This window comes from Virgibacillus halotolerans (genome assembly GCF_016908515.1).
Classification (GTDB): Bacteria; Bacillota; Bacilli; order Bacillales; family Amphibacillaceae; genus Virgibacillus_M; species Virgibacillus_M halotolerans.
This window is the reverse complement of sequence record NZ_JAFBEA010000001.1, coordinates 683,073-913,758: the sequence shown is the minus strand read 5'-3', so window position 1 is coordinate 913,758 and position 230,686 is coordinate 683,073. Positions and strand designations below refer to the sequence as shown.

Annotated in this window: 239 protein-coding genes and 1 other annotated feature (2 of these 240 only partly in view); of the genes, 229 read left to right on the top strand and 10 right to left on the bottom strand. The window is 38.2% G+C overall.

All coding sequences use genetic code 11. The annotated features are described in order from the left end of the window. On the bottom strand, positions 1-310 hold the 5' portion of the coding sequence (locus JOC34_RS05150) for an N-acetyltransferase (RefSeq protein ID WP_205135632.1). The gene continues 167 nt to the left of window position 1, outside the view; only the first 310 of its 477 coding nucleotides appear in the window; its start codon is at positions 308-310; the stop codon falls past the left edge of the window. An 805-nt stretch (positions 311-1,115) separates the two neighbouring features. Here JOC34_RS05150 and JOC34_RS05145 point away from each other — a divergent pair. From JOC34_RS05145 to pyrE, 36 genes are all read left to right on the top strand, one after another. Next, positions 1,116-1,997, top strand: coding sequence for a 2-dehydropantoate 2-reductase (locus JOC34_RS05145; protein ID WP_205135631.1), 882 nt, complete (start codon positions 1,116-1,118; stop codon positions 1,995-1,997). Between the two features lie 3 nt (positions 1,998-2,000). Beyond that, complete coding sequence (locus JOC34_RS05140; RefSeq protein ID WP_205135630.1) at positions 2,001-2,381, top strand: DUF3397 family protein; 381 nt, start codon at positions 2,001-2,003, stop codon at positions 2,379-2,381. A gap of 90 nt (positions 2,382-2,471) precedes the next feature. After that, the gene (bshC, locus tag JOC34_RS05135) at positions 2,472-4,091 is read left to right on the top strand and encodes a bacillithiol biosynthesis cysteine-adding enzyme BshC (RefSeq protein WP_205135629.1); all 1,620 of its coding nucleotides are present in this window, start codon (positions 2,472-2,474) and stop codon (positions 4,089-4,091) included. 189 nt (positions 4,092-4,280) lie between these two features. Then, a complete protein-coding gene (gene mraZ / locus JOC34_RS05130; RefSeq protein ID WP_205135628.1) occupies positions 4,281-4,712 on the top strand; it encodes a division/cell wall cluster transcriptional repressor MraZ in 432 nt (143 codons plus the stop codon). Positions 4,713-4,744: 32 nt separating this feature from the next. Further along, a complete protein-coding gene (gene rsmH / locus JOC34_RS05125; RefSeq protein WP_205135627.1) occupies positions 4,745-5,722 on the top strand; it encodes a 16S rRNA (cytosine(1402)-N(4))-methyltransferase RsmH in 978 nt (325 codons plus the stop codon). Then, complete coding sequence (gene ftsL / locus JOC34_RS05120; RefSeq protein ID WP_205135626.1) at positions 5,722-6,096, top strand: cell division protein FtsL; 375 nt, start codon at positions 5,722-5,724, stop codon at positions 6,094-6,096. The genes rsmH and ftsL overlap by 1 nt, the downstream gene beginning before the upstream one ends. Before the next feature lie 15 nt (positions 6,097-6,111). Continuing rightward, positions 6,112-8,319 carry a penicillin-binding protein gene (locus JOC34_RS05115; protein WP_205135625.1) on the top strand — a complete coding sequence of 736 codons (2,208 nt, stop codon included), beginning with the start codon at positions 6,112-6,114 and terminating at the stop codon, positions 8,317-8,319. Positions 8,320-8,415: 96 nt separating this feature from the next. Beyond that, entirely contained in the window at positions 8,416-10,356 is a 1,941-nt protein-coding gene (locus tag JOC34_RS05110; RefSeq protein ID WP_205135624.1) for a stage V sporulation protein D, read from the top strand. Between the two features lie 84 nt (positions 10,357-10,440). Then, positions 10,441-11,916, top strand: coding sequence for a UDP-N-acetylmuramoyl-L-alanyl-D-glutamate--2,6-diaminopimelate ligase (locus JOC34_RS05105; RefSeq protein WP_205135623.1), 1,476 nt, complete (start codon positions 10,441-10,443; stop codon positions 11,914-11,916). A 1-nt stretch (position 11,917) separates the two neighbouring features. Next, positions 11,918-13,291 (top strand): UDP-N-acetylmuramoyl-tripeptide--D-alanyl-D-alanine ligase, encoded by a 1,374-nt coding sequence (locus JOC34_RS05100; RefSeq protein WP_205135622.1) that lies wholly within the window; start codon positions 11,918-11,920, stop codon positions 13,289-13,291. A gap of 32 nt (positions 13,292-13,323) precedes the next feature. After that, positions 13,324-14,310, top strand: coding sequence for a phospho-N-acetylmuramoyl-pentapeptide-transferase (gene mraY, locus JOC34_RS05095; RefSeq protein ID WP_205135621.1), 987 nt, complete (start codon positions 13,324-13,326; stop codon positions 14,308-14,310). Beyond that, entirely contained in the window at positions 14,307-15,650 is a 1,344-nt protein-coding gene (murD, locus tag JOC34_RS05090; RefSeq protein WP_205135620.1) for a UDP-N-acetylmuramoyl-L-alanine--D-glutamate ligase, read from the top strand. Before mraY ends, murD begins: the two co-directional genes overlap by 4 nt. A 95-nt stretch (positions 15,651-15,745) precedes the next feature. Next, positions 15,746-16,846 (top strand): stage V sporulation protein E, encoded by a 1,101-nt coding sequence (spoVE, locus tag JOC34_RS05085; protein ID WP_205135930.1) that lies wholly within the window; start codon positions 15,746-15,748, stop codon positions 16,844-16,846. 321 nt (positions 16,847-17,167) lie between these two features. Continuing rightward, positions 17,168-18,019, top strand: coding sequence for a cell division protein FtsQ/DivIB (locus JOC34_RS05080; protein WP_205135619.1), 852 nt, complete (start codon positions 17,168-17,170; stop codon positions 18,017-18,019). 276 nt (positions 18,020-18,295) lie between these two features. Next, entirely contained in the window at positions 18,296-19,576 is a 1,281-nt protein-coding gene (ftsA, locus tag JOC34_RS05075) for a cell division protein FtsA (RefSeq protein ID WP_205135618.1), read from the top strand. A gap of 63 nt (positions 19,577-19,639) precedes the next feature. After that, positions 19,640-20,791: a cell division protein FtsZ gene (gene ftsZ, locus JOC34_RS05070; RefSeq protein WP_205135617.1), complete on the top strand. Its 1,152-nt coding sequence runs from the start codon at positions 19,640-19,642 to the stop codon at positions 20,789-20,791. A 281-nt stretch (positions 20,792-21,072) separates the two neighbouring features. After that, positions 21,073-21,993 (top strand): sigma-E processing peptidase SpoIIGA, encoded by a 921-nt coding sequence (gene spoIIGA / locus JOC34_RS05065; RefSeq protein ID WP_205135616.1) that lies wholly within the window; start codon positions 21,073-21,075, stop codon positions 21,991-21,993. A 15-nt stretch (positions 21,994-22,008) separates the two neighbouring features. After that, on the top strand, positions 22,009-22,728 hold the full coding sequence (gene sigE / locus JOC34_RS05060) for an RNA polymerase sporulation sigma factor SigE (protein WP_205135615.1): 720 nt from the start codon (positions 22,009-22,011) through the stop codon (positions 22,726-22,728). A gap of 125 nt (positions 22,729-22,853) precedes the next feature. After that, positions 22,854-23,636, top strand: coding sequence for an RNA polymerase sporulation sigma factor SigG (sigG, locus tag JOC34_RS05055; protein WP_205135614.1), 783 nt, complete (start codon positions 22,854-22,856; stop codon positions 23,634-23,636). A gap of 279 nt (positions 23,637-23,915) precedes the next feature. After that, the gene (locus JOC34_RS05050) at positions 23,916-24,188 is read left to right on the top strand and encodes a YlmC/YmxH family sporulation protein (protein WP_205135613.1); all 273 of its coding nucleotides are present in this window, start codon (positions 23,916-23,918) and stop codon (positions 24,186-24,188) included. Between the two features lie 55 nt (positions 24,189-24,243). Continuing rightward, entirely contained in the window at positions 24,244-25,053 is an 810-nt protein-coding gene (gene pgeF / locus JOC34_RS05045) for a peptidoglycan editing factor PgeF (RefSeq protein WP_205135612.1), read from the top strand. Between the two features lie 27 nt (positions 25,054-25,080). Beyond that, complete coding sequence (locus JOC34_RS05040) at positions 25,081-25,749, top strand: YggS family pyridoxal phosphate-dependent enzyme (protein ID WP_205135611.1); 669 nt, start codon at positions 25,081-25,083, stop codon at positions 25,747-25,749. Between the two features lie 33 nt (positions 25,750-25,782). After that, positions 25,783-26,220, top strand: a complete 438-nt coding sequence (locus JOC34_RS05035) for a cell division protein SepF (protein WP_205135610.1) — start codon at positions 25,783-25,785, stop codon at positions 26,218-26,220. 8 nt (positions 26,221-26,228) lie between these two features. Beyond that, positions 26,229-26,495: a YggT family protein gene (locus JOC34_RS05030; RefSeq protein WP_205135609.1), complete on the top strand. Its 267-nt coding sequence runs from the start codon at positions 26,229-26,231 to the stop codon at positions 26,493-26,495. Between the two features lie 11 nt (positions 26,496-26,506). After that, on the top strand, positions 26,507-27,283 hold the full coding sequence (locus JOC34_RS05025; protein ID WP_205135608.1) for a YlmH family RNA-binding protein: 777 nt from the start codon (positions 26,507-26,509) through the stop codon (positions 27,281-27,283). Positions 27,284-27,362: 79 nt separating this feature from the next. After that, positions 27,363-27,866: a DivIVA domain-containing protein gene (locus tag JOC34_RS05020; protein ID WP_205135607.1), complete on the top strand. Its 504-nt coding sequence runs from the start codon at positions 27,363-27,365 to the stop codon at positions 27,864-27,866. Between the two features lie 60 nt (positions 27,867-27,926). Continuing rightward, positions 27,927-28,148: a binding site (T-box leader), on the top strand. A 366-nt stretch (positions 28,149-28,514) separates the two neighbouring features. Next, the gene (gene ileS, locus JOC34_RS05015; protein WP_205135606.1) at positions 28,515-31,271 is read left to right on the top strand and encodes an isoleucine--tRNA ligase; all 2,757 of its coding nucleotides are present in this window, start codon (positions 28,515-28,517) and stop codon (positions 31,269-31,271) included. A 130-nt stretch (positions 31,272-31,401) separates the two neighbouring features. Further along, positions 31,402-31,872 carry a signal peptidase II gene (gene lspA, locus JOC34_RS05010; RefSeq protein ID WP_205135605.1) on the top strand — a complete coding sequence of 157 codons (471 nt, stop codon included), beginning with the start codon at positions 31,402-31,404 and terminating at the stop codon, positions 31,870-31,872. Further along, positions 31,869-32,780: an RluA family pseudouridine synthase gene (locus JOC34_RS05005; RefSeq protein ID WP_205135604.1), complete on the top strand. Its 912-nt coding sequence runs from the start codon at positions 31,869-31,871 to the stop codon at positions 32,778-32,780. Before lspA ends, JOC34_RS05005 begins: the two co-directional genes overlap by 4 nt. A gap of 226 nt (positions 32,781-33,006) precedes the next feature. Beyond that, entirely contained in the window at positions 33,007-33,549 is a 543-nt protein-coding gene (pyrR, locus tag JOC34_RS05000; protein ID WP_205135603.1) for a bifunctional pyr operon transcriptional regulator/uracil phosphoribosyltransferase PyrR, read from the top strand. A 164-nt stretch (positions 33,550-33,713) separates the two neighbouring features. Beyond that, on the top strand, positions 33,714-34,658 hold the full coding sequence (locus tag JOC34_RS04995) for an aspartate carbamoyltransferase catalytic subunit (RefSeq protein WP_205135602.1): 945 nt from the start codon (positions 33,714-33,716) through the stop codon (positions 34,656-34,658). Continuing rightward, positions 34,597-35,880: a dihydroorotase gene (locus JOC34_RS04990; protein ID WP_205135601.1), complete on the top strand. Its 1,284-nt coding sequence runs from the start codon at positions 34,597-34,599 to the stop codon at positions 35,878-35,880. The genes JOC34_RS04995 and JOC34_RS04990 overlap by 62 nt, the downstream gene beginning before the upstream one ends. 29 nt (positions 35,881-35,909) lie before the next feature. Beyond that, the gene (locus JOC34_RS04985; RefSeq protein ID WP_338062643.1) at positions 35,910-36,665 is read left to right on the top strand and encodes a dihydroorotate dehydrogenase electron transfer subunit; all 756 of its coding nucleotides are present in this window, start codon (positions 35,910-35,912) and stop codon (positions 36,663-36,665) included. Continuing rightward, positions 36,662-37,576 (top strand): dihydroorotate dehydrogenase, encoded by a 915-nt coding sequence (locus JOC34_RS04980; RefSeq protein WP_205135599.1) that lies wholly within the window; start codon positions 36,662-36,664, stop codon positions 37,574-37,576. The genes JOC34_RS04985 and JOC34_RS04980 overlap by 4 nt, the downstream gene beginning before the upstream one ends. Further along, entirely contained in the window at positions 37,573-38,283 is a 711-nt protein-coding gene (pyrF, locus tag JOC34_RS04975; protein WP_205135598.1) for an orotidine-5'-phosphate decarboxylase, read from the top strand. The genes JOC34_RS04980 and pyrF overlap by 4 nt, the downstream gene beginning before the upstream one ends. Then, the gene (pyrE, locus tag JOC34_RS04970) at positions 38,274-38,888 is read left to right on the top strand and encodes an orotate phosphoribosyltransferase (RefSeq protein ID WP_205135597.1); all 615 of its coding nucleotides are present in this window, start codon (positions 38,274-38,276) and stop codon (positions 38,886-38,888) included. Before pyrF ends, pyrE begins: the two co-directional genes overlap by 10 nt. A gap of 236 nt (positions 38,889-39,124) precedes the next feature. Here pyrE and JOC34_RS04965 read toward each other — a convergent pair whose 3' ends face one another. Then, positions 39,125-39,898: a class I SAM-dependent methyltransferase gene (locus JOC34_RS04965; RefSeq protein WP_205135596.1), complete on the bottom strand. Its 774-nt coding sequence runs from the start codon at positions 39,896-39,898 to the stop codon at positions 39,125-39,127. Between the two features lie 329 nt (positions 39,899-40,227). Here JOC34_RS04965 and JOC34_RS04960 point away from each other — a divergent pair, with 329 nt between their 5' ends. Further along, on the top strand, positions 40,228-41,088 hold the full coding sequence (locus tag JOC34_RS04960; protein WP_205135595.1) for a LysR family transcriptional regulator: 861 nt from the start codon (positions 40,228-40,230) through the stop codon (positions 41,086-41,088). Positions 41,089-41,719: 631 nt separating this feature from the next. Here JOC34_RS04960 and yidC read toward each other — a convergent pair. Both yidC and JOC34_RS04950 read right to left on the bottom strand, forming a co-directional pair. After that, positions 41,720-42,499, bottom strand: coding sequence for a membrane protein insertase YidC (gene yidC, locus JOC34_RS04955; protein ID WP_205135594.1), 780 nt, complete (start codon positions 42,497-42,499; stop codon positions 41,720-41,722). Beyond that, positions 42,448-42,819 (bottom strand): hypothetical protein, encoded by a 372-nt coding sequence (locus JOC34_RS04950; protein WP_205135593.1) that lies wholly within the window; start codon positions 42,817-42,819, stop codon positions 42,448-42,450. Before JOC34_RS04950 ends, yidC begins: the two co-directional genes overlap by 52 nt. Before the next feature lie 138 nt (positions 42,820-42,957). Between JOC34_RS04950 and JOC34_RS04945 the strand changes: the two genes are divergently transcribed. Next, positions 42,958-43,377, top strand: a complete 420-nt coding sequence (locus JOC34_RS04945) for an organic hydroperoxide resistance protein (RefSeq protein WP_205135592.1) — start codon at positions 42,958-42,960, stop codon at positions 43,375-43,377. Between the two features lie 86 nt (positions 43,378-43,463). Here JOC34_RS04945 and JOC34_RS04940 read toward each other — a convergent pair whose 3' ends face one another. Next, a complete protein-coding gene (locus JOC34_RS04940; protein WP_205135591.1) occupies positions 43,464-45,170 on the bottom strand; it encodes an Rqc2 family fibronectin-binding protein in 1,707 nt (568 codons plus the stop codon). 112 nt (positions 45,171-45,282) lie between these two features. Between JOC34_RS04940 and JOC34_RS04935 the strand changes: the two genes are divergently transcribed. From JOC34_RS04935 to spoVM, 15 genes are all read left to right on the top strand, one after another. After that, on the top strand, positions 45,283-47,937 hold the full coding sequence (locus tag JOC34_RS04935; protein WP_205135590.1) for a cation-translocating P-type ATPase: 2,655 nt from the start codon (positions 45,283-45,285) through the stop codon (positions 47,935-47,937). Between the two features lie 84 nt (positions 47,938-48,021). Continuing rightward, a complete protein-coding gene (locus tag JOC34_RS04930; RefSeq protein WP_239544057.1) occupies positions 48,022-48,918 on the top strand; it encodes a YicC/YloC family endoribonuclease in 897 nt (298 codons plus the stop codon). Positions 48,919-49,013: 95 nt separating this feature from the next. Further along, on the top strand, positions 49,014-49,274 hold the full coding sequence (gene remA / locus JOC34_RS04925) for an extracellular matrix/biofilm regulator RemA (protein ID WP_205135589.1): 261 nt from the start codon (positions 49,014-49,016) through the stop codon (positions 49,272-49,274). Positions 49,275-49,305: 31 nt separating this feature from the next. Continuing rightward, entirely contained in the window at positions 49,306-49,926 is a 621-nt protein-coding gene (gene gmk / locus JOC34_RS04920; RefSeq protein ID WP_205135588.1) for a guanylate kinase, read from the top strand. Next, the gene (gene rpoZ, locus JOC34_RS04915) at positions 49,923-50,123 is read left to right on the top strand and encodes a DNA-directed RNA polymerase subunit omega (protein WP_205135587.1); all 201 of its coding nucleotides are present in this window, start codon (positions 49,923-49,925) and stop codon (positions 50,121-50,123) included. The genes gmk and rpoZ overlap by 4 nt, the downstream gene beginning before the upstream one ends. A gap of 793 nt (positions 50,124-50,916) precedes the next feature. Next, the gene (gene coaBC / locus JOC34_RS04910) at positions 50,917-52,119 is read left to right on the top strand and encodes a bifunctional phosphopantothenoylcysteine decarboxylase/phosphopantothenate--cysteine ligase CoaBC (RefSeq protein WP_205135586.1); all 1,203 of its coding nucleotides are present in this window, start codon (positions 50,917-50,919) and stop codon (positions 52,117-52,119) included. A 2-nt stretch (positions 52,120-52,121) separates the two neighbouring features. Then, positions 52,122-54,530 carry a primosomal protein N' gene (priA, locus tag JOC34_RS04905; RefSeq protein ID WP_205135585.1) on the top strand — a complete coding sequence of 803 codons (2,409 nt, stop codon included), beginning with the start codon at positions 52,122-52,124 and terminating at the stop codon, positions 54,528-54,530. An 84-nt stretch (positions 54,531-54,614) separates the two neighbouring features. Continuing rightward, complete coding sequence (gene fmt, locus JOC34_RS04900) at positions 54,615-55,553, top strand: methionyl-tRNA formyltransferase (protein ID WP_205135584.1); 939 nt, start codon at positions 54,615-54,617, stop codon at positions 55,551-55,553. A gap of 1 nt (position 55,554) precedes the next feature. Next, positions 55,555-56,907 (top strand): 16S rRNA (cytosine(967)-C(5))-methyltransferase RsmB, encoded by a 1,353-nt coding sequence (gene rsmB / locus JOC34_RS04895; protein WP_205135583.1) that lies wholly within the window; start codon positions 55,555-55,557, stop codon positions 56,905-56,907. Between the two features lie 78 nt (positions 56,908-56,985). Beyond that, complete coding sequence (locus tag JOC34_RS04890) at positions 56,986-57,753, top strand: Stp1/IreP family PP2C-type Ser/Thr phosphatase (protein ID WP_205135582.1); 768 nt, start codon at positions 56,986-56,988, stop codon at positions 57,751-57,753. Further along, entirely contained in the window at positions 57,750-59,864 is a 2,115-nt protein-coding gene (gene pknB, locus JOC34_RS04885; RefSeq protein WP_205135581.1) for a Stk1 family PASTA domain-containing Ser/Thr kinase, read from the top strand. The genes JOC34_RS04890 and pknB overlap by 4 nt, the downstream gene beginning before the upstream one ends. Beyond that, complete coding sequence (rsgA, locus tag JOC34_RS04880) at positions 59,865-60,746, top strand: ribosome small subunit-dependent GTPase A (protein WP_205135580.1); 882 nt, start codon at positions 59,865-59,867, stop codon at positions 60,744-60,746. Between the two features lie 2 nt (positions 60,747-60,748). After that, complete coding sequence (gene rpe / locus JOC34_RS04875; protein ID WP_205135579.1) at positions 60,749-61,405, top strand: ribulose-phosphate 3-epimerase; 657 nt, start codon at positions 60,749-60,751, stop codon at positions 61,403-61,405. A gap of 7 nt (positions 61,406-61,412) precedes the next feature. After that, complete coding sequence (locus JOC34_RS04870) at positions 61,413-62,069, top strand: thiamine diphosphokinase (protein ID WP_205135578.1); 657 nt, start codon at positions 61,413-61,415, stop codon at positions 62,067-62,069. 31 nt (positions 62,070-62,100) lie between these two features. Then, positions 62,101-62,184 (top strand): stage V sporulation protein SpoVM, encoded by an 84-nt coding sequence (gene spoVM / locus JOC34_RS04865; RefSeq protein ID WP_205135928.1) that lies wholly within the window; start codon positions 62,101-62,103, stop codon positions 62,182-62,184. Positions 62,185-62,559: 375 nt separating this feature from the next. Here the strand turns inward: spoVM and rpmB are convergent, their stop codons facing one another. Beyond that, positions 62,560-62,748 carry a 50S ribosomal protein L28 gene (gene rpmB, locus JOC34_RS04860; RefSeq protein ID WP_205135577.1) on the bottom strand — a complete coding sequence of 63 codons (189 nt, stop codon included), beginning with the start codon at positions 62,746-62,748 and terminating at the stop codon, positions 62,560-62,562. 237 nt (positions 62,749-62,985) lie between these two features. Between rpmB and JOC34_RS04855 the strand changes: the two genes are divergently transcribed. The 11 genes from JOC34_RS04855 to rnc all read left to right on the top strand — a co-directional run bounded on the left by JOC34_RS04855 (position 62,986) and on the right by rnc (position 73,247). Next, positions 62,986-63,348 (top strand): Asp23/Gls24 family envelope stress response protein, encoded by a 363-nt coding sequence (locus JOC34_RS04855; RefSeq protein WP_205135576.1) that lies wholly within the window; start codon positions 62,986-62,988, stop codon positions 63,346-63,348. Positions 63,349-63,385: 37 nt separating this feature from the next. Beyond that, a complete protein-coding gene (locus tag JOC34_RS04850; RefSeq protein ID WP_205135575.1) occupies positions 63,386-65,047 on the top strand; it encodes a DAK2 domain-containing protein in 1,662 nt (553 codons plus the stop codon). A gap of 175 nt (positions 65,048-65,222) precedes the next feature. Further along, the gene (gene sdaAB, locus JOC34_RS04845; RefSeq protein WP_205135574.1) at positions 65,223-65,885 is read left to right on the top strand and encodes an L-serine ammonia-lyase, iron-sulfur-dependent subunit beta; all 663 of its coding nucleotides are present in this window, start codon (positions 65,223-65,225) and stop codon (positions 65,883-65,885) included. 23 nt (positions 65,886-65,908) lie between these two features. Beyond that, positions 65,909-66,784, top strand: a complete 876-nt coding sequence (sdaAA, locus tag JOC34_RS04840; RefSeq protein WP_205135573.1) for an L-serine ammonia-lyase, iron-sulfur-dependent, subunit alpha — start codon at positions 65,909-65,911, stop codon at positions 66,782-66,784. A gap of 30 nt (positions 66,785-66,814) precedes the next feature. After that, positions 66,815-68,848 (top strand): ATP-dependent DNA helicase RecG, encoded by a 2,034-nt coding sequence (recG, locus tag JOC34_RS04835; protein ID WP_205135572.1) that lies wholly within the window; start codon positions 66,815-66,817, stop codon positions 68,846-68,848. Positions 68,849-68,948: 100 nt separating this feature from the next. Then, a complete protein-coding gene (gene fapR / locus JOC34_RS04830; protein ID WP_205135571.1) occupies positions 68,949-69,539 on the top strand; it encodes a transcription factor FapR in 591 nt (196 codons plus the stop codon). Continuing rightward, a complete protein-coding gene (plsX, locus tag JOC34_RS04825) occupies positions 69,523-70,530 on the top strand; it encodes a phosphate acyltransferase PlsX (protein WP_205135570.1) in 1,008 nt (335 codons plus the stop codon). The genes fapR and plsX overlap by 17 nt, the downstream gene beginning before the upstream one ends. Continuing rightward, positions 70,527-71,471 carry an ACP S-malonyltransferase gene (fabD, locus tag JOC34_RS04820; RefSeq protein ID WP_205135569.1) on the top strand — a complete coding sequence of 315 codons (945 nt, stop codon included), beginning with the start codon at positions 70,527-70,529 and terminating at the stop codon, positions 71,469-71,471. Before plsX ends, fabD begins: the two co-directional genes overlap by 4 nt. Next, on the top strand, positions 71,471-72,211 hold the full coding sequence (fabG, locus tag JOC34_RS04815) for a 3-oxoacyl-[acyl-carrier-protein] reductase (RefSeq protein ID WP_205135927.1): 741 nt from the start codon (positions 71,471-71,473) through the stop codon (positions 72,209-72,211). Before fabD ends, fabG begins: the two co-directional genes overlap by 1 nt. A 47-nt stretch (positions 72,212-72,258) precedes the next feature. Next, positions 72,259-72,492 carry an acyl carrier protein gene (gene acpP, locus JOC34_RS04810; RefSeq protein WP_205135568.1) on the top strand — a complete coding sequence of 78 codons (234 nt, stop codon included), beginning with the start codon at positions 72,259-72,261 and terminating at the stop codon, positions 72,490-72,492. A gap of 71 nt (positions 72,493-72,563) precedes the next feature. Continuing rightward, on the top strand, positions 72,564-73,247 hold the full coding sequence (gene rnc, locus JOC34_RS04805) for a ribonuclease III (RefSeq protein WP_205135567.1): 684 nt from the start codon (positions 72,564-72,566) through the stop codon (positions 73,245-73,247). Positions 73,248-73,290: 43 nt separating this feature from the next. On the opposite strand, the gene JOC34_RS04800 is transcribed toward rnc, so the two are convergent. Continuing rightward, entirely contained in the window at positions 73,291-73,515 is a 225-nt protein-coding gene (locus JOC34_RS04800; RefSeq protein ID WP_205135566.1) for a DUF1128 domain-containing protein, read from the bottom strand. Positions 73,516-73,697: 182 nt separating this feature from the next. Here JOC34_RS04800 and smc point away from each other — a divergent pair, with 182 nt between their 5' ends. From smc to glnA, 115 genes are all read left to right on the top strand, one after another. Beyond that, entirely contained in the window at positions 73,698-77,264 is a 3,567-nt protein-coding gene (gene smc, locus JOC34_RS04795; protein WP_205135565.1) for a chromosome segregation protein SMC, read from the top strand. 441 nt (positions 77,265-77,705) lie between these two features. Further along, complete coding sequence (gene ftsY / locus JOC34_RS04790) at positions 77,706-78,695, top strand: signal recognition particle-docking protein FtsY (protein ID WP_205135564.1); 990 nt, start codon at positions 77,706-77,708, stop codon at positions 78,693-78,695. Between the two features lie 83 nt (positions 78,696-78,778). After that, complete coding sequence (locus JOC34_RS04785; RefSeq protein ID WP_205135563.1) at positions 78,779-79,102, top strand: putative DNA-binding protein; 324 nt, start codon at positions 78,779-78,781, stop codon at positions 79,100-79,102. Positions 79,103-79,115: 13 nt separating this feature from the next. Further along, entirely contained in the window at positions 79,116-80,459 is a 1,344-nt protein-coding gene (gene ffh / locus JOC34_RS04780; protein WP_205135562.1) for a signal recognition particle protein, read from the top strand. Positions 80,460-80,584: 125 nt separating this feature from the next. Continuing rightward, entirely contained in the window at positions 80,585-80,854 is a 270-nt protein-coding gene (gene rpsP / locus JOC34_RS04775; protein WP_205135561.1) for a 30S ribosomal protein S16, read from the top strand. Positions 80,855-80,871: 17 nt separating this feature from the next. Continuing rightward, on the top strand, positions 80,872-81,099 hold the full coding sequence (locus JOC34_RS04770) for a KH domain-containing protein (protein WP_205135560.1): 228 nt from the start codon (positions 80,872-80,874) through the stop codon (positions 81,097-81,099). A gap of 111 nt (positions 81,100-81,210) precedes the next feature. Continuing rightward, on the top strand, positions 81,211-81,600 hold the full coding sequence (locus JOC34_RS04765) for a YlqD family protein (RefSeq protein ID WP_205135559.1): 390 nt from the start codon (positions 81,211-81,213) through the stop codon (positions 81,598-81,600). A gap of 11 nt (positions 81,601-81,611) precedes the next feature. After that, entirely contained in the window at positions 81,612-82,127 is a 516-nt protein-coding gene (rimM, locus tag JOC34_RS04760; RefSeq protein WP_205135558.1) for a ribosome maturation factor RimM, read from the top strand. After that, positions 82,127-82,861, top strand: coding sequence for a tRNA (guanosine(37)-N1)-methyltransferase TrmD (gene trmD / locus JOC34_RS04755; protein ID WP_205135557.1), 735 nt, complete (start codon positions 82,127-82,129; stop codon positions 82,859-82,861). The genes rimM and trmD overlap by 1 nt, the downstream gene beginning before the upstream one ends. Positions 82,862-83,005: 144 nt before the next feature. Then, entirely contained in the window at positions 83,006-83,350 is a 345-nt protein-coding gene (rplS, locus tag JOC34_RS04750; protein WP_205135556.1) for a 50S ribosomal protein L19, read from the top strand. Positions 83,351-83,486: 136 nt separating this feature from the next. Continuing rightward, positions 83,487-84,050 (top strand): signal peptidase I, encoded by a 564-nt coding sequence (gene lepB, locus JOC34_RS04745; protein WP_205135555.1) that lies wholly within the window; start codon positions 83,487-83,489, stop codon positions 84,048-84,050. Between the two features lie 8 nt (positions 84,051-84,058). Next, positions 84,059-84,907 (top strand): ribosome biogenesis GTPase YlqF, encoded by an 849-nt coding sequence (gene ylqF / locus JOC34_RS04740; protein WP_205135554.1) that lies wholly within the window; start codon positions 84,059-84,061, stop codon positions 84,905-84,907. Positions 84,908-85,051: 144 nt separating this feature from the next. Further along, positions 85,052-85,822 (top strand): ribonuclease HII, encoded by a 771-nt coding sequence (locus tag JOC34_RS04735; RefSeq protein ID WP_205135553.1) that lies wholly within the window; start codon positions 85,052-85,054, stop codon positions 85,820-85,822. 260 nt (positions 85,823-86,082) lie between these two features. Next, on the top strand, positions 86,083-87,870 hold the full coding sequence (locus JOC34_RS04730) for a hypothetical protein (protein ID WP_205135552.1): 1,788 nt from the start codon (positions 86,083-86,085) through the stop codon (positions 87,868-87,870). Then, positions 87,867-88,145 (top strand): EscU/YscU/HrcU family type III secretion system export apparatus switch protein, encoded by a 279-nt coding sequence (locus JOC34_RS04725; protein WP_205135551.1) that lies wholly within the window; start codon positions 87,867-87,869, stop codon positions 88,143-88,145. Before JOC34_RS04730 ends, JOC34_RS04725 begins: the two co-directional genes overlap by 4 nt. Before the next feature lie 83 nt (positions 88,146-88,228). Continuing rightward, entirely contained in the window at positions 88,229-89,389 is a 1,161-nt protein-coding gene (sucC, locus tag JOC34_RS04720) for an ADP-forming succinate--CoA ligase subunit beta (RefSeq protein WP_205135550.1), read from the top strand. Positions 89,390-89,484: 95 nt separating this feature from the next. Continuing rightward, positions 89,485-90,387 (top strand): succinate--CoA ligase subunit alpha, encoded by a 903-nt coding sequence (sucD, locus tag JOC34_RS04715; RefSeq protein ID WP_205135549.1) that lies wholly within the window; start codon positions 89,485-89,487, stop codon positions 90,385-90,387. A 61-nt stretch (positions 90,388-90,448) separates the two neighbouring features. Then, entirely contained in the window at positions 90,449-91,345 is an 897-nt protein-coding gene (gene dprA, locus JOC34_RS04710) for a DNA-processing protein DprA (RefSeq protein WP_205135548.1), read from the top strand. A gap of 124 nt (positions 91,346-91,469) precedes the next feature. Beyond that, the gene (gene topA, locus JOC34_RS04705; protein WP_205135547.1) at positions 91,470-93,548 is read left to right on the top strand and encodes a type I DNA topoisomerase; all 2,079 of its coding nucleotides are present in this window, start codon (positions 91,470-91,472) and stop codon (positions 93,546-93,548) included. Between the two features lie 102 nt (positions 93,549-93,650). Continuing rightward, positions 93,651-93,965 carry a hypothetical protein gene (locus tag JOC34_RS04700; RefSeq protein ID WP_205135546.1) on the top strand — a complete coding sequence of 105 codons (315 nt, stop codon included), beginning with the start codon at positions 93,651-93,653 and terminating at the stop codon, positions 93,963-93,965. 298 nt (positions 93,966-94,263) lie between these two features. Then, complete coding sequence (gene xerC, locus JOC34_RS04695; RefSeq protein WP_420856093.1) at positions 94,264-95,172, top strand: tyrosine recombinase XerC; 909 nt, start codon at positions 94,264-94,266, stop codon at positions 95,170-95,172. A 24-nt stretch (positions 95,173-95,196) separates the two neighbouring features. Next, on the top strand, positions 95,197-95,742 hold the full coding sequence (gene hslV, locus JOC34_RS04690) for an ATP-dependent protease subunit HslV (RefSeq protein ID WP_275577674.1): 546 nt from the start codon (positions 95,197-95,199) through the stop codon (positions 95,740-95,742). Positions 95,743-95,761: 19 nt separating this feature from the next. Beyond that, on the top strand, positions 95,762-97,159 hold the full coding sequence (hslU, locus tag JOC34_RS04685) for an HslU--HslV peptidase ATPase subunit (protein ID WP_205135545.1): 1,398 nt from the start codon (positions 95,762-95,764) through the stop codon (positions 97,157-97,159). A gap of 51 nt (positions 97,160-97,210) precedes the next feature. Then, a complete protein-coding gene (gene codY, locus JOC34_RS04680; protein ID WP_205135544.1) occupies positions 97,211-97,990 on the top strand; it encodes a GTP-sensing pleiotropic transcriptional regulator CodY in 780 nt (259 codons plus the stop codon). A 324-nt stretch (positions 97,991-98,314) separates the two neighbouring features. After that, complete coding sequence (gene flgB, locus JOC34_RS04675) at positions 98,315-98,710, top strand: flagellar basal body rod protein FlgB (RefSeq protein WP_205135543.1); 396 nt, start codon at positions 98,315-98,317, stop codon at positions 98,708-98,710. Positions 98,711-98,718: 8 nt separating this feature from the next. Then, a complete protein-coding gene (gene flgC / locus JOC34_RS04670; protein WP_205135542.1) occupies positions 98,719-99,171 on the top strand; it encodes a flagellar basal body rod protein FlgC in 453 nt (150 codons plus the stop codon). 71 nt (positions 99,172-99,242) lie between these two features. Then, positions 99,243-99,497, top strand: a complete 255-nt coding sequence (gene fliE / locus JOC34_RS04665; RefSeq protein ID WP_476756228.1) for a flagellar hook-basal body complex protein FliE — start codon at positions 99,243-99,245, stop codon at positions 99,495-99,497. Between the two features lie 20 nt (positions 99,498-99,517). Beyond that, on the top strand, positions 99,518-101,122 hold the full coding sequence (fliF, locus tag JOC34_RS04660; protein ID WP_205135540.1) for a flagellar basal-body MS-ring/collar protein FliF: 1,605 nt from the start codon (positions 99,518-99,520) through the stop codon (positions 101,120-101,122). A gap of 12 nt (positions 101,123-101,134) precedes the next feature. Next, positions 101,135-102,148: a flagellar motor switch protein FliG gene (gene fliG, locus JOC34_RS04655; protein WP_205135539.1), complete on the top strand. Its 1,014-nt coding sequence runs from the start codon at positions 101,135-101,137 to the stop codon at positions 102,146-102,148. Next, on the top strand, positions 102,141-102,890 hold the full coding sequence (gene fliH / locus JOC34_RS04650) for a flagellar assembly protein FliH (protein ID WP_205135538.1): 750 nt from the start codon (positions 102,141-102,143) through the stop codon (positions 102,888-102,890). The genes fliG and fliH overlap by 8 nt, the downstream gene beginning before the upstream one ends. After that, a complete protein-coding gene (gene fliI / locus JOC34_RS04645; protein ID WP_205135537.1) occupies positions 102,887-104,209 on the top strand; it encodes a flagellar protein export ATPase FliI in 1,323 nt (440 codons plus the stop codon). The genes fliH and fliI overlap by 4 nt, the downstream gene beginning before the upstream one ends. Further along, on the top strand, positions 104,209-104,655 hold the full coding sequence (fliJ, locus tag JOC34_RS04640) for a flagellar export protein FliJ (protein WP_205135536.1): 447 nt from the start codon (positions 104,209-104,211) through the stop codon (positions 104,653-104,655). The genes fliI and fliJ overlap by 1 nt, the downstream gene beginning before the upstream one ends. A 5-nt stretch (positions 104,656-104,660) precedes the next feature. Further along, positions 104,661-105,260 (top strand): MotE family protein, encoded by a 600-nt coding sequence (locus JOC34_RS04635; protein ID WP_205135535.1) that lies wholly within the window; start codon positions 104,661-104,663, stop codon positions 105,258-105,260. A 32-nt stretch (positions 105,261-105,292) separates the two neighbouring features. Then, positions 105,293-106,576 (top strand): flagellar hook-length control protein FliK, encoded by a 1,284-nt coding sequence (locus JOC34_RS04630; protein WP_205135534.1) that lies wholly within the window; start codon positions 105,293-105,295, stop codon positions 106,574-106,576. 9 nt (positions 106,577-106,585) lie between these two features. Continuing rightward, on the top strand, positions 106,586-107,038 hold the full coding sequence (gene flgD / locus JOC34_RS04625; RefSeq protein WP_205135924.1) for a flagellar hook assembly protein FlgD: 453 nt from the start codon (positions 106,586-106,588) through the stop codon (positions 107,036-107,038). A gap of 1 nt (position 107,039) precedes the next feature. Next, a complete protein-coding gene (locus JOC34_RS04620; protein WP_205135533.1) occupies positions 107,040-107,414 on the top strand; it encodes a TIGR02530 family flagellar biosynthesis protein in 375 nt (124 codons plus the stop codon). 83 nt (positions 107,415-107,497) lie between these two features. Next, the gene (gene flgG / locus JOC34_RS04615) at positions 107,498-108,286 is read left to right on the top strand and encodes a flagellar basal body rod protein FlgG (RefSeq protein ID WP_205135532.1); all 789 of its coding nucleotides are present in this window, start codon (positions 107,498-107,500) and stop codon (positions 108,284-108,286) included. 51 nt (positions 108,287-108,337) lie between these two features. Next, complete coding sequence (locus tag JOC34_RS04610) at positions 108,338-108,559, top strand: flagellar FlbD family protein (RefSeq protein ID WP_205135531.1); 222 nt, start codon at positions 108,338-108,340, stop codon at positions 108,557-108,559. Then, positions 108,552-108,968 carry a flagellar basal body-associated protein FliL gene (fliL, locus tag JOC34_RS04605; protein ID WP_205135530.1) on the top strand — a complete coding sequence of 139 codons (417 nt, stop codon included), beginning with the start codon at positions 108,552-108,554 and terminating at the stop codon, positions 108,966-108,968. Before JOC34_RS04610 ends, fliL begins: the two co-directional genes overlap by 8 nt. 32 nt (positions 108,969-109,000) lie before the next feature. Further along, positions 109,001-109,984 (top strand): flagellar motor switch protein FliM, encoded by a 984-nt coding sequence (gene fliM, locus JOC34_RS04600; protein WP_205135529.1) that lies wholly within the window; start codon positions 109,001-109,003, stop codon positions 109,982-109,984. Positions 109,985-109,986: 2 nt separating this feature from the next. Continuing rightward, positions 109,987-111,132, top strand: a complete 1,146-nt coding sequence (fliY, locus tag JOC34_RS04595; RefSeq protein WP_205135528.1) for a flagellar motor switch phosphatase FliY — start codon at positions 109,987-109,989, stop codon at positions 111,130-111,132. A gap of 23 nt (positions 111,133-111,155) precedes the next feature. Then, entirely contained in the window at positions 111,156-111,518 is a 363-nt protein-coding gene (locus JOC34_RS04590) for a response regulator (RefSeq protein ID WP_205135527.1), read from the top strand. Between the two features lie 16 nt (positions 111,519-111,534). Next, on the top strand, positions 111,535-112,197 hold the full coding sequence (locus JOC34_RS04585; RefSeq protein WP_239544054.1) for a flagellar biosynthetic protein FliO: 663 nt from the start codon (positions 111,535-111,537) through the stop codon (positions 112,195-112,197). After that, complete coding sequence (fliP, locus tag JOC34_RS04580; RefSeq protein WP_205135526.1) at positions 112,190-112,855, top strand: flagellar type III secretion system pore protein FliP; 666 nt, start codon at positions 112,190-112,192, stop codon at positions 112,853-112,855. Before JOC34_RS04585 ends, fliP begins: the two co-directional genes overlap by 8 nt. A 24-nt stretch (positions 112,856-112,879) precedes the next feature. Then, entirely contained in the window at positions 112,880-113,149 is a 270-nt protein-coding gene (fliQ, locus tag JOC34_RS04575; protein ID WP_205135525.1) for a flagellar biosynthesis protein FliQ, read from the top strand. A gap of 3 nt (positions 113,150-113,152) precedes the next feature. Further along, positions 113,153-113,932, top strand: coding sequence for a flagellar biosynthetic protein FliR (gene fliR / locus JOC34_RS04570; protein WP_205135524.1), 780 nt, complete (start codon positions 113,153-113,155; stop codon positions 113,930-113,932). A 1-nt stretch (position 113,933) separates the two neighbouring features. Next, a complete protein-coding gene (gene flhB / locus JOC34_RS04565) occupies positions 113,934-115,013 on the top strand; it encodes a flagellar biosynthesis protein FlhB (protein WP_205135523.1) in 1,080 nt (359 codons plus the stop codon). Between the two features lie 18 nt (positions 115,014-115,031). Then, a complete protein-coding gene (flhA, locus tag JOC34_RS04560) occupies positions 115,032-117,065 on the top strand; it encodes a flagellar biosynthesis protein FlhA (protein ID WP_205135522.1) in 2,034 nt (677 codons plus the stop codon). Beyond that, a complete protein-coding gene (gene flhF / locus JOC34_RS04555) occupies positions 117,062-118,177 on the top strand; it encodes a flagellar biosynthesis GTPase FlhF (RefSeq protein WP_205135521.1) in 1,116 nt (371 codons plus the stop codon). Before flhA ends, flhF begins: the two co-directional genes overlap by 4 nt. After that, the gene (locus JOC34_RS04550; RefSeq protein ID WP_205135520.1) at positions 118,170-119,042 is read left to right on the top strand and encodes a MinD/ParA family protein; all 873 of its coding nucleotides are present in this window, start codon (positions 118,170-118,172) and stop codon (positions 119,040-119,042) included. The genes flhF and JOC34_RS04550 overlap by 8 nt, the downstream gene beginning before the upstream one ends. Further along, positions 119,039-119,689, top strand: coding sequence for a CheB methylesterase domain-containing protein (locus JOC34_RS04545; protein ID WP_205135519.1), 651 nt, complete (start codon positions 119,039-119,041; stop codon positions 119,687-119,689). The genes JOC34_RS04550 and JOC34_RS04545 overlap by 4 nt, the downstream gene beginning before the upstream one ends. Positions 119,690-119,720: 31 nt before the next feature. After that, complete coding sequence (locus JOC34_RS04540) at positions 119,721-120,188, top strand: chemotaxis protein CheW (RefSeq protein ID WP_205135518.1); 468 nt, start codon at positions 119,721-119,723, stop codon at positions 120,186-120,188. A 5-nt stretch (positions 120,189-120,193) separates the two neighbouring features. Next, positions 120,194-120,829 (top strand): chemotaxis protein CheC, encoded by a 636-nt coding sequence (locus JOC34_RS04535; RefSeq protein ID WP_205135517.1) that lies wholly within the window; start codon positions 120,194-120,196, stop codon positions 120,827-120,829. Continuing rightward, on the top strand, positions 120,822-121,319 hold the full coding sequence (locus JOC34_RS04530) for a chemotaxis protein CheD (RefSeq protein WP_205135516.1): 498 nt from the start codon (positions 120,822-120,824) through the stop codon (positions 121,317-121,319). The genes JOC34_RS04535 and JOC34_RS04530 overlap by 8 nt, the downstream gene beginning before the upstream one ends. 286 nt (positions 121,320-121,605) lie before the next feature. Continuing rightward, on the top strand, positions 121,606-122,379 hold the full coding sequence (locus JOC34_RS04525) for a FliA/WhiG family RNA polymerase sigma factor (RefSeq protein WP_205135515.1): 774 nt from the start codon (positions 121,606-121,608) through the stop codon (positions 122,377-122,379). Positions 122,380-122,417: 38 nt separating this feature from the next. After that, positions 122,418-122,849, top strand: coding sequence for a DUF6115 domain-containing protein (locus JOC34_RS04520; protein WP_205135514.1), 432 nt, complete (start codon positions 122,418-122,420; stop codon positions 122,847-122,849). A 189-nt stretch (positions 122,850-123,038) separates the two neighbouring features. After that, positions 123,039-123,812, top strand: coding sequence for a 30S ribosomal protein S2 (rpsB, locus tag JOC34_RS04515; protein WP_205135513.1), 774 nt, complete (start codon positions 123,039-123,041; stop codon positions 123,810-123,812). Between the two features lie 105 nt (positions 123,813-123,917). Beyond that, complete coding sequence (gene tsf, locus JOC34_RS04510; RefSeq protein ID WP_205135512.1) at positions 123,918-124,802, top strand: translation elongation factor Ts; 885 nt, start codon at positions 123,918-123,920, stop codon at positions 124,800-124,802. Between the two features lie 157 nt (positions 124,803-124,959). Continuing rightward, complete coding sequence (gene pyrH / locus JOC34_RS04505; protein WP_205135511.1) at positions 124,960-125,682, top strand: UMP kinase; 723 nt, start codon at positions 124,960-124,962, stop codon at positions 125,680-125,682. Positions 125,683-125,684: 2 nt separating this feature from the next. Continuing rightward, positions 125,685-126,242, top strand: a complete 558-nt coding sequence (gene frr, locus JOC34_RS04500) for a ribosome recycling factor (protein ID WP_205135510.1) — start codon at positions 125,685-125,687, stop codon at positions 126,240-126,242. Between the two features lie 231 nt (positions 126,243-126,473). Further along, positions 126,474-127,235 (top strand): isoprenyl transferase, encoded by a 762-nt coding sequence (locus tag JOC34_RS04495; RefSeq protein ID WP_205135509.1) that lies wholly within the window; start codon positions 126,474-126,476, stop codon positions 127,233-127,235. Positions 127,236-127,250: 15 nt separating this feature from the next. Continuing rightward, a complete protein-coding gene (locus JOC34_RS04490) occupies positions 127,251-128,036 on the top strand; it encodes a phosphatidate cytidylyltransferase (RefSeq protein WP_205135508.1) in 786 nt (261 codons plus the stop codon). Between the two features lie 215 nt (positions 128,037-128,251). Continuing rightward, positions 128,252-129,514: an RIP metalloprotease RseP gene (rseP, locus tag JOC34_RS04485; protein ID WP_205135507.1), complete on the top strand. Its 1,263-nt coding sequence runs from the start codon at positions 128,252-128,254 to the stop codon at positions 129,512-129,514. 164 nt (positions 129,515-129,678) lie between these two features. Then, positions 129,679-133,968 carry a PolC-type DNA polymerase III gene (locus tag JOC34_RS04480; RefSeq protein WP_205135506.1) on the top strand — a complete coding sequence of 1,430 codons (4,290 nt, stop codon included), beginning with the start codon at positions 129,679-129,681 and terminating at the stop codon, positions 133,966-133,968. A gap of 437 nt (positions 133,969-134,405) precedes the next feature. Beyond that, a complete protein-coding gene (gene rimP / locus JOC34_RS04475) occupies positions 134,406-134,876 on the top strand; it encodes a ribosome maturation factor RimP (RefSeq protein WP_205135505.1) in 471 nt (156 codons plus the stop codon). 15 nt (positions 134,877-134,891) lie between these two features. Then, positions 134,892-135,995, top strand: coding sequence for a transcription termination factor NusA (gene nusA / locus JOC34_RS04470; RefSeq protein ID WP_205135504.1), 1,104 nt, complete (start codon positions 134,892-134,894; stop codon positions 135,993-135,995). Positions 135,996-136,007: 12 nt separating this feature from the next. Continuing rightward, positions 136,008-136,289, top strand: coding sequence for an RNase P modulator RnpM (gene rnpM, locus JOC34_RS04465; protein ID WP_205135503.1), 282 nt, complete (start codon positions 136,008-136,010; stop codon positions 136,287-136,289). Next, positions 136,279-136,578 (top strand): YlxQ family RNA-binding protein, encoded by a 300-nt coding sequence (locus JOC34_RS04460; RefSeq protein ID WP_205135502.1) that lies wholly within the window; start codon positions 136,279-136,281, stop codon positions 136,576-136,578. Before rnpM ends, JOC34_RS04460 begins: the two co-directional genes overlap by 11 nt. Positions 136,579-136,598: 20 nt before the next feature. After that, positions 136,599-138,740: a translation initiation factor IF-2 gene (gene infB / locus JOC34_RS04455; RefSeq protein ID WP_205135501.1), complete on the top strand. Its 2,142-nt coding sequence runs from the start codon at positions 136,599-136,601 to the stop codon at positions 138,738-138,740. Further along, entirely contained in the window at positions 138,737-139,015 is a 279-nt protein-coding gene (locus tag JOC34_RS04450; RefSeq protein WP_205135500.1) for a DUF503 domain-containing protein, read from the top strand. Before infB ends, JOC34_RS04450 begins: the two co-directional genes overlap by 4 nt. Positions 139,016-139,054: 39 nt before the next feature. Continuing rightward, a complete protein-coding gene (gene rbfA, locus JOC34_RS04445) occupies positions 139,055-139,399 on the top strand; it encodes a 30S ribosome-binding factor RbfA (protein WP_205135499.1) in 345 nt (114 codons plus the stop codon). Positions 139,400-139,482: 83 nt separating this feature from the next. Continuing rightward, on the top strand, positions 139,483-140,379 hold the full coding sequence (gene truB / locus JOC34_RS04440) for a tRNA pseudouridine(55) synthase TruB (RefSeq protein WP_205135498.1): 897 nt from the start codon (positions 139,483-139,485) through the stop codon (positions 140,377-140,379). Positions 140,380-140,397: 18 nt separating this feature from the next. Beyond that, complete coding sequence (gene ribF, locus JOC34_RS04435; protein WP_205135497.1) at positions 140,398-141,342, top strand: riboflavin biosynthesis protein RibF; 945 nt, start codon at positions 140,398-140,400, stop codon at positions 141,340-141,342. Between the two features lie 127 nt (positions 141,343-141,469). Beyond that, positions 141,470-141,739 (top strand): 30S ribosomal protein S15, encoded by a 270-nt coding sequence (gene rpsO / locus JOC34_RS04430; RefSeq protein ID WP_205135496.1) that lies wholly within the window; start codon positions 141,470-141,472, stop codon positions 141,737-141,739. Between the two features lie 131 nt (positions 141,740-141,870). Next, a complete protein-coding gene (gene pnp, locus JOC34_RS04425) occupies positions 141,871-143,985 on the top strand; it encodes a polyribonucleotide nucleotidyltransferase (protein ID WP_205135495.1) in 2,115 nt (704 codons plus the stop codon). A 106-nt stretch (positions 143,986-144,091) separates the two neighbouring features. Further along, positions 144,092-145,036 carry a polysaccharide deacetylase family protein gene (locus JOC34_RS04420; RefSeq protein ID WP_205135494.1) on the top strand — a complete coding sequence of 315 codons (945 nt, stop codon included), beginning with the start codon at positions 144,092-144,094 and terminating at the stop codon, positions 145,034-145,036. Between the two features lie 188 nt (positions 145,037-145,224). Then, complete coding sequence (locus tag JOC34_RS04415; RefSeq protein ID WP_205135493.1) at positions 145,225-146,448, top strand: M16 family metallopeptidase; 1,224 nt, start codon at positions 145,225-145,227, stop codon at positions 146,446-146,448. 71 nt (positions 146,449-146,519) lie between these two features. Continuing rightward, the gene (locus tag JOC34_RS04410) at positions 146,520-146,762 is read left to right on the top strand and encodes a YlmC/YmxH family sporulation protein (RefSeq protein ID WP_205135492.1); all 243 of its coding nucleotides are present in this window, start codon (positions 146,520-146,522) and stop codon (positions 146,760-146,762) included. Positions 146,763-146,899: 137 nt separating this feature from the next. After that, complete coding sequence (dpaA, locus tag JOC34_RS04405) at positions 146,900-147,781, top strand: dipicolinic acid synthetase subunit A (protein ID WP_205135491.1); 882 nt, start codon at positions 146,900-146,902, stop codon at positions 147,779-147,781. Position 147,782: 1 nt separating this feature from the next. Beyond that, positions 147,783-148,373, top strand: a complete 591-nt coding sequence (gene dpaB / locus JOC34_RS04400; RefSeq protein WP_205135490.1) for a dipicolinate synthase subunit B — start codon at positions 147,783-147,785, stop codon at positions 148,371-148,373. Positions 148,374-148,437: 64 nt separating this feature from the next. Next, positions 148,438-149,484: an aspartate-semialdehyde dehydrogenase gene (asd, locus tag JOC34_RS04395; RefSeq protein ID WP_205135489.1), complete on the top strand. Its 1,047-nt coding sequence runs from the start codon at positions 148,438-148,440 to the stop codon at positions 149,482-149,484. Positions 149,485-149,511: 27 nt separating this feature from the next. Next, a complete protein-coding gene (dapG, locus tag JOC34_RS04390) occupies positions 149,512-150,735 on the top strand; it encodes an aspartate kinase (protein WP_205135488.1) in 1,224 nt (407 codons plus the stop codon). 77 nt (positions 150,736-150,812) lie between these two features. Beyond that, positions 150,813-151,679: a 4-hydroxy-tetrahydrodipicolinate synthase gene (dapA, locus tag JOC34_RS04385; protein WP_205135487.1), complete on the top strand. Its 867-nt coding sequence runs from the start codon at positions 150,813-150,815 to the stop codon at positions 151,677-151,679. A gap of 155 nt (positions 151,680-151,834) precedes the next feature. After that, positions 151,835-152,566: a ClpP family protease gene (locus tag JOC34_RS04380; protein WP_205135486.1), complete on the top strand. Its 732-nt coding sequence runs from the start codon at positions 151,835-151,837 to the stop codon at positions 152,564-152,566. Further along, positions 152,563-152,772, top strand: a complete 210-nt coding sequence (locus JOC34_RS04375) for a YlzJ-like family protein (RefSeq protein WP_205135485.1) — start codon at positions 152,563-152,565, stop codon at positions 152,770-152,772. The genes JOC34_RS04380 and JOC34_RS04375 overlap by 4 nt, the downstream gene beginning before the upstream one ends. Positions 152,773-152,898: 126 nt before the next feature. Continuing rightward, the gene (locus JOC34_RS04370) at positions 152,899-155,181 is read left to right on the top strand and encodes an FtsK/SpoIIIE family DNA translocase (RefSeq protein WP_275577673.1); all 2,283 of its coding nucleotides are present in this window, start codon (positions 152,899-152,901) and stop codon (positions 155,179-155,181) included. Between the two features lie 259 nt (positions 155,182-155,440). After that, positions 155,441-156,166, top strand: coding sequence for a UTRA domain-containing protein (locus JOC34_RS04365; protein WP_205135483.1), 726 nt, complete (start codon positions 155,441-155,443; stop codon positions 156,164-156,166). Positions 156,167-156,270: 104 nt separating this feature from the next. Continuing rightward, entirely contained in the window at positions 156,271-157,359 is a 1,089-nt protein-coding gene (locus JOC34_RS04360; RefSeq protein WP_205135482.1) for a BMP family lipoprotein, read from the top strand. 133 nt (positions 157,360-157,492) lie between these two features. Then, the gene (locus tag JOC34_RS04355; protein WP_205135481.1) at positions 157,493-159,025 is read left to right on the top strand and encodes an ATP-binding cassette domain-containing protein; all 1,533 of its coding nucleotides are present in this window, start codon (positions 157,493-157,495) and stop codon (positions 159,023-159,025) included. Continuing rightward, positions 159,022-160,068, top strand: coding sequence for an ABC transporter permease (locus JOC34_RS04350; RefSeq protein WP_205135480.1), 1,047 nt, complete (start codon positions 159,022-159,024; stop codon positions 160,066-160,068). Before JOC34_RS04355 ends, JOC34_RS04350 begins: the two co-directional genes overlap by 4 nt. Next, a complete protein-coding gene (locus JOC34_RS04345) occupies positions 160,069-161,022 on the top strand; it encodes an ABC transporter permease (RefSeq protein ID WP_205135479.1) in 954 nt (317 codons plus the stop codon). It begins immediately after the preceding gene. A gap of 144 nt (positions 161,023-161,166) precedes the next feature. Then, entirely contained in the window at positions 161,167-162,456 is a 1,290-nt protein-coding gene (gene yfmF, locus JOC34_RS04340; RefSeq protein ID WP_205135478.1) for an EF-P 5-aminopentanol modification-associated protein YfmF, read from the top strand. After that, positions 162,449-163,732 (top strand): EF-P 5-aminopentanol modification-associated protein YfmH, encoded by a 1,284-nt coding sequence (gene yfmH, locus JOC34_RS04335; RefSeq protein ID WP_205135477.1) that lies wholly within the window; start codon positions 162,449-162,451, stop codon positions 163,730-163,732. The genes yfmF and yfmH overlap by 8 nt, the downstream gene beginning before the upstream one ends. Before the next feature lie 9 nt (positions 163,733-163,741). Next, positions 163,742-164,458 carry an elongation factor P 5-aminopentanone reductase gene (gene ymfI, locus JOC34_RS04330; protein ID WP_205135476.1) on the top strand — a complete coding sequence of 239 codons (717 nt, stop codon included), beginning with the start codon at positions 163,742-163,744 and terminating at the stop codon, positions 164,456-164,458. An 80-nt stretch (positions 164,459-164,538) separates the two neighbouring features. Continuing rightward, a complete protein-coding gene (locus JOC34_RS04325) occupies positions 164,539-164,802 on the top strand; it encodes a DUF3243 domain-containing protein (RefSeq protein ID WP_205135475.1) in 264 nt (87 codons plus the stop codon). A 158-nt stretch (positions 164,803-164,960) separates the two neighbouring features. Then, positions 164,961-165,752, top strand: a complete 792-nt coding sequence (locus tag JOC34_RS04320; RefSeq protein WP_205135474.1) for a DUF3388 domain-containing protein — start codon at positions 164,961-164,963, stop codon at positions 165,750-165,752. A 17-nt stretch (positions 165,753-165,769) separates the two neighbouring features. After that, on the top strand, positions 165,770-166,678 hold the full coding sequence (locus JOC34_RS04315; RefSeq protein ID WP_205135473.1) for a helix-turn-helix domain-containing protein: 909 nt from the start codon (positions 165,770-165,772) through the stop codon (positions 166,676-166,678). 134 nt (positions 166,679-166,812) lie between these two features. Continuing rightward, a complete protein-coding gene (gene pgsA / locus JOC34_RS04310; RefSeq protein ID WP_205135472.1) occupies positions 166,813-167,391 on the top strand; it encodes a CDP-diacylglycerol--glycerol-3-phosphate 3-phosphatidyltransferase in 579 nt (192 codons plus the stop codon). Then, positions 167,391-168,635, top strand: a complete 1,245-nt coding sequence (locus JOC34_RS04305) for a competence/damage-inducible protein A (RefSeq protein ID WP_205135471.1) — start codon at positions 167,391-167,393, stop codon at positions 168,633-168,635. Before pgsA ends, JOC34_RS04305 begins: the two co-directional genes overlap by 1 nt. A 173-nt stretch (positions 168,636-168,808) precedes the next feature. Further along, positions 168,809-169,852, top strand: a complete 1,044-nt coding sequence (gene recA, locus JOC34_RS04300; protein WP_205135470.1) for a recombinase RecA — start codon at positions 168,809-168,811, stop codon at positions 169,850-169,852. A gap of 425 nt (positions 169,853-170,277) precedes the next feature. Then, positions 170,278-171,843, top strand: a complete 1,566-nt coding sequence (gene rny / locus JOC34_RS04295; RefSeq protein WP_205135469.1) for a ribonuclease Y — start codon at positions 170,278-170,280, stop codon at positions 171,841-171,843. 101 nt (positions 171,844-171,944) lie between these two features. Beyond that, entirely contained in the window at positions 171,945-172,742 is a 798-nt protein-coding gene (locus JOC34_RS04290) for a TIGR00282 family metallophosphoesterase (RefSeq protein ID WP_205135468.1), read from the top strand. Between the two features lie 183 nt (positions 172,743-172,925). Beyond that, positions 172,926-173,186 carry a stage V sporulation protein S gene (locus tag JOC34_RS04285; RefSeq protein WP_205135467.1) on the top strand — a complete coding sequence of 87 codons (261 nt, stop codon included), beginning with the start codon at positions 172,926-172,928 and terminating at the stop codon, positions 173,184-173,186. A 136-nt stretch (positions 173,187-173,322) separates the two neighbouring features. After that, the gene (gene miaB / locus JOC34_RS04280) at positions 173,323-174,891 is read left to right on the top strand and encodes a tRNA (N6-isopentenyl adenosine(37)-C2)-methylthiotransferase MiaB (protein WP_205135466.1); all 1,569 of its coding nucleotides are present in this window, start codon (positions 173,323-173,325) and stop codon (positions 174,889-174,891) included. Position 174,892: 1 nt separating this feature from the next. After that, on the top strand, positions 174,893-175,318 hold the full coding sequence (locus JOC34_RS04275) for a YlbF/YmcA family competence regulator (RefSeq protein WP_205135465.1): 426 nt from the start codon (positions 174,893-174,895) through the stop codon (positions 175,316-175,318). A gap of 280 nt (positions 175,319-175,598) precedes the next feature. Continuing rightward, positions 175,599-176,168, top strand: a complete 570-nt coding sequence (locus tag JOC34_RS04270; RefSeq protein WP_205135464.1) for an outer spore coat protein CotE — start codon at positions 175,599-175,601, stop codon at positions 176,166-176,168. 307 nt (positions 176,169-176,475) lie between these two features. Continuing rightward, a complete protein-coding gene (gene mutS, locus JOC34_RS04265) occupies positions 176,476-179,052 on the top strand; it encodes a DNA mismatch repair protein MutS (protein WP_205135463.1) in 2,577 nt (858 codons plus the stop codon). Between the two features lie 28 nt (positions 179,053-179,080). Continuing rightward, the gene (gene mutL, locus JOC34_RS04260; protein ID WP_205135462.1) at positions 179,081-180,925 is read left to right on the top strand and encodes a DNA mismatch repair endonuclease MutL; all 1,845 of its coding nucleotides are present in this window, start codon (positions 179,081-179,083) and stop codon (positions 180,923-180,925) included. A 62-nt stretch (positions 180,926-180,987) separates the two neighbouring features. Further along, on the top strand, positions 180,988-181,437 hold the full coding sequence (locus JOC34_RS04255) for a Dps family protein (protein WP_205135461.1): 450 nt from the start codon (positions 180,988-180,990) through the stop codon (positions 181,435-181,437). Positions 181,438-181,462: 25 nt separating this feature from the next. Next, on the top strand, positions 181,463-182,398 hold the full coding sequence (gene miaA, locus JOC34_RS04250; RefSeq protein WP_205135460.1) for a tRNA (adenosine(37)-N6)-dimethylallyltransferase MiaA: 936 nt from the start codon (positions 181,463-181,465) through the stop codon (positions 182,396-182,398). Positions 182,399-182,435: 37 nt separating this feature from the next. Then, positions 182,436-182,660 (top strand): RNA chaperone Hfq, encoded by a 225-nt coding sequence (gene hfq, locus JOC34_RS04245; RefSeq protein ID WP_205135459.1) that lies wholly within the window; start codon positions 182,436-182,438, stop codon positions 182,658-182,660. Positions 182,661-182,771: 111 nt separating this feature from the next. Continuing rightward, on the top strand, positions 182,772-183,707 hold the full coding sequence (gene spoVK / locus JOC34_RS04240) for a stage V sporulation protein K (RefSeq protein WP_338062631.1): 936 nt from the start codon (positions 182,772-182,774) through the stop codon (positions 183,705-183,707). A gap of 77 nt (positions 183,708-183,784) precedes the next feature. Further along, positions 183,785-185,008 carry a GTPase HflX gene (hflX, locus tag JOC34_RS04235; protein WP_205135458.1) on the top strand — a complete coding sequence of 408 codons (1,224 nt, stop codon included), beginning with the start codon at positions 183,785-183,787 and terminating at the stop codon, positions 185,006-185,008. Positions 185,009-185,016: 8 nt separating this feature from the next. Further along, positions 185,017-186,261, top strand: coding sequence for a methionine gamma-lyase family protein (locus tag JOC34_RS04230; RefSeq protein WP_420856091.1), 1,245 nt, complete (start codon positions 185,017-185,019; stop codon positions 186,259-186,261). 98 nt (positions 186,262-186,359) lie between these two features. Next, positions 186,360-187,697, top strand: coding sequence for a type I glutamate--ammonia ligase (gene glnA, locus JOC34_RS04225; protein ID WP_205135456.1), 1,338 nt, complete (start codon positions 186,360-186,362; stop codon positions 187,695-187,697). Between the two features lie 124 nt (positions 187,698-187,821). Here glnA and JOC34_RS04220 read toward each other — a convergent pair whose 3' ends face one another. Both JOC34_RS04220 and lexA read right to left on the bottom strand, forming a co-directional pair. Next, on the bottom strand, positions 187,822-188,709 hold the full coding sequence (locus JOC34_RS04220; RefSeq protein ID WP_205135455.1) for a fructose bisphosphate aldolase: 888 nt from the start codon (positions 188,707-188,709) through the stop codon (positions 187,822-187,824). Positions 188,710-189,188: 479 nt separating this feature from the next. Next, positions 189,189-189,812 (bottom strand): transcriptional repressor LexA, encoded by a 624-nt coding sequence (gene lexA, locus JOC34_RS04215; RefSeq protein WP_205135454.1) that lies wholly within the window; start codon positions 189,810-189,812, stop codon positions 189,189-189,191. Positions 189,813-190,099: 287 nt separating this feature from the next. On the opposite strand from lexA, the gene JOC34_RS04210 reads away from it, so the two are divergent. The 6 genes from JOC34_RS04210 to JOC34_RS04185 all read left to right on the top strand — a co-directional run bounded on the left by JOC34_RS04210 (position 190,100) and on the right by JOC34_RS04185 (position 195,131). Beyond that, positions 190,100-190,738, top strand: a complete 639-nt coding sequence (locus JOC34_RS04210) for a YneB family resolvase-like protein (RefSeq protein WP_205135453.1) — start codon at positions 190,100-190,102, stop codon at positions 190,736-190,738. A gap of 100 nt (positions 190,739-190,838) precedes the next feature. Further along, positions 190,839-191,072 carry a DUF896 domain-containing protein gene (locus tag JOC34_RS04205; RefSeq protein WP_205135452.1) on the top strand — a complete coding sequence of 78 codons (234 nt, stop codon included), beginning with the start codon at positions 190,839-190,841 and terminating at the stop codon, positions 191,070-191,072. A 124-nt stretch (positions 191,073-191,196) separates the two neighbouring features. Further along, the gene (gene tkt, locus JOC34_RS04200; protein ID WP_205135451.1) at positions 191,197-193,200 is read left to right on the top strand and encodes a transketolase; all 2,004 of its coding nucleotides are present in this window, start codon (positions 191,197-191,199) and stop codon (positions 193,198-193,200) included. Between the two features lie 143 nt (positions 193,201-193,343). Beyond that, positions 193,344-193,805 (top strand): sporulation inhibitor of replication protein SirA, encoded by a 462-nt coding sequence (gene sirA, locus JOC34_RS04195; protein ID WP_205135450.1) that lies wholly within the window; start codon positions 193,344-193,346, stop codon positions 193,803-193,805. 44 nt (positions 193,806-193,849) lie between these two features. Continuing rightward, positions 193,850-194,074, top strand: coding sequence for a YneF family protein (locus JOC34_RS04190; protein ID WP_205135449.1), 225 nt, complete (start codon positions 193,850-193,852; stop codon positions 194,072-194,074). 130 nt (positions 194,075-194,204) lie between these two features. Continuing rightward, positions 194,205-195,131, top strand: coding sequence for a tyrosine-type recombinase/integrase (locus JOC34_RS04185; protein ID WP_205135448.1), 927 nt, complete (start codon positions 194,205-194,207; stop codon positions 195,129-195,131). 699 nt (positions 195,132-195,830) lie between these two features. Here the strand turns inward: JOC34_RS04185 and JOC34_RS04180 are convergent. Next, entirely contained in the window at positions 195,831-196,064 is a 234-nt protein-coding gene (locus JOC34_RS04180; RefSeq protein WP_205135447.1) for a helix-turn-helix domain-containing protein, read from the bottom strand. 139 nt (positions 196,065-196,203) lie between these two features. On the opposite strand from JOC34_RS04180, the gene JOC34_RS21965 reads away from it, so the two are divergent. The 44 genes from JOC34_RS21965 to JOC34_RS03965 form a co-directional block, all read left to right on the top strand. After that, positions 196,204-196,326: a hypothetical protein gene (locus tag JOC34_RS21965; protein ID WP_275577672.1), complete on the top strand. Its 123-nt coding sequence runs from the start codon at positions 196,204-196,206 to the stop codon at positions 196,324-196,326. After that, positions 196,323-196,676, top strand: coding sequence for an anti-repressor SinI family protein (locus JOC34_RS04175; protein ID WP_275577671.1), 354 nt, complete (start codon positions 196,323-196,325; stop codon positions 196,674-196,676). Before JOC34_RS21965 ends, JOC34_RS04175 begins: the two co-directional genes overlap by 4 nt. Next, the gene (locus JOC34_RS04170; RefSeq protein ID WP_205135445.1) at positions 196,677-197,288 is read left to right on the top strand and encodes a hypothetical protein; all 612 of its coding nucleotides are present in this window, start codon (positions 196,677-196,679) and stop codon (positions 197,286-197,288) included. It abuts the gene before it with no gap. Positions 197,289-197,413: 125 nt separating this feature from the next. Next, positions 197,414-197,608, top strand: coding sequence for a hypothetical protein (locus JOC34_RS04165; RefSeq protein ID WP_205135444.1), 195 nt, complete (start codon positions 197,414-197,416; stop codon positions 197,606-197,608). Positions 197,609-197,820: 212 nt separating this feature from the next. Next, entirely contained in the window at positions 197,821-198,078 is a 258-nt protein-coding gene (locus JOC34_RS04160; protein WP_205135443.1) for a hypothetical protein, read from the top strand. An 80-nt stretch (positions 198,079-198,158) separates the two neighbouring features. Beyond that, positions 198,159-198,995, top strand: coding sequence for a DUF6414 family protein (locus JOC34_RS04155; protein ID WP_205135442.1), 837 nt, complete (start codon positions 198,159-198,161; stop codon positions 198,993-198,995). 311 nt (positions 198,996-199,306) lie between these two features. Then, positions 199,307-200,383: a hypothetical protein gene (locus JOC34_RS04150; RefSeq protein ID WP_205135441.1), complete on the top strand. Its 1,077-nt coding sequence runs from the start codon at positions 199,307-199,309 to the stop codon at positions 200,381-200,383. A gap of 418 nt (positions 200,384-200,801) precedes the next feature. After that, positions 200,802-203,531, top strand: a complete 2,730-nt coding sequence (locus tag JOC34_RS04145; protein WP_205135440.1) for a hypothetical protein — start codon at positions 200,802-200,804, stop codon at positions 203,529-203,531. 479 nt (positions 203,532-204,010) lie between these two features. Further along, the gene (locus JOC34_RS04140) at positions 204,011-204,577 is read left to right on the top strand and encodes an HNH endonuclease (protein ID WP_205135439.1); all 567 of its coding nucleotides are present in this window, start codon (positions 204,011-204,013) and stop codon (positions 204,575-204,577) included. 156 nt (positions 204,578-204,733) lie between these two features. After that, positions 204,734-204,913 (top strand): hypothetical protein, encoded by a 180-nt coding sequence (locus JOC34_RS04135; RefSeq protein ID WP_205135438.1) that lies wholly within the window; start codon positions 204,734-204,736, stop codon positions 204,911-204,913. Continuing rightward, positions 204,910-205,059, top strand: a complete 150-nt coding sequence (locus JOC34_RS04130; RefSeq protein WP_205135437.1) for a hypothetical protein — start codon at positions 204,910-204,912, stop codon at positions 205,057-205,059. Before JOC34_RS04135 ends, JOC34_RS04130 begins: the two co-directional genes overlap by 4 nt. 299 nt (positions 205,060-205,358) lie before the next feature. Further along, positions 205,359-206,276, top strand: coding sequence for a toll/interleukin-1 receptor domain-containing protein (locus JOC34_RS04125; protein WP_205135436.1), 918 nt, complete (start codon positions 205,359-205,361; stop codon positions 206,274-206,276). Positions 206,277-206,413: 137 nt separating this feature from the next. Beyond that, complete coding sequence (locus tag JOC34_RS04120; protein WP_205135435.1) at positions 206,414-206,725, top strand: hypothetical protein; 312 nt, start codon at positions 206,414-206,416, stop codon at positions 206,723-206,725. A gap of 108 nt (positions 206,726-206,833) precedes the next feature. Next, positions 206,834-207,151 carry a hypothetical protein gene (locus tag JOC34_RS04115; protein ID WP_205135434.1) on the top strand — a complete coding sequence of 106 codons (318 nt, stop codon included), beginning with the start codon at positions 206,834-206,836 and terminating at the stop codon, positions 207,149-207,151. A gap of 118 nt (positions 207,152-207,269) precedes the next feature. Continuing rightward, complete coding sequence (locus tag JOC34_RS04110; RefSeq protein WP_205135433.1) at positions 207,270-207,827, top strand: hypothetical protein; 558 nt, start codon at positions 207,270-207,272, stop codon at positions 207,825-207,827. A 219-nt stretch (positions 207,828-208,046) separates the two neighbouring features. Continuing rightward, positions 208,047-208,355 carry a hypothetical protein gene (locus JOC34_RS04105; protein ID WP_205135432.1) on the top strand — a complete coding sequence of 103 codons (309 nt, stop codon included), beginning with the start codon at positions 208,047-208,049 and terminating at the stop codon, positions 208,353-208,355. Beyond that, entirely contained in the window at positions 208,345-208,725 is a 381-nt protein-coding gene (locus tag JOC34_RS04100) for an HNH endonuclease (protein ID WP_205135431.1), read from the top strand. The genes JOC34_RS04105 and JOC34_RS04100 overlap by 11 nt, the downstream gene beginning before the upstream one ends. A 14-nt stretch (positions 208,726-208,739) precedes the next feature. Continuing rightward, positions 208,740-209,135 (top strand): hypothetical protein, encoded by a 396-nt coding sequence (locus JOC34_RS04095; protein ID WP_205135430.1) that lies wholly within the window; start codon positions 208,740-208,742, stop codon positions 209,133-209,135. Next, positions 209,128-209,280, top strand: a complete 153-nt coding sequence (locus tag JOC34_RS04090; protein ID WP_205135429.1) for a hypothetical protein — start codon at positions 209,128-209,130, stop codon at positions 209,278-209,280. The genes JOC34_RS04095 and JOC34_RS04090 overlap by 8 nt, the downstream gene beginning before the upstream one ends. Positions 209,281-209,496: 216 nt before the next feature. Continuing rightward, the gene (locus tag JOC34_RS04085) at positions 209,497-210,015 is read left to right on the top strand and encodes a phage terminase small subunit P27 family (protein ID WP_205135428.1); all 519 of its coding nucleotides are present in this window, start codon (positions 209,497-209,499) and stop codon (positions 210,013-210,015) included. Then, positions 210,012-211,724 (top strand): terminase TerL endonuclease subunit, encoded by a 1,713-nt coding sequence (locus JOC34_RS04080; protein ID WP_205135427.1) that lies wholly within the window; start codon positions 210,012-210,014, stop codon positions 211,722-211,724. The genes JOC34_RS04085 and JOC34_RS04080 overlap by 4 nt, the downstream gene beginning before the upstream one ends. An 18-nt stretch (positions 211,725-211,742) precedes the next feature. After that, positions 211,743-211,913 carry a hypothetical protein gene (locus JOC34_RS04075; protein ID WP_205135426.1) on the top strand — a complete coding sequence of 57 codons (171 nt, stop codon included), beginning with the start codon at positions 211,743-211,745 and terminating at the stop codon, positions 211,911-211,913. Between the two features lie 7 nt (positions 211,914-211,920). Beyond that, the gene (locus tag JOC34_RS04070) at positions 211,921-213,195 is read left to right on the top strand and encodes a phage portal protein (protein ID WP_205135425.1); all 1,275 of its coding nucleotides are present in this window, start codon (positions 211,921-211,923) and stop codon (positions 213,193-213,195) included. Further along, positions 213,192-213,812 (top strand): HK97 family phage prohead protease, encoded by a 621-nt coding sequence (locus tag JOC34_RS04065; RefSeq protein WP_205135424.1) that lies wholly within the window; start codon positions 213,192-213,194, stop codon positions 213,810-213,812. The genes JOC34_RS04070 and JOC34_RS04065 overlap by 4 nt, the downstream gene beginning before the upstream one ends. Positions 213,813-213,866: 54 nt before the next feature. Continuing rightward, positions 213,867-215,000 (top strand): phage major capsid protein, encoded by a 1,134-nt coding sequence (locus JOC34_RS04060; RefSeq protein ID WP_205135423.1) that lies wholly within the window; start codon positions 213,867-213,869, stop codon positions 214,998-215,000. Positions 215,001-215,021: 21 nt separating this feature from the next. Continuing rightward, positions 215,022-215,297, top strand: coding sequence for a head-tail connector protein (locus tag JOC34_RS04055; protein WP_205135422.1), 276 nt, complete (start codon positions 215,022-215,024; stop codon positions 215,295-215,297). Beyond that, on the top strand, positions 215,284-215,628 hold the full coding sequence (locus JOC34_RS04050; RefSeq protein ID WP_205135421.1) for a phage head closure protein: 345 nt from the start codon (positions 215,284-215,286) through the stop codon (positions 215,626-215,628). The genes JOC34_RS04055 and JOC34_RS04050 overlap by 14 nt, the downstream gene beginning before the upstream one ends. Next, entirely contained in the window at positions 215,621-216,010 is a 390-nt protein-coding gene (locus JOC34_RS04045; RefSeq protein WP_205135420.1) for an HK97-gp10 family putative phage morphogenesis protein, read from the top strand. Before JOC34_RS04050 ends, JOC34_RS04045 begins: the two co-directional genes overlap by 8 nt. Continuing rightward, positions 216,003-216,386 carry a hypothetical protein gene (locus JOC34_RS04040; protein WP_205135419.1) on the top strand — a complete coding sequence of 128 codons (384 nt, stop codon included), beginning with the start codon at positions 216,003-216,005 and terminating at the stop codon, positions 216,384-216,386. The genes JOC34_RS04045 and JOC34_RS04040 overlap by 8 nt, the downstream gene beginning before the upstream one ends. Positions 216,387-216,413: 27 nt before the next feature. Next, on the top strand, positions 216,414-217,025 hold the full coding sequence (locus JOC34_RS04035) for a major tail protein (protein ID WP_205135418.1): 612 nt from the start codon (positions 216,414-216,416) through the stop codon (positions 217,023-217,025). Positions 217,026-217,104: 79 nt separating this feature from the next. Beyond that, complete coding sequence (gpG, locus tag JOC34_RS04030) at positions 217,105-217,449, top strand: phage tail assembly chaperone G (protein WP_205135417.1); 345 nt, start codon at positions 217,105-217,107, stop codon at positions 217,447-217,449. A gap of 17 nt (positions 217,450-217,466) precedes the next feature. Next, positions 217,467-217,631, top strand: coding sequence for a hypothetical protein (locus JOC34_RS04025; protein WP_239544049.1), 165 nt, complete (start codon positions 217,467-217,469; stop codon positions 217,629-217,631). A gap of 21 nt (positions 217,632-217,652) precedes the next feature. Further along, complete coding sequence (locus JOC34_RS04020; RefSeq protein WP_205135416.1) at positions 217,653-221,948, top strand: phage tail tape measure protein; 4,296 nt, start codon at positions 217,653-217,655, stop codon at positions 221,946-221,948. A gap of 4 nt (positions 221,949-221,952) precedes the next feature. Next, complete coding sequence (locus JOC34_RS04015; RefSeq protein ID WP_205135415.1) at positions 221,953-222,801, top strand: phage distal tail protein; 849 nt, start codon at positions 221,953-221,955, stop codon at positions 222,799-222,801. Positions 222,802-222,895: 94 nt separating this feature from the next. After that, entirely contained in the window at positions 222,896-223,321 is a 426-nt protein-coding gene (locus JOC34_RS04010; protein ID WP_205135414.1) for a MaoC family dehydratase, read from the top strand. 127 nt (positions 223,322-223,448) lie between these two features. Further along, complete coding sequence (locus tag JOC34_RS04005; protein ID WP_205135413.1) at positions 223,449-223,910, top strand: hypothetical protein; 462 nt, start codon at positions 223,449-223,451, stop codon at positions 223,908-223,910. 107 nt (positions 223,911-224,017) lie between these two features. Further along, entirely contained in the window at positions 224,018-224,986 is a 969-nt protein-coding gene (locus JOC34_RS04000; protein WP_205135412.1) for a hypothetical protein, read from the top strand. A gap of 21 nt (positions 224,987-225,007) precedes the next feature. Continuing rightward, positions 225,008-228,799, top strand: coding sequence for a siphovirus ReqiPepy6 Gp37-like family protein (locus tag JOC34_RS03995; protein WP_239544118.1), 3,792 nt, complete (start codon positions 225,008-225,010; stop codon positions 228,797-228,799). A gap of 15 nt (positions 228,800-228,814) precedes the next feature. After that, positions 228,815-229,105 carry a hypothetical protein gene (locus JOC34_RS03990; RefSeq protein ID WP_205135410.1) on the top strand — a complete coding sequence of 97 codons (291 nt, stop codon included), beginning with the start codon at positions 228,815-228,817 and terminating at the stop codon, positions 229,103-229,105. A gap of 4 nt (positions 229,106-229,109) precedes the next feature. Next, complete coding sequence (locus tag JOC34_RS03985; RefSeq protein WP_205135409.1) at positions 229,110-229,256, top strand: hypothetical protein; 147 nt, start codon at positions 229,110-229,112, stop codon at positions 229,254-229,256. Positions 229,257-229,321: 65 nt separating this feature from the next. Continuing rightward, positions 229,322-229,744, top strand: a complete 423-nt coding sequence (locus tag JOC34_RS03980) for a hypothetical protein (protein WP_205135408.1) — start codon at positions 229,322-229,324, stop codon at positions 229,742-229,744. An 80-nt stretch (positions 229,745-229,824) separates the two neighbouring features. Continuing rightward, the gene (locus tag JOC34_RS03975) at positions 229,825-230,115 is read left to right on the top strand and encodes a hypothetical protein (RefSeq protein ID WP_205135407.1); all 291 of its coding nucleotides are present in this window, start codon (positions 229,825-229,827) and stop codon (positions 230,113-230,115) included. Continuing rightward, a complete protein-coding gene (locus JOC34_RS03970) occupies positions 230,116-230,361 on the top strand; it encodes a phage holin (protein WP_205135406.1) in 246 nt (81 codons plus the stop codon). It abuts the gene before it with no gap. Between the two features lie 77 nt (positions 230,362-230,438). Further along, positions 230,439-230,686: the beginning of an N-acetylmuramoyl-L-alanine amidase gene (locus JOC34_RS03965; RefSeq protein WP_205135405.1), read on the top strand. 733 nt of this gene lie beyond the right edge of the window; the window shows 248 of its 981 coding nt (coding positions 1-248); the start codon lies at positions 230,439-230,441; its stop codon lies beyond the right edge, outside the window.

The following is a 230,686-nucleotide window of genomic DNA, read 5'->3' as shown; positions in this document are numbered from 1 at the left end:
CAACCAATGCTTTTCCATAGCCCTTTCCTCGATAATCCGGTAATACTTCCAATTTCCATAATGTTAAATAGTCCTGAGGTGGATCAAAGTATTGATCATATTTCGCTTTAATTTGATATAAACTCATTCTAGCTACCAGATTATCTCCGTAATAAATACCGAAAAAAGGTGATTCACTATCATTTTCGATCATATTACTTTGTAAATCTTCCATCATCGATAATTCCTGGTTACCATAAGCTTTGAAGAACTTGAATTTCTCCAATGTTTTATAATTGATTAAAAGTTTTTCCACTTTGATTTGATTCATAAAATATACCTCCTGTTTTTTGCACTTAAATTTTTAAATAATTTGGCTTTTTCTATACTTCTATTATAATATAAATAGACTTGGATTGAAACGAAAGAGATAAATTATTGTTATTCATTACATCCCTACATCGGGACTTTGGCTATTTGGGAGGCTGTTTTCGTAAGCTTTATTGCTTTTTAATTCTCTCGGTTGATAGAAACTGAGACGTAAGAGCATGTTGATTTCCGCTCCGGGCAGTCGCTTTCCGCGGGCAACGCTTCAACTTCCTCGGAAGCAAAAATCGCTTCCTGCGGGATTTTCAGCTGTTGCTTTTCCCGCTGGAGTCGACCGCTCTCCGCTCCAATCAACTATCACGGGGCCGGCTTGTTATCTTTGTGGCATTATTACTAACAGACAGGTGTATTAAACGTCCAGCTTCGAACGTGGCTAAAAGACTTCTTCTTTATAAAGCAATTGAAAAATGATATAACACCGCATACACTAGCGGAAGAAATACACGTAGACTCCTGCGGGAAAGCGAAGACGATGAGACCCCGCAGCGTTCTTTGCGAGGCAGACTAAATACGCCACGTCCTGTGGCAACGTCTGCACTAGCACATCCTGTGCGTCGAAGGCTCAGCGCGAGCCCGCGGAAAGCGTAGTGTATTTCCGAAGCGAAGCCAAGACGCCATTTATTACGTCGCAGTTTATAGATTTTGTGTCACAAACAACAAAAAGTTTCGGTGGGACGAACCCATGGTGCAGTCTCAATCTTTGGGATAGAGCCTTTATAAATAAAAGAAAGATATCGGAGTGGGTAATCATGCGTATTGGAATAATTGGCGGTGGATCGATCGGTTTATTAATAGGCAGCTATTTATCTTCCCGTCATCAGGTAACCATGTATGTTCGAAATGAACAGCAAAAAGAGTCATTAAATCATAAGGGAATACGACGCGCAGATGCTTCGGGAAAAGCTATGGTACAAGCATTGCTTAGTAATGAGCTTAGCAATGAAGATTGTTTCATTGTTTGTGTGAAGCAAGGGCATATAGCTGATATCGTGCCGCTGTTGGCCTTAGTAAATAAGGATACGCCCGTTGTTTTTCTACAAAATGGGATGGGTCATCTGCAGGCCATCAAATCGATTGAGCAGCCTATCCTATTAGGGGTAGTAGATCATGGAGCATTAAAATCAGGGCACCATACCATCACACAATTAGGAAAAGGATCGATTAGAGTAGCAGCCTTTTCTAATGCAGACGAACGAATAAAAGGGCTTGTGGACGCTTTTCATCAATTAGAATTCCCTGTATATATGGAAACGGACTGGTCCAAGTTGTTAACCGAAAAGTTAATTGTAAATGCGGTGATTAATCCGATCACAGCATTATTTGACACGAAAAACGGGGCAATTATCCATAATCGTTACCTGAATGCTTTAGCCAAGAGATTGTGTGAAGAAGCTGCGCTAATCTTACAGCTAGACCCGAGCAAGCAGTGGGAACGTATCAAGCAGGTGGCAAATAACACAACTGAGAATACATCATCGATGCTAAAGGATTTAAAAGAAAAAAGGGAAACAGAACTGGAAGCAATCACAGGTTACCTTATCCAAGTAAACAACGATCATTGGATTCCAAATACTCTATTTGTGTATCATAGTGTGAAAGCTTTGGAGGTTAAAAAGGGGATTATAGATTAAATTATGCTGGACTATCTCATTTATATCATCGCATTTTTCATTACATTGCCGATCATTGCTACGATTGTTGCTTATTTCCTGTTTGGAAAAATATATGCACATAAATGGCAAGTAATTCACAGTACAGTTCATTGGACGACAATATGGTACGTGGTTGCTGTTCCGATGCTATTGAAGCTCCTATTTGATCGGAGTTTTATTGGTATGATACTGTTATTACTATTAGTGATATTAACGATCATTATATATTATCAGTGGAAAGTGCGTACGGAAGTTGAAATGAAGCAGGCGATAAAAATACTTTGGCGAATTTGTTTTTTATTATTTCTGTTGATGTACCTTATACTCGTGTGCTTTGGTATTGTCAGGCGGATATTTTATTAAAGTTTCACTGTCAATCAAATTACATGAAATACAATGTGATTTTATGTACAATACGTAGTGGACATTATGAAATAAAGGAGCATTGGATCTATGCAGATCAAACCAGTACAATTACACAATCAAAGTCAATTTATTACGGACTATCGAAATCAACATGCGTCGGTGATGAAATACTTTGATTATAGCCCAAATGAAAATTTTACAACAAGAGTGAACGATTTAAAGGAGCGCAATTTCAACAGGGAGCAATTAACGAACGTACTACATACAGTTAACAGACAATGGGATGCTCCTGAATCAACGATGCGCAATATTGACCGGTTAAAGCAGGAAAAAAGTGTTGTTGTCATCGGTGGCCAACAAGCTGGCTTATTAACGGGTCCAATGTACACGATTAATAAAATCATTTCGATCATTCAACTAGCGAAACAACAGGAAGCGGCTTTACAAATACCTGTTATCCCCGTATTTTGGATTGCTGGGGAAGATCATGATTTTGCGGAAATGAATCATATCTTCTTGTCAGAGCCACCAAAGATACACAAATATAAACTACCGCAACAGGTACTGGATAAAAGCTCTGTTTCCCATATAGAAATTGATGAAACAGAAAGTAAGCGGTGGGTAGATCAATTATTTGAACAACTTAAAGAAACGCAGTATACAAAAGATTTATATCAGACAATACTCCGCTGTCTTGAGAAATCAACAACCTATACAGACTTCTTTGCTCGGGTTATTTTTCAACTTTATCAGGAGGAAGGACTGGTTTTAATTGATTCTGCTCATCCCGAGGTACGTCGAATGGAGAGTAGCCACTTTCTGCAAATGATAGAAAACCAGCCTGCGATCAGTGCAGGTGTTTATGATGCTTCTCTTCAAATAAAACAAGATGGTTATACGATCTCATTGGATGTAGAAGAACAGGATGCACACCTGTTTTATCATGTAAACAATGAACGGGTTTTGCTTACGAAAAATCAACAAGGAGATTGGGTTGGAAAGCAAAATCAGGTTAGATTAACAACAGGTGAATTAGTGGATATTGCGAGGAAAAATCCAGAATCCCTCAGTAATAATGTGGTAACACGTCCATTAATGCAGGAATTATTATTTCCGACGTTGGCATTTATTGGCGGACCGGGAGAAATAAGTTATTGGTCCGTGCTAAAGCCTGCATTCCATATCCTGAATATGAATATGCCACCGGTTGTGCCGAGGTTATCCTTTACTTATATTGAACGAAACATTGAAAAGGCGCTAGATCGTTATCAGATTAGTGTGGAACAGGCTATAAATGAAGGTGTAACGGAAAAAAAGACGGATTGGTTAACAGCTAAGAGCAACCCCTCCATTAAAAAAGTTGCTGAAGACGTGAAAAGCACGATAGAAGAGGCACATCAACCGTTAAGGGATATCGCGCGTAGCTTGGGAGCGGATCTCGGGGACTTAGCAGATAAAAATCTATTTTATTTAAACCGTGATGTTGACTATTTACAGGATAGATTAATCAAAGTACTTGAACAAAAATATGCAAAAGAACTATATGAATTTGACCTGATCAATAATACACTACATCCTGAAGGGGGATTACAGGAACGTATTTGGAATCCATTACCATGGATCAATGAATATGGGACGGATTTTATTAAATATATAACCAGTCAATCTTGTTCTTTTGATCGTAATCATTACTTGATATATATTTAATCACCACCTTCCCCCACTTTTTAATATCTTATAGAAAAAGCTGTCTTTTACGATGAAGACAGCTTTTTTGTGTTCCTTGAAGATAGGCATAAAGATTCAATTTATGATTTTAGACCATTTTTTTTGAATTCCGGTGGTGAATAGTGGGGGGATGTGGTAATATAAAAATATGAAAGTGGGGCGAACTATATGTTCATGGGCGAATTCCAACACAACATAGACACTAAAGGTCGTATTATTGTCCCATCCAAGTTTCGTGATGAACTTGGGGAGAACTTTGTTGTGACTCGTGGACTGGATAAATGTTTGTTCGCATATCCAATGGATGAATGGAGAAACTTGGAATTGAAGTTAAAAAAACTCCCACTCACTAAGAAAGATGCTAGAGCATTCACACGGTTTTTCTTTTCTGGAGCCGTTGAATGTGAAGTGGATAAACAGGGGAGAATAAACCTGCCACAACCGTTAAGAAATTATGCAGTACTCGAAAAAGAATGTGTTGTTATTGGTGTATCCGACCGTATTGAAATATGGGCAATTGACAAATGGGAAGACTATTTTAACGAATCAGAAGAATCATTTGCCGAGATTGCTGAAAATCTGATGGATTTTGATATTTAAAGTAATAGAAGAGCTTAGAAGTGGGTGTAAAAATGTTTGACCATTATAGTGTATTAAAAGAAGAAACGATCAATAGCCTGGCAATCAAACCAAATGGTACATATGTAGATTGCACATTAGGCGGTGGCGGTCACGCTGAACAAATCGTATCTAGATTAAATGACAGTGGATTACTGGTTGCTTTTGATCAGGATATTGATGCATTAGAGGCGGCAAAACAACGTTTAACAGACTATCAGGATCAAATGTTATTTATCAATAAAAACTTCAGACAGCTTGAAGAAGCTTTACGTCAGCATGGGATAACAAATGTAGATGGTATATTATTTGACCTCGGTGTATCCTCTCCACAATTAGATAGAGGTGAGCGAGGGTTTAGTTATCAGCATGATGCTGTGCTGGATATGAGAATGAATCAATCGCAGGAGTTAAGCGCATATGAAATCGTAAATGATTGGCCCTACAATGATTTGGTTGCTATTTTTTTCAAATATGGGGAAGAAAAGTTCTCTAAGCAAATCGCACGAAAAATAGAAGCACACCGAAAAAATGAAGCCATTAGAACAACACACCAACTGGTGGAAATTATTAAAGAAGGCATACCGGCGCCAGCCCGTAGAAAGGGCGGACATCCAGCAAAGCGTATTTTCCAAGCACTGCGCATAGCAGTGAACGATGAGTTAGGTGCTTTTAATGATGCACTTAACCAAGCGGCAAAAGTGACGGCGATCCATGGTCGTATTGCTGTTATTACTTTCCATTCGTTGGAAGACAGATTATGTAAGCAGGCATTTAAAAAATGGAGTACTGCCAAAGCAACACCAAGAAATTTACCAATCATTCCAGATGCGCATCAGGCTCCATTTGAATTAATAACAAGAAAGCCGCTGATAGCAAGTGGAAATGAATTAGAAGACAACCGAAGATCAAGATCAGCTAAGCTACGTATTATTGAAAAAGTGAACGAATGGAACGAAACATTTACTTATGGGGAAGGGTGGAAAAAATAATGAGTACAAGTCACGCCCGTAGTTGGCAGCAGGCAAGGCCAGATCAAACGGAAACACAAAGACAAAAGGCAGCAGTAAAAGTTCAAAAACAGGGATGGTTAACAAAAGGAGAGAAATTTCTATATTCCTTCATGGGCGTGGTTGTAATCCTTGCGGGGATTTTCATTGTTTCTTATTCTGCATCGACAGATACCTTGAACCGGGATTTGCAGGATTTGGAGAAGACCGTCCAATATCAGCAAGTGAAAAACGAAGGTCTATCCTATGAAATGAAATCATTAAGCAGACCTGAACGAATTACAAAAATTGCCAGGGAAAAAGGATTGAAAATCCAAAATGCTGAAGTGAAACAGGCAAACGCATTTAACAACTAACCAAGGGGCATGTTTATGAAGAAAAATAAGGCAACACACATCATGGCAGGTGTTTTGGTCATATTTTTCGCGGCGATTTTCTTGATTTTAACTGGCCGGTTTATCTATATACAGGTGACTGGTGAAGTAAATGATGTTTCGCTCAAAGAATTGGCAATAGAAAAACGGACATCATCACATGCACTGAGCGCTGAACGAGGCAAGATTTTTGATGGAAATGGAATGACATTAGCATATGACAGACCGACGTATCGATTGTTTGCCATTATAACAGGGGATGCGAACCAGCCAAATCACGTAAAAGATCCGGAAAAAACGGCCAAACAGCTTGCCCCTATACTGGATATAGAGGAAAGTGAAATTTTATCTGAATTAGAAAAAGGTATTGAGGGTAAAAAATACCAAGTAGAATTCGGTAAAAAAGGTAGAAACCTTTCCCAACAGCAAAAAGAAGAAATTGAAAAACTGAAGCTTCCAGGTATAAATTTTGATAAGGAATCAATGCGCTATTATCCAAACGGTACTTTTGCTTCCCATATTATTGGGTTCGCGAAAGAAGAAGAAGAGGAAATTGATGGCGTAACAAAAAGGGAAATTACTGGAATAACCGGTATGGAAGAAGAAATGAATGATCTGCTGAGCGGTGAAAATGGTCACATTTCCTATCAACGAGATAAATATAATAAGAAACTGTTAAATCCAAAGGAAATCGTCAAACAACCGAAAGATGGCGATGACGTTTATTTAACGATTGATCAGAAAATCCAAACTTTGCTTGAGGACACTTTATCCCAGGTAGAGGATGAATTTAATCCGGAACGTTTAACTGCTATTGTGATGAATCCCAAAACCGGTGAAATTATCGCAATGAGTAATCGACCAAGCTATAACCCAAATGATCCAACAGATGTAGAGAATTGGTATAATGACGCGATATCAACACCATTTGAACCAGGATCAACGGTCAAGATGTTTACCTGGGCTGCTGCGATCGAAGAAGGGGTATACAATGGGGATGATATCTATAAATCTGGTAAATTTAAAGCTAACGAAAAAATGAAACCAATTTTTGACCATAATGGTGGTAAAGGTTGGGGCGAAATTTCATATGATGAAGGGTTTAAACGATCATCCAATGTCGCTGCATCCAAGCTTGCCTGGGAAAAAATTGGCGCGGACAAGTTCCACACTTATTTAGAAGCGTTTGGTTTTGATAAGAAAACCGATATTGATTTACCTGGGGAAGTAGCCGGACATATTCTCTATAACTGGCCGGCTGAGAAGATAACGACAGCTTTTGGACAGGGGAGTACAGTGACACCTATTCAACAGATGAAAGCAGCAACCGCTATTGCAAATGATGGGAAGATGCTTCAGCCGTATGTTATTAAAAAGATCGTTGATGCCAACACCGATGAGGTTATTGAAGAAAAACACCCAAACGTTGTAGGCGAACCGATCTCGAAGGAAACTGCTGAGCAGGTGAAGGATTTACTTGAATCTGTTGTTAATGAAAAAAATGGAACAGGGCAAATGTATCATATGGATGATTACTCGGTTGGGGGAAAGACAGGTACAGCACAAATTCCCAATCCGGATGGTGCTGGTTATTTAACGGGCAAGGAAAATCATGTGTTTTCGTTTCTCGGCATGGCTCCCATGGAGGACCCAGAATTAATGATGTATGTATCTGTCAAACAGCCGGAACTGGAAGGTGACGAATTAGGTTCATTGCCGGTATCGTTTATATTTAATAATGTGATGGAAAATAGCCTTCACTATTTAAATATCGATCCAGATAAAGGCGAAAGTGCTTCTGTGGACCAAGTGAAAGTGCCATCTATTATAGGTGCAAATGCAGAGACAACAAAGAAATCACTAGAAGATAAAGGCTTAAAGGTGAGTGTGATAGGTAAAGGCAGGAAAATCGTAGACGCAAACGTAGCGGAAGGCGATACGTTAATGCCGAATACACACGTCCTTTTAGTAACGGATAAACCAACGATGCCAAATATTACCGATTGGTCACTCAGAGATGTATTGCAGTTAGCAGATTTAATGGAATTAAAAGTAGAGACCTTTGGAAATGGCTATGTTGTCACGCAAAACATTAAGAAAAACACAGTTCTTAAAAAAGGTGACTATTTAGGGGTGGAATTGGCAACACCTGACGAGAAAAAGAAAAAAGATAAGGAAAAGAAAAATGATGATGAAACAGAATGATGTAAGCAACCGCTAAAGCGAAGTTAAACAGTGTTCTATTCAGTTTTGCTAATTCATATAGTGAATACAAGCCTACCTATGAAAAGGGGATGGAGTATGAAACGTGTATCCACTGTTACAGTTAGAAAACGAATCGTTACTGTTTTTCTTTTTGGTCTCATCATTTTAGGAATTATCGATGTGCGCTTGGGTTATGTCCAATTTATACTAGGAGACAAGCTAATGGCTAAAGCAGATAATTTATGGACAAGGGATATTGTCTTCGAAGCGGAACGTGGCCATATACTTGATACAAATGATGAAATATTAGCCGAAAATGTCACTGCACCATCGGTTGTAGTTGTTCCAAGACAAATTAAAGATCCGGAGGACACAGCTCAAAAATTAGCTAACATTTTGGATATATCGGTTGATAAAGTATACGAAGATATTACCAAAAATGCTGCCAGTTCTAATATTCGTCCAGCTGGGATTAAAATTTCAGAGGAACAGGAGCTGGCGATTAGGACGCTTCACATGGATGGTGTCTATCTGGCAAAGGATTCCAAAAGGCATTATCCGTTAGGGGACGACCTTGCACATGTATTGGGATTTACTGGCATAGATAATCAAGGCTTAATGGGCTTAGAACTTTATCATGATAAGAAACTAAGCGGTAAAGCAGGCAGTCTTTCTTTTTATTCCGATGCGAAGGGAAAAAGACTGGATAATCTTGCTGATATATATAGTCCTCCTGCTGATGGACTGGATTTAAAGACGACGATAAATTCAAAGGTACAAACAATCATGGAACGCGAACTCGATCTTGCTGTATCTAAATATAATCCTGATGGTGCATTGGCAATTGCAGTCAACCCCAAAACCGGCGGCGTACTTGGTATGACATCCAGACCGAATTTCAGCCCGGAGAATTATCAAGAAGTGGACGCAGATATTTTTGATCGCAATTTACCAATATGGAGTACGTATGAACCTGGGTCAACATTTAAAATTATTACCCTTGCCGCGGCATTAGAAGAGAAAGCTGTCGATTTAGAGAAAGATCATTTTTTTGATGACGGTTCGATTTCAGTTGGCGGATCAGAACTGCATTGCTGGAAGCATGGCGGGCATGGGGAACAAACTTATCTTGAAGTAGTGCAAAACTCGTGTAACCCGGGCTTTGTCAGCTTGGGACAAAAACTAGGCAAAGAAAAGCTGTTTACCTATATTAATGATTTTGGCTTTGGTAAAAAAACTGGTATTGACCTACAGGGGGAAGGAAATGGTATCCTCTTTAAACCGGAAAATGTAGGTCCTGTAGAATTGGGGACAACTTCCTTTGGCCAAGGTGTTTCTGTGACGCCGATTCAACAAGTAATGGCAGTTGCTGCGGCAGTAAACGGCGGTTATTTATATGAGCCACACATTGCGAATGAATGGATAGACCCGCAAACGAATAAATCAGTTGAAACGATCAAACCAAAGATGAAGGAAAATGTTATTTCTGAATCTACTTCAAAGGAAATTCGTAATGCTTTAGAAAGTGTTGTGGCACAAGGGACAGGTAGACCTGCATATGTTGATGGGTACCGTGTCGGTGGAAAAACCGGAACCGCGCAAAAAGTTGGAAAAGATGGTAGATATATGCAAAATAACTACGTTGTTTCCTTTATTGGTTTTGCGCCTGCTGACGATCCGGAAATTGTTGTATATGTAGCGATTGACAATCCTAAAGATACTGTTCAATTCGGTGGTGTGGTAGCAGCGCCGATTGTAGGAACGATTATAGGCGATAGTTTAAGAGCTTTGAACGTTGAACCCCGAACAGATGGGCTGGATAAGGAATATCTGTATCCAGAACAACCGAAAATAGAAGTACCTGACTTAATTGGTATGACAAAGGAAGAGTTAGCCGAATATATGACAAATTTGTCCATTGAAACAAGCGGATCAGGTGACTACATTATCGACCAGGCACCAGCACCAGGTGAAAAAGTGGAACAAGGCTCAAAAATGAGAATTTATTTATCTGATAAAAAGAATCGAGAACCATGATAAAATTTGCTATAATAAAAGCAGCGTTAAAAAACAATGCAGTAGAAGCCTAAGTAGGATATTAATTGAAGAAGGATGTTAACGATGAAATTAACCGATATGCTCGCAAATTTACCATTCTATAAAACGAAGCTTTCGATCGAAGATGTGATTATTAACGATATAGAAATGGATTCACGAAAAGTGAAATCAGGCAATTTATTTGTCTGTATTTCTGGGTTTACTGTGGATGGACATGATTATACAGACCAAGCCATTGAAAATGGAGCGGTTGCTATCATCGCCGAAAAGGATATGGCGGCAAGCGTACCCGTCATTGTCGTCCCGGATACAACAAGGGCGATGGCAATGCTTGCTGTTACATTTTACGATGATCCAACAAGCAAGCTTCCACTTATTGGTGTAACAGGGACAAATGGGAAGACGACAATAACCTACTTGCTGGAAGCAATTTTTCGTCAAAACGGCCAGAAAACAGGTGTTATCGGATCCATTCAAATGAAAATAGGTGACACGGCGTATCCGATCGCTAACACAACACCAGATGCGCTGCATTTGCAGAAGACATTCCATCAAATGCTGGAAGAGGATGTGGATCAGGCTATTATGGAAGTTTCTTCCCACGCGTTAGATCTTGGTAGGGTGCATGGATGTGATTACGATATTGCGATATTTACGAATCTATCGCAGGATCATTTAGATTATCATAGAAATATGGATGATTATTTGCATGCGAAAAGTCTTTTGTTTGCACAATTAGGAAATAGTTATCGTACAACTCGATCAAAGTTTGCTGTAATTAATGAAGATGATGCTGCCAGTGATTTGTTAAAACGAAGTACTGCCCAGCCCGTCATCACTTATGGTTGCAAAAATACAGCCCAGGTCATGGCGAAAAACATCAAGCTTGATTCGAAAGGAACATTTTTTAGCCTAAATACACCGTTTGAAACCATTGATATTAATAGCAAGTTAATTGGTATGTTTAATATATACAATATGTTAGCCGCTGCCGCCGCTGCAATCGCCCAAGGTATTCCATTACCTGTTATTAAACAGGCACTGGAAAGTGTTGATGGAGTTAGCGGTAGATTTGAACCTGTTGAAGCGGATCAGGATTATTCTGTCATTGTAGATTTTGCACATACACCAGATTCTCTGGAAAATATTTTAAAAACGAGCAATGAATTTGCTACGAAAAAAGTATATGTTGTTGTTGGATGTGGTGGAGACAGGGACCGCGGTAAGCGACCTTTAATGGCCTCGATCGCGGCCAAATATGCTGATCAGGCTATCTTTACATCTGATAACCCAAGGACTGAGGATCCGAAACGCATTCTAGAGGATATGGTAAATGGACTGGATACAGCTACTGATAATTATGAAGTGATTGTTGATCGGAAGGCAGCTATCAAACGCGCAATCGATTATGCTGAAGCAGATGATATTATTTTAATCGCTGGTAAAGGGCATGAGACCTATCAAATCGTGGGACACGAGAAACATGATTTTGATGACCGCGAAATTGCCAGAGAAGCAATCTTAGCGAAGGAGAATTAATATGTTGTTTACAACTAAATGGTTGTCCAACCATTTCACCAATTTCTGTGGAGAAGCGGCAGATGCGATCACAATCAATACAGTTACAACAGATAGCCGGCAGAAGCTAAAGCAGTCACTGTTTATCCCGATTGTTGGTGAACGCTTTGACGGTCATGATTATATGAAGCAAGCCCTTGAAAATGGGGCGGTAGCTGCATTTTGGGATGAAAACAAACCATTACCGCAATTTCTGCCAACAGATTTCCCTGTGTTTTTAGTCGCTGATACATTAACAGCACTGCAAACATTGGCTACCCATTATAGAAATAATGTTAATCCGATTGTTATCGGAATCACTGGATCCAATGGGAAAACAACAACAAAAGATATTGTTACTGCAATCGCAAAGACAACGTATAGAACACACTATACGAATGGGAACTTTAATAATCATATCGGCTTACCGTTAACCGTCCTATCGATGCAGAAAGATACGGAAGTACTTGTATTGGAAATGGGGATGAGTGATTTTGGTGAGATTGAACGACTGTCCAATATCGCCAAACCTGACTATGCAATTATCACCAATATCGGGGAATCTCATATTGAGTTTCTGGGGTCCCGGCAGGGGATTGCTCAAGCAAAACTGGAAATAACCAAAGGATTAAAAGCAGATGGTATGGTGATTTTTGATGGAGATGAGCCACTACTAAATACTGCGCTACAACAAAATCATAACATTGCATGCGGATTTCACCAGAAAAATGATGTAATTGTTAGTGATGTAGATGTCCATACTAAAAAAACGACATTCCGTTTGTCAGGTACATCCTATACGATTCCATTATTAGGGAGGCATCATGCCTTAAATGCGGCATTTGCCATTGTGTTAGGGGAAGCATTAAGTATCACCAAAGAGAAAATGAAACAGGCTTTGACTACGCTAGAAGTAACAGCGATGCGTTTTGAACTGAAGCAGGGAGTACATGATGTTTCAATGATTAATGATGCTTATAATGCATCGCCAACCTCCATGAAAGCAGCGATTGAGGTTGTAAAACAAATGGATGGCTTTAAAGAGAAAGTGCTTGTGCTTGGTGATATACTCGAATTAGGAAACCATTCGGAAGCATTACATCGCTCTGTTTCAGAGGTGATCGACTCACCAATCACGGCAGTGTTTACATTTGGAAAAGATGCAGAAAAGATATCTACTGCTGTTACGAAGGAAAAGCCTTATATCAAAGGAAAACACTTTGCCGTAAAAGAAGAATTATTAGCAGCACTTCAGCCCTATTTGCATGATGAAGCATTACTATTGTTTAAAGCATCAAGAGGATTACAATTTGAATCATTAGTTGAAGCATTAATGATTCAATCTGAACATAAATAACATGGACGGTCACTGTACAAGGAGGAGAAGAAGTGAATATAACTGTATTACTAACGACATTAGCTATAGCCTTTCTTATCACCGTCCTTTTATCTCCGATATTTATCCCATTTTTAAGAAGATTAAAGTTTGGACAAAGCATTAGAGAAGAAGGACCCCAGTCACATCATAAGAAAACCGGCACACCGACAATGGGTGGTCTGATGATTATTTTCAGTATTGTTGTTACGTCAATCATCATGGTATACAAGGCAAGTTCAAATGGAATTGGCTATGAGCTATGGCTACTTATGTTTGTACTTGTCGGTTATGGATTATTAGGTTTTTTAGATGATTTTATTAAAGTAGCAATGAAAAGGAATCTAGGTTTAACATCAAAGCAAAAAATGCTTGGCCAGATTATTATTGCACTTGTATTTTATTTTATTTTACGTGCGCAGGACTTTCCAACAACGATTCAAATTCCCGGTACAAGTGTCGTATGGGATCTAGGTTGGGGCTATGCTATTTTAATTATTGTCATGCTCGTAGGTGCTTCTAATGCTGTAAACCTGACAGATGGTTTGGATGGACTGCTGGCTGGAACTGCCGCGATTGTATTCGGTGCATTCGGGATTTTGGCATGGTATGGTATTCCGCAAAATGAGGTTGCCATTTTCTCTTTAGCAGTAGTTGGCGCTTTATTAGGATTTCTAGTCTTTAATGCACATCCAGCCAAAGTATTTATGGGGGACACTGGTTCTCTAGCATTAGGTGCAGCATTGGCAGGAATAGCCATCTTAACAAAAATGGAAATTATTCTCGTTATTATCGGTGGCGTATTTGTGATTGAAACACTATCAGTGATCATTCAAGTGATTTCCTTCAAAACAACCGGTAAAAGAATATTTAAAATGAGTCCATTACATCATCATTATGAATTGTTAGGCTGGTCTGAATGGCGGGTCGTGACAACATTTTGGTTGATTGGACTAATCTTTGCCGGTATTGGTATATATATTGAGGTGTGGTTAAGTTGAATAAATTAGATTTACCCTACTCGCATGTACTTGTCCTGGGTTTAGCAAAAAGCGGAACAGCTGCAGCTAAAGCTTTGTTAGCTGATGGGAAAAAAGTACGTGTGAATGATAGGTCAGCAAAAGACAATGACGCGATTGTTAAGGAATTAAATGCACTCGGTGCAGAAGTAATTATTGGATCTCATCCAGTCGATATTCTGGACGGTGTGGAGTTAATTGTGAAAAATCCTGGTATACCATATGACAACCCAATTCTTGCTAAGGCCCAGGAGCAAGGTATTGCAATCATCACAGAGATTGAAATTGCAGGCATGCTTGCTGAAGGTGACATTGTAGGCATTACCGGTTCAAATGGTAAAACAACAACAACAACCCTCGTTAATGAGATGCTGATAAATAGCAAAGTACCTGTTCAAGTTGCCGGTAACATCGGCGTCGTGGCGACAGATGTTGCACGAGACTTAACTAAAGATGAAACCTTGGTGTTGGAATTATCATCGTTTCAGCTACTGGGTGTTAAATCCTTTAAACCAAAAATTGCTGTTTTGTTAAATATATTTGAAGCACACTTGGATTATCACAAAACGCTGGAAAATTATCGGCAAGCAAAATGTAATATCTTTAACAATCAAACAGAAGATGATTATCTGGTCTATAATGCGGATGATGTATTTATTACGCAAGCCGTACAAAAAGCAGTATCCATACATGTCCCGTTTTCCGTTAGTAAAAAGCTGGAAAATGGTGCGTGGGCTGATGAACAATATGTATATTTTAAAAATGAAAAAGTAATTGCACGTGCAGCGATCGTGTTAGTTGGTCAACATAACTTGGAGAATATTTTAGCCGCCATTGCAGCTGCTAAAATAAGTGGTGCTACAAATGAAGGCATTCAACAAGTATTAACCACTTTTACAGGTGTAAAGCATCGTCTGCAATTTATTGATAAAATTAATGATCGTGTCTTTTATAATGATTCAAAAGCTACGAATATTTTAGCCACACAAAAAGCACTCGCTTCTTTTCATCAGTCAACCATTCTTTTGGCTGGCGGACTTGACCGCGGAAATGAGTTTACAGATTTACTACCGTTTCTTTCCCAAGTGAAAGCAATGATTGTGTTTGGTCAAACAGCACAAAAGTTGGAGGAATTGGCGGGTACGGCAGGCATTGAAGTTGTAAAAGTTCAAGATGTAGATGCTGCAGTCGTGAAAGGATATGCGATGTCAGCAGCAAATGATGTTATTTTATTGTCTCCAGCTTGTGCGAGCTGGGATCAATACCGCACCTTCGAAGAAAGAGGTGACATGTTTATACAAGCCGTGCATAAACTGAAGTAGGGGCTTGTTTTAAACAACGAGAAACGAATCATATAACGCAATAAACTAGCCCCTTTCCAAAAAATGGACAAGGGGTGTTTTCTTTGTTTCAACAGATTAAAAAAAGCGAAAATAAACCGGATTATATATTATTGGTCACTGTTTTAGGGTTATTGCTTGTTGGTGTTATCATGGTATACAGTTCTTCTAGGGTATGGGCTGATTACAAATTTTCAGATGTATTTTATTATGTTAAAAGACAAGTTCTCTTTGCAGGGGTTGGGGTCATTGCGATGTTTTTTACGATGTATATCCCTTATGGTACATGGAAAAAATATGCGAAATTGATATTGTTTAGCTGTTTTGTGCTACTATTTCTCGTGTTGATACCTGGTATAGGGATGGTACGTGGAGGCGCACAAAGTTGGATTGGTGTTGGGGCATTTAGCATTCAGCCATCTGAATTTATGAAACTGGGTATCATTATTTTTTTAGCTGCTCACCTGGCGATGAATCAGAAATTTATTACGTCATTTAAAAAAGGATTCTTTCCATCGATCATTTTAATCTTTACAGTTTTTGGTTTAATTATGCTCCAACCGGATTTAGGTACTGGGGTGGTGCTTGTACTTACTTGTATGATTATGGTTTTTGCTGCTGGTGCCAGGCTGTTACACTTTTTTGGGCTAGCAGGAATAGGTGTGGCTGGTTTTGTTTTTCTTATCCTTTCCGCCCCCTATCGTATCAGCCGCATTACTGCCTTTTTAAACCCGTGGGAGGACCCATTAGGCGACGGATTTCAAATTATTCAATCTTTATATGCGATTGGACCCGGAGGATTAATGGGACTTGGATTAGGGAATAGCTTACAGAAGTATTTTTATTTGCCTGAACCGCAAACCGATTTTATATTTGCGATTTTAGGTGAGGAGCTTGGTTTTATTGGAGGCACAGTTGTCATTGGATTATTTTTTGTGTTATTGTGGCGGGGAATAAAGATTTCTTTAGAATCTCCTGATCCATTCGGACGATTTCTAGCACTTGGAATTGTCATGATGTTAACCATACAAGTCATGATAAATATCAGTGTTGTTATCGGATTAATTCCTGTTACAGGTATTACATTGCCGTTTTTAAGCTATGGCGGTTCTTCCTTGACATTAACCCTTTGCTCTGTTGGTATATTATTAAATATTAGTAAACACGGGAAAATTTAACGATTTACAGTTGAAATGAAAAGTTTAATCATTTTGGCCGAACTTTGGTATATATCAATAGCAACAAAGTATACGAAAACAGCGGTCATGCTTGCTTACGATGATAGGAAAACATACCATTTATGGGGAATCAATATAAGTGCAACCAAGGCTTTGGCTATGAGAGTCTGGCGATAAGCCAGGTTTTCTAAAAATACTTGATAAACAATGCACGGTATACTACATTTTTACATGCATTATGTGATATAATTCATGTAACATGAATAAAACGGATATTTTATCGTTTCATTATGTAATTTTTGTATAAAGGAAGAAACGGAGATGAGCAAAAAGAAAATTGTTTCCATTGAGGATCGTATTCCGAAATTGAAACAAGCCCGCAAAAAAAAGGCTAATCGACGCTTAGTATTTTATCTAACTATCTTTTTCTTCTTAATTTCTATCATCGTCTATCTTCAATCACCGTTAAGTCATATTAAAACAATTTCGGTCACTGGTAATTCTTATATTGCTGAGGAATCAATAATTAACGAAAGTGGTTTAACAACCGATATGAATATTTGGACGATTAATAAATCAGATATAAAAAAATCATTAAATGAGAACCCGGTTGTTGAATCGGTTGAGATTGGCAGGAAGTTACCATCGACTGTAGAAATCCAAATCAGCGAACACGAATTAGTGGGCTATGTTGAAAAGGATAATAATTATTATCCTATTCTTGGAAATGGAAAAACGCTGGAAGCATTTGGGAAAAGTTCCTTCAATGGTAATGCACCATTACTGCTCGATTTTAAAGACAAGGAATATCTACATAGTATGACAGGGGAGTTAAAGAAATTACCTGATAGTATTACAAATTTAATTTCTGAGATCCATTGGAAACCGACAGATGACAATAAACATAAAATATTACTGTATATGAATGATGGATTTGTTGTAAGTGGAACGATAAGAGATTTTGCAGAAAAAATGAAAGTATATCCTTCCATTGTGTCGCAGTTAGACACGGACAGTAAGGGGATCATTCATATCGGTGTAGGTGTTTATTTTGAATCATTCGATAAGGATTCAGAAGATAACAATGAAGATGAATCAATCGATGAATCTGTTGATCAATCATTTGAAGAAGCAGAGGAAGCTGAAATGGAATCGAATGATGGAACAGAATAGGATCATCAGCGAACATTTAATCATTGGACGAAAGCCATATAAGCTATATGTTCTACGAAATAGTATAATGCTGAATCAAAAGTAATCATATAGGAAGAAAATATTTATTTTTTCAAGGAAATAAAAGGGATCTGCGGTTTTTTGTGGAATTACCTATATATGTTTTCTTTTTTACATCAATTCCTATAAAATAGTATATACAAGTGTATGATAATGAAAATTGGATAGCTATCTGATCATGCATCCAGATAGTTTTGAATTGGGAGGTGCCTTTCTTTGAGTAACAGCGAAGTCTTAGTAAGTCTTGATATAGGTACAACAAAAATAAAAGTAATTATTGGTGAAGTTTTAAATGATTCACTAAACATTATTGGTGTGGGTACAGCAAACTCTAATGGAATGAAAAAAGGTGCGATCGTTGATATTGATCAAACCGTACAATCCATTAGAAATGCAGTTGAACAAGCAGAGCGAATGGTGGGTATGGAAATTGAAAGAGTGGTAGTAGGAATTAATGGTAATCATGTTCAATTGCAGCCTTGTCATGGCGTTGTTGCTGTGCAAAGCGAAGACAGGGAAATAGGCGATGAAGATATTACAAGGGTAATTGATGGTGCACAAGTTGTTTCTGTACCACCGGAACGGGAAATCATCGATGTTATACCGAGGCAATTTATTGTTGACGGGTTGGATGAAATAACTGACCCAAGGGGAATGATTGGTGTTCGTTTAGAAATGGAAGGGACCATTATTACCTGTTCAAAAACAGTTTTACATAACACACTGAAATGTGTGGAACGTGCTAATTTACAAGTATCAGATATTTGTCTGCAGCCACTAGCTGCTGGTACGATAGCATTATCCAAGGATGAAAAAAATATGGGAATAGCACTGATTGATGTTGGTGGTGGCTGTTCAACCGTATCTGTTTTTGAAAATGACCATCTTGCATCAACAAGTGTTGTTAGTTTAGGTGGAGATAATGTTACAAAGGATTTATCTATCGGACTGAGAACATCAACCGAAGAAGCAGAGGACATTAAATTGAATTATGGACATGCTTTCTATGATGATGCACGGGAAGACGAAACCTTTGATGTTTCAGTCATCGGCAGTAATACGAAAGAAAACTATAATCAATTGCAAATTTCTGATATGATTGAAGCTAGAATGGAAGAAATATTTGCTTTTGCTGAACGGGAAATCAGAAAGATGGGTTACCAGGATTTACCTGGCGGATATGTCTTAACAGGTGGTACAATGGCAATGCAGGGAGTGTCAGAGCTTGCGCAGGATTTATATCAGTCAAATGTCCGTATTGCAATACCGGATTATATAGGTGTTAGAGAACCGCAGTTTACAGCTGGAGTAGGAATATTGCAATTTGCCTATCATAATGCGAAAATACAAGGTAAAGAATTATTCCCTTCTGTGATTATGGGTACGCAAGAACAGAAACCCAAAAGAGTAAAAAAACAATCGAAATCAAGTGAACCGAAAGAAAATAAGAAAAAAGAATCTGGAATCGCTAATTTATTTAAGTATTTCTTTGATTAAAAGTATTTTTATAGGATTGGATTCTAGAACTCTTGTAATTTTGCATATTAGGAGGAACGAAATATGTTAGAGTTTGATACAAATATGGATGAGTTAGCGACAATAAAAGTGATTGGTGTTGGTGGTGGCGGAAATAACGCTGTTAACCGCATGATTGAGCATGGTGTAGAAGGTGTAGAATTTATTGCAGTGAACACCGATTCCCAAGCATTAAATCTATCTTTGGCAGAGGTGAAACTGCAAATTGGTGGTAAGCTCACACGTGGACTGGGTGCGGGTGCCAACCCTGAAGTAGGTAAAAAGGCAGCGGAAGAGAGTAAAGAACAGCTTGAGGACGCACTACAAGGTGCGGATATGATTTTTGTTACTGCTGGTATGGGTGGTGGCACGGGTACAGGTGCTGCACCGGTTATCGCTCAAGTTGCGAAGGACTTAGGTGCTTTAACTGTCGGTGTTGTAACACGTCCGTTTTCTTTTGAAGGGAAAAGACGATCTACCCAGGCGATTTCTGGAATTGATACATTAAAAAGCGCAGTAGACACATTAATTGTAATCCCGAATGATCGTCTACTGGAAATTGTAGATAAAAATACGCCTATGTTAGAAGCATTTCGTGAAGCTGACAATGTATTAAGACAAGGTGTACAAGGTATTTCTGATTTAATTGCTAAACCAGGTTTGATTAATGTTGACTTTGCAGATGTAAAAACAATTATGTTTGATAAAGGGTCTGCGTTAATGGGAATTGGTGTCGCAACTGGCGAAACAAGGGCAACAGAAGCTGCGAAAAAGGCAATTTCATCTCCATTATTGGAAACATCGGTTGATGGCGCACATGGTATATTAATGAATATAACCGGTGGATCATCGCTAAGCTTATATGAAGTTCAGGAAGCAGCTGACCTAGTAACTTCCGCAGCAGATAAAGAAGTGAATGTTATTTTTGGATCTGTTATCAATGAAAACTTGAAAGACGAGATCGTTGTAACTGTAATTGCAACTGGTTTTGATGAAGCACTGCAAAAGGAAAATGCACCAAAACAACGTCCGATAATCAATCATCAGCAACAGGCCGCTACAAGGGCGAATGATGAGGTGCAGCAGCCAAGGGAACCTAGGGAACCAATACAGCAGCAACAGCAACAACGTCCGAAACAGGAAGAGGATACATTAGACATCCCAACCTTCTTAAGAAATCGCAACCGTAGACGTTAAATGGAACAAATTAATAAATAAACAATATTATATAGCAAACGTGCAGTTAATAGACTGTGCGTTTGCTTTTTTATTTGTTTTCATGATTTGATTAACTCCTTATTCTCTGTTGTGCAGGCATGACAAACTTATTGGTAACTAGTTAAAAATAGTCTAAATATGCATACAAGAAGTGACAGACTTTGCCTATTGATTCGCGTATACTTTTCTTTAATCCTTAACAGCAATGAAAATAGGAATAGGGAATAAGGGGGTACTTTGTTAATGAAAGGAAGGGTATAGTGACTATTTATCTTGATGCTGTCTGGGCATTAAATCTTTTCCTTGATTTGATGCTTCTCCTGTTAACGAAGGGCTTAGCAAGAGAGGGTACCAGGAAGAGACGATTGTTATTCGGTGCGGTGGTTGCTTCCTTACTTGTACCAATTTCACTCTATTTTCCTGATAGCGCATTCACCAGTGTTCCAGGTAAATTACTATATTCCATTGTTATTATCTTCTGCGCCTTTGGGTTTGTATCGATTTATCGCATGATGAAACTACTTTCACTTTTTTATTTTACAACATTTGCAATCGGAGGTGGATTAATTGCGATTCATTTTTTATTTCAAAACCCATTTGGATTATCCATGAGTGGTGTACTTACTTTTAACAGTGGTTATGGCGATCCCGTTAGTTGGCTATTTGTATTCATTGGATTCCCTTGTGTTTGGCTGTTTACAAAATCGCGTATGGACAACCATGTTAAAGAGAAGATTCGTTATGACCAGCAGTGTCCTGTAACGATACAATTAAAGGATCAAAGCTATTCAACAACCGGATATATTGATAGCGGCAATCAACTGGTGGATCCACTAACTAAAAAACCTGTCATTATTTGTGATGAAATGTTTTTAAAACAATGGTTCTCAGACGGAGAATGGGAATCATTGCGTGCAGCACATGAAAATCTCCAGATGGAGGAAGTGCCGGATGAGTGGGGAAATTATATTCAACTTGTTCCTTATCAAGGGGTACAGGGGAAGAGTATGTTTCTATTTGCACTCAGACCGGAAAAGCTAACCATTTACTATGAAGGACAAATTATCAGTACAAGCAATGTATTAATCGGCATTCAATTTGCTGGACTGGTCAAGGACCAAAGCTATCATTGTTTGCTTCATCCACAAATTTTAAAATTAGCAGTTGTACATTCTGCGTAAAGGAGGACTCGTAAAATGAGCACATTGAAATTGCGTTTACAATTATGGTGGTACAAACTATTAATAAAATTAGGTATAAAATCAGATGAAATCTATTATATTGGTGGCAGTGAAGCACTTCCGCCACCACTTTCCAAAAAAGAAGAACAGGAATTATTACTGTTACTTCCAAAAGGGGACAAATCTGCTAGAGCGATGTTGATTGAACGTAATTTGCGTTTGGTTGTTTACATTGCCCGGAAATTTGAAAATACGGGGATTAATATTGAAGATTTAATTAGTATTGGTACGATTGGTCTGATTAAAGCTGTAAACACTTTTAATCCGGAAAAGAAAATAAAATTGGCTACATATGCATCAAGGTGCATTGAAAATGAAATACTCATGTATCTGCGAAGAAACAATAAGACGAAATCAGAGATCTCATTTGATGAGCCTTTAAATATTGATTGGGATGGAAATGAATTGCTTTTATCCGACGTGTTAGGCACGGACAACGATATTATCACCAAAAATTTGGAAGTCAAAGTGGATAAAAGTCTGCTTAAAAGCGCGCTATCACAGCTGAATGATCGCGAGAAACAAATCATGGAATTGCGTTTTGGTTTGATTGGAAAAGAAGAAAAAACGCAAAAGGATGTAGCGGATATGCTGGGCATTTCTCAATCCTATATTTCGCGTTTAGAAAAGAAAATAATCAGGCGTCTAAAAAAAGAATTTAATAAAATGGTTTAGCCTTGATCCATCTATAAATAAGCCATTATTTTCATGTTTTCTACGAAGATAACCCTGCATAAAAAATAACCCAGGCGGAGATACTGTCCATGAACAGCATCACCAACTGGGAGGGTTGAACAATAGTGGCTAAACATAAAGTAGAGATATGTGGTGTTGATACATCAAAATTACCCGTATTAAAAAATGAAGAAATGCGTAAGTTGTTTGTTAAGATGCAGCAGGACGGAGACCTATCCGCAAGAGAGGAACTTGTAAATGGGAATTTGCGTCTTGTACTAAGTGTCATACAGCGATTTAATAATCGTGGTGAATATGTAGATGATTTATTTCAAGTCGGCTGTATCGGCTTAATGAAATCAATAGACAATTTTGATTTAGGACATAATGTTAGATTTTCCACATATGCTGTTCCTATGATCATCGGTGAGATCAGAAGATACTTAAGGGACAATAACCCGATTAGAGTTTCCCGGTCCTTACGAGATATAGCTTATAAAGCACTACAGGTCAGGGAAAAATTGATTAGCAAAACATCGAAGGAACCAACACCAATGGAGATCGCAGAGGAAATGGGGATTCCCCATTCAGATATTGTGTTTGCGATGGATGCGATTCAAGATCCAGTATCCTTATTTGAACCAATTTATAACGATGGGGGCGACCCGATCTTTGTTATGGACCAAATTAGTGATGATAAAGAAGAGGACGCAAGCTGGGTCGATAAGCTTTCATTGAAGGAAGGTATGCACCAGTTGAACGGAAGAGAAAAAATGATTTTAAACAAGCGATTTTTCCAGGGCAAGACCCAAATGGAAGTAGCGGATGAAATAGGCATTTCTCAAGCGCAAGTATCCCGGCTTGAAAAAGCTGCCATCCATCAAATGAACAAACAAATGTTTGAGTAATAAAGAAAAGCTGAGCAGGTTTGTTCAGAGGCGAAAAGCATAAGCAAGAGACCGACAAGTACCGGTTTATGTACTTGAAGTGTCAATTGCTTATGTCTCGAGCCTCTAACCTGAGAAGCTAGACAAAAGAAAAGCTGAGCAGGTTTGTTCAGAGGCGAAAAGCATAAGCGAGAAGTATAGAGGCAAAAGGAACGGGTAATGAACCTGTTCCTTTTGCTTTTTTTGCATATAAATTAGCCTTCACTAGCATATATTTAAGCATAAGGTGGGGTGAATAGTATGATCATGTTATCAGAATTGCAATTAAAAGAAGTTATTATTATAGATGATGGTAGACGATTAGGACATATCTCAGATTTGGAAATCGATCCGAATACCGGTGAAATTTTGGCAATTATTATTCTTGCTAAGGAGAAGAAGGCAAATCTATTCGGAAAAATGGATGAATTAATTATTTATTGGAACCAAATCATGCGAATTGGCTCGGACGTCATACTTGTAAAAGATGTCGAGGGGCCACAATTGTATATCGAATCACAATACGGAAAGTAAAAAAATTGCTATAATATGTTAGAATGATACAAGTATACTTCTAGGAGGACTTCCAATGAGCGAACCTTTTTTACACAATCACTCATCCTATTTAAACATCGAAAAATGGCAGAAAATAAACCCTAATTTAAAAGCAGGTTTTACAACGAGAATAGGTGGAACGAGTGCGTTGCCCTTCCACTCATTAAACATGGGATTACACGTATCTGACAAAATAGAAGACGTCATCACCAACAGAAAAAGATTAGCAGAAGCACTAAATGTTTCAATGGACAATTGGGTATCCGGTGAACAGGTACATCAAACAAACATAAAAGTGGTGGGCGAAGAAGACAAAGGTAAAGGCGCCACTTCCTACCAAAGCTCAATAACCGGAACGGATGGATTGATTACCAATCAATCGGGCATACTATGCACCGCTTTTTTCGCGGATTGTGTTCCCTTGTTTTTTTTCGATCCTGTATCAGGATATATTGGGATAGCACATGCCGGGTGGAAAGGAACGGTTCAGCGAATGGCAGAAAAAATGGTCGCGCGATTTTCGCAAGTAGGTGTAAACAAGTCAGACCTGCTTGTTGTTGTTGGTCCTTGTATTTCTCAGCCTTTTTATGAAGTAAACCATGTGGTCATTGATTCTATGGATGAAAAATTTAGAGGAAAAACAGTTACCGATATGGGAAATGATCGGTATTTACTTGATTTAAAGCAACTAAATGTTGAAATCCTTTTACAATCTGGCATTTTACGTCATAATATAGATGTAACAAACTATTGCACGTTTGATCAGCAAAACTTATTTTTTTCACATCGGAGAGATAATGGTGAAACGGGTAGAATGCTAGGATTCCTAGGTTATACACCATAATTATATTGTGGAGGAGAATTGGTAATAATGAATGTATTAACAAATCTGGAACAAATTCAGTCAAATATTAGACAAGCTTGTGAAAATAGTAATCGGAATCCTGAAGAAATAACCATAATAGCAGTTACAAAATATGTTACAATAGAACGAACAGAAGAGACAATTGAGGCAGGTATTGAAAACCTTGGCGAAAATCGCCTTGAAGGCTTTGTAGAAAAGTACAATCAAATAGAAGATAAAGCGAAGTGGCATTTTATTGGAACCTTACAAACAAGAAAAGTGAAAGAAGTCATTAATAAAGTGACTGCAATTCATTCATTGGATCGTCTTTCACTTGCTAAAGAAATAAATAAGCGAGCAGAGAAAACGGTTGACTGTTTTGTACAAGTGAATGTTAGTGGAGAAGAGACGAAGCACGGACTTAACCCAGAAGCGGTCATGCCTTTTATAAAAGAGATTGCTGCCTATGAAAATGTCCGGGTGGTTGGACTAATGACTATGGCTCCGCATGTTGAAGATAAAACAGTATTAAAGGAAAACTTTAAAAAGTTAGCTCAACTGAGGGATACGATAAAACAAAAGCAATTTGAGCATGCACCATGTGAATATTTATCAATGGGAATGAGTAACGATTATGACATTGCGATTGAAGCAGGAGCGACACATATTCGAATCGGCACAAAATTAGTTGGATGATCCCAAAGTAAAAAATGAAGAGGTGAAGTAAAATTGAGTATTAAAAATAAGATTAAAAACTACTTTACGATGGATGACGAATATGAATATGAGTATGTCGATGAGGAACCTTTACCAGAACCAAAAGGAAAACAAACAGCGAAGCAAAAGAATCAAAATGTCGTTAATTTAACCAGTATGCAACAGGCAACCTCGAAAGTTGTCCTTTGTGAACCAAGAACGTATAATGAAGCACAGGAAATTGCCGATAATATTGTTAATAGACGCGCTGTTGTAATCAACCTGCAACGGGTTGAGAACAATCAAGCTAAAAGAATTGTTGATTTTCTAAGCGGTACCGTCTATGCGGTTGATGGTGATATTCAAAAACTTGGTGCGGAAACGTTTCTTTGTACACCGGATAATGTAGATGTCTCCGGAACTATATCAGAGACATTTGTAGAAGAAGAGGAATTTAATAAGGGATGGTAGGAGAATAGATGTTAGAACTTTATAGGATATTAGACATAGCTTTTCAAATATACAGTTGGGCTTTAATTGTATATATTTTCATGTCATGGTTCCCAGGAGCCCGTGAATCATCGATCGGCCTATTTTTAACAAAAATATGTGAACCATATTTAGAGCAATTCAGGAAAATTATTCCGCCACTAGGTATGATTGACTTATCTCCTATCGTAGGAATATTCGTCATTTATTTAGCTAGAACAGGATTATTAGAACTGTTTAAAATGCTATTGTTTTAAGGGAGATAAAAATGGATATTTATCAGCATTTTAGGGAAGATGAACAGCCATTTATTGATCAGGTATTATCTTGGAAAGAAATTGTGGAACAATCCTACCAGGCTAAATTAACTGACTTCCTTGATCCAAGAGAACAGCGTATTATCGACATGTTAATAGGGGAAAACAATCCGGATGTAAAGATGTATAAACATGGTGGAGGTTTGGATGCGGAAAGAGGTCGTGTCATCATCGCACCGTTTTATGAGGCAATAGAAACAAATGATTTCCAGCTAACATTACTTCAAGCTTCCTACCAGGACAAATTTATTTCCCTGGAACATCGGGATGTGATGGGTGCTTTTTTATCATTGGGCATTAAGCGGAAGAAACTTGGAGATATTTTTGTTGGGGATGGTACGATCCAAATTGTTTTGGCTGACGAAATAGCTGCTTATGTGATGGTCAATCTGACTTCCATCAAAAAGGCAACCGTTAGACTAGAAGAAGCACCTCTGTCTACGATGTTAGAAAATAAAACAAATTGGGTCGAGGCAGATAAAACGGTTTCTTCCTTACGATTGGATAACGTTTTAAAAGAAATATATCAAATGTCGAGAAAAGACGCTGGGGATCATATCAATAAAGGTCATGTAAAAGTTAACTTTAAAGTTGTTGAGGATGGAAAATTTACGGTTCAGCCTGGTGATCTACTATCTGTTCGTGGAAAAGGACGAAGCAAGCTAGTAGAAGTAAATGGGCAAACGAAAAAAGATAAATGGAGGATTACAACAGCTATATTAAAGTAATCTGCAGTTATTGCAGGACTCTGCAAAAAAATGTCGAATTGAAGAAATGAAGTATAATTTCCATGAGGAGGTGGCCGATGTGCCATTAACACCATTAGATATTCATAATAAAGAATTTACAAGAAGTCTTCGTGGCTATAACGAGGATGAAGTGAATGAGTTTTTGGATCAGATCATCAAAGATTATGAGGTTTCAATTAGAGAAAATAAAGATTTAAACGAAGAAGTGGATCAGCTAAAAGAACGACTAGGGCACTTTACAAATATTGAAGAAACATTAAATAAATCAATTCTGGTGGCCCAGGAAACGGCTGAAGAAGTAACAGGGAATGCATCGAAGGAATCAAAATTGATTATTAAAGAAGCAGAAAAGAATGCTGATCGTATTATCAATGAAGCATTAAGTAAATCACGTCGTATATCAATGGATGTAGAGGAATTGAAAAAACAAGCAAAGGTATTCCGAACTCGTCTGAAGATGCTTGTTGAAGCACAGTTGGATATGATTGGGACCGATGATTGGGAAAAATTATTTGATGAAGAAATAGGCGAAGATCTGGAGTTGCTGGAAAATAAGTCTTAGACCTTGACGTCTCCTGGAATTTTACATATAATTCATACAGATATAGTTATATTACAAATACTAAATACGTTGACAGAGACAGTATAAAGGTAGCGTGCTGCATAGTAGCGAGTCAGTGGGTGGTGAAAGCCTGACCAGCAGCACCTTTGGAAAATCACTCTGGAGTATCCATTATGAATAACAGTAATAGTGGACGGTTTATTCACGTTAAGAATATCGAGTGAATTTAAAGCATGTGTTTAAATTTATAAGGGTGGTACCGCGAGTCTTCTCGTCCCTTTTGGGATGTAGGGGGCTTTTTTGTTTATTTTTTCTTTTGTCAAAGATTGGGACTGCACCGTGGGTTCGTCCCACCGCCATACTGCTAAGGAAATACACTTCGCTAACATGGAGTTTGACAACAGTACAATATTTTTTTCACCTATTATGATGTTTGTTTGAAGCGAAGGAACGTTGACTCCTGCGGGAACAGCACGTGTCTGAAGCCCCCGCAGAGTGGTTTTCTCGAGGAGGCTGAAGCCGTGCCCGCGGAAAGCAACGGTCCGCAGCGGAAAACAACCAGTTCTTACTATTGCAGTTGTTATCAAAAACGAGAACTAAAAAGCAACAAAATTTTAAAAGCGTTTATTTTAAAGGAGGAAGTATTAAATGGATTATAAGGACACATTATTAATGCCCAAAACTGCATTTCCGATGCGCGGAAATTTACCGAATAAAGAACCAGTAAGACAGGCGCAGTGGGAAGAGATGAATATATACGAAAAGGTCCAAAAAAGGACAGAAGGAAGGCCATTATTTGTTTTACATGATGGGCCCCCATACGCAAATGGGGATTTACACATTGGCCATGCACTGAATCAAATCTTAAAGGATTTTATTACCCGCTATAAATCAATGTCTGGCTTTCATGCGCCGTATGTGCCTGGATGGGATACACATGGATTGCCAATTGAAACAGCACTCACAAAAAAGAAAAAAGTAGACCGTAAAAAAATGAGTATCGCTGAATTCAGACAAAAGTGTGCTGAATATGCAATGGGGCAAGTGAACAGTCAACGTACCCAATTTAAACAGCTGGGTGCCCGTGGGGAGTGGGATAACCCATATATCACATTAACAAAGGATTATGAAGCAGCTCAAATTAGAGTCTTTGGTGAAATGGCTAAAAAAGGCTATATTTATAAAGGTAAAAAACCTGTTTACTGGTCTCCATCCTCAGAATCAGCTTTAGCTGAAGCTGAAATTGAGTACCAGGACAAACGCTCTGCATCTATTTACGTTACATTTGAAGTCACAGACGGAAAAGATGTACTTGATGGTGGCGAAAAAATTATTATCTGGACAACAACACCTTGGACAATCCCTGCTAATTTAGGTATCACATTACATCCTGATTTAATTTATGCGGTAGTGGCAGTGAACGAGGAAAAATATGTTATTGCGAAAGATTTGCTGGAGGAAGTTTCCGAAGTGTTGGATTGGAAAGATCCACAAGTTGTAAAAACGTTTAAAGGGGAAGAAGCAGATAGAGTCATTGCTAGACATCCATTCTATGACCGTGATTCATTGATCATGCTTGGTGATCATGTAACAACAGATGCCGGGACAGGCTGTGTTCATACAGCGCCAGGACATGGTGAAGATGACTTCATTGTTGCTCGTTCTTACGGTATTGAAGCACTTTCACCTGTCGATGATAAAGGTGTCTTTACGGATGAAGCTCCTGGATTTGAGGGTATATTTTACGATAAAGCAAATCAGGCAATTACAGAGAAATTGGACGAAGTTGGTGCGTTATTGAAGCTTGGCTTTATTACGCATTCTTATCCACATGATTGGCGGACGAAGAAACCAACCATTTTCCGTGCGACTTCACAATGGTTTGCTTCGATCAAGGATTTTCGTCAAGATATTCTGGATGAAATTAAACGCGTTAATTGGTATCCGGCATGGGGGGAAACGCGTCTTTATAATATGGTTCGTGACCGTGAGGATTGGTGTATCTCACGCCAACGTTCATGGGGTGTTCCGATTCCCGTATTTTACGGGGAGGATAAAACACCGATCATTACTGATGTAACGATTGACCATGTATCCAAGCTGTTTGCAGAACACGGATCAAATATCTGGTTTGAATGGGATGCTAAAGATTTATTGCCAGAAGGATTTATATCGGAACATAGTCCAAACGGGACTTTTACAAAAGAAACGGACATTATGGATGTCTGGTTTGATTCCGGATCATCCCATCAAGCAGTACTTGCAGGGCGTCCTTACCTAAAACGTCCAGCAGATATTTATTTAGAAGGCAGTGATCAATACCGTGGATGGTTTAATTCATCACTATCTACTGCAGTTGCGGTAACTGGTGAATCACCATTTAAAACCATTATAAGTCATGGTTTTGTATTGGATGGTAATGGTAGAAAAATGAGTAAATCATTAGGAAATGTGATGGTTCCTTCTAAAGTGCAAAAGCAATGGGGGGTAGACATTTTACGCCTTTGGGTATCGTCTGTAGATTATCAAGCAGATGTACGTATTTCTCAAGAAATTTTAAAGCAAATATCGGAGGCTTACCGTAAAATCCGAAATACATTCCGGTTTATGCTTGCAAACTTAGCTGATTTTGACCCTGCAACGGATCGTGTTCCGGAAAGTGAATTAGAAGAAGTAGATCGCTATATGCTTCATCAATTAGGGGAATTGGTAGGCAATGTTCGAGAAAGCTATGATAAGTATGAGTTTTCACCAATCTTCCATGAAATTCATAATTTCTGTGCCGTTGATTTGAGTTCATTCTATTTAGATTTTGCTAAAGATGTACTTTATATCGAGGAAAAAGATAATAAACGCCGCCGTAGTATTCAAACTGGCTATTATGAAATTTTAACGACAATGGTTAAATTACTGACACCGATTATTCCACATACAACTGAAGAAATATGGGAATATATTCCAGGAGTTGAGGAAGAAAGTGTGCAATTAACGGATATTCCTGAACCGAATAAAATGGAAGACTTTACAGAGACTGTCGCAAAATGGGATCAGTTTATGAAAGTTCGTGACGATGTATTAAAAGCATTAGAAGAAGCAAGAAATGAAAAAATAATTGGGAAATCATTGGAAGCTAAAATCACCATTGTTCCCAAAGATGAAGAAACAAAAGCCGTATTAAAAAATATGGAACACTTACACCAGTATTTAATCGTTTCTGAAGCTGTTGTAACAGACAATAATGAAGAAGCCAAAGCATATAAATATGTTGATGTTGCTGTAGAAAAACATCCAGGCGAAAAATGTCAACGCTGCTGGATGGCTTCCGAAACAGTTGGAGAAGATAAAGACTATCCGGATTTATGTACACGGTGTGCCAGTGTTGTGAAAGAAAACTATACAGCATAGGCTCGTTGTACAAAAATACTCCTCTTTCATCAAAGGGGAGTATTTTTTCACTATTTTTGATATGTATTGAAAATATATGCGTTTAGGCTTAAAATTAGTAAGATGCAGAAATGGAATCGGGGGAAACGATATGTATTGGTACTATATTATCGCATTTATTGTCGTTGTTATCGATCAACTGTCCAAATGGGTCATTGTAAAAACGATGGCGTATGGAGATAGTATAACGGTGATTGAAGACTTCTTTTATATCACGTCACATCGGAACCAGGGTGCTGCCTGGGGGATTTTACAAGGGCAAATGGGATTCTTCTATATTATTACTGCTGTTGTCGTCGTAGGGATTATCTTTTACATGCAAAAGTATGCGAAGGAAAGTAAACTGCTGGCTGTATCCCTAAGTTTGATTCTTGGTGGAGCGTTGGGGAACTTTATGGACCGTTTATTCCGACAAGAAGTTGTCGACTTTTTTGACTTTATTATATTCAACTATAATTACCCGATTTTTAATGTAGCTGATTCTTCATTAGTGGTTGGTGTCATCCTCATTATTATTGCGACAATCATCGATGAAAAAAAGAAAGGAAAAGTTAAACAATGACAACATTTAATCACACAGTAACAGAAGAGCAGGAAAAAATAAGATTAGATAAATTATTAGCTGAATGCAATCCAGATCGTTCACGGTCGCAAGTTCAATTATGGATAACAAAAGGACATGTACTCGTTAACAATGAACCTGCAAAGGCAAATTACAAATGCCAGGCAGGTGACGAGGTTACATGGTCGATTCCAGCATTAGAGCCACTAAATATAGCAGCAGAAAACATTCCTTTATTGATTGTTTATGAGGACAGTGATTTACTGGTCGTTAATAAACCAAAAGGAATGGTTGTGCATCCTTCAGCAGGTCACCAGCATGGTACCCTTGTTCATGCGTTACTTTATCATTGCAATGATTTATCCGGAATTAATGGGGTAGAACGCCCCGGTATTGTTCACCGGATTGATAAGGATACAAGTGGTCTATTGGTTGTTGCGAAAAATGATTATGCACATGTTCAGTTGGCTGAACAACTGTCCATGAAAGAAGTAACACGCAAGTACGAAACGATCGTACATGGAGAGATTTCACATGAAGTAGGATTAATTGATGCGCCAATTGGCAGAGATCCAAAGGACCGACAAAAAATGGCGGTCGTTGATGGTGGCAAGTCTGCTGTTACCAATTTTAAAGTAATCAAACGATTTCCTGATTACACCCATGTGGAATGTCAATTGGAAACAGGCAGAACACACCAAATACGGGTGCATATGAGATATATTGATTTTCCAATTGTTGGGGATCTAAAGTATGGTCCGCGGAAAACGTTGGATACGGGTGGACAAGCGTTGCATGCGAAAACAATTGGATTCACACATCCAACTAAAAAAGAATGGATGGAATTCAACGCGGAAGCACCAGCATATTTCCATGAAACGTTAGCCTATATAGAAAAAATGTATTGACATTGTAGATGTAGTTTGTCATAATAAATGAAATGAATAAGACCCTTTAACATAGTCCAGAGAGGCTGAAAAGGACACGGATTAGTATACATGTAGCGATACATATACTATAGTCCCTTTTTCCTCCTGGAGAAAGGGACTTTTTTTATACCGATAGGAAAGCACAACCTTTAAAGATATCAGTATAAGTGCAATGAAGGCCTTTGAATGAGGAGTTGAATGTGAAATGAAGAAAAAAACAGTGTTGCTGGATGAAGCCGCAATTAACCGTGCGTTAACGAGAATTGCCCATGAAATCGTTGAGAAAAATAAAGGCGGAGAAAATCTGCTTTTAGTAGGTGTGAAAACCCGAGGCGTGCCACTTGCTGAGCGGTTACAGGAAAAGATTACACAAATTGAGGATATAAAGATTCCTATGGGGGAACTGGACATTACGTTATACCGTGATGATTTAGAGAAGGTGGATGATCGTGAAGAACCGCGCGTGAATGCAACAAACATTGAGGTTGACTTTACAGGTAAAAAGGTGATTCTAATCGATGATGTGCTGTATACAGGAAGAACAGTAAGGGCAGCAATGGATGCGGTGATGGATCTGGGCAGACCGTCACAAATTCAGCTTGCTGTGCTCGTAGACCGCGGACACCGGGAATTACCACTCAGAGCAGATTACGTTGGTAAAAACATACCTACATCTGAACAAGAGGTAATCGTTGTTCACTTAAATGAAATTGATAAAATTGATCAAGTATCTATCTATGAAAAGTAAATCGTGAACCTTTAAATAAATCCAGAGAGATTTACAAGGTTGCTAGGAAAAACGTGTATACAAAACTACACGTGTACCTCTTTGCAACCAATTGCAAAGAGGTTTTTTTAATACAGATGGAAAAAAAGCAAAAATAATCTATTTAAGGAAAGTAGGAGATTGTTATGCAACATTTTATTTCAGTAGATCAACTAAAACCGAAAGAGATATACGGGATTATCGAAACGGCTGAACAGTTCCGACATAAAAACCTTAAATTAAATGATCAATTATTTGCAGCGAATTTATTTTTTGAATCAAGTACAAGAACAAAAATGAGCTTCGTAGTGGCACAACGGAAATTAGGATTTGAGGTACTGGACTTCCATAAGGCATCCTCCAGTACGAATAAAGGTGAAACATTATATGATACAGCAAAAACGTTTGAAGCAATCGGCGCGAATTTATTAGTGGTTCGCCATCAAGATGACGACTGGTTCAAAGCGTTAATGGACCATATATCGATTCCAATGATTAATGGTGGAGCAGGAAAAGTAGAACACCCTACACAGTGTATGCTGGATATGCTAACAATCTATCAAGAATATGGCACTTTAAAAGATTTAAATATTGCCATCGTCGGTGATATCAAACATAGTCGTGTGGCACGTTCAAATGTGAATGCATTAAAGAAAATGGGAGCAAATGTATACCTTTGTGCCGCTCCGGGTTTTGAAGATATGACCATACAAGCACCGTATATTACGATAGATAAAGCGGTGAAAATATGTGATGTGATCATGCTGTTGCGTATTCAGCATGAAAGACATGAAGCGCAATTGGAAACAACGGAGAATTATCTTTACAATTATGGGTTAACAAAAGAACGGGAAAAACGAATGAAAAAAGATGCGATCATTTTACATCCTGCGCCAATCAATCGGGACGTTGAGATAGATACAGATTTAGTAGAATGTGAACGTTCGAGAATTTTTAAACAAATGAATAATGGGGTTTATGTAAGAATGGCAATTATGACGGAGCTACTACAAGAATGGGGGATTATCAATGAAAATTCTATTGAAAAACACAAAAATGTTATTACCTACCAACGAACCAAAAGCGTGTGAAGTATTGATTGAATCCGGGAAAATTAAACAAATAGCGACTGTGATTTCAGAAAGTGCGGATCAGGTGATTGACTGTAAAAACAATATGCTATTCCCTGGATTTATCGATGTGCATATTCATTTACGTGAACCAGGCGGAGAGCACAAAGAGACAATCAAGTCTGGAACGGAAGCAGCCGCAAGCGGTGGTTTTACAACTGTTTGTTCCATGCCGAATACTTCTCCTGTACCTGGTGATGTTGAAACCGTACAGGACCTTTTTTCGCGCATTGAAAAAGATGCAGTTGTCCGTGTGTTACCATATGCTTCCATTACAAAAGATTTAAAGGGAGAAGTATTAACGGACATCAAGGAAGTGGCCGAAACAGGTGTGTTTGCTTTTACGGATGATGGTGTTGGTATACAAACCGCTGATTATATGTTGCGGGCAATGAAAGAAGCTGCTGCGTGCGGCAAAGCGATTGTTGCCCATTGTGAAGATAATTCGATTGTTTATGGTGGTGTCGTTCACGATGGAGAGGTAAGTAAGCGCCTTGACATTCCTGGAATACCATCACTAAGTGAGTCTGTCCAAATTGCTCGCGATGTTTTACTAGCTGAAGCGGCAGGCTGTCATTATCATGTTTGTCATGTAAGCACTAAGGAATCAGTTCGTGTTATCCGCGATGCAAAAAGAGCTGGTATTCATGTGACTTCCGAAGTAACGCCTCACCATTTGTTATTAAATGAACACGATGTAAAAGCAGGTGATACGAACTTTAAGATGAATCCACCATTACGTGCGAAAGCGGATCAGCAAGCTTTGATGGATGGTCTACTTGATGGAACCATCGATTTTATCGCAACAGACCATGCCCCACACGCTGAAGATGAAAAAGCAAAAGGTTTTCTGGAATCACCATTTGGAATTGTCGGTCTGGAAACAGCTTTTCCTTTACTTTATACACATCTTGTACAAACAGGAAAAGTCACATTACAGCAATTGGTTGACTGGTTAACCATTAAGCCTGCAACGGTGTTTGGATTGCCTTACGGTGTACTGGAGGAAGGCAAGCCTGCTGACCTGACCCTTGTCAACTTAGACAAGCAATTAACAATAGATAAAAAATCCTTCTATTCAAAAGGGAAGAATATGCCTTTTCAGGACTGGGATGTGGCTGGAATACCTGTGTTAACAATTGTAGCGGGTAAGGTAGTTTATAAAGAAGGTTTGGATGGTTAAAAAAACTTTTTGGAAAAGGTAGTGCATATATAATGAAAAAAGAAACCATGCGCATTAAATCGACCAAACGAATTGCATTAGATACGGTTGAAATGGTTCTGGAAAATAACTACATGAGTCAAACAGCTGTACCCGGACAATTTTTACATTTACTTGTAAGCGGACATACGCTAAGAAGGCCGATTTCCATTGCAGATGTAAACAAGACTGAACATACGATTACAATTTTGTTTAAAATGCTTGGATCCGGAACGCATGACCTTGCATCTTATCAAGTTGGGATGACTATTGATGCTTTAGGCCCAAGCGGGAATGGCTTTCAGCTTCATAACGACAATCAGTCCACGATTCTTTTAATCGGCGGTGGGATTGGTGTTCCACCACTGTATTACCTTGGAAAAACATTAGCGCAGCTTGATATGCACATTATTTCTGTCCTTGGTTTTCAAACGAGTAAAAGTGTTTTTTATGAAGAAAAATTTCGTGCACTTGGCGAGACTTATATCGTTACGGATGATGGATCTTATGGGGATCAAGGATTTGTCACAGATGTTTTACACAGCGTAGAATCATTCGATCGTTATTACTCCTGTGGCCCTGTGCCGATGCTTCAGGCTGTTACAGCCAGTTTAAAAGATAAACCGGGCTACATTTCATTAGAGGAACGTATGGGGTGTGGGGTCGGTGCATGCTTTGCCTGTGTGATTCCTACGGATGATGCAGGTGGCTATAAAAAGATTTGTAAGGATGGTCCCGTATTTGATGCGCAGGAGGTAAGCTTATGAACAATTTAGCGGTTGATTTACCAGGATTACAGCTTAAAAACCCAATTATGCCAGCTTCCGGTTGTTTTGGGTTTGGACGTGAATATAGCGAGTTTTATGATTTAAGTAAATTAGGCGCGATCATGATGAAAGCAGCAACTGGCTCGGAGCGATTTGGAAATGCTACTCCCCGTGTAGCGGAAACGGCTTCCGGTATGTTAAATGCCATTGGTTTACAGAACCCGGGTGTTGAAAGCATCATTGAAACAGAGGTATCCTATTTAGCAAACTATGAACTGCCGATTATTGCAAATATAGCTGGAAGTTCAATAGAGGAATATGAAAAGGTTGCCGCTGCTTTTAACGAGACAGATCACGTTCACGCCTTAGAATTGAATATATCCTGTCCGAATGTAAAAGAGGGTGGCATTCAATTTGGAACAGATCCAAAAATGGCGGCGAATGTGACGGAAAGAGTGAAAAAGGCGAGCAATCTTCCTGTATATGTAAAGCTATCACCCAATGTTTCAGACATTGTAGCCATGGCTACAGCTGTAGAAGCTGCTGGAGCAGATGGACTGTCAATGATTAACACACTAACAGGCATGCAGATTCATCTACCAAGCAAACGTCCATTATTAGCCAATCAAACAGGAGGCTTATCAGGCGCTGCGATTAAGCCAGTTGCAATCAGAATGATTTATGAAGTGAAGCAACAAGTTTCAATTCCTATTATTGGTATGGGGGGCATTACTACTTCAGAAGACGTGCTGGAATTTCTGCTAGCTGGAGCAAGTGCTGTTGCTGTTGGCACGGCAAATTTTCAAAACCCATTTATTTGCCCTGAATTGATTGATGCATTACCCCATACATTAAAAAAATATGGTTTTAACACAGTGCAAGATGCTATCGGAAAGGGGATTACCGTATGAATCCATCTATCTATCTGGCTCTCGATTTTCCGGATTGGAAAGCATCAAAGGAATTTATTGCAGCAAATCAATTAATTGGTGTTCCAGTTAAAGTTGGAATGGAGCTTTTTTTCCGGGAAGGTCCACGAGTTATAGAAAAATTAAAGGAGAATAATCACCCCGTTTTTCTCGATTTAAAATTACACGATATTCCAACGACGGTAAGAAGGGCAATGAAAAATATTGCTGGACTTGGTGTGGATATTGTAAATGTCCACGCGCTTGGTGGAAGTGAAATGATCGAACAGGCAAAACTAGGACTGTTAAGTGGGTCGAAAAGTCATGAAACAAAACTGATTGCTGTCACCATTTTGACTTCCATGGGTCAAGAAACAATCAATGGTGAACTCCGTTTACCGGGAGAAGTAGAGGAAAACGCGGTCCACCTAGCAAAAGTTTCAAAGCAAAGTGGAGCGGACGGCGTTGTTTGCTCTGTTCATGAAGCAAATCAGATAAAAGCATCCTGTGGGACATCATTCCTCACTGTAACACCAGGTATTCGTTTAGCAAACTCTAATACAGATGATCAAAGACGCATTGCTACACCGTCATTTGCACGTGAAAACGGTGCTGATATACTGGTCATTGGCAGAAGTGTTACGACAGCTGCATATCCATATCAAGCATATGAACAAGCAATGAAGGAGTTGGGAACCGAATGGAATTAAGCCAAGTACTAGCAAGAGATTTATTATCCATACAAGCCGTACAAATTAATCCAAATGATTATTTCACATGGACTTCAGGCATAAAGTCCCCGATCTATTGTGATAATCGATTAACAATGTCATATCCTAAGATTCGAAATAAAATCAGTGAAGCATTTGTTCAGCTGATTGACCAAATGGAAGAAAAACCGGATGTAATCGCCGGCTGTGCAACCGCAGGGATTCCCCATGCAGCCTGGTTAGCGGAGATGTTAGATCTTCCGATGATTTATGTCCGTTCCAAACCAAAAGGGCATGGAAAAGGTAATCAGATCGAAGGAGCATTTAAAGCAGGTCAAAAAGTAGTGGTTATTGAAGATTTGATTTCGACTGGCGGCTCATCAATTGAATCTGCTCATGCATTGCAAGAGGAAGGCTTAGGTGTGCTAGGCGTGCTAGCGATCTTTACTTATGGTTTGCAAAAGTCTGAAAAAAATTTTGCAGATGCAGGAATACCTTACCAAACGATTACAGATTTTGATCTATTGGTTGATGCTTTAGTGGTGGATGGTGAAATTCAGGAAGCAGAAAAGCAACAATTAATTTCCTGGCGGGATACATTGTAATGGTACAACGAGATATGCAAAGAAACAGCTAGGATAATTGGTCTTAGCTGTTTCTTTATGTTCTTTTCGTATAGATTGTTTTTATTCAGACTTTGTCATGCGGCGGGGCGTGGTGTACTTAGTCTGCCTCAGCTCGTTCCTTGCCGGGATCTTGCCTAACTTGAGACTCGCATATTTCCTCTGCTGGTGAGTATTCATTTATAGACGCTCTGGGCGGTACGAATAACAACAATCTTTCATAAAACCTTTCCTTTATGACATAAAACCATCCACTCATCGATCGCAAAAGATTGGATCTGATCATCCTGTAATTTTACATCATAGTATTCCAGTATCTCTTTGCTCGCACGCAGTATAAAATCACTTACCTTATCATGTGCTGCTTTCGTGTCCAAGGTTCGTGTAACCCATGATTCAAAAGGTAATACCTTTTTCCTGGATTGTTGTTTTTCGATTGTTAAATGCTGTTTCTCAAGTAGCTGTTCCCACTCAGAAATTTTTAGGGAGCGGACGTGACTGTAATCACGCATCTTCTCTAAGGTGTTAATAAATTGATCTAAGGGTTTCTTGTCGGCTGCTACATTATCAATGAATAGAAATTGGCCATTAGGTTTTAAAACACGATATACTTCAGATAGAAATTGGTCCGGATGTGGGAAGTGGTGTGCTGCAATTCTGCATGTAACAATGTCAAATGTACGATCTTGAAAAGGCAATGCTTCTGCATCTGCAACTTCGAAACTGATATTCTTATATTGCTGTAAGTGTCTACTCGTATTAGTTAGCATGTCTTCTGTAATATCTGTTGCGGTTACCTCCTTGACATCATTGGCAAGTCTTTTTGCAACATGTCCCCCACCAGTCGCTATATCGAGTGCATTCATTGTAGTATCCGGTTGTAACCATTTGACCATTAAGGAAAGGTCATCCCCGTTCGCATGCGTGGTGCTCTGTACATATGCTTCTTTATTTTTTGAAAATACCTGTTTTACATATTCTTTTTCCTGCAAAGCGATTCCCTACTTTCTATTGAATTTAATGTATCGAAGTTTAGCAGACAATAAAACCCACACCTGAAAAGTTGGTAAACTGAAAATTTCATGTAGGGGATAACTGCGCGCACAAGCCCGATTGGTTTAACTAACATTCAGGGGAGAGGCAGACTAAATTTGCGACGTCACGCGTCAACGTTTGCGTTTGCATTAGCAAATCCTGTGCGTTGAAGTCCCCACTGAAATCTTTCTTTATATTATTAGCATATGCTTATTCATGCAATAAGTAAAATACTAGTATATAATCAAAGGTAATAACAATTAATTATCGATAGGGGAATGTAAATATGAAAATAGATGATTATGCATTATTGTTGAAGCTAAACGAGGTAGGGACAATTAGGGGAGCAGCCAAAGCTATTCTTATTTCCCAGCCTGCAGTAACACAGCGATTAAAATACATTGAGACCTATTTCGGGGAAAAGATCTTTATACGCACCTCTAAAAAGTTAATCGTAACCCCAAGTGGAGAGGTGATTCTAGAACACGCTAAAAAAATGCTGGAACAGGATCAGGCGATTAAAAATATGCTTGCAGAAACTAGTCAAGAGGTACAAGGTACATTGTCTATTGCTTGTTCATCAATTATCAGTCAACGGTTTCTACCATCTATTCTAGCTGAATTCACAAAGGCATATCCAAAAGTATCGATTGATCTAGTTACAGGAATAAGTGAAGATATAAAACGAAATCATAAAAATTATCATGTTTGTATTATTCGTGGAGAGAAGCTGAAAGAAAGTATTTCCGAGCGATTATTTGCTGATCCACTATACATATTTGATACGGAAGATTTTCCGAAAAATAAGCTAAAAGAACGTCCATTAATTTCCTTTAAAAGTGATGATAGTATGCATGAATTAGTAGATCATTGGCTTTATCATCATCAGGATGAAATTAAACCAGTGAAAGCGATTCGGGTAGACCAAATTGAAACATGTAGACAGTTTATGAAACAAGGCCTGGGAATGGCAGTTTTGCCTGAGAGTGTATCTGATTTCATGAAAGATGATTACCCAAATATCGCACTAAAATTGAATGGAAAAAGTGTTACAAGGGACACGTGGGTTTGTTATCAAGAGGGGATACGAAATTTACCACAGGTCGATCATTTTATTCAAGCACTAACAAATGAAACATTTATTTAATAGCTCTTTTCTCAAAAAAATGGGACTGTGCCATGGGATCGTCCCACGGAAAAACGTTGTTGTTTTTTTGGCAGATAAGAAAGTTTAAATCTTTCTTATCCAAATTTGGTTGCTTTTTAATTCTTACATTTGATAGAAACTGCTAATTAAAGGCATGTTGATTTCCGCTCCGGGCAGTCGCTTTCCGCGGGCAACGCTTCAACTTCCTCGAAAGCAAAAATCGCTTCCTGCGGGATTTTCAGCTGGGACTGCGCTAACTCGTCCCACCATAAAGACTTGTTGCTTTTCCCACTGGAGTCGACTTCCCTCCGCTCCAATCAACCATCATAAAAGTCGATAGCTAATGTTTTGATATACTTAAGTAATTAATGTGATGAAGTTACAAAACACAATATCAGCGAAGAAAATACACGTAGACTCCTGCGGGAAAGCGAAGACGCTGAGACCCCGCAGCGTTTTTTTGCGAGGAGGCTCAGCGCGAGCCCGCGGAAAGCGTGGTGTATTTCCGGAGCGGTACATTATGTTACAATTTATAGATTTTGTGTTTAGAAAACTTAGCTTTTACCATAGCAAAATTCTTAGTTGTACTTATGCAACGAAAACAGCACATCGCCATCGATGTGCTGTTTTCTTATTGTTTATTTGGTTGGTATAGTTTTTTAGATATTAATGTTTGGAAGACTAGAAATAGCCCACTCACTGTCCAGTATAAAGGCAATGCAGCTGGTGTTGTGAAGGAAATAAATCCAATCATTACTGGAGATATTAGCCCCATAATCGCCATCTGTTTTCGTTGCTTGGGTTCCATCCCAATAAGAGAGACTCTGGACTGCAGAAAGTAAATAGCAGCAGCCACAAATGGAATAATGAAATCGACTTGCCCTAAATTAAACCAAAGAAAAGAGTGTGCAGCGATTTCTGGCGTGCGTCTGATAGAGTAGTAGAAAGCAATAATAATTGGAAATTGAATAACCATTGGCAAACAACCAAAAGATGTTAATGGATTCATGTCATGCTTTTGATAAAGCTTGGTCATTTCCTGCTGTTTTTCCATTTGTGCATTCGCATCCCGCTTATCTTTATATTTCTCTGTAATGGCATCCATTTCAGGTTTCATTACATTCATTTTTTCCTTCATCTTCATACTGCTTTTCACCTGTTTTAATGAGAATGGCATAAGAATAAGGCGAATTAACAAGGTGATTAAAACAATCGACCAGCCATAATTCTCACCAAGCATGGAAGCAAAGAACTTGATAAGCAGTGAAAATGGGTAAATAAAATAATGATTAAAAAAACCGGTGGAATTCGCATCAATTGGGCTATTTAACTGACATCCGGTTAATAACAATAAAAGTATTAAACCAACGAACCTGTATTTTTTAAAGAAAGTGAATATATGATTGTACATGATTGTCCTCCTCGATTGTGTAAAAGTATACTTAAAAACGAGAAGGATGGGTGGTCAGTATCATCATCTGGTCCTGCTTTACGCTTTGTCTTTTTTGTGATCCAGTCATGAATTCCGATAATTTCGCCAAACAATTCCTGCATCGGGAGTAAACGCACTTTGATGGCATGATAATTTCTGATATAAACATTGTTATTACCAGCATTTCCCTTTAAACTAATCGACAATAATTGGTAGGAGCAGACAATTGTCAGTAAAATACTAACATATAAATAAATTGGGGATATATCGTTTGCCAGCCCATTTAAAAGTTCAACCATTCTATTCACCTCCCTTTCCTGTTTTCTATTTAACTATATAATTATATCATACGCTAGGATAATTATAAAATAGATGTTTAAATTTATTACAAGTAAGGAATAGTACTAGTATCATACATTAAAAGGAGTGTTTATCGTATGAGCGATGTAATATTTACGTCAAGTGCAACTGCAAAAAATGGTAGAGATGGTCATGTGAAATCGGATGATGGATTAATTGATTTGAATCTGGTTAATCCAGCCAATAATAAAACAGATAAAGGCTCAAATCCGGAGCAGCTCTTTGCTGCTGCTTATGCTGCATGTTATGATGGGGCATTAAATTTGGTAGCTTCCAAACAAAAGAAGAAAATTAGTTCAGAAACAACCGCAGATGTTAGTTTTCTTAAAGATCCGGCAGATGGTGGATTTAAGATAGCGGCAACATTAAATATTAAAATAGAAGGCGTAAGTCCTGAGGAAGCAGAGGAATTAGCGGAAGACGCTCATAAGGCGTGCCCTTATTCTAAAGCAACCAGAGGCAATATTGATGTAACGTTGAAACCACAAGTTGTATAAGAAAACGATTCTATCTTATCTGCACAACAGGCTAAGGCACTCGCCATTAATGGCGAGTGCCTTAGTGTTTTCAAGAATCATCCAATTTACTTGTTTCTTAATTTGTTTGTCATGTCATCTGTTGGTGTGACGAACAATGTTTTCTGGTTGTCGTAGGTTACATAGCCCGGTTTTGCACCGTTTGGCTTTTTAACGTGGCGTATTTTCGTATAGTCAACGGGCACAGAGGCAGAACCTTGAGATTTACTAAAATAAGCAGCTAAATGTGCGGCTTCTAGCAATGTTTCTTCGCCTGGTTCCTTTGAACGGATGACTACATGAGAGCCGGGAATATCCTTCGTGTGCAACCAGATGTCATCACGATGTGCAAGCTTGGTTGTGACATATTCATTTTGAATATTGTTTTTACCGACAAGTATTGGTGTGCCGTCTGTAGCTGTAAAGGCCTCTGGAACAGGTTTTTTCGGTTTGTTTTTCTGCTTCCCTTTTGCCTGTCTTTTTATATATCCTTCAGAACGGAGCTCATCACGAATTTCCTCAAGATCTGAAACACTTGCAACGTCGATTTGCTGCATTAATTGATCGAAATAGTTCATTTCCTGTTTGGTTTTTTGGATTTCTTTTTCGATAACTTGTTTTGATGTTTTTAATTTCTGGTACTTTTTATAGAGTCCTTGTGCATTTTCACTTGGTGTTTTGTTCGGATTTAGATCAATTGTTATCTCTTGTTGATTCGGATCATAGTAATCAACAACGGAGACTTGATGATCACCTTTGGCAACAAGATGCAGGTGAGCCGTCAATAACTCCCCAAGTTTTTGATAACGTTCTGCACCCTCCGCTTTCTTCATCGTTTGGAGGTGCTTTTTCATTTTTCGTTCGTTTTTATTTTTTTCGTTTTTGATAAATCGATATAAATCTTTTGCTTGCTGTTTTACACGGTCACGTTCTGCTTTACCGGAATAAAATTGATCAAGCATCTGATTTGTCGATGAGAACGTTTCTTGTTCACCCGAGAAGGCAGTAATCGGAAGCACATGAAAGTCTTCTTTATTCTCCCTATAGATGGTTGGTGTATATTGGTTGGTAATGATTTGTTGCTGAACCCGCATGAATTCTTCGATATAGCGTTCCATTGAACCCAGGTTTGCCAGATAGACAATTTCTTTTGCAATAAATGGTGAGAAACCAACGAGGTTATTAACCAATTGTGTTTCCAATTTACCTGCATTAAAGTCCAGTTTTTTAGCAAGTTTTTCCCCGTCAATGTCAAGTGGATTCAGCTTATCTTGCATTGGCGGCAATTTATAATCCTGTCCCGGCAGAATTGTTCGATGACGATTTTGAGCTATGGAAACGTGTTTCAGGCTATCAATAATATGACCTTTATCTTTATCGATTAGCATGACATTACTATGTTTACCCATTAATTCTACGATCAATGTTTTTTGTGTCATATCACCGATTTCGTTTCTTGATTGTATGGAAAAGGTGATGATGCGTTCCATGCCATACTGTTCAATAGATTCTATAATTGCCCCTGACAAATGTTTTCTTAAAACCATACAAAACATTGGTGGTTCGGGTGGATTTGTATATGTGTCCGCAGTTAATTGGACACGAGCATAAGTTGGATGAATGGATAATAATAATGTATGATTCTTTCTTTGACTACGAACGGTTATAACAAGCTCTGTCTTGGTTGGTTGATGAATCTTCGTAATTTTCCCCGGTAATAATTCCTGTTTTAATTCTTCTGTTACAGCACGTGTAACAATACCATCAAACGGCATATGATCACCTCTTGCGCAATTATAGCATTTTTTAGTACAAGTATGCATACATATCCTGTAAAGCGATATTAATTGTTTTCTAAAGTTTTGGGCTGATTGGGAGGGATGCGGAATGAAATGGTATCAATTAGATGTAGATCGTGTTGAGCAGAAGCTGCATGTCACGTCAAACAGAGGACTCACTTCTAAGCAGGTAGAACAGCGCCGTAAACAATATGGCTATAATGTGCTGGAGGAACAAAAAAGCATATCCAAATGGCTAATTTTCCTGAAGCAATTTCAGGATTTTATGGTAATTGTATTATTGGCTGCTACATTAATGGCTGGATTGTTAGGGGAATATATTGATGCAATTGCCATTATGATAATTGTGTTGATTAATGGTTTTATGGGATTCTTTCAAGAGCAAAAGGCAGAAAAATCGTTGGACAAGCTCAAGGAATTATCAGCCCCGGTAGTTCATGTTTTACGAGAGGGGAATTGGGAAACCATTCCCTCTAAAGATGTCGTTGTTGGTGATGTCGTAAAAATAACAAGTGGCGATCGGATTGTTGCAGATATCCGAATCGTAAAATCAAACAGTATTGAAACAGATGAAGCAGCACTTACAGGGGAATCATTGCCAGTTACCAAACACGCTACCTCCATTAAAGCCGATGATTTGGATGCGCAGGATCAGGTCAACATGGGATTTATGGGGACGTTAGTAACGAGAGGGTCCGGCATTGGTATTGTCGTTGGCACGGGAATGCATACAGTAATGGGACAAATTGCCTCCTTAATGGCAGGTACGAAAAAGTTGATGACGCCATTAGAGCGTAAACTGGCGGAATTAGGTAAAATTTTAATTGTTGTTGCATTACTTTTAACAGCTTTGGTTGTTGTCCTTGGGGTTTTCGAAGGGCACCCTGTTTACGAGATGTTTCTGGCTGGGGTGTCGTTAGCTGTTGCGGCGATTCCGGAGGGTTTACCGGCGATTGTTACTGTTGCACTGTCTTTAGGTGTCCAGCGGATGATCCGGAAAAAGGCAGTTGTTCGTCAGCTATCTGCAGTGGAAACACTTGGCTGTGCATCGGTTATATGTTCCGATAAAACGGGAACAATGACAGAAAATCAAATGACCGTAAAGGAAATTTATTTAAATGGTGAGCATATGTATGTGACGGGCGACGGGTATGATATACGTGGGGATTACTTTTTAAATAAACAAAAGCTGGATAAAACATACCCAAACCTGGAATCGATGCTTTTATATGGTCAGCTTTGTAATCATGCATCATTACAAGTGAAAAAAGGGAAACATTACATTGATGGAGACCCAACAGATGGTGCATTACTCGTTGCTGCAAGAAAGATTGGATTAACGCTGTTTGCGAATGATCAATACCGCATTATCAAGGAATTTCCTTTTGATTCTGAACGAAAACGAATGAGTGTGATTGTAGAAGATGAGCAGAAGATGCAGTTTCTAATTACGAAAGGAGCGCCAGATGTATTACTGCCCAGGTCCACGTTTTTATTAGATCAACAGGGGAGAAGAGTCCTAAAAGCGCAGGATAAAAGTAATTTTGAGCGTGCAATTGATAAAATGGCTGATCAAGCACTAAGAACGATTGCAATCGGGATTAAGCCACTACGTAAAGACGATAACCCGGAAATGACATTCCTTGAAAAAGATTTAACGTTAATCGGATTGTTTGGGATGATTGATCCGCCGAGAAAAGAAGTCAGAACAGCCATTGAAGAATGTAGAACGGCGGGGATAAAAACAGTCATGATAACAGGAGATCATGTTAGGACAGCCCATGCAATCGCCAAAGATATTAATCTAATCCCAGAAGATGGGAAGATTCTCGAAGGGTCTGCGTTAAATCAAATGTCTGTAACAGATTTAGAAAACGTGATTGACGATGCCTATGTATTCGCCCGTGTGACACCAGAACACAAATTAAAAATCGTCCAGGCATTCCAAAATAAAGGACATATCGTTGCCATGACAGGGGATGGAGTTAATGATGCTCCAGCAATTAAGGCCAGTGATATTGGAATCAGTATGGGGATCAGTGGTACAGATGTAACAAAGGAAGCTTCATCGCTTGTTTTACTGGATGATAACTTCGCTACAATCAGATCAGCTATTCATGAAGGACGAAATATTTATGAAAATATCCGTAAGTTTATCCGATACTTACTCGCGTCCAACGTAGGAGAAATATTGGTAATGTTATTCGCGATGCTACTTGCAATGCCATTACCACTCGTACCTGTTCAAATATTATGGGTGAACCTAGTAACAGATGGTCTGCCAGCAATGGCGTTGGGACTAGATAAGGCTGAAGAAGATGTGATGAAACATGGACCGCGAAATCCACGTGAAAGTATCTTTGCCAGGGGATTAGGTTATAAAATTATTTCGCGCGGTATTCTGATTGGGATTGTTACATTGATAGCCTTTATGATAACGTATCAAAACAATCCGGATCATCTGGTTTATGGTCAAACCGTAGCATTCACTACGTTAGTGATTGCTCAATTAATCCATGTGTTTGATTGTCGCAGTGAACATTCTATATTTGATCGAAATCCGTTTGGCAACATTTACTTGATATTTGCAGTGCTATCTTCCTTACTTTTGTTGCTCGTTGTTATTTACTGGCAACCCTTACAACCAATTTTTCATACGACCTTTTTAGGGTTAAGAGATTGGATGCTCATCATTGTATTAGGTTCATTGCCAACAGTTTTGTTTGGATTCACAAAAAAATAAATGAAAGAACCCGAATTGGAAGCTATTGATCACCGATTCGGGTTCTTTCGTTATAGTGTAATTAACGTTATAATGGATAGATGAATGGAAGTGATGAAGATGGCAATGAGTATGACAGGATATGGTACGCATACTTTACATATAGAAGATACAACGGTAACAGTAGAGATCCGGAGCGTTAACCACCGTTTTCTGGATGTGACCGCAAAAATACCTCGTACTTTTTTATTTTTAGAATCCAGTATTAAAAAAATAGTACAATCTTATTTCAAGCGAGGAAAAATCGAAGTTTATATTGGAGTGGAAGGAGATGGACTTGTCCGAAGAAGGCTAAGCACGGACTGGGATATGATGGATGATTATATGGAACAAATCAATATGGCAATGGATCGCTATCAATTAAAAGGTGAAATTCCGCCAACGATTATTACATCCATACCAGATATTATTTCTATTCAGGAGACGTCACATCAACCGGAAGGATTAAAAGAGTCTATAATAAAAACGACAGAAAATGCCTGTGAACAAGTAAACAAGATGCGTCAAGAAGAGGGATCTTTCTTAATTGAGGATTTAATAAAAAGAATCACTGTCATTTATGATATAGTAAAGGTATTAGAAAAACAGAGAGCTCAGGTTCAGGGGGAATATCGCGAACGATTACAAGCACGAATCAATGACATCGTTAGCGATAAGGAAATAATTGATCGTGCCCGTATACATCAGGAAATCGTACTGCTTGCGGAAAAAGGAGATATTACAGAAGAGATCACCCGTCTATTCAGTCATATGGAACAAATAAAGGAATTGACAAACCAATCAGGAACCATCGGCAGAAAGCTTGATTTTATTTCACAGGAGATGCACCGGGAGGCAAATACAATTGGATCTAAATCTACAGATGCAAAAATCAGTGAGCAGACGGTAGCATTAAAGAGTGAAATAGAGAAAATCAAAGAGCAAGTGCAAAATATCGAATAAATAGTTGAGTTTTTGCCGTCTTATTCGATATAATAGATATAAACGATCAAAAGTAGGCAAATACATATACAAAAGAATGCAAGGGGGAAGTAATATTGGGATTAAGTTTAATTAATATAGGATTTGGAAATGTTGTTTCTGCCAATCGAATCATTTCGATTGTTTCTCCGGAATCAGCACCAATAAAACGAATTATCACTGTTGCCCGTGATAACAATAAATTAGTCGATGCAACGTATGGAAGACGGACAAGGGCAGTTATTATTGCAGATAGTGACCATGTGGTATTATCGGCAGTACAGCCTGAAACAGTTGGACAACGTGTAGTAAATCATGATGAAGTAACAGATGAATGAAGGGCATTCCAGATAACTAGGAGGAACAATGTTGATTGAAGAGAAGGGAATTTTATTTATTCTTTCCGGACCATCCGGTGTAGGCAAGGGAACCGTCAGAAAACAACTTTTTAACAAAAAAACGGATTTGAAATATTCCATATCGATGACGACTAGAGGGAAACGACGAGGCGAAATTGATGGGGTAGATTATTTTTATAAAACGAAAAAGGAATTTGAACAACTGATTGAACAAAATCAGCTGTTAGAATACGCGCAATATGTTAATAATTATTACGGCACACCGCGGACCTATGTTGAGCAGATGCTTGCTAAAGGACATGATGTGTTTCTGGAAATTGAAGTGCAAGGCGCGCTTCAAGTAAAAGAAAATTTCCCGGAAGGTGTATTTATCTTTTTGTTCCCACCGAGTCTGGAAGAATTGAAAAATCGAATTGTTAGCCGTGGTACTGAATCGAATGATTTGGTGTTGAATCGGTTAAAAGAAGCGAGGAAGGAAATTGAAATGATGGACGCCTACGATTATGTTGTGGTGAACGACCAGGTTGATCATGCTGTAGCAAAGGTTGAGTCCATTATTCAAAGTGAACACTTGAAACGAGAACGAATCGCCAAGCAATATAAAAAAATTCTGGAGGATGAATTAAAATGATGTTAGACCCATCGATTGATGCACTACAGGAAAAAATAAGCTCGAAATATATATTGGTTACTTTGTCAGCGAGAAGAGCAAGACAAATGAGTGAAACAAACAGGACATTGATTGAAGATCCGAAATCGGAAAAATATGTTGGAATGGCGCTGGAAGAAATATTAGCCGGAAAGTTATACGTCAAAGAAGCAAAATAACATGGAAGTGCCCTCGCTGCATCATTATTCGCGGGGGCCTTTCTTTTAGTATTCGTCTCGGGACAAAGCTAATTTTAAAAGTAACTTGAGGCTCTTTTCGTAAGTTTTGTTGCTATTTAATTCATGCGTTTGATAGAAGCTGCGACGTAATGAATTAGGTTTCCTTATCTTAACGCTTCGGAAATACACTACGCTTTCCGCGGGCTCGTGCTGAGCCTCCTCGCAAAGAACGCTGCGGGGTCTCATCGTCTTCGCTGTTCCCGCAGGAGTCTTCGTGATTTCCTTCGCTCACATGGTGTTTGGCAACAGTAAAAGATTGGCTTGCTTTCAACTATTATGATGGTTGTTTGGAGCGTAGAGCCGTTGACTCTTGCGGGAACAATGGTCTTCGGTGGGACGGAGTAATCGCAGTCCCAGCACGAGTCTGAAGACCCCGCAGAGTGGGTTTCTCGAGGTAGGTTAAGTACGCGACGTCCTGTCGCAACACCTACACTAGCAAGTCCTGTGCGTCGAAGGCTGAAGCCGTGCCCGCGGAAAGCAACGGCCATAGCTAAATTCTTAGTTGCACTTATGCAGGATTAGATAGATTTAAACTTTCTTATCTGCAAAAACAACAACGTTTTTCGTTGGGACGAACCCATGGTGCAGTCCCAATCTTTGAGAAAAGAGCCTAATTTGAAAATGAAAAGTCAGATCAATCAAGAGAATGAGCTATTTGAAATGTCCCGAGTCCTGATAATAAACTATTTTAGAATAATTTATTGTAATGCCTAATAGGGGAGGAATCCATCTCATGTTGAACCAAAAAAATATTTTGTTGGGAGTTTCTGGTGGAATAGCAGCTTATAAAGCATGTGCATTAACAAGTAAACTGACACAAGCCGGTGCAAACGTCCGTATTATGATGACGGAAAATGCGACCGAATTTGTTGCACCACTAACTTTTCAGTCTTTATCCAGAAACCCTGTTTACATCGATACCTTTGATGAAAAGGATCCAAAGAAAATTGCGCATATTGATGTTGCAGATTGGGCGGACATTGTTATTATTGCACCAGCTACAGCGAATATGATCGGCAAACTGGCAAATGGAATTGCAGATGATATGCTTTCAACGACATTACTCGCTACCATGGCAACTGTCTATATTGCACCGGCAATGAATGTACACATGTACGCGCATCCAGCTGTCGTTCGTAATATGAAGCAACTGGATGCTTGGGGCTATCATTTTATTGAACCTGGTGCGGGTTATTTAGCGTGTGGATATGTAGGAAAAGGAAGACTAGAAGAGCCGGAAAGTATTATAAAAGTGATTGACAACCATCAATCAGAAGATAAACTGCTTAGCGGTAAAAAAGTACTTATATCAGCCGGTCCGACCCAAGAAAAAATCGATCCGATTCGTTACTTTACCAATCGCTCCTCCGGAAAAATGGGATTTGCCCTCGCAGAAGCAGCAGCACAATTTGGGGCAGACGTAACACTTGTTGCAGGTCCAACAGCAATTGAAACAACGAATCCGCTGATAGATCGGGTTGATGTTACAGCAGCTGAGGATATGTATGTGGCGATGCACGATCATTTTCAGGCAAACGACATTGTGATTAAAGCTGCTGCGGTTGCTGATTATCGGCCTAAGATTACCTATGATGAAAAAGTGAAAAAGCAAGCCGGTGAATTGCAAGTTGAAATGGAGCGAACGAAAGATATTTTACAATCACTTGGTGAAATAAAGAAAAACCAATTCCTTGTAGGTTTTGCGGCGGAAACATCAAACCCGCTTGATTATGGGTTAGCAAAATTGGAGAAGAAGCATTTAGACGCAATTATTATTAACAATGTATCTACAGAAGGCGCCGGTTTTGGCGAGGATACAAACATTGTTACCTATGTTAATCAAGCTCGCAAACAAAAGGAACTCCCCAAAGCAACAAAAAGGGAGATTGCGGAAAGTATTTTGAAATTGATCGATCGTGATATGAAGGATGATTAATAGTGAATATAGCAAAAGTCATTGTGGATGTACCAGCCAGTTCCATTAACCAAACATTTGATTACCTTATCCCTGATCGCTTTGCCGATATCCTTACGAACGGGATGCGTGTCATTGTACCATTCGGACCAAGGAAGATAATGGGGTTTGTCGTTGAAAGAACCGATAAATCATCTTTTGATAAGCTAAAGGAAATATCGGATGTTCTGGACTTGACACCCGCTTTAACACCAGAACTGTTAGAACTGGGGAAATGGATAGCCAACGAAACGTTAAGCTTTTATATAACCGCGTTACAGGCGATGCTGCCACAAGCATTAAAGTCAAAATATAAAAAGGAAATTGTCCGTGCAACCGGTGAAGAATTGCCAGAGAACCTTGAAAATATTTTTGCAGGAAGAGACTTTATTTCATATGAAGAATTTGAAGGGTCAACGATAAGTTACACTCAGCTGCAAAAAGCTGTACAGTCAGGCGACGTGTATATCGAATATCTGGTTAAATCTAAAATCACTAAGAAGTATGTGACAATGATCAGGCCAGCAAAAGAGTCGTATTTACTGGAGGAAGCGCTTCTCGAGCTATCCAATGGTGCAAAAAAACAAAAGCAGCTACTTCAATTTTTTATCGAACATCCGGAACCAATTGAGCAAAAACTGTTATTGAATAAAGTAGAGACCACGACAAGTACCGTTAAAGCATTAATCGATAAATCCTTGCTTGAATCCGATAAGCAAGAAGTTTTTCGTAATCCATACAATGACGAAGCATTCGCCAGAACTTTACCACTTGTATTAACAGAACAGCAAGAAACAGCCATTAGACCAATCAAGGAAAGGATCGCAAATGGTGTGCATGATGTTTTCTTGTTGCATGGTGTAACTGGAAGTGGAAAAACCGAGATTTATTTGCAGGCTATCCAGGATGTCATTGAAAAGGGAGAAGAAGCGATTGTTCTGGTGCCGGAAATCTCACTCACACCACAAATGGTGAATCGTTTTAAGGGGCGGTTTGGTTCGGAAGTTGCAGTCATGCACAGTGCACTTTCAGCTGGTGAAAAATATGATGAGTGGCGACGAATCCAGCGAAAAGAAGCAAAGGTTGTTGTTGGGGCCAGGTCTGCTATTTTTGCCCCATTTGAAAATATTGGCATTATTATTATCGATGAGGAGCATGAAACAACTTACAAGCAAGATGATCAACCTCGATACCATGCCAGAGATGTGGCGATTAAGCGCGCGAAAACCCATCACTGTCCCGTGGTTTTAGGCAGTGCAACACCAACATTGGAATCATTCGCCAGAGCTGAAAAGGGTGTCTATCAATTAGCCACATTAAGTAAACGTACGAATGATCAAGCGATGCCGGAAGTGGAAATTGTTGATATGCGGTCCGAGCTTCACGCTGGGAACCGAACTATGTTTTCGCGTAAATTGAAAGAGAAAATCGAACAGTGTCTGGAAAAAGGCGAGCAAATCGTCTTATTATTAAATAGAAGGGGTTATTCTACTTTTGTGATGTGTAGAGACTGCGGACATGTGAAAGAATGCCCACATTGTGATATTGCTTTAACCTATCATAAGAAATATAACCAATTAAAATGTCATTATTGTTCCTATGAAGAGCCAATGCCAACCGTTTGTCCGGAATGTAATAGTGATTTAATCCGCTATTTCGGTACTGGAACCCAACGTGTGGAAGAAGCTTTAACAGCGCTTATCCCTGAAGCAAGCGTCATCCGTATGGACGTCGATACGACACGGAGAAAAGGCTCCCATGAAAAGTTACTAAGTCAATTCGCTAATAAAGAGGCGGATATATTGCTAGGAACACAAATGATCGCCAAAGGATTAGATTTTGAAAACGTGACATTAGTGGGCGTTCTAACTGCTGATTCGATGCTACATTTACCTGATTTTCGCTCCTCCGAGAAAACGTTCCAGTTATTGACACAAGTGAGCGGGCGCGCTGGAAGGCATGAATTGACTGGGGAAGTTATTGTGCAAACATACACACCGGATCATTATAGTATTGAACTAGCCAGCAAATATAACTTTAAAGATTTTTATAAAAAAGAAATGCAGACAAGAAAAGCGTTTCAATATCCTCCGTATGTTTTTTTAGTTTTGTTAACCATTTCACATCCTAATCATGTGAAAGTAGCGCAAACATCGCAGCGAATTGTGCAGTTACTTGCAAAAAGCCTGCAAAATAATACAGTCATTCTAGGCCCAACGCCATCACCCATACCACGAATCAAAGATAGATATCGTTATCAATGCATGATAAAATACAAAGATGAACCACAATTACGATTTTATATTAATAAAGTACTCGATCAATTTGCGGATGAAATGCGCAAAGATGATTTACTCATAACAGTCGACATGCAACCCTATCATTTGATGTAAGGATGTTTTCTAAAAAACGAAGTATGAACAATCTATACGAAAAGCTCCCTAATGTAAAAGCAGAATAGAAAGTAGGTTTTATAGATGAAACGTATTGTATTTATGGGCACCCCAGATTTCTCCGTTCCAATCTTACGTTCTTTGGTATCGTCAGAATATGAAGTTGTTCTAGTTGTATCCCAGCCTGACAGACCAAAAGGAAGAAAACGTGTGATGACATCACCACCGGTAAAGGTAGAAGCGGAAAAACATAACATACCAGTATTTCAACCAGAAAAATTAACCACAGAATATGAAAAGATACTTGCGTATGGACCGGATTTAATCGTTACTGCTGCCTATGGTCAAATTTTGCCAAACGGACTACTTGAGGCTCCGGAATATGGCTGTATTAATGTGCACGCGTCCCTATTGCCTGAATTACGTGGCGGTGCGCCAATCCATTATGCAATTATCGAGGGTAAAACGGAAACGGGAATAACGATCATGTACATGGCGGAAAAACTGGATGCAGGTGATATTTTAACACAACGAAAAGTGACCATTGAACACGATGATCATGTTGGTTCGATGCATGATAAACTATCCCAGGCAGGATCAGCATTATTGCTAGAGACTTTACCGCAATTATTTGCTGGTGAAATAATGCCAAAACAACAAGAAGAATCGCAAGCAACCTTTGCAGCAAATATCAAAAGAGAACAGGAAAAAGTAGATTGGGAACGCAGCAACGAGGAAATCTACAATCATATTCGTGGTTTACACCCTTGGCCAGTAGCTTTTACAACGTATGAAGGGAAGACTTGGAAGCTTTGGTGGGGAGAAATAGATCATAACGAATATCAAGGTAAACCAGGTGAAATTGTCCAAAAAGATGAAGCGACATTTGTTGTTGTTTGCGGTAATCGAAAGGGAATCCGGATTACAGAAATACAACCGGCTGGTAAAAAGAGAATGTCTGTTAAAGAGTACTTGAGAGGCGCAGCCGACCGAATAAAGATCGGCGTGACACTAGGTGAATAATATGAATGATTTCAGTTTAAGAAATACCATTGTGGATTTATTAGTAAGGATTGAAAAAGATCATGGCTTTAGTCATTTATTAATTGATCACACATTAAGAACAAAACAAGTTGATCCAAGGGATGAAGGCCTCTTAACGGAAATTGTCTATGGTACAATCCAACGGCAGTTTACAATTGATTATTATTTAGCGGCTTTTGTGGATCCTAAGAAGAAACTTGATATCTGGGTGAAATCTTTGCTTCGAATGTCAGTTTATCAGATGGTATTTTTAGATAAAGTGCCTGATCACGCAATTATTCATGAAGCCGTCGAAATTGCAAAAAAACGTGGCCATAAAGGGATTGCTTCCTTTGTAAATGGTGTGCTTAGAACCATACAAAGAAAAGGAGTTCCAGATACTGCCTCGATCGAGGATCAATCTGAGCGACTTGCCGTCGAAACGAGCCATCCTCAATGGCTGGTCGATCGCTGGGTTACAAATTATGGTTACCCAATAGCAAAAGAAATGTGTGAAGCAAACCTGGCAAGAAAGACGATGTCTGTCCGTATCCAGCCACTGAGAATCACACGCGAGGAAGCAATGAAACGTTTAAATGAAGAAGGTCTGGAAACGAGACAATCCATATTCTCACCTCAAGGTATCATCATTGAGAAGGGAAATGTTTTAAAAACAGCATTATTTCAAGCGGGTTATATTACGATTCAAGATCAAAGCTCGATGCTCGTAGCAGAGATGCTTCATGCTGCTCCCGGGATGGATGTGCTGGATGCATGTAGTGCACCAGGTGGAAAGGTAACCCATATTGCAGAGAAAATGGAAGACAATGGCCATATTTATGCTTATGATTTGCATAAAAAGAAAATAAAAGAGGTCGATGAAAAGGCGTCCTTGCTACAATTGTCTATTATTGATGCACAGGCAGGAGATGCAAGAAAACTTCAAGCGTATCATGAAAATGAAAGTTTTGATCGTATTTTGGTTGATGCACCATGTTCTGGTCTAGGTGTAATCCGCGGAAAACCAGAAATTAAATATGATAAACAATTAGCCGATGTGGAACGCTTGTCAACCATTCAATCAGATATTCTGCAAGGTGTTGCCCCTTTATTGAAAAAAGGCGGATTACTTATTTATAGTACATGTACGGTTGATAAACAGGAAAATGAAGCAGTCGTGAAGCAATTTTTGGAGGACCATTTAAACTATAAAGTGGATGAGCAGTTTTTCAATGAACTGCCAAATGACTTAAAAACCTCACCAGGAATCAGTCAAGAAGGCTTGCAAATTTTTCCTCAAACCAATGACACAGATGGCTTTTTTCTTACGCGACTAGTAAAAAGTGAAAAATAATGTTCTTTTATTGACTGTTTTGTGTAATACTTTAATCTATAGTCAGTTATTATTGCTTTTTTCAAAGGGGTGTAAAGTATGGAAGGACTTTTCCTGACGGACCGGGGGCAAGTAAGAAGTCATAACGAGGATTCCGGCGGTATTTACTATAATGATTATGGTCAGTTTTTAGCTGTCATTGCTGACGGTATGGGTGGTCATAGAGCGGGAGACGTAGCAAGTCAAATGGCGACCAGCCAGCTACAGGAAAAATGGCAAAATAGTAATCAGCTTTTTTCACCGGAAGAAACAGAAGAATGGTTGCATCTAGTAATATCACAAATCAATACATCCATTTATGAACACGCACAGCTTCATGAAGAGTGTCGGGGAATGGGTACAACCATTGAAGTAGCTATTTGTATGCAGGATTTTGTAACGATAGGGCATATTGGTGATAGTCGAAGTTATTTGCTAAATGAAGAAGGATTTAAACAAATTGCTGAGGATCATTCCCTTGTCAATGCACTTGTCCAATCCGGTCAGATTTCTAAGGATGAGGCACATGACCACCCTAGAAGAAATGTTGTTTTAAAAGCGCTAGGTACAGAGGAGAGCGTTGTGCCAGATGTGAAAACAATTAGTGTTGAAAAAGGCAACGAACTATTAATATGTACCGATGGACTAACAGATAAAGTGACAGATGACGAATTGGTTGAAGTAATACAAACAAAGCCGGAAATGAACGAAAGCGGACAAGCGCTCATTGATTTAGCTAATGACCGGGGCGGGGAGGATAATATTTCCCTGATTATCATTCAATATGGTCAGCAAGCACCTTCACCGGAAGCAGGTGACATGTCATGATGAATGGTCGTGTGCTAAATGATCGCTACCGAATTATTAAAACTATTGGCGGCGGCGGGATGGCTAATGTGTTTTTAGCTAGGGATACCATATTGGAACGAGATGTCGCCATCAAGGTGTTGCGTCTGGAATATGCCAATGATGAAGAATTTATTGCCCGTTTTGACCGGGAGGCACAATCAGCTACAAGTCTGTCACACCCGAATGTCGTCAATATTTACGATGTTGGGGAAGAAGATCATATTTTATATATGGTGATGGAATATGTAGATGGTATGACTTTAAAGGAATATATACATCTTTATGGTCCAATAGCTGTACAGGAAGCATTGGATATCATGAAGCAGATCACGGCAGCCATTGCCCATGCTCATGCCAATGACATTGTACACCGGGATATAAAACCGCAAAATATATTGATTGATACATATGGGCAGGTAAAAGTAACGGATTTTGGAATAGCCATTGCATTAAGTGCTACTTCGCTAACACAAACCAATTCAATACTTGGCTCTGTTCATTATTTATCTCCAGAGCAAGCAAGGGGAGCAACAGCTACCAAAAAGTCTGATATTTATTCAATTGGGATTGTCCTGTTTGAATTATTAACCGGACGACTTCCTTTTTCCGGACAATCGCCTGTATCAATTGCTTTAAAGCATTTACAAAATGACACACCTTCGATTAAGCGGTTTAACCCGGATGTTCCGCAAAGTGTGGAGAATATCGTTTTAAAGGCAACTGCGAAAGACCCATTCAATCGTTATGAATCGGTTTATGAGATGGACGATGCGCTGGAAATGGCATTACATCCAGATAACTTAAATGTTGCACCATATTCCCCACCTATAGAAGCTGGAGATGCAACAAAGGCAATTCCGATCATCACTGATGATCAGTTTGGGCAGGATGAAAATCAGGATACATTGATTCATCAAACAAATGGAACTACAAAAGCATATCCGGAAGATAAAGAAACAAATGTGAAAGGGAAGAAAAAGGAATCTAAGAAAGACAAGAAGCCACCGAAAAAGAAGAAAAAGCGAAAGAAAAAGTGGCTGATTATTCTCATCGTTTTATTTATCTTACTTGCTTCTGGAATTGCTGCGCTGTTCCTCATACCGGGAATTATCAAACCGAAGGACGTAACCATTCCCGATGTATCAGGGATGGAACTGGATGAAGCAGAGGAAGAATTAGAAACACTTAAACTTGAAATCAGCAGGGAAACAATTTTTTCCGATGATGTCGATGAAGATTTAGTTGTTCGATCGGATCCGAAGGCGGGCAGAACAGTGAAAGAAAAATCGACAGTCACACTCTATATTAGTCAAGGAAAAGAAAAAGTGGCATTTGAAGATTATACAGGTAGGGATTACAACCAGGTAAAAGGATTGCTCGAAGATGCGGGTTATGATGATATTAATGCTTATGAGAAGTTCTCTGATAGTCCAGTTGGTGAGATTCTCTCGCAGATACAACCTGTAGCTGATAGTGAAGTCGTTCCAAGTGAAACGCGGGTATTATTTGAAGTGAGTAAAGGGCCTGAGCTAGTCAGTTTAAATAACCTGAAAGGAATGACAGAAAAAGAAGCAAAAGCGTATTTAGAGAGTCACCAACTAAAGATGAATACCAGCTATGACAATTCAGACAGTGTTCCTGAAGGAGAAGTAATTAAACAGGATCCGGAAGCAGAAACGGAACTGGAAGAAGGATCCACAGTCGATGTAACCATTTCTAGCGGACCTGAGAAAAAGCCGCCAGAATCTCATTCTGTGTCATATACTGTTCCATATAGTCCTGTGCCCGAGGAAGATGAAGAGGACGAGGGCGATACAGTAGATGAAGAAGATAAGAATGAGGAAGAGGATGACAATGACGATGATTCAGGTGACAAAAAAGAGAAAGAAAAAGAAGAACAGGTTGTAAAAATCTATATCGGGGATATGAATAATGATATTTCTGAAGTTTATAAGGAAGAAGCAATAACGGAGGATACCGAATTTACATTTACATTAACAATCGCTCCCGATGATAAAGCAGAATACATTATTACGCGTGATGATGATGAAATCACGAATAAAACAGTTTTATATGAAGAGGGTGAATAAATGCCGGATGGCAGAATTATCAAGGCTTTAAGTGGTTTTTATTATGTCCAGACAGCAACCAAGGTCTATCAATGTAGAGGGAGGGGTGTTTTTCGTAAAAAAAACATCACCCCGCTTGTTGGTGATCATGTGGCTTTTGATATCAGTAACCCTGATGAAGGATATATTATGGAAATTAAACAACGGGAAAATGAACTTGTCCGTCCGCCGGTCGCTAATATTAATCAAGCGATCATCGTTAGCTCAGCTGCTAACCCGCAATTCAGTACAACTTTATTGGATCGATTTCTTGTATTAATCGAATCCAAAGGGATCAAACCGGTTATTTTTATTACAAAAATAGACAAACTTTCTGATGAAGGGCAAGTTGAAATTGAACATTATCAGACTGCATATAAAGATATTGGATATGAAGTTGAATTAATTTCATCTAAAGCACCAGTAATTTTACCGAAATTAGATCATTATTTTAAAGATAAAGTTACTGTTATTGCTGGTCAATCAGGGGTAGGCAAGTCCTCCTTTTTAAATGCATTACAACCCTCGCTTTCGCTTAAGACCGCCGAGATATCCGAGCGTCTTGGCAGGGGGAAACATACGACAAGACACGTGGAATTAGTTCAGGTGATGGGTGGACTTGTAGCTGACACGCCAGGTTTTAGTGCACTAGATTTCAATGAGATTCAGACGGATGAATTATCAGATTGTTTTCCGGAAATGAGAGAAAGAAAGCATTACTGTAAATTCAGGGGATGTATGCATGATAAAGAGCCCAAATGTGCAGTGAAGAAAGCGGTAGAAGAAGGAGAAATTATGTCTTACAGATATGATCATTATTTAAGCTTTTTAAAAGAAATAGAAACAAGAAAGCCGAGGTATTAAATATGGTAAAAATAGCGCCATCTATATTATCAGCAGATTTTGCTAAGCTTGGGGAAGAAATTAAAAATGTGGAAGAGGGGGGAGCCGACTACATTCATGTGGATGTGATGGATGGCCATTTTGTGCCGAATATTACGATTGGTCCAATGATTGTTGAGGCAATCAAACCAATTACATCGCTGCCGCTGGATGTTCACCTCATGATTGAGAATCCGGATACATATATTCCGGAAGTTGCTAAGGCTGGTGCGTCCATTATTACGGTACACCAGGAAGCATGTGTCCATTTACATCGAACGATCCAGTTGATCAAAGATTGTGGCTCAAGAGCGGGTGTGGTGATTAATCCAGCAACCCCTACTGAAATGCTATTACCAATTTTAACAGATGTAGATCTTGTGTTAATTATGACTATAAATCCCGGATTTGGCGGGCAAACTCTTATTCCAAATACCATACAGAAAATAGAACAGCTCGCTGCCTGGCGTAAAGAAATGAACTTAACGTTTGAATTAGAGGTCGATGGCGGTGTGAATGTGCAAACTGCTAAGCAATGTACAGATGCAGGTGCAGATGTCCTTGTCGCAGGTAGTGCCGTATTCAATGCTGCTGACAGACACGAAGCGATCCAGGCGTTGCGAGATGCAGTCAAGGGGTAACAATGTCATGAAAACGATAGGAATTGTGGGCAACGGTCCTTTGGAGCTACACCCTGATTACCAGCTATTTATGGAAGAAATAGATATTTGGATTGGGGCTGACCGCGGCGCATTAACTTTAGCAGAAAATAACATACCTATTGAATATGCAGTAGGAGATTTTGATTCCATTAATGAACAAGAACAGTCATTTATACAACGTAAAGCAGTATACTTTAAGAAGTATCCAGTAGAAAAGAATGAAACCGATCTGGAAATAGCACTTTCCGTAGCATATATGCTGCAACCATCTACTATCTATTTATTTGGTGTAACTGGTGGCAGATTGGATCATGAACTTGTAAATATACAGCTGTTGTTTTCTATCATTAAAAAAGGGGGAAGAGGGATCGTGATTGATCAATCTAACCTGATTGAAATGACAATGCCTGGGGTCCATACGATTAACCATAATGAGGTGTATCCAAACATTTCATTTATTCCCTTTACACAACAAGTAAAAGCACTGACATTAAGTGGTTTTTATTACCCGTTGGAAAAAGAAAATATTTCCTGGGGCTCCACCCGCTGCATATCAAACAAGCTTCTTTTAAATAATGGTACTTTTTCGTATGAAGAAGGCATATTATTAGTATTAAAGAGTCGTGATGCGATTCCAAAGTAAGTCTTGTTTGTAAGTAGAGGAGGGTGCACTCATGAAGTTTTATACTATTAAACTCCCGAGATTTATCGGTGGATTTGTAAGGGTTGTAATTGGTGCATTTAAAAAGGAAAAATAATTCGTTTATTTTGGCAGAAAGAAAGTATATGCCTATTTCTTTCTGCATAAGCGCAGGCTAAGACTTTCGTCATAAAGGCTTGCTAAAACAAAACGAACCGTAGAAACGCACTTATTTACCGCTATATTCCCCGATCATAATGTAAAAAAGCACCCGATTTGGGTGCTTTTTGCTTACTATTACTAATGTTATGTGTACTACCCTGGTATATTATCTCCGCGGCGTTACTAAACACCCGCTTGTAGAAACGGGGGAATATGTGCCACCAAACTTCGAAATAAGTGTGACTAAGGTTCAGCGCTGCGTCCTGGGACTGCACCGTGGGTTCGTCCCACCAAAGACATTTGTCACAACGTCATCTGAACCAAGTCTTCTTTATACGCGTTGCACTTTACCTGATTTTAGGGCACGCGCAGAAACGTATACACGTTTAGGTTTGCCATCAACCATGATTCGTACTCTTTGTACATTAGCTTTCCAATTTCGCTTGTTGGAATTCATAGCGTGAGAACGTTGATTTCCCGTGCGGGTTTGACGTCCGGTAACAACACATTTTCTAGCCATGTTAATCCCTCCTACTCTAACATGTGTCATATTAATACTTCATTAATTTATCACATGTACAGCAAGAATGCAATAAATCTTTTCCATATCTGAAAGATAATAGCTTGACAGTCCGGGTGGAGTCGTTCAATGTAATAGGGGGAAAATTGCATGTAAGTGTGTACAGTACTTTTAAATTAAGTTAGTATGTAGTAGAATATGCATATATATTGAACAGGTATTTAAGGAGGATTATGAATGTCCATTGAACTTAATACAAATGATGGTCAAGTAACAATCACAAATGAAGTTATTTCAACAATTGCCGGTGGAGCAGCAATAGAATGTTATGGGATTGTTGGAATGGCGTCCAAAAGTCAAATAAAAGACGGGATTGCTGAAATTCTTAGAAAAGAAAATTTCTCCAGAGGTGTTATCGTTCGTCAGGAAGAGGAGCGTCTGCATATTGATATGTATATTATTGTAAGTTATGGTACGAAAATTTCTGAAGTAGCACATAATGTACAATCTCAAGTTAAATATACCTTAAATCAATCACTAGGGTTATCTATTGATTCAGTAAATATATACATTCAAGGAGTTCGTGTAGCAAAGGATTAGACGTTGCTCATTTGTTTTCTGTAGAGGAGGAAGTATTGTGACGATTCAAAAGTTAGATGGCGTTACTTTCGCACAAATGGTACGATTTGGCGCCCATCATTTATCAAACAACGCAAACAAAATAGATGCACTAAATGTTTTTCCGGTGCCTGATGGTGATACCGGAACAAATATGAATTTATCAATGACATCTGGTGCGAATGAAGTTAAAAAAAAGGATGTTAATCATGTATCTGAAATAGCAGAGGCTTTCGCAAAAGGATTGTTAATGGGAGCCAGAGGTAACTCTGGTGTTATTTTGTCGCAAATTTTCCGTGGATTTGCGAAAGGTATGGATAAAAAAGAATCACTTACCACAAATGATTTGGCAGACGCCTTTGAAAGTGGTGTGAAGATGGCGTATAAAGCTGTAATGAAACCTGTGGAAGGTACAATTTTAACAGTCGCTAAAGATGCAGCAAATCAAGCGGTAACAACCGCAAAAAAGGAAACGGATGTAATCGTTTTAATGGAAATGGTGTTGGAGGAAGCGAAGGCTTCTTTAAAACGTACACCTGATCTGTTACCTGTTTTGAAAGAAGTTGGTGTTGTTGACTCCGGCGGACAAGGTCTTGTTACAATTTATGAAGGATTTGTAGCTGCACTAAAAGGTGAAGATCTTCCGGTAGACGCGTCAGATATTGATATGGACGAAATGATCAATGCTGAGCATCATAAAGCAACGCAGGACTTTATGGATACGTCGGAAATTAAATATGGCTATTGCACAGAGTTCATGGTCAAATTTGAACCGGATAAAATTGCGGAGCACCCGTTTAATGAGGAAGATTTCCGAAATGAACTTAGTGAACATGGTGATTCGTTATTAGTTGTATCAGATGAAGATATTATTAAAGTACATATTCATGCGGAATACCCAGGGACATGTATGACACTGGGTCAGCGTTATGGCAGTCTCATCAATATGAAAATAGAAAACATGCGTGAGCAGCATCGGGCAATTGTTGGGGAAAAAGAAAATAAGCAAGCGCCTAAAGAAAAGTCTGCATATGCAATTGTCACAGTGGCAATGGGAAAAGGTTTAACAGCACTTCTGGAAAGCCTTGGTGCTACGGTCGTTATTGAAGGTGGACAGACAATGAATCCAAGTACGAAAGACATTACGGATGCGATTACAGAGGCACATGCCGAAAAAGTCTTGATTTTACCTAACAATAAAAACATTATTATGGCTGCGGAGCAGGCTGCCGATCTGGCAGAACAGGATGTAGAAGTTGTTCCCACACAAACGATTCCACAGGGGATCAGTGCATTGCTTGCATTTCACCCAGAGGCTGAAATACAAGCAAACAAGGAAATGATGGATGATGCCAGAAAACAAGTGAAGACTGGACAAGTTACCTATGCCGTCCGTAATACAAAAATTGATGGGATCACGATTGAAAATGGCCACTTTATGGGGATTGCAGATGGCGAAATTAAAGCGACTGATCAGGATAAAGCAGAAACAGTGAAATTATTGTTAAAAGAAATGATTACAGATGATGATGAGATCATAACCATTTTACAAGGGGAAGATGTTACAGACGAGGAAATGGATGCGCTAGTAAGCTATATTGAAGCAACGTATGAAGAAATGGAAGTAGAGGTTCATAATGGCAATCAGCCTGTCTATGCGTATATTTTATCTGTAGAATAAAGTAAAACAGTGCAAAAGCAGCATCCCTTTCTTAGGAAGGGATGCTGCTTTTCATTTCATCTCGAAGTTATTCAGAATGTGATGCGAAGCGGTATGATAAACTGACGAATGCGGACATCTTTGTTATAATTTACTATGGTATGTAAAATAGTGGGGAACGAAGAGGTGATCATAAATGAAATTTAATTCAGTTTTTGATATTATTGGTCCGGTGATGATAGGACCATCAAGTTCACATACAGCGGGTGCGGCAAGAATAGGTAAAGCGGCTCGTAATCTATTTGGAGAAGAACCAACATGGGCACGGATTTATTTATATGAATCCTTTGCCAAAACATATAAAGGTCATGGTACTGATTTTGCTCTGGTAGGCGGTTTACTAGGATTTGAGACAGACGATACAAGGATGAGTAAAGCACTGGAAATAGCAAAGGAAAAAAATATGAAAGTTGAATTTATTGAAGATAGTTCGGCCGTGGATCATCCGAATACAGCAAGGCTGGTAATTGGGAATGATCAGGATGAAATTGAACTCATTGGCATTTCAATTGGCGGAGGAAAAGTTGAAATCACGGAATTAAATGGGTTTGCTTTAAGATTGTCCGGCAATCATCCAGCGATTCTTATTATGCATAATGACCGGTTTGGTGCCATTGCCTCTGTAACGAAGATTCTTGCGAAGCACGAGGTTAATATTGGTCATATGGAAGTTAATCGAAAAGATGTTGGAAAAGAAGCATTGATGGTTATTGAAGTAGATCAGAATGTGGATGATCGTGTATTGCACGAATTAGACAATGCGGAGCATATCATTCAAATTTCAAAAATCGTAAGCTAGTCAAACGAAAAGGAGCATGTCCTATGTTTAGAAATGTAGCAGAACTGGTTGAACAAGCCGAGAAAGAAAATATATTAATTTCTGAAGTCATGATCCGTCAGGAAATGGATGTGACGGAAAAAACGCGTAAAGCAGTATATACGGAAATGGAAAAGAATCTGAACGTGATGGAACAAGCGATCGAAGATTCCTTAAAAGGTGTCGAATCTGTTACAGGATTAACAGGTGGGGATGCGGTTTTAATTCAGAAGTATATGAAAGAAAAGACACCGCTTTCAGGGAATTTAATGATGGATGCCGTGAGCAAAGCAATGGGAACAAATGAAGTAAATGCCGCAATGGGTACAATTTGCGCAACGCCGACAGCTGGAAGCGCAGGATGTGTCCCGGGAACACTATTCGCTGTTAAAAATCAATTGAATCCAACACGCGATCAAATGATTCGTTATTTGTTCACATCTGGTGCTTTTGGATTTGTTGTTGCGAATAATGCATTCATATCTGGTGCAGCAGGTGGTTGCCAGGCGGAAGTTGGTTCTGCGGGTGCAATGGCGTCAGCGGCTATCGTCGAGATGGCGGGAGGTACACCACAACAATCAGCGGAAGCCTTTGCCATGACATTAAAAAATATGCTAGGGTTGGTTTGTGACCCGGTAGCAGGTTTGGTCGAAGTACCTTGTGTGAAACGCAATGCAGGTGGTTCGTCGCTTGCGATCGTATCCGCAGATATGGCTTTAGCTGGGGTTACCAGTCGGATTCCGTGTGATGAAGTGATTGGAGCTATGTACCGAATCGGTAAAACAATGCCGTCCACATTACGGGAAACAGGAGAAGGCGGATTAGCAGACACGCCGACAGGGCGACTGCTTAAAGAAAAAATATTTGGTATGTCAGTATAAATATGACCTTTATAAGAAAGAGTGATAAACGTGCTAAGTGACCCGGTTGTAAAAGTAAAAGGTGTAGGAGAAAAATTTGCTGAGGATTTAGCAATCTTTCCTATTTTAACAGTGAATGATCTGTTAAATTATTTTCCCTACCGATATGATGTGATGGAAATTAAACCGCTTAGCGAATTAATTCATGAAGATAAAGTAACGATTGAGGGAAGGGTTGTACATGATCCCGCTCTCACTTTTTTTGGTAAGCGAAAATCGCGGCTGTCATTTACGATTGAAGTTGAAAATATCGCAGTTAAAGCGGTGATGTTTAATCGAGCCTTTGCCAAAAAGCAAATCCAAGCTGGTGACACGATAACGTTAACGGGTAAGTGGGATATGCATCGGCTCCAAATCACAGTGAGCAAATATAAACTGGGACCTGCTGATACACAATCAGAAATTCAGCCTATTTATTCAGTTAAAGGCGATGTTACCAATTACAAATTAAGGAAAATAATAAAGCATGCTGTTGAGGAATACGGTGATGAAATTGTTGAACTGCTTCCGCAGCGCTATCTAGAAGCATATAAACTGCCGAATCGAAAAGATGGCACACAAACAATGCACTTTCCCACGAATCGTATCGCATTAAAACATGCCAGGCGCAGGTTTACATATGAAGAATTTTTATTATTCCAGCTTAAAATGCAGTTGTTGCGCAAGATAAAACGAGAGGCTACAACGGGTAATGCACAGCACTATGATCCTGCAAAAGTACAGCATTTTATCGAGCTGTTTCCCTTTGCATTAACAGCTGCACAGCAAAAGTCATTAAATCAAATTTTATCCGACCTGAAATCACCGTATCGAATGAATCGATTACTACAAGGAGATGTCGGTTCAGGTAAAACGGCTGTCGCCGCAGTTGCCTTATATGCGGCAATTACTGCGGGTAAACAAGGGGCATTGATGGTGCCAACAGAAATATTGGCGGAGCAGCATTATCAATCGCTCACAGCATTATTCGGAGAACATGCTAATATTGCATTACTGACTGGATCGGTAAAGGGTAAAAAAAGAAAAATGCTCACAGCTGCAATTAAAAACCACGATATTCACATTGTTGTTGGTACACATGCACTAATACAGGATGATGTAACCTTTGATGATTTAGGTTTTGCGATTGTCGATGAGCAACATCGTTTTGGTGTGGAACAGCGGCGTTCTTTAAGAGACAAAGGGCTTCATCCGGATGTGTTGTTCATGACAGCAACTCCAATTCCCCGAACATTAGCAATCACCGCCTTTGGCGATATGGATGTATCCGTTATTGATGAAATGCCAATGGGAAGAAAGGAAATTGAAACCTTTTGGACGAGAGAGAATACATTTGAAAGGGTATTGCGCTTTATCGAAAAACAAATTTCACTTGGGGAGCAGGCTTATGTTATTTGTCCGTTAATCGAGGAATCGGATAAACTGGATATCCAAAATGCGGTTGATTTGCACCAACAACTACAGGAGTTTTATCCGCCGGGCACAAAGGTCGGGCTTATGCATGGCAGACTGCCTGCCAATGAAAAAGACGAGATCATGAAACAGTTTGCGGCAAATGAGATCCAAGTTCTTGTTTCTACAACGGTTGTAGAGGTCGGTGTAAACGTCCCGAATGCAACAATCATGGTCATTTATGATGCGGAACGGTTCGGTTTATCCCAACTACATCAATTAAGGGGACGAGTCGGGAGAGGCGAAAAACAGAGTTACTGCATTTTAATTGCCGATCCAAAGGGTGAAGTTGGTAAAGAACGCATGCGAATTATGACTGAAACAACAAATGGCTTTGAACTATCGGAACAAGATTTGAAATTAAGGGGACCGGGTGATTTTTTTGGTAAGAAACAAAGCGGCATCCCGGAATTTAAAGTTGCGGATATGATACATGATTACCGTGCATTGGAAACTGCCCGTAAAGATGCACAAGAGATTATTGAGACAAATAAACTGGAAAATGACGCCGCTTTTTATCCACTCAAACAGTATTTGGAAAACGATGCGTTTTTAAAAAGTAAATTGGATTGAAAACATCCCTTGCATAATTTTATTTGGTATTATATATTACCATTAGTACCAAGTCATAAAGATTGTATATATAATAGTGAATGATTGTGGATGGTGCCATATGAGAAAAACAAAAACAGAACGGCAGCAATTATTAAAGGACACAATTGAGAAGACACCTTTTATTACGGATGAAGCACTCGCGGATAAATTTATGGTTAGTATTCAAACGATTCGTCTGGATCGCTTGGAGCTTTCGATTCCAGAATTAAGGGAAAGAATTAAATCGGTTGCTACAAACCAGTGGAATGAAACCGTGAAAGCTTTACCATTAGAAGAAGTGTTTGGCGAAATTATTGATTTAGAGTTAGACAAGCGTGCAATTTCCATATTGGATATTGACGCTGATCTTGTGTTTTCCCGAAATAAAATAGCCCGTGGTCACCACCTGTTTGCCCAGGCAAATTCACTTGCGGTTGCTGTTATCAATGATGAACTGGCCCTTACTGCTAACACCGAACTTAAATTTACCCGTCAGGTAAAACAAGGTGAACGTGTGGTTGCCAAAGCAACGGTGGAGGGAAAAGATGAAAAAGGGTTAACCATTGTAAATGTGCAAAGTTTTGTAGATAATGAAAAAGTATTTGCAGGACATTTCCACATGTTCCAATCGAACGAAAAAGGGGAAAAAAACAATGAGAATAGCTATTGACGCTATGGGGGGTGACCATGCGCCTGACGAAATTGTTTTAGGTGTGATGGACGCTGTTTCCCAAATAGATGATTTACATATAACATTAATTGGTGATGAAAAGAAAATAAATCCGTTGTTAACAAATACGACAAACATTGATATCATTCATACAGAAGAAGTCATTACCAGTGAGGATGAGCCAGTACGAGCTGTACGCCGCAAAAAGAATGCTTCTCTTGTATTAATGGCGAAGGAAGTAAAAGTGGGTCGCGCTGACGCTTGTATTTCTGCAGGTAATACTGGTGCATTGATGAGTGCCGGATTGTTTGTTGTTGGACGGATTCCGGGCATTGATCGACCGGCCTTAAGCCCAACATTACCTACGATAGATGGGAATGGCTTTTTATTATTGGATGTTGGAGCAAACGTGGATGCAAAGCCACAGCATTTGCTGCAATATGCGATCATGGGATCCATCTATACAAATAAAGTAAGAGGTATTGAAAAGCCTACTATTGGTCTATTGAATGTAGGGACGGAAGATGGTAAAGGGAACGATCTGACAAAAAAAGCGTTTCAATTGATGAAAGATGCACCAATAAATTTTATCGGCAATGTTGAAGCACGTGAAATTTTAAATGGTGCTGCGGATGTGGTTGTTACCGATGGGTTTAGTGGAAACGTAGTATTAAAAACAATCGAAGGTACAGCGATGACGATGTTTTCCATGTTAAAGGAGACATTTATGTCGTCGATGAAAACGAAAATTGCAGCAGGCATGGTGAAAAATGATTTGAAAGGACTACAAAGTAAGCTGGATTATTCCGAGTATGGTGGAGCGGGATTGTTTGGTCTTGCAGCACCAGTGATTAAGGCGCATGGTTCGTCAAATGGAAGAGCCATTCTAAATGCAATCAAGCAAGCGGGTCATATGGTAGAATATCAGGTGACTGAAACAATTAAATCGACCATCGGATCTATGGAACAGGAGAAGGAGGAAAAGGAATGAAACGCGTAGCATTCATGTTTCCTGGCCAAGGCTCGCAAAAGGTCGGTATGGCCCAGGAATTTTACGAAAGTTTCCCAGCAGTTAAACAGCAGTTTGAAGAAGCGGACCGCTTATTAGGGAAAAACCTAACTGAAATTATGCTTGAAGGACCGAAAGAGCTGCTGACAGCTACTGAAAATGCACAGCCAGCTTTATTGCTTTCAAGTATCGTTATAAATCATTTACTTTCTGCAGAGCAAATCAAACCTGTGATGGCTATCGGACATAGTCTGGGTGAATACAGCGCCCTTGTTGCGGCTGGAGCGCTTTCCCTGGATCAGGCATTACCACTTGTTGCTACCCGTGGAAAATTAATGGAAGATGCTTTTCCTGAAGGACAAGGGACGATGGCGGCCGTACTAGGCATGTCTGAAGCAGATATCGACAAAGCGCTGGCAGAAGTTAAAGATGAGATAGTGGATAAGGCCAATATAAATTGTCCTGGACAAATTGTTATTTCCGGATCAAAAAAGGGAATGGAACAAGCATCTGCTATCTTAAAGGAACACGGAGCAAAGCGTGTGCTTCCTTTAAACGTAAGCGGACCATTTCATTCTAGATTAATGGAACCGGCAAATACAGCTTTTGCAGCGTATTTAAAAGAAGCAGGTATTCAGGATGCAACGATTCCTGTCTACGCAAACGTTTCAGCAAATCCAGTAACCAAACGGGAAGATATCGAGGAATTGTTAGTTAAACAACTTTACTCGCCGGTCCAGTTTGAAGCATCGATCCGCCATATGATGGATCAAGATGTTGATGCCTTCGTTGAAATAGGAAATGGTAAGGTGTTGAGCGGATTAGTGAAAAAGATTGATCGGAATGTTAAATCCTTCGCTGTACAGGATATAGCCTCCATGAATGAATTTATCTCATGGTACAAGGAGGGGGACGTGACATGATATTACAAGGTAAAAATGCATTAGTAACCGGAGCATCACGTGGAATCGGCCGGGCTATTGCAATTGAATTGGCAAGACAAGGAGCAAACGTTGCCGTTAATTATGCGGGTAGCGAAGCAAGGGCAGAAGCAGTTGTTCAGGAGATTGAGCAAATGGGCTTGAAATCCTTTAAAGTCCAGGCGGATGTAGCAAACGAATCCGATGTAAAAGAGATGGTTAAAGCAGTAACCAGCAAATTTGGTTCCTTGGATATATTAGTAAATAATGCCGGTGTAACGAAAGATAATTTATTGATGCGTATGAAAGAAGCAGAATTTGATCAAGTTATTAACACCAATCTGAAAGGTGTCTTTGTTTGTACAAAAGCAGTGACCAGACAAATGATGAAACAAAAATCCGGTAAAATTATCAATGTTGCCTCGGTTGTTGGCGTGACCGGTAATCCGGGTCAAGCCAATTATGCTGCGGCCAAAGCAGGTGTTATCGGATTAACGAAAACAACTGCAAAAGAGCTGGCATCGCGTAATATTTATGTGAATGCAGTGGCACCAGGTTTTATTTCAACAGATATGACAGATCAATTAACGGAAGAACAGCGGGCAGGTATGTTGGCAATGATTCCACTTGCTAAACTTGGGACACCTCAAGAAGTAGCAAATGTAGTCCGTTTTCTAGCCTCGGATGATGCAAGCTATATCACCGGTCAAACGATACATATTGACGGTGGTATGGTGATGTAATACCAAAAACTTAAGCGACCGGTTCTATTGAAGGGAGGTGAAATGTAGTGGATGAGATTTTTGATCGTGTAAAAGCACTTATTGTTGATCATCTTGACGTTGAGCAAGAAAAAGTAACAATGGAAGCATCTTTTAAAGACGACCTTGAAGCAGATTCGTTAGATGTGGTTGAGCTTATTATGGAACTTGAAGATGAATTTGACATGGAAATTGCTGATGAAGAAGCAGAAAAATTAAGTACTGTTGGTGATGCAGTTGATTACATTAACAGTGTACAATAGTTTGATGTAATAGGAAGTCTCGCAAATGATGCGGGACTTTCCGCATAATTATACTAGAGGTGGCATGTAGAATGAATATTGCACAGTTAGAAAAGCAGCTGTCTATTAGCTTTAAGGATCATGCCTTGTTGAAACAAGCTTTTACCCATTCATCCTATGTGAATGAGCATCGCAAAGACATATTTTTGGATAACGAGCGATTGGAATTCTTGGGAGATGCAGTCCTGGAATTGGGTGTCTCCCAATATTTATATCGTGAGAAAAAGTCAATGCCTGAAGGGGAGATGACTAAATTACGTGCATCGATCGTTTGTGAACCATCGCTGTTTCATTTTGCCCGTGAATTAAACTTCGGTAATTATATATTGCTGGGGAGAGGGGAAGAGCAAACCGGTGGACGGGATCGTTCTGCTTTACTGGCAGATGTATTTGAAGCGTTTCTGGGCGCACTATATTTAGATCAAGGCTTTGAAGTAGCATTAAAGTTTCTTGAAGATCATGTTTTTCCGAAAATAAATGCTGGTGCTTTTTCGCATGCGATGGATTATAAAAGCCAACTACAAGAGTTGGTCCAGAAGGAAAAGGGTCAAACAATTGATTATAATATTGTGGAAGAAAAGGGCCCATCCCATAACAAAGAATTTGTTGCACAGGTGCTGGTGAAAGATGAAGAACGTGGCATGGGGATTGGTCGGACAAAGAAAGAAGCGGAGCAACGTGCAGCTAAAGCAGCGTTGGATAATTATCTTTCTTAACACAGAAAAGGCTGTCAATAACAGCCTTTTCCACTTAAAGTACTTAATTTTTTCTAACTGCACGCAATTCATCAATAAAAGCTTGTGTTTCAGATGCACTAAGCTGCCCTCTTTGCACCACCATATCATACATAAACTTTAAATCCTCATACTTATCGAGATTATAATCTTCCGGATCAAGCAGACCGCGATTAGCAACTTTTAAACGTGTTGCTAGTTCATTCAATAGCACTTTCAGATTTTCATTGGACGGAACCTCTAAAGTCATGTTAACACCTCTTTCATTTTGATTTAACAGCAAAAGCAATATCTATGTATCAGTTTCATACTTCTTATGATACTATATTTATGATAAAATAGATGCGGTAAAAAGCCAAATAATTGAATGGTGAATTTTATGAAGAGAAAGATAGAATATGGAATAGTTCTTTTTCTGGTAGGAGAATGTATATGTATTTAAAACGGTTAGAAAGCGTGGGCTTTAAATCATTTGCTGAACGGATTAGTGTGGAGTTTGTACCAGGTGTAACAGCAGTGGTAGGTCCAAATGGTAGTGGGAAAAGTAATATAACCGATGCAATACGCTGGGTGCTTGGTGAGCAGTCAGCTAAATCATTACGTGGCTCCAAAATGGAAGACATTATATTCCAAGGCAGTGATACAAGAAAGGCGCTTAATGTGGCAGAAGTGACATTAGTGCTTGATAACCAGGATAAGCAACTGCCAATTGATTATGAAGAAGTCAGTGTAACCAGAAGGGTGTATCGTTCTGGTGACAGTGAATTTTATCTTAATAAACAATCCTGCCGCTTAAAGGATATCATTGATCTATTTATGGATTCAGGGCTTGGTCGGGAAGCATTTTCTATTATTAGCCAAGGGAAAGTGGAGGAAATCCTAAGCTCAAAAGCAGAAGAAAGACGGACGATTTTTGAAGAAGCTGCGGGTGTTTTGAAATATAAACAAAGAAAAAAGAAAGCAGAATATAAATTAGCGGAAACACAGGAGAATCTTAATCGTGTAGAAGATATCGTCTACGAAATTGAACAACAAATTGACCCATTACAGCAGCAAGCTGAAACGGCTGAAAAGTATATAAAGCTGAAAGAAAACCTGAAACAGAAAGAGATCGCTTTTCTTATTGGTGAAATTGAGGCGTTGCATGAAAAGTGGCAAGCCTTAGTAACCGAATTAGAAAATGAGAAAACAAAAGAAATAACGGTAAAAACAGAAATTCAGCAGAAAGAAGCAGTACTGGAAAAAGAGCGGCATGACATAGCGCAATTGGATGAGGACATCGAAGCACTACAAACAACGCTTCTCACCAGCACACAGGAATTGGAAAAGGTCGCAGGGAAAAGACATCTTTTAAATGAACGATCCAAACATCTGCAGGAAAACAAGCAAAAACTGGAAATACAAAAGCAGGAAACGGCTGTCCGGATCGGTGATTTACATGATGAAGTAGTAAAAGAAAAAAAGCTTTTAAGCCAACTGCAGGCCACAAGACAAAAGACAAAAAATCTTGTGCAAGAATTAGAAAAACAATTAGCGGGAAATCAAGAAAATATAGCTGTGCAAATTGAGGAATTAAAATCGGACTATATCGAATACCTAAATAACCAGGCAGCAAAAAGAAATGAAAAAAAATCAGTTAGTCAACGTATCGAACAAATAACTGGAAAAAAAGATAAACAAACCATGAAATATCAGGATATGGTGATGGAAAGAGAATCGTTAACGGCAACCATTCAACAGCAAGAATCGAAGGTACAAACAGAGGGAAGGTTGTATCAGGAGAAAATTGCGGCTATTCAACAGTTGAAAATGGATTTACAGGCCAAAAGGGATGTTTTCCAGGAATCACAAACAAAACTATATCAAGGCTATCAGTATATGGAGAAAATCAAATCAAGAAAAGAAATGCTTGAAGAAATGAAAGAGGATTTTCAAGGTTTTTTCCATGGTGTAAAAGCAGTATTAAAAGCCAGGGATGAACAAAAGTTGACGCATATCCACGGTGCTGTGATTGAATTAATCGATGTTCCTAACCAGTATATTACAGCAATCGAGACTGTGCTTGGTGGACAAGCACAGCACATCGTCGTGGATGACGACCAAGCAGCCCGCAAGGCAATTACTTGGTTGAAACAGTCTAATCAAGGACGCGCAACCTTTCTACCACTTGGATCCATTCAAGAACGCTATATTACACAAGATGTCCAATCTAAAATAGTAGATCATCCTGGGTTTGTAGGGGTTGCCTCTCGCTTAGTGACAACGAATACGACCTATCAAAAAGCAGTGAACCATTTAATGGGGCATGTTATCATTGCCAGAACGTTAAAAGATGCGAATGACATGGCTAAGCTTGTGTTTAGGCGCTATCGTATCGTTACACTTGACGGGGATGTCGTGAATCCAGGGGGATCGATGTCTGGAGGAGCACAGAAGAAAACAAATCAATCTTTATTTACGCGAGAGAAAGATTTAGAGGCAATTACAGAAAAAATGAATGTATTTGCGAAGAAAACGAGAACATTCGAGCAAAAAGTGGATGAGCAGAAGCAGCAAATCGCACAAATGGAAAAAAAGTTAGAAGAAGACGAAGAAAAAATGACATCTGAGCAACAATTAGTCCAGGAACTGCAATCGGAATTAAAATCTTTAGAAATGCAAAAAACATCATTAAATGACAGTCTTGCCATATATGATCAGGATAATCAGCAATATACCCTAGAAGAAAAAGAACTGCAAAGTAGGGATGAACAGCTGACGAAAGAACTGAATACATTAAAACAACAAATTAAGCAAACGAAGGAACAAATTGACACCTTATCTAAGCGAGAAGAAACCTTCCTGGAGAATCAGGAACAGCACAGGCAAACATTCCATGATAACCAGGTATTGCTTGCTGAGCAGGAAGAGCGCTTGAAAAGTCAACAGGAAAAAACAAATAACGTGCAAGTGCAGCTCCAGGAAATGCAGGAACTATATGACGGATATGCAGCAGAACTGAAAGAACTGCTAGGAATAGAAAATGGCGATGAAACGGAAGAAGAAATTGACGAAATGATCCAAGTGAAGACGGAAGAAAAAGATACATTGACACAACAAATTCAACAAAAACGAGCCAATCGATCTGAACGCACACAAAATGTTCAGGATGCGGAAAGAGAGCTCAAGGAAAAAAACAAACAGCATCAAACTTTTGTCGAAGCGATTCAACAAAAAGAAGTGCAATCCAACAGGCTGGATGTAAAGCTGGAAAATCGCTTGACCCATTTGCAAACGGAGTATACGATCACATTTGAAAAAGCGCGACAAACCTATGAAAAGGCAGCGGATATGGAAGAAGCTCAGGCAACGGTTCATGAGCTCCAAAAGCAGATTGAACACTTGGGGACCGTAAATTTAGGTGCTATTGAGGAATATGAACGTATTTCAGAGCGGTATACATTTATAACAGAACAAAAGACAGATTTAGTGGAAGCGAAACAGACACTGTATGCTGTAATTGCTGAAATGGATGAGGAAATGATGGAACGCTTCGACCAGACATTTACACAAATTAAAGCAGAATTCGGAGTCGTGTTTCAACAATTATTTGCTGGTGGACATGCCGAACTAAAATTAACAGATCCAAAAAACCTTCTGGATACAGGCGTTGAGATTATTGCCCAGCCGCCTGGTAAAAAACTGCAGCATCTCGGACTTTTATCTGGCGGTGAACGTGCGCTTACGGCGATTGCATTATTATTTGCTATCCTACGCGTGCGCCCTGTGCCCTTCTGTGTCTTGGATGAAGTGGAAGCGGCATTGGATGAAGCGAATGTGTCCAGATTTGCTAAATATGTCAAACTTTATAGTGCAGACACACAATTTATTGTAATTACCCACCGAAAGGGTACGATGGAAGAAGCGGATGTACTCTATGGTGTGACCATGCAGGAATCAGGTGTGTCACGCTTAGTATCTGTTCGTTTAGAAGATACAAAAGAACTAATAGAAAAGTAATGTTTTCTTCATGAGATTTGTTCTTTTTAATCTTCGCATTTGATATGAACTGGGATATAACATATACTACCGCTACAGAAAATACATTACGCTTTCTCGCAGGAGTCTGCATGTATTACCTCCGCTAACACGTTGGTTGACAATAGTACAATATTAGCTTGCTTTAAACTATTATGATGGTTGTAGGGAGCGGAGGATCGTTGACTCCAGCGGGAACAGCACGTGTCCGAAGACCCCGCAGAGCTGGGGATGAAGGCCGACTAAAAACGGCCTTTGCGGCCAACGTCGTCATACCCCTTGTCGGGGCAAGGAGGCTGAGGCCGTGCCCGCGGAAAGCAACGATCCGCAGCGGGAAACAACCGGCTCTTATGTCGCGCTTTAGATTTGTGTCAAAAACAACAATCCTTGGAGAAAATACAAATTTAAAAGGAGATATGGGTTATGAGCTTTATGAAAAAATTCAAAGACAGATTTAAAAATAAAGAGGAAACAGAAGAAGTTTCCGAGAAATATAAAGAAGGAATGAAGAAGACCCGAAATTCATTTTCAGGGAAAATTAATGATCTGCTCGCCCGCTATCGCAAAGTAGATGAGGACTTCTTTGAAGAGTTGGAGGAAATTCTTATCTCTGCTGATGTCGGTGTCATGACCGTAATGGATTTAATTGAAGAACTTAAAATGGAAGTAAAACGGCAAAATATTAAAGACACAAAAGAAGTAAAGGACGTCATTTCCGAAAAGCTTGTAGATATTTATAAAGGGGATGATGAAGAAAGCGAATTATTGAACCTGCAGGAAGGCCAACTATCTGTCATATTGGTTGTCGGTGTAAATGGTGTTGGAAAGACAACCTCCATTGGTAAATTAGCACATCAATTAAAACAGCAGGGAAAACAGGTTGTTTTAGCCGCTGGCGATACATTTCGTGCTGGTGCCATTGAACAACTGGAAGTATGGGGAGAGCGGGCAGGAGTTGATGTGGTTAAACAAAGTGCAGGAAGTGATCCCGCAGCAGTTATTTTTGATGGAATCAAAGCAGCAAAGTCACGTAATGCAGATGTGTTAATTTGTGACACTGCTGGAAGACTCCAGAACAAAGTGAATTTAATGAATGAGCTTGCAAAGGTAAAACGTGTGATTGAGCGGGAAGTACCAGGCGCACCACATGAAGTACTGCTTGTATTAGACGCAACAACAGGTCAAAATGCACTCAACCAGGCAAAAACATTCTCTGAAGCTACAAATGTTTCCGGAATCGTGTTAACCAAACTAGATGGTACAGCAAAAGGTGGTATTGTTTTAGCAATCCGTAACGAGCTGGATATTCCGGTTAAATATGTCGGACTTGGGGAACAGGTGGAGGATTTACGGGAATTTGAAGCCCTTGCCTTTGTTTATGGGTTGTTTGCTGACCTGTTGGAAGAAGCGTAAAGATAAGTATCTACTTGACCGGTATCTTGTTTTTCGGTATCATAAGTTTGTAAAGGTATTTCACTTAACAAGGGGTGGATGATTTGCTCGAAAAAACAACCAGAATGAATTACTTATTTGATTTTTATCAGGCATTATTAACACCCAAACAACGAAATTACATGTCTTTGTATTATTTAGAGGATTATTCACTCGGTGAAATTTCGGAGTTATCGCATGTTTCCAGGCAGGCTGTTTATGATAATATTAAACGAACAGAAGCGATGCTTGAATCCTATGAAGAAAAATTGCATTTATATCGTAAATTTGATCAAAAAAGCATGCTACTGGATCAAATGGAGGCAGTTATGGGTATAGGAAATGAAGCATTACTGCAAATGATTCAACAATTAAAAGAAATAGATTAGGGGGACACCTTCTATGGCGTTTGAAGGACTGGCCGACCGTTTACAAAGTACGATTAAAAAAATTACCGGAAAAGGTAAGGTCTCAGAACAAGATGTAAAAGAAATGACACGTGAAGTGCGTCTTGCTTTGCTTGAAGCGGATGTTAACTTTAAAGTTGTTAAGGATTTAATTAATCGGATTAAGGAACGGGCAGTTGGACAGGAAGTAATGGAGAGTTTAACACCTGGTCAACAGGTCATTAAAGTAGTAAAAGAAGAATTAACCACACTAATGGGTGGAGAACAAAGTAAAATAGCAGTGGCTGATCGGCCACCAACCGTTATTATGATGGTTGGCCTGCAAGGTGCCGGTAAAACAACCACGACAGGAAAGCTAGCGAACTTTTTACGTAAGAAACATAACCGTTCACCATTACTTGTTGCTTGTGACATCTACCGTCCAGCAGCAATTCAACAATTGGAAACATTGGGTAAGCAGCTTGAGATGCCTGTTTTTTCGATGGGAACAGAAACAAGTCCCATCGAAATTGCTACAAAAGCGATTGAGCAAGCGAAAGAAGAGCACAATGATTATGTCATCATTGACACAGCGGGTCGTTTACATGTTGATCATGAGCTGATGGATGAATTACAACAAATAAAAACAAACGTGAAACCAGATGAAATCTTTTTAGTAGTGGATTCAATGACAGGCCAGGACGCTGTTAATGTTGCTGAAAGTTTTAATGAGCAGCTTGATATTTCAGGCGTTGTGCTAACGAAACTTGACGGGGACACACGTGGTGGGGCAGCGTTATCCATTAAAGCTGTTACTGACAAACCGATTAAGTTTGCCGGTATGGGTGAGAAGTTAGATGAGTTGGAGGCATTTCATCCAGAACGAATGGCATCGCGAATTCTTGGTATGGGTGACGTCCTAACTTTGATCGAGAAAGCTCAAACCAATGTGGATGAAAAACAGGCAAAAGCATTAGAAGAGAAAATGCGCACGATGTCCTTTACCTTTGATGACTTTTTAGAGCAAATGGGACAGGTTAAAAATATGGGGCCATTAGATGACTTGATGGCCATGATCCCTGGTGCGAACAAAATGAAAGGGCTAAAAAATGCGCAATTGGATGAAAATCAGCTTGTACAAGTAGAGGCGATTATCCAATCCATGACAAAGAAAGAAAGACAGGAGCCAAGTATCATGAACGCAAGCCGGAAAAAACGGATTGCGAAAGGCTCTGGTACATCCGTTTCTCAAGTGAATCGCTTGTTAAAGCAGTTTGATGAAATGAAGAAAATGATGAAGCAAATGACGAACATGCAAAAGGGTAAAAAAGGCAAGGGCATGAAGTTTCCATTCATGTAAAAGATAAAATCAGGACGCTTATTGGATTTACTTTTAGGGTTGTAATGTAAAAACACTTTACAGACCTGCAAATTTCTGATAGAATCTAAAATTGTGTAAAACATTATTATTGGAGGTGCAATTACATGGCTGTTAAAATTCGTTTAAAACGTATGGGTTCAAAAAGAAATCCATTTTATCGTATTGTTGTAGCAGATTCACGTTCTCCTCGTGATGGACGTCAAATCGAACAAATTGGAACTTATAACCCGGTAGTTAACCCGGTTGAAGTTAAAATTGATGAAGAAAAAGCACTTAACTGGATGACAAACGGTGCGAAACCAAGTGATACAGTTCGCAATCTTTTCTCAAAAGAAGGCATCATGAAGAAATTCCACGACCAGAAAAATCAATAGTAAAGTAGTGTGATATCATGAAATCCCTAATTGAATCTATTGTTATTTCTTTAGTTGATCACCCGGAAGACATCGTTGTACAGGAAACAGAAGAAGAATCTAAAATGGTTTATCATCTTACTGTAAATGAAGACGATGTTGGAAAGGTAATTGGTAAAAACGGACGTATTGCCAAGGCGATTCGTACGGTTGTATATGCAGCGAAGACAGATGGTAAAAAACGTATTTATTTGGATATTATGTAGAAAAGGGAAAGGGTCTTCCTTTCCCTTTTCTTATCAGTGTAAGAAAAGGGAACTTTTTAAGAACATCTCTGCGAAGGTTGGAATGTGAGTTTGATGAGAGTGGGGAAACCGATGAAGATAATGAGGAAAGTCTTAATCAAACAAATTGTCACAGAGAAAAGCAAAACAAAATTGAAAAACAAATTTAACCAATCTCAAATGCGACTTGAACAAGAGTGTCAACAGCTTCTGTTTGAACAAAGAAAGCTGCAAAATAAGACAGGCGTATCAAAGCAGGAAATATCGCAGCGATTTCAACAGGAAATCAACAAACGTAAAGAAAAAATTAATTTAATTGATTTTAAGCTGGAGCAGCTGGATATACTGGAAATCGGTAGTGAAATGATTGAAAAGGAAGTTGAAGCTCTTGTTGAAGTTGAAGTTGGATCGCATTGGAATGAGATGGTTAATGAAAAGGCAATTGTCATAAAAGATGATGTTGTCATTCGGATTGATGAATAGCAGGTGGAGAAATGGCTGAAAAGATGTTCAATACAGGAAAGATTGTAAATACACATGGCATTCGTGGTGAGGTTAAGGTTGTTCGGATTAGTGATTTTGCGGAACGCTTTGCTGTGGGCGAACGATTATATCTGGTAAAGGGAAATGAAAGTCCTATTCAGGTAACGGTCGACGCTTATCGTTCTCACAAAGGTTTTGATCTTCTACATTTTGCAGGCTATGATCATATCGATGATGTTGAAGTTTATAAAGGATCTTATTTAAAAATAGATGAGGATCAGCTGACTGACTTGGCGGAAGATGAATATTATTATCATGAGATCATAGGATGTGAGGTTTTTCTAAATGAGATCGATAAGTTAGGAGAGATTAAAGAAATTTTATCTCCTGGTGCGAACGATGTTTGGGTAGTAAAACAGCCCAATGGAAAAGACGTGTTAATCCCTTATATTAAAGAAGTGGTTAAAGAGGTTAATATCGAAGCAAAAAAAGTGGTCATTGAACCAATGGAAGGACTGCTCGATTAATGCATATAGACATATTGACACTCTTTCCTGAGATGATAAATGGTATGTTCGACGCTTCTATTTTGAAAAAAGCGCATGAAAAAAATAAATACAGTTATCAACTGGTGAACTTCCGCGATTTTGCGGTTAACAAACATCAAAAAGTCGATGATTACCCTTATGGTGGTGGTGCGGGTATGGTCTTAACACCTCAGCCCGTATTTGATGCCGTTGAAACAGTTCAAGCAGAGAGAAACGCGAAACCTCGAATTATTTTGATGTGTCCGCAAGGTGAGCCGTATACCCAGAAAAAAGCAGAAGAATTAGCACAAGAGGAACACTTGATTTTTATTTGCGGTCATTATGAAGGCTATGATGAGCGAATTAGAGAGCACCTTGTAACCGATGAAATATCAATTGGGGATTATGTGTTAACAGGCGGCGAACTTGGTGCAATGGTTGTTGTTGATAGTGTTGTTCGACTGTTGCCTGATGTGCTGGGAAACGTAGCTTCCGCATCGGAGGATTCCTTTTCTACAGGTTTGCTCGAACACCCACATTACACCAGACCTGCTGATTTTCGTGGTATGAAAGTACCGGATCTATTATTATCCGGTCACCATGCAAATATCGAAACTTGGCGTAAAAAGGAATCCTTGAAACGTACTTATGAAAGACGGAGAGATCTACTTGATCATCTGGAACTGTCTGATGAAGATCAAAAGTTACTGAATGAAATAAAAAAGAAGCAATAAATATTATCTTCAATAAATGCTTGAATTCAAGCAATCATTATGGTATATTTACTGTTGTGCTTAAGTAGATACTTAAGTCGTATAAACGATGTTCCGCTGCCTCATAGACGGGCATGAGCATTGGTTTGGAAGGAGTGAAGTTGGATGCAAAAACTTATTGCAGACATCACAAAAGATCAACTACGTACAGATCACCCTGATTTTCGTGCAGGAGATACTGTAAAAGTTCATGCGAAAGTTGTTGAAGGCACGCGTGAACGTATTCAGGTTTTTGAAGGTGTTGTAATCAAACGCCAAAATGGTGGAATCAGTGAAACATTTACAGTAAGAAAAATTTCTTATGGTGTAGGTGTTGAGCGTACTTTCCCAGTACATTCCCCTCGAGTAGCGGAAATTGAAGTATCGCGTCGTGGTATTGTTCGTCGTGCGAAACTATACTATCTTCGTAACCTACGTGGAAAAGCAGCACGTATTAAAGAACGTCGCTAATTATAAACGTAACTGGAAAGGAGCTTGGCAATATGCACAAGCTCCTTTTTGTTTTTTTAACAAAATGTTGAATGTTCGTAAGGGAAAAGCTTAAACTAGAAGTTAGTTACATATTTTAGCTGTCGGAGGAAAATTTATGGCCAAACGAAAAAAAAGCGAATGGTATGATTGGATAAAAGCTTTGTTAATTGCATTTGCATTAGCCTTTATCGTTCGAACCTTCTTTTTTGCCCCAATTGTAGTGGATGGACCATCTATGTTGCCCACATTACATGATCGGGATCAAATGATTGTAAATAAAATAAATTACCGTTTTAATGAGCCGAACCGTTTTGATATTGTGGTATTCCATGCATCTGAAAAAAAGGATTTTATTAAACGTGTTATTGGCTTACCTGGTGAGCATGTAGCAGTAAAAGACAATCTATTGTATATTGATGGAGAAGAGGTAGATGAACCATTTCTAGAAGAACAGAACGATGATGGAACATTAAACGTCATACCAACAAACGATTTTAGGTTAGAAAACTTACCCGGAGAACATGAAACCATCCCAGATGGGCATGTTCTCGTATTAGGGGATAACCGGGGAAACTCAACGGATAGCCGTTTATTGGGTGTCATTCCAATAGATTCCATTGTCGGAAAAACAAGCCTGATTTATTGGCCGATTAACCGAATGCAAATGATAGGAAAGTAGGATTGAAAATGACAATACAGTGGTTCCCCGGGCATATGGCGAAAGCCAGACGTCAGGTAGAAGAGAAGCTTAAGTTGGTTGATTTTGTCATGGAGTTGGTGGATGCACGTGCACCACTATCATCGCAGAATCCCATGCTGCAACAAGTTTTACAAAACAAAACAAAAATGATTGTATTAATGAAAAAAGACTTGGCGGATCAGCGGGAAACAGATAAATGGATTGCTTATTTTAAAGAAAATAGCATCCCCGCGATTGCAGTGAATGTTAATGATAAAGCAGATGTGAAACATGTCATTCAGTTGGCAAAAGAACTCGGCCAGGAAAAACAGGAGAGACTGTTAAAGAAGGGTATCCAACCGAGAGCAACGAGAGCGATGATAGTCGGTATTCCGAATGTGGGTAAATCGACTTTAATTAATCGCCTTGCAAATAAAAAGGTTGCGAAAACCGGTGATATACCAGGGATAACAAAACAACAGCTTTGGATTAAAGTGAAAAAGGATTTCGAATTACTGGATACGCCAGGTATCTTGTGGCCGAAATTTGAGGATCAGACTGTCGGTTATCGCTTAGCGGCAATAGGTACGATTAAGGACCAGTTACTTTCCTTGCAGGATATTACAGCGTTCGTAATTAAATATATGCAGGAACATTATCCTGCAATGCTGGAGGACCGTTATCTGGTTGATCGGGACATGGAAGACATGTGGGAAATCTTTGTGGCAATTGGCAAACAACGTGGCGCGCTAGAAAGTGGTGGTCAGGTGAACTTTGAAAAGGTTTCTGATATCGTATTACGTGACTTGCGTACAGGACGACTTGGTAAAATAACGCTGGAAGCAGCAGAAATATAAAAATAAGACATGCATCTTCGGATGGATGTCTTATTTTATCGCAGGTTTGGTGGGCAGTAAAAACACTACTGAATGAAATTTTACTTTATGGTAAGATTCAAGTGTGAGAGAGAATGACCGATATAAAGAAAGATAGGTGTACATATGGATAAAAAATCAATAGCTGTTCTAAAAGAATTATTTAAAGCTGGGGAACTGAACGAAGCTTTAATAGCTGATCTGAGACAGGATGAAAGAAAAGGTGTGCAAAATTTAATCAAGAGCTATGAAAACCAGATACTCAAAGAGAAAGCACTAGAAGATAAATTCACAAAGATGTGTCGTTTTGAACAAAAAGGCTATGCTGATGGACATCAGTATATTGCAGGTATGGATGAAGCTGGCAGAGGACCGCTTGCAGGACCAGTCGTTGCTGCGGCAGTCATTTTACCATCTAATTTTAAACTACTAGGGTTGGATGATTCCAAGCAATTAAATAAGGCAACACGCGAAAAATTCTTTTTTATCATTAAAGACCAGGCAATCAGTTATGGTATTTCCATCATTGACAGTCAGCAAATTGATCAAATTAATATATTTGAAGCAACAAAGTTAGCGATGCGCAGTGCAATCGATCAGCTAAACCCAAAACCAGATCACATTTTAATTGATGCAGTAAACCTTAATGGATTGCCATGTACTCATGAAGCAATAACAAAAGGGGACACGAAAAGTGTTTCCATTGCTGCAGCCAGCGTTTTGGCAAAGGTTACACGTGATAAGTTGATGCAGGAAATGCATCATGAATACCCGATGTACGATTTTGCTTCGAATATGGGTTATGGAACAAAAAATCATATGACAGCATTGGAGGTCAATGGTGCAAGTCCATATCATAGAAGATCTTTTGCACCAGTAAAAAAAGTAGTTTATTAACGCTCTTTCCGTATAAAATATTGCTATTCATACTTAGTGAAAATAAGCTCGCTTTCCTAAGGTCTTGGCAAAGCCTTTGACCATAGGACGTTTCTTGGCGGGACGAGCGTTAGCGTAGTCCTAGACGTTGCCAGAGGTGGTATACTTAGTCTGCCTCAGCTTGTTCCTTGCCCGCGGAAAGCGAAGTGTATTCATGCAGCGGGCTAAATAGCAACAATCTTTCATCAAATAGATTTTATTAATGGATAGGGGTGCTTAAGGTGGGAATTGGGCGCATAACAAAAGGGGCTTTCTCCAGGGTGACTCCACAGCAACAAACGCTTCGACCGGGACAAATCATTCAGGGTAAAATAGTAAAACTATATCCAAATAATAACGCAGAAATTTTGCTCGGTTCGCAAAAAATGATAGCCCAAGTAAAAACACCGTTAACAATTGGGGAGAAGTATCATTTTCAAGTACAAGCGACAGATGACATCCTTCACTTAAAGGTATTGGGAGAACAATTGAAGAGAGAAGAAAAAGTAAATATAAAACACCTTTTACAGCAACTGGGCTTAAAAACAACGAAAGCAAATGTAGCTATGACTGAGTCCCTAATAAATGATAAGATCTCTTTTGATAAAAATCAGTTAACACAGGCATTTGATTTGTTGACTCGTTCAAAGGACAAAATGTTAACAAAAGTCGTCCTGAAAGAAATGATCGCGGCAAAGTTACCGATAACTGATTCGGTTTTTCAGGCTTTATTAACCCACCATACGAGCGGAATAACGGAACGAATGAAATCTTTACTCGCGCCTTTAGAACGAAGTAGAACAAATGTGAAGCTTATGGGCCGTTTAAGCCAAATGGTGGACCGTCCGCTAGATTCCAAGTCTACAATCATCAAACAGATTTTAACGGAAAATAAACATCATAACCAACAGCTTTTTAACTTGTTGAAGGCAACAGGCCTCGTGAATATGTCAATTGATTTTTCAACATGGCAATCTCAATGGGAAGCGTTTGAGGAGCGAAACAATATCACGCCGACAAATATACAAAACCAATTATTAAACACAGCATTGCCCTTTGAAATGGACAGTGAGAGGGTAGTAAGCATTCTGGAGCAAACAATTTCCAATAAAATGGTATTACAACGTCATTCAACAGAAATGCTTCAATTGTGGGAAAATAAGCTAGCTAAGACAAGTGCGGACCCAGTATTAACGGAGCAGGAATTCACTGTATTAAAACAGCAGATTTCCCAGAAAATAACACCATTACTTTCATCAGAACTATCGGCTGCAACTATATCAAAATATAATTCAGTGCATGCACAACAAATTTTGTCTATCTTACATACATTGACTGATAAGCAAGGCTTTGCAGACACGGAAGAATTACTAACAAAGATAAAACTCGATAAATTATTTCTTCAAGCGGCACCAAAGGAACAGTTCTTAGCTCAGTTAAATCAGCTGTTACGTTTTACTGGATTGGCTTATGAAAATCAATTATTACATACTGATGTAGAACAACAATCTGCAACCATAAAAGGAATGCTCCTGCAAATATTGCAAAAAAATGATGGAACAACGAACGAACCAGGGCAACAACTGCTTCACTTCATCAATGGCATGCAAATAAATTCGGTAAATGAAGCGAATCATTTTATTCAAGTGAATTTACAGATCCCTGGTGAAAGAATGGCGTTAAACAGCGATATTGAACTTGAATTTGCAGGTAACAAAACAAGGAATGGAGAAATTGATCCGGATTATTGCCGTATCGTCTTTTATCTGGATCTTACCTATTTGAAGCAAACTGTTATTGATATGAATGTCCATAAACGGGTCGTAACAGTCACGATTTATAATGATGTGATGGAGGTTAATGACCAATACGCTTCATTACAACCTGTGTTAAAAAAAGGATTAGCAGATTTAGACTATCACCTGTCCGGAATTGTGTGTAAACCGTTGGCACAAAACACGGAAACGAAAATATCGTCCAGCATAAAAGCCATTAAATCTACGTATCAGGGGGTTGACTACCGCATATGAAAGAAAAACGAAAGAAAGCCGCTGCATTGCGATACGACCAAACAAGAGAAAATGCTCCAATCGTCGCGGCCTCTGGTAGAGGGTTAATCGCGGATACGATTATTGATAAGGCTAAGGCAAACAATGTCCCTATTTTAGAAGATTCTTCTATGGTCGAATTGCTGGCAGAATTAAATATTAATGAAACAATCCCTGAGGAGCTATATCAAGCTGTAGCAGAAGTGTTTGCCTATATATATAGAACAGATAAATCCATCGGAGATAGATCGAATTAGGACAACATCCTTCCTTATTCTTGTGAAATTTGTTGTTTTTTAATACAATAGAATTGCAGTCAATTTTGATGGGAGGATGGAAAATGAACATTCATGAGTATCAAGGCAAAGAAATTTTGCGTAGCTATGGTGTAAACGTGCCCAATGGACATGTTGCATATACAGTGGACGAAGCTGTTGAAGCTGCAAAGAAATTAGATAGTGCTGTTACAGTAGTAAAAGCACAAATCCATGCTGGCGGAAGGGGTAAAGCCGGTGGTGTTAAGATTGCAAAAAATGAAGCTGATGTGCGTACATATGCAGAAGAGATTCTAGGTAAAACATTGGTTACGCATCAGACAGGTCCTGAAGGTAAAGAGGTTAAACGCCTGCTTATTGAAGAAGGATGCGACATTAAAAAAGAGTATTATGTAGGTTTGGTACTGGATCGGGCATCTTCTCGTGTTGTGCTAATGGCATCTGAAGAGGGCGGTACTGAAATCGAAGAAGTTGCAGCAGCAACACCTGAAAAGATTTTCAAAGAAGTCATTGATCCACTAGTAGGACTGACTGGCTTTCAAGCTCGTAGACTAGCATTTAATATTAATATTCCACATGAAATGCTAGGTAAAGCAGTTAAATTTATGATGGGCCTTTATCAGGCATTTATTGAAAAAGATTGTTCTATAGCAGAAATTAACCCGCTTGTTACAACGGGTGATGGTGAAGTACTAGCATTGGATGCTAAATTAAACTTTGATGATAACGGATTGTTTCGTCAGAAGGATTTACAAGCATTCCGTGATTTAGATGAAGAAGATGAAAAGGAAATTGAAGCATCTAAGTATGATTTGAGCTATGTATCACTAGATGGAAATATTGGTTGTATGGTGAATGGTGCAGGTCTTGCCATGTCTACAATGGATATTATTAAGCATTATGGCGGCGATCCCGCTAACTTCCTTGATGTTGGGGGCGGTGCAACTGCTGAAAAAGTGACAGAAGCATTTAAAATCATTTTGTCCGATTCCAATGTAAAAGGGATATTTGTCAACATATTTGGCGGTATTATGAAGTGTGATGTTATCGCTGAAGGTGTTGTAGAGGCAACGAAACAGGTTGGCTTGGAAATCCCATTAGTTGTGCGTTTAGAAGGTACAAACGTTGATTTAGGTAAGAAGATTCTGAACGAGTCAGGGCTGAATATAACATCAGCAGGATCGATGGCTGATGGTGCTGAGAAGATCGTTTCTATGGTTAAGTAATTTTAAAAACGATATATTTTGCTGGCGTCTTTGGCGCTAAATCAATATCTATTAAAATAAAACGTATGTGGATTGCATAGAAAGGACGGACGAAAATGAGTGTATATGTTGATAAAGATACAAAAGTAATTGTCCAAGGTATTACTGGTGGAACAGCTAGATTCCATACAAAACAAATGCTTGAATATGGTACAAAGATCGTTGGCGGTGTTACACCCAAAAAAGGTGGAACAGAAGTTGAAGGTGTTCCGGTTTTTAATACGGTTCAAGAAGCAGTCGAAAAAACTGGTGCAACTGCATCTGTTATTTATGTTCCAGCTCCATTTGCTGCAGACGCAATTATGGAAGCAGCCGATGCGGAATTAGATCTTGCGATTTGTATTACAGAACATATTCCTGTAATTGATATGGTTAATGTAAAACGATACTTAGAAGGGAAAAAGACCCGTCTGATTGGACCAAACTGTCCTGGAGTTATTACGCCGGATGAATGTAAGATTGGTATTATGCCAGGTTACATCCATAAAAAGGGTCACGTTGGTGTGGTTTCCCGCTCTGGAACATTGACATATGAAGCAGTTCATCAATTATCAGAAGCTGGATATGGACAATCTTCAGCTGTCGGTATTGGTGGAGACCCTGTAAATGGTACAGACTTTATTGATGTTCTTACGGCATTCAATGAAGATCCGGAAACGGAAGCAGTTGTCATGATTGGGGAAATTGGTGGTACTGCGGAGGAAGAAGCGGCAGCATGGGTAAAAGCAAATATGAAAAAACCAGTCGTAGGCTTCATCGGTGGTGCAACAGCACCACCGGGAAAACGTATGGGCCATGCTGGAGCGATTATCTCCGGCGGTCAAGGAACTGCAGAAGCAAAAATCAGTGTGATGAATGAATGTGGCATCCAAGTTGCAGAAACACCTGCAGTTATGGGTGAAACAATGATCCGAGTACTTGAAGAAAATAATTTAAAAGAAAAATGTAAAACCCATTAAAGATGGAAAAGCAGGAATCGATCAGATTCCTGCTTTATTACAATAAAAGGGAAGTGTTTGATTGACAGCACTACGTTCAAGACTTATTCATATACACCGATGTCAGGGCATTACCAGAAGAATAATCAGGAAAATTCTCCATCATGATCCTACATTAAACGGCATTTATACGCTATCCTCCTCCATGATTAGTCATTACTATTCTCTACCAATGAAAAACGCCACGATCTTTCATGCAGACCTTCATCATTTTAATTTAAAACAACAAATAAAGCGCGATCTCGAAAAATATCAAGTTATCACAATAGTTGACGAAGCCTATCCACCTGTGTTAAAAACAATTAAAGATCCACCACTCGTATTATATGCTTTGGGCGATTCCTCGCTATTATCCTATTTACCAGCATTAAGTGTGATTGGAACAAGGAATCCTTCTAGGGAAGCCAAACTTAAAATGGATCATATTGTTAGGCCATTAATTGAACAAGATTGGTTGATTGTGAGTGGGATGGCAATCGGGATCGATAGTTTTGCCCATCTGCTTTCATTGGGAAACAAAGGAAAAACGATTGCTGTTTTAGGTGGGGGCTTTCATCATATTTATCCAAAGCAAAATATTGCTTTATTTGAAAAAATAGTTGATCAGGGATTAGTACTTTCTGAATATCCGCCCGATACGGCCCCTGTAAAATATCACTTTCCTGAGAGAAACCGTATTATAAGCGGCTTAAGCTTCGGAACATTAGTGATTGAAGCAACGAAGCGGAGTGGCACATTGATTACGGTCGATCAGGCGCTGGATCAAGGAAGAGAAGTATATGCGGTCCCAGGGTCTCCCTTACTCCCACAAACAAAGGGTTGTCATCAAATGATACAGGATGGTGCAAAGTTGGTGCATGAGCCAGCTGATATTTTAGTTGATTGGGAAACGATAGGCAGAAATTTATTTTACACTTAGGAAATCGCTTACGCATATAAAAGCATTAAATAACAGTAAATTTGACAAAGCTATCAGATGTATTTAGTATTAATGAGGATTTCTCAAATTATTTTTGATGACCTCAGATGTAGGAGGAAATACAATGGCAGATAATCTCGTAATCGTAGAATCGCCCGCCAAAGCGAAGACAATAGAACGTTATCTCGGTAAAAAATATAAAGTAACAGCATCGATGGGCCATGTACGTGATTTACCTAAAAGTCAAATGGGTGTTGATGTTGATGATGATTTTAAACCAAAATATATTACCATTCGTGGTAAAGGTGATATATTAAAAGAACTGAGAAAAGAAGCAAAAAAGGCCAAGAAAATCTATCTCGCGGCTGACCCCGACAGAGAAGGAGAAGCAATTGCATGGCATTTAGCGCACATTTTAAATGTGGATCCTGACTCGAATTGCCGTGTTGTTTTTAACGAAATCACGAAAGATGCGATAAAAGAATCCTTTAAAAACCCAAGGTCAATTGATATTGATTTAGTAGATGCACAACAAGCAAGAAGAATTCTTGACCGTTTGGTTGGTTATAATATCAGTCCGTTACTATGGAAGAAAGTAAAAAAGGGACTAAGCGCTGGTCGTGTACAATCAGTTGCTTTAAAAATGATTTATGACCGCGAACAGGAAATCGAACAATTTAAACCTGAAGAATACTGGTCGATCGAGGGCCACTTTCAAAAAGATAAGGACGTATTTGAGGGTGCTTTTTACGGCATAAATGGAAAGAAACAAGAATTAAAAACTGAATCTGATGTAAAAGAAATCATAAATCAACTAAAAAATAAAAAGTATACGGTTGATAAGGTGAAAAAGCGCGAGCGCAAAAGGAACCCTGCAGTACCATTTATCACCTCTTCTATTCAACAGGAGGCAGCAAGAAAGCTTAACTTCAGGGCACGTAAAACGATGATGGTTGCACAACAGTTGTATGAAGGAATTGATTTAGGGAAAAAAGCTGGTGGCATTACAGGTTTAATTACTTATATGCGTACAGATTCAACACGTATTTCGGATACGGCCAAGGAAGAGGCCAAAGGGTATATCGAGGAAAATTATGGTAAACAATATTTAGGAAATAATAAACCAGCCAAGAAAAAAGAAGGGGCACAGGATGCGCATGAAGCAATCCGTCCTACTTCTACACTTAGAAGTCCAAAATCATTAAAAGATGTTTTATCCCGTGATCAACATCGTTTGTATAAACTGATTTGGGAAAGGTTTTTAGCAAGTCAAATGGCACCGGCTGTCATGGATACGATGACAGTTCATTTACTGAATAATAACGTTGAATTTAGAGCTACCGGCTCGAAAATTAAATTTGACGGATTTATGAAAGTTTATGTTGAAGGTACAGATGATAAGAAAAAAGAAGAGAATAAACTACTGCCGGATCTGGAAGAAGGTATGGTCGTGGATGGAAAAGAAATTATTCCAAACCAACACTTTACACAGCCACCACCAAGGTTTACGGAAGCAAGACTTGTCCGGTCAATGGAGGAAATGGGAATTGGCAGACCGTCGACCTATGCACCGACACTGGATACCATTCAGCGCAGGGGATATGTGACGATTGATAATAAGCGATTTATTCCAACTGAACTTGGAACAATTGTGATCAAACTGGTGGAAGAGTTTTTCCCGGAAATCATTGATGTTGATTTTACAGCAAAAATGGAAGGTGACCTTGACTCGATTGAAGACGGTAAAGTGGAATGGGTAAAAGTCATTGACGAATTTTACGAGGACTTCCATAAGCGTTTAGAAACAGCGGAAGAAGAAATGGAAAAAATAGAGATTAAAGATGAACCCGCAGGAATTACTTGTGAGAAATGTGGAAATGAAATGGTCTACAAAATGGGACGGTATGGGAAATTCCTAGCTTGCTCCAATTTTCCAGAATGCCGAAACACCAAACCAATTCTTAAGGAAATTGGTGTAGACTGCCCGAAATGTAAAGAGGGTAATATTGTTGAAAGAAAATCGAAGAAACGCAGAACTTTTTACGGTTGTGACCGCTTCCCGGAATGTGATTTTGTTTCATGGGATAAACCAATAGCAAGACCGTGTCCGAAATGTGACGCTTTGTTAGTTGAAAAGAAAAGCAAGAAAGAAACGCAAATACAATGTACAAATTGTGAATACAAAGAAAAGACACAAAATTAATTTTTGGCTGCTCCGCTTAGCGTGAGCAGCTTTTATTTTTTTATTTGCAAAAGTTTTAACTGTTGATAAAAGGGAATCAATAAAGTAGAGGAGGGTTATATCATGGAAGATAAAAAACATTATTTTGTAACGATTGATACGAAGGAGATTAGAGAGATGTCAATTCCAGATAGTGGAATTGAATTTGAAATTATTGCTAATCAAAAAGAAAAAGAGGATATAGAAGCATTGTTTAGAGAAAAAGATCAGGATTCAAAAAACGCTACAATGTATTTAACCAAGCCTTTTAATGAATGGGGTGCAGATGATGAAAGAAGTCGCTATGATGCCCACATGCTAAGTCTGTATCGTAAACTGTATGAACTTGGAACAAAGGAAACGAAAGAAAAGATTAATGAACTAGGAATATTTAATTAAAAAGTTGTCAATAACAGTATCTAGATAGCGTTTATTCACAAATTTTTCACTGTTGCTTAATTTTCTAAACAGTGGCTTTGTTTGTTTGTTGACTATTGACCTTCAAACAGATATAATTACGCATTGGTAAGGTTATCTACTTGACAGCATATTTCCTGAGTAAATAATGGAATAAGTCGAACAATTATGGTATATTATGGTTGTGCTTGATTCAGAATCTTGTTGCAATTATGTTAAATGAATTGCATTTGGTAAATTATTATGGTATGATTTATTCGCTGTTTGATGGGGTGGAAAAGTGCAGTATTTCACAACTGAAATGGAAGCTTTTATAGAATATTTACAAATAGAGAAAAATGCGTCACCATACACGGTAAAGTATTATCAGAATGATCTGGAAAATTTCTTCGGATTCCTGTCTGGTGAAGCGGTACACGATCTAAATCAAGTTGACCAGCGTGTTGTTAGATTATTTTTAACGGGCCTTTATGACCAACAATTAAGTAGAAGATCTGTTGCTAGAAAGATATCTGCTTTAAGAAGCTTTTACAAATTTATGGAACGTGAAAATAAAACAACTACTAATCCATTTATTGGAATTACCTTACCAAAAGCAAGTAAACCAATTCCTGGATTTCTCTATATGGAGGAATTAGAAAAATTATTTGCAGTAAATGATACTTCGGAACCATTGGGGCAACGAAATCAGGCAATCTTGGAGACGTTATATGCTACTGGAATCAGGGTTGGCGAATGTCAGGGACTGTCACTAGAAGATATTGATTTTTCGATTGGTACCATGTTTGTTAACGGAAAAGGTCGTAAAGAACGTTATGCTATTTTTGGAGAGTTTGCAGCCAATGCCCTTGAGACCTATATTAATGACGGTAGAAAACAGTTACTTCAAAAAGCTGAGGTAACAAATAATGCTGTCTTTTTAAATGCTCGGGGTAATCCACTCACCACCAGAGGAATTCGATTAATTTTGAGCAAAATGGTTGAAACAGCAGCATTAACAGTACGTGTTCATCCACATAAATTGCGTCATACATTCGCGACACATATGTTAAATGAGGGTGCTGATCTTCGTACAGTACAGGAATTGTTAGGTCACGAAAGTTTATCCTCTACACAAATTTACACACATGTAACGAAAGATCATTTACGTGATGTATATATGAATACGCATCCTAGAGCAAATGATTAACTTTGGGTGAAAGAGGTGATGGTATTGACAAATGAGATGCATGCGACAACGATTTTCGGTATTATGCACCATGGACAGTGCGCCATGTGCGGCGATGGTCAGGTTACATTAGGGGACGCGGTGATCATGAAACATAAAGCAAAAAAAGTCCGTACCTTATTTAATGGCCAGGTTTTAGCCGGATTTGCAGGATCCGTTGCAGATGCTTTTACACTATTTGAGAAATTTGAAGCAAAGCTGGAAGCATACAATGGTAATTTAGCACGCGCTTCTGTTGAATTAGCAAAGGAATGGCGAAGCGATAAAGTATTGCGCAAGTTGGAAGCCATGTTAATTGTAATGAATAAAGAGAATATGTTTTTGGTTTCCGGAACAGGTGAAGTGATCGAGCCAGATGATGGTATGCTTGCCATTGGATCTGGTGGGAATTATGCTTTAAGTGCCGGAAGAGCATTGGTTAGACGTTCATCTGAATTATCTGCTAAGGAAATAGCACAAACGGCACTGGAAATTGCTGGAGAAATTTGCGTATATACAAATGATCAGATTACTTTAGAAGTACTTGATTAAAAGGAGGTTTATCCTAAGTATGGGAATTGAATACACTCCAAAACAAATTGTGGGTCAGTTGGATAAGTATATAATAGGGCAGCAGCAAGCAAAGCGTTCAGTAGCGGTTGCTTTACGGAATCGTTATCGGAGAATGAAGCTTGATGAAACAATCAAAGAAGAAATAGTCCCGAAAAATATTTTGATGATTGGACCAACTGGTGTAGGTAAAACCGAGATCGCAAGAAGATTAGCAAAGCTTGTAGGTGCTCCGTTTGTGAAAGTAGAGGCAACCAAATTTACTGAGGTAGGGTATGTAGGACGGGATGTTGAATCCATGGTTCGTGACCTCGTTGAAATGGCTTTAAGAATGGTTAAAGAAGAAAAAATGGAAGAAGTAAAAGGGAAGGCGGAAGCAGAAGCAAACAAAAAACTTGTGAAATTGCTCGTTCCGCAGACCAAGAAACAAAATGGTACAAAGAATCCTTTTGAAATGCTTTTTTCTGGTCAGGCAAATGAGGAAGACGATGATGCCAAAGAAGAAAATAAAGATCAAGAAGTAATGAATAAGCGACAACGAATCGAGCATCAGCTCACTCTAGGGGAATTGGAAGATCACCTGGTTACAGTGGAACTGGAAGAAACACCTCCATCCATGTTTGATATGCTACAAGGATCGGGTATGGAACAAATGGGCATGAATATGCAGGATGCTTTCGGGCAGTTTATGCCAAAAAAGAAAAAGAAAAGAAAGCTTGCAGTATCTGATGCCAGGAAACTGTTAACACAGCAGGAAGCACAAAAGCTGGTTGATATGGAAGAGGCGGCACAAGAAGCAATTGAACGTGCCGAACAATCCGGTATCATATTTATCGACGAAATTGATAAAGTTGCTGCTAAACAGGATAACAGTGCAAATGTTTCAAGAGAAGGTGTTCAACGTGATGTGTTGCCGATTGTTGAAGGGTCTACCGTTGTCACAAAACACGGTCCTGTGAAAACAGATCACATGCTATTTATTGCAGCAGGAGCATTCCATATGGCAAAACCGTCAGATCTTATTCCGGAGCTGCAAGGCAGATTCCCAATTCGTGTAGAACTGGAAAAGTTGACCACTAAAGATTTCGAAAGAATTTTAAAGGAACCTTCTAATGCTTTATTAAAGCAATATGAGGCACTATTGAAAACAGAAGGTATAAATGTTGTTTTTACTGACGAAGCTATAGTAAGGATTGCAGAGATTGCATTTCAAGTAAATCAGGAAACAGACAACATCGGGGCGAGAAGGCTTCATACCATTCTGGAAAGGCTTTTAGAAGATTTATCATTTGAAGCTCCGGATATTACGATGGAGACCGTGGAAATAACACCAAGTTATGTCGATGATAAATTGAGCACGATTGTGAAGGATAAAGATTTAAGTCAATTTATACTATAACAAATACAATACACGATAATAATTATTTAATTATCGAAATGGAGGATTATTATGGAACTATTAGATCGCGCAAGAAAAATCAACGCAATGTTACAGAAAGCAACAGGAAAATCGGTGAATTTCAACGACATGTCTGCTTCATTAAGGGACGTTATTAAAGGCAACGTGTTTATCTTAAGTAGAAGAGGTAAATTACTTGGATTCGCTATCAACCAGGAGATCGAAAACGAACGCATGAAAAGCATGCTGGAAGAAAAACGGTTCCCTGAAGAGTATACACAAGGTTTATTCAGTATAGTAGAAACGACAGCTAACCTTGATATTGATAGTTCATTTACAGTTTTCCCAGTTGAAAATCGCGAGCTATTCAAAAATGGATTAACAACTATTGTACCAATTATTGGCGGCGGCGAACGTTTGGGAACACTCATTTTAGGTAGTCTGACAGAAAGCTTTAATGATGATGACTTATTACTTGCAGAGTACGGCGCAACCGTTGTTGGAATGGAAATTTTACATGAAAAAAGTGCAGAAATTGAAGTGGAAGCAAGAAGTAAAGCCGTTGTTCAAATGGCAATCAGTTCATTATCCTATAGTGAATTAGAAGCGATTGATCATATTTTCGAAGAATTAAATGGTCATGAAGGACTTCTTGTAGCAAGTAAAATTGCAGACCGAGTTGGTATAACAAGATCTGTTATCGTAAATGCTTTGAGAAAACTGGAAAGTGCCGGTGTAATTGAGTCTCGTTCCCTAGGAATGAAAGGTACTTACATTAAAGTATTGAATGATAAATTTTTAATTGAACTTGAAAAACTACGTTCAAGATAAGCGAATACTTTCTATTAAAAAAGCTGGTAACCCCAGCTTTTTTAATTTGCTTTATAACTGGGCATTAAAGACTAGCCAGTTATGCTGTTTCGACAAATGATGATAAAGAATTGATATACAACGAATAATGAGCTGTTCGTCGAATATAGAGCCCTCTCTTTTTTGTGATCAGTGTACTTAATTGTGACTTAAGAACTAACAAAAAAAGCTATTTTATTTTCTAATTGAAGAAAATGTCGAAAAATGATAGACTTTGTAGCACTTATGACTTACAATATTTGTTGGGCGTTATTTAGTTTTAATAAAAGCAAAAGGTGGATGATGATGGACTTATTTAATGGAACGATACAATCATTAGAAAATACATTGAATTATGCAACTGCGAAGCATCAAGCAATTTCATCTAATATCTCAAACGTTGACACGCCAAACTATCATTCTAAAGATGTAGCTTTCAAACATGTTTTAAATGATGTATTAACAAATGGTACAGAAGCAAAGAGAACCCAAGAAAAGCATTTAGCATTTAGTAATGATAAAAATTCAACCTATCAAACAGTAGCGAGAAATCAGACAACATTTAACCATAATGGAAATAATGTAGATATCGATAAGGAAATGGCAGACTTAGCCAAAAACCAAATTTATTATCAAGCATTAGTAGATCGTATAAATGGAAAGTTTGGTGATCTGCAAACAGTAATAAGAGGAGGTAGTTAATCATAATCATGTCAATATTTAATGCCATTAATACCAATGCCAGTGCCTTGACTGCTCAGCGTCTCCGTATGGATGTTGTTTCTTCCAATATTGCCAATGCACAAACAACTAGAGCCACTGTTAATGGTGATGGAGAAACGGAGCCGTATCGAAGGAAAATGGTTGTCATGGAACCGCAGGAGAGAAGTTTTAAATCAATCTTAGGGGCAGCTACTACAAATAATCAGACTGGATCAGGTGTAAAGGTTGCTAAAATAACAGAAGACAGCACGCCTTTTAAGCTGGAATACAATCCGGATCACCCCGATGCCAATGAAGCTGGCTATGTGCAGTTGCCAAATGTTGATCCCTTAAAGGAAATGACTGATATGATGAGTGCCACGAGGTCTTATGAAGCAAATATAACGACTTTGAATGCGAGTAAAAACATGTTGTTAAAAGCACTGGAAATTGGAAAATAAATCAATAAGGAGCAAATTATATGAGTTCATCAATACATAGTATACCTCAGTTACAAATAACCAATTCACAAATGAATAGACCTCTATCTACACCAGCAGCATCACAATCCAGTTTTTCAAATACATTAAAAGCGGCCATTGAAGGAGTAAATGACTTACAGAATGTATCAGATAAACAGACAGCTGCCTTTATTAATGGTGATAATGAAGATTTACACCAAGTTATGATCGCAGCTCAGAAAGCAAGTATTACTTTGGAGACTACGGTACAAGTTCAAAAAAAAGCAATTGACGCTTACAATGAAATGATGCGCATGCAAGTATAAGCATTTTGGTGGGGGAAATTATGAAAGAGAAAATGATGAAATGGAAAGATTCCGCAATCCAATTTTGGGAGAAACGTTCCAAAAGCCAACGGGGTATCTTTATTGGATCAATTTTAATTGTTGTAATTTTAATTGTTGGTTTAACCCTTTTTACAACGAATGCGAAATTTGTTCCTTTATATAATAATTTGTCAGTTCAAGAGGCCGGACAAATAAAAACAGAATTGGATACAAGAAAAATACCTTATGAATTAAAGGATAGCGGTACTACGATTAGTGTTGCGGAAGATCAGGTGGATGATCTGCTTGTTGATCTTGCGGGACAAGGCATTCCCGAAAGTGGGAATATAGATTACTCTTTTTTTAGTGAAAACACATCTTGGGGTATTACGGATAATGAATTTAATATTATGAAGCTAGATGCAATGCAAACAGAACTTGCCAATCTAATGAAAGGGATCGAAGGAATCGAAAATGCACAAGTGATGATAAACATTCCTGAAGAACCTGTGTTTGTAAGTGAAGAAACGGAAGAGGCCAGTGCATCGATTGTGCTAAACACAGAGCCAGGGTATCAGTTTGAAGGAAATCAGATTGATTCTCTATATCATCTCGTTTCAAAGGCTGTACCGAATTTGCCGGCTGAAAATATTGTGATTACGAATCAATACTTTGAATACTTTGATCGCAATTCAGAAAGTACATATGCTGCTCAGGATGCTTTTACACATCAGCAAACGATTAAACAGGAAATTGAGCGTGACATCCAACGCCGACTTCAGCAGTTACTTGGAGCAATGGTTGGGACGGAAAAAGTAATTGTTTCCGTGACTGCTGATGTCGATTTCACTCAGGAAAACCGCACTGAAGAGTTGGTTGAGCCAGTTGATCTGGAAAATATGGAAGGCCTTCCGGTAAGCATTGAATCCATCCAGGAAACGTATACAGGGGAGCCACTGGATGGCGGCACTGCTGGTACGGGTGAGGAAGACATAGCCAATTATCCAGGAACGGATGAAGACAGTGATGGCGATTATGAAATGGTAAAAGAAACCATAAATAATGAGTTCAATCGAATACGTAAAGATATTGTGGAAAGTCCGTACAAAGTTCGTGATCTGGGAATACAAGTTGCGGTTGATCGTGTGAAAGATGCGAGTGGTGAAGAAATTCAATATTTAACACAACAGGATGAAAATGCCGTAGAAGATGGTATTGATTCTATTTTAAATTCAATTATTGGTACATCGATAGATAAAGAATATGGTGAAGTGGATCCTGAAGAAAAAACATCGATTGTGTTTCAGGAATTCAGTGGAAATCAAACATCACCAGAAGCAGAAACAGCAGGGATTCCAACCTGGCTTTATGTTATCGGTGCGATCAGTTTACTGGCCATCATTGTATTGGTTGTGCTTTTATTGAAAAACAGAAAAGAAAAAGAAATCTATGAAGAAACCTATGTTGAAGAAAGTGTTCCAAGTGAAGCGGAACTGGACGTTCCAGATATACCAGAAACACGAGAACCAGAAGCCGTTGTTCGGAAAAAGCAACTAGAGAAAATTGCAAAAGAGAATCCGGAAGACTTTGCGAAGCTGTTAAGAAGTTGGATCGGGGAAGACTAGGGGGTAGATGAGATGGCAAAAGTGAAAGGAGCATTGACCGGCAAACAAAAGGCAGCTATTCTTTTGATTTCTTTAGGGCCAGATGTATCTGCACAAGTTTATAAACATTTAACAGAAGATGAAATTGAAAAGATGAGTCTGGAAATTTCATCTGTAAAAAGGGTAGATGCGGATCAGAAGGAAGTAGTACTGGATCAATTCCATCAGCTGGCACTTGCTCAGGATTATATTTCCCAAGGCGGTATTGGTTATGCAAAAACAGTATTGGAAAAAGCGTTTGGTAAGCAGGAGGCCTCGGAGATCATTAATCGCCTAACATCTTCCTTGCAAGTGAGACCATTTGATTTTGCAAGGAATGCGGATCCGAAGCAAGTACTCAGCTTTATTCAAGGTGAACATCCGCAAACCATTGCACTTGTCTTATCCTATCTGGATTCAGAACAAGCCGGACTAATCCTTTCGGAACTGCCACAGGACATGCAGGCAGATGTTGCGAGGAGAATCGCGACAATGGATTCTACTTCGCCGGAAATAATCAGTCAGGTGGAACAGGTTTTAGAACGTAATATTGCTTCATCATTGACAGGCGATTATACTAAAACCGGAGGAATTCAGGCAGTTGTAGAGGTGCTCAATGAGGTTGATCGTAGTACAGAGCGTACGATACTAGATACCCTGGAAATTCAGGATCCCGAATTGTCTGAGGAAATTAAGAAGAGAATGTTTGTTTTTGATGATATTGTTATCCTTGATAATCGCGCCATTCAACGCGTTATTCGAGAAGTGGAAAACGATGATCTGAAACTCGCCCTTAAAGTCGCCAGCGAAGAAGTGAAAGATGTAGTATTTAAAAATATGTCACAACGGATGGTCGAAACCTTCAAAGAAGAAATGGAATATATGGGACCTGTCCGACTGCGCGATGTGGAAGAGGCACAGATGAGAATTGTTACATCTATACGGCGTTTAGAGGATATCGGGGAAATCGTAATAGCACGTGGCGGTGGTGACGATATCATTGTCTAATTTAAATGAGCAACCGATGAAAGAAAAAAAACAGATAAAAATTAAAGCTATTGATTTATCAAAAAAGAATACTGCGCCTAGCGACCAAAATGTAGGGCAGAAATCCGAACATGAATTAGAGGAAGCGCGAAATGAACTAGAAACTATTTTGAGTGAAAGAGATATCCTCATTCAAGAGACGAAGGAAAAGGTTGAACAAGAAAAGCAACAATGGGAGTCTCAAAAAAAGCAGTGGATTGAAGCGGCGAAGGCAGAAGGTTTCCAAGCAGGATTCAGCCAGGGTAAAGATGAGGGTTTGCAGGAATATCAACAACTGTTACATCAGGCAAACGATTTAACCACTGCTGCTTTGAAGGACTATCATGCAACAGTAGAAAAAAGCAGTGAGGAAATTATAAATTTAGCTATTCATACCGCTGGAAAGGTACTGGACAAGCAATTAACAGTTGATCCAAACACCTTTTTAACAATAGTAAAGTCAGCAATAAAGGAAATTAAAGATCAGCCGATTATTTCAATTTATTTGCATCCTAGCAATTATCAGGTTGTTTTGCAACAAAAAGAAGAGATAGCACTGCTACTGGAAAACGAGGCAAAACTAGCAATTTATACAAGGGAAAACATTGCTGAAAATAGTTGTTTAATAGAACACCCTTTTGGCCAAATTGATGCAAGTGTGGATACACAGCTGCAGCAAATACGGAATGCCTTACATACGATTGCAACGGAGAATAAACAATGAACAATTTGGATGAACTAATTGCTACCATCAAACAAACAGATACTTACAAACGATATGGAAAAGTGTTACGTGTTGTCGGTCTGATGATCGAATCACAAGGACCAATAGCAAATATTGGCGAAGTATGTTACATTCATTCGTCCAATAATCGTAGGCCACCGATACTTTCAGAGGTCGTTGGTTTTCATAATGAGAAGATTGTGCTTATGCCATATGCAGAGGTATCAGAGATTGGACCAGGCTGTCTTGTTGAATCAACGGGAAAGCCTTTGAGTGTGAAAATAGGACCTAGTCTCATAGGCCAGGTGGTAGATTCATTGGGCAATCGGCTTGATGAACTGCCACTACCAAAAGGGTTAGCAAATTATTTGACAGAACAGTCACCACCAAATCCAATGCAGCGCCCGCCAATAAACGAACCAATCCAAGTCGGTGTGAAAGCAATAGATACATTGCTAACCGTTGGGAAAGGTCAAAGAATTGGGATATTCGCTGGGAGTGGCGTTGGTAAAAGTACGTTGATGGGTATGATTGCTAGAAATAGTAGCGCAGATATTAATGTAATTGCACTGATCGGTGAACGTGGTCGGGAAGTACGTGAGTTCATTGAGAAGGATCTTGGAGAAGAAGGATTGAAAAGGTCTATCGTTGTGGTGGCGACCTCTGATCAACCAGCACTGATGCGGATGAAAGGTGCATACACCGCAACAGCAATCAGTGAGTATTTTCGCGACTTGGGCTATCAGGTGAATTTAATGATGGACTCTGTAACACGTGTTGCTATAGCGCAAAGAGAGATCGGTCTTGCCACAGGTGAGCCACCAACAACCAAAGGGTATACGCCCTCCGTTTTTGCTGTATTACCCAAGTTATTAGAACGAACGGGAACAAATCAGCATGGTACCATTACTGCATTTTATACAGTTCTCGTAGATGGGGACGACATGAATGAACCAATTGCAGATACAGTCCGGGGGATTCTTGATGGACACTTTGTTATGGATCGAAGTTTAGCCGAACGCGGTCAGTTCCCGGCAATAAATGTATTAAAGTCGATTAGCAGGGTGATGAATCAAATCATTGATGATGAGCATAAACAAACGGTACAGCAAATTCGTTCACTTATGGCGACTTATGAGCAAAATAGAGAATTGATAAACATTGGTGCTTATAAACGGGGGTCAGACCAGGAAATTGATCGGGCAATTGCTTACTACCCCAAAATACAGACATTTTTAAAACAGGATGTTTTTGAATATAAAACATTGGATGAATCAATTGAAATGATGAAGGATCTGCTTAATGGAGGCATGAACTAATGGCTGAGACATTTGTATTGTCGAAAATTCTGAATGTGCGTGAAAATGAGAAGAAAAACGCTGAGCGTGAATATCATTACTCAATGAAACTTTTCGAGGAAATAGCTGAACAATTTTACCATTTACTGAGAAAAAAGGAAGATGCAGAAGCATCCTATGAAAATTATGTACATACAACAACACCAATAGACATCATTAGAGAACAAATTAGTTATATCGAAACGCTAAATAAGCGTATTTTGAAATTACAAAGTGAAGTGCAGGAAGCACGGATCAAGATGGAATCGAAGCAAATAAAATTAACAGATGCACATGTAGAAGTAAAGAAATTTGAAAATATGATTGAAGGCCGTAATCAAAAGAAAGCGGAACATCTTAAAAAAGAGGAAAATGCATTGATGGATGAAGTATCAATTCAACAATATTTATTGCATAAAAATGGGTGAAGTAGATGGCTGAAGATACCAAAAAAGAAAAGAAAAAAATGAACCCGATCTTATGGTTTTTATTTGTGATCATCGTTCCACTTTTAATTATCTTGTTCCTTACCATCTTCATCTTGTCGATTGCCGGTTTCAGTGTACTGGATTGGACCAAAGAAAAAGTGGAAGATGTTCCCATTATATCAGCGCTTGTTACAACTGAACAGGAACCAATGAAAGATCAGGAAAAAAATCAGATGCTGGATAAGCTAGCAAGTAAAGATGAGGAAATTGAACAATTAAATCAAGAGGTGGAAGATTTAGAAGCTACCATAGAAGAATTAGAACACGAACAAGCAAAGTTGGAAGGTAATTCGGATAGTGCGGAGGATACGTCAGATTCTCTTGAAGATAAACAAGCAGATAATCCGTTAAAAACAGCTTCTGGTTCCTTCAAGGATATGGACAGTGAACAGGCTGCCTTAATTATACAAAACATGGAGAAGGAGACGGCGACTGCAATATTGGAGGCAGTATCTCCAAAGGTACGGGGTAAAATAATGGAAGCAATGGATCCAGAGAAGGCGGCGGAACTAACACAGTTAATAATAGATGAGGAAGAAGAATAATCAATCCATTTCACTTGAAGGGAGGTGTACCAATGAATGCGATCGCTATGCTGTTACAACAAATGCAGCCAGCTAAAGGTCGGATGGATAGTCCAAATCAGATAATCCCGGAGACAGAGGGCTTTGTATTTCAATCATTATTAAACAATGAACAGGCTATCGAAATGAATGGCGTACTACCGGAAGCATTACTTGCAGATACTGGGGATCCAATTATATCTGATACAGATGCAATAACGGAGGAAGAAATTACGAAGAAAGTGCAACCCCATTTATTAAATTTGATGATGGACATATTTAAGCCAGAGGATTGGCAGGCTGTTGCACTGGAAAACGAGCTGGTTGATGACATGGATAGAATCGAGAACGATCATCCGTGTTTAAATTCGGAACTGCTACAAGCTGTTCAAGGTCAATTGGTGGCTGAAGAATCAGCTGAAATAAAGCAGCAGTTTACTGAAATATTTACGAAAATGGAAGCACTACTGTCACAAATCACTGGAAAACAGGATGTCACAAAAATTGCTCCTCAAATATTGCAGTTGTTACAGCAATGGTCGGATTTAGAGAAAACATCCGGGGCATCAAAAGGGATAGAACAAGTTTTAGCTGTGGAAGACCTTGAGGAAACGAAAGATGGAGAACGAGTCAAAGAATTGATACAAGCGTTTAATAAAAGGGAACATTTGGCTGAGAAACAGCAATATCACGCTGCGGCAAAAGTGACGACGAAAGATGTTTCTAAATGGATTCATATGGCATTGGAGAATCATTCGCAATCGGATCCGGTAATGAGGCATCCATCGGTTACAAATACGACATTGCCGATGTCTAAGCTTGAGCAATTTATGATTCATATTAACGAGAGCCAACCTTTGCCATCCGATAAGCAATTGTTAGAGCAGTTTCAATCGGTGCTGAAAACTAGTGCATTTTTAGCAAAGACAAATGGGATGAATCAACTATCCATTACTTTAAAACCTCATAATCTAGGGGAGATGATGGTCCGATTAACAGAAATTGATGGTGAGATGACGGTAAAAATAATCGTAAACTCTCACGCGGCCAAAAATATGCTGGAATCAAATATGCATCAACTAAGAAGTATGTTTTCCCCGCAACAGGTAGTCATTGAGAAACAGGAATTAGCATTGCAGCAAGGACACGATGTAGAACGGGAACAAAAAGACCAGCAGTTAAAGGATCAGGAGCAAAGTCAGTCTGGTCATTCGAACCAAGATGAACGTGAAAATGCTGATACAGATGATGATTTTGCAGCACAGTTTCATGAACTGTTAATGAATGAGAAAGTGTAGGTGAAAGTAATGACGACCATTGATCCAACATTATATTTAAAGAATCGACCGACAGAGAAGCCATCGGGCACAGATTTGGGTAAGGATGAATTCCTAAAAATATTGATGACACAACTACAGAATCAGGATCCATTAGACCCAATGGACGATCGAGAGTTTGTTTCTCAAATGGCTACATTCAGTTCATTGGAACAAATGATGAATATGGCTAATTCGATTGACACGCTCGTACAAAGTCAATTAATCTCTCCGGTGATCCAGTATAGTCACATGGTTGGTAAGGATGTTTCTTACGAGGCTCACGATCAGGAAACTGGAGAAAAGCTGGGTGTCATAACAAGTAAAGTTGTTGCCGTTAGTCAAGAAGAAGGCTGGGCTATATTGGAGCTTGAAAATGGGGAGGAAATATATGCGGATTCTATTTTACAGGTGAAAGCAGAAATAGATGAAGGAAGTGAGTAATATGGATCATCGCATTCATCAGGTACCAGCCCATCAAGCATTGCAGCTTCCAACAGCAAAAACATCAAAGAATGATAATCATGAAAGTTCTTTTAAAGATGTTTTAGCTGAACAACAGCAATTAAAAATCAGCAAGCACGCAACCGAGCGATTGGAGGAGAGAAATATCCACATCAATGACAAGCAATGGCAGGCAATTGGTGAGAAGATGGAAGAGGCCAAACAAAAAGGAATAACCGATTCACTCGTTGTGACCAACAAAGCGGCATTACTTGTGAGCGCGAAGAATAATACCGTTGTAACGGCAATGAACCGAGAAGAAGCAACAAATCGAATTTTTACTAATATCAATGGCACGATTTTAATCGATGAATAGGCTGGACTCAGTTAGAGAGGCCAAAAGCGCTGTTGAATGAATGATACGGCGTCAATAAAAAACCAATAAAGGGGAAAAAAGCTATGTTACGTTCAATGTATGCAGGAATTTCAGGAATGAAAGGTTTTCAAACCAAATTAGATGTCATTGGAAATAATATTGCCAACGTCAATACATCCGGATTTAAAAAAGGTCGAGCAACATTTCAAGATATGATGAGTCAAACCATGTCGGGAGCACAAGCGCCAGCTGGTGGCCGTGGAGGAGTTAATCCGATACAAGTTGGACTTGGTTCACAAGTAGGTACAATTGACAATATCCATACACAAGGATTTCTTCAAACAACAAGCAATCCATTGGATCTTGCTATTGAAGGTGACGGGATGTTCGCGGTAACTACACCAGATGGGACAGCATATACACGTTCAGGAAACTTCTATTTAGACAATAACGGAGACCTTGTTAATGCTGATGGCTATTTCGTACAGAATAGTGCGGGAGAGAAAATAAATATTCCTGATAATGCGCAAAGTATCAATATCCAAAAAGATGGAACGGTTAATTTTATTGATAATGATGGAACGAAGAGTGCTGGACAAATTGCGATAGCAATGTTTTCCAATCCTGCAGGGCTTGATAAAATTGGAAGTAATTTATTTTTAACAACAAATAACGCCGGGTATAATGGCTTAACCACTGCAGAAACAGGCGGCGCGGGCTCGATCGCAAGTGGTACCCTGGAAATGTCAAATGTTGATCTTGCTGAGGAATTTACAGAGATGATTACTGCACAACGTGGTTTCCAGGCCAATACGAGAATCATCACAACTTCAGATGAAATTCTACAGGAGCTTGTGAACTTAAAACGATAATAAGGAGGTAGGGAGTGCGTCCGCAATGGCGGATGTACTCCCGCCAATTATATGATTCAATTAACACGACTTAATGATTCATTATTCACATTGAATGCTTTATTGATCGAGCAGGTCGAAACATTACCAGACACAACCATTACATTAATAAATGGCAAAAAGTTAGTTGTTAAAAATAGGGAGACAGAAGTTGTTCAATTGATTACCGCGTTTTATCAACAAATCGGCTTGCAACAATCATTAAAGGGGGTGGATGAAGTAAATCATGCGTAAATTAGTGAAAGTCATGCTTACTTCCCTTGCGATTTTACTAGCTTGTGGCATTGCCGGGTTTATCGTCGTATTAAATATGAAGGATGAGCCTAGAGAAGGCGATGCTTCCATTGATGACGTGGTTGCTTATTCCTATGAAACACCTGAAATGACAACAGACCTAGAAGATGGCAGTTTCGTAAGGATACAGTTTCAAATGCTTACGGATGGTAAAGCCGCTCAAAAAGAAATCAGTAAACGGGATTTTCAAATAAAAAATATTATCATCAAAGAATTAGCTGAAATGGATGAAGCAGATTTCAAATCTGGATTAACTGATTTAGAAAAAATGATTCGAGATAAAACAAACGAAGTGATGACAGCAGGAAAAGTTACAGATGTATATACAATAAGTAAAATCCTGCAATAAAGGGATGTGCTCCAATTTGGAGGTGAGTAGTTTTGGATGAAATTCTTTCACAGAACGAGATTGATGCGCTTTTATCCGCAATAACTTCAGGTGAAATGAATGCAGAAGAATTAAAAAAGGAAGAACAGGAAAAAAAGGTTCGTGTATACGATTTTAAACGGGCACTTCGATTTTCTAAAGATCAGATTCGCAGTATCTCCCGAATCCATGAAAATTATGCACGGTTATTGACAACATATTTTTCCGCCCATTTAAGAACCTATGCAAATATTTCTGTTGCTTCTGTAGACCAAGTACCGTATGAAGAATTTATCCGATCTGTGCCTAAAATGACAGTGTTAAATTCATATAGCGTGGCTCCACTTGAGGGCAGACTAATTATGGAAGTAAATCCTAATATTGCTTATGCACTGTTGGATCGAATCCTTGGTGGTAAAGGAAGCGGCGTGAATAAAGCGGATGGTTTAACAGAAATTGAAACATTACTGATGACACAGTTATTTGAAAAAGCGATTGATAATTTAAAAGAAGCATGGTCAACCATCGTGGATATCGAACCGGTTTTAGAAGAACTTGAAGTAAATCCACAATTTATGCAAATGGTGGCTCCGAATGAAACAGTTGTCGTGGTTTCATTCAATACCGTCATCGGTGAGACAAGCGGAATGATAAATATTTGTATTCCACATATTGTACTTGAGCCAATTATTCCGAAACTGGCGACCCATTACTGGATGCAAACGCGAACTAAAAACAGAGACATGGAAGCATATGAAAATCTGTCAAAAAACGTCCAGGAAGCAAGCATTGACACGAAGGCAATATTGGGAGAAACAACGATTAATATTCAGGAATTTCTACACCTGAATAAAGATGATGTCATTGCATTAAATCAATCGATAGACGATCCGCTTTTACTGGCAATAAATAACGAGCCTAAATTTTATGTTCAGGCCGGTAAGTATAAAAACAAAATGTCAGTACAAGTATTGGAAGAAATAAAAAAGGGGGAATGAACATGACGAATGATGGTATGCTTTCCCAGGAAGAGATTGATGCACTATTGAATGTTAGTTCTGGTGAAGATCTGACTGAGGAATTAACAGATCCAAAGCAACAATTAACGCGTATTGAAGAAGATACACTAGGAGAAATTGGTAATATTTCCTTTGGTAGCTCAGCAACAACATTATCAACGATACTTAATCAAAAGGTAGAAATAACGACACCAGAGGTTTCTGTTATTCAAAAGGAAGATTTGAAACAGCAAATTGTATTTGAGCCTGTCAGTGTTGAAGTAAGTTATACAGCCGGTTTTACGGGTAAAAATGTATTCGTCATTAAAGCTGAAGATGCAGCAATCATTTCCGACATTATGTTAGGGGGAGATGGTGCATCACCTGACAAGGAATTAAATGATATTCATTTAAGTGCAGTTCAGGAAGCGATGAATCAAATGATGGGAGCGGCCGCAACAAGTATGTCGACCGTTTTTGACAAAAAGGTGGATATCTCACCACCGACGATTAAAATGGAAGATCCACATGATGAAGATCTTGCTGAAGCCACTTTTGAAGCAGATGCTTTTGTAAAAGTTTCTTTTCAATTGAAGGTTGGCGAACTTATCGATTCGGCGATTATGCAACTTATGCCAATCAAATTTGCCAGACAAATGGTTGATCAATTATTAAATGGACCGTCGCAAGAAATGGCAGCAGCCCATGTAGAGGAACAAACGAACTTGGTTGAATCTGATTTAACAAAAGACCTATCCGAGGGACCGGATACAATTGAAGAACTTGAAGCAGATCCACAATTATTAGGAAGCAGTAGCGATCAGGAAGCAGCCATCCAACAGGCAGCGTTCTCTGAATTTGAGCAAGTGAAATTAAACAAAAACGAACAACGGAATCTCGATATGCTTTTGGATATTCCCTTGAAAGTCACAGTTGAATTAGGAAGAACAAAACGTACGATAAAGGACATTTTAGACCTTTCTTCCGGATCGATTGTCGAACTAGATAAATTGGCTGGGGAACCTGTAGATATATTAGTAAATGAAAAATTAATTGCGCAAGGCGAGGTTGTTGTTATCGATGAGAACTTCGGTGTGCGTGTAACAGATATTGTTAGTCAAACAGATCGATTAAAAAAATTAAAGTGATTTTATTTTAGGAGGATACTTTTATGGGACAACGAATTTTAATTGTAGATGACGCAGCATTTATGCGTATGATGATCAAGGATATTTTAAGTAAAAATGGATTTGAAGTAGTTGGTGAAGCTGAGGATGGTGCCCAAGCGGTAGAAAAATACAAAGAGTTAACACCGGATCTTGTCACAATGGATATCACGATGCCTGAAATGGATGGAATAACCGCCCTAAAGAAAATAAAAGCGATCAATCCAGAAGCGAAGATTATTATGTGTTCGGCGATGGGACAACAGGCAATGGTTATTGATGCAATTCAAGCGGGGGCAAAGGATTTTATTGTCAAACCATTCCAAGCCGACCGTGTGATGGAAGCCATTCAAAAAGCGTTAAACTAAGAAAAGAGTGAATATGTTGCATAAAAAAGTATATTTTAGCACCTGTATTTTATCCATTCTTTTCTTGTTTGGTTTTACAAGTAATGTAGATGCAGAGGCACCTAGTGTGATAGATTGTTTGGAAGATAAAGCTGCCTGTGAAGAAGATGTAGGTGATTCCACATCGGAAACGGAATTAGAAACAGAACAAGATGATCAGAAATCAGAAATTGGTAAGACGGGATCATTGCTGTTTAGCATCATAAAAACAGTTTTTGCATTAATTTTGGTGCTTGGGCTCATTTATTTACTGATCAAGTTCCTCAGTAAAAGGAATAAAATGTTTCAGCAAGTAAAAGCCTTGGAAAATTTGGGTGGTATATCTGTTGGACAAAATAAATCGATTCAGGTTGTTCGGATTGGAAGCCAGGTGTTTTTAGTAGGTGTTGGAGAGAACGTGGAAATGCTACAAGAAATAACAGATGAACAAGTAAAACAGGACCTATTACATAGTGATGAACAGGCTGGAGATGCATCCCAGGCAAGTCAATGGTTACCAACATTTCTACAATCAAAAACAGATGAAAAGAATAGTACAAGTGATTTTAAACAGCTTTTTATCAAAGAGCTGGATAAATTAAAGAAAAACCGAAGAGAAATGATTAACCAGCGCAAGCAAAAGGAAGATGAGCATGAATGAATTTGTGAATATGTTTGCTGGATCAGACCCTTCATCTGTTGCGACATCTGTTAAATTATTATTGTTATTAACCGTTTTATCTTTGGCACCTGCCATTCTTATATTAATGACGAGTTTCACAAGAATCATAATTGTTTTATCATTTGTCAGGACGTCATTGGCGACTCAGCAAATGCCACCTAATCAGGTACTGGTAGGTTTGGCGCTGTTTCTAACATTTTTCATCATGGGGCCAGTGTTTAGTGAAGTTTATGATGATTCACTACAGCCTTTATTCGCTGAAGAAATCACCTTGGATGAGGCATATGATCGGGCAAGTGAACCAATGAAGGAATTCATGGCCAAACATACCAGACAAAAGGATTTAGCATTATTTATGAACTATACACAGATGGAGAAACCGGAAACGATCCAGGATATTCCATTAACAACAATGGTACCGGCCTTTGCGATTAGTGAATTAAAAACAGCGTTTCAAATGGGCTTTTTAATCTTTATTCCCTTTTTGGTAATTGATATGGCTGTCGCCAGTGTGCTTATGTCGATGGGGATGATGATGCTACCACCTGTAATGATTTCTTTGCCGTTTAAGATACTACTATTTGTTTTGGTGGACGGTTGGTATTTAATTACGCATTCCTTACTGGACAGCTTTTAAAGAATAGGAAAGGGGATTTGTTACATGAGCAGTGAATTTGTTTTAGCACTTGCACAAAAAGGCATTTATACAATACTACTCGTTTGTGGACCATTGCTTATATTAGCGCTTGCTGTTGGGTTGCTTGTTAGTATCTTTCAAGCGACAACCCAAATACAGGAACAAACCCTGGCTTTTATTCCAAAAATAGTTGCCGTCTTCGTTGGTCTTATTTTTTTTGGGCCATGGATGCTAACCAAGATGGTCGAGTTTACTGCCGACATATTTCAAAATTTAAATCAGTTTGTAGGTTAGATGATGCTAGATTTAATTAATTTAAATAGTATTCCGGTATTTTTACTTGTTTTGGTTCGGGTAGCAGCGTTTTTTGTTACCTTGCCACTATTCTCCTATCGGACGATACCCATGCCGTTTAAAATCGGATTCAGCTTTTTCTTAGCTTTTATTATGTATTATACGATCGACGTTTCTGCCATCGCCATTGATGAGCTATATTTATTTTTACTACTAAAAGAAGCCCTAGTCGGTCTTTTGATTGGGTTAATCGCATTTATTATTTTGTCTGCAGTTCAAATTGCCGGTGGATTTATTGATTTTCAGATGGGTTTTGCGATTGCGAACGTTATTGATCCACAGACCGGATCACAAAGCCCTTTGACAGGACAATACTTCTATATTATTGCCTTGTTATTTCTATTATCGGTGAATGGTCATCATTTATTAATAGATGGTATTTTTTATAGTTATGATTTCATACCCATTGATGCATTTGTACCTTTTCATGATGGGACCATTGCTGATTTTATTATAGATTCCTTCAATAAAATGTTTCTGATTGCATTTCAGATGTCGATCCCACTTGTCGGCTGTTTATTTTTAGTTGATATTGCGTTAGGCATTATCGCCAGAACAGTGCCACAGCTAAATGTGTTTGTCGTTGGTTTGCCATTGAAGATTTTTGTAAGCTTTGTAGTTATTTTACTTTTTCTTAGCTTGTTTATGATACTTGTTAAAAGTTTATTTGCAACTATGTTTGAGACAATGCGGGAATTGATGCAATTATTCGGAGGTGGGTAACTTGCAATTGAAGCTGGATTTACAATTTTTTGCAGGTGAAAAGACGGAGAAGGCCACGCCGAAAAAAAGACAGGATGAACGAAAAAAGGGTAAAGTTGCTAAGAGCCAGGATATCAATACGGCAATTCTATTATTGTCTGCCCTTATGACATTAATTATCTTTGGTAGTTCGATAAAAAATACAATGACAACACTATATGAACAGTCTTTTACTGAATTTATCCATTGGGAGCTGACGGAAAATACATTGCATCAAATTCTTTCCGGCACAGCGATGGAAGCCGCCAAAATGCTGGCACCGATTATGCTGGTAGTTATTGTTGCTGGATTTGCATCTAACCTGATGCAGATTGGATTTCTTTTTACAGGGGAGCCATTAAAACCTGATTTGAAGAAGATTGATCCCATCCAGGGCGCCAAACGGATATTTTCTATTCGTGCACTTGTGGAATTATTAAAGTCTTTATTAAAAATTGTGTTTATTGGTTCGATCACTTTTTTTGTAATTTGGATATACAAAGATGAGATGATGATGCTTGCATTTAAAAATGCAGAAAATGCATTGGCTTTCTTCGGCAGAATAACGGTTATTATGGGTATTTCAGCCACGGTTGCTTTACTCTTTCTTGCTGTTTTTGACTATGCGTACCAAAGTTATGATTTTGAAAAAAACATGAAGATGTCGAAACAGGATATAAAAGATGAGCACAAGAACATTGAGGGAGATCCATTAATCAAATCGAAAATAAAAGCGAAGCAAAGACAAATGGCGACACGTCGTATGATGAGTGAAGTACCTACAGCAGATGTTGTCATTACGAATCCCACACACTTTGCACTTGCAATAAAATACGACGAAGAAAAAGCAAGTGCCCCTATCGTAGTTGCCAAAGGTGTGGATAAAACGGCACAGAGAATAAAGGAAATAGCGAAAGAACATGGCGTTATTACGGTTGAGAACAAACCACTTGCCCGTTCTTTATATAGTGTCATTGATATTGGTGATAGCATTCCTGAACAATTCTATCAGGCTGTTGCAGAGATTCTGGCCTATGTGTACCGACTAGAGAAAAAAGTTTAGTAATGAGGAGAGACCAGCATGAAGGCCCGTGATTTATCCGTTCTTTTAGGTGTCATTTTAATTATTGTCATGTTAATCATCCCGCTACCTGGATGGTTATTAAGTATACTTATTTTATGTAATATATCTTTAGCACTTATGGTTATATTAGTTTCCATGAATTTACATGAAGCTTTACAGTTTTCTGTCTTTCCCTCTCTATTATTACTACTAACTTTGTTTCGGCTTGGATTGAATGTATCGACAACAAGATCTATATTATCTGAAGCTGAAGCAGGCGGGGTTGTTGACACCTTTGGTTCATTTGTTATTGGAGATAATCCATTGGTTGGTTTTGTTGTGTTTATTATTTTGGTAATCATTCAATTTATCGTTATTACTAAAGGGGCTGAGCGGGTTTCTGAAGTGGCTGCACGGTTTACATTGGATGCCATGCCCGGAAAACAGATGAGTATTGACGCTGATCTGAATGCGGGTTTAATATCTGAACAGCAAGCAAAAGAAAGACGTGAGAAAGTAGAAAATGAAGCAGATTTTCACGGAGCAATGGATGGGGCAAGTAAATTTGTGAAGGGTGACGCCATAGCGGGTATCATTATCGTATTGATCAATATTATATTTGGTTTGATTATCGGTATGGTCCAAATGGACATGTCTTTTGGTGAAGCAATCAATACGTTTATGCGTCTTACTGTTGGTGATGGGTTGGTTAGTCAAATTCCAGCATTGCTCATTGCAACAGCAACAGGAATAGTTGTAACGAGGGTTACGAGTACCGGTAATTTAGGCACAGAAGTGTCCAATCAGTTATTACAATATCCGAAACTATTATTTATTGCCGGAGGAACCATCTTTTTACTTGGTTTCACACCGATTAATTTTTTCCTAACAACGACCATAGCTGGTTTGTTGGTACTAAGTGGCTATTTATTGTTAAAACAATCAAGTAAACCCGAAATGCCGGACGTAGAGGAAGAGGAGCAAACCGAAAGCACGGCAATGAAGTCACCGGAGAATGTTGTCAGCTTATTAAATATGGATCCGATTGAATTCGAATTTGGTTATGCATTGATTCCAATAGCGGATGCCAATCAGGGTGGAGATTTATTGGATCGAATTATTATGATTCGTAGACAATTAGCCATTGAACTTGGGATTGTTATACCTGTCGTACGAATCCGCGATAACATTCAACTGAACCCAAATGAATATCGATTAAAAATAAAAGGAAATGAAGTAGCGACCGGTGAACTGCTGCTTGATCACTATTTAGCAATGGCACCGGACTTTGCTGATGATATGATAGAGGGAATTGATACAAAAGAACCAGCGTTTGGGCTACCAGCCAAGTGGATTACAGAGGAACATAAAGATGAAGCTGAACTGTCCGGATATACAGTCGTGGATCCGCCATCTGTTGTTTCTACACACATTACAGAAGTGATTAAACAGCATGCACACACATTACTGGGAAGAGAAGAAACAAAACAGCTGATCGATCATTTGCAGGAAAGTTATCCATTACTAGTAGGTGAAGTGACACCAGAGCCATTAGCAATTGGAGATATTCAAAAAGTGTTAGCTAAGCTGCTGAAAGAAAACATCTCGATTAGAAACTTACCAATTATATTTGAAACACTGGCAGATTTCTCGAAAATGACCAATGATACCGAACTATTGGCAGAATACGTAAGGCAGGCATTATCAGCACAAATAACAAAACAATTTGCACACGACGATCAATCTATGAAGGTAATTACTGTTTCTGGTAAGGTTGAAAAAATGATTGCTGAAAGTATCCAACAAACCGAACACGGCAATTATTTATCATTGGATCCGGAATCACAACAAACGATTATTAAAACCATTCGTGAAGAAGTGGATAAATTAACCATACAGGAAGAAACGGCAGTTGTTTTATGTTCGCCAGCAATTCGCATGTATTTAAAACAGTTATTGGATCGCTTTTTACCTCAGGTTGTTGTCTTATCTTATAATGAATTAGAACCAACTGTAACGGTTCAAAGTGTTGGGGTGGTGAATATTGCATGAAGGTAAAAAAATATACAGGTCCAACGATGCCGCAAGTCATGAACGAAATTCGCAAGGAACTTGGACCAGAAGCGGTCATCTTAAATTCAAAGGAAATACAGCATGGCGGTATATTCGGCTTCCTCAAAAAGAAGCGGATTGAAGTGGTTGCTGCACTGGATCCGGATCCGCTTCCAATTAACCAGGATAAAAGAAATAATGCTATAAACCAAAGCGTGCCATCCACAGATATTGATACAACTGCAGTTGTTCTGCAGGAGGTGAAGCATTTGAAAAAGATGGTTGCGCTCCAGTCACAAGGAGAAAAAGAGAATTATCAGCCAGATTATCAAATTGCCTATCAATATTTACTGGATCAGGAAGTGGATCACCGATATGCAGAAGATATCATCAATGCAGTGGTAAAAAAACAGGAATCAAATGGGATAGAGCCCGATATGAAGCAAATTCTACGCACTATAAAAGAAGAAATAAATACAAGATTAAGTGGATTAGCTTTTGAAGGTATTACGAAAGATAATAAGATTGTTCACTTTGTTGGACCGACCGGCGTAGGTAAGACAACAACCCTTGCCAAAATAGCCGCAAACAGCATGTTGAAGCATCATAAAAGGGTAGCCTTTATAACAGCTGATACATACCGGATCGCCGCTATTGAACAGTTAAAGACATATGCGCAAATTTTAGATGTGCCTATGGAAGTAGTCTATACAAATGAAGACTATCAGGATGCAATCCAACAATTTGCAGAATACGATTTAATCCTTGTAGACACTGCTGGTAGAAATTTCCGTGATGCACAATATGTGGCGGAATTAGAGAAAGGTTTAGGAACAGGTCAGGAGCATGCAACTTATCTTGTATTGTCACTAACTGCTAAACCAAAAGATTTGACGGAGATTTATCAACAGTTTTATCATGTGCCGATAAAAGGGCTGATTTTCACGAAAGTTGATGAGACAAGGCAGTATGGAAGTATGATAAACATCGTATTAGATAATCAAATTGGTATTTCCTATCTTACAAATGGTCAGGATGTGCCGGATGATTTAAGTCATGCGTCACCAGGGATAATCAGTGATTTAATTGTAGGTGGATATGATCATGAATGATCAAGCGGCAAATTTAAGAAGGCATTTTGATAAAACAGCAAAGTCAAACAGAACAAAGACAATTTCGATTATTAGTGGAAAAGGCGGTGTTGGAAAGTCCAATATCGCACTTAATTTCTCTTTGGAACTAATTAAAAACGATAAAAAGGTATTATTATTTGATTTGGATGTTGGCATGGGGAATATCGATATTTTACTGGGGTTGCATGCGAAAAGGACAATAATTGATATGTTTCAGGAACAAATATCTATTCATGACATAATAGAAACGGGGCCAAATGGACTTTCTTATATTGCAGGTGGCTCGGGGTTAAATCACTTTTTTACAATGAACTCACGAGAGCAAGCCTATTTTTTTGAGCAATATTACTCACTCATGAAATTGTATGATTATATTATTTTTGACATTGGTGCCGGTGCAACAGCTGATAGTTTGTTTTTCGTATTAGCGTCTAATGAATGCATCGTTGTCACTACACCGGAGCCAACATCAATAACGGATGCATACGGTATGATCAAGCATGTACTACATGAACAGCCGGACATGCCGATACGTGTGATTATGAACCGTTCCATCTCTCAAATGGATGGAACAAAGTCACTTGAAAGATTACAGCAAGTTGTTTTTCGGTTCTTACAAATTGAAATAGAAATGATGGGCATTATTCCTGATGATGCAAATGTATCTCATGCGGTGAGAAGACAAGTGCCGTTTGTGCTGCTTAATGATAAAACGGCTGTATCTAAGGCAATGAAACAATTGACGATCAACTATTTATCCGGGGCCAATAGTGGAAATAAAATAACTCCTGTTTCTTTTGTACAGAGATTAAAACAACTACTGACGGCGAGGGGAAATGGATGACTTTTCATGTGAATTTCAATGATGTCGGAGGGCAACATGATTTAGACAATGAAAAGGGAGGCGCCTCAATTAAAAAAACACTGATTGCAATTGGAACATCGACTGGTGGCCCCCGTGCATTACAGAAAGTATTAACGGATCTGCCTAGAGATTTTTCGATACCCATATTAATCGTCCAGCACATGCCGAAGACATTTACTAAATCACTTGCAGACCGTCTTAATACATTAACTGGGATTCATGTTAAAGAAGCAGTACATGGAGAAGTAATTCAAGACCATACCGCATACATCGCTCCTGGTGATTATCATATGAAGCTGCGTAAAGCGGGTACATCATTTAAGATTGAATTAACGAAGGAGAAACCGCACTTGGGGTTTAGACCGGCAGTAGACGTACTTATTGATTCACTCGCAACATTAAAAGTGAATAAATTAGCAGTTATCTTAACAGGAATGGGGAGCGACGGGGCAGAGGGAATTAAACGATTAAAGAATAGTGATCCAGATGCTGTCGTTATTGCGGAAGCAGCGGATACTGCAATCGTATATGGGATGCCAAAAGCTGCTGTGGATACAAATTGTGTTGACAAAGTCGTTCCATTGCACGAAATAGCTAAAACAATGGATCATATAGTGAATAGATGAGCGATTAGATCATTTATAAAGGAGAATAAAAATGGAAAATCAAAAATCGGATCAAAAAGTAATTGTTTTTCAGTTACAAGATGAAGAATATGCGTTAGGTGTAGAACAAGTTGCCTCGATTGAACGTATGCTTCCGATAACGAGGGTTCCACAAACTGCAGATTTTGTAAAAGGAGTGATCAATTTACGTGGTGTTGTTATACCCGTACTTGATTTAAGGACGCGTTTTAACATTAAATCATCGCCATACAATGAATCGACCCGAATTATTGTCGTCTATTTTGATGGAATGGAAGTCGGTCTAATTGTGGATACTGCCAACGATGTGCTGGATATTCCAGAAGACACAATGGAGGACCCACCAGCGGTTGTCGGTGCTGTGGATGTGGATTATATAAAGGGTATAGCAAATTTGGACCACCGTTTACTTATCCTGCTTGATTTACAAAAAGTACTAAAATCCGATGACATGATCGAATTGAAATCGGTTCAAGGATAAAAGACATGGAATTCATAAATCTTACAGATGAACAACGGGATGTTTTATGTGAAATAGGAAATATTGGTGCGGGGAATGCAGCAACTTCGATGGCGAAATTAATTAATAAAAAAATAGATATGCAGGTTCCATCTATTGATGTTGTGGGCTATGACGATATGATGGAACTGATTGGTGGACCAGAAGCATTGATCGTCGCTATCTTTTTTCGCATTCAGGGTGATGCACCAGGGACGGTGTTTTTCATTTTAACCATGGAAGAAGCAGAAAACTTAGTCCAACAAATTACAAACAATGTTACTTTCAATTTGTTTAGCGATGGTTCTTTAGATGAAGTAGCAATTTCTGTATTACAGGAAACGGGCAACATTTTAACAGGGTCATACTTATCCGCATTGTCTGACTTCATGCATATTAATATGCAACCATCTGTACCGTACTTTAGCGCAGATATGGCTGGAGCCGTTTTAACAGCTGGTTTAATGGAATTATCACAGGTAACAGATTTTGCAATTATCATTGATACCAAGATCAATCACAATGATTCAAAAAACGGTGTGCATGGGCATTTCCTTTTGCTGCCCGATCCTTCGTCATTTCAAAAGATATTTCATGCGTTAGGAGTCAATGAAGATGTGTGATACTAAAACGATTGTTGTCGTCGGTATTGCAGATTTGAAAGTTATTACAGCACCAGATTTGATTCGCACGTCCGGTTTAGGCTCTTGTGTAGGTGCAGTGCTCTATGATGAGATCAAGCAAGTAGCAGGACTAGCGCATGTCTTGCTCCCGGAGTCTAGTTTAGCAAAACAAACGAATATTAATAAATACAAATACGCGGATACAGCGATCCCTATTTTAATCAATAAACTTGTCGAAGAAGGTGCCCGAAGAAGCATGCTTAAAGCAAAATTGGCTGGTGGCGCCCAAATGTTTCAGTTCGCTTCTAATTCGGACGTTATGAGAATCGGCCCAAGAAATGCAGAGGCGATTCAACAGGAATTACAAGCATGTCAAATTCCTATTATTTCATCTGATTTAGGGGGGAATGCTGGTAGAACGATTGAGTTCGATCCGGTTACAGCTAAGTTAAAAATTCGAAAAGTAAATAGGGAAGTCAATTATATATAACTGATTCCATCCATATACTTTGTTGCTATTGAGATAAAATACGACATAAGACCAGGGTGATTTTCCAAGACGTGTGAGTTATTGCTGCCGTCCAGGATCGATCCGGGTGGATGCTTTCCGCGGAAAGCGGAGAAAGGCATTTATAACTACTTTTAAGATCTATCATTTACTAAAAAGCATATTTTTTTGCTGGGACGAACCCTTGGTGCAGTCCCAATCTAAGAAAACAGCCTATATACTAGAATGAATGCTATTTCTATAAATAGGATGATGGAAGGAGGGGAATATGTCAGTGAAATCTTCTATCGAATTCCATTGGGACGAATGGATAAAAAATCAGGATCAAGATGCTGCGAATGAATTAATTAAGTATTATATGTACTTAGTCAACTTTCATGTAGAGAGAATATATAGTCATCTGCCAATGAATGTCAATAAAGACGATATTATAAGCACTGGATTAATCGGGTTGTATGATGCACTGAATAAATTTGAACCAGCACGGGATTTGAAATTTGATACCTATGCATCTTTTCGAATACGCGGCTCCATCATGGATGGGTTAAGGAAAGAGGACTGGCTACCACGTGCCACAAGGGAAAAAACAAAAAAAATCGAACAAATTTCGCGTGAATTAGAACAAATCTATCATCGGGTTCCCCTGGCTGAAGAAATCGCCGAGAGAGCAGGCATGCCTACACAGGAAGTCGAGTCTGTCATCAAAGATTCACTGTTTGCTAATATAATGTCCATCGAAGAAAAAGTAAAAGGGGACAGCGGTGAACTGAAAGAGGGGATCGGTTATACTATTCCAGATGACTCGGCATTACTACCTGAAAAAAACGTACTGCAAAATGAAATGAAGGAAGAGTTGAAAGCAGGCATTCAATCCTTAACCGACAATGAGCAAATGGTCATCAGTTTATTCTATAATGAAGATTTAACACTTACAGAAATTGGGAAAGTACTGGATTTAACAACATCACGGATTTCACAAATACACAAAAAAGCGATTTTTAAATTGAGAAAAGAGCTTAATAAAATTCAAAAATTTGCTTGAAGATAAATTTATATGCTGTTTAGAAGGGAGTGCAAGCTATGGTGACATTTATCTTTGCCATCAGTTTTATTTTACATATCATCACGATTTTTGCAATCTATCTATTAATTAAGCAAAACCAACAGCTAAAACATGAAAATATTCATGACACGACAGCACTTCTTGAAAGCTATCTAGCAGAAATAAAAGATGAGAATAACCGATTACAAGCAGAACTGGCTGTTTCCTCCTCTAACCATGAGACGGATGAAGCATCAGGTGTAACTAAACACCATGCATCCGAGGAAACATTGATAAATGATGACCCATTTTCATTACCGGATGTAGAGCAGACCGATCATGTGGAGGCGTCTTTACAGGCAAAGGTTCTCCAGCTTCACGATCAAGGTTTGACAGAAACAGAAATAGCCAAAAAGTTGAATTGTGGAAAAACAGAAGCAGCATTAATTATTAAACTGCATACAACATAAAAAATACTTGCTTCCATATGTTCGATATGGTATAGTAATCCGTGGTGTAAATACTATGTTCGTAAAGATTAGCGAACATGTTAAAAAAACACACGTTTAGTAATTTGTTTATTTGGTGCCAAACAAGTAACTGGTCAATATGCAAAGATGATCTAAACGGAGGAAAAAAACCATTAGGAGGAATTAATTATGGCAGCAATATCGATGAAGCAATTGTTAGAAGCTGGTGTACATTTCGGACATCAGACACGTCGTTGGAACCCGAAAATGAAGAAATATATCTTCACGGAACGTAACGGTATTTATATCATTGACCTGCAAAAAACAGTGAAAAAGGTTGATGAAGCGTACAAGTTCGTTAAGGAAATCGCATCAAATGGTGGTACGGTCCTTTTCGTAGGTACGAAAAAACAAGCACAGGATTCTGTGCGTGATGAAGCAACTCGTTCAGGTATGTTCTACGTTAACCAACGTTGGTTGGGTGGAACACTTACAAACTTCCAAACCATTCGCAAGCGTATTAATCGTCTGAAAGACATTGAACGTATGGAAGAAGATGGAACTTTTGAAGTATTACCGAAAAAAGAAGTTGTAGGATTATTAAAAGAAAAAGATCGTCTCGTTAAATTCTTGGGTGGAATCAAGGAAATGAAACGTATCCCTGATGCATTATTTGTTATTGATCCACGTAAAGAACGTATAGCGATCGCTGAAGCGCATAAATTAAACATTCCAATCATTGGAATTGTTGATACAAACTGTGATCCAGATGAAATCGATTATGTTATTCCAGGAAATGATGATGCTATTCGTGCGGTTAAACTATTAACATCAAAAATGGCTGATGCAATTCTGGAAGTTAAACAGGAAGAAGAAGTGCCAGAAGAAGTTGTAGAAGAGGCACCAGTCGAAGAATCTGTTGAAGCAAAAGAAGAAACTGAAGTTGAATCAAATCAAGCTTAATTATTAAGAAAAGGAAAGGGTGATAAGAGGAGAAGAACCTTTTATCACCCTTTTTAAAGAAAGAACACGAGTATAATCATTTAGATATCTTAAGGAGGATATATCATGGCAATTACTGCAAAAATGGTGAAGGAACTGCGCGAAAAAACGGGCGCAGGTATGATGGATTGTAAAAGAGCATTACAGGAAACAGACGGAAATATTGAAGAGGCAATTGATTATTTACGAGAAAAAGGTATGTCATCTGCAGCGAAGAAAGCCGATCGTATCGCTGCGGAAGGGTCTACTTATATTGAAGTAGATAATAATACAGCGGTGCTATTAGAAGTGAACTGTGAAACAGACTTTGTAACAAAAAATGACCAGTTTAAACAATTGTTAACAGACCTTGGTAAGCACATTGTTAAACATCAACCAGAAACAGTTGAAGAAGTACTGCAACAAAAGCTTGATGGACAAGAAAATACAATTGAAGCTCATATTAGTTCAACAGTAGCAACGATTGGTGAGAAAATTTCATTACGTCGTTTTACAGTATTGAATAAAACAGATAATGATGCATTTGGTGCTTACCTTCATATGAATGGGCGTATTGGCGTGCTTTCTTTACTGGAAGGTACGACTGACAGCGACCTTGCTAAAGATATCGCAATGCACGTCGCAGCAGTTAACCCACGTTATGTTTCTCGCGATGAGGTTTTAGAAGAAGAAGTAAATCATGAACGCGAAGTATTGAAATCACAAGCTTTAAATGAAGGTAAACCAGAGAAAATCGTGGAAAAAATGGTTGAAGGCCGACTAGGTAAATTCTTTGAAGAAATTTGCCTGTTAGACCAAAGCTTTGTTAAAGATCCAGATCAAAAAGTGAAAAAATATGTGGCAGATAAAGGTGCTACTGTTAAGACTTTCATTCGTTACGAAGTAGGCGAAGGTATGGAAAAACGTGAAGAAAACTTTGCTGAAGAAGTTAGAAGTCAAATGAAGCAATAATGTAACAAGTGGATAGGGAGCAGGTACTGTTCCCTATTTCTCCAAACGTTTGGTTCAGTAAAAACGTCGGCATTGATCGATGGAAAATCCATGACAGAATGCTCGAAAAAACATAAAACTATAACTAACAAAACATAAAATTTCTATGGAGGTTAATATGACAACAACTCGTTACCGTAGAATTGTACTGAAATTAAGCGGAGAAGCTTTGAGTGGTCAACAAGGGTATGGCATCGAGCCAGCAGTGATTCAATCCGTAGCAAATCAGGTGAAAGAAGTAGCAGAAATGGGCCTGGAAATTGCTATTGTTGTTGGCGGGGGAAATATTTGGCGAGGAAAAGTAGGCAGTGAAATGGGAATGGATCGTGCAACCGCTGATTACATGGGAATGTTAGCAACGGTTATGAATTCATTGGCCTTACAGGACAGCCTCGAAAATATTGGTATACCTACTCGGGTACAAACCTCCATTGAAATGCGTCAGGTTGCCGAACCATATATCAGAAGAAAAGCAATTCGCCATTTAGAGAAAAAACGCGTTGTTATTTTTGCTGCTGGAACCGGTAATCCGTATTTTTCTACAGATACAACAGCCGCACTTCGAGCAGCTGAGATAGAAGCTGAAGTCATTTTAATGGCAAAGAATAATGTAGATGGCGTTTATACTGCCGATCCGAAGCTTAATAAAGACGCAGAAAAATATGATGAATTATCGTACATGGAAATGTTGAATGCAGGATTAGGTGTTATGGATTCGACAGCATCTTCATTATGTATGGATAATGATATACCATTAGTTGTTTTTTCTATTACTGAAGAGGGTAATATTAAAAGAGTTGTTCAAGGTGAAGAAATCGGGACGACAATTAAGGGGAGATAAAGATGTCTGAATCAATTATCAAGGAAATGCAGGACAAAATGGCCCAAGCTGTGCAGGCATTTTCTAAAAGCTTAGCCACAATCAGGGCTGGTCGGGCAAATCCGAGTATATTAGACGGTATTTATGTGGATTATTATGGTGCTTCCACACCATTAAATCAACTAGCAAACATATCAGCGCCAGAAGCTAGATTGTTGATGATTACACCGTATGATAAGAGTGCACTCGGAGAAGTGGAAAGAGCAATTCAGAAAGCAGACTTAGGATTATCACCATCCAATGACGGTAATGTAATCCGGATCAACATTCCAGCGTTAACGGAAGAACGTCGTAAAGACTTAATTAAAGTTGTTGGTAAATACGCTGAAGAATCACGTGTGCAAGTAAGAAATGTTCGTCGCGATGCAAACGAGCAATTGAAGAAAATAGAAAAGACCGGCGATCTGACAGAAGATGAATTACGTAGTTCGCAGGAAACTGTGCAAAAAGAAACGGACAATTTTATTGCTAAAATTGATCAATATGTAAAAGAAAAAGAAAAAGAAATGATGGAAGTTTAATCAGAATAATTATTACTGCAAAAGCCTGTTTTTAGACGCATGAAAAAATAAGTGTCATAGCCCTCTTTTCTTAAGGGGGCTATTGTTTTCTTATTCAACAATCGTTAAATATGTATTATCGTGTTATAATGAGAATTCATCCTAATAGAATAGGTAATATAATTCTTTTTTCCTTCATAATGATTATGTTGAAAGGATTGTATAAGATCAACAAAATTCGGAGGATAAATTATGTCGATGAGACTTCCTTTTTTTAAGAACAAACAAACAACAGATATAATAAATAAAGTATTGGATAGCCCTCCTGAACATGTAGCAATTATTATGGATGGAAATGGACGCTGGGCCAAAAAACGTGGATTGCCACGAATAGCAGGTCATAAAGAGGGAATTAATTCCGTCATAAAGATTGTTAGATCAGCAACGAAGCATAACATGGAAATTCTAACGCTGTTTGCATTCTCCACTGAAAATTGGCGGAGACCTACAACGGAGATTGACTTTCTGATGAAGCTCCCGAAAGAATTTTTACATATTTACTTACCAGAATTAATTGAGAAAAATGTAAGGATTGATATGATAGGGGATTCTGGAGCATTACCGGCACATACAAAAGAAGCTATCCAGTATGCGAAAGAAAAAACGAAGGATAATGATGGATTATTATTAAACTTTGCATTAAACTATGGTAGTAGATTTGAAATTATGCAAGCAATGAAACAAGTCATACATGATATCGAATGTTCTAAGCTAACGGTTGATACACTGGATGAAGCGGTCTTTTCGGAGTACCTTTACACCAAAGGGATGTCTGACCCGGATTTATTAATACGTACAAGTGGTGAACAACGATTAAGCAATTTTTTGCTTTGGCAATTGGCTTATACTGAATTTTGGTTTACAGATGTATTCTGGCCGGATTTTGATGAAAAAATATTTGAACAAGCACTCCTGGATTATCAACAGCGAAAACGTCGCTATGGAGGCATTTAAGGTGATGGAAGGTATATGAAACAACGAATTATTACAGCCATTCTAGCGTTAATTATATTTTTACCCTTTGTCATATATGGTGATTGGCCCTTCACGATATTTGTTTACTTTTTAGCGACAATCGGTTTATTTGAATTGATTAAGATGCGTAAAATCAACTTTTACTCTATCCCGGCACTGTTAACGGTAGTGATGTTGTGGACGCTATTATTACAGATTTCTGGAGATGTTATTCCTGGAATTATGCTTTCTAAGTTAGAAGTAATCATGATTTTTGCTATGCTACTATTGATATTTACGGTATTGTTGAAAAACAAATTGACTTTTGATGATGCTGGATTTTTGATGTTAGCAATGATATACGTAGGGATGGGCTTTTATTATTTGATTGAAACAAGAGGTGCTGGGTTAAATTACATTATTTTTGTTTTATTTGTAATTTGGTCTACGGATACTGGTGCTTATTTTGTAGGACGTTCTATGGGCAAGAGAAAGCTTTGGCCAGAAATTAGTCCAAATAAAACCATTGAAGGTGCACTTGGTGGAGTAATCGCCGCATGTATTGTAGGTGTTATATTTCAACTCGTTCACCCGTTCCATTATTCAATGATCATTGTGATCGCAGTAACAGTGCTTGTATCTCTTGTCGGACAGCTCGGTGATCTGGTGGAATCAGCATTTAAACGACACTATGATGTGAAAGATTCCGGTAATATTTTGCCAGGACATGGTGGTATACTAGATCGTCTGGATAGTTTATTATTTGTATTACCATTGTTACACTTCATTCATTTTATATAGTTTTGATTGAATAACAAAGGTGTACGCTACGAGTTATTGCCGTAAGACCTAGGCGGGACCGTATGAGATAAAGGAAACACGAACGGCGATTCAGATGGGGTTCGGTTAAGTACGCGATGTGACGTTCTAGATTGCGGTTGAAAACATTGTCGCAATACCGAACTACCCTACTTCGTGTAGGGCATTCCTACACCGATAAAAGGAAGGTGCTTCTTTTGACCACAGTTATAGCGTTTATATTTATGTTTGGGCTGCTTGTTTTCATCCATGAATTCGGTCATTTAATCTTTGCGAAACGTGCTGGCATGTTGGCCCGTGAGTTTGCAATTGGATTCGGACCAAAGATATTTTCATTTACGAAGAATGAAACATTGTATACCATTCGTCTGATTCCTGCTGGTGGCTATGTTCGGGTTGCAGGTGAGGATCCTGAAATTATTGAATTGAAACCGGGTCATCATATTGGTATGGAATTCAATGAAGCAGGGAAAGTCGATAAAATTATCGTCAACAATAAATCAAAGCATCCAAATGCACGCGTCATTGAAGTGGAGCATGTTGATTTGGATCACGCACTTAGAATTGACGGTTATGAGGTTGATGAAGAGGATGAAAAGCTCAGCTTTGATGTAGACCCGAAAGCATTCTTTATAATGGATGAACGAGAAACACAGATCGCCCCATATGATCGGCAGTTTGCCTCTAAAAGTGTTGGACAGCGGGCAATGCAACTTTTTGCTGGTCCAATGATGAACTTTATCTTGGCGATCGTAATCTTTATTTGTCTTGGTCTTATACAAGGGGTTCCAACTGAACAGGCCATCGTTGATAATATTCAATCAGATAGTCCAGCAGCTGAAGCCGGTTTACAATCGAAGGATGAAATTGTACAAATCGATGGCGCCCCGGTTTCAACATGGGAAGAATTTACTTCGGTAGTTAGAGAACACCCGGATGAAGAAGTTAACTTGGTTGTGAAGCGTGATGGTAAGGAAGAGGAAACAACAGTTGTTCCAAAAGGCGTAGAAGCTGAACCTGGGGAAACAATTGGACAAATTGGCGTATACCAGGCATTTGAAAAGTCGTTTCTTGGTACGTTTAAATACGGATTTACACAAACCTATGACACAACGAAAATGATATTAACTAATCTGGGCATGCTGGTTACGGGACAGGTCTCGATTGAAATGTTATCAGGACCTGTAGGTATTTATGATGCTACAGACCAAGTCGTTCAAACGGGCTTTATGAACTTCTTAATGTGGACAGCAATGTTAAGTATTAACCTAGGGATCATTAATTTAGTACCGCTTCCTGCACTTGATGGTGGAAGATTAATGTTTGTCGGCTTTGAAGCAATTCGTGGAAAACCGATTGCACCGGAAAAAGAAGGTATTTTTCACTTTGTTGGATTTGCGTTATTAATGTTATTAATGATTGTCGTTACCTGGAATGACATACAACGTCTATTCCTATAAAGGAAACTTGAGGTGGTACTTATCACTAGCCTTTAGGGCGCAGACGATAGTTACCACTAAGAGTTGAAATAGTTACATCATTTAAAAATGGGACCCTTGTCAATAATAACGACAAGGGTTTTCCATAATTGGCCTTTTGTTAGCTGCAATAGGGGGAAATGAAAATGGATATATCGAAACAGGAAAAAATGAATTTATTATTGAAACAACTGCAAATACCGGAATCGTATATTACAGATTATTTTGCTGAAAGCTATTTAAACAAATTGGAAGTATACAAACAAACCAAAACATGGCATTTTCATGTTCACTTGAAAAATATATTGCCAGTAAGTATTTATCAATATATGATAATGAAACTTCAAGAAACATTTCAACAATTTGCTATGGTCGATTTAACGATTACTACAGATGATAAAACATGTTCACCTGATAATATTAGTGGCTATTGGCAAAGTTTTATACAATCCCAAACGCATTTATCACCTGCGTATAAAGATTTAGTGATGAACCAAAAACCCCAGGTAAATAATAATAAGCTTCAGTTAACTGCTAGAAATGAGGCAGAAGCAAGTGCACTAAAAAAACGCCTAGAAGAAAAATTCCAAAACTATTGTCAAAAAGTAGGAGCGTTATCTTATTCCCTTCATATAGAAATAAAAACAGAAGAAGCTGATATTCAAAGATTTAAAGAACAGACGGCATTGGAAGATCAGCAAATGGTATTAAAAACGGTCCAGGAAAAAGAAAAACGAGATCAGGATAAAGCCAATAATAATAACCAGCCATTGACGCTTGGTTATAAAATAAAAGACGAAGCCATCCAAATGGAGGAAATACAGGATGAAGAACGACGAATAACCGTACAAGGCTATGTATTTGCCGTTGATATTCGTGCATTACGTTCTGGCAGAAGTCTTTTGATTATTAAAGCGACCGACTATACAGACTCCTTGCAAATTAAAATGTTTTCAAAGGGAGACGAAGATGCCAAGAAATTTGAAACGGTCAAACAAGGCATGTGGATAAAAGCAAGAGGTAGTATCCAGACTGACATGTATACGAATGAATTAGCCATGATGGCGAATGACATCCATGAGGTGAAAGTCGAATCTCGAAAGGATGAGGCGCCCGAAGATGAAAAGCGGGCGGAATTACATGCACATACAACGATGAGTCAATTGGATGCCGTCGTTTCGCCAACTGCGCTTGTCACTCAGGCTGCTAAGTGGGGACATAAAGCTGTCGCAATAACAGATCATGCGGGTGTACAAGGTTTTCCCGAGGCACATTTTGCCGGAAAGAAAAACGATATCAAGGTATTGTATGGTGTGGAAGCAAACCTAGTTGATGATGGTGTTCCGATTGCATATAATGTGGAAGATCGGGCGCTTGAAACGGAAACATATGTCGTTTTTGACGTGGAAACAACTGGACTTTCAGCAGTATATGACACGATAATTGAATTAGCGGGCGTCAAAATCAAACAAGGGGAAATCATCGATCGCTTCGAATCCTTTGCAAACCCACATCATCCGTTAGCCCAGATAACGACTGATTTAACGGGAATCACAGATGATATGGTTAAAGATGCACCGGAAATTGATGATGTATTAAAGGATTTCCATGCATGGGTAAAAGAGGATACGCTTGTTGCGCATAATGCAAGTTTCGATATTGGATTTTTAAATCAGGGTTATAAAAGAATCGATTATGATAAGGTTCAAAATCCGGTCGTTGATACTTTAGAGCTTGCTCGCTTTCTCATCCCCGAGCTAAAGAACCATCGTTTGAATACACTATGTAAGTTTTTAGATATTGAACTGACACAGCATCATCGGGCAATTTATGATGCAGAAGCAACAAGCTATTTACATTGGAAATTGATTCAAAAAGCACTGGAAAAAGGAATTATAAATCATAATCAATTGAACAATCATATGGGTGAAGGGAATGCTTACCAACGTTCGCGTCCATATCACTGTACATTAATGGCGCAAACACAAGCAGGGTTAAAAAACATTTATAAGCTTGTTTCCATGGCGCACATTGATTATTTTTACCGTGTGCCCCGGATTCCGCGATCCCTTTTAAAAGAATTACGTGAGGGTATTATTGTCGGTTCAGGGTGTGACAAAGGGGAAGTTTTTGAAACAATGATGCAAAAATCTGCCGAAGAGGCGGAAAATATTGCGGAATTCTATGATTATATAGAAGTGCAGCCACCAGCAAATTATGCACATTTAATCGAAAGGGACCTTGTTCAAAACGAATCCCAAATTCTTGATATCATCAAAAAGATTGTTGACATGGGTAAGCGAATGAACAAAACGGTAGTAGCAACAGGGAATGTTCATTATATTGATGATCATGATAAATTATATCGGCAAATTTTAATTGCATCACAGGCAGGTAATCCATTAAATCGTCAAACATTGCCGGATACACCTTTCCGAACGACAACAGAAATGATGGACTGTTTTCACTTTTTAGGAGAAGAGAAAGCACGTGAAATTGTTGTTACGAATACAAATAAAATTGCTGAAGAAATTGGGGATATATCTCCTGTTCAGGATGGCCTGTTTACACCTACAATCGAAGGTGCGGAAGAAGAAATGCGGAACCTTTGTTATACACGGGCGAAAAATATTTATGGTGAATCTGTTCCACAAATCGTGGTAGATCGGTTGGAAAAAGAGTTGGAAAGCATTATTGGAAATGGATTTGCCGTTATCTATTTAATTTCTCATAAACTGGTGAAAAAGTCATTGGATGATGGATATCTTGTCGGTTCACGTGGTTCAGTCGGTTCATCACTGGTAGCAACCATGACGGAAATTACAGAAGTCAATCCCTTACCACCACATTATGTATGTAAAGCGTGTAAATACAATGAATTTATTACAGACGGGTCTGTTGGTAGTGGTTTTGATTTACCAGATAAAAATTGTCCAAACTGTAATGAGGAATTGGTGAAGGATGGGCAAGATATCCCATTTGAAACCTTCCTTGGTTTTAAGGGAGATAAAGTACCTGATATCGATTTAAACTTCTCAGGGGAATATCAGCCCAAAGCACATCATTATACCAAAGTATTATTTGGTGAAGACAAGGTATTCCGTGCCGGCACAATTGGTACGATTGCAGAGAAAACCGCATATGGGTATGTAAAAGGGTATGCTTCCGACAAACAACTCGTTTATAAAAACGCAGAAGTGGATCGTCTGGTACAGGGGTGTACAGGTGTCAAAAGAACAACCGGACAGCATCCGGGTGGGATAATTGTTGTCCCAGATGATAAAGAAATTTATGACTTTACACCGATCCAGTTTCCTGCAGATGATCGGAAAAGTGAATGGAAAACAACGCATTTCGATTTCCATTCCATTGACAGTAATTTGTTAAAACTGGATATACTTGGTCATGATGATCCAACCGTTATTCGTATGCTACAGGATTTAAGCGGAATTGATCCAATGACGATACCAACGGACGATGCTGAAGTTATGAAGTTATTTTCTGGAACAGAATCGCTTGGTGTCACACCTGAACAAATTAATTGTAAAACTGGTACCTTAGGTGTTCCAGAGTTTGGAACAAGGTTTGTTAGGCAAATGTTAGAAGATACGAAGCCGAAAACGTTTGCTGAACTTGTTATTATTTCCGGTTTGTCACATGGTACAGATGTATGGTTGGGAAATGCACAGGAATTAATTAATGATGGTATTTGTGAATTGCCGGATGTTATTGGTTGTCGTGATGATATCATGGTTTATTTAATGCATAAAGGTTTAGATGCATCACTGGCCTTTAAAATCATGGAGTTTGTTCGTAAAGGTAAAGGTCTACAGGATGAATGGATTATAGAAATGAGAAAACATCATGTGCCGGATTGGTATATTGAATCGTGTAAAAAGATTAAGTATATGTTCCCGAAAGCCCATGCTGCGGCATATGTATTAATGGCAGTTCGCATTGCTTATTTCAAAGTACACCATCCAATTTTATTCTACGCAGCTTATTTTTCCGTACGTGCAAGTGATTTCGAGCTTGATACCATGGTAAAAGGACCAGAAACATTAAACCAGCGGATTAGCGATATTTTAGAAAAAGGCAATGATGCTCCACCGAAGGAAAAAAGTTTGTTGACCGTATTAGAAATTTCCCTTGAAATGTGGGAAAGAGGGTTTACGTTTAGTAAGGTTGATCTTTATAAATCGAGTGCAACGGAATTCATCGTCGACGGCAATACTCTAATTCCACCATTTAACGCTGTTGACGGATTAGGTACAAACGCAGCATTGAACATTGTCCAGGCTCGTGAAGAAGGAGAATTCCTATCTAAAGAAGATTTGCGGGAGCGTAGTAAGATTTCGAAAACGGTACTGGAATATTTGGATAATCATGGATGCTTAGAAGGCATGGAAGAAAAAAATCAATTGTCCTTGTTTTAAATTGGTTTAAATGGATGTCATATAGGATATAACATCTCTATCTCACTTGTTGCATCGTTTATATCTTTGTGATATACTTCTTTTGGTAAGAAATGATACGGACGGATTGTAAAGAGTGGGCTCAAAACCCACTCTTTCTTCATACCTCTATTCTATTTCGCGTTAAACTTCCCCTTGCCACAACTTCCGGCAGGGGGTTTATATTTATCGCAGAATGGCGGGCAGTTCAACTAACATTTAATGGGAAGCAGATTAACTTCGAGACGTCACGCGTCAACGCCTGTATTAGCACGTCCTGTGCGTCGAAAGCTTCTATTGAATGAAGTTTCATTTTAAGAAAAGAAAATGAAAAAAGAGATGATGGTAATAATAAGAAACAACTTACAAAATAACATGCAGTTGTACTTGTACAAAAGTGAAGTAAAGGAGGATGTATGATGAGTTCTCAAGCAATTGATATAACAGAAGGGTTTTTACAGCCTATTTTAGATGAGAAGGGCCTTGAATTAGTTGATATTGAATATGTAAAAGAAGGTTCCAACTGGTTTCTTCGCGTTTATATTGACAAAGAAGGCGGAGTTGACATAACAGAGTGTGGTGACGTTTCGGAGTTATTAAGTGAAAAGCTAGATGAAGCTGACCCGATTAAAGAGGCCTACTTTTTGGAAGTGTCTTCACCTGGTGTTGAACGCCCGTTAAAAACAAGGGCAGACTTCGAAAACAATTTGAATAAAAATGTAGTCATCAAGCTATATGAACCAATTGATGGTGAAAAAACGTATGAAGGTATTTTACAATCATTTACGGATGATGTAATAACAATTGCATACAAAGTGAAAACGCGAAACCAGCAAGTAACTATACCATTTGAAAAAGTAGCAAAAGCAAGACTTGCTGTAGCGTTCTAAAGGGGGAATAAAAAAGTGAGCAGTCAATTGTTCGATGCGATTGATAATTTAGCAGTGGAAAAGGGAATTGATAAAGACGTGCTCTTAGAGGCGTTAGAAGCAGCATTAATTTCTGCTTACAAGAAAAACTTCAAGTCCGCTACAAATGTACGGGTGGAATTAAACGAAGAAACAGGTAAAATGGGCGTTTTTTCACGAAAAACAGTTGTAGAAGAAGTGGAAGATACACAATTGGAGTTGTCTTTAGAGGAAGCAAAGGCAATAGATCCGAATTATGAAATAGAAGACATTATAGAGGTGGAAGTAACACCAAAGGACTTTGGTCGTATTGCAGCCCAAGCAGCTAAACAAGTGGTTACACAACGTGTTAGGGAGGCAGAACGAGGTGTCATTTTCAGTGAATATTCTGATCGTGAAGAAGATGTCATGACAGGGATTATTCAGCGGAAAGACCCTAGATTTGTTTATGTGAATTTGGGAAAAATAGAAGCAAAACTGGCTGAAGCCGAGCAGATGCCTTCTGAAGAATATCATGTACATGATCGGATCAAAGTATTTGTTTCCAAAGTTGAAAACACAAGTAAAGGTCCACAAATTTATATTTCCAGGGCCCATCCTGATCTACTAAAGAGACTTTTCGAAATGGAAGTTCCGGAAATTTATGATGGAATTGTGGAGATTAAGTCTGTGGCAAGAGAAGCAGGTGACCGTTCAAAATTATCCGTTTATGCTGCAGATCCTGAAATTGATGCTGTCGGCTCATGCGTAGGCCAGAAAGGTCAGCGGGTTCAAGTCATCGTTGATGAATTAAAAGGTGAAAAAATAGATATTGTAGAATGGTCTGAAGATCCGGTTGTATACGTATCAAATGCACTAAGCCCATCTAAAGTGATTGATGTGCTTGTCGATGAAGATGCAAAAGCAACTACAGTAATTGTACCTGATTACCAATTGTCATTAGCAATTGGTAAACGTGGTCAAAACGCAAGATTAGCCGCTAAATTAACTGGTTGGAAAATCGATATTAAAAGTGAAACAGAGGCGATTGAAGAAGGCCTGTTGATTAAAGAAGAAAACGAAGCTATTGAATCGAATAGCGATGATGATTTGTTTTACTAGGGAGGGTCTCGTATGGTACAAAATAGAAAGATACCTCAGAGGAAATGTGTTATAACAAATGAAATGAAACCCAAGAAAGACCTTATTCGTGTTGTTCGGAATAAGGATGGGGATGTATTTGTCGATCCTACCGGAAAAAAGAATGGCCGGGGGGCCTATGTATCGTCTGACCTGGACGTCATTGCAAAAGCCGAAAAGACAAATGCGCTGGGACAGCAGTTGAACACAACGATTGATCCATCAATTTATGAAGCGTTAAAACAAACGGTACAAGGTAAACAACATGAAAAATAATTATTTGAATATGATAGGGCTTGCCTATCGTGCAAGAAAATGTGCATTGGGTGAAGAAACGATTGTGAAGGACATCCAACAGCAAAAGGCAAAGTTAGTATTAATAGCAAGTGATATTGGACCACAAACAAGAAAGAAACTAACGGACAAATGTAAGTTTTATGATATACCATTTGTAATAGTAGATGATAAGGAAACATTATCACATGCTATCGGAAAATCCCAAAGAGTAGCCATTGCTATTTTAGATGCAGGATTTGCTACTAAGATTAAATCGTTACTCGGGTAATCAAATTCGGGGGTGAACGTATGAGTAAAATGCGTGTATATGAATATGCGAAGCAACACAATACGTCAAGTAAAGAAGTAATTAATCATTTAAAAGAACTGAAAGTGGAAGTGTCGAATCATATGTCGACTATTTCAGATGATACAAAAGCAAAACTAGATACAAAATTCAGCGCTGACCGTGAGCAAGCAGATAGTAAAAAGCCAGCGCAACAAACTGTTAAAAATGAAGGAAATAAAAATAAGCAACAAGGTAATAAAGTAAAGCCCAACAGCAATCCCAGGAATCAAGGACAACAAAATAAACCCCAACAAAAAAATGATCGGTATAAGAATAAAAACCAAAGGGGTAGAAAAGGCAGAGGTAACAATAACAATCAAATGCCTAAGCAACCGGTTATTAAAGAAACACCAAAACATATCACGTATCATGGTGTATTAACCGTTAGTGAACTAGCAGAAAAGCTGAATAAAGGTGCAAATGAACTCATTAAAAAATTGATGATGATGGGGACGATGGCTACAAAAAACCAGGATCTGGATGATGATGCTGTCGAATTAATTTGTGCTGAATATGATGTAGAAGTAGAAAAAGAAATCGTTCTTGAAGACACAGATTTTGATAAATATATTCAAGAGGAAGACGAAGCGAATTTAGTTGAAAGACCTGCTGTTGTAACCATTATGGGACACGTTGATCACGGTAAAACAACATTGCTTGATTCCATTCGTGATACAAAAGTAACTGCTGCTGAAGCAGGCGGTATCACACAGCATATTGGTGCATACCAAGTTGAAAATAAAGGTAAAAAAATAACATTTCTTGATACACCAGGACATGCTGCTTTTACAAGCATGCGCTCCCGGGGTGCACAAGTCACAGATATAGCAATCTTAGTTGTAGCTGCTGATGATGGTGTGATGCCACAAACAGTTGAAGCTATTAACCATGCTAAAGCTGCTGAAGTACCAATCATTGTAGCGGTGAACAAAATGGATAAAGAGGCCGCTAATCCAGATCGTGTAATGCAGGAGTTAACAGAGCATGAACTTATTCCCGAGGACTGGGGAGGAGATACGATTTTCGTTAATTTATCAGCAATTAAGCGAGAGGGTATTGATGATCTATTAGAAATGATTCTCCTTGTTTCAGAAGTAGAGGAATTAAAAGCAAACCCGAATGCAAGTGCATTTGGTACTGTAATTGATGCACGATTGGATAAAGGTCGCGGACCTGTTGCATCATTATTAGTCCAAAACGGTACATTGAAGGTTGGTGCTTCGCTTGTTGTAGGTAATACACATGGACGAGTACGTGCGATGGTTAGTGATCTGGGTAAGCGCGTGGACGAAGCAAAACCATCCACTCCAGTGGAAATTACAGGTTTAAGTGGTGTTCCACAAGCAGGGGATCAGTTCCTTGTATTTACAAATGAAAAGAAAGCACGACAAATTGGAGAGGCTCGTGAACAGGATTATATTTTGGAATCCCGTGGCTCACAAACAAAGGTCAGTCTGGATGATTTATTCGAACAGATCAAGCAAGGTGAAATGAAGGAAATCAATATTATTATTAAAGCGGATGTACAAGGGTCTGCAGAGGCGCTTTCCTCTTCACTTAAGAAGATTGAAGTAGAAGGCGTAAATATAAAAATCATTCATACAGGCGTGGGCGCTATTACAGAATCAGATATTATATTAGCTTCTGCATCTAATGCAATTGTTATCGGATTTAATGTGCGTCCGGATGTAAATGCAAAGAAAGCTGCCGAATCTGAAAAAGTAGATGTCCGACTACACCGTGTAATCTATAGCGCGATTGAAGAGATAGAATCAGCGATGAAAGGGATGCTTGATCCAGAATATGAGGAAAAAGTTATCGGTCAAGCAGAAGTTCGTGAAACATTTAAAGTATCTAAAATTGGTACCATTGCAGGTAGTTATGTCACAGATGGTAAAATAAAACGTGACGCTGGTGTAAGAGTCATTAGAAACGGTGTTGTCCAATTTGAAGGCGAATTGGCTGCTTTAAAACGTTTCAAGGATGATGTTAAAGAAGTGGCACAAAATTATGAGTGTGGAATCACTGTGAAAAACTTTAACGACATTAAAGAAGGTGACGTTATCGAAGCGTTCGTTATGGAAGAAATAGAGCGCAAATGATCATATATGCGGAACTGGAGTGTATGATGTATGAAGGACATTCATTAAAACAAAAGCGTTCTATTATGAAACGTCTCATGGCGAAGTTAAGAAAAGACCTTAATGTAGCAGTAACAGAATTGGATTATCATGATTTATGGCAACGAACTAAAATTGGAATTGTTACGATTTCAACAGAACGAAACCATGCAGAACAAATAATTCAAGAGGCATTAAGTATAATTGATACACTTCCGGAACTGGAACGTACAATTACGAATATAGAACGCTTGTAAACTCCACTTCCGGATGAATTGTTAATGAGGTGAATAAGAATGGCGGACTTACGTGCAAACCGTGTTGCAGTTCAAATGCAAAAAGAGCTAGGCGATATCCTGACTCGTAAAATCAAAGATCCAAGAGTGGGATTTGTTACTGTTACAGATGTTGAGGTAACTGGAGATCTGCAGCAAGCAAAGGTATTTATTTCGGTACTGGGCAATGACCAGGAAAAACAGGAGTCACTTTTGGGACTTGCTAAAGCAAATGGATTTATCCGTGCAGAAATTGGACAACGAATTCGTTTGCGAAAAACACCGGAAATTACGTTTGAAATTGATGAAGCATTTGAATATGGGAATCGGATCGATACGTTATTACGGGATTTAAATAAGGAATAATATGAATCTGACTCGCTTTTTAACGAGTCAGATTTTTTCCGTGCGTTTTCAAATAAATAATGTGATATATAGGAGGTGTTGGGATGGATGGTATACTACCATTATGGAAGCCAAAAGGATTTACATCGCATGATTGTGTCATGATTATTCGCAGACTGTTAAAAACGAAAAAGGTTGGACATACAGGCACACTTGATCCGGAAGTAGAAGGTGTTCTATTAATCTGCATAGGACAGGCAACAAAAATTGTGCCGTATTTAACCGATACAAAAAAGACTTATGAAGCAGAAGTTATGTTAGGTAAAACCACTGAAACCGAAGATGCATACGGAAAAACGATTGAAGAAGTAGAAGTAACCAATCCCCCTACTGAAGAAGATATTGAAAATATGCTACAATCATTTACGGGTACGATCACACAAGTTCCCCCCATGTATTCGGCTGTAAAGGTAAACGGAAGAAAGTTATATGAATATGCACGGGAAAACATACCGGTTGAACGTCCTAAACGACAAGTCACGATATACGAAATTACGAGATTGCCACAAGTAATACAAAAGCATGATTCTTTTCGTGTGCAGGTCGTTTGTTCAAAAGGTACATATATTCGAACATTATGTGTGGATATGGGTAAAACGTTAGGATATCCCGCCCATATGTCTGATTTAACACGTACACAAACAGGACCGTTTACAAAGAAAAATACAGTAACTTTTGATATGATAGAGACAGCAGTTGAAAATAATACGCAAAAGCAATTGTTGGAACCAATTATGAAAGGCCTGAACCATTTGGATCGCCTGAATGTTGATGAAGACACTAAAAAAAGGATTTTGTATGGACAAAAACTGGCTAAACCGAAGGAAATTGTAAAGCAGAATCCGTTTGTCGTCCTGTGTGATCAGGAACTATTAGCAATATATCAAATACATCCCGAAAAGCCGGACCTAATAAAACCTGTTCGTGTTTTTCAGGGGTAAAAGCGTAGGTGAAGGAATATGAGAACGATTGAATTAACTTATCCCCATTCATTGGTATTGGAAGAATTACCCCATACAGTTTGTGCAATCGGTTTTTTTGATGGTGTACATAAAGGGCATCAAAAGCTAATTGAAACTGCGGTAACAGAGGCAAGGCAAAAAAAGATGGAAAGCGCAGTGATTACATTCCATCCACATCCATCTGTTGTATTAAAAAAAGGTGTAGAACACGTCAAGTATATTACACCAATTAGGGAAAAACAGGATATTTTACAAAGGATGAATGTCGATCGTCTGTATATTATTAAATTTAATAAAGAACTATCCTCACTTTCTCCAGAAATGTTTATTGATCATTTTATCATTGGTTTAAACATTAAACATTTAATTGCCGGATTTGATTATACCTATGGGTTTAAAGGTGCAGGTAATATGACAACCATTGAACACGATGCAAAAGGGGCATTTACTCATACAACCATTGATCAAGTTACGGATCACGGGGAGAAAGTAAGCTCAACAAAAATAAGAGAACTGCTTAAGTCGGGAAATGTTGACTATACAAATTATTTACTGGGTAGACCACTTATAACGGATGGTATTGTTGTAAAGGGAGATCAGCGGGGGAAGACATTAGGGTATCCAACCGCTAATTTAAAAGTAAATCCGGATGCATTATTGCCTAAAATAGGGGTCTATGCAGTTAAAGTGCTCTATAAAAATGAAATCTATGAAGGAATGGCAAGCTTGGGCTTAAAACCGACATTTACTTCATCACTAAGCGAACCGGTGCTTGAAGTGAATATTTTTGATTATAACAATGATTTGTATGGTGAAGAGTTACTCGTTGAATGGCATAAATATATACGTGACGAACTGAAATTTAATGATGTTGAGAGCTTGGTGGAACAAATTGCAAACGATGAGAAGGATATTCGTCATTATTTTTCAACGAATAAATAGTTACTGTACTTGCAATTTACCACGAAAAAGGTTAAGCTTATAAAGGTAAAACCATCGCTTGGCAAATCGTATCTCCGACGTTTGCTAGGGGAATGGGGATATAACATATTAATAGGAGGTGGGCCAGATGGCTATCACACAAGAACGTAAGAATGAAATTATTAATGAACATAAAGTTCATGAGAACGACACTGGTTCTCCAGAGGTGCAGATTGCTGTACTTACTGAAGAAATTACTACATTAAATGAACATTTACGTGTTCATAAAAAAGATCACCATTCGCGTAGAGGTCTTTTCAAAATGGTTGGTAAACGTCGTAATTTATTGAACTACCTACGTAAAAATGATATTATTCGTTATCGCGATCTCATAAAAAAACTTGGTTTACGTCGATAGTTACTTTAAAAGCAGGAGAAATCCTGCTTTTTTCACTTATTTGCAGACATTTTACTACATAAAATTTACATTTATGCTTATTAACTATAAAATAAGAGTTAGAAAGTTTATTGAAAGGGGCACTATAATATATGTCAGAAGAAAAACGAACTTTCTCCACTGAAATCGCCGGTAATACATTTACTGTCGAAGTAGGAGAGTTAGCAAAACAAGCAAATGGTGCGTGTATGGTTCATTACGGAGACACATCCGTATTAGCTGCAGCAACAGCATCAAAGCAACCGAAAGACTTACCATTTTTCCCATTAACTGTTAATTATGAGGAACGATTATATGCAGTTGGAAAAATACCTGGAGGATTTATCAAACGCGAAGGAAGACCAAGTGAAAAAGCTATTTTGTCTTCCCGATTAATTGATCGTCCTATCCGCCCATTGTTTCCAGATGGATTTAGAAATGAAGTACAAGTAATTAGTACAGTGATGAGTGTTGATCAGGATTGTGCATCTGAAATTGCCGCTATGATCGGATCTTCCATTGCGTTAAGCATTTCCGATATTCCATTTGCAGAACCAATTGCAGGTGTAAATGTCGGTAGAGTTGACGGGGAGTTTATTATTAACCCGACAGTCGAACAAGAAAAGAAAAGTGATATTCAACTAACAGTTGCCGGAACGAAAGATGCGATTAACATGGTTGAAGCAGGAGCTGATGAAGTTTCTGAAGAAGTAATGCTTGATGCCATCATGTTTGGACATGAAGAAGTTATTCGTTTGGTTGAATTTCAAGAAGAAATTATCAAAGCAGTTGGTGTAGAAAAATCACCTGTTTCTTTGTTTCAATTGGATGAGGTACTATCAGCTAAAGTTGAATCTGAAGCAAAGGATAAATTAGTCGCAGCGATCCAAGTGTTTGAAAAGCATGCGAGAGAAGAAGCGATCAGCACTGTAAAAGACGAAGTGCTTGCAACATATGCTGAAGAGGAAGAAGATGTAGTAAAACAAGTAAAATCGATCCTAGATAAAATGGTGAAAGATGAAGTACGCCGCCTCATTACGGATGAGAAAGTACGTCCTGATGGTCGTAAAATTGATGAAATCCGTCCATTGGCATCCCGGGTGAAGGTGCTACCAAGAACACATGGTTCAGGACTGTTCACACGTGGACAAACCCAAGCATTAAGCATATGTACACTTGGAGCATTAGGTGATGTGCAAATTTTAGATGGATTGGATTTGGAAGAAACGAAACGGTTTATGCATCATTATAATTTCCCGCAATATAGTGTAGGAGAGACTGGACCAATTAGAGGACCAGGTCGAAGAGAAATTGGACATGGTGCGTTAGGTGAACGTGCACTTGAGAAAGTGATTCCGTCTGATGTTGATTTTCCATATACAATTCGCCTTGTTTCTGAAGTATTGGAATCAAATGGATCCTCTTCACAAGCAAGTATTTGTGCAAGTACGTTGGCGATGATGGATGCAGGTGTACCAATTACAGCGCCTGTAGCAGGAATTGCAATGGGTCTAATGAAATCTGGAGAAAACTATTCTATATTAACAGATATTCAAGGGATGGAAGATGCGCTTGGCGATATGGACTTTAAAGTTGCGGGAACAGCCAAAGGTATTACAGCCCTGCAAATGGATATTAAAATTGACGGTTTATCTAAAGAAATCCTAGAAGAATCAATGAGCCAGGCTAAATCAGGTCGTATGCATATTTTAGAATCCATGCTTGAAACGATTAATAAGCCTAAATCGGAGCTTTCTGAATACGCACCGAAAATACTCACAATGAAAATTAAACCAGAAAAAATCCGTGATGTCATTGGACCAAGCGGTAAACAGATCAATAAGATTATTGAAGAAACTGGTGTAAAAATTGATATTGAGCAAGATGGTGGTGTGTTCATCTCATCGACAGAGTCTGCAATGAATGAACAGGCTAAGAAGATTATTGAAGATCTTGTAAGAGAAGTTGAAGTAGGCGAGATGTATCTGGGAACAGTTAAACGAATTGAAAAGTTCGGAGCGTTTGTAGAACTGTTTAAAGGAAAAGATGGCTTGGTTCATATTTCGGAATTAGCTGAAGAACGGACAAATAAAGTGGAAGATGCTGTTACCATAGGTGATCAAATCATGGTTAAAGTAAAAGAAATAGATCACCAGGGTCGTGTGAATCTTTCCCGTAGAGCAGTATTAAAAGAGGAAAGAGAAAGAAAAGAACAGGCACAGAAATAATCGCAATGAAACAAGAAGCTGGCTAACCAGTTTCTTTTTTTATTTATTATTATTATACATACCTTGTCCCCCTTGCTCATAATAATGAATGAGAGGGGGCGTTGTGATGAGTAAGTATATGAAGTATGTGAACCTGATTGTTTTTGTCATTATTGTTGCTATCGCTTTTAATACCGACTATAATCCTTTCGCTACAAACGATATCCAATCGATATCAACTGTAACAAAACCGGAGGATGTTTTATATAAAGAAATTCAAGAGAAAAGCAGTACGTATGCTGAAGCGCCCCAAAATGCTGTTATTGATCGGGTGTGGAAAAAGACACCTGGACGAAATGGTATCAAAGTGAATATAGAAAAGTCATATCAAAGGATGAAAAAGGATGGCGTATTTAATCAGTCACTACTTGTTTATGATCAAGTCACGCCAGAAGTGAATTTAAATGAATTACCTGCTTCACCGATATTTCGTGGTCATCCAGATAAAAAAATGGTTTCTCTTTTAATTAATGTGTCTTGGGGAACGGAAAACATTCCGAAAATATTAGAGACATTAAAGGAAAATAAAGTTAAAGCGACCTTTTTTATAGAAGGTAAGTGGGCGAAGGGAAATGCTGAGTATGTAAAAATGATAGACGAACAGGGACATATTATCGGGAACCACGCTTACAATCATCCGAACATGGCCAGACTTTCTTATCAGGAAAATGCAGAACAAATTAGTCAAACGAATGAAATCCTGAAAGCTATCACTGGGAAAAAAACAAAATGGTTTGCACCACCAAGCGGAAGTTATACGGATGAAGTTGTTAAAGCTGCACATGATATGAATATGGAAACTATCTTATGGACAGTAGATACAATAGATTGGAAAAATCCATCTGTTTCTGTTATGCTAAACCGAGTTAATGGTAAATTACATGGTGGTGCGACAATCCTAATGCATCCAACCCCACCTATAGCAAAAGGCTTAGATGCTTTAATTAAGGATATAAAAGCGAAAGATTATCAAATTGGTACGATTGAATCATTATTAAATGAAGAAAGATAACGACAAATGGAGTGTGCAGTATACATATCCTGATGTAGGATCTTTAATCTAACCGATGTCAGAATGAAATGATGATGAAGGACTGGTTAGCTTTTTTGCTAATCGGTCCATTTTAGTTTATAAGAAGTTGTTCAGAGGACCTAGAGGATAGGTGGTAAACATCTTCTGATCACCAAGGAGGAATAACATTGATAGAAAAACACACAAGTAAGAATGGTCTTCGCATTGTATTGGAAAATATTCCGGCGGTTCGATCCGTAACAATCGGGATTTGGGTTTTAACTGGATCAAGAAATGAAACAGAAGAGAATAATGGCATCTCCCACTTTTTGGAACATATGTTTTTTAAAGGAACAAACACGAGAAGTGCACAGGATATAGCCGAAGCGTTCGATTCAATTGGTGGTCAGGTCAACGCATTCACATCCAAGGAATATACTTGTTTTTATGCGAAAGTGCTGGATACACACAAAGCGTATGCATTGGAAATCTTAGCGGATATGTTTTTTAATTCTTCTTTTGATGAAGCAGAAATGGAACGGGAAAAGAAAGTTGTATATGAAGAAATTAAAATGTATGAAGATACCCCAGACGATATTGTTCATGATTTATTAGCAAGTGCATCCTACGGAGACCATCCCTTAGGATACCCAATTCTGGGAACAGAAACGCATTTAAAAACCTTTACACCGGAAACTCTAAGGAACTATATTAATGCACGATACACACCGGATAACGTTGTTGTATCTGTCGCAGGAAATGTAGATGAATCGTTTATTAATGATATTGATGGTTATTTCGGCACGTTTACATCCGATCATAAAAATTTAGAAATTGTAAAACCAACTTTCTTTAATCACTCGATTGAGCGTAACAAAGATACTGAACAGGCACATTTATGTCTTGGTTATAACGGTTTAGCTGTTGGGGATGAAAATATTTACAGCCTAATTATCATGAATAACGTACTTGGTGGAAGTATGAGTTCAAGACTGTTTCAGGAAATTCGAGAGAAACAAGGACTAGCTTATTCTGTTTTCTCTTATCATTCATCCTTTCTTGATAATGGGTTATTGACGATTTATGCTGGTACAGGTAAAGATCAATTGCCATTATTAAAAGATACAATCAACCAAACAGTGGAAACAATGATTCAGGATGGTTTGACCAATAAAGAATTAACCAACAGCAAGGAACAGCTTAAAGGAAACTTAATGCTTAGTCTGGAAAGTACGAGTAGTCGAATGAGTCGTAATGGAAGAAATGAATTGCTACTGCAAAGTCATCGTACATTAGATGATATGGTTCAGGAAATTGATGCAGTAAGTCACGAATCTATAAAGCAGATCATTGAGGATTTATTTAAGCAATCGCCCTCTGAAGCATTAATTGCGCCAAAACCTTCGAAATAACCTATGGAATCAACATAGGTTATTTATTCTCGCATATATTAAAGTAACTGATAAGATGAAGGAGAGATTTTGTGCGCTACAAAGAAATGAGCGGTAAAGAAATTGTCGATGTGGTTCACGGATCCAGATTAGGTATACTGGGGCAAACTGATCTCGAAATAAATGAAAAAACAGGTCACATTGAAGCTTTTGTTATACCGAACTATAAGTGGTTTGGCCTTGTTAAGGAAGGCGAGGAAACAAAAATTCGCTGGCGTTCGATTAAAAAGATCGGCGAAGATATGATTATCGTTGAGTCAGATAGCTTTGAATAATGTAGTAGGCTAGTATTACTTTTTGTAATACTAGCCTTTTTACGTTCTTTTTAAAAACGACCTAGCACCCCCGCCCTATTAATTCATAAGCTATATGGAAATCAATTTAGCGTGATGTTTGGAGGGTGTTTACAAATATGAATCAATCCATTGCAGTAATTGGTGGTGACGGACGTTACCTGGAATTAATCCGGCAGCTGCAATCTTTACCAAATACGAGAATTACGCTAGTAGGCTTTGATAAATTAGAGCAAGGCTTCACTGGTCTGACGCAAACTGACTTTGATGATTTGGAATTGGAACAATTAGATGCCGTTGTTTTACCAATTACAGGCACAGATGGGGAAGGAAATGTGGAAACCGTCTTTTCAGATCAGCCGATTCAAATAAGTAAAAAATGGTTTCAGCATTTACCCAAATCAACATTGGTTTTCACGGGCAACACAAATGATTATTTGACCAGTGCCACAGCGGAGGCGAATATTCCGCTAATACCTTTATTAAACAGGGACGACGTTGCCATTTATAATTCTATCCCGACAGCAGAAGGAACCATCATGATGGCAATCGAGCATACCGATTATACAATCCATGCGTCACGTGTTATTGTGACCGGATTTGGGAGAGTTGGCAATACGGTGGCGAACAAATTCTCTGCGCTTGGTGCCAAAGTATCTGTAAGTGCAAGCAGTATTGGAGATTTAGCTAGAATTACGGAAATGGGGCTGACAGCGATTCCTTTATCCAAACTCGCTAAGTATACCGATCAATGTGATTTATTAATTAATACCATTCCCTCACCAGTAATCAATCGAGAAGCAATTCAAGCGCTACAGTCACATGCATTAATTATTGATTTAGCGTCGATTCCTGGCGGCACGGATTTTGATTACGCTCAGCAGCGTGGTATTCAAGCAATTTTAGCTAAAAGTTTACCGGGAATTGTAGCACCTAAAACGGCTGGTAAAATATTGGCCGACGTCATTAAACAATTTTTAAATGAAAGGGTAGGGGATTAGTATGTCTTTAGCAGGTAAACGAATTGGTTTTGGTATTACGGGGTCACATTGTACGTATAGTCAGATTTTCCCGCAATTAGAAAGATTAATGGAGGAGAAAGCCGAAGTTGTTCCAGTTGTGACCTATACAGTCCGATCAACGGATACGAAGTTCGGTAAAGCTGATGACCACATTAAAAGGATTGAAGAGATTACGGGAAAACGTGTAATAACAACGATGCCTGACGCAGAACCACTAGGTCCGGCTGCCCCCCTCGATTGTATGGTGATTGCGCCATTAACAGGAAATACATTAAGCAAAATGGCGAACGCGCAAACAGATTCTCCAGTTTTAATGGCAGCGAAGGCTACAATGAGAAATCAGCATCCAGTTGTTTTAGGAATTGCTACAAATGATGCACTTGGTTTAAATGGGGTTAATTTAATGCGATTAATGGCTAGTAAATATATTTATTTTATTCCTTATGGTCAAGATGATCCGTATAAGAAGCCGAATTCACTGGTCTCAGATATGAATTATTTGGTTGATACAGTAGAGCAAGCATTACTAAATGAACAAATCCAACCGGTTATCATTCCGCATATTGATTAGAATATGATAAAATAGTAGACTAGTAGGTAGTTAAGCGTTAGACATTGTGAAGGGAGTCATATAAATGACAGTAAAAACCGCTTATAATCTAGCAATAGTTGGAGCAACGGGTGCAGTAGGACAAAAGATTATCGATATATTAGCAGAGAAAGATTTCCCGATAAATGAGTTAAAAGTGTTATCCTCTGAAAGATCAGCAGGAAAAACGATTTCATTTAAAAATCAAACATTGACACTAGAAAAGGCCTCGCCAGAGAGTTTTGAAGGGGTAGATATTGCATTATTTTCTGCTGGAGGCTCTGTCTCTAAACAATTGGCGCCGGAAGCAGTAAAACGTGGTGCTGTTGTAATCGACAATACGAGTGCATATCGCATGGATGACAATGTACCACTTATTGTCCCTGAGGTGAATAAAGAAGATATCGAAAAACACCAAGGTATTATTGCAAATCCAAACTGTTCAACCATTCAAATGGTTGCCGCTTTAAAGCCACTTCAAGAAGCGTTTGGTCTCAGTCGTATCGTTGTATCAACTTATCAAGCCGTATCTGGATCAGGTCTTGAAGCATGTGACGAATTGGAAAATCAAACCCAGCAACATTTAAATAAAGAAGAAATGACAGCTGAGTTATTACCAGTAAAAGGGGATCAGAAACATTATCCGATTGCATTTAATGCACTTCCGCAAATCGATACTTTTCATGAAAACGGCTATACGCTTGAAGAAATGAAAATGATTAATGAAACGAAAAAGATTATGCATGCACCGTCACTCTCAGTCGCAGCAACTTGTGTACGATTACCTGTTTTCACATCGCATGCTGAAAGTATTTATGTGGAAATCGAAAAAGAAGGTTTAAACGTAGCAGATATTTGGGAAGTAATAGAAGGTGCAGAGGGAGTCGTATTAGAAGATAATCCGGACACACAGACATACCCGACACCGTTAAGTGCTGCAAATAAAACAGATGTATTTGTCGGTCGTGTGCGGAAAGATCTGGATTATGATAAAGGATTTCACATGTGGGTAGTATCGGATAATCTGATCAAAGGCGCTGCATGGAATACCGTTCAGATTGCGGAATCTTTAATTGAAAATTATTGGCGATAATCGAACTTTATAGTAAGAGGTGTAATCATGCAGATATTAGTACAAAAATTTGGTGGAACTTCTGTACAATCAGAAGAAAATAGAGAGCACGTTATTAAACATATTAAAGATGCACTAGTGAAAGAATATAAACTTGTTGTTGTTGTATCTGCATTAGGTAGAGGCCCGGATCCATATGCAACAGATACGTTACTAAATCTGGTTGATTTTCCCGCAAACAAAAATGCAAATCGCGAACTGGATTTGCTGATGTCTTGTGGAGAAATTATATCGTCTGTTGTCTTATCAAATGAACTGCAAAAAAATCATATTGATGCAACTGCACTTACAGGTGCACAGGCAGGCTTTGTTACTTCCGAAGATTTTAATCAAGCAAAAATTAAAGCCGTTAAACCCGAGAGAATTCTACGGGAATTTGAACACAATGATGTTGTCGTGGTTGCCGGATTTCAAGGACAAACGGAATCCGGTGAAATAACGACGATTGGCCGTGGTGGAAGTGATACAAGTGCAGCCGCACTGGGTGCTGCATTACAGGCTGAACGAATCGAAATTTTTACAGATGTGAATGGAATCATGACTGCCGATCCAAGGTTTGTGGAGACAGCCCGTCCACTGGATGTTGTAACTTATACAGAAATTTGTAATTTGGCTTACCAGGGAGCGAAGGTCGTTCACCCGCGTGCAGTGGAGATCGCCATGCAGGCTAAAATACCGATGCGTGTCAGATCTACTTATGCACAGGATGGTGGCACATTGGTTACCTCGTCCAGGGTGCAGGGGATGGACATCACGGAACGATTGATTACTGGTATTGCGCATATGGCATCCATTACACAGATCAAGGTACAGACAAAAGAAGAAGCCTATCGAATGCAATCCGAAGTATTTAAGGCGATGGCCGAGGCTGGAATTTCAGTCGACTTTATTAATATCTCTCCGACCGGGGTAATATACACTGTACCAGATGTTTTTACCGACAAGGCGGTAAAGATTTTAGAAACGTTAGGTTTTCACCCGGAGATTACCAAAAACTGTGCAAAGGTTTCAGCAGTTGGTGCAGGAATGACTGGTGTTCCTGGTGTAGCTTCCAGAATCGTCGGAGCCTTAACCAACGCAGGTGTTCAAATACTGCAATCGGCAGACAGTCATACAACAATCTGGGTACTCATACATGATAAAGATTTAAAACTGGCAATAAATGCGTTGCATGATGTATTTGAGTTAAGTAATGGAAATCAATTGAATTAAATTGTTAATTTGAAGACTTATGCTGTCGCTATTCGTAGTGACACCTTCTGTCTTCATCAGAAGAAAGGTGAAACCTCATGAATTTTGGTCAAGTACTAACGGCAATGGTAACACCATTTGATAGCAAGGGAAATATTGATTTAGAACAAACAACCGTTTTAGTGGAATATTTATTAGAGAACGGGACCGAGGGATTAGTAATTGCAGGAACTACCGGAGAATCGCCAACAATTTCAACAGAAGAAAAGCTCACGCTATTCAAACATGTTGTAAAAGTGGTAAATAACCGTGTGCCTGTTATCGCGGGAACTGGCAGCAATGATACAGCAGCATCCATTGCGCTAACTAAGGAAGCTGAAGCGATTGGCGTTGATGCGATCATGCTTGTAACACCGTACTATAATAAACCGGACCAGCGGGGATTATATGCACACTTCTCAGCCATTGCAGATGTAACTGCATTGCCGGTGATGCTATATAACATTCCCGGCCGTTCTGTTGTGAATATGTCTGCCGAAACCGTTATTCGCTTGAGCAAGATAAAGAACATCGTTTCTGTAAAAGAAGCCAGTGGTGATCTGGATCAAGTTTCGGATATTATTGAAAGCACGAATGAAGACTTTAGTGTATATAGTGGTGATGATGGGGCAACATTGCCGATGTTAGCACTTGGGGCAGATGGCGTTGTTTCTGTTGCTTCGCATGTTATCGGTAATGAAATGAATGAAATGGTGCAGCACTTTATGCAAGGGAAGGTAAAGCAAGCAGCAGCAACCCATCGGAAGTTGTTGCCGATTATGAAAGGGTTATTTACCTCGCCATCACCAACCCCGGTAAAAGCGGCATTACAAATGAAAGGTATCGAAACCGGTGGTGTACGTTTACCATTGGTGCCACTTAAAGAACAGGAAGAAAAAGAATTAAAACAGTTAATAGATCAATAAAACTGAACCTGTAATGCAGCATTATACAGCTTGGCTTTTTAATTATTTACTTTCAAATAATACCGGCATCTTAGCCGGTATTTTCTTATGCATGTTACTACTCCTTTTCGTTCATACTACTAATAAGTATGTGCAACAAAGAAGGAGTGTCCGTTATGAAAAATGAAAGTGAAAAAAAAGAAACGCAAAACCCTGAAGAGGAATCGAGTTCATCTGAAATTGTAGAAAAGATTCAACAATTAGGTCAATCGACCATTCCACAGGCACCAGATTCAAATATTCATGTCCTTTCTATTATTGGTCAAATTGAGGGGCATATTCAGCTTCCACCACAAAATAAGACAACAAAGTATGAACATATGCTTCCACAATTAATTGCGATTGAACAAAATCCAAAAATTGAAGGTGTCATTATCTTGTTAAATACAGTAGGTGGTGATGTTGAAGCGGGGTTAGCTTTATCTGAAATGATAGCATCCATTTCAAAACCTACCGTTTCAATTGTATTAGGAGGTGGGCACTCGATCGGTGTACCAATTGCTGTTGCAACTAAGTTTTCTTTTATTACACCTACAGCAACCATGACGATACATCCTGTTCGACTAACAGGGATGGTGATCGGCGTACCGCAAACCTTTGAATACTTAGATAAAATGCAGGATCGAGTGATTAATTTTGTTGTTAACCACTCGAATATTAAAGAAGAAAAGTTTAAAGAACTAATGTTTGCAAAAGGAAATTTAACAAGGGATATTGGGACGAATGTGATAGGATCGGACGCGGTTGAATATGGCTTGATCGATGCTGTTGGTGGCGTGAAAGAAGCGATGCAAAAGATGAAGGAATTACTTCATGATAATGACAGACAGAGCCCGGTGATACAATGATTTTATATACACCATTATCAGAAGCAGATATTTATCCCATAGATCCGGAAGAATATGCCAAAAGGAGATTTATCACGCATGAAGGACGGTCGTTATATGTAGAACAGACTACGGATGGCTCCTATCAATTATTACAACTGCTATCGACGGATCCACAGGATTATCTAAAAGAAACGTATCAGCCTGGCACCTTTTTTACACGTTGATGCCTATCATGTTATCGATGATTTTGTGGTATAATGTAAGTAACTATGTAAGACATAACCCCTTGCCAATTATGAGGCAGGGGTTTACTATTCATGTATAACCTTCCGAGCAAAAGAGGTGAGAAATTGGCCAAGAAAAGAAAAAAGCGTAAAAGTAATAAACTGAAAAAACAAGTGAAATTTGAGCTGTTAGGGTTATTATTTATATTTTTAGCTATATTTGGTAGTGGTGCGAGTGCGATCAGTGATGGTGCAATACCGGGTGGTCTCGAGCAATTCTTTCGTTTCTTCTTAGGAATCTGGTATTTCGTGGCATCGGTATTTTTACTTGTTACGGGAGTCATTTTACTTATCAAGAGACGTTATCCTGATTTTTCCAATAAGAAAATAATCGGGTTTTATATTCTATTTGTTGGCGTACTGCTTCTAACCCATATTCAAAGCATGGAGAAGGTACTGCTAATTTCTAGTGACGTATCCATTCTAAAAGAAACGTGGAATAATTTCTTCTTATATATAAAAGGACAGGCTACTGCTCTCCAGACAGGTGGAGGTTTGATTGGAGCGATATTATTCGCATTTTGCTACTATCTATTTTCACTTGCGGGTGCAAAAATAGTTTCCGTTTTTTCTATTATTATTGGGATCATCTTTATGACAGAGTTTTCGTTAGGTGATTTCTTCGCAAAAATAGGAGGAAAATGCAAACAGGGATTTCAGCGTGTTAAAATCAAACGACAGACTGCAAAAGAAGAAAGAAATAATCGCAAAGAGGAAAAACAACTGGTACCTGAGCAGGTGGTTGATGATATCGTATACGAGGAGCCAGTTATTCAGGACTTTACAGATGTTGCTTATGCATCTGTGGAAAAGCAAACAGACAAGCAAGCGGTGGCACCAGAAAATGTGCCTGACGAAGAATTAGAGGATCTGGAAGATAGTAGTTTGAAAGACATGCCAATGACAGAAGTAGAGAATTATGAATATGAATTGCCTTCACCAAATTTACTGGCTGAACCGGCACACAACTCGCAGCATCAGGAAAAATCCAAAATCCAAGCAACGGTTAGAAAACTGGAAAGTACCTTTGTTAGCTTTGGTGTGAAAGCACGCGTGACAAAAGTACACGTGGGCCCCGCTGTTACGAAATATGAAGTATATCCGGAAGCTGGGGTAAAGGTAAGTAAGATCGTTAGTCTACACGATGATTTAGCACTGGCACTTGCAGCCAAAGATATTAGAATTGAAGCTCCAATACCCGGTAAGTCCGCGGTCGGAATAGAGGTTCCTAATCAGGAAATTGCGATGGTATCTTTGCGAGAGGTGCTGGATAGTACTTGGAATAAACAAACTTCCAAACTATTATTCGCTCTGGGTAGAGATATTTCTGGGGATGCTGTTATGGCAGAGTTAAATAAAATGCCACATCTGCTCATTGCTGGTGCAACCGGAAGTGGTAAGAGTGTATGTGTCAATGGTATCATTACAACTATCTTAATGCGTACAAAACCGCACGAGGTAAAAATGATGATGATTGACCCTAAAAAAGTAGAGCTAAACGTTTATAATGGGATACCACATTTACTAGCTCCTGTCGTAACCGATCCTAAAAAAGCATCAAGAGCTTTGAAAAAGGTAGTTTCAGAGATGGAGCGAAGATATGAACTCTTTTCAGATACTGGAACGCGAAACATAGAAGGATATAATGAATATATTCGAAAATATAATCAAACTACTGAACCGGAAGATGTGCAGCCTAATCTGCCATATATCGTTGTTCTTGTTGATGAATTGGCAGATTTGATGATGGTAGCTTCTGGTGATGTTGAGGACTCTATTACGAGACTTGCTCAGATGGCTCGTGCAGCTGGAATTCATCTAATCATTGCAACACAACGTCCGTCCGTCGATGTTATTACAGGCGTCATTAAAGCAAATATTCCATCCCGAATTGCTTTTAGTGTCTCTTCTGCTACCGATTCAAGAACCATTTTGGACTCCGGTGGTGCCGAGAAATTACTAGGGCGAGGAGATATGTTGTTTATGCCTGTTGGAAATTCCAAACCGACACGTGTACAAGGGGCTTTCCTATCTGATGAAGAAGTAGAGCGGATTGTGGATCATTGTATAGATCAACAAAAAGCGTCCTATCAGGAAGAAATGATACCCGAGGATACGAATGAAGTTACAGAAGACGTGGATGATGAATTATATAACGATGCTGTTCAGCTCATAACAGAAAGGCAAACTGCAAGTGTTTCCATGCTGCAACGGAGGTTCAGAATTGGCTATACACGTGCAGCACGTTTAATAGACGCGATGGAAGATAGGGGAATTGTCGGTCCCTACGAAGGAAGTAAGCCAAGAACCGTGCTTGTTGGTCAAACAAATGAAGAGATAACATCTTAATTTCATAAACAAAGCAGTACATTTCAAAAAGAAAGCTCATTTGGGATGTGCTGTTTTTTTTAGCAGACAGGAAATATTTGTCGCAGTTTGGCAGTGCCGTTTTTTATTTTCCAAAAAGTACTATCATGAGAATGGTGTGTTTTTTCTATTAACTATTTATTTATATGCATGAAAATGGTATATTGACGGTAGGGTATACTGTCATACGTCAGAGGTCAGATCTCTTGTTGTCGTATATTAATGAAAAAGGAGGACTTTTGTGTCCATAAAATCAGATTCACGGCATTTATATCTCCAGGTTATTGATAAAATGAAACGAGATATTGAAAGTGGTACATATAAGGAGAAGGAAAAATTGCCTTCTGAATTTCAATTGTCTAAATTACTCGGCGTGTCAAGGGCGACTTTAAGGGAAGCGTTACGTATTTTAGAAGAGGAAAATGTAGTCACGAGAAGACATGGTGTAGGTACTTTTGTTAATTCAAAACCGATTTATTCATCCGGGGTAGAAGAATTAACCAGTGTGACATCGATGATTAAACAATCTGGTAAAACCCCAGGCTCACAATATCTGACAACAGAATATTTGGAACCAACGGATGAAGATATGGAGAAATTTGCACCAAAGAAAATTGATTCTCTGGCGACTATTGAACGCGTGAGAACGGCGGATAATCGCCCGGTAGTATTTTGTATTGATAAAATACCTAGTGACTTGATCCCATTAGAACATGTGCATAAACAAGACTCTTTATTTAAATTAATGGAGGAATACTCGCACAAACGGATTGCTTATGCAGTGACCTATATTGAACCGATCAGTTACCATGATCGTATTTATAATGCTTTAGATTGTGATCCGGAACAATCGTTATTGTTATTAAAACAAATGCACTATACGGATGAGGACGAGCCGGTACTTTACTCTGCTAATTATTTCCGCTCCGACATGTTTCGTTTCCATGTTTTGAGAAAGCGGTTGTAATGCATTTATGATGATATTTGGGGAGGTGATGGTTGTAAAAAGAACGGCTGAATATGTAAGCGTTTTATAAGATTAATGTTAATACACTTATTGGGGGTTTAAACATGAAAAATCGTAAATTTATTACCATGTTTGTATTAATTCTGAGTCTTGGTACGCTACTAGCTGCCTGTGGATCAGATGACAAAGGATCCGATTCTGATAATAAAGATGGTGATACAGAAGATTTCACTGCAGCAATGGTAACAGATATCGGCGGTGTTGATGATAAATCATTTAACCAGTCATCATGGGAAGGGCTACAGGAATGGGGAAAAGAACATGGTTATTCCAAAGGGGAAGGGATTGACTATGCGCAGTCGAATGATAAGGCAGATTATATGCCTAACCTAAATCGTCTGATTCGTGAGGATTACAATCTTATATTTGGAATTGGATTTGAGTTGAAAGAGGACCTTGAAAAAGTAGCAGGTCAATATGATGATAAACACTTTGCAATTGTTGATGACGAGATTGACGCGCCAAACGTTGCCAGTATTATGTTTAAAGAACATGAAGGATCATTTTTAGTTGGTGTCGCAGCGGCAATGAAAACAGAAACCAATAAAGTAGGCTTTGTTGGTGGGATAGATTCCCCACTGATCAATAAATTTGAATCAGGCTTTATTGCTGGTGTAAAGTCAGTAAATCCTGATATTGAGGTTGAAGTTGAATATGCAGAATCATTTGGTGCCCCTGATAAAGGTAAAATTATTGCATCAAACATGTATAGTAATGGTGCAGATGTGATTTATCACTCTTCAGGAGGAACAGGGAATGGCGTATTTAATCAGGCAAAAGACCTTAAACAAAATGATCCCGATCGTGATATCTGGGTAATTGGTGTGGACCGAGATCAGTATGATGAAGGCCAAATTGGGGATGACAATGTCACATTAACGTCTATGATCAAACGTGTTGATGTTGCTGTAGAAGATGTATCGAACCAAGCTATGGATGGTGACTTTCCAGGTGGAGAACTTTTAGAATTTGGCTTAAAAGATGATGCAATTGGATTCGCAACAACAAACGAAGAAGCAATTACTGAAGAAATTATTGACACTGTAAATGAATGGGAGGAAAAAATTCTTGATGGCGATATCGACGTACCACAAACGCGCGATGAGACGAAAGAATTTGTTGACTCACTTTAAGGTTATAAGTTGGAAAAGGCTGGTTTCACAGCCTTTTCTGTTTTATTGTTATGTTTCATAATAAAATATATCAAGTGAAACTTCATTCAGTGGGGGTTTTACTGCCTGGAACTGCGATAAGGGGTGAGGATGAGTGGAATATGTAATTGAAATGTTAAATATACGAAAAGAGTTTCCCGGTGTCGTGGCTAATGATGATATTACTATGCAAGTGAAAAAAGGGGAAATTCATGCTTTGCTTGGTGAAAACGGGGCAGGTAAGTCTACGTTAATGAATGTACTGTTTGGATTATATCAGCCTGAAAAAGGGGAAATTCGCATAAATAACGAACGGGTTAATATTACCAATCCGAATATCGCAAATGACTTAGGTATTGGTATGGTCCATCAGCACTTTATGTTAGTCGAACCATTTACTGTAACACAAAATATTATTTTAGGTAGTGAGCCGACAAGAAAATCAGGTAAAATTGATATAAAACGGGCTGAAAAGGAAATCCGGGAGCTTTCTGATCGATATGGTCTAAAAGTAGACCCCACTGCCAAAATTAGTGATATTTCTGTAGGTATGCAGCAACGGGTAGAAATACTCAAGACTTTATACAGGGGGGCAAATATTCTTATTTTCGATGAACCTACTGCAGTACTCACGCCGCAGGAAATAAAAGAGTTGATTGAAATTATGCATGCCCTGATACGTGAGGGAAAGTCAATTATATTAATTACACATAAATTAAAAGAAATTATGGAAGTCTGTGATCGATGTACCGTTATGCGCAAGGGGAAAGGAATAGGTACGGTTGATGTTAAGGATACGAATGTAAATGAACTTGCTTCATTAATGGTGGGCAGAAAAGTGAGTTTTACGACAGAGAAAACTCTTGCCAATCCGAAAGAAGTAGTACTTCAGATTGCGGATTTGTTTGTAAAGGATACGCGAAAAGTTGAATTAGTGAAAGGACTAAACCTTGAAATAAAAGCCGGCGAAATTGTAGGTATTGCAGGAATAGACGGCAATGGACAGACCGAATTGATTGAAGCACTTACTGGCTTAACGAAGGCAGAATCCGGAACAATTAAGTTAAGGGGTAAACCCATCACTAATTTGAAGCCACGAAAAGTAACTGAAAGCGGAATTGGTCACATTCCACAGGACCGACATAAATATGGTCTTGTACTGGATTATCCAATCGGAGAGAATATGGTATTGCAAACCTATTATAAAGAACCCTTCTCAAAGGGAACTATATTAAACTATAAAGAAATTTATAAAAAGGCAACCGAACTCATTCAAGAATACGATGTCCGTACACCAAGTGCATATACGAAAGCAAGTGCACTATCTGGAGGAAACCAGCAAAAGGCGATCATCGGACGTGAAATTGATCGATCACCAGATTTGTTGATTGCTGCGCAGCCAACAAGAGGCTTGGACGTTGGGGCGATAGAATTTATTCATAAAAGATTAATAGAAGAACGCGATAAAGGGAGAGCGATCTTATTAGTATCTTTTGAACTGGATGAAATTATGGATGTGAGTGATCGGATTGCAGTGATGTTTGATGGGGAAGTTGTTGCCGAATTAAATCCTGAGCAGACAAACGAACAGGAGCTTGGTCTTTTAATGGCTGGCAGTCAGGTGAACGGGGCAGGTGAAAACCAATGACGACAAATAGATTAATTTCTATTTTAATACCAATTATATCCGTTATCCTTGGACTAATTGCTGGTGCTATTATTATGCTTATATCAGGCCATAATCCAATAGAAGGGTATGCTGCATTATGGAACGGCGCATTTGGTGATCAATATACATTAGGTGAAACAATCAGACGAACAACACCATATATTTTTACTGGACTAGCGGTAGCATTTGCATTTCGTTCGGGTTTATTTAATATCGGTGCGGAAGGACAAGTCATGGTAGGATGGCTTGCGGCTGTTTGGGTAGGATTAGCGGTTGATGCCCCCATGTATATCCATTTACCACTTGCATTAATAACTGCTGCTGCGGCTGGTGCCGTTTGGGGCTTTGTTCCTGGTCTTCTAAAAGCAAAATTGGGTGTCCATGAAGTAATTGTAACGATTATGATGAATTATATCGCGTTATATTCAATGAACGCAATTATTAGAAACGTATTAACTGAAAAAAAAACGACAACAGCGGAAATTCATGGCTCGGCTTCTTTAGCATCGGAATGGCTGCAGAGTATTACTTATTTTTCCCGGATGCATTATGGGATTCTTATCGCACTATTTGCTGCAATAATTATGTGGTTTATTATTCAACGAACATCAATCGGGTATGAATTAAAAGCAGTAGGTTTTAATCGGCACGCTTCTAAATATGCGGGAATGAACGTGAGTAAAAATATTATTTTATCCATGGTAATTGCTGGGGCGTTTGCTGGTTTGGGTGGTGCAATGGAAGGGCTTGGCACATATGGTACCGTTTCAGTCATGTCGGGGTTTACAAATCTTGGTTTTGATGGAATTGCTGTGGCTCTTCTTGGTGGTAACAACGCGTTTGGTGTCGTACTGGCCGCGATTTTGTTTGGTGCATTAAAAGAAGGCGCTGGACAAATGCCAACTGGCGCTGGTGTCCCCACTGAACTTGTTGATATCATTATTGCTTTAATCATTTTGTTTGTAGCGTCGAGTTACATTATTCGTTGGGCATTACTTCGCTTTAAAAAGGAGGGGAAATAAATGATAGAAATATTGCAATCAATTATACCGACCGCATTATTCTATTCCGCTCCCCTGATATTTACTGCGTTGGGTGGTGTTTTCAGTGAACGTTCCGGTGTTGTAAACATTGGTCTGGAAGGTTTAATGGTCATGGGGGCTTTTGTGGGAATCGTTTTTAATCTTGCTTTTGCTGATGTGCTCGGGGCATGGACACCATGGATATCTATTATTATAGCAATAATTATTGGGGCCTTGTTTTCGATTATCCATGCTGTAGCATCAGTCTCATTTAGAGCCAATCAGGTTGTCAGTGGGGTAGCGATAAACTTTCTAGCCCTGGGTATAGGCGTCTTCTTAACGAAGCAATGGTACGGTAAGGGACAGACTGATATGGTTTCGGAACCCTTCTATACAACAAACATACCGTTGCTTTCTGATATTCCAATTATTGGACCAATGTTTTTCAAAAGTATGTACTTAACGTCTTATTTAGCGATTATTTTAGCATTTATCGCGTGGTATATCTTATATAAAACGCCGTTTGGTCTGCGTTTGCGTGCTGTTGGTGAGCATCCGATGGCCGCAGATACGAATGGGATAAGTGTTTACAAAATGCGTTATATTGCAGTGATTATATCTGGGGGCCTAGGCGGCTTAGGTGGCTCTGTATTTGCACTTACGATCGCATCGAACTTTTCTCAATCTACAATTGTAGGTCAAGGGTTTATGGCGCTGGCAGCTGTGATTTTTGGGAAATGGCATCCGTTAGGTGCGATGGGGGCGGCATTGTTCTTCGGATTTGCTCAAAGTTTAAGTGTCGTTAGTGCAAGCATTCCATTTCTTGCCGATGTACCACAAGTATTCCTATTAATCGCTCCATATGTATTGACCATTCTCGCTTTAGCCGGATTTATCGGACGTGCAGACGCACCGCGAGCCAATGGGGAACCGTATATCAAAGGGACTAGATAAAGGCGCTAGTTACCACCTAGATTAAAAAAACTGACTTGTTATATTAGCAAGTCAGTTTTTTTTGCCTTATAATGGATTACATAGGTCAAATAGGTACAGAATAACATGTAACGAACAAATGATTATATTTAACTGGAGGATGCTATGAATACGATTGAGGAAAAAATAATCAATAAAGATGGCTTAAATCTGCATTTTATTCAGACAAAAAAGTATAAAACAATGAATATCGTTGCCAAATTAAAAGCACCGCTTGAGCGGGAAACAATTACAAAGAGAGCCCTGTTGCCGTATATTTTACAGCAGGGTACAAAGAGCTATCCAAGCAGAAAAGCACTGCAATTAAAATTAGATGAACTGTATGGCGCAGTGTTGTCTGTTGATGGATCCAAAAAAGGGGATAACCATATCATCAGTGTTCGTTTTGAACTGGCAAATCAGAAGTTTATTCCCCAAGAGACCTCGATTATCGAGGAGGGCATCGACTTGTTCAGTGAACTGCTATTCCAGCCGAATGTATCAGGCGACGCGTTTGATGAAACCGTATTTACGCGAGAAAAAGAAACATTAAGACAAAAAATGAGCGCCCTGCAAGATGATAAAATGAGCTATGCAAACACACGATTAATTGATGAAATGTGTGAAGACGAGGCATACCAGCTGCATGTACATGGTTATGAAGAGGATTTAGATACAATCACAGCAAGCGATTTATATGAATATTTCCAGAAGATGTTAAGTGAAGATCAACTGGATATTTATGTGTTAGGTGATTTTGATGAAACAGCTATAGGGGAGAAGATAACTTCTGTAATAAAACGGGAGGCTGTAAACAGCCAAGCAAAGCATGCAACATTTGTAAATAAAAAGGTAGACAAACCAAAGGAAATTATTGAAAAACAAGCCATTCAACAGGCAAAACTGCATATCGGCTACCGGACAAATACAACATATCGTGATGATGATTATTTTGCCTTACAAGTGTTCAATGGACTGTTTGGTGCATTTCCGAGCTCCAAGCTTTTTATCAACGTGCGGGAGAAAAACAGCCTTGCTTATTATGCCGCATCCCGGTTTGAAAGTCATAAAGGACTATTATTAATTTTTAGCGGAATTGCTCCGACAGATTATGATAAAGCCCTAAACATTATTAGAGAACAGATGACCGCAATGAAACAGGGAGACTTTACCGAGACAGAATTAAACGAAACAAAGGATTTAATTGTCAATCAATTATTGGAGACCCTCGATAATCCACAAGGTATTATTGAGTTACTATACCAGCAAGTCGTTGCTGACACGAAAATGACACCAGAACAATTAATAGCTGGTATCAGGCAAGTAACGCTAAAAGACGTTGAAACTGTAGCGGGAAAATTAGAGGAAGACACGGTTTACTTATTAACAAGTGAAGGAGATACGTCCAATGACTAGGCAGACATACAAGGAAATTAACGAAGTCATTTATACGGAAAAACTGGATAATGGCTTAACCGTCAGTTTGTTACCAAAACCGGAAATGGCAAAAACTTACGGACTGTTCACTACCAATTATGGTTCGATTGATCAAACTTTTGTACCCATTGGTGAAGATAAGGAAACAACAGTTCCTGAAGGAGTGGCACACTTCTTGGAGCATAAATTATTTGAGAAAGAAGATCGTGATGTATTTGCTGACTTCAGTAAACAAGGTGCATCACCAAACGCTTATACATCTTTTACAAAAACGGCTTACCTGTTTTCTGCAACGAACCATGTTGAGAAAAACGTGGAAACCTTAATTGACTTTGTTCAGGCCCCTTACTTTTCGGAAGCATCTGTCGAAAAGGAAAAAGGGATCATCGCACAGGAAATAAAAATGTATGATGATCAGCCTGATTGGCAGTCATTTATGGGAACCATCAAAAGCATGTTTAAAAACCACCCGGTAAATATTGATATTGCAGGTACGGTGGATTCGATTAATACGATTACAAAGGATGACTTATATACCTGTTACCATACATTTTACCATCCGGAAAATATGATATTGTTTATTGCCGGAAACTTTGATGCTTCAAAAATGATGCAATTTATTAAAGATAACCAGGCAAAAAAAGATTTTGAGAAAATGGACCATATTGAACGAGCGTTTCCTGATGAGCCAACAGAAGTGGTTAAGAAAGAAAATAAAATTATCATGCCGGTTTCTGTTCCAAAATGTACAGTTGGAATCAAAGAATCGGTTACGGAACTGAGCGGGGATTCGTTTTTGAAAAAGGATTTACTGCAAAGTATGGTAATGGACCACTTTTTTTCAAAAGGGGGGCCATTTTATCAAACATTGTATGACGAAGCGTTGATCGATAGCAGTTTTTATTTTGAAACAAATATAGAGAAAAACTTTGGTTACTCTTTTATTGGTGGTAACACAGATCAGCCGGAAAAGTTTGCGGGAAAAGTAAAGGAATTATTGCAAACTACAAATCAAGCATCCCTTTCAGCTGAGGAGTTTGAGCGGATGAAAAAGAAAAGAATTGGTAAATTGTTGCGAGCCATGAATTCTTTAGAGTTTATCGCCAGCCAATATACACAATATCGTTTATTGGGAGTTGATTTTTTCCAGATTATACCTGCCATCCAAGCCTTAACATTGGAAGAAGCAAATCAGTTTGTGCAAAATTGGATCAGTGAGGATCGGCTGGCGGTTTGTACAATCGCTTCAGCGTAAGGATTGATGATGGGGAAAAATGTGTTAATTATCGGTGCAAGTGGAGACATTGGAATGGCAATCGCTGAGCGGTTAGCGAATGAAGGGCATCACCTGATACTACATTATCATCAAAATAAAGATAGCATGCATGCGCTCAGAAGTCGATTGGAGAAAGAATCAATTCTGTCCGTATTACAGGCAGACCTACGTCAGCAAGCGGGCATAGAGAAACTATTGCAGGAACTCGTTTTCCCGATTGATTACATTATCTTTGCCAGTGGCAGTGCCCATTTCGGATTATTTCAGGACACACCGGAAGCAGTGATGAATGATATGTTATCCTTACATGTTAAGGCGCCATGGCTGATAACAAGAAAAACATTACCCGAAATGATACAAAGGCGATTCGGTAAGATCATATTCATTACGTCCATTTGGGGTGATCGAGGGGCAAGCTATGAAGTAGTCTACTCTTCCGTAAAAGGTGCGCAAAATAGTTTTGTTAAGGCTTTGGCAAAGGAAGTGGCACCAAGCGGAATTGCGGTAAATGCTATTAGCCCTGGTTATATTGAAACAAAAATGAATGCACATTTGCTGGAAGCGGATAAAGAGGCACTCATTGCAGAAATCCCTATGAATCGCAGCGGATTACCGATGGAAATTGCGCATGCAGTCCAATTTTTACTGGATGATCAGTCAAGTTATATACAAGGTGAAATTTTAAATGTAGACGGTGCCTGGTAAAATGATCTGTCATACTTTTCATGTATAAGCATCAACAGATTTCAAATACTATACATGTAAGTAAATAAGGAGGCAGATGTATGTCAGTTATGGATGATTTTTCATCATGGAAAGGTTTCTTAGCTAATAAAATTGATCAGGCGATGGAGCAGGGGATGAGTGAACAAACCATTTCAAATGTAGCGCATGAAGTTGGCGATTACCTTGCTGAAAGTGTTGATGCTAAAAATGATGAAGAGGCAGTATTAAGAGAGCTCTGGAATGCCGCTTCTGAAGATGAACAACAAGCGATCGCAAATACAATGATCAAACTGGTACAAAATCAGGGAAATACAAAGGATTAGAATGGATGAAAGGGCTGTATATTTTATATAGCCCTTTTTTATTTTTAAAATTATAACGAAATACTTTCTACTTTAGGCAAAATCATTTATGATAGATAGAGATATATTGTTATTTGTTCATTTGTTGATTAACATAACTTGGTAAAAGGGAGTTTACTATGGAGAAAACAGAATGGTACCTTGAATACAAAATTCAAAATAACCGTCCTGGGTTGTTAGGAGACATATCTTCTTTATTAGGGATGTTATCGATTAACATTATTACAATAAATGGAGTGGAAGACTCTGTACGAGTGATGCTCCTGCTTGCTAAATATGATGAGCAAATTACGCGTTTGAAATCGATATTAGAAACAATGGATACCATTGAAGTAACCAAGATACGTAAACCAAAATTAAGAGATAAATTAGCCGTACGTCACGGTAGGTACATTCATCGAGACGCAGATGACCGTAAAACGGTTCGATTTGTGCGCGATGAAATTGGACTGTTAGTTGATTTTATGGCTGAACTTTTTAAAAAAGAAGGCCACAAATTAATTGGTATCCGTGGCATGCCACGGGTCGGAAAAACGGAATCGGTGGTTGCAGCAAGTGTTTCTGCAAATAAAAGATGGTTATTTGTTTCCAGTACATTGCTCAAACAAACGTTAAGGAATCAGTTGATTGAAGGGGAATATAATGAAGATAATATTTTTATTATCGATGGTGTAGTATCAAAACGCGGATCAAATGAAAGACATTGGCAGTTAATCCGTGAAATTATGCAGCTTCCGGCTATTAAAGTTGTGGAGCACCCGGATATATTTGTACAGGCAACGGAATATAATATGGATGACTTCGATTATATTATTGAATTACGTAATCATGAAGACGAAGAGATTACGTATGAACCTGTTGAAAAACAACAAATGAATCAGGGAAATGGCTTTTCAATGTTTGATTTTTAAATTGGATGGTGTTATTTATGGAAATTGGTACAAAGTTAAAAGAGGCCAGAGAAGAGCAGAATATATCACTGGATAGTTTGCAGGAAACAACAAAAATCCAGAAAAGATATTTAGTTGCGATAGAAGAAGGCAATTTCAAAATTCTTCCTGGTAAATTTTATGCAAGAGCATTTATGAAAGAATATGCAACTGCAGTTGGATTAGATCCAAATGAACTATTAGCGGAGTATAGCGATGATATACCCAAGACAGAGACAGAGGATGATAGTGAAGTTAAATATTCTCGTATGCAGCGTACAAAGAAAGAGTCGAGTTCGGAAAAGAGTCCTGCTATCTATTCCTTAATCCCAACGATTATTGTCGTGTTGTTAATAATTGGTATTATTATTGCGGCTATTGTTCTTTATAGCCAAACAACATCAAAAGGTGGTTCTGAACCTCAAGGTGAAGATAATGATAACGAAGTAATTATTAATAATTCTGATGACGATCAAGCTGGTGACAAGTCGGAAAAAGATACAAACGATGACAATACAGAGGCTGAAGATGACGCAGATTCAGATGATGGAGATACAGAAGACGACCAATCTGAATCAAAACTCGAACTAGTGGAAGAAAATGGAGGAAAATCGGAGTTTGATCTAACCAATGCAGGTGACGAAGTTAAATTAAAATTGGAATCCAGTGGTAGCACATGGCTTGAGGTGAAAGGCGATGATGAATCCTTCCATAATGCCTTGTTTAATGAAGACGACTCCCCATTGGAACTGGATTTGTCAGGCAAAGATGAAATTTATTTCAGCATTGGCTATGCACCTGATCTTACCATTACCATCAACGGTGAGGAACTGGAGTACGCGGTAGACCCCAAAGAGCAAAATGTACAAAAAATTACAATCAATGTAAAAAACGATACAGATGAATAAAATTTTGGCTGCCCAGTTCACGTCCTTTGAGAAACAGCTCTAATAATGTATTATTTAAGATAGGATAAAACCCTTCCTGATTTACAGATGGAAGGGTTTTATATCTCATAATCGTAATCGAAAGGAAATCACTTATGAATATACCAAATAGAATTACATTATCACGCATTATATTAATTCCAATATTTATCATTTTATTAAGCGTTCCATTTAGTTGGGGAGCGTGGCAAATTGGAGATTCACAACTGCCTGTATCCCATTTTGTTGCAGCATTATTGTTTATCATTGCGGCAGCTACAGATTGGGTAGATGGCTTTTATGCAAGAAAATATGATCTTGTAACTAACCTTGGCAAATTTTTAGATCCGCTGGCAGATAAATTACTCGTTTCCGCTGCACTTATTTTATTAGTGGAAATGGGGTCTGCACCTGCATGGGTCGTTATTATCATTATTAGCAGGGAATTTGCGGTAACCGGTCTCCGTCTCGTTGCGTCAGGTGAAGGAATCGTTCTAGCGGCAAGTAATATGGGGAAATTAAAAACAGCTACACAAATGGTCGCAATAGCAGCTTTATTGCTTCATAATTTCCCGTTCTCCTATGTCGGATTTCCGTTCGGAACAATCATGCTTTATATCGCTTTATTCTTTACGGTTCTATCTGGATATGATTACTTTGTTAAAAACTGGAATGTTATGAAGGAGTCGAAGTAATGAAACATTATAAAGCGGAAATAATTGCTGTCGGAACTGAGTTGTTATTAGGCCAAATTTCAAATACCAATGCACAGTGGATATCGGGAAAACTGGCTGCAATTGGGATTAACATTTACAATCATGTGGTTGTAGGCGATAACATGGAAAGGGTAGAAAGTGCTTTTTCCCAAGCGCAAACACGTTCAGATATCATCATCGTAACCGGCGGACTCGGTCCTACTGAGGATGATATGACCCGTGAAGCATTTCATCGTATAAGTAATCTTGATGTGATTGAACACGAACCTTCCATGGAAAAAATCGAGCGTTTTTTTGCTAAAAGACAAGTAGAGATGACGCCAAACAATCGCAGACAGGCACGCATCTTTAATGGTGCGCAGGTGCTTGACAATAAAGTAGGGATGGCACCAGGAATGATTGTGGTTCATGAAAATAAAACATGGATCTTCCTGCCGGGCGTTCCAAGGGAAATGAAACAACTCGTAAGTAACGATGTATTGCCATACTTAATAAAACTTACCGGAAATGAAGAAATCATAAAATCAGTCGTGCTAAAATTCATCGGAATTGGTGAATCTAGCCTGGAACACGAGTTACGTGATCTGATCCATGCACAAACAAATCCTACAATCGCCCCCCTTGCCCAACAGGATGGGGTCGTTATTCGATTAACAGCAAAAGAACGTACAGCAGATAAAGTAAATGTGTTGTTGGAGGACATGAAACAACAGATACTCCAAAGGGTTGGCGATTATTTCTATGGTACCGATGATGAAACGATCGAGCAACAGGTTATCAAGTTGTTAAAAGAACAAAGACAGTCACTGGCAGCTGCAGAAAGTCTTACAGGGGGAATGTTCACAAGTAAACTAATCTCTGTTGACGGAGCGTCTGAAGTGTGTCCAGGGGGCATTGTATCTTATGACGAAAAGGTGAAACAGAATGTACTAGGTGTTTCTGAAAAAACGATTCAAACAGAGGGAACCGTTAGTGAGGCATGTGCCTTAGAAATGGCCATGAATGTACGTAAGCAATTAAATGCTACAATCGGAATTAGCTTCACTGGGGTTGCGGGACCTGAGGAAACGGAAGGGAATCCGACGGGAACAGTATATATGGCTATTTGTACTGGCAATCAGCAACAGGTGAACAAATATTTATTTCAGGGCGATCGAAATGCTATTAGAAGAAGAACTGTTTTAAAAGGTTTGGAAAACATTTTAAAAACTTTAAAATCATAAAGTTTCCCGTGGTTTTTTGTTGAAATTGCATTTTGTAGGTAAATTTATGCTTAAAAAGGCATTTTGATAGAAATGGTAATGGAAAAACAACGGAACGTTTATTCGTTTTTTTGCTTGGCAAACTGTTAAAAACAATGTATGATGTAAATAGTTGATTAGAGGAGGTAAATGCTATGAGCGATAGAAAAAAAGCTTTAGATATGGCATTAAGTAAAATAGAGAAGCAATTTGGTAAAGGTTCTATTATGAAACTAGGAGAAAAAGATCTCCAAAAAATAGCAGTAATACCTAGTGGGTCTTTGGCAGTGGATGTAGCATTAGGAGTAGGTGGATATCCAAGAGGTAGGGTAATAGAAATATATGGCCCGGAATCATCTGGTAAAACGACTGTAGCATTACATGCAATTGCTGAAGCACAGCGAAAAGGTGGAAATGCGGCGTTTATTGATGCTGAACACGCATTAGATCCAACTTATGCAAGTGCGCTAGGTGTAAATATAGAAGAATTATTATTATCTCAGCCAGATACTGGAGAACAGGCACTGGAAATTGCTGAGGCGCTCGTACGCAGTGGTGCGGTAGATATTGTAGTTGTCGATTCGGTTGCTGCACTGGTTCCAAAGGCGGAAATCGAGGGTGAAATGGGTGACTCCCACGTTGGGTTACAGGCCCGTCTGATGTCTCAAGCATTAAGAAAATTGTCTGGAGTCATAAACAAGTCGAAAACTACAGCTGTTTTCATTAACCAGATACGGGAGAAAATAGGCGTTATGTTTGGGAACCCGGAAACGACACCAGGTGGACGTGCACTTAAATTCTATTCATCTGTCAGACTAGAAGTTCGTCGTGCAGAAACACTAAAACAGGGTAATGACATTATGGGAAATAAAGCGAGAATTAAAGTCGTTAAAAATAAGGTAGCACCGCCATTTAAACAAGCTGAGGTCGATATTATGTATGGAGAAGGAATTTCTAAAGAAGGTGAAATCCTTGATATTGGTTCAGAATTGGATATTGTGCTTAAAAGTGGCGCATGGTACTCCTATAAAGAAGAAAGACTTGGTCAAGGACGTGAAAATGCCAAACAGTTTTTAAAAGAAAACAAAGAGATAATGGCTGAAATACATGAAGCGATTCGAGATCATTATCAGTTAGACGAGATTAAAGAAGAAGCGGAAAAACCAAAAGAAGTTGAGCAAGAGAGTTTTGATGTATAATAAAAGCCATCTTACCAAGCAATCCTTTACTCTATAATAGTAAAGGATTTTTCGCTAGTAAAAAGAGTATATAGTATATTAACCTTAAGGATAGCTATGTCCAGTTCCAGTGCCCAACACTAACAAACTTCAGAATTTTCCCTACGATAAGTTAACGTTGACTCGCTACCATTCATCGCGTTTCCTTTATCTTGTCAGAATACTTCCAGTTTGTATGTTGTTAGAACAGGTGCTTGTGATTTTCTTAATATGTATGATTCAGGATTAGTTATGACGTTTCCTTGACATTATCCAGAGAGACAATTAAAATTAACATGTATAATTTTATAATTTCATTTATAAGATTTATTGTTATTAATGCATTGAAAATGGTACATGCCGACAATAATGAATTGTACAACTTTATAGCAATGGGAGGTGAAATCATGGACAATACTTTAATCATCTTCATTTTGCTTGCTTTAATCCTAATCGTCGGTATTGTTGTTGGTTATCTGATTCGTAAATCAATTGCTGAAGCAAAGATTTCCAGTGCGGAAACTTTTGCAAAACAGTTAGTTGATGAAGCGCACCGAAATGCAGATGCCGCTAAAAAAGAGGCACTTCTTGAGGCAAGAGATGAGAATCATAAGCTTCGCCAGCAAACGGAGGAAGAACTTCGTGAGCGTCGTGCAGAGGCACAGAAACAAGAAAATCGTCTGATGCAAAAAGAAGAAAATCTGGATAAAAGAAGTGAAACACTGGACAAACGTGAACTTTTGTTAGAGAAGAAGGAACAATCACTAACGGAGAAACAACAACAAATTGAAGAAATGGAAAGCAAAGTGGAAGCTATGAAAAAAGAGCAGCAAACGGAGCTTGAACGCATTTCAGGATATACAACAGACCAGGCCAAACAAATTATTTTAGACCGGCTCGAAAATGAGCTGACACACGAATCGGCGTTAATGGTGAAAGAAGCTGAGAATCGTGCAAAAGAAGATGCTGATAAAAAAGCAAAAAACATTCTTTCGTTGGCTTTACAGCGTTGTGCTGCAGACCACGTTGCTGAAACAACTGTATCAGTTGTAAACCTTCCTAATGATGAGATGAAAGGTCGAATCATCGGACGTGAAGGGCGTAATATTCGAACACTGGAGACATTGACTGGTATTGATTTAATTATTGATGATACACCAGAAGCAGTAATCCTATCTGGTTTTGACCCAGTTCGACGGGAAATAGCTCGTATGGCACTAGAAAAACTAGTACAGGACGGCAGAATCCACCCGGCGAGAATTGAAGAAATGGTGGATAAAGCCAGACGCGAGGTTGATGAATATATCCGTGAAATTGGTGAAGAAACAACATTCGAAGTTGGCGTACATGGTCTGCATCCGGACCTGGTTAAGATTCTTGGTCGCCTAAAATACCGTACAAGCTATGGTCAAAATGTCTTGAAGCACTCTACAGAGGTTGCGTATCTCTCTGGATTACTTGCTGCAGAACTAGGCGAAGATGTAACATTGGCAAGAAGAGCCGGTCTCCTCCATGATATCGGAAAAGCAATTGATCATGAAGTAGAGGGCAGCCATGTTGAAATCGGTAAAGAATTAGCAATGAAGTACAAGGAACATGAGGTAGTTATTAATTCGATTGCTTCCCACCATGGTGATGAAGAGGCAACTTCCGTCATTTCAGTACTGGTAGCTGCTGCGGATGCATTATCTGCTGCACGTCCTGGTGCAAGAAGTGAAACATTGGAAAACTATATCAAGCGATTAGAAAAGCTTGAAGAAATCTCTGAATCCTTTGCAGGAGTCGAGAAATCATTTGCCATCCAAGCGGGAAGAGAAATACGAATTATGGTAAAACCTGACGAAATTGATGACATAGAATCTGTGAGTATCGCACGAGATATTCGTAAACGGATCGAGGGAGAACTCGATTTCCCAGGTCATATTAAAGTAACTGTAATTAGAGAAACAAGAGCGGTTGAATATGCAAAATGATTTAATGCGGTAAAAGCGGCCATGTGGTCGCTTTTATTTTTTGACATGAAATAATGATTGTGAAAAACAAATACTAATAAATGAGATAGGATGATTACAGGATGAAAATATTGTTTATCGGTGATGTCACTGGCTCGCCGGGCAGGGAAACAGTACAAGAATATTTACCAAAATTAAAAGACAAATACCGCCCCAATTTGACGATAATAAATGGCGAAAATGCTGCCTCCGGAAAAGGAATCACAGAAAAAATATACAAACAATTTTTAGAATGGGGTGCCAACGTTATTACGATGGGCAACCATACATGGGATAAGAAAGAGATTTTCGAGTTTATAGATGACGCGAAAAATATGATTCGTCCAGCAAATTTCCCAGAAGGAACGCCTGGAAAGGGCATCACCTATGTTAACTTGAACGGTACTGAAATAGCTGTTATTAATATGCAGGGGCGTACATTCATGGCCCCACTTGAAGATCCATTTCGAAAAATGGATGAATTAATCGATGAAGCCAAAGAAAGAACGAATATTATTTTTGTTGATTTTCATGCAGAAGTGACAAGTGAGAAACAAGCAATGGGCTGGTATGTAGACGGTAGGGTCAGCGCGGTAGTAGGAACGCATACACACACTCAAACAGCCGACGAGCGCATATTACCGCAAGGAACAGCATATATAACAGACGTAGGGATGACCGGTCCTTATGATGGCATCTTAGGTGTAGAAAGAGATGCAGTAATGAAACGTTTCTTGACTTCTCTACCTGTACGTTTCGAAATTACCACGCAGGGAAGAAAACAACTAAACGGGTTTGTAGTGACGATTGATAACAATAGTGGAAAAGCAACAAAAGTAGAGCGGATTTTAATTAATGACGACCATCCGTTTTTTGGTTAAGCCTTTTGAACTGTAAGATAGGTCATGTAGTAATTTAGCCAATTGATAATCAGTAGTGCGCTCTAGTTGAATCTTGGTAAATTGAATTTTTGGAATCATTGATGCATAATAGGGTAATAAGCTAACATCTCCAGGAATATAGTAGCTATAGAACTACATTAGGATATGAAGGAGGTACTAGTAATGGACGTATTAAAAGTTTCAGCAAAATCAAATCCAAACTCAGTAGCAGGAGCACTCGCAAATGTATTACGGGAACGCGGCACAGCGGAAATGCAGGCAATTGGAGCGGGCGCAATTAACCAATCCGTAAAGGCGGTAGCCATTGCAAGAGGATTTGTCGCACCAAGTGGAGTCGATTTAATTTGTATTCCGGCGTTTACAGATATTATGATTGATAATGAGGAACGAACAGCAATTAAATTGATTGTAGAACCAAGATGATAATGACAAATTTAGTAACCTTCCTCTAATATTGGAAGGTTTTTTCTTTGTACTTAGGCGAGATGTATTGTTAAATTGAATCATAGCCTTTATACTAGAGGAATGTATGTATACGTAAGATAGGAGGAGTTTTGTTATGAACGAACAGCAACGGAAAGAGCAAGCGCAGATTAAACAGGTGACGACTGCGGACAGAAAATCCGATCAGGACAAACCTTTAAGTGAAAAGACAAGTGTCGACTTTGCCAAGTATTTTGAAACAACGTACGAGCCACCTAATTTGAATAAAGCCCGTAAACGCGGTCGCGATAAAATAGATGTTCATTATGATTTTGGAATCCCTGAAGACATGGAAAACATTGGAGAAGGAAAGAAATTCCTTATTCGTACATATGGTTGTCAAATGAATGAACATGATACAGAAGTAATGGCCGGAATTTTAACGGAAATGGGTTACGAATCTACTGCAGATACAAATGATGCGGATATCATTTTACTCAATACATGCGCAATCCGGGAAAATGCGGAAAATAAGGTGTTTGGTGAAATCGGTCATCTAAAACCTTTAAAACTGGAAAAACCAGATTTAATTCTTGGGGTTTGTGGTTGTATGTCACAGGAGGAATCGGTGGTAAACCGAATTCTAAAAAAACACCAGCATGTTGATTTGATCTTTGGAACACATAATATCCACCGTCTTCCACACCTGGTTAAAGAAGCAATGTTCAGTAAAGAAAACATTGTAGAGGTATGGTCTAAAGAAGGAGATATTATAGAAAATCTGCCAAAAGTACGTAAAGGTAAAATTAAAGCATGGGTTAACATTATGTACGGCTGTGACAAATTCTGTACGTACTGTATCGTGCCAATGACACGTGGTAAAGAGCGCAGCAGGAGACCCGATGACATTATCCAGGAAGTACGGCGTTTGGTTGCACAGGGCTATCAGGAAGTGACATTACTGGGGCAAAACGTCAATGCCTATGGAAAAGACTTCGAAGATCTTACATATGGATTAGGCGATTTAATGAATGATATTCATAAGATTGATATCCCGAGAGTTCGTTTCACGACCTCCCACCCAAGAGACTTCGATGATCGATTAATTGAGGTATTAGCTCAAGGGGGCAATCTACTGGACCACATTCATTTGCCGGTACAATCCGGAAGCAGTGAAATATTAAAGAAAATGAATCGAAAATATACAAGGGAAGATTACTTGGCATTGGTTCATAAAATACGTACAGCGATGCCAAATGCAACGTTAACCACAGATATTATTGTCGGTTTCCCGAATGAGACAGAAGAGCAATTTGAAGAAACGATGACACTAGTAGAAGAAGTTGGTTTTGAGGCAGCATACACGTTTATTTATTCACCACGTGAAGGTACGCCAGCTGCACGTAAAAAGGATGACGTTCCAGAAGAAGTGAAGAAACAACGCTTATACCGTCTGAACGACCTTGTCAACAAACAATCTGCAGCATCAATGAAAACTTATGATGATAAGATTGTTAAAGTACTTGTTGAAGGTGAAAGTAAAAAAGACCCTGATGTTCTGGCCGGCTATACAGAGCGAAATAAATTAGTTAATTTTAAAGGTCCACAATCAGCAATTGGCAAAATTGTTGAAGTGAAAATTACGGACACGAAAACATGGTCATTAAATGGTATAATGGTAGAAAATACAGTTGAGGTGAACTAACATGGCTGAATATACACGCACACAAGTACTTGATGCAGCAAAAGACTTAGCGAATATGCTTGCAAATACAGATGAAATCGATCGATTCAAACAAGTTGAAGCAAAAATTAATGATAACCAAAAGGTTCAAAAGCTGATAACGAAAATTAAAGCATTACAGAAACAAGCAGTTAATTTTCAAGCTTATGAAAAAAGAGAAGCATTAAAACGGATGGAAGAAGAAATTGATCGTCTACAGGACGAAATCGATGCAATACCGGTTGTACAGGAATTTAAGGAAACACAAATTGTGGTCAATGATGTACTACAACTTGTATCCGGAACGATAGCAAGAGAAGTAACAAATCATGTTATTGAATCAACAGGTGGAGATTTATTGTCTGGTGAAACAGGATCAAAAACTAAAAAAAGTACAGGATGTCATTAAACAAAAACAAGGCAGAATATTATCTGCCTTGTTTTTTTGTTATTATCATGCCTTTATCAGCTTTCATTAGAAAACTTGACTTAACATCACTCCTTAAGCCGCAAGCTTTAAATTTCCGTAAAAATTTTTAGGGTCTGCGATTATTACTCACGCAATGTTCCTTTTGTGTAATGATACGGTCCGGAAAATTGATAATTTCCCATCAGAATAAAATAGCTATGCACTTTAGGTATTTGTCTTGCATAAAATGACTATGAAAAATGAGGAGGTATAAGTAATTATGACTTTTCTTGATAAAGAATATAGAGAAATCATTACAAAAGCCGTCTGTGGCAAGGGTCGCAAGTTCACAAAAGCATCCAATAATATCGCACCATCACATCATCCAACAAGTATTTTAGGGTGCTGGGTCATCAATCATTTATACAATGCCAAAAAGAAATCAAAGGATTCCGTAGAAATTAATGGGAGCTATGATATCAACGTTTGGTATTCGTATAATGATAATACAAAAACGGAGGTCGTAACTGAAAGAGTAACCTATTGTGATGTTGTTCCATTATCTGTTAAGGATGATAATTGCCTGAATGAGGATTACGATGTGATTGCTAAGGTTGTTCAACAACCTAACTGTCTGGAGTGTAAGATTGCAAATAAAGGGCACAAAATCGTAGTTGAAACGGAACGGGAATTTATCGTACAGATAATTGGTGAAACAAGACTTAGTGTGAAAGTAAATCCAAATCATGGAAAATTTGATGATGACGATGATGATGATCAATGGGATTTTGAACTAAAAGATGATGAACTGCATGATGTTAAACCCGATTTTTTAAATGAAAAAGACTAGAAAAATTACGAGGGATTAATTTCTCTCGTAATTTTTTGTTCCTTTGCAAGAAGCGTGTTTTATAAAGTGAAACTCCAATCAGTGGGAGTTTTTCTTTTCTCACGCCGATTGATAGTTAAACCAATCGGGCTTGTGCAGGCAGTTATCTCTCACCTAAAAGTTCCGGTGCCACTTATATTTTTGAAGTGGAGGTTTTACTGCCGGTTAAACTGCGATAAAATAGGTTAAAGGGGTTCAGACAATCGCTTGTATGGTTCACTTTATGCTATAATTGCATGAGCATAAGTGAGTTTTTGGAGGATGAATGATGTCTAAGCACACACCAATGATGGTTCAATATTTAAAAATTAAAGCAGAACATAAAGATGCCTTTTTATTTTTCCGTTTGGGCGATTTTTATGAAATGTTTTATGAGGATGCAATTAAAGCATCAAAGGAATTAGAAATAACCTTAACAAAAAGAGATCCTGGGCAAAAAGAACCGATCCCAATGTGTGGTATACCATACCATGCTGCAGAAAACTACATAAAGATTCTGATCGGAAAAGGCTATAAAGTAGCGATTTGTGAGCAGGTAGAAGATCCTAAGACCGCTAAAGGGGTTGTGAAAAGAGAGGTTATTCAGCAAATCACCCCTGGGACAGTCATGGAAAGTAATATGTTAAGTGAAGGGGAAAATAACTATATTGCTAGCCTGTCACATTTTCAAGATGGCACGTATGTCGTTGTCTACAATGATTTATCGACTGGCGAAAACCAGCTTGCCTTAATTAAGGATGGCTGGGACGCTGTTATTCACGAATTATATAACCAACCGATAAAAGAAATTGTCATTTCCTCGAATTTACCAGAGGATTTACAAAATCAATTAAGTGAACGATTAAATATAACACTTTCTTATCAGGATGAAGTGAATTTCAATGCGGAATACAGGGATCTATGTGAAAACTTAAATGATGAGCGGTTGATGAAAGCGTTCAGTCGATTATTAAATTATATCCAGCAGACGCAAAAGCGCTCGCTTGACCATTTAAAACAAGCGGAAATTATCCAACTGCATCATTATTTATCACTGGATATGTATTCTAAAAGGAATCTGGAGTTATCTGAAACGATATTAAAAAAAGGAAAGCATGGCAGTCTATTATGGGTACTTGATAAAACAGTTACAGCAATGGGATCCCGCATGCTCAAAAAGTGGCTGGAACGTCCTTTGCTAAGTAAAGCTAGAATTGAAGAACGGCTTGATATTGTCGAAGAATTTTACCAAAGCTTTATGGAACGGGATACGATAAGAGAGAGTTTGAAATCAGTTTATGATTTAGAACGGCTTGCTGGAAGGATTGCGTTTGGAAATGTGAACGCAAGAGATCTAATTCAGTTAAAGGCGTCATTGGAAAGGATACCGGAGCTAAAAGCGACCTTACATCAATTTGAACAAGCTCGCATGCAATCTTTAGCAGATGAGTTGATTTTTCCCGAGCATATTGTAACGTTATTGAATGAAAGCTTGGTAGATGAACCGCCGATATCGATTAAAGATGGATCAATGATCAAAGATGGTTATAGTGAGCAACTTGATACCTATCGTGATGCAATGAGAAACGGTAAAAAATGGATTGCAGAATTGGAACAAAAGGAAAAGCAGGAAACAAATATTAAATCACTTAAAATCGGGTATAATCGGGTATTTGGTTACTATATTGAAGTAACTAAAGCGAATCTGCACCTGCTTCCAGAGGGCAGATATGAGCGTAAACAGACATTGACAACCGCGGAGCGGTATGTAACACCGGAGCTCAAGGAGAAAGAACAACTCATATTAGAAGCTGAAGAACAAAGTGTTGAGCTTGAATACAATTTATTTATTGAAGTTCGCGAACAAATTAAAAAACACATTCCCCAGCTACAATATTTGGCAGAGGTTGTTAGTAATATAGATGTATTACAAGCTTTTGCAACCGTTAGTGAATCGAATAATTACAAGCGTCCGCGATTTGTTGACAATGAATTATGCATTAAGAATGGACGACATCCAGTTATTGAAGAAGTAATGCAGGATAACACCTTTGTTCCAAATGACATCTCATTGGATCAGCAAAAAAGTATTCTATTAATCACGGGACCGAATATGTCCGGTAAAAGCACGTATATGCGACAACTGGCTTTAACCGTTATTATGGGCCAAATTGGCTGTTTTGTTCCTTGTGATGAAGCAGATCTCATTTTATTTGATCAAATTTTTACACGGATTGGCGCTGCAGATGATCTTGTTGCGGGGCAAAGTACTTTTATGGTGGAAATGCTTGAGGCGAATCATGCAATCGCAAATGCAACAGATAAGAGTTTAATTTTACTGGATGAAATAGGACGGGGAACAAGCACTTATGATGGTATGGCTTTGGCTCAAGCCATCGTTGAATATATTCATAATAATATCAAGGCGAAAACCTTGTTCTCTACTCACTATCATGAATTAACAGCATTAGAGAATTCCTTACCCAACTTAAAAAACATTCATGTCAGGGCAGAAGAACATGAAGGAAATGTTGTTTTTCTTCATCAAATTAAAGATGGTGCGGCAGATGAAAGTTATGGAATTCATGTAGCCAAACTGGCTGATTTACCTGGTGCATTAATCGAACGGGCTAGTACCATTCTGCAACAGCTGGAAGGAAATGATAAACCAAGTCCAACAACGGAAAAAATAGAAGCTGGTCAATTGTCCTTCTTTGTGGAGGAATCAAAGTCAGCGAAAAAAGAAAAAATTCCAGTCGCCGGTGAAAAGGTGATGAAAGAACTAAAAGACTTAAATCTATTTGAAATGACACCATTAGAAGCAATGAATGCATTATATAAGCTGCAAAAGCAAGTAACGAAATAAAAATATCTGTAAGAAGGAGTTTGTTTGCATGACCATTTTACAATTACCTGATGCATTAGCAAATAAAATAGCGGCTGGTGAAGTTGTCGAAAGACCGGCATCTGTTGTAAAGGAATTAGTAGAAAATAGTATCGATGCAAACAGTAAGTGGATTAAGATAGAATTGATGGAAGCTGGATTGCAGTCTATTAAAATAACGGATGATGGTGGAGGAATGGCAGAGGAAGATTGTGAACATGCTTTTCTCAGACATGCTACAAGTAAAATTAAAAATGAAGCAGATCTATTTCGTGTAAAGACATTGGGATTTAGAGGAGAGGCCCTGGCGAGTATCGCGTCTGTCAGTAGGTTAACAGTTAAAACATCGCAAGGGGATGCTGCAGGAACATGGTTGACCTTAGAAGGTGGAAAGATAATCGATAAGAAAAAAAGTGATGCGAGAAGAGGAACTGAGATTGCTGTCGATGATCTATTCTTTAATACACCAGCGCGGTTAAAGTATATGAAAAGCCTGCATACAGAGTTAGGACATATTACGGATTTGTTGAACCGTTTAGCGTTGTCACATCCTGAAGTACGCTTTGAAGCAACCCACAATGGCAAAGGTCTTTTCAGAACAGCGGGAACAGGAGACTTATTGCAGGTGATTTCACATGTTTATGGGATGGGCACAGCTAAAAAGATGTTACCTATCGTGCAGGAGACGCTCGACTTTTCGATTAAAGGGTATATTGCCAAACCCGAAGTGACCCGGGCATCCCGATCATATATTTCGACGATTATTAATGGTCGTTATATCAAAAGTATCCCATTATCACAAGCAATCATTCGCGCCTATCACACATTACTGCCGATCGGCCGCTATCCAATTGTAGTTATCGAAATTGACATGGATCCCATATTAGTTGATGTGAACGTACATCCAACTAAACTAGAAGTACGTTTTAGTAAAGATAAAGAATTGTTTACAGCAATAGAAGAAACGATAAGGAATAAATTCAGAGAAATAACACTCATTCCAGAGATGGAGCAAAAACCGGTTGAAAAGGAAAAAACATTTCAGCATGCAATGAATTTCGATGCAGTACCAAAACCTGAACAATCAAAGATTTGGCAACAACCATGGTCACAGAATCAAGTGATTAAAGAGCAAGGTGGTCGTGACGCTGAAATAGAGGAAAGTAAAGATCAGCAATTGCCGAACTATCAGGGAAATGAGCCACCAACACCTGCCTTTGCGCCGGAAAGAGATGCCATGACGGAGCAATTTCAGCGGTCAGAGCCAATACAACGTGTACCGGCAATGTACCCGATTGGGCAATTGCAGGGAACGTATATTTTGTCGCAAAATGAAAATGGCCTGTACATGGTCGATCAACACGCGGCACAGGAACGAATTAAATATGAATTTTTCAAGAAGAAATTAGGACAAACGATCAATGAATCACAGCAATTACTACTTCCTTTAACCTTTGAATTTTCGAAACAAGAATCTATTTTTATCGAGCAATATAAAGATAAATTAGAGCAAGTTGGCTTGTTTTTTGAACCATTTGGCAACCAGACTTATGTGGTTCGTTCGCATCCAAGTTGGTTTCCGAAAGGTTTTGAAGAGGAAGTAATCCGGGAAATGATTGATCAAATTATGCATGAAGAAGAAATTAGTGTCGAAGGAATCAGAGAAGACGCAGCTATTCTGATGTCCTGTAAACGGTCCATAAAAGCAAATCATTATTTGAATCAGGAGGAGATGTTTCGACTGCTGGAGGATTTGAGACAGACCACTGATCCGTTTACATGTCCACACGGTCGACCAATCATCGTACATTTTAGTACTTATGAGTTGGAGAAAATGTTTAAGCGTGTCATGTAATCATGTATAATTAGGGCAAACGGCGCCAAGACTAGTTAAAAAATGTCTTTGGGGTGTGTATAATGGATAATCAAAAGCTTATAAACTTTTTAAATCAACTATTGTCTAATCAATTTGTGATGTATGTGAAATTACATCGTTACCATTGGTTTGTCCAAGGTAGACATTTCTTTCAATTACACGATAAATTTGAAGAATTGTACAAACGCTTTGCCGAGGATTTAGATGAAGTGGCAGAACGTATCCTGATGATCGAGGGCAAACCACTGGCAACGATGAGCAAGTATTTAAAAGAAGCAACATTAGAAGAGGCGAATGCGGATGATAAAGAAGACGAAATCATTGCGCAACTCATCGCTGATTTCCAGCAAATTATTGAAGAAATTCGTCAGCAAGGCATCCCGTATGCCAATGAATTAAAAGACGAACCGACGGATGACATGCTGACATCCATACAAGCAACCTTAGAGAAACACGTTTGGATGCTTCAAGCATACCGGGCATACGAATAATACAATGTAATATAGGGGAATATTTATGAAGAAAACCGTCATCGTGATTATGGGCCCAACAGCCGTTGGTAAAACCAGATTGAGTATTGATATTGCAAAACAATTTAATGGTGAAATTATTAGCGGGGATTCGATGCAAGTTTATAAAGGCATGGATATTGGTACGGCTAAAATAACGGAAGATGAAATGCAAGGTGTTACGCATCATATGATTGATATCAAAAATCCCGATGAAGCATTCTCAGTGGCTGATTTTCAATATTATGTCCAAAAGTATATCGATGAAATCACTTCCCGAGGCAAACTGCCAATTATTGCTGGCGGAAGTGGTTTATACATACAGGCAGCATTATTTGATTATAATTTTTCCGAACAAAAAAGAAATGATGCTTTTACAACCCGTTTAGAACAAATATTGGATGAGGATGGCGCCATGGCACTATACCAACGTTTAAAGGATATAGATCCGGAACAGGCGGCAAAGATTCATCCAAATAATCACAGGCGCGTTATTCGTGCATTAGAAGTCTATGAAACAACAGGAATGACGATGACGGCCTACCAACAAAAACAGTCAAAAAGATCACCATACAATCTCTTATTAATAGGTTTGGATATGGAACGGGAACTGTTATATAAACAAATCAATCACAGGGTTGATGTAATGCTTGAAAACGGGTTGGTGGAAGAAGTAAAATACTTATACAGGCAAGGATTTGAAGACTGTCAATCCATGAAAGCCATCGGTTATAAGGAGTTGATTCCATATCTAAAAGGGGAACAGCAGCTTAAGGATTCAGTAGAATTGCTGAAGCGAAATTCCAGAAGATATGCAAAACGACAATATACTTGGTTTAAAAATAAAATGGATATAACATGGTATCAGGTGAAACCTGAAACAATAAATGAAAAATTCAGCACGATTTTTGCTGATCTTGCAGGATTATTAAAAAAGAAATAGAAATAACTATATAGATAGATAAAAGGGAGGAACGAACATGGCGCAAAATACAAACATTCAAGACGTTTATTTAAATCAGCTACGGAAAACACACGTATCTGTTACCGTTTTCCTAACCAATGGATTTCAATTAAGGGGCATTGTTAAAGCATTTGATAATTATACGGTATTACTGGAAACGGATGGCAAGCAACAACTTATTTTTAAACATGCAATATCCACTTTTGCACCAGTTAAAAATGTTTCGCTTGAAAAAGAGTAAGATAAAAAACGGGCACAATCATGTGTCCGTTTTTAAATAGCATTTTTACATAGGCGTTTGTCACACCTTTTTTAATGGGGGCGTATACTACATTGACGAAGGAGTGATGGCGTGGAGACACAAATGAGCCGCAAGAGAGATGGGCAAATAAATATCGTGTTACAGCACCAAACACGGTCACAGTCTGAAAGTAAAAGTCAGTTACATTTTACAGAAAACAGTCCATTTAAACATATTGATCTGGAATTTTCATCCTTTGTTGCGATGAATAAATTGAAACAAACGATAAAAGAAATATATGCGACCATCGTAATTAATCAAAAACGTAAGGAAGTTGGATTGGCTTGCACGAAGCAAGTACTGCATATGCTTTTTAAAGGTAATCCTGGAACAGGTAAAACAACGGTTGCTAGAAAGCTGGCAAAAATATACTTTGATATGAATTTATTATCAAAAGGGCATTTTATAGAAGCGGAAAGAGCCGATTTAGTTGGTGAATATATCGGGCAAACCGCGCAAAAGACCAGGGCATTGATTCAAAAGGCGATGGGTGGGATCCTATTTATTGATGAAGCTTACTCACTGGCGCGCGGTGGTGAAAAGGATTTTGGGAAGGAAGCAATTGATACCCTTGTAAAGCATATGGAAGATAATCATAATGATTTTGTTTTAATTTTGGCAGGATATCCTTATGAAATGGAGCGATTCCTAACACTAAACCCTGGCCTGCAATCGAGGTTTCCATTCATTTTAGACTTTAAGGACTATGAGGTTGATCAATTAATGGATATTGCTAGGCAAATGGCTTCGGAAAGAGAATATGAACTTACAAAAGAAGCGGAGAGAGAATTGCGCTCCCATTTATTAAAAAAAACACAAGAAACAACCAGAAATTTTTCCAATGCCCGCTATGTCAGAAATATAATTGAACACGGCATTCGGATGCATGCTGTCCGTTTATTGTGCAAAGATAATTATGTGACCGAAGATCTTATTAAATTAACAGGTCAAGATTTGCAAGTGAATCATCACTATAACCAACGTTGACCCACAAGTATTTTTGTGAAGTGGGGTCAGCTTTGTTATGATGAAGGTAGATTGGCTGTAGAAAGAGGTTGGAAATCATGTCTGAAGAAAAGATACTCGTTATTGCAGTAAAATTGCCGCAACAAAATGATGAACGTTTTCAATCTTCTTTAGAAGAATTAATATCTTTGAGCGGGACAGCAGGTGGTACGGTTGAAAAAGTAATGACACAAAACCGCAGCCGGATCCATCCTGCTAATTATATTGGCGAAGGAAAAATAGATGAAATAAAACAAGAAATTGATTCGTTGGATATCGATTTGGTAATTTCTAACGATGAATTATCTGCTGGACAATTAAGGAATTTAGGCAATCGATTTGAAGTTAGAATCATTGACCGCAGCCAGCTTATTTTAGATATATTCGCACAGCGCGCCCAAACGAAAGAAGGCAAGCTTCAGGTTGAACTTGCTCAATTGGAGTACTTACTGCCGAGATTACATGGGCAAGGGTTGATCATGTCCAGATTAGGCGCAGGTATTGGTACAAGAGGCCCGGGTGAGACCAAACTGGAAACGGACCAACGACATATTAGAAGAAGAATATTCGATATTAAAAGAAGGCTGAAATTGACTGGCCAGCAACGTGAACAATACCGTAAACGAAGAAAAACGAATGATGTATTTCAAATCGCAATTGTTGGTTATACAAATGCTGGCAAGTCTACATTGTTTAACCGTCTAACGAATAGTGATTCACTTGAAGAAAACCAATTGTTTGCCACACTAGATCCATTAACAAGAAAAATACAATTACCATCAGGTTTCCAAACTTTGATTACAGACACAGTAGGATTTATTCAGGACTTGCCAACCGCCTTAATAGCATCTTTCCGTTCGACTTTGGAAGAAGTAACGGAGGCAGATCTGTTATTACACGTTGTAGACAGTTCTCATCTTGATCAATCACAACATCAAGATACGGTTAATCAATTAAATGCGGATATGATACCCATGTTGACGATTTATAATAAAAAGGATTTATACGAGGATGATCTTATACCAGAGAATTATCCATTTATCGTCATTAGTGCCTACGATCAGGAAGACCTACAAAAGCTCTTGGAGAAAATTGAGCAAGTCTTACAGGGACAATGGGATAAATATGTATTCGAGTTAAATCCAGATGAAGGTAAGATAATGAATCGTTTGGAACATGAAACCATTATGATTAATAAATATTTTGATGAAGAAAAAAATAAATATGTAGCAAAAGGATATATCAGACAAAACCACCCATTGCAAGGTTTATTAAAGGAGTAAGGATGAAGATGTTAGAAGAAGTAGTAAAACAAGCAGAAGCAGCATGCAGCACACAACACCAGAAGATAAATACGATTGTAGAAATAAATCAGAAACGCGTACTGGATGCATTTATTAATAACCGCATCAGTGATAGTCATTTTAATTCCACTAGCGGCTATGGCTACGATGATCTTGGGCGTGATGCACTTGAATCCGTATATGCAGAAGTATTTGGCGGGGAAGACGCGCTCGTTAGACCGCAAATCGTTTCGGGAACACACGCGATATCAACCACGCTCTTCGGCCTATTACGGCCTGGTGATGAATTACTCTATATTACTGGTAAACCATATGATACATTGGAAGAAGTTATTGGTATAAGGGGAAGTAATGCGGGCTCTTTAATGGATTATAATATAAAGTATAATCAAGTAGCTTTAAATGATAATGGAACAATAAATTATGACGGGATTAAAAGCGCAATTACCACTGATACGAAAGTAATTGGCATTCAGCGCTCCAAAGGATATGATGATCGACCATCTTTCACGATCGATGATATTAGGGAAATGGTTGCATTTGTAAAAGAAATTGATGAGCAATTAATTGTGTTTGTCGATAACTGTTATGGTGAATTCGTAGAGGCGGAAGAACCTTTACATGTTGGTGTTGACATTATGGCAGGTTCATTGATTAAAAATCCGGGCGGGGGTATCGTTCGTGCTGGTGGTTATATTGTTGGAAGCGAACAACTTATTCAGCAATGTGCCAACCGATTGACTGCACCCGGACTTGGTAAAGAAACTGGTGCAACTTTTAATATGCTACAGGAAATGTATCAGGGGTTCTTTTTAGCACCTCATATTGTGGGGGAAGCCTTAAAAGGTGCGGTATTTACATCACGTTTTCTTGAACTGGTTGGATATAAAACATCTCCACATTATCAAGCGAAACGCACCGATTTGATTCAGTCTGTTACTTTCAATGATACGGAACAAATGGTAGCATTCTGTCAGGCTATTCAGCAGCATTCTCCAGTTAATTCCTATGTAACACCATACGCGAGTGAGATGCCAGGTTATGACGATAAAGTGATCATGGCTGCAGGTACCTTTATTCAAGGATCAAGTATCGAATTGTCTGCCGACGGCCCCATTAAAGCTCCTTATATTGCATTTGTGCAAGGCGGGCTTACTTATGCACATGTGAAAATTGCTTTAGTAGGATCTATCAAAGTAATGATAGAAAAGGGTTATTTATTACTTAAATAGGGAATAGCGAAGAGAGAGTACTTGTACAAAGGTAATACATCCAAATTATAATGGGTGTTATTCATAAAAAAGCCTTATAAAACACTAGGAGGAGAAAGATGAGCGCGAGGTTGACTAAGAAAGATATTATGAAACAAATTGAAGAAGAGAACGTAAGATTTATTCGATTACAATTTACGGACATGCTTGGAACAATTAAAAATGTGGAAATACCCCTCGGACAGTTAGATAAGGCGTTGGATAACAAGATGATGTTTGACGGGTCTTCAATCGAAGGATTTGTTCGTATCGAAGAATCAGATATGTATTTATATCCGGATGTGGATTCATTTATCGTATTTCCATGGACATCTGAAAAGGGAAAAGTGGCACGTTTTATTTGTGATATTTATAATACGGATGGCACACCATTTGAGGGGTGTCCAAGATATAATTTAAAGCGTAACTTAAAGAAAATGGAGGAATTGGGCTTCACGGATTTTAACATTGGAACAGAGCCAGAATTCTTTTTATTTAAGTTAGATGCCAATGGTGATCCTTCATTGGAATTAAATGACCGTGGTGGTTATTTTGATTTAGCGCCAACAGACCTTGGTGAAAATTGCCGACGCGATATTGTTTTAGAATTGGAAGAAATGGGCTTTGAAATAGAAGCTTCTCACCACGAAGGCGCACCAGGGCAGCATGAAATTGACTTTAAGTATTCGCAAGCAGTGAAACACTGTGACGATGTACAAACATTTAAATTGGTAGTTAAAACGATAGCCAGAAAACATAATCTGCATGCTACATTTATGCCAAAACCTTTATATGGTGTATATGGCTCCGGAATGCATGTGAATATGTCGTTATTTAAAGACGGGAAAAATGCTTTCTTTGATGAAGCTGCTGAATTGAGCTTGAGCGAAACGGCATATCAATTTACTGCAGGATTAATTAAGCATTCTACCAACTATACAGCGATTACAAATCCAACGGTTAATTCGTATAAGCGATTAGTTCCCGGTTACGAAGCGCCAAGTTATGTTGCTTGGTCCGCACAAAATCGCAGCCCGCTTGTTCGAATTCCTTTCTCAAGGGGATTAAGTACAAGGGTTGAATTACGAAGTGTCGACCCAACGGCAAATCCTTATTTGGCAATGGCAGTACTATTGGCAGCTGGCCTGGATGGTGTTCAGAATAAAATAAATCCACCAGCCCCAGTCGATAAGAATATTTATTCGATGACAAAACAAGAGCGTGAAGAAGAGGGTATTAGAGATTTACCAGCAACGTTAATGGATGCTTTAAAAGAATTACAAGAGGATGAAGTGATTCGTCAAGGTCTTGGTGAGCATTTATATAAACATTTCTTAGAAGCAAAAGCAATTGAATGGGATATGTTCCGTACTACTGTTCATCCTTGGGAAAGAGAGCAATATTTGACAGCGTATTAAGGTTGATATAACGGTATTTCTTTCATTCAAATAACGATGGTTACTCTCAAATATGTCAAAAAAAATGCAACGGATGTAATGGAAATACATCACGTTGCATTTTTTTATTTGATAATACATTATTTTAAGTTATGGAAGCATCGTAGATTTTTTTGGTTGAGTCCTTCAGTAATGTATTGAATTCCTCGTCTGTTTGATCTGCACTTAACCCTTCAGATAATGCTCTTGAAAAGCTAGCAATCAGACCTTGGTTTGCAGCTAATTTTTCATTGGCTAGTTCACGAGGATAGCCACCGGAAAGAGCAACCACTCTGATAACTTTCGGATGATCAATCAATTCTTTGTAGAAATTATTGACATTTGGAATAGTCAATTTTAACATCACGTTCTCATTTTCATTTAACGCATCCAAATAATTTAACATTTCTTCTTTTAAGAGTTGCTCAGCTTTTTCTTTGTCACTACTGTGAATATCTACTTCTGGTTCAATAATTGGAACAAGATCAGCAGCAAGAATTTGTTTACCTACTTCAAACTGTTGTTCTACAACCTTTTTAATCCCCTCAGGGTTTGGTTCTTTAATAACAGAACGCATTTTTGTCCCAAAAACATGTCTTTCATTTGCTCTCTTTAATAACGCATCTAATCCAGGATTAGGCTTCATTAATTGCACACCGTTTTCTTCTGGTGCTAGTCCTTTATCAATTTTTAAAAAGGGAACAATGCCTTTTTTCTTCCATAAATAATCTGCAGTAAAAAGATCTTCAATTTTGCGGTCCATTGTTTGTTCGAACAAAATAGCGCCTAAAATAGAATCCGAATGGAAAGCAGGCGAAGTAATAATACGTGTTCTCATTTCGTGAACGAGGTCAAACATTTCCTCTTCACCGGAGTATGAATCTTCAGGGACACCATAAAGTGCTAGAGCCTTTGGTGTACTACCACCACTTTGATCGAGTGCAGCGATGAAGCCTTGTCCATTTTTGACACAATCTAACTGTTCCTTTTGCATGATATCAGCTCCTAATACAATTTTTGTGAAAGCCAAAATCTGATTTAAAAAATTCAAACCAAAATAATACTTACCTTATTAGTGTACCAGTATACATTCTAAACTACAAAAAGGAGCTACTGAAGTCAAAAGCCATATTAATTTTCATTAAAGGTAAGTACCTTTTTATTTTATAAATTTTTTAGCTATACGATATGCTCGAAAAGGAAGTGCACTAGAATGAAACAAACCATTTTATACTGCTTGGGTCTTTAGTATTGTGTTAGGAAGAACGTTACTATCTATACCGAACGTTGTACATTATGTGAAAGACATTTCTGGGGGAACTTCATTGCAACACCTTCCACGAACGATCTGATTGAAGAGAAAGCAACTAGTATCGTGTAATAAAAAAATCTCATTCAGATGTACTTTAAAGTATATCTGAATGAGATTTTTTTACCTCTTTACGCAATAGCATTTTCACAAGTGGTTTAAATCTAGTGGATATTTCGATATAATCCGATCACTTTACCTAAAATCATGACATTTGGATAAATCAATGGTTCCATTGTAGCGTTTTCCGGTTGTAGTCGAATATGATCCTTTTCTTTAAAGAAACGTTTTACGGTTGCCTCATTTTCATCAGTCATAGCGACAACAATATCACCATTTTCCGCGACATTTTGTTGTTTGACAATCACCATGTCTTTATCCAGAATACCCGCTTCGATCATACTTTCACCATCAATTACCAGTACAAATAAATTGTCATCCGGCCCTGAACTGGAGCTTGGGAGGGGAATAAACTCTTCGATATTCTCTACGGCTGTAATAGGTATTCCTGCAGTGACTTTACCTATTACCGGTGCGTAACGCGCTACATCTTTAGGTATATTTCCCTCTTCCGAATGATCGAGAATCTCGATTGCCCTTGGTTTTGTAGGATCTCTGCGAATATATCCTTTGTTTTCCAACCTTTCAAGATGTCCATGTACAGTAGAACTTGAAGCAAGTCCAACAGCATCAGCAATTTCCCGAACCGACGGTGGGTACCCCTTCGCACTCACTTCATTTTTAATGAAATCCATAATCATTTGTTGTCTTTTTGATAGTTTAGTCATCTAGTTTCCACCTCACACATAGGATTTATTAATACTAGTTTATCATTTCTATTTTGCTAAAGCAAACATTCGTTCGAAAAAACGTTGACAGGATCACCTGTTCGTGCGATACTGTATTTGATGACGAACAGAGGTTCTTAGTATGGGTAAGGGGGGACTTTGTATGTTTGGGAAAATAACCAAAATAGATGTCTTTTACTTAGTTACATTTGCATTTACATTAGGTTTTTTATATTTTACAATGATAACGAGTTGATCTTATTTTTTAGTCAGAAGGGGTATTACCATTGAAAGCTATACTTTATTGCCGGGTTAGTACGGATAAAAAAACACAGGAAACTTCATTAGCCAGACAGAAAGAGGAATTGCTTCGTTTGGCATCGCGACATCAATTTATTGTTGTTGATTGTATCGAAGAACAACAGAGTGGATATGAAATAGAGCGGCCGGGAATTTTTAAAATGCTTGATTATTTTTCTGACTCAAAAGCAGATTGTTTATTAATACAGGATGAGACGAGACTAGCAAGAGGAAACACTAAAATTGCCTTGTTTCATCAATTAAAAAAATTAGATATAGCAATTTTCACAGTAATGCATGACGGGGAATTAGAGCTTTCAGAATCAGATTCGATGGTGTTACAAATTGTTGGTATTGTGGAAGAATACCAACGAAAGATTCACAACATGAAAATTAAAAGGGGAATGAATAAGGCGATCGCCGAGGGATATGACCCAAGTCAGAATCTGTCAAATCAGAACAAAGCACCTGGCAGGGAAAGAATCGCTTTTCCGATTGAAGAAGTTGTACGTTTAAGGGATAACAATCTTACCTTTGCAGAAATCGCTAAAACATTGAATGGTTTAGGACATCCTGTATCTAAAGCAACCGTACACCGCAGATATCAGGAGTTTCGAAATACTTGATTATCGTCTATAGAATAAGTAAAATGAGAAAGCAGGAACTATCCATGTTTCTGCTTTTTTAGATCGTATGATTAACTTTGTTAGGGGGTTTATATACAAAATGATAACAAAGGAAAAGTTAGCTAGGATTAATACATTAGCAAAAAAGGCAAAAGCTGAAGGTTTAACCGAAAAGGAAAAAAAGGAACAAATAGAGCTTCGGGAGGAATATTTGGGTAATGTCCGCAGTTCATTTAAAAACCAATTTAAATCCATGACAGTAGTGGATCCAAAAGGAAATGATGTTACACCGCAAAAAGTACGTGACTTGCAGGAGAAAAATAAGAAGGATTAGAAAAATAAGACAATAAATCGAACAATCAAACAAAATATTGCGTTAAAACTTGTAGCTGAACAAGTTTCATTATAGAATAGTATAGGATACAAGCGTTTAATAGTGAAAGGGGTTAAATTACTACATGTCGAAAACAAACGAACAACTATCAATTAATACAATTCGTACACTCTCAATTGATGCAATTGAAAATGCCAATTCCGGACACCCAGGTTTACCAATGGGAGCAGCTCCTATGGCATACACATTATGGACAGATTTTATGAAACATAATCCGAAAAGTTCAAAATGGTTTAACCGTGACCGATTTGTTCTTTCAGCAGGTCATGGTTCAATGCTGTTATATAGTTTGCTTCATTTATCAGGCTATGACGTTACAATTGATGATCTAAAGAATTTCCGCCAATGGGATTCCAGAACACCAGGACATCCTGAAGTACATCACACGGACGGTGTCGAGGCAACGACCGGTCCATTGGGACAAGGAATTGCAATGTCAGTTGGGATGGCTATGGCAGAAGCTCATCTAGCAGCTAAATTTAATAAAGAAGATCTATCCGTAGTAGATCACTATACGTATGCATTAATTAGTGATGGCGATTTGATGGAAGGTATTTCTCACGAGGCCGCATCACTCGCAGGTCACTTAGGATTAGGTAAGTTAATTGCCCTATATGATTCGAACGATATTTCACTTGATGGTGATCTGGACCGATCTTTCTCTGATAATTCAGAAGAGCGTTTTAAAGCTTATGGTTGGCAGGTTATTCGTGTGGAAGACGGTAATGATCTAACTGAAATTAGAAATGCTATTCAAGCAGCACAGGAAAATACAGAACAGCCAACGCTCATTGAAATTAAAACAGTGATTGGTTATGGTTCACCGAACAAATCTGCATCATCCGCTTCACACGGTGCACCACTAGGCGGCGATGAAGTAAAATTAACAAAAGAATATTATAAATGGACACATGAAGATTTTCACGTGCCCGAGGAAGTATATGCTGACTTTAATGATAAAATCGTTAAACCTGGCGCGGATGCCGAAGAGAATTGGGACCAATTATTGAAGGATTATCAAGAAAAATATCCGGAGCTTGCAGCAGAACTGAAGCTTGCAATGAATGGGGAATTACCGGTTGATTGGGATAAACAATTACCTGTATATGAACCAGAAAAAGATACACTTGCTACAAGAGCTTCTTCTGGACAAGTATTGAATGCAATTGCGGATGCTGTTCCGAACTTCTTTGGTGGTAGTGCCGATTTAGCCGGTTCAAATAAAACGAGCATGGATAACGAATCGGATTTCACCCGTGAGAATTATGCAGGCAGAAACATTTGGTTTGGTGTAAGAGAACATGCAATGGCTGCAGCATTAAATGGTATGGCGCTACATGGTGGATTGAAAGTATACGCTGGGACATTCTTCGTATTTAGTGATTACCTGCGTCCTGCTGTTCGTTTATCATCAATCATGCATAATCCTGTTACTTATGTATTTACACATGATTCAATCGCAGTAGGAGAAGATGGTCCAACACATGAGCCGGTAGAACACTTGGCAGCACTTCGGGCAATTCCAGGGCTATCATTAATTCGACCTGCTGACGGTAATGAGACACAGGCAGCATGGCGTTTGGCGTTGGAATCTAAAGATAAGCCGACAGCACTTGTATTAACAAGACAAAACCTTCCTACACTTGAGGGGACAAAAGCCCATGCCTATGAAGGTGTTAAGAAAGGTGCCTATGTTGTAAGTAAATCTGAAAAAGCAACACCAGATGCATTGTTATTGGCAACAGGTTCTGAAGTGCAATTAGCTGTAGCCTCACAGAAGGCATTAAAGGATAAAGGAATCGATGTAAGTGTCGTTAGTATGCCATCATGGGATCGTTTCCAGGAACAAGATACTGCATATAAAAATGAAGTTATTCCTCCACAGGTAAAAGCGCGTTTAGCTATTGAAATGGCCTCTCCGTTTGGATGGGAACGCTATGTAGGAGACAATGGTGCTATTTTAGGGATTGATACATTTGGTGCCTCTGCAAATGGAGATAAAGTAATAGAAGAGTATGGGTTTACGGTTGAAAATGTAATCAAACACGTTGACGCTCTACTAAATTAAATAAAAGCAAAGATGGTTCCTATCAATGGAACCATCTTTTTTACCTATATAAGCCAGTCGACAAAATTAGTGGATATACGCCCTATATTTTGACATTATTCTGAAACTTCTTCTGTATAATAGAAAATAAAAGGGGGAAGATTATGATGCAAGAGTATTCTATTTTTTGGGTGATAGATGAAATAGCAAAACATTACTTTCATAAAAGCCATTTATTATATCTATTTTATAGAGATTTTCAAAATGATCCGGATAGAGAAGATCTGAAAAGACAAAAGGATTATATAACAAAAAGGTTCCCTAAAGAGATATTGACTTCCCATATTAAAAATAACTACGAAAAACGTTCTAATTTGAATATAAAAGATTCGGAAATCGAAATATATAAAGATAAACAATATATTGCTTTACATATTAGTGAAAAACATTTAAAGTTTCGATGTAAAACATTAGGGGATGCAGAAGAACTATTATTTCCGGCGTTGCGCCAATTTCAGCTGAATTTATTTATTATCGGCGAAAACACGTCTAATTATGGATGGATATCACCTATTTTGGCAACAAGTGAATATCCGGATGAACAGGTATTGTATTCTTACCTCTGATTTACTATAATGTATAAGAGACAACACGAAGGAGGAAGGCTTGAATGAGCACGATTTGGATCGTTTTAATAGCTATTGCTGCGTTAATAGCTGGTGTTGCTCTTGGATTTTTCATTGCCAGAAAATATATGATGAACTATCTAAAAAAGAATCCACCAATTAATGAGCAAATGCTTCGTACGTTGATGATGCAGATGGGTCAAAAACCATCGCAAAAGAAAATCAACCAAATGATGCGTTCAATGAATAATCAAAATGAGAAAAAATAGCAATCATCTTACTATAACTATTGCTAGTTAAGCTTTCATTACGCATCAAAATTGGAATGGTTAAGTTTTCACAAACGTCACTTAATCTAGGAATGATTAACCAAATCATAACTAGAAGGGTGGCGTTTTTGTGTTTCTTAAAGATATATTAACCGAGTACGAATATTATTGTTTAGCTCGAGGATTTACAGAAAAAACGATGAAGAATAAGCGTCAGGAATATAAACAGTTATATGAGTATTTATCAATTAAGAGAGGGATAGAGCAATTAGAGAGCATTACAAGTCACGATATGAAGGCTTATATTAAAACGAAACATAATGCTAATTTAAAGCCACAGTCGATTATAAGCATGGCAAAAATGGTTGCAGCCTTCTTTAATTGGTGTGTATCAGAGGAATATATTACTGAGTCTCCAATGAAAGGTGTGGCTTTACCAAAGGTGGCAAAGCAAATACGTGATGGTTTCACATCTGATGAGGTTGTTTCAATGATTGATGCATTCAACTATAAAGATTATATCAATGCACGGAACAAGGCTATTGTTGCGATGTTGGCAGATACAGGATTGAGAGCAATAGAGATTACTAATCTGCCTAGTGACGCTGTGAAAAATATCAATATGCTTGTAATTGGGAAAGGGAGGAAAGAAAGAATTGTCTATATATCACCTGCTTTGCGGCAAATATTAATTAAGTATGAACGGATTAAACGGAAATATTTTAAGGATAAGCTGGTTAAGTCAGACACTTATTTTCTTAACTATAAGGGAGAAGAGATGTCACACGTAGGCTTATGGAAAGTAGCAAAATTAGCAGGAGAATTGGCTGGTGTACAAGATGTGCATCCGCATAAATTTAGGCATTACTATGCTGTGCAATGCGTTAAAAGCAAAATGGATATTTATAGCTTATCAAGATTACTAGGGCATAGCGATGTTAGCACAACACAGATTTACTTGGAATCTTTAAATCACGATGAGCTACTGGACAAAGCAATTGCCAGTAGTCCACTGATGAATATAGCTAAAACTAGAAGAAATCAAATCAAAAAATGAACAAATAAAAAGGCTCAGAGGTGCTACCAACACCACTCAGCCGAAAGTGAAATGCAAGCTCTACACACACCATAATGAATAGGCATTGCACCTTGTATTATACCATCTTAATCGTTGGTATGCAAGGTGTTAACCAAGTTGTGGACTGCCAGAAGCACAACTATAAAATAAAACTGATAGCCATGACTCAGGCGTTGCAGATAAATGAGGATAGGTACAGATAATTGGTTCCCTATTTCCAATTGTACCGAAATGTGAAAGCTACATTAGTGCTGATCGAAGGAAGGGTATGTGTCTACGGACACGTAGGATAAGCCACACAGGGTTATATCATCATTATCATACATTAACCTTAACTGTTAGGGATACTTGACACAGTAGGCTTGTTTGGAAGGAATTCCATCAATAAATAGGGTGCGACAATACGGATACATGGCTGATAACTAGCTGGTTGTAATTGACTATCTGTTTTCTACTAATTATTTTTGTTAGTTGAAAGCAGGTAGCCAAACCATGCTCCAAGCCGTTTTCAAAGCTTCCTCCACGCTGGTTAGGGAGACCATAAAGTCAAGACATATCAGCCATATATTGCATAGTAATTTGGGTCTTTATGGTGGATGTAGTCATACGTTAGGCAAACTTGCCGATGATAAAAAAATGACTGCACAGCATATAGCCATACAGTCACATTACATAATACTATTCATCTTTAACGAACTCGATTAACTCAGCTGATGATTCCAATTTTAATGCATTACACAACAAATCCAATGTTTCAAATTGTATGCCGTTGCTATTGCCATTTAATAGTTTACTGATGGTGTTACGATGCACACCTTTATTATTTGGATCTAATTTTTTTGTTTTCTCAACTAGATCAGCAGTAGTTATATCTTTACTATCCATATGATGTCGCAAATTAAATTTTATCATATTAATCCTCCATTAATTCGACTAACTTTAGTATACAACAATTAACACTATGATGTGCAATATTTAGGTAAAAGCATTGACTTGCACATTATAATGTGCAATAATGAAGTTAGTTAAGAAATAACAAGGAGGAAACAACATGATCAGAGCTATCAATAATTATTTTTTTGATGAAGATTCGATTACATTATCAGATGCACTATTCTTTTTCGGAATAATTGGTATAATGTTATTTATAGGTATTTCGACGTGGTTCATATGACACATTTAGATAAGGAGTGGATTAATTTGATCAAACAAGCTAAAGAACAAGGTATAAGTGCATATGAGGTACGACAGGAACTTTCTAATCATTTAGGTGGGGCAAAGTTTATCTATCAAAAGGACGACTCAGGAAGGGTCGCCAACCGAGTCTTAGAGGTGTCAGATTTTGAACAACAGGCTATTATCAGCATGGCTGTTGCTCACTATAAGCAGTACTATATTAATAGAGGATGGGATAATGACAGTGAAATGACGGAGTTTTATGATTTAATTGTAAAAGTGGATAATGTATTAAATGGAATTACTCGATCAGATCAGACAGAGTTTAGAAAAATAGGGGGAAAGTGAGTGAAATTTACTAAAGCTGTATTAACATTATTCTTATCAGGTGGAATTGTACTAGCGGGGTGTGGAAGTCATGAAGAAGAAACTGAAAGTAGCTCTAAGCCTGAAGATGAACTCAGTCAGGTAGAATGGATGAAAGAGGCAACAGAATTTGAAAAAGAAATAGAACAGGTTGTCACTGAACAAGTAGGGGAAACAGATGCGGATGGAAACGAACGCATTGAGAAATTAGTAGCTCTTGACGGAAAAGAAATGACAGTTGACATGCTGGGAAGTGGCGAGATTGATGAAGACGATACAGATATTATAGAAGAACTAGAAAAAACATCAATTTCAGTCACTATCAACACAACGGAAGATGAATTTGGAAGACATGTTGATTCTGCTTATATCTTTAGAGAGTTGTATGATAAATATACTCCTGAAGAAGTAAATATATGGTGGAATATTACAGATGCTGAAAGTACAGATGATAGAGAAATTATATACACACTAAGAAAAAACACATATAAAGACATTAACTGGGACAATGTTTTTGTTTCAGACAGTGAAGTAAGTACTAGGTTTGTGAAAGATATAGATTTTTATTACGATGAATCAGAGTATGACCAATAATATAAGCAAATCATTTACTCGATTAGGTATATATATACTCATACGAGGGATTGTATTAATATTTTAGCTAGTGTATAATTCGTTATAACGAACAAAAAACTATAAATCACAAAGGGGATATAACAATGGCAAAAGTATATGGGGAAATTTTAGTATCAGTAGTAGCAGATTCTAAGGAGGAATTGGAGCAACACAAATCAACGTACAGCGCAAACGGACTAAGAGCTGATTTAACATTGATACAGACTGATGGAGAAAGCAAAAGAGTTGAAGTATTAGAGGTAATTGAAGCTGATTGGGAATCGTTTGATGAAGAATAAAAATAATCTATAAGACTAGTTGACCAAAACGAACGAAAATTATATAATGTTACATAGAAGTGACTATTTTCATAAGTGTAGCATTATATAATCTAACTCAACTAAAATCAATTATATAATATTGTTTATCTATTGTAAAGGGTATTTCGAAAATAAAATACGATAAAATTGACATTTTAACTTAACAGATAATAAAAAAGGGGATATACCAAATGACAAACTTTAATTATGAAAAAGAAGCTCTATTTAATGCAATAGGATTAACTAACATGGATCACAGGACTACATTGGTCTCATTAATTAATACCGAAGATGAACTAGAAGATTATTTTTACAACTTTTACGAAGGGATAGGCTCAAATCTTAGTGTTAGTGTACAACGTTTTAAGATGTCTAAACTTGGTGATGATCGAGTATTTATGTGTGAAGCCGGGACTGAAAATAATGATTCTTATTATTTATTGAGATAATTTTCCGAGACTCGCTGCAAAATGAGCTAATAGATGATACGTTAAGATGAAACTTCTTGTTTTAAATTAGGAGGATGAAAATGTATAGAGACTTTATTTATTATGATGAGGAAAAAGTAAAATCAATTCTAGCTCAATTAGACAGTGGATTGATCGAATCAATTGGATCAGAATCCACTCACACTGGAGATATAGAAGGTAATGTTAACACTGGAGTTGTAGCAGAAATGCTAGGTATTAAACTGGGTGCAAATGGTAAGTATGAGTACTCAAAAAACAACCAGTCAAATAAAGTCCTTCATGATCATGCTTTTAGCGCAATGGTGGATTTAATGGGAAAGAATTTAAAAGATGTTTCAAACTTAGACAGGTCTCAGATAAGTAATAAGTCGTTTGTCAAAATCTCTGGCGATATGAAAATTTATGATTACAAGGATCTGTCTTCCATGCTGGGTAAATGGGACAAGATTGGAGAAATTTTTAATATTAAATCTGAAAGTGACGATGCTGACACTTTTCAGTTATTTTCGGAATTTATAACTGAAGTTTATGATGACTTAACTATAATCGAATTGAAAAACAAGAAGAATTCAATATTGACAGGTCTGGTAAAGCCAAAATATCTTAGAGAGACAATGAGAGACTTAACGTTCAAGTATGGAACTACTCCTGATCATAAATGGGAAATGGTATGTCAGATTACTAAAATACCTCAAAATAAAAGCCAAAATATTGGAGATAGATTTGCAGACTTCGGCGATACTCTGGATGTATCCAAATTAAATGAAGAAAAATCAATGAGCAACTTTCTAAATTCATTTATTGACGAGTTTAACAAATTGTATGACGTTTTCGCATCAGTTGGATATCCTAACATCGCAGTTGATCCAATTGGTGTGTATAGAATCATAGAATAAAAGGTTGGAATTAACTTAACTAATATTTCCGGGGCTTGGGATACCAGGCCTGTTTTTCCATTATATAATACAGATTAATATAAATGCCAAATAACCCTTGACTTTTATTATCGGAGGGTTTACAATTGAGGAATGCGATACTTTTATCTATATACTTTCGCTATCCTTATTTTATTAACTTAATTGAGTATATACCCATATAAGTTAATAGTCAAGGGGGAATTTTAAGGAGGTGGTTAAATTGAAATTTATACTATGAAGGTGAATAGTTAAACGATATTATAACAAAATTTATAAAGGGGACTACATAGGTGAAAACAGACAATTTAAAAGTAGGTGAAGTAATCAAGAACTACAAGGAGTTATGTGAGTTGCTGGAGATTAAACCCAAAACTTCCAACAGCAAGAAAGCTCAGATGAAGGAGATTGGAAGGTATGTTCTCTTGGATAAACAAGGTCATAAATTTATAGTCAAGGAGATTTATGAGAAACCTAAGCCGGCTACTAGTGGCAGTGGTAATGTATTTACAGGACTGATCCAGTTGTTGATAGCTGACCACTTAGCAGAATCTAAGGATCAAGTTGTAATAATAACAAGGAGCCAACTACTTAGAAAAATTAATATGGTCAATCATAATTATTCATTCTGTAATGAAAATGTACCAAGGTTTTCTAGATATATAAATATCAAAGAGGAATACTTATACGATTTCTTCAACACTACAAATAGTAACTACAGCGCGGCGATAAAGACAGCGTTAAACGACCTTGTAAAACGTTCGGTCATTCATTATGAATGGGTACATACAATCTGTACAAAAGAAGGTAAGCATAGAGTTGCTACAGATAATGAGGTTGAATTTATTTTAAGGTGTCAAAAACAGTTACTAATTGAGATGGGATATAAAAGATTAAATGATGTGATGTTCTCGAGGGACTGGAAGAATTTCAAAAATACATTGCAGTTTAACCTCCAGAATGATGATGAGATTAATATCAATTATACATACATGAGTTATAGAATTACCTCAAATCGAAAGTACATAAGCTCTGAGCAGGACGATATGTTAATCAATTACTTAGAAGATGCTGATAGGGAAGGTTATAAAAATGAATTAAATGGATTACTTTGTGCAAGATTGCTAGATAATGCAATCAAAAGACAATCTAAGGCTAGGCAAGGAAAAAGCATCGCAAATGAAAAGTTGAAGAAATTAAGAAGTAACTTCTCATTAGAAAAGTATACTAAGCAAATAATTTATTATGTGATTGATGGAGAAACTGATGTGAACGTACAAAAGGAAATAAGAAAACAAGAAGAAGATAAAGTGACGCAAGCTATAGAGAATATATTCGAAGGTGGGCAATTTGATTTTGATATTGAGTGAAAGAAAAAAGGACATTCACTAACAATACCTAAACCTAAACAATTGTTACTAAACGTCCTTATTTTATAAAATCAACTTAAAGTATTGGTATGTCAATGTTTACATAGTACATAAATGAAAATAACCAGCGGTTTGGTTCTTTGCCGCAGGTAGACGATTTTGGAACGTAGTGGAAAAATTGGCTAGATGGTACAAAGAACGGTCTTAGGTCAAAACATGTTCGACGTTAAACAAAAACCGTTTAAGTCTCGGCCTATGTGATCAAAAACCGATCACAACGCAAATTAACTTAGTCTACTATTCAATTAATCTATAAAAATATAACATAATAACATATTAATTTTAACTACATAAAAGTATACCAAACAGATTTACATAGGTCAATAGAAAATTAAATTATAAAGGGGAAAATAATATAATGGAAAATAATAGTGTGTACATACAAACGATTGAGGCAGCAGATATCCATAGTCATATGGTCAGAGGTAACAATATTAAATCTAATTACGTTGGAATGTTGGTGCATTCTTTAGAATCAATTAAGCTCAAAAAAGTAGGATTAACTACATTTATCATGAGAAAGAAAAGTAAGCAATTAAGCAACGATATCATCAACGTTAGATTTAACCAGAATGTTAAAAGCGGACAGCAAACACTGGGGATTATTCCTAGTATTGTTGATGACCAAAATGATCGACTAGAAAAAGCTGAGGATAAATTAAATAAAGCCAAAACTCAGGCAGAAAAGAAAAAGCTTAATAATGATATTGAACGGATACACAAAAGTATTGACTGGTTTGATTGGGTTAAATTAGACATTGAGGAAAATGGTACAGATGAAAAGTGGGATAGTGTCACTGCTGAGGATCTGAGATATAACCTGTATGAAAATGGCTGTAAAATTGATTATTTGGACTATGATACTGGTGAAATCACAACTATTAACTATAAATTTTATAAACGCAGCTCAGCAAAATCCAGAAAAGGAGAAGCGCTGATGATTAACGTAGACTTGTATGACACTATGATTAAGTGGAGTCATATGGGATTGACGTTTAAAACAGGTGCTAAGGTGGATTTGCCGGGCTTGAAGAGCTATGATTCACTTGTTATGTCAGGCATCGAGGACACTATCACAATTGATCCAGACAGCATACTAATAGTTGATGATGTAAAGCTACCGTTTAAAGAAACAGTTAATGTTGTTGAGAAGGTTGATGGTAAATTAGAGAGTGTTGAGGTTGAAGGTTATACAGTTGTAAATGAAATATTTGACGGTCAGGCAATGTTGGATAGCGGTGAGTTTGATGAGGGCACATCAATGAAATTACTAAGGTCACATTTTTTTAAGGCTGCTGCTTTCTCCGCGAACCTGCAATTGTTCTTTGAGGAATATGCTGAAGCAAACGAAAAGGATTATGATAACTGGTATCTGACAGATATGTTTAATAATGAGATTAAAGTAACTGAGATAAAATTAATCATCAATCCTAGTTGTCTTAAAGCGCTAAAATTCCATGAGGTGACAAATGGTAAAGCTAATATGTATGAGGTGTGGAAGCAGGCTGTGCGTCACAATAACAATGAATTTGGGGTAGTGAAGCATGACAAGGGTACAAAACTAGGCTATACGGAGGAAGAAATTCCACTACATAATACGAGTTACCAGATGTTGAATACATTACCGGCAAACAAAGAAGATATGTTAAAACTGAGTCAGCGTGAACGTGATTACATAATGGATTTGAAAAATGAAGATAAAGTTTTTATTGAGTATCTGGAGACGGAAAAGAATGATATTAACAGCAATCAGATGTTTGTTGACCTGTATAACAAAAATAATAATATCGTAAATACAGAAGTGTTTAGAAACTTCCGTAAGTCTACTATTAAAAAGTATGTGGACTATGTAAAAGGTGGGAAATTGTTATTGGAAGGTGATTATGTAACTCTTTTCAGCTGTGGAGTGGAATACTTGTATCATGCAGTAGGTGAAACAATTACTAAACCGATGGCGCTAACAGGTAATCAAGTATACACCAAAGTTTTTGGTGATGATGGATTCAATGAAACTTATACGGGATTCAGGTCGCCTCATACTAGCATGAATAATGTTTTGCAGGTGCAAAATGTTAGAAATGACGATATAGAACGATATTTCAATTTGTCGCCACATGTAGTCATGATAAATACAATCGGATTCAATGTATTAAATATTTTAAATGGAGCAGACATGGATTCTGATACGATGATCCTGTTTAAAAATCCAACTATGAATAAGCTAGGTGGCAAATGCTTTGGACACTACAATGTATGTGAGAATGGAATTGCAGATGATCCTACCGAATATGTTATGACCAATTATGACTTAGCAGAAATGGACAATTTAATGGCAGAATCAAAAACTGTAATAGGAGAAACATCTAATTTGGCTCAGATTGCCTGCTCGTTAATTTGGGATAAATTAAACAATGATGCTAGTAAGAGCGATAGTGATGTTGTTGATTTGATGAAGCGACTGGATATTTTAGCTATTTTATCTAACTGTGCAATCGATAATGCTAAACGTCAATATGACGTGAAGTTGAATGATGAAATTAGAAATATTCGAGGGCAATTAGAATTAAAAACAGCGAACGATGCACCTGTTAAACCAAACTTTTGGAAGTATGTGCAGAATGTTGACCACACAAAAAATAAGAGAAATCAGCCAAAATTAAAATTGACTCATTATGACTGTCCGATGGATTATTTATATGAGATCATGAATAATCTGGGTAGAGGGAAAAAGAGAAACAATATTGGTTTGAATGATTTATTAGTCAAAGCAGATAAGAATGCTGCTAATCGCAGGCAGATAGATAATACAAAGGATATGGCTAAAGAATCGCAGAAGGCTAGTAATGCAGCTGTTTATGCTGATTCAGAAGAGGAAATGCTTATTCAACTTGAAGATGTAATGGGGACGTATGATGATAAATTTAACAGACTGAAGATTAATAAGAATACTATGTACTCTATTTTGTATCAAATTGCTAATGACGATGGTAAAAATGGTGGAGTAGTGCGGTTAATGAATCACTTATACAAGACGCAAAAGACAATATTCATGAATAGTTTTAAAGAGGTGCACGAAAAAAACAAATAAAATTGCGAAAGTGTAGTGTTTATCGGTAGTTTCATAGTTTGATATAGGTGACTAAGTGAAGAGAGACTGGAATGCAAATGTATACTAATTTTGTTGCAGCGCTGAATGCCATTGAGCAAAGTAGGCGACTTTCTCTCTTTATTTATTTTATTTTAAAATTTGTTAAAAACTATCCATTTATACTATAACATCAACTAAATGGAATAGCAATAGTTGATTTGTAATTGAAATGAAATATTATTTTCCCTCGATTTAATCCCCAACAGAATAAAGCATCTGACATCATTAATCCCCTTTTGGTGTTGGATGTTTTATTGTGTTTAATTTTATACACTTTTTGGGGACTCCATATCCCTATTTAGCGTGTATAGAGTCCATCTATTAATTTAGGTGGATTTTATTATGCGTTAAATAATATGGAAGTCGCAAAAAGTGTGTAAGAGATTACATGCTAAATAAAAATATGGAGAGTGTTAAGTATGAGTACAGAAAAATTTAGAGATGATTTAATTGAGGTGGAAGATGGATTAGAGCTTTATCCGATTCCTGGGTTTAGCAATTATTATTGCGACTTGGAAAACGGTAGGGTATGGAACAACAAGAAACAATTTTGGATTACAGCCAATCCTAATTCATTACTTTATTGTTACGCCACTATTTATGATGAATTTGGTGAACCCGTAAGAATATCTATACATAATTTAGTTATGATGGCAAGGACTGGAAAGGATAAATCAATATGGAGGAAGCAAGGCTTAGAGGTGCATCACATTGATAATGATACAACAAATAATTCAGTGTTTAATTTGGCATTAACCACTAGAGAACAGCAATACCAATGCCCGATAACTAAACAGACGTTGGCTAATAGGAGTAAAAAGCGATTGACCAAAGATGACGTGATAGCTATTAAGACAGATTGGTTAGAATGGGAAGGTACTAAAGGTAATTTTTATAATTTGTGGGCAAGTAAATTAGAAGTACATACGAGGTCGATTCAGAATATCATAATCGGGTTCTCATATAAAGATGTTGAAGTGGGTTAACATTTAATTTTATTAATTAAATTATTATATACATATCAAATATAACATATTACATAATGAAAGTAAAGCAATTACCTAGATTTACATAGAACAAAAATAAGTGAAGTCAGTCCAATATTGGGCTGGCTTTTTGTAATCGAAAGGTGACTACATAATATGGACAAGGAACAATCAGAGCGACTAGCTCAGGCCCTGCAGGAAGTAGAAGATATTGAGAGTGGAAAATTGCCTAGGGAATCAGCTAGAGAGATGCTTAACCGAGTAAAGGAACGACTTATCAAAGAAACAATTGAAGATAATCGGGAAGCTTTGAGTAAACTGGATGATGAAGAATGACTACACAATCAGAAATATTAAAGAAGCTTAGAAAACAGATGCAAGATGCGATGAGGCGTACAGGTACAACTTATGAGGACGCTCTGGATGTTATGGATGACATTAGGAAAGAGAAAATTAAACATGCATCTGAAGCTGTTGGGTAAAGATACTAGCACTTGGAAAAGAACATAATAAACTAATGCTCCACCGTCAAAAAAACAAATGGAGAATTTGATCTTGATTGGGCGAATTATTATCCTTATCTTGTAGGATAAGAACGATAATGTTCACGAACGTACTCTAAGACTCCTAGACGAAATCTTTTATATGCTCGTACACGAACAGGTTTATGTATCATAAGCCTTCACCTCCATCAATTAATGACGGTGGATATGTTGATTATACCACAATTATTAGAAAATATGGTAAAATAGAATCATCTTTTAATAGGGGTGATTTTATTTTGAATACACAAGCACCAACTTTATTTATCTCTTATTCTCATGATAGTAAGGAACACAAAGAATGGGTTAAAAAATTAGCTTATGATCTGAGGGTTACGGGTGGAGTCGATGCACTTCTTGATCAATGGAGCGTAAGACTAGGTGGTAATTTAAATGAATTCATGAAAAACGGTTTAAACGATGCAAAGATGGTACTCTGTATTTGTACTGAGGAATATGTGGAGAAAGCCAATAAAAACATTGGTGGCGTTGGTATTGAAGCTACAATAATATCAAATGAAATTTCAAAGGGAAATAAAGAACATATTATACCTATAATCAGAAATAACCCTAATGCAAAAACACCAGAATCTCTAGAAGGATTACTCTATGAGGATTTTAACGATGGCGTTAACAGAGACAACTTTAAAAAATTATTGGGTCGCATTTGGAGTGAAGATTTAAAGAAACTGCCACCAGTCGGAAAAAATCCATTTTCAATGGAAAATTTTAATGAGATAAATTATAGTGTTCATTTAGATCAAATAAACTACTCGAATCCTGAATTCGAAGGAAAAGCTGACTTTAATTACTCGCATAATGATGGGAAGTATAAAATTGGCACAGGTGAATATGCTTTTACCACTAGGTGGACTAAATCTGGTAGAACAAATATACATGCCTATAAAGATAGTACTAACATTGAGAGGATCGGTTCTTTTCGAAATAAAATCACTGATTTCCCCCAAAAGGATCAGTTGAGTACTGACGATGTTGATTATACTTCAAGGGTTAGAAATCCATACTTGGCAGATTATACAGTTTGGATGAATAAAGCAGGTAAGTTTGCAGTAACAAAGGTTGTAGAGATCAATGATGCAGATAAAAAAGGTGATCATAACAATTTAGTCTTTGAATATAAAATTTATGATAATTAGACAGATGCAGAAAGTTTAGCATTAAGCGACAGTTGATTGGTATTACATAGAAACATTAATAGGTAAAAAGAAGGGTAATGACATTTTTTGTAGAATATTGGTAGGTGTAGGATAATATTTGATGAGGAGTGTTAGAGATGGGAGATTATAATAAAGCAAAAGGGGTTCTTATTCAAGAGCTTGAAGACCGACTGAGTGAAATTAATAATCAAAATGAAGCTAAGAAATCGGAATACTACAAGGCATTTGTACTAAAAGATGCGGCTACAAGGGTGATAAACTCCCCAGCAACTTCAAATTCATTGGCTTCATACGAAAATTATTTTAATCTCGATAAATTGGTAAGTGATTATGAAAGACTTAGGAAAGAAAGCTTTGACCTTGAGAATGAACTAGATTCCGAACGAGTTAGTATTGAAGTAACTCTAGAAAGTTTAAAAAACATGTAGTATTAAAGGCACTCACATAAATGGGTGTCTTTTTACCTAGTTCATATTGCATATTTTTTCCAATTCATTCATAATAAAGCTATAGATAATTTTTGGGGGTTGGTAGAATTGAAGAAAGTATTAGGAATTTTATTAGTTTTATTAATTGTAATGGTTGGATGCAGCTCAGAAGAACCAGACTATACTACCGAAGAGTTTGAAGCCGCATTGAATGAAGGGGAGAACTTAGAAGGAAAAACCGTTTCCGTTAAGGTTGATGAGTTTGTTCCAGACAGTGCTTTCGGGTATAACATTCAGGCAGGCGAACATCTGAATTTCGTATCAAGTAAAAATCCAGATGTAGAAGAAGGTGACAATATCGTCGTCAAGGTAGAAGAAGTGGATAGCGTGATGGGTTCGTATTTGATTGAATACAAAAAACAATAAGCTTACTTTAAAGGTACTTACTATTGTGGGTGTCTTTATACCTAAAAAGCATTGCAAATATTATCCGAATCAGCCATAATAGTCCAGTACTTATAATAGTGTATTGGAGAGATTGTGATTGAAGAAAGTATTAGGTGTTGGAATTATTTTAATTATGCTACTTGGTGCATGTGGTCAAAGAGGTGCCGAGCCAGCAGAAGAGGATCAGGAAGATAGACAAACTGATCAGATAGAAGATATTAGCAGGGAACCAGAAGAAGAGCCAGAGGAAGAAGTAGTAGAATTAGGAGACACTGAGGATATAGAAAATGATGAATCAGAAGAACAAGAAGAATCAATAGATGATACATCACAATCTATGACTGAAGATGAGTTGAGAGAGATCATCGAATATACAGGTATAGGTGAAGGTGATGAATTAGTTAGTGCAACGATTGAAAATGAAGAAATCAAGGCAGTAATTAATTTGGGTGAATTCGAATTATTTACTATTGAAGATTTAGCGGTAACTAGATATAGTCAGCTGTCTGACGAACTGTTAGATCATGAAGGTTGGGAGAAGCTAACTATTGAGTTTTCAGATATTGGTACAATTACTATGGATAGATCAGATGCAGAATCCAATGAATATGGAGAATACTTTCCGACATTGGAGATTGAAGATAGATTGAAATAAGGAATTAAGTTAGGCACTCACTATTTATTGTGGGTGTCTTTTTATATTATGTGTTGTTTTATATAAAGAACGAAAGTGACAATTGCTCACGGGCTGAGTAAACCTTATAACGAACGAAACAATTAAAGGGGAAGATTAGATGTTATTTATAGCGTTTGTAGTAGGGTGTACGATGGGTGCAGTAGTGGCGCGTGTGTGGAGATTTATGGAGATGAGCAGATGAATAATAATATAGTTTTATGTGATGAATGTGGGAAGGAGTTTCTTATCGTTCCTAAAGTTAAGCAACACGGTAATGGAATAGAAGAAACATACTTTAATTGTGGTCATTGTGATCATAAGTATATTGCTTATGTTACTGACGCAGGAGCTAGGAAGCAGCGAGAGACTGTCAGGAAAATGTATAAGAGGCTGGAAGGATTGACCAGTGTGGATCAGAGTAGATCACAGCTGGCTAAGATCAAGATGGCTAAGGCTGGTTTGGGTAAGCGTATGGATAGGTTGAAGGCTGAGTTTAATGGAGAGTAAGAAGCCATGGAAGCAATGTTTGTCATATGGATGCGGTGAGTTGATTCGTGATGGAGCTTATTGTGTTAAGCATAAAGATGAGCGTGTAAAGCAGTACGATAAGTATGAACGGAACAAGGAGAGTAGGATGTTCTATCAGAGTAGTAACTGGAAGAAGGTTAGACAGTATGTAAAGGCAAGGGATGGAAACCTTTGTCAGCTATGCTTAAAGGATAAGAGGTTTACTCAGGCTGATGTATGTGATCACTACATACCATTGGAGTTTGATAAGAGCAAGGGATTAGATCCTAGCAATCTATGGATGCTCTGTCATGGATGTCATAACCAGAAGACTGTAGACGATAGGAAAAAGTATAGTAATAATAGATAGAAGGAGATTGGTTGATGATGATTGTAAATGATAATAAGTTAGTCATTGTATTAGATAAGGTAAACGGAACACCACGAGTATTCATTGACGGTGTGGAAATTGTAGGGAAACAAGATATTAAATTTGACTGGAAGACAAAAGATGTAGGTAGTAATGGCTTAGTAAACTTTGAGGTTAACTATGTAGAGAGTAAAGAAACAGAAGATGTGGGCATGAGAACCTTTGCAGATGGTGAACAGCTTTATACTGAGGAACCACTCTTTATTAAATTGAAAGATAAGTTTGAGCGAGCGGGATTTAATAATAGAAATGAACATGCTAGGTTTAAAGAGTATACGGATATCAAAGACAATACAAGAACAGAAATAAAAAGTAATACTTTAATAGAAGGATGTGAAGGTAATGTGTAAGTGTGATGATACTTTGATGAAAGAGTTGAGTGATCGGTTAGCTAAGTTGGAAGAAGGAAACGAAAGTATATTGGAAGAATTAGATTACGTTAATAGGAATGCGTTTGGTGCAGGAAATGGAAATATAGAATATCGAGAAATATAGAAAGAGGAGAATGTAAATTACATAAAATAGGAAATCTTGAAAAGTAGATTGTAGAAATATAGAAAATGGGAACGGGGCGTATAGGAAAAGTTAATTTTAAAAAGCTTAAAAACCCCACCTCAGTCTTCCTCGCGTGAAAGTAGATAAATACAGTAAATGGGATTCAATATATAGACGCAATAAATAAAAATAATCAACATATGGGAGGTGTTATTTATGGGACAAGGTAGACCAGCTAAACCAATTCACATGCACTTAGTAGATGGCAATAAAAATAAATTAACGAAATCAGAAATCGAATCAAGGAAAGAAGCGGAAAAACAAATAGTATTTTCAGATGACAAAATTAAAGGTAAACGTATCACACCACCAACTTGGCTATCAGCTGAAGCTAAAAAAATTTACCGACAACTAATCAAAGAATTTGAGCACAATGATGTATTGAAAAATGTTGACATTCATTCCGTAGCAATGTTCGCAGACGCATACCGTGATTATATTGAAATGACAGAGATCATCAATCGTGATGGAATGATGATGGAGCATACCAACAAGTCTGGAGCCTCGAACACTATACCTCATCCTCTTTATACCAAAAAGAAAGCATTATTTGATCAGATGCAAAAAGTAATGGCTGAGATAGGATTGACTCCATCAGCAAGAGCTAAATTAGCTATTCCAACCAAATTAGAACAGGTAAGCGACAAACTTTCATTGTTCGGTGATACTCTGTGACATTTACGGATGAATTAAAACAATATTGTATCGATGTAGCAGACAATACAATCACCTCATGCATCAAGCACAAGCAAGCCTGTACACGGTTTATACGTGACTTGAATCGTATCGGAAATGATGATTTTCCATACATTTTTGATGAACAAGAAGCATTAAAGTTTATGTTGTGGATGACTTTATTTAAGCATAAAAAAGGAAGATTATCAGGGACATACATTGATCCTCATCCTATCCAGAGGTTTGTATATGGAAATATTTATGGTTGGAGACATAAGGATACAGGTCATCGTAGATTCAACTATTTATACTGGCAAAAAGGTAGGAAGAACGCTAAATCACAAGGATTAGCTATGGTTGGAAGTTATGATTTAATGGCTCTTGGAGAACAAGGTGCAGAGGTATATTGTGCAGCAACCAAAACTAAACAGTCTAAGTTAGTATGGGATGAAGCAAAGTGGATGTTGCAAAATTCATCTGATTTACAAGGGAAGTTTAGAGTAGCTAATGGTGAAATACAACACCCTAAATCTGATTCTAAAATGGCTTATCTTTCCAAGGAAGACGGAAAGACTGGAGACGGAACACATCCACTCACAGGCATAGTTGATGAATTTCATTTGATGCCAACTACTGAAATTAAAGATGTCCTCGAAACAGGTATGATTGGTCGAGATAATGCATTATTAGCAATTATAACTACTGCTGGTTTCAACCTCACACATCCTGCATATACCATTGAGTACGATTATGTTACTCAACTTCTCGATCCAAACAATCCAATTGAAAATGACAATTACTTTGCAATGGTTAATGAGTTAGATGAAGGTGACGATATTCATGATAAGACAAATTGGATCAAAGCTAATCCTATAGTTTGCTCAACTAAGGAAGGGTTTGAAGACTTAGAAAAGATATACAACAAGGCTCTAGGTAACTCAGAATCCATGGTAAAATTTATCGTTAAAAACATGAACGTTTGGTATCACGCTAAAATAGGCGGCTACATGAATTTAGATAAATGGGCTGCATGTGGAGTTAAGAAACGTAAAATTGATATTCCAGATGTACATGGCAAGGATGTAATAATCGGAATCGATTTAAGCTCTACTGTAGATTTAACCTCAGTTTCCTTCTCCATATCTCTTGAAAACAATGAGTATGCTGTGTTTAGCCACTCATTTATCCCATCTGAAACACTACAAAAGAAAATCCAAACAGACAAAGTTCCATATAAATTATGGGTTAATCAAGGTTGGATGACAGAAACAGAAGGTGCAACCGTTGATTATCGTTTTATGACTAAGTACATCGAGGAACAAGTAGAAAAATATAATTGGAATGTCGAAGAGATTGCGTATGATCCACACCAAGGACATTACTATGCTCAAGAAATGACTGCAAATGGCTACACAATGGTAGAGATAAGGCAGAATATCATGTCACTATCTGAGCCTACTAAGAATTTTAGAGAATCAGTATTGCAAAATAAAATTTATCATAATGATAATCCAGTTTTAACCTGGGCAATTGCCAATTCTGTTGTGACAAAGAATGTTAATGAAGATATACGGTTAGATAAATCTAAGTCAACAGAAAGAATTGATCCGATAGCTAGTTTAATCAACGCTCACAAAAGAGCAATGCATTTAAATAATAACAATGACTATGATCCAAATACTGCAATAGATGATTGGTTGGATATGTAAATGAGAGGAATGTGATTAATGAAACTTATAAGCAAGTACATAATTGAAATCCTAGTGACAATAGGAGTGCTACTGATCATATTGGCAACTGCATTGATTGATCCAATTGCTGCATTGTTTGTATCGGGAGCACTCTTTATTTTGTCTGCAATAGGATTGATGAAATGGACGAAGCCAGAAAAGAGGTGATAAATAAATGAAGTTATTTGGAAGAGAAGTAAGGAGTCAGCAAGCAGTAGCACGTACCGAGTATGACTTGCAAGATAAAGAATTTGCAAAGGCGTTAGGTATTAGTTTAGATGGAATGTCAGCAGACAAAGCCAAGGAGTCTACAGTATATAGCTGCCTTAAAATTTTAAGTGAAAATGTAAGTAAACTACCGTTGAAACTACATAAATCTGATGGTTCTGGTACAAGTAAAGAGAGTGACCACTACTTGTATAATTTGTTAAAGCTGAGACCAAATCCATACATGTCATCTAGTACATTTTGGGGAATAGTTGAACTTAATCGCAGTTATTATGGACATGCAGTCATAGTGATTGACTATCATCAAGTTGGTAAGGATGCTGGGAAAATTAAATCATTAATTCCATTAGACATGTCAAAAGTTGAGACGTGGATAGACGACAAAGGAATCATTAGTAACGAAATTCATGCCGTTTATTTTTTGTATACTGATAAAAATGGGAAGATGTATAAGTTTAAATCCTCGGAGGTTCTTCATTTTATAGGATTAACACGTGATGGATTTACTCCAATGCCTATTAAGGATTATTTAGGTACACTCGTAGCGAATGCGCAGGCTAGCCAGGAATATACCAACAAATTTATTTCGAGTGGTATGTTTTCGTCCGGGATTCTGAAATATGTTGGAGATTTAGATGAAGGAAAACAGAAAAAAATGCAGGAAAGAATGAATAGAATTAGCGGAGGAATTTCTAACGCTGGAAAAGTAATGCCACTTCCTGTGGGATTCGATTGGCAATCAATTTCAACTAATATGGTTGATTCCGATTTTGTCGAATTGAACCAATTAAACATAAAGCAAATTGCAGCAGCATTTGGAATAAAGCCACATCAATTGGGAGATTTAGAACGCTCAACCAATAGCAACATAGAGCATCAAAATAAATCCTTCTATATTGACACACTTCAGCCTATCCTCACTAATTATGAGCAAGAGTTAACCTACAAACTACTAACCTCAAATGAAATAAATCAAGGTTACTTTTTCCGATTTAATGTAGATGTAATATTGAGATCAGATAGCAAAGAGAGAGCAGAGTATCTAACTATACTAGTGGAAAAGGGTGTTATGACTCCAGCAGAAGCTAGAAAACAAATTGATTTACCTCATTTAGATGGCTCAGATCAACTTATAGTTAATGGTAGTTATCTCAGCCTAGCAGATGCTGTGAGTGGGGTTAACTATGATAGGACAGGCTCTAAAGGAGGTGATAACGAATGAAGGAACAGGAAACTAGAATGTTAGATAGCCAAATTGAGATTAGATCAATTGGCGAAGATGATGAGAAAAAAGATGTCATTGTCGGCTATGCGTTACGTTTTAACACATACAGTGGTGTTATGTACCATCCACATATTGGAGAATTCACTGAGCGAATTGATCCTACAGCTTTAGACAACGCTGATATTAGTCAGGTGACTGCATTGATCAATCACGATGCAAATATGGTACTCGGTAGATCAACAAGCGGTACACTCACCCTAGAGGTAGATGAATTCGGGTTAAAGTACACCATCGATCCACCAGACACTTCTTACGCTAGGGATTTAATGGAGTCAATGAAAAGAGGGGATATCAGTCAGTCAAGCTTTGCATTCAGTCTTGATTATGAAGATGAAAATGCAGAGGTGATCGAAAGGGATGTTGATAGTGATATAAAAATAAGAACAATCAAACGCTTTAAAGATATATCTGATGTCAGCGTTGTAACGTACCCAGCTTATGAGTCAGCTGATGTAATTGTTGCACAACGTAGCTTAGATAATTACCAGTACCAAGAACAAAGGAAACAAAATCAAATAAACAAACAAAAAATGTTAATCGAATTAGAGCTATAGGCTCTATTTTTTATGTCAAAAATCAAATTTATAAACTAAAAGGAGAAATGTAAAATGGATAAAGTACAAGAACTGAGACAGTTATTAGCTTCCACAAAAGAAGAAGTTAGAGGTTTTCTTGGTGAAGATAAAGTAACTGATGCAGAAACAAAAATGGAAGAAGTACGCTCATTAGAAAAGAAAATTGAATTACAGGTTGAGTTGGACAAAGAAGAAGAGCGTCAAATTGTCGACAAAATTAATAACGAAAAACGAGATAACAAGGGAGCAGATAAAGTGGAAGAACGTCAAGCATTTATTAATGCAATTCGTGGAGTTAAATTATCAGATGAGGAAAGAGCATTAGTTGTCACAAGTCCAGACGAAGATGGTGGCTATTTAGTACCTAAGACAGTTTCTACTACAATTGAAGAGTTAAAACGTAGCTATAAATCTGCTAAAGAATTGGTGGATGTTGTACCAACTAGCACGAAGTCCGGCTCATTCCCAGTTGAAAAAGGTGGAAATGTTACTGAGCTAGTTAATTTTGATGAAGATAATGATGGATTAGCTGAGCAAGCTCCAAAATTTACTAACGTTGAGTATTCTGTAGCGGCTTATGGTGCAATCACGCCTATGTCCAATGCTTTCCTACAAGATGAAGCAGGCAACTTTATGAATTATCTAAACCGTAATTTTGCTAAAAAGGCTATCAAAACTGAAAATGCTAAGATTTTTGCAGCATTAAAACAAGGAAAAACAGCTAAGTCAGTTTCTACCATTAAGGACATTAAAGCTTTATTCAATAAAGAATTAGATGCAGCGATTGCTGAAAATGCAACAGTTGTTACCAATCAGACTGGATTCCAGTATTTGGATGCTATGGAAGATAAAAACGGAAGAGGATTGCTACAGGATAATCCTGCTAATCCTACTCAAAAACTATTACAGGGTCGTGTGGTGCATGTGTTTAACGATGCTGAGCTACCAAACGTATCAGGCAAGGCTCCTATCTATGTAGGCTCAATTGTAGAGGCTATTAAATTCTTTGACCGTGGAGTTTATGAGGTGGCTATCTCTAAAGAAGCTGGATTTACTAAGCACCAAACGTTGGCAAAAGTTGTTGAGCGTTTTGACGTTAAACAATCTGATGTAGATGCTTATGTTTACGCTACTTTAGCTGAGCCAAAGGAAACTCCTGAAGCATAGTAGAAGGGAGTGTGATGGCTAATGTTAGAACTAGCAAAAGAATACTTAAGAGTAGATGGAAATGATGAGGATTTAATCATTCGGTCACTCATTGATACAGCAAAGCAGTACATAAAATCAGCTACAAATGTTGACTACAAAGAGGACAATCATGCTTATAAAATGGTTGTTCTCTTATTAACTACTCGTTGGTATGAAAACAGAAACCTAGTAGGCAAAAATGATGATTTAGATTACACAATTTCATCTATGCTACTTCAGATTGAGTTGGATGGTGACTCACGTGAAGTCAATTAATCCTGCTAAATATCGCAATCGTATTTCATTTCAACAAGAACAAGATTATCAAACTGATGAAGGTCACTGGGTAACAGATTTGGTTGATGTAGCTGATATTGGCAAGGTTTGGGCTGAGATCAAATCTATCAGAGGTAATGAGTTTATCATTGCTGGAGCCAATGCTGTTGATGTATCAGCACGGATAACAATGAGGTACAACAAGCATGTCACTGATGATATGAAGATTAAATTTGGTGATCGTATGTATGATATTACTTTTATCAATAATCTTGAAGAAAGAAATATCGAGTTAGAAATTCTAGCTAGTGAAGTGCGTACAAATGAGTAGATTACATATGGAAATGACAGGCTTTGATGATCTAATCCAATACTTTGAGGAAACTGGCGATAACGCTCAAAAAGTTGAAGCTGAAGCATTGAAAGCTGGTGGAGAGATAATAGCCGACTATCAACGCAAAGGCGTTAATCGATCCACAAAGGATCAGCCACATATCCAGGACAATATTATTGTAGGACGTGTGTATGACGGAGATGAAGGTTCACAACTAATTGTTAGACCAAATGGAAAGGTTAGATGGAGAGCTAAGTTTCTGGAATGGGGTACAAGTAAGATGCCACCAAAGCCATTCATAGAAAGAAGTGGCGACTTAGGGGAAAATGAAGCCTATGCAGCAATGCTGAAGAAATTTGAGGAGGTTATCGATGTCTAATTTAACACAATACGATGCTCAAGTAGAACTACTACAAGCATTAAAAAATAACAAGGAATTAACTAGATTGGTCGTTGGTGGCTTCCATAACATGGTTGCTAAGCACACTGCTAGTTTTCCGCGAATTGTATATACAGAAATTAGAAATGCTGATGAGAAATTTAAAGACAATGAGCTAAGTATGGCTATTGTTAATTTTCAAATCAGTATTTTTTGTGATGAAAAAACAATTGTGGATCAGACAACGATTACTAAAGAGGTAGCTATGACAATGAAACAATTAGATTATCACAAGTATGATCAAGAAAATTTATATGAAGAAGATACCAAGTTATATCATAGAGGTATGAGATTTACAAAAAATATTTACCTATAAAACTATAAAAAAAGGAATGATTTACAAATGGCGGATAAAAAAGAAACAAAACTAATTCATGGATTGAGTGATTTTCACATTGCGGTGCTTACAGAAGATTCAAAGACAGCAGTAGAGTACGAAGCAGTTGAAGAGATGGAAGGTGCGGTGGACGTATCTGTAACTCCAAATACTGAATCTAATACTAAGTACGCTGATAATGGCGCATTTGCTGTACTTAACAGCTTGGGCGATATTGATGTTGAATTGACAGCAGTTGATTTACCTCAGCATATCCAGACTAAGATTTTTGGGAATGATACTGAGGGAGATGTTGTATTCTCCAACGTTTCGGATGATGCAGCTGAAATTGCATTAGGATTTAAAGCTCAAATCCAAGGTGGAGGTCACCGATTTTACTGGTTGCTAAAAGGTAAGCCAGAGCTAGCAGAAACTGAGCACAAAACAGATGAGGGTACAGTTGAAAGCCAAGATGCCAAATTGACAATGAAGTTTACTCCATTAAAGCATAACGGTAACTGGAAAGCGCAGCTAGATAGCGACAAGGTTACTCCGGCAGATTGGTTTAAAGAAGTTGTGTATGACAAAGCAACTGCACGAGCAGTACAAGGTAATACATCTGGTGGGTCAGAAGAATAATTGATTAAGGGAGTCATTAAGTTGACTCTCTATTTTTTTATGCATTTTTAAATTTGAAAACAAGAGGAGATTAAAATATATGGAAAATTTTACAATCGCTTTAAAAATAGAAGGTAAGACTAAAAGATTTACAACACCTGCATCCATTAAAGGTGGCTTGTTTCGACAGGCAGTAGAAGTATCACAGGTAATTGAAAAAGATGAATTTGATATTAGCAATCTTGATGGATATATCCAATTTGTATGTGAAGTATTTGGAGAAAAATTTACGATTGATCAGTTTGAAAATGGTGTTGATGCGCGCGAATTACTAAAAACAATTTATGCCACAACATTCTTTGTGTTAGGTCAGGTATCGACAGCTACACAAATGTTAGCGGGAGACGTTGACACAAAGGCAGACGAAGGAAAAAACTCAGCCTGAGTGAGTCTGTAAAAGACATGTACTCTTCTTTGATGGAGATTGGATTCACTCAAAATGAAATAGACGAAATGGACATTATTTGGCACATGAAAATGTTGGCTCATAGACAACAAAGCAACGGAACAAAAGAAAATAAACCTCAATCTAATAAGCCAGTTACGATTGATCAAATTATCGGCTAGGAAGTCGGGTGAATAAAATATATGGCAGGAAAAAATTTAGGTGTTAAATTAACAGCTAATACTAGTCAGTTTAAATCTGATATGAGTGCTTTGTCTAGGCAAATGAAGACAGTCAAGAATGATATGGTTTCTGCTAAAAATGAGACTGACAAGTATGGTAATAGGCTTCAGAACAATGAAGGAAAAGTAAAAGTATTAACCAGACAGTTAGATTTGCAAAGAAATCAGGTTAAGAAATTAACTGCAGCCTACAATGACGCTGCAAGCAAGACTAGTAAAAATAATATAGAAACTCAAAAATTAGCAACTAGACTGAGCAAAGCTAACTCAGAATTGAAGAAAACTGAAGGCGAATTAAAGCGAACCAAGACAGCGATGAACCAGCTTGGCACTGAAGCTAAGAAGACGGGTATGAGCTTTAAGGAATTTGACCAAAAGTTTCGTGATGTTGGAGGTAGTATGCGTACCATTGGCATGGGAGTGGCTATTACTACTGGTGCTGCATTTGCTGGATTGGTTAAGCCTATGAAAGATGCTGTTGGCGTTACCATGGAGTTTGAGAGTGGAATGTCGAAGGTAAAAGCCATCTCTGGAGCTACTGGATCTGAGTTTGATTCATTGAAGAAACAGGCTAAAGAGCTTGGAAGGACAACAAAGTTTACTGCTTCAGAAGCCGCATCTGGAATGGAATTTTTGGCAATGGCGGGATTTGAAGTAAATGAAATCACTGCAGCTATGCCAGGTCTATTAGATTTAGCAGCATCTTCTAATATGGAATTAGGACGTGCAGCCGATATTGCATCTAACATTATCTCTGGTTTCTCAATGGAAGCAGACGAAGCTGGAAGAGTTTCAGATGTATTGGCAAGAAGTGCAAGTAATGCAAATACTGATGTTGAGCAAATGGGAGACGCTATGGCTACAGTTGCTCCAATAGCAAACACATTGGGGTTAGAGTTAGAAGATATGGCAGCTGGAACTATGCTCATGAGTGATGCTGGTATACAAGGTCAAAAAGCTGGAAGAATGTTAAGACAAGGTTTAATTAGACTATCTAAGCCAACAGGTGAAGCAGCTGATTTAATCGAGGATTTAGGTATTAATGTATTTGATGCCGATGGTAATATGAAAGACTTGGACAAGGTTGTAGCTGAGCTTGAAGGTGGATTAGACGGAATGTCTAGTCAAGCGCAGACAGCTGCATTGGCAACTCTATTTGGTTCAGAATCCACTGCAGGTTGGTCAGCATTACTTGATAGAGGTTCAGACACACTCAAAGAATATACCGAGGATTTGAACAACTCTGAAGGTGCAGCTAGTGAAATGGCTGAAACAATGCAGGATAATGCGGCAGGTGCGGTAACTAGACTACAATCGGCATTCGAAGGATTGCAGATTGAATTTGGCGAGAAATTAATACCAATGTTTGGTACAGCTGTAGAAGGTTTAACTGATATGGTTACTGGATTATCTGAGATGGATGAAGCAACAATGACTACAATTGCTAAAACAGCGGTAGTTGCAGCAGGAATATTAGGTGTAGTTACAGCGGTGGCAACATTAACTGCTGCTATTGGCGCGCTCATGTTATTTGCAGGCCCGGTTGGTTTAGCCATAGTTGGAGCAACTGCAGCATTAGGAGCACTAGGATTAGGTATATATGCGGCAAAAACGCATACAGAAGAAATGGAGAAAGCTAACTTTGACAATGCTAAATCATTATCAGATCAAGCTATTGAACTAGAAAAGAATGCTGATACATTTGATAAATTATCTGATAAAGCAAAGATAAGCAACGATGAATTAGCAGAGTTACACGATTTGAACAATCGCATAGCTAATGCAAAAAATTCAGACGAAGTAGCTAAACTCCAAGGACAGTATGATGAGCTTGCTAAAAAATCTGGATTGTCTAAAGATGAATTGAAAAAGTTATTTGAGGCAAATGATAATATTATCGCACAGTCTCCAGATGTAGAGCAATCTGTATCAGCACAAGGCAATGCATTTGTTGATAATACGGAAGCTGTAAGAGAATACATAGATACACTATACGAAATGTCACTAGTTGAACTAGATACAGAACGACAAAAGGCTCTAAAAGAACAAGAAGAATTACAGAAGAAAATCACCAAGCAGAAGAGAGAGCAAGGTAACCTCGATAAACAGCTGACAGAGTACAACGAAGCCAACAAAATGAGTCAAAAAGAAATTGAAGACCGACTCAAGAAAATCAAGAAAGAAAAACACTATGGAAACTTAAATACAGCGGAAGGTATAGCTCTACAATACGAAGAAGATGTGCTAACAAATATCATAGAGGGAAATTATAAAGATCAAGTTGATCAACTATTAAAGAAAAAAGAAGAAGGCAGAGAAAATATTGCCAACACTGAGGAAGAAATCGCTAAAAATCAGGCTTTGTTGGATGAAGCAGGGAATATCCTTCTCAAACAAGTTGGAATAAATGAAGAAGGCGAAAAAGGGTTAACCACGCTTGAGGAAAAATTGGCTAAAAATAAGAAAACATTAGCTAACCTTGACGCTGAAAAAGAAAAAAACGGTGAATTAAACGAAAAGCAACAAGAAAAATACGATAAACTAACTTCACAAAATGAAAAAATGGAAGAAGCTCAAGATTACATAATTAAAGAGTTAGAATTATATGGTAGCGTTAATTCACTGGTAGATTCTCAAACTGACAAACTCAGCGAAGGAACTCATGAGAGACTTAAAAGTCTTGAAAAAACTCATGATATTGAGTTAGCAGAAGGTAATATTGTTGAGCAAATCCAGAAGAAACATGGTGAGTTGGTTAAGGAAAGAGATCAACTTGAAGAAAACAGAGAAAAACAAGGTGCTAACAAAAAGGAAATTGATAAGCAAATAGCTGCTATTGATGAAAAAATTAACACTGGTGACGGTGTTATCTTTCAAATGCTTAAAGAGTTAGATATATTGGAGCTAGTTAAAGAGGGTATCCAACTTAATGGTGATGAGTTGCAAGCGTATCTGGAAGGCTTGGGTTATAGCACTGATGAAGCATTCAGCTTGGCTCAAGAGTTATCTGGTGAAACTGTGGAAGCTCTTAAACAAGGTGAAAAGGAATCTAAAAAAGCCGGTAAGGATAAAGGTGACAAGCACAAGGAGGGTCTTGACAGTACAAGAGAACCTAACAAATTTACAGCTACTGGTTTAGTCGATAATATTGTAACTGAATTTAATAAGGGATCTGATAAAACTGGCAAGTCCGGAAAACAAAAAGGTGAGGAACATCGAAAAGGTATTTTTTCCACGCAAGGGCAAAACGCCAGTGCTGCTAAAACATTAATTGATTCAGTATTGAATGAAGTGGATAAAGGTGATAGACAAGCCAATCAATCCGGTAAAAACAAGGGTACATCTCATAATGCTGGATTAAGTGGTACTAAAAAGTTAAATGAGATTACCGGAAGAGACCTGACAAATAATTTATTGAATCAGATCAAAAAAGGTAGTCCTGAATCTAGTAAGGCTGGTAAAGATAAAGGTACAGCTCATAAATCTGGATTGCAAGGTACATCCGGAGCGAATAACTCTGCTGCAAGTTTGCTATCATCAAATGTAACTAGTAGATTAGGTTCAACTACAGATGGTGGCGGTGGTAGTAAGGCAGGTTCACTATTTAAAATAGGCTTGGGTAGATGGGGCGGTGCGACATTTTCTACAGCTGTAAGTGTGGCTAGTCAAGGTGTATCCGGTCTGAAAAGCGTAAAAACAAGTGGAGCTGGTAGTAACTTTGTTGCTGGATTTAGAGGTTCTATAAATAGTGGAAGTGGTTCTGTTTGGTCAGCAGCTTGGAGTTTAGGTAAGTCCGCTTTAGGTGCGTTAAGAGGTGCTATTAAAACTGCATCTCCATCTAAGGAAACGGCTATTACTGGTGGTCACTTTACTGAAGGATTTGCAATCGGTATAGATGACGAAGCTAAGGAAGCTGAAAAGTCTGCTGTATCTATGGCTAAAGGAACGCATGGAGCTATGACCGATGAAATTGATAAGCTGGCACGTACATTTTCTGGTGCAGCTTACACAATTAGAGCCAATAAAGAAGTGTTGAAAGTGGAGCATGAGATTAATAATAGTGGTATGGAAAACCAAATCGAGTATTTAAGTAAAACAGTTACTCAATTGACGGAATTCTTAGCTACTCAGTTGTCTGGAGGAAAAGAAATAAATCAACACATAACTATAAACAGTCCAGATGCAACGTCACCAGCTGATAATGCAAGAAAAATAAAACAAGCTAGTCGTCAATTAGCGGCAGAGTGGAGGCGATAGATAAGTGAGAAGATTGACTTATGAAAATGGCAGAGGTGAACAGATTGAATTCTATCTATCACCTTTTCTCATTGAGTCACTAACTGGAATTGGTGAGGTTGACGCTGATATACAAAGCCAACAATCTCCTTTTCAGGATGGTGACAATTATATTGATACATTGCTACAACCAAGGTTTATTGAGTTGGAAGGATCTATAACGGAAAGAAATTTTGAGAGTATAAGAGAATTCCGCAGGTACATATTGCGTGTATGCAATCCTAAACTAGGGCTAGGCAAGATTACCCTAGAATTGGACGGGGATTTAAAAGAAATCATGGGTGCGCTTGACGGTTCACCTGTATTCCCGGAACGTTCTCAGGATGTATGGCAAAAGTTTATGATCAATTGGAAGTGTCCTAGTCCTTACTGGATGGATCTGAATCAGACATCTAGGTCACTACAATCGTATGTAGGTAACTTCAAACTACCTATGACATTTCCATTTGAGTTGGGTGTGGCAGGTAGTAGGACAACCTTATTTAATGAAGGTGATGTACCAGCTCCAGTTACAATCGATATACATGGAGCGACAACTAACCCACAGATCATTAATAAAACAACTGGGGACTACATTCGGATTAACCGATCTATTGCTGATGATGAGATATTGCATATCAATACAGCCTCTGGGCAGCAACGTGTAGAAATATACCGAGATAATACAATTGAGCAAGGTTTTGGTTATCTAGATCATAACTCGGAATTGTTTAATTTAGAAATTGGAGAAAATGAAATAGAACACATTGCTGATGCAGGTGATAGGAACGCTATTGTAGCTGTTAGCTGGCAGAGTAGATACACAGGAGTTTAGTTGAACAAGAAAAAAAATTAGTACCAACTCTTAATAACAGATGTTAAAATTAGATTAAGTACTAGTGTTAACTAATAATTAAGAGGTGTTTTGTATGAAGTTAGATGAATTTACAATTGGAGATGTATTCGAAACTAAATCACATAAATTAACAAAAGAGGATATTGTGAGGTTTGCAGGTGAATTTGACCCCCAATATATGCATTTGGATGAGGGGAAAGCAAATCAGGGAAGATTTAATGGAATAATTGCTTCTGGAATACATACACTGGCTATTTCATTTAAGTTATGGGTTGAAGAAGGCGAGTATGGTGCGGATGTTATTGCTGGAACAAGAATGAATAATATTAAATTTATAAAGCCAGTGTATCCTGATGATGAATTACATATCATTGTTGAGGTTATTGACAAAAAAGAAACAAAGAATGAAACGGGTTTCCTTACGGTATTGTTATCTACTTTCAATGATAAGGAGGAAAAAGTTTTTGAGGGTGACTTAACCGTATTGATAAAGCGATGAAGGTTAATTTGTATATTTTCTTATTCAACTAACTGGTTATCGATAGTAGCGAAGTAGTAAAAAGGTCTGGGTAAAAAGAAGGGTTTTGTCTTCTCCTGTCGAATAGAGTTAGATAGGAGGGGGTGATATGATGGATCCTATCACAGTTTCTATTGTGACTTCATTAGCAACCAATTATTTTACAGAATTTACTACACCGGTAGTTAAGCGGTTTTTCGACAGAGCTATCTCTGAAAAACCGGAGATTGGAGAAAAGTTACAGCAGGCTAATAGTTCAAAGGACTTTGAAGAAATATTCAATGAAGCTTCAGGAATAGTAGATGCTTCAGCTAATACAGGTGAGTTGGAAGTAATAGGAGCTTTCTTAGAAGCAGTGAAAGGCATAAGGTTCGACCATGCAAGTGGCAAGGTAGTAATTCAAGGAACCGAGATGACTGCACCTGTCTTAGTCACCGGTGGTAGTGTTAATTCCGCTGGTTCTACTACAATTGGAGAAAATACAGAATTAAAGTCCAACGGGACAAGAATTAGTGTCGGTAAAGGCTCAGGTATTTATATAGGTGGTGACTCGCAAATAAGGCAAAATTAACTTATAAGGACAATTTTTTGCGGGGCGCTATAATAAAAGATAAAGTAAAATAATCGAAAAGCATCCCACCCCGGGGTGCTTTTTATATTACGAAAGGAAATGATTAAATGGAAAAATCCTATTTTTACGATAGTACGGAAAATGATGAACGAATTTACCAAGCAGCAGATTTTGCTAGATTCCATGCTCAGATAATTGGTGACGGTGTATCAAACACAGCTAGTTTACCTGACTTAGAAGTAACAGCCAAAACAAATATGGATGTATCACTAGGAGCAGGGTACATGTTTGCTAATGGCTACATGTATGAAAACTCTTCTACTATAACTATGAAGCACGACATAGCTGATAACAACAATGACCGTATTGATCGTATTGTAATTCGGTTCAATAGTGATCCAGCAGAAAGAAGTATTAAGGCAGTTATTAAAAAGGGCACACCTGCAAGTAATCCAGCACCGCCAGCAATTACACGTGATAGTTACGTACACGAAATGAGCGTGGCGCAAGTGCGGATTGTCGCTGGCAAATCTTATATTGAGCAATCAGCTATTACGGACGAAAGAGCAGACGATAATGTGTGTGGGTATATTCCGTTGCATAATATTTATCGAGGGTTAGGGATTAATGAACTAGGTATGGTTACTATGCCTAACCAATCCTTTATTAAAACGATGAATAGTACACCACAAACCATTACTAAAAACACATCTATGGGTAATGCAGTACATCTGGAATTTGGAACGATCGAAGAAGATAAACAAAATGAGATTACAAGTGGAACGCAGTTTACAGCGAAAGCAGATGGGGTTTATAACTATTGGGTTGAACTGGCATTTGAACATAATATGATACCAGTGGGAGCAGAATTGCACGTATACAATTACGTTAATGGTAAAGAGAGCTTCCCGTTGGGTACTAAGCTATTTAGTGACGGAATGGACAACTTCATAGCTGTTAACGGGTTCGATAGCCTTAAAAAAGGTGACAAAGTTGACTTTAGAATAACGTCTTATCAAATGAATGTAGATGTAGATACGCGATTTAGCCGAATTAGAGTTGCTAAGCTGGCATAAGGAGGATGATTTCTATTGAGTATGCCTATAAGAGTTTATAATGAATTTTTAGACTTACTGGGAGAAACAGACAGCTACCAGTCATTGCAATACGAACGAAACTATCATGGCGTTGGTACGTTTGAATTGCACATAAACAGATATATGCATGGTGCTGATAACTTCCAAAAGGGTAATATTATTGCCCTAAATAAACAAGAAAACAAGGCTGGTATTATCCTTACAAGAGAAATAGATTTAGACGAATCAGGAAAACAAAGTGAAAACTTTAAACTAACTGGATTAACTATGGATGGTATTATGAATAGGCGCATAAGCATTCCTCCTAGTAGTACATCCCATGATCGGAAATCAGGCGATGCTGAAACAGTCATGAAGCATTATGTCTATAATAACTTTATAGATCCTGCAGCCAAGAGTAGGAAGTTAGATATCTTAGAAATTGCACCCAATCAAAACCGAGGTGAGCATGTAGTGTGGGAATCTAGGTTTAAAGATATCGGAAAAGAATTGGAAAAGATATCTATTGAGTCAGGATTAGGTTGGGGGATATTTGTTAACTTCAATACCAAGAAACTAGTATTTGATTGCTTCCAAGCTAAAAACCTTACACAGAATAACGAGTTTGGATATTCCCCTGTTTTCTTTTCCCCAGAATTTGAAACGATTAAATCCCAGAACTTTATAGATAGTGATGCAGATTATAAGAATGTCGGATATGTCGGTGGTCAAGGGGAAGGTGTAGGTCGTAAGATAATTGAATTAGGTAATGCTGCTGGTTGGGATAGAATAGAAACCTTTGTAGATGCTCGAGATATCGGCACAGAAGACGAAGAGACGGCGGAAGAGTTAACCGATGAAGAGATTGAAGAAATGCTTATCAAGCGTGGTAATGAAAAATTAAGTGAAATGGAAACTGTCTTCTCTTTAGAGGCTGAAATACTAACTCCAATAACTAGAAAGTCATATGAGTATACACACGAAGGGTATCTACATCCTGCACAAACTACTGGACGTTATGAAGCGAAACAACAGCAGATAACCCCCTTCCAGTATGAAAAAGATTTTGATTTAGGCGATAGAGTGCAGATAGTTAATAAATCATGGGAATTAACTATGACTGCACCTATTATAAATTTCATGGAAGTACACGAGCCGGGTGGATTTAGACTCGAGGGTACATTTGGTCAAACACGTCCAACTCTTATTACTAAGATTAAAGATAAGTTTGATGAATTAGAAGGTATAGAGAAGCAAGAAGCACCAGCAGCGGTAGCGGTTGAGTACATGAAAAAAGCTATGAAATATGGCGATGATAACCTTACAAAAGAAGAACGTAAGCGTATTGAACAGGCTATAGCTAACCTAGAAGCATCAAAATCATTTACAGAACAATACGCAGAAAAAGCTATTCACAAAGGTACTACACCACCTGATGATAAAACGCAATTATGGATTGATACGTCGGGTGAATCTGATGTTTGGAAACGTTGGGATGAAACTAAAGAGAAGTGGGTTGAAGGTCCAAGTGGCCCAGAGGGTGTTCCGGGACCACCAGGTAACGATGGTCAAACCTTATATACTTGGGTTAGATATGCTGACAGTCCAACAAGTGGCATGAGTAATTTACCCGATAATAAAAAGTATATTGGGTTAGCTTACAACAAGAAATCACCAGTTGAATCGGATGATTATGATGATTATGAGTGGGCGAAAATTGAAGGGGAGCAAGGCATGCCTGGTGCCCAAGGTAGTGATGGAAAACCTACTTTCACTTGGATAAGATACGCTGATGATATTAAAGGTAATGGTATGAGTGATAGTCCAGACGATAAAAGGTATTTAGGATTAGCCTATAATAAAGACACTTCGAAAGAAAGTGATGATCCTAATGATTATAGTTGGAGTCCGTTATATGACAATGTGATTGTTGGTGGTAGGAACTATGTCCAGAATAGCTTGCCGCAAGACACTAGTTTGTGGAAATTCACAAAAGCAAGTACAGGCGCCCGTGGATCAATATCAAAAGGTGAAATAGTTATCGGAAATGATGATTCAGGATGGGCACAATGGCAGATTTATTCTAATCAAGGTGCAACTGCATTAGATGATATAGAGGGTGATGAAACCTTTACATTATCATTTGAAGCAAAACAACTAAGTGACTCTTTATCGGAATATCCTTTTGCTCAATTACGATACGTAAGTAATAATATAATTCGTGTCGAAGGTGATGTTAATAAATTATCTAGTGGCAAATGGGTAAAATTTTCGAACTCCACAAAAGTGCCGCAAGAAGTGATAGATTCGTCAGCATATTCGAGGATAATTTTACAATTCAATGGTGAAGGTTCCGTTGCATTTAGAAAAATCAAATTAGAGAAAGGTAATGTAGCTAGTGATCATTCGATAGCGCCGGAAGACATCGAGAAGGATGCTAAAGATAAAGCAGATAAAGCTGAAAAAGAATCTAAAGATCATGCTGATAAACAGGATGAAAAAGTAAAAGAAGATGCAGCAAAGGATGCTAAGGAAAAAGCCGATAAAGCAGAAAAAAACGCAAATGACTTTTCCAAGAATGCCGACAACCTAATGGAAGGCATAATAAACGTTGGTTCCGTACCAATTCAAACAGCATATAGTGGTGCGCGTATTGAGTTTGACGGGACCAATGGATTTGTCCAGTACGACAAGGATGGGAATCCTGTTGCGTGGTTTGATTTAAAAGGTAACGCTAAGTTTTCTGGGGATATAACAGGTGCTACTGGTACGTTTGGCGATGTTAACGTGAAAGATGGTGACTTTACACTTGAAGATAATACATCCAACGTTAAGTACAGTGTCACACCAGCTCGAAACATGATTCAAGATCATTCATTTGAAATGATGCAACCGGGATACACAGGTGCTGATTCAATTGAACATAACTGGGTAGATATTGATAAGACAGTTGATGATAAATGGAGTGTTACAGGTAATCCTAAAATCGTTACTCAATTTGCTCCAGAAGATGCAAAAGCACTTGCCATACATGGCAATAGAGCGATAGCAGTAAAAGACGCAAATTTCGTTAGACAATACATTTATGAAGGTGTTGGCGGTGGAGCTAAATTTACTATATCCGGCTTCTTCAAAAGACAGTGGAATCAGCCGCCCGGGAAGCCACGTTTTGAGGTAGATGTTATAGATGCCTCTGGTGGTCGGACTAGGTTAATAAACGAGATATTTGAAACTGTACCGACTGACTATTCCGTTGTCAGACGTTCTGCCACATTTACAGTACCGAGCAACTTTGAAATTGGCGGTTCACTGGATGTAAAACTGTCAGGCGGAGATAGCAATTGGGTACATTGTGATGGCATTCAAATGGTTGAGGGAGATAACCCCACCGTATACCAACCGGAGGATAGTATTTGGGAGGTAGCCAAAGACAATTATAAGGTGCGAGGCGAACACAGGGTTCTTTGGGCTGATGGGGCGGTTTATTTATTAGCGAGTCATACACTGTATCCAGAGAAACCCTTGCAGTATTGTAAAAACGGTTGGATCTTAGAGTGGAGTAATTATAATCCTGGTGTCGGTGCAACTGATACCGATTGGCAATACACTTATGTTGCGAAAAATACATCTGTAGATGCCACTAGTAGTAATGGAGCTAGGGTTTATTTGCGTAGTGGTAATACAAACGAAGTTTTAAAATATTTCATAATTAGGGGCGGTGGAGATAGAATTACCGGTCATGACAATAACGGTAAATTGATGAATGGAAATGACAACAGGAACATGGCTTTGAGGACAATTTATGAATGGTAGAAGGAGGGTGTGCGAATGGTTAGAGTATACCTTTTGACCGACACAGATGGATACGTAAGCATAACTTCATCTAGGTCACTAAGAAATGAAAATGAGCAGACTATTGAAGTGCCAAAAGATCACGAAGTTTTACGTAACTCGGAGATATTCAAATATGTGGATGGTAAGTTAATTAAAGATGTAGAAAAACAACAGCAATTAATATCTGAGGCTAATGATAAACCAGAGAAATTGACGGATGATGAGATGAATGCTATCGCTATTATGGAGCTGTCCGAGAAAATAATGAATATTGAAATGGGGTGACGATGTGTACGAAGGAAGCATGTTAGCATTGCTTTTCGCAACGTATGTTATTCGTGGTATGTGGGATTACAATAGAGTCCCAGTACAATTGAGAGAAGAAGTCAATGCAATTTTAATAGCAGAAGGTCAGGAAGATTTGATAAACGCCTAGTAGGGCGTATTTTTTATGGTTTAAATTCCCTTCTTGTCGTATGATGTAGGCAAGGAGGGGAAACTATGAGCGATAGTTTTAAAGGGCTATATTCATCTCTATATAAGACTCCAGATATGTCGGATATTGCAAAACAAATGAGCGAAGGCATGGAGGAAGTACATGAAGCCATGGAAGAAACCCAGAGAGAAAAAGAGAAATACAAGCAAGAAATGTTACAAACCTTAAAAAATATAGAATCAAATACTGCAGGTTTGAATGAGGTTGTCCCCTTGTTAGCTTCTAATCTTGACAAACAGGATGAAATTCTAGAAGTGTTAAAAGAAGCATTGTCGATAAGTGCATCAAAAAATCAAGAAGAGGCTAAAAGTAAATGGAGAAAGGTAATGGAGAAGACTAGTCAACTTACAACCGACATAGAAAGCATTCAAAAAATACAAGGCTTTGCCAATACTATATGGCAGATGTATCAAAATACAGGAATTTAACATTAATTTATCAGCACCTATAGAGGGTGCTTTTTTTATGGAGCAATACAGGTAAAGGTTAACACAGTAGGAGGGTTGATATGCCAGAGCAAAATGAGTGGTATACAAATAAAGATTTGTTCGAGCTAATTGGAAACATGCAGCAAGAATTTCATGGACTAAGAAGTGAAATGAGAGAAACCAGAACACTAATGAAACAGTACAACGGTTTACGAGAAGAAATTGGTGTGGTCAAGGATAGAGTAGATGCGATAGAAGCTAAGGAAGAAGGAAGAAATAGCGTTGGATTGGCAATTAGAAACTGGTCAGGGTGGATATTCGGGTTTATCACCTTGATTGTTTTATTAATTAAATTTTGGGGTGGAGTGTAAATGAATAAAGCAATGATCATTAGAACGTCTGTATTAATAGTAGCCTTAATTAATCAAATATTAGTGATGACAGGTATGAATCCATTACCATTTGAAAATGAAGAATTAGAAATGGGATTGACAGCAGTATTTACAGTTGGAGCTACATTGTGGAATTGGTTCAAGAATAATAGTGTCACCAAGGAAGCTAAGGATGCAGATGAGTATTTGAAGGAAATAAAGGAATTAAAGAAACTCAGCAAGTAAAAACAACTACATAATTCTAGGATTGTCATTAATTTGGCAGTCCTATTTTTTATGGGAAAATAAGGAGACGATTATTAATGGTTAATATTATCAAACCAAACTTGGCATTTAGAGGATCATTAGCACCAATCAATAAAAGCCGTATCGATAAAATAGTACAGCATCATATGGCGCATGAAACATGGAACATCACAGACGTTCACAACTTTCACAAGAATAGCAATGGATGGGCTGGTATAGGTTATAATTATTGGATTGGCTTTGATGGAAAGATTTATCAGGGTCGTGGTATGAATGTAGGCGCTCATGTAGGTGGTCATAATAG

Coding starts and splice junctions, on each gene's coding strand:
- JOC34_RS04075 (WP_205135426.1), top strand. CDS start 211,743: ATGAAACTTATAAGCAAGTACATAATTGAAATCCTAGTGACAATAGGA.
- hfq (WP_205135459.1), top strand. CDS start 182,436: ATGGCGCAAAATACAAACATTCAAGACGTTTATTTAAATCAGCTACGG.
- rsmH (WP_205135627.1), top strand. CDS start 4,745: ATGTTTGACCATTATAGTGTATTAAAAGAAGAAACGATCAATAGCCTG.
- JOC34_RS04725 (WP_205135551.1), top strand. CDS start 87,867: ATGAAAGAAAAACGAAAGAAAGCCGCTGCATTGCGATACGACCAAACA.
- lepB (WP_205135555.1), top strand. CDS start 83,487: ATGGCCAAACGAAAAAAAAGCGAATGGTATGATTGGATAAAAGCTTTG.
- pnp (WP_205135495.1), top strand. CDS start 141,871: ATGTCAGAAGAAAAACGAACTTTCTCCACTGAAATCGCCGGTAATACA.
- yfmH (WP_205135477.1), top strand. CDS start 162,449: ATGACTAGGCAGACATACAAGGAAATTAACGAAGTCATTTATACGGAA.
- fliQ (WP_205135525.1), top strand. CDS start 112,880: ATGAGCAGTGAATTTGTTTTAGCACTTGCACAAAAAGGCATTTATACA.
- pyrE (WP_205135597.1), top strand. CDS start 38,274: ATGGAATTAAGCCAAGTACTAGCAAGAGATTTATTATCCATACAAGCC.
- JOC34_RS04035 (WP_205135418.1), top strand. CDS start 216,414: ATGGCGGATAAAAAAGAAACAAAACTAATTCATGGATTGAGTGATTTT.
- ymfI (WP_205135476.1), top strand. CDS start 163,742: ATGGGGAAAAATGTGTTAATTATCGGTGCAAGTGGAGACATTGGAATG.
- codY (WP_205135544.1), top strand. CDS start 97,211: ATGGAACTATTAGATCGCGCAAGAAAAATCAACGCAATGTTACAGAAA.
- lexA (WP_205135454.1), bottom strand. CDS start 189,812: ATGACTAAACTATCAAAAAGACAACAAATGATTATGGATTTCATTAAA.
- mutL (WP_205135462.1), top strand. CDS start 179,081: ATGACCATTTTACAATTACCTGATGCATTAGCAAATAAAATAGCGGCT.
- rpe (WP_205135579.1), top strand. CDS start 60,749: ATGGTAAAAATAGCGCCATCTATATTATCAGCAGATTTTGCTAAGCTT.
- JOC34_RS04065 (WP_205135424.1), top strand. CDS start 213,192: ATGAAGGAACAGGAAACTAGAATGTTAGATAGCCAAATTGAGATTAGA.
- JOC34_RS04935 (WP_205135590.1), top strand. CDS start 45,283: ATGAAATGGTATCAATTAGATGTAGATCGTGTTGAGCAGAAGCTGCAT.
- JOC34_RS04990 (WP_205135601.1), top strand. CDS start 34,597: ATGAAAATTCTATTGAAAAACACAAAAATGTTATTACCTACCAACGAA.
- JOC34_RS04610 (WP_205135531.1), top strand. CDS start 108,338: ATGATTCAATTAACACGACTTAATGATTCATTATTCACATTGAATGCT.
- pyrF (WP_205135598.1), top strand. CDS start 37,573: ATGAATCCATCTATCTATCTGGCTCTCGATTTTCCGGATTGGAAAGCA.
- JOC34_RS04545 (WP_205135519.1), top strand. CDS start 119,039: ATGACTTTTCATGTGAATTTCAATGATGTCGGAGGGCAACATGATTTA.
- fliF (WP_205135540.1), top strand. CDS start 99,518: ATGAAAGAGAAAATGATGAAATGGAAAGATTCCGCAATCCAATTTTGG.
- JOC34_RS04085 (WP_205135428.1), top strand. CDS start 209,497: ATGGGACAAGGTAGACCAGCTAAACCAATTCACATGCACTTAGTAGAT.
- fmt (WP_205135584.1), top strand. CDS start 54,615: ATGAAACGTATTGTATTTATGGGCACCCCAGATTTCTCCGTTCCAATC.
- JOC34_RS04540 (WP_205135518.1), top strand. CDS start 119,721: ATGGAAAATCAAAAATCGGATCAAAAAGTAATTGTTTTTCAGTTACAA.
- JOC34_RS04590 (WP_205135527.1), top strand. CDS start 111,156: ATGGGACAACGAATTTTAATTGTAGATGACGCAGCATTTATGCGTATG.
- topA (WP_205135547.1), top strand. CDS start 91,470: ATGGCAGATAATCTCGTAATCGTAGAATCGCCCGCCAAAGCGAAGACA.
- JOC34_RS04275 (WP_205135465.1), top strand. CDS start 174,893: ATGGCTGAATATACACGCACACAAGTACTTGATGCAGCAAAAGACTTA.
- rpsB (WP_205135513.1), top strand. CDS start 123,039: ATGGCAGCAATATCGATGAAGCAATTGTTAGAAGCTGGTGTACATTTC.
- flhA (WP_205135522.1), top strand. CDS start 115,032: ATGAAGGCCCGTGATTTATCCGTTCTTTTAGGTGTCATTTTAATTATT.
- JOC34_RS03995 (WP_239544118.1), top strand. CDS start 225,008: ATGCCTATAAGAGTTTATAATGAATTTTTAGACTTACTGGGAGAAACA.
- dpaB (WP_205135490.1), top strand. CDS start 147,783: ATGTCTTTAGCAGGTAAACGAATTGGTTTTGGTATTACGGGGTCACAT.
- JOC34_RS04945 (WP_205135592.1), top strand. CDS start 42,958: ATGAGCGATGTAATATTTACGTCAAGTGCAACTGCAAAAAATGGTAGA.
- dapG (WP_205135488.1), top strand. CDS start 149,512: ATGCAGATATTAGTACAAAAATTTGGTGGAACTTCTGTACAATCAGAA.
- JOC34_RS04165 (WP_205135444.1), top strand. CDS start 197,414: ATGGCAAAAGTATATGGGGAAATTTTAGTATCAGTAGTAGCAGATTCT.
- JOC34_RS04230 (WP_420856091.1), top strand. CDS start 185,017: ATGTTAGAAGAAGTAGTAAAACAAGCAGAAGCAGCATGCAGCACACAA.
- ileS (WP_205135606.1), top strand. CDS start 28,515: ATGGATTATAAGGACACATTATTAATGCCCAAAACTGCATTTCCGATG.
- JOC34_RS05050 (WP_205135613.1), top strand. CDS start 23,916: ATGATCATGTTATCAGAATTGCAATTAAAAGAAGTTATTATTATAGAT.
- JOC34_RS04175 (WP_275577671.1), top strand. CDS start 196,323: ATGACACATTTAGATAAGGAGTGGATTAATTTGATCAAACAAGCTAAA.
- JOC34_RS04070 (WP_205135425.1), top strand. CDS start 211,921: ATGAAGTTATTTGGAAGAGAAGTAAGGAGTCAGCAAGCAGTAGCACGT.
- JOC34_RS04060 (WP_205135423.1), top strand. CDS start 213,867: ATGGATAAAGTACAAGAACTGAGACAGTTATTAGCTTCCACAAAAGAA.
- dpaA (WP_205135491.1), top strand. CDS start 146,900: ATGAATCAATCCATTGCAGTAATTGGTGGTGACGGACGTTACCTGGAA.
- JOC34_RS04950 (WP_205135593.1), bottom strand. CDS start 42,819: ATGGTTGAACTTTTAAATGGGCTGGCAAACGATATATCCCCAATTTAT.
- fapR (WP_205135571.1), top strand. CDS start 68,949: ATGAGAAAAACAAAAACAGAACGGCAGCAATTATTAAAGGACACAATT.
- truB (WP_205135498.1), top strand. CDS start 139,483: ATGGATGGTATACTACCATTATGGAAGCCAAAAGGATTTACATCGCAT.
- JOC34_RS04005 (WP_205135413.1), top strand. CDS start 223,449: ATGATGGATCCTATCACAGTTTCTATTGTGACTTCATTAGCAACCAAT.
- JOC34_RS21965 (WP_275577672.1), top strand. CDS start 196,204: ATGATCAGAGCTATCAATAATTATTTTTTTGATGAAGATTCGATTACA.
- JOC34_RS04735 (WP_205135553.1), top strand. CDS start 85,052: ATGGATAAAAAATCAATAGCTGTTCTAAAAGAATTATTTAAAGCTGGG.
- JOC34_RS04800 (WP_205135566.1), bottom strand. CDS start 73,515: ATGACTTTAGAGGTTCCGTCCAATGAAAATCTGAAAGTGCTATTGAAT.
- mutS (WP_205135463.1), top strand. CDS start 176,476: ATGTCTAAGCACACACCAATGATGGTTCAATATTTAAAAATTAAAGCA.
- gpG (WP_205135417.1), top strand. CDS start 217,105: ATGGAAAATTTTACAATCGCTTTAAAAATAGAAGGTAAGACTAAAAGA.
- JOC34_RS04145 (WP_205135440.1), top strand. CDS start 200,802: ATGGAAAATAATAGTGTGTACATACAAACGATTGAGGCAGCAGATATC.
- JOC34_RS04155 (WP_205135442.1), top strand. CDS start 198,159: ATGTATAGAGACTTTATTTATTATGATGAGGAAAAAGTAAAATCAATT.
- lspA (WP_205135605.1), top strand. CDS start 31,402: ATGTATTGGTACTATATTATCGCATTTATTGTCGTTGTTATCGATCAA.
- JOC34_RS05100 (WP_205135622.1), top strand. CDS start 11,918: ATGTTGTTTACAACTAAATGGTTGTCCAACCATTTCACCAATTTCTGT.
- JOC34_RS04765 (WP_205135559.1), top strand. CDS start 81,211: ATGAAGATAATGAGGAAAGTCTTAATCAAACAAATTGTCACAGAGAAA.
- JOC34_RS04045 (WP_205135420.1), top strand. CDS start 215,621: ATGAGTAGATTACATATGGAAATGACAGGCTTTGATGATCTAATCCAA.
- JOC34_RS05005 (WP_205135604.1), top strand. CDS start 31,869: ATGACAACATTTAATCACACAGTAACAGAAGAGCAGGAAAAAATAAGA.
- JOC34_RS04525 (WP_205135515.1), top strand. CDS start 121,606: ATGTCAGTGAAATCTTCTATCGAATTCCATTGGGACGAATGGATAAAA.
- pyrH (WP_205135511.1), top strand. CDS start 124,960: ATGACAACAACTCGTTACCGTAGAATTGTACTGAAATTAAGCGGAGAA.
- JOC34_RS05040 (WP_205135611.1), top strand. CDS start 25,081: ATGAATGTATTAACAAATCTGGAACAAATTCAGTCAAATATTAGACAA.
- fliY (WP_205135528.1), top strand. CDS start 109,987: ATGACGAATGATGGTATGCTTTCCCAGGAAGAGATTGATGCACTATTG.
- JOC34_RS04855 (WP_205135576.1), top strand. CDS start 62,986: ATGTCCATTGAACTTAATACAAATGATGGTCAAGTAACAATCACAAAT.
- glnA (WP_205135456.1), top strand. CDS start 186,360: ATGAGCGCGAGGTTGACTAAGAAAGATATTATGAAACAAATTGAAGAA.
- sucC (WP_205135550.1), top strand. CDS start 88,229: ATGAACATTCATGAGTATCAAGGCAAAGAAATTTTGCGTAGCTATGGT.
- flgB (WP_205135543.1), top strand. CDS start 98,315: ATGGACTTATTTAATGGAACGATACAATCATTAGAAAATACATTGAAT.
- JOC34_RS04290 (WP_205135468.1), top strand. CDS start 171,945: ATGAAAATATTGTTTATCGGTGATGTCACTGGCTCGCCGGGCAGGGAA.
- JOC34_RS04040 (WP_205135419.1), top strand. CDS start 216,003: ATGTCTAATTTAACACAATACGATGCTCAAGTAGAACTACTACAAGCA.
- fliE (WP_476756228.1), top strand. CDS start 99,243: ATGAATAGACCTCTATCTACACCAGCAGCATCACAATCCAGTTTTTCA.
- JOC34_RS05140 (WP_205135630.1), top strand. CDS start 2,001: ATGCTGGACTATCTCATTTATATCATCGCATTTTTCATTACATTGCCG.
- JOC34_RS04420 (WP_205135494.1), top strand. CDS start 144,092: ATGAGTAAGTATATGAAGTATGTGAACCTGATTGTTTTTGTCATTATT.
- hslU (WP_205135545.1), top strand. CDS start 95,762: ATGGGAATTGAATACACTCCAAAACAAATTGTGGGTCAGTTGGATAAG.
- JOC34_RS04870 (WP_205135578.1), top strand. CDS start 61,413: ATGAAAACGATAGGAATTGTGGGCAACGGTCCTTTGGAGCTACACCCT.
- JOC34_RS04550 (WP_205135520.1), top strand. CDS start 118,170: ATGAATGATCAAGCGGCAAATTTAAGAAGGCATTTTGATAAAACAGCA.
- recA (WP_205135470.1), top strand. CDS start 168,809: ATGAGCGATAGAAAAAAAGCTTTAGATATGGCATTAAGTAAAATAGAG.
- JOC34_RS04345 (WP_205135479.1), top strand. CDS start 160,069: ATGATAGAAATATTGCAATCAATTATACCGACCGCATTATTCTATTCC.
- JOC34_RS04770 (WP_205135560.1), top strand. CDS start 80,872: ATGAAATCCCTAATTGAATCTATTGTTATTTCTTTAGTTGATCACCCG.
- JOC34_RS04090 (WP_205135429.1), top strand. CDS start 209,128: ATGTGTAAGTGTGATGATACTTTGATGAAAGAGTTGAGTGATCGGTTA.
- pyrR (WP_205135603.1), top strand. CDS start 33,007: ATGAAGAAAAAAACAGTGTTGCTGGATGAAGCCGCAATTAACCGTGCG.
- pgeF (WP_205135612.1), top strand. CDS start 24,244: ATGAGCGAACCTTTTTTACACAATCACTCATCCTATTTAAACATCGAA.
- JOC34_RS04980 (WP_205135599.1), top strand. CDS start 36,662: ATGAACAATTTAGCGGTTGATTTACCAGGATTACAGCTTAAAAACCCA.
- tkt (WP_205135451.1), top strand. CDS start 191,197: ATGTCGAAAACAAACGAACAACTATCAATTAATACAATTCGTACACTC.
- JOC34_RS04460 (WP_205135502.1), top strand. CDS start 136,279: ATGAAAAATAATTATTTGAATATGATAGGGCTTGCCTATCGTGCAAGA.
- ylqF (WP_205135554.1), top strand. CDS start 84,059: ATGACAATACAGTGGTTCCCCGGGCATATGGCGAAAGCCAGACGTCAG.
- JOC34_RS04205 (WP_205135452.1), top strand. CDS start 190,839: ATGATAACAAAGGAAAAGTTAGCTAGGATTAATACATTAGCAAAAAAG.
- JOC34_RS05025 (WP_205135608.1), top strand. CDS start 26,507: ATGGATATTTATCAGCATTTTAGGGAAGATGAACAGCCATTTATTGAT.
- fliR (WP_205135524.1), top strand. CDS start 113,153: ATGCTAGATTTAATTAATTTAAATAGTATTCCGGTATTTTTACTTGTT.
- JOC34_RS04105 (WP_205135432.1), top strand. CDS start 208,047: ATGAATAATAATATAGTTTTATGTGATGAATGTGGGAAGGAGTTTCTT.
- JOC34_RS04960 (WP_205135595.1), top strand. CDS start 40,228: ATGAAAATAGATGATTATGCATTATTGTTGAAGCTAAACGAGGTAGGG.
- JOC34_RS04360 (WP_205135482.1), top strand. CDS start 156,271: ATGAAAAATCGTAAATTTATTACCATGTTTGTATTAATTCTGAGTCTT.
- rplS (WP_205135556.1), top strand. CDS start 83,006: ATGCAAAAACTTATTGCAGACATCACAAAAGATCAACTACGTACAGAT.
- JOC34_RS04995 (WP_205135602.1), top strand. CDS start 33,714: ATGCAACATTTTATTTCAGTAGATCAACTAAAACCGAAAGAGATATAC.
- JOC34_RS04490 (WP_205135508.1), top strand. CDS start 127,251: ATGAAACAACGAATTATTACAGCCATTCTAGCGTTAATTATATTTTTA.
- ftsL (WP_205135626.1), top strand. CDS start 5,722: ATGAGTACAAGTCACGCCCGTAGTTGGCAGCAGGCAAGGCCAGATCAA.
- JOC34_RS04375 (WP_205135485.1), top strand. CDS start 152,563: ATGATTTTATATACACCATTATCAGAAGCAGATATTTATCCCATAGAT.
- trmD (WP_205135557.1), top strand. CDS start 82,127: ATGCATATAGACATATTGACACTCTTTCCTGAGATGATAAATGGTATG.
- JOC34_RS04520 (WP_205135514.1), top strand. CDS start 122,418: ATGGTGACATTTATCTTTGCCATCAGTTTTATTTTACATATCATCACG.
- rimP (WP_205135505.1), top strand. CDS start 134,406: ATGAGTTCTCAAGCAATTGATATAACAGAAGGGTTTTTACAGCCTATT.
- sdaAB (WP_205135574.1), top strand. CDS start 65,223: ATGAAATTTAATTCAGTTTTTGATATTATTGGTCCGGTGATGATAGGA.
- JOC34_RS03970 (WP_205135406.1), top strand. CDS start 230,116: ATGAATAAAGCAATGATCATTAGAACGTCTGTATTAATAGTAGCCTTA.
- JOC34_RS04635 (WP_205135535.1), top strand. CDS start 104,661: ATGGCTGAAGATACCAAAAAAGAAAAGAAAAAAATGAACCCGATCTTA.
- JOC34_RS04620 (WP_205135533.1), top strand. CDS start 107,040: ATGGATCATCGCATTCATCAGGTACCAGCCCATCAAGCATTGCAGCTT.
- JOC34_RS04270 (WP_205135464.1), top strand. CDS start 175,599: ATGACTTTTCTTGATAAAGAATATAGAGAAATCATTACAAAAGCCGTC.
- rsmB (WP_205135583.1), top strand. CDS start 55,555: ATGAATGATTTCAGTTTAAGAAATACCATTGTGGATTTATTAGTAAGG.
- JOC34_RS05110 (WP_205135624.1), top strand. CDS start 8,416: ATGAAACGTGTATCCACTGTTACAGTTAGAAAACGAATCGTTACTGTT.
- JOC34_RS05105 (WP_205135623.1), top strand. CDS start 10,441: ATGAAATTAACCGATATGCTCGCAAATTTACCATTCTATAAAACGAAG.
- JOC34_RS04930 (WP_239544057.1), top strand. CDS start 48,022: ATGGAAGTGATGAAGATGGCAATGAGTATGACAGGATATGGTACGCAT.
- JOC34_RS04055 (WP_205135422.1), top strand. CDS start 215,022: ATGTTAGAACTAGCAAAAGAATACTTAAGAGTAGATGGAAATGATGAG.
- dapA (WP_205135487.1), top strand. CDS start 150,813: ATGAATTTTGGTCAAGTACTAACGGCAATGGTAACACCATTTGATAGC.
- yfmF (WP_205135478.1), top strand. CDS start 161,167: ATGAATACGATTGAGGAAAAAATAATCAATAAAGATGGCTTAAATCTG.
- fliI (WP_205135537.1), top strand. CDS start 102,887: ATGAACAATTTGGATGAACTAATTGCTACCATCAAACAAACAGATACT.
- JOC34_RS04255 (WP_205135461.1), top strand. CDS start 180,988: ATGGATAATCAAAAGCTTATAAACTTTTTAAATCAACTATTGTCTAAT.
- bshC (WP_205135629.1), top strand. CDS start 2,472: ATGCAGATCAAACCAGTACAATTACACAATCAAAGTCAATTTATTACG.
- JOC34_RS05030 (WP_205135609.1), top strand. CDS start 26,229: ATGTTAGAACTTTATAGGATATTAGACATAGCTTTTCAAATATACAGT.
- rsgA (WP_205135580.1), top strand. CDS start 59,865: ATGCCGGATGGCAGAATTATCAAGGCTTTAAGTGGTTTTTATTATGTC.
- JOC34_RS04285 (WP_205135467.1), top strand. CDS start 172,926: ATGGACGTATTAAAAGTTTCAGCAAAATCAAATCCAAACTCAGTAGCA.
- frr (WP_205135510.1), top strand. CDS start 125,685: ATGTCTGAATCAATTATCAAGGAAATGCAGGACAAAATGGCCCAAGCT.
- JOC34_RS04000 (WP_205135412.1), top strand. CDS start 224,018: ATGGAAAAATCCTATTTTTACGATAGTACGGAAAATGATGAACGAATT.
- JOC34_RS04120 (WP_205135435.1), top strand. CDS start 206,414: ATGGGAGATTATAATAAAGCAAAAGGGGTTCTTATTCAAGAGCTTGAA.
- sirA (WP_205135450.1), top strand. CDS start 193,344: ATGATGCAAGAGTATTCTATTTTTTGGGTGATAGATGAAATAGCAAAA.
- JOC34_RS04450 (WP_205135500.1), top strand. CDS start 138,737: ATGATCATATATGCGGAACTGGAGTGTATGATGTATGAAGGACATTCA.
- JOC34_RS03990 (WP_205135410.1), top strand. CDS start 228,815: ATGGTTAGAGTATACCTTTTGACCGACACAGATGGATACGTAAGCATA.
- JOC34_RS04700 (WP_205135546.1), top strand. CDS start 93,651: ATGGAAGATAAAAAACATTATTTTGTAACGATTGATACGAAGGAGATT.
- JOC34_RS04220 (WP_205135455.1), bottom strand. CDS start 188,709: ATGCAAAAGGAACAGTTAGATTGTGTCAAAAATGGACAAGGCTTCATC.
- flgG (WP_205135532.1), top strand. CDS start 107,498: ATGTTACGTTCAATGTATGCAGGAATTTCAGGAATGAAAGGTTTTCAA.
- JOC34_RS04480 (WP_205135506.1), top strand. CDS start 129,679: ATGGATATATCGAAACAGGAAAAAATGAATTTATTATTGAAACAACTG.
- JOC34_RS04180 (WP_205135447.1), bottom strand. CDS start 196,064: ATGATAAAATTTAATTTGCGACATCATATGGATAGTAAAGATATAACT.
- fliJ (WP_205135536.1), top strand. CDS start 104,209: ATGGCTGAGACATTTGTATTGTCGAAAATTCTGAATGTGCGTGAAAAT.
- fabD (WP_205135569.1), top strand. CDS start 70,527: ATGAAACGCGTAGCATTCATGTTTCCTGGCCAAGGCTCGCAAAAGGTC.
- mraZ (WP_205135628.1), top strand. CDS start 4,281: ATGTTCATGGGCGAATTCCAACACAACATAGACACTAAAGGTCGTATT.
- JOC34_RS04025 (WP_239544049.1), top strand. CDS start 217,467: ATGTACTCTTCTTTGATGGAGATTGGATTCACTCAAAATGAAATAGAC.
- JOC34_RS04320 (WP_205135474.1), top strand. CDS start 164,961: ATGGAGAAAACAGAATGGTACCTTGAATACAAAATTCAAAATAACCGT.
- flhF (WP_205135521.1), top strand. CDS start 117,062: ATGAAGGTAAAAAAATATACAGGTCCAACGATGCCGCAAGTCATGAAC.
- flgD (WP_205135924.1), top strand. CDS start 106,586: ATGACGACCATTGATCCAACATTATATTTAAAGAATCGACCGACAGAG.
- rnpM (WP_205135503.1), top strand. CDS start 136,008: ATGGTACAAAATAGAAAGATACCTCAGAGGAAATGTGTTATAACAAAT.
- flgC (WP_205135542.1), top strand. CDS start 98,719: ATGTCAATATTTAATGCCATTAATACCAATGCCAGTGCCTTGACTGCT.
- JOC34_RS03975 (WP_205135407.1), top strand. CDS start 229,825: ATGCCAGAGCAAAATGAGTGGTATACAAATAAAGATTTGTTCGAGCTA.
- rpoZ (WP_205135587.1), top strand. CDS start 49,923: ATGATGTTAGACCCATCGATTGATGCACTACAGGAAAAAATAAGCTCG.
- JOC34_RS04095 (WP_205135430.1), top strand. CDS start 208,740: ATGATGATTGTAAATGATAATAAGTTAGTCATTGTATTAGATAAGGTA.
- JOC34_RS04495 (WP_205135509.1), top strand. CDS start 126,474: ATGTCGATGAGACTTCCTTTTTTTAAGAACAAACAAACAACAGATATA.
- JOC34_RS05145 (WP_205135631.1), top strand. CDS start 1,116: ATGCGTATTGGAATAATTGGCGGTGGATCGATCGGTTTATTAATAGGC.
- coaBC (WP_205135586.1), top strand. CDS start 50,917: ATGTTGAACCAAAAAAATATTTTGTTGGGAGTTTCTGGTGGAATAGCA.
- JOC34_RS05115 (WP_205135625.1), top strand. CDS start 6,112: ATGAAGAAAAATAAGGCAACACACATCATGGCAGGTGTTTTGGTCATA.
- JOC34_RS04160 (WP_205135443.1), top strand. CDS start 197,821: ATGACAAACTTTAATTATGAAAAAGAAGCTCTATTTAATGCAATAGGA.
- rimM (WP_205135558.1), top strand. CDS start 81,612: ATGGCTGAAAAGATGTTCAATACAGGAAAGATTGTAAATACACATGGC.
- JOC34_RS03980 (WP_205135408.1), top strand. CDS start 229,322: ATGAGCGATAGTTTTAAAGGGCTATATTCATCTCTATATAAGACTCCA.
- fliG (WP_205135539.1), top strand. CDS start 101,135: ATGGCAAAAGTGAAAGGAGCATTGACCGGCAAACAAAAGGCAGCTATT.
- hflX (WP_205135458.1), top strand. CDS start 183,785: ATGTCTGAAGAAAAGATACTCGTTATTGCAGTAAAATTGCCGCAACAA.
- JOC34_RS04315 (WP_205135473.1), top strand. CDS start 165,770: ATGGAAATTGGTACAAAGTTAAAAGAGGCCAGAGAAGAGCAGAATATA.
- JOC34_RS04630 (WP_205135534.1), top strand. CDS start 105,293: ATGAATGCGATCGCTATGCTGTTACAACAAATGCAGCCAGCTAAAGGT.
- JOC34_RS04940 (WP_205135591.1), bottom strand. CDS start 45,170: ATGCCGTTTGATGGTATTGTTACACGTGCTGTAACAGAAGAATTAAAA.
- rpsP (WP_205135561.1), top strand. CDS start 80,585: ATGGCTGTTAAAATTCGTTTAAAACGTATGGGTTCAAAAAGAAATCCA.
- JOC34_RS05080 (WP_205135619.1), top strand. CDS start 17,168: ATGAGCAAAAAGAAAATTGTTTCCATTGAGGATCGTATTCCGAAATTG.
- JOC34_RS04100 (WP_205135431.1), top strand. CDS start 208,345: ATGGAGAGTAAGAAGCCATGGAAGCAATGTTTGTCATATGGATGCGGT.
- fliL (WP_205135530.1), top strand. CDS start 108,552: ATGCGTAAATTAGTGAAAGTCATGCTTACTTCCCTTGCGATTTTACTA.
- JOC34_RS04380 (WP_205135486.1), top strand. CDS start 151,835: ATGAAAAATGAAAGTGAAAAAAAAGAAACGCAAAACCCTGAAGAGGAA.
- yidC (WP_205135594.1), bottom strand. CDS start 42,499: ATGTACAATCATATATTCACTTTCTTTAAAAAATACAGGTTCGTTGGT.
- JOC34_RS04140 (WP_205135439.1), top strand. CDS start 204,011: ATGAGTACAGAAAAATTTAGAGATGATTTAATTGAGGTGGAAGATGGA.
- rpmB (WP_205135577.1), bottom strand. CDS start 62,748: ATGGCTAGAAAATGTGTTGTTACCGGACGTCAAACCCGCACGGGAAAT.
- plsX (WP_205135570.1), top strand. CDS start 69,523: ATGAGAATAGCTATTGACGCTATGGGGGGTGACCATGCGCCTGACGAA.
- JOC34_RS04325 (WP_205135475.1), top strand. CDS start 164,539: ATGTCAGTTATGGATGATTTTTCATCATGGAAAGGTTTCTTAGCTAAT.
- pgsA (WP_205135472.1), top strand. CDS start 166,813: ATGAATATACCAAATAGAATTACATTATCACGCATTATATTAATTCCA.
- smc (WP_205135565.1), top strand. CDS start 73,698: ATGTATTTAAAACGGTTAGAAAGCGTGGGCTTTAAATCATTTGCTGAA.
- JOC34_RS04890 (WP_205135582.1), top strand. CDS start 56,986: ATGGAAGGACTTTTCCTGACGGACCGGGGGCAAGTAAGAAGTCATAAC.
- ftsY (WP_205135564.1), top strand. CDS start 77,706: ATGAGCTTTATGAAAAAATTCAAAGACAGATTTAAAAATAAAGAGGAA.
- JOC34_RS04010 (WP_205135414.1), top strand. CDS start 222,896: ATGAAGTTAGATGAATTTACAATTGGAGATGTATTCGAAACTAAATCA.
- rny (WP_205135469.1), top strand. CDS start 170,278: ATGGACAATACTTTAATCATCTTCATTTTGCTTGCTTTAATCCTAATC.
- JOC34_RS04190 (WP_205135449.1), top strand. CDS start 193,850: ATGAGCACGATTTGGATCGTTTTAATAGCTATTGCTGCGTTAATAGCT.
- miaA (WP_205135460.1), top strand. CDS start 181,463: ATGAAGAAAACCGTCATCGTGATTATGGGCCCAACAGCCGTTGGTAAA.
- JOC34_RS04530 (WP_205135516.1), top strand. CDS start 120,822: ATGTGTGATACTAAAACGATTGTTGTCGTCGGTATTGCAGATTTGAAA.
- ffh (WP_205135562.1), top strand. CDS start 79,116: ATGGCGTTTGAAGGACTGGCCGACCGTTTACAAAGTACGATTAAAAAA.
- ftsZ (WP_205135617.1), top strand. CDS start 19,640: ATGTTAGAGTTTGATACAAATATGGATGAGTTAGCGACAATAAAAGTG.
- miaB (WP_205135466.1), top strand. CDS start 173,323: ATGAACGAACAGCAACGGAAAGAGCAAGCGCAGATTAAACAGGTGACG.
- ribF (WP_205135497.1), top strand. CDS start 140,398: ATGAGAACGATTGAATTAACTTATCCCCATTCATTGGTATTGGAAGAA.
- JOC34_RS04020 (WP_205135416.1), top strand. CDS start 217,653: ATGGCAGGAAAAAATTTAGGTGTTAAATTAACAGCTAATACTAGTCAG.
- pknB (WP_205135581.1), top strand. CDS start 57,750: ATGATGAATGGTCGTGTGCTAAATGATCGCTACCGAATTATTAAAACT.
- sigE (WP_205135615.1), top strand. CDS start 22,009: ATGAGCACATTGAAATTGCGTTTACAATTATGGTGGTACAAACTATTA.
- JOC34_RS04135 (WP_205135438.1), top strand. CDS start 204,734: ATGGACAAGGAACAATCAGAGCGACTAGCTCAGGCCCTGCAGGAAGTA.
- rbfA (WP_205135499.1), top strand. CDS start 139,055: ATGGCGGACTTACGTGCAAACCGTGTTGCAGTTCAAATGCAAAAAGAG.
- sucD (WP_205135549.1), top strand. CDS start 89,485: ATGAGTGTATATGTTGATAAAGATACAAAAGTAATTGTCCAAGGTATT.
- rpsO (WP_205135496.1), top strand. CDS start 141,470: ATGGCTATCACACAAGAACGTAAGAATGAAATTATTAATGAACATAAA.
- tsf (WP_205135512.1), top strand. CDS start 123,918: ATGGCAATTACTGCAAAAATGGTGAAGGAACTGCGCGAAAAAACGGGC.
- infB (WP_205135501.1), top strand. CDS start 136,599: ATGAGTAAAATGCGTGTATATGAATATGCGAAGCAACACAATACGTCA.
- JOC34_RS04350 (WP_205135480.1), top strand. CDS start 159,022: ATGACGACAAATAGATTAATTTCTATTTTAATACCAATTATATCCGTT.
- sdaAA (WP_205135573.1), top strand. CDS start 65,909: ATGTTTAGAAATGTAGCAGAACTGGTTGAACAAGCCGAGAAAGAAAAT.
- JOC34_RS04305 (WP_205135471.1), top strand. CDS start 167,391: ATGAAACATTATAAAGCGGAAATAATTGCTGTCGGAACTGAGTTGTTA.
- JOC34_RS04130 (WP_205135437.1), top strand. CDS start 204,910: ATGACTACACAATCAGAAATATTAAAGAAGCTTAGAAAACAGATGCAA.
- fliP (WP_205135526.1), top strand. CDS start 112,190: ATGAATGAATTTGTGAATATGTTTGCTGGATCAGACCCTTCATCTGTT.
- spoVM (WP_205135928.1), top strand. CDS start 62,101: ATGAAGTTTTATACTATTAAACTCCCGAGATTTATCGGTGGATTTGTA.
- JOC34_RS04535 (WP_205135517.1), top strand. CDS start 120,194: ATGGAATTCATAAATCTTACAGATGAACAACGGGATGTTTTATGTGAA.
- asd (WP_205135489.1), top strand. CDS start 148,438: ATGACAGTAAAAACCGCTTATAATCTAGCAATAGTTGGAGCAACGGGT.
- rnc (WP_205135567.1), top strand. CDS start 72,564: ATGAATATTGCACAGTTAGAAAAGCAGCTGTCTATTAGCTTTAAGGAT.